This window comes from Mixta calida (assembly GCF_002953215.1).
GTDB lineage: Bacteria > Pseudomonadota > Gammaproteobacteria > Enterobacterales > Enterobacteriaceae > Mixta > Mixta calida.
Genome location: NZ_CP026378.1, coordinates 345,325 through 571,586 on the forward strand (window position 1 = coordinate 345,325; position 226,262 = coordinate 571,586).

Genomic DNA, 226,262 nt, shown 5'->3' on the forward strand with positions numbered 1-226,262 from the left:
CGCCATATCCGCCAGCTGCTTGCGGTGATCGAAAGCGAACACGCACAGCTCCTGCCAGCTTTGCTTACGGGTGGTGACGCGATGCAGATGGTTCAGCCGCACGTCGCGGTCGGGGCGTTTCACTTCGCGATCGCGGCTGAGATAATCATCCAGCTCCGCTTTGGTCGGCATCGCCGGGGCGCAGCCGTGGCGCGATACGACCAGCGCGCCGCAGGCGTTGGCGTAGCGGCACGCCTGCGGCCAGCCTTCGTCATTGAGCCAGCCGCGCAGCAGGCCGGACATAAAGGCGTCGCCCGCGCCCAGCACATTCAACACTTCCACACGCACGCCGCTTTGCAGAGTGGTGTGTTCCCAGCTGTCTGGAATGTCGCCTTCAAACACCACGCAGCCCAGCGGCCCGCGCTTACAGACCAGCGTCGCTTTGCTCGACTGACGCACCGCTTTCAGCGCGCTAAGCGTATCGGTGCTGCCGCCAGCGATATGAAATTCCTCTTCCGTGCCGACAATCAGATCAAAGTAGTGCAGCACTTCCTGTAGCTGTTGGGTGACGCGTTCCGATTCAATAAAGCGCGTCTCGCCGTCGCCCAGCGAGGTCAGTCCCCACAGCACCGGCCGGTAGTCGATATCCAGCGCCGTGCGCAGGCCGTGACGGCGCGCGATCTCCAGCGCCTTCAGCACCGCTGCGCGCGTATCCGGGTGGGAAAGATGGGTGCCGGTCACCGCCACCGCGCGGGCGGAGGCGATATAATCCTCGTCGATATCCTGCGGCGTCAGACCCATATCGGCGCAGTTATCGCGGTAGAAAATCAACGGAAAGGTATCTTCATCCTTAATGCCCAACATCACCAGACCAGTGAGACGGGTTTTATCGGTAATCAGAAACGCCGTATCGACGCCCACGCGCTGCAACTCCTCACGCAGGAAGCGGCCGTTGTGTTCGTCGCCGACACGCGCCAGCATAGCGGATTTTAGCCCCTGAATGGCGGCGCCGTAGGCGACATTGCCTGATGAGCCGCCGAGATAGCGGGCAAAGGTGCTGGTATCTTCCAGGCGCGCACCGATTTGCTGACCATAGAGATCGACGGCAATACGGCCGATACAAATCACATCAAGCCGCTTCTGTTTTGTACTCATACCTGTTGTTTCCTTCTGTGATAAGCAGACACTGTCGGGCGTCTCCAGAGATCTTTCGGGAAGGCTCCCAATAATCCGATCGCACCGGATCAACTGTGCTGGCAGTATGGGGAATAAATATTCCAAAAACAATATTGAATGAAATTATTAACCCAAAACTGTGAAGCGGGTAAAACTCTCTTCCTCCTTTTAGCAGCTGGCCAGCCGCATCGTTTCCCCGCCTGGTCCAGCGCTATTTCAGCTTTTATCGTGTCTTTTGAGGGCATTACTCTTTTCCTGAAAATGAAATGGAATATTTGTTTTTATTATCGCCGCCCGTCGCCGTTTCACTGCTTCCCGCTGTAAGGCCGCTTTCCACGGCGGTAAAACCGATAATTTGATCTCACTCGCAAAATGAAATGTTTCTTCTGTAATCGTATTTTATGAAAAAATTATTTGTTTATAATCGCCTCACGTTTCACTAATTAGCCGTCGGATGGCCGCCGTTTCAGGCCGTCGACATCTGCGAATTGCGGCGCGCTGTTGTCACGCTACCGCCACGGGTAAAGGATGGGCAAATGGGCACGATCAGGTTAACCACAGCGCAGGCGCTGGTGAAATTCCTCGACAATCAGTACCTCTCCGTCGACGGAAGCGAAACCAAATTCGTCAAAGGTATCTTCGCGATTTTCGGCCACGGCAACGTGCTGGGACTGGGTCAGGCGCTGGAACAGGATAATGGCGATCTGGTGGTGCATCAGGGCCGCAACGAGCAGGGCATGGCGCATGCCGCTACCGGCTACGCCAAACAGAAGCTGCGCCGCGAAATCATCGCCTGCACCTCGTCGGTCGGGCCGGGCGCCGCCAATATGATCACCGCCGCCGCCACCGCCACGGCGAACCGCATTCCGCTGTTGCTGCTGCCCGGCGACGTGTTCGCCACTCGCCAGCCCGATCCGGTGCTGCAACAGATCGAACAGAGCCACGATTTAAGCATCAGCACTAACGACGCGTTTCGCGCCGTCAGTAAATACTGGGATCGCGTCAGCCGGCCGGAACAGCTGATGACCGCCTGCATCAATGCGATGCGCGTGCTGACCGATCCGGCGGAAACCGGCGCGGTGACGCTGGCGCTGCCGCAGGATGTGCAGGGCGAGGCCTGGGATTTCCCCGACTATTTCTTCCAGAAGCGCGTTCATCGTCTCGATCGCCGTCCGCCCACCGAGGCGCAGCTGCAGGACGCCCTGACGCTGCTGGCGAGTAAACGCAAGCCGCTGATCGTCTGCGGCGGCGGCGTGAAATATTCCGGCGCGGGCGAAGCGCTGCGCCAGTTCGCCGAACGCCATCAGATCCCGTTCGCGGAAACCCAGGCGGGCAAAGGCACGCTGGTTTCCGACCATCCGCTTAACGTCGGCGGCGTCGGCGAAACCGGCTGTCTGGCGGCTAACCTGTTGGCGAAAGAGGCCGACCTGGTGATTGGCGTCGGCACGCGTTATACCGATTTCACCACCGCCTCGAAATGGATATTCCAGCACCCGGATGTGAGCTTCCTGAATATCAATATCAGCAACTTCGACGCTTACAAGCTCGACGGCGTTCAGCTGGTGGCGGACGCGCGCGAGGCGCTGACCGCACTGGATGCGCGTCTGACGGCGCAGGGCTTCCGCAGCGAGTGGGGCGCGCAGATCGAACAGGCGCAGAGCCGCCTGCTGAAGGAGACGCAGCGCGTTTACCAGGCGGCTTACAGCGAAGAAAACTTCGTGCCGGAGATCGACGACAGCATCGATCGTGAGGCGCTGTTCGCCGAGTTCAACCGTCTGACCGGCTCCTTCCTGACTCAAAGCAGCGTGCTGGGCGCGCTTAACGAGCAGCTGCCGGAAGATGCGGTGATCGTCGCCGCCGCCGGCAGCTTGCCCGGCGATCTGCAACGCGTCTGGCGCACCAAAGCGCACAACGGCTATCACGTGGAATATGGCTACTCCTGCATGGGATATGAGATCAACGCCGCGCTCGGCGTTAAGCTGGCCGAACCGCAGCGCGAGGTCTACGCGCTGGTGGGTGACGGCTCTTTTATGATGCTGCACTCCGAACTGGTCACCTCGATTCAGGAGAAGGCGAAAATCAACGTGGTGCTGTTCGACAATATGACTAACGGCTGCATCAACAACCTGCAGCTGGAGCATGGCATGGACAGCTTTACTACCGAGTTCCGTTTTCGCGATGCGGAAAGCGGCAAGCTGGACGGCGGCTTTATTCCCGTCGACTTCGCCGCTATCGCCGCGGGTTACGGCTGCAAGACCTGGCGCGTCACGACGCTGGAGGAGCTGGGCCTGGCGCTGGAAGCGGCGCGCAAAGAGACCGTCTCTACCCTGATTGACGTAAAAGTGCTGCCCAAAACCATGGTGCATAAATATTTCAGCTGGTGGCACGTCGGCGGCGCGCAGGTTTCTCAATCTGAACGCATCGACGCCGTCGCCAAAATGCTGAAAGAGCATGTCGATCAAGCTAGAAGATACTGATTATTAAAAACTTTCTCTGAACATCTACCCTGACAGCGGACGTCGCCAGCATGGCTGGCGGGTTCGCGCTTACCCTGAATTCTGGAGACATTATGACTCTGAAACTTGGCGTTATCGGCACCGGCGCAATTGGCCAGGAACATATTCGTCGCTGCACAAAAGTGTTGCAGGGCGCCACCGTGGTGGCGGTGTCCGATATTAACCTTGAAGGCGCCAAAGCGGCGCTGGCGCGGCTGGGTTTGCAGGCGGAGGTCTATGCCAACGGTTATGACGTGGTGAACTCGCCTGATGTCGACGCGGTGCTGGTCACCTCATGGGACCCGACGCATGAAGAGTTCACGCTGGCCGCTATCGCCGCGGGCAAGCCGGTATTCTGCGAGAAACCGCTGGCGATGACCGCCGAAGGCTGCCGTCGCGTGGTGGATGCCGAGATGAAGTTCGGCAAGCGTCTGGTGCAGGTCGGCTTTATGCGCCCTTACGACGTCGGCTATCGCGCGCTGAAAAAGGTGATTGCCGAAGGACAGATTGGCGAGCCGCTGATGCTGCACTGCGCGCACCGCAATCCCACCGTGCCGGAGAGCTACACCACCGATATGGCGATCACCAGCACGCTGATCCATGAACTCGACGTGCTGCGATGGCTGACCAACGACGACTACAAAACCGTGCAGGTAGTCTTCCCACGGGTCACCTCAAAAAGCCACGCCCGCCTGAAAGATCCGCAGATCGTGCTGTTTGAAACGCAGAAGGGCATCCGCATCGATGTGGAAATCTTCGTCAACTGCGCCTACGGCTACGATATCCAGTGCGAAGTGGTCGGCGAAGAGGGCATTGCCCGCCTGCCGGAGCCCTCAGCGGTGCAAATGCGTAAAGGCGCGCAGCTTTCCACCTCCATCCTCACCGACTGGAAAGACCGCTTTATCGACGCTTACGACGTGGAGCTACAGGCTTTTATCAACGACGTCAGCAGCGGTTCGCTGACCGGCCCGTCCGCCTGGGACGGCTATGCCGCCTCGGTCGCCGCCGACGCCTGCCTCAAGGCGCAGAACAGCGGCGCTATCGAGCCAGTCGAGCTGCCGCCGCGTCCCGCCTTCTACGATAAGGCTTAATTCCCCGTCCTCTTCCCGCAGCGTCGGGAAGCGCGCGCACTTACGCACTGAGCAATCAGGGAGAACGTTATGAAGATCGCTTTCGATGTGGATGTCATCCGAGACCTGGGCATCACGAAGATGGTTCATCAGGTAGCTGACTGGGGCTACAAATATATTGAACAGTCGCCGCATCCGCAGATTAACCCCTTCTATAAGCACCCGAAAGCCAGCCGGGAGATCATGACGGAGTATAAAAACGCGCTGAAAGCGACCGGCGTCGAGATCTCCTCGTTTATTGTGGTGTACCGCTGGTCCGGCCCGGACGAACTACGGCGCCAGGCGGCGGTAAAAAACTGGAAGCGCATGATCGAGATCGCCGTAGAGATGGGCGTGCAGGTGATCAACACCGAGCTGTCCGGCAATCCCAACGAGCCGGAGATCTGCGAAGAAATGTTTTACCGTTCTATGGAGGAGCTGCTGCCGATCGTTGAACGCGAAGGCATCCGCATCGAAATTCAGTCGCATCCGTGGGATTTCTGCGAGCAGAACAACGAAACCGCCGATATCGTGAAGTCGTTCCGCAGCGAAAACGTGAAGTACGTTTACAGCGTGCCGCACACCTTTTTCTATGACAAAGGCAAAGGCGACGTAAAAAGCATGCTGGAGTACGTGGGCGATGACCTGTCGCACGTACTGGTCGCCGATACCATGAACCACACCAAACACTGCCGCTACATCGTCAATCCGCCAGGCGTGGACGCCGCGGTACATCAGCATGTCGGCGTGGGCGAAGGTGAAGTCGATTTCACCACCCTGTTTAAAACCCTGCGTGAAATGGATTTTGCCAACCGTACCTACAAGGTGGGCGGCGAATCGATTATCGCCTCGGCGCTGTTCGGCTATCCCGAAAAGATGAAGTATCAGGCGGTGGAAACGCGCGAGCTGATCGAGCGTGAGCTGCTGGGAAAATAAGGTGGCGGGCTCTCCTGCGAGCCTGAGCGCGTGGCGGCGAACGCCGCCGTACTGAACAGAGAATTCATCATGAATAAAGATTACGTGAAGCTGGCGATCGCGCCGATTGGCTGGACCAACGACGATATGCCGGAACTGGGGAAAGAGAACACCTTTCAGCAGACCGTCAGCGAAATGGCGCTGGCGGGCTTCAGCGGCAGCGAAGTCGGCAGCAAATATCCGCGCGATCCGGCGGTGCTGAAACCGATGCTGGAGATCCGCGGCATTCAGATCTGCAACGCCTGGTTCAGCACCTTTTTCGCCAACGGTGAAAAGGCGAAAACTATCGACGAGTTCATTAACCATATGAATTTTTTACATACGATGGGCGCCAAAGTGATCGGCTGCTCTGAGCAGAGCAAAAGCATTCAGGGCACCTCGCTGGCGGTATTCGAGCAAAAACCGGTATTTACGGAAGAAGAGTGGCGCTTAACCGCCGAGGGCTATAACGAGCTGGCGAAAATTGCGGCGGACAAGGGAATGCAGGTCTGTCTGCATCACCATATGGGCACCGGCATCCAGACACCTGCCGAGATTGACCACTTTATGGCACTGACCAACGATGACGTTTATCTGCTCTATGATACCGGCCATATTTACTACTCCGAGAACAGCGAGCAGGCGATGCTGTCGGTGCTGGAGAAGCATCTGCCGCGCATCAACCATATTCATCTGAAGGATGTGCGCGATGAGGTGGTCAGCGCGGTGCGTAACCAGAAACTCTCCTTCCTGGACGGAGTAAAACGCGGCACTTTCACCGTGCCGGGCGACGGCGTGATTGATTTCAAACCGGTGTTTAAAATTCTCGACGACGCGGGATATCGCGGCTGGATGGTGGTAGAGGCGGAGCAGGATCCGGCGCTGGCTAACCCCTTTGAATATGCGGTGAAGGCGCGTAAGTATATTCGCGAAACCGCAGGCATCTGACGGCATTTTGCGCTGAAAACGGGAACTTATAAGCCTTAAACGACAAAACGCCGCCATCTCTGGCGGCGTTTTTTATGCGCGTAAGCGAGGCGTTTATTTCAGCGTGATGGTGTTAATCACATTTTCCGCTGCCGTCTGCGCCTGTTGCTGATTATCGGCAGGCAGGGTGATTTGCAGCGTCAGCAATTTACCGTCCGCTTTCGCCAGCACGACAGAAGACCAGGCTGTCTGCTGATTGGCGGAGATCACCGTATCCAGCTGCTGCGCCGGTTCGCCCTTGAGCGTAATCGCTTTATTGGCCACTACCTGCAGCTGCGGATCGCGGTTGCGCTGCTGCTGCTCCAGACGCTTCGCCAGCACGTCCAGACCTTCGTTGGTGGCATCGCCATCAATCACGATAATGGCGCGCTGGCCGCTTTCATCGGCGTAAACGTGCATGTTGTTCGCCTGCGTGCCCAGCTTGCCGCTCTTATCAGACATGCCCGCCGGCAAGTTGAAGCTGAGTTTGCCATCCATTAACGACACCGTCTGCGTTGATGTGCTGGCGCTGGCGCCGTTATCGTCCGCTGCGGCTTTATCCGACTGCTGATCGCAGGCGGCCAGACCTACTACCAGTAAACCTATTCCAAGATATTTTGTAAGTTGACGCATCAGGTTCCCTTTTATTGATTAGCCTGGCAATACAGTACTCATACAAACTGAATCAGCGCGTAAAAGCAACCAACCGAGTGTCACAGGATCTTAGACGCGCTGACAAAGTATCGCTATTGCCGCTTAGCCGAAATTGTAGCGGGTTTGTCCTGACATTGCCGCCAGGCGTTTTAACGCGGCATTGAGCAGCACGCCGTAGGCAGGCAGGAAAAACACCATGCAGATAAGCACCTTGAAGCTGTAATCGACCAGCGCGATTTCTACCCAATTCTGCGCCATAAAAGCGTCCGGGCTTTTATAAAAAGCGATGAAGAAGAAGGCGAGCGTGTCGCTGATATTGCCTAAAAACATCGCCGACGCGGGCGCCGCCCACCACTGCGGCAACTGACGCAGCCGGTTAAAGACATGCACGTCCAGAATCTGGCCCAGCGCGTAGGCCATAAAGCTGGCGCAGGCGATGCGGGCGACAAACAGGTTAACCTGCTCCAGCGCGTTCAGTCCCTGCCATGCGCCGTTATAGAACAGCGAAGAGACCACGTAGGAGATAAAGAGCGCAGGCACCATCACCGCAAGGATAATTCGACGGGCCAGCGGCGCGCCAAAAATCCGCACGGTCAGATCGGTAGCCAGGAAGATAAACGGAAAGCTGAAGGCGCCCCAGGTGGTATGGAAACCAAACAGGGAAACAGGCAGCTGGACCAGATAATTACTGGAGGTAATCACCAGCACATGAAACAGGGATAGCCAGATAAGCGCATGCTTCCGCTGGCGCGGCGTAAAGGAGATCATAATGTACCTTTTTTACGTTGGGGTGAGGGAACCCAGTGTTTACTCAGCGTTCTGCTGTCTGTTCGCGTTTAGCCTGACGCATCTTGCGCAAGCTGAGCGGCGACGGAACGCCGTCTGTCAGCGGCAGGCAACATCGCCAGCCGCGGCGCATCTTACCGCGTTGTTTCGGCTTTGCAACGGTTAGTTTTCACGCAAACGTTAACCTGCTTTCGGCGGCTTGCGCAACAGGCCGCCGGGCGTAGAATAGAGCGCAACAGAATTCAGTGACGAGACGATAATGAGTGATCCATTCGCAAACCCCGATCAAACCCTGGACGCGCTGGGCCTGCGCTGCCCGGAACCGGTAATGATGGTGCGCAAAGCGGTGCGCCATATGGAGGAGGGCGAGACCCTGCTGATCATCGCCGACGATCCCGCCACCACGCGCGATATTCCCGGCTTTTGCCGTTTTATGGAACATACGCTGGTGGCGCAATCCACCGATGAGAAGCCCTATCGCTATCTGGTGCGCAAGGGCCTCTCTTAAGCGTCAATAAAGCCAGAGCGAGCGGGCGATCATAAAGTGCCCGGCGAAGTAGCAGGCGGCGACGATGGCGTTATCCGCCGTAAAACGCTTGCGGTAATGGCTGATAAACCAGACCAGATTCGCCAGCGTCAGCAGCGTGGCGCCGGCCACCAGCGAGAAGCTGTAGTCGTTAGGACGGAAATAATAGAGTTCGGCGGCCAGCCAGTTCATCACCAGCGTCATGCCGATAAAAGTGCAGATTGGCCAGCGCAGATCTTCCAGCCGCGACCAGATAATCGCTATCCAGACAATGCCGATAATCAGCATGGTCAACGGGATCGGCCAGAAGAAGCTCATGGTCATATGGCTGGCGAAATTAATGGTGTAGAGCAGATGCGCAAGGAAAAAAGCGCCAATGGCATACATCATACGCTGACGCGGAAGCAGCGTCAGCGCGTCGCCCGCCATCGTCGCCAGCAGACCGAGCAAAATCAGGTAGTCGCCGGGATTGCGCGTGGGCGCTTGCCAGGCCCAGGCGAGCAGCAACAGCAGCGTAACCGGCTTAAACACCCAGCGCTGCCACTGTGGGCCGCGGTAGGAAGCATCTACATAGAGCCAGCCGGAAAAAAGTACGGCAAGAAATGACCAAATCATTACGTTGTCCTTTTCTGAAAGGGGCGACAGCGGCATCAGCCCTGAAACGCAGCGCCGACGCAGCCGCCGTTTTATTAACAACATCCTGCAATCAGTTTAGGTTAGCGGGATGCAATGTGACAATGAGAGGGCTCCGGTTGTCTGCCTGACGCGACAACCCGCCACAGGAAGCAGAATACGAAGATGAGCAAACCCCCGCTGATTTTTATTATCGTGCTGGCGATTATCGCCGTACTGGCCTCACGTCAGTTTATTAAGCAGCGGCGTGAAAACGCAGCGAACGATGCGGCGCCGGTGCGATCGCTACAGGTAGAGGTGAAAACCAAACGTGAGTTTCCCGCCCCGGATCGGCGTTCACGTCAGCGGGAAGTGATTGCGGGCGAAGAAATGCGCTACGAGGCCTGGTTTCACCCGCTTAACGGCGCGGGCGACATCAGGCTGACGGTGACGGCTAAGGATTATCATCAGATGGATAAAGGCGTAAAAGGCGAGCTTAAGGTGCAGGGTAGCCGCTTTATCTCTTTTACGCCTGAGAAGCCGTAGAACGTTACTGCTTCGGATAGTGCTTTTTCTGCCAGGCAAGTAGCTCGAACACGCCGAAAAAGAAGATCTTAACCTGCGTCAGACGGCTCAGCTTCGCGCTGTCTTTCGGCTGCGTGGCGCGCAGCAGTACCAGCTGCAGACCGTGCATAATCACCATAAAAATCAGCGCGACATTAACAAAATATGTCAGCGGCTTAGGAAAAGGCTGCACGATATTCAGCAGCAAAAAGGCCCAGACGCAGACCATCAACAACCGACCCAGATTAAGCCACATCATCCTGCTCCTGTTTTACGCCTTCGCGGCGGTATAAGCGGTAAGCGACCTGTCCCGCCACTTTTTCCCGATGTAAAAACCAGTTAACCGGCACCGGCGGCGCGCCATTTTCTATTTCGCTTTCAACGTAGATCAGCGCTTCATCGGCCAGCCAGCCGTTGATTTCCAGCAGTTGCAGCGTCTGTTCCAGCAGACCTTTGCGAAACGGCGGATCGATAAACACCACCTGATAGGGTTCGCCCTGCTGCGCCAGCCAGCTCAGCGTATTGGTCTGGATCACCTGCGCGTTGTCGGCCTTCAGCGTCTTCAGATTCTGCGTCAATTGCTGGGCGACCGGCTTTTCCAGCTCCAGCAGCGTCGCCGATCCCGCGTAGCGCGACAGCGCTTCCAGACCGAGCGCGCCGCTACCGGCGAAGCAGTCGAGGCAGCGGGCCTGCTGAATATCCGGCGCCAGCCAGTTAAACAGAGTTTCACGTACGCGATCGGTGGTGGGGCGCAGACCGGCGCTGTCGGGCACCGGCAGTTTTCGTCCGCGCCACTGTCCGCCGATAATGCGGATTTGTCCGGCGGCGCTGCGGGGTTTTTTATTCATGTTGCTCACAACTCGTCATAATTTGTTGCGTAGTTTAACGGGCGAAAGCGGTGGAGGAAACGTTAAAAAGGGTGCTGGTGTTGCGCTGGCTGGAAAGTGTTAGACTAATGAATTCTTTATCAGGTTATTTTTTCAGTCCGGCGCGACAGACGACCGGGTGAAAGCCATCGAGGAGTGGTGTTACACAATGGCAAAAGAAAAAAAGCGTGGCTTTTTTTCCTGGCTGGGTTTTGGTCGTGAAGAAACGCCTGCGCAGTCAGAAGAACAAAAAGAGACGTTAACGCAGCAGACCGCCGAGAGCGAAGCGCCCGCAGCAGAGCAGCCCACCGCCGAACAGATCGCCGAAGATATCGTGGCGACCACCGAAGAGGTAGCGCGTCAGGAAGAGGCGCACAGCGCACCGCAGACGGAAGATACGCCGGTTCATGACACGCAGCCGGAAGACGCGGCGCCTGTAGCGATCGCGCCGGTTCACGAAGAAATTCTGCCGGAAGAGACCACGCCGACAGACGTCGCGGCGGTTGAAGAAGAGATTCTGCCGGAAGAGACCGCGCCGACAGACGCCGCGCCGGTTGAAGAAGAGATTCTGCCGGAAGAGACCGCACCGACAGACGACGCGCCGGTTAAGGAAGAGGTTCAGCCGGAAGCGGCAACATCGAGCGCGTCGCTGCTTAATGAAACCGGTCCGGAGGATGAAACGCCTGCGGTGACCGAAGAAAAAGATGCGGCGATCGCCACCGAAGTCGCGGCGGCCGTCACGCTCACCAGCGCGCCGGAAGATGAAATCCTGCCGGAAGAAGCGCTGCCGCTGACCGAAGATGAACTGACGGCGCTGGCGCTGGCCGATAGTGCGCCGGAAGAAGAAGCGATAGTCACGCCGGTTGAGCAGGAGCGCCCGACGAAAGAGGGCTTTTTCGCGCGCCTGAAGCGCAGCCTGGTGAAAACACGTCAGAACCTCGGCTCCGGCTTTATCAGCCTGTTCCGCGGTAAAAAGATTGACGACGAACTGTTTGAGGAGCTGGAAGAACAGCTGCTGATCGCCGACGTCGGCGTCGATACCACGCAGCGCATCATCAGTAGCCTGACGCAGCAGGCCAACCGCAAACAGCTGCGCGACGCGGAAGCGCTCTATGGCCTGCTGAAAGCGGAAATGGCTGGCATTCTGCACAAGGTCGACGCGCCGCTGGACGTTTCCGGCAAAACCCCGTTTGTTATTCTGATGGTCGGCGTTAATGGCGTCGGCAAAACCACCACCATCGGTAAGCTGGCGCGCCAGTATCAGGCGCAGGGCAAATCGGTGATGCTGGCGGCGGGCGATACCTTCCGCGCCGCAGCGGTCGAGCAGCTGCAGGTATGGGGCGAACGCAACCATATTCCGGTGGTGGCGCAGCATACCGGCGCCGATTCCGCCTCGGTGATTTTCGACGCGATTCAGGCTGCCAAAGCGCGTGGCGTGGATGTGCTGATCGCCGATACTGCAGGTCGCCTGCAGAATAAAGCGCACCTGATGGAAGAGTTGAAGAAGATCGTTCGCGTGATGAAGAAGCTCGATGAGAACGCGCCGCACGAGGTGATGCTGACTATCGACGCCAGCACCGGCCAGAACGCGGTCAGCCAGACTAAGCTGTTCCATGAGGCGGTGGGCCTGACCGGCATTACCCTCACCAAGCTGGACGGCACGGCGAAAGGCGGCGTGATCTTCTCGGTGGCGGACCAGTTCAGCATTCCGATTCGTTTTATCGGTGTCGGAGAAGGCATCGATGATTTACGGCCGTTTAAGGCCGAAGATTTTATTGAGGCACTGTTTGCCCGAGAGGATTAACCAGGATGATTCGCTTTGAAGAGGTCAGTAAGGCTTATCTCGGCGGTCGGCAAGCGCTGCAGGGGGTAGATTTTCATCTGCAACCCGGCGAGATGGCGTTTCTGACCGGTCATTCCGGCGCAGGGAAAAGCACCCTGTTGAAGCTGATTTGCGGCATTGAACGTCCCAGCGCGGGCCATATCTGGTTCAGCGGGCATGACATCAGCCGTCTGAAAAATAGCGAAGTGCCGTTTCTGCGTCGTCAGATTGGCATGATCTTTCAGGATCACCATTTGCTGATGGATCGTTCGGTTTACGACAACGTGGCGATCCCGCTGATTATCGCCGGCGCCAGCGGCGAAGATATTCGCCGCCGCGTTTCCGCCGCGCTGGATAAGGTCGGCCTCCTCGACAAAGCGAAAAGTTTTCCGATTCAGCTTTCGGGCGGTGAGCAGCAGCGCGTCGGCATTGCCCGCGCGGTAGTGAACAAGCCTGCTGTGTTGCTGGCCGATGAACCGACCGGCAACCTGGATGAAGCGCTTTCGGAGGATATCCTGCGTCTGTTTGAAGAGTTCAACCGCGTGGGCGTCACCGTTCTGATGGCGACGCACGATATGGGACTGATCGCCCGCCGCGATTATCGGGTAATGACGCTCAGTCACGGCAGATTGCACGGAGGCTAATATGGCTAATAAACGCATCAAACGCGCGCCCGCGCCGAAGGCCAGGCCGCAGCAGCCAAAAAGCAAAGCGCTGAAGGGCGGCTGGCAGGAGCAATGGCGGTACGCCTGGCGCGGCACGCTGTCGGATATGTGGCGTCAGCCGCTGGCGACGCTGCTGACGGTGATGGTGATCGCCATTTCACTGACGCTGCCGAGCGTCTGCTATATGGTCTGGAAAAACGTCAGCCAGGCGGCGGAGCAGTGGTATCCGGCGCCGCAGCTGACGCTTTATCTGTCGAAAACGCTGGACGACACCGCGGCGGAAAACGTGGTGGCGACGCTGAAAAAAGAGCCTGGCGTGGCAAAGGTTAATTACCTGTCGCGGGATGAGGCGCTGGGCGAGTTTCGCAACTGGTCCGGTTTTGGCGGCGCGCTGGATATGCTGGAGCAGAATCCATTGCCGGCGGTAGCGATCATTACGCCTGATCTGAACTTCCAGAATGAGAAGACGCTGCAAACGCTGCGCGACCGCGTCCAGCACGTCGACGGCGTCGACGAGGTGCGCATGGACGATAGTTGGTTCGCGCGTCTGGCGGCGTTGACCGGGCTGGTCGGGCAGATTGCCACGATGATCGGCATTCTGATGGTGATCGCGGTGTTCCTGGTGATCGGCAACAGCGTGCGCCTCAGTATCTTTGCCCGCCGCGACACCATTAACGTACAGAAGCTGATTGGCGCCACCGACGGCTTTATTCTGCGGCCTTTCCTCTACGGCGGCGCGTTGCTGGGGCTGAGCGGCGCGGTGCTGTCGCTGATCCTGTCGGAAGTGCTGGTATTCCGTCTGGAAGCGGTGGTGGCGCAGGTCGCCAGCGTCTTCGGCACTACCTTCCGCATCAGCGGTCTCTCCTGGGATGAGAGCCTGCTGCTGCTGCTGCTGTCGTCGATAATTGGCTGGATTGCGGCCTGGCTGGCGACGGTACAACATTTACGTCGTTTTACGCCACAGTAACGTTTTTTTGGTATAATCTTCCTCTGCTGCATGACGCCTGTGCGGCAGAGGAAATATCTTATTTTCCTCCTGTCCGCCAGAATCTGACGTCCTTATCTTGTGTATAAAATATTCACGATGTAAATTGAACTTGTGGATAACTTCGCTCTCTAAGAAGTAGCACAGATTGCTTTGGGATTTCGTTGTCGATTCCTGTACCCTGGTGAATCGCGCAAAAGGAAATCGTGCGGCAATGTCGATTAAATATGTGAGGGTTTGAATGACCAAAGAAATGCACACTTTAGCTATTGCTCCTCTTGGTAACCTGGAATCTTATATTCGGGCTGCCAATACCTGGCCGATGCTAACGGCAGAAGAGGAAAAAGCGCTGGCTGAACGGCTGCATTACCAGGGCGATCTGGATGCGGCTAAAACGCTGATCCTGTCCCACCTCCGCTTTGTTGTTCATATCGCTCGTAACTACGCGGGCTACGGCCTGCCGCAGGCGGATCTGATTCAGGAAGGCAACATCGGCCTGATGAAAGCGGTGCGCCGCTTCAACCCTGAAGTCGGGGTTCGTCTGGTGTCGTTCGCTGTTCACTGGATTAAGGCGGAAATTCACGAGTATGTGCTGCGTAACTGGCGCATCGTGAAAGTGGCCACCACAAAAGCGCAGCGCAAACTGTTTTTTAACCTGCGTAAAACCAAGCAGCGTCTGGGCTGGTTTAACCAGGATGAAGTGGAGATGGTGGCGCGTGAGCTTGGCGTGAGCAGCAAAGACGTCCGCGAAATGGAATCGCGCATGGCGGCGCAGGATATGACTTTTGACCTGACCTCGGACGATGAATCCAGCGAAGGGAAAAGCATGGCGCCGGTGCTTTATCTGCAGGATAAAACCTCTGACTTTGCTGACGGCATCGAAGAGGACAACTGGGAAAACCATGCGGCCGATAAGCTGAGCGATGCGCTGCAGGGCCTGGATGAACGCAGCCAACATATTATTCGCGCCCGCTGGCTGGACGACGACAATAAAACTACGTTACAGGAGCTGGCCGATAAATATGGCGTCTCCGCCGAGCGTGTACGTCAGCTAGAGAAAAACGCGATGAAAAAATTGCGTATGGCGATCGAAGCATAACGCGCTAACGCGAAACGGGGCGGCTGAAAAGCCGCCCTTTTTGTTTGCGCGCCGCGTCTTCTTCGGCGCGCGGCGATATCATCCGGCGCGCCCTGTCAGAAACCGTTATTCCCGGTTCAATACCCAGCCGTCCGCCTGGGTACGAAAGCCGCAGGACTGCATAAAGGCGGCGATAACCGGCTGATCGCCTTTGCCGTCATCCGCAATCCACCAGTGCGACAGCGACGGATTCTGCGCCATTACGTCCTCTACTAAATAACGCCCCACGCCGCGACGTCGCGTTACTTCTCTCACCTCCAGCTGCGACAGCGTCCCCTGCGTGCCGCGGATCTCCAGAATTACCGCTCCCAGCAGACGATCGTTAAAGCGCGCTGCGTAGAGCCTGTGGTTCTCGTTCAGCCTGTTTTCCAGCGCGCGGCAGTCGGTGCCCGGCCAGATTTTTTCAATATCGATACAATCCTGATCGCTGAGTTGTTGCAGCCTGATGATAGTCAGTTTCATGGAATAATCTGCGCCCTGATAAAAGGCATATTGTAGCGAAAATGTACGAAAAGGAACGTGTAACCTTTTCTGTACGAAAACAAAGCAATCTGTTTTTTGCTGCCCGGCTGTTCCGAGTAAACACTTATTACTGCGCCTGTTGCCAGCATAACGCGCTGGATAAGTGGCTAAATAGCCACCGTAACTGCCAGATGATTCTCCTGTGATAACCGGTAGTTTTTGATTATCTCAGTTGATTTACAGAATAAAACTCCTGTTTAATGGACTGAAAAATAAAGCGTTATTTATAAAATCGGCGCGGAAATATTCCTAACTCGTTCACATTAAACAAGTTTTGTTCAATAACCCGCCGAACATAATCACAAAGCAAATCACAACAGACACAACAGATGGGGAAGTTCGGATGAATATCAGTAAAGGTCGCGTAATACTGGCTGGATGTGTGGCGCTGGCGATGAGTCATGCTGCGCTGGCGGAAGATATTAAGGTGGCGATTGTCGGCGCGATGTCCGGGCCGGTAGCGCAATATGGCGATATGCAGTTTACCGGCGCTACGCAAGCGATTGCCGATATCAACGCCAAAGGCGGGGTGAACGGCAATAAGCTGGTGGCGGTGAAATATGACGATGCCTGCGATCCTAAACAGGCGGTGGCGGTGGCGAACAAAGTGGTCAACGAAGGCATTCGCTACGTTATTGGTCACCTTTGCTCCTCTTCCACGCAGCCCGCTTCCGATATCTACGAAGATGAAGGCATCCTGATGATCACCCCGGCCGCTACCGCGCCCGACCTGACCTCGCGCGGCTACCAGCTGATTATGCGCACCACCGGCCTGGATTCCGATCAGGGTCCGACCGCGGCGAAATATATTCTCGACACTATCAAACCGCAGCGCATCGCGGTTGTGCATGACAAACAGCAGTATGGCGAAGGCCTGGCGCGCTCAGTGCAGGAGAGCCTGAAGAAAGCGAACGCGCCGATCGCCATGTTTGAAGGCATTACCGCAGGCGATAAAGATTTCTCCACCCTGGTGGCGCGTCTGAAGAAAGAGAACATCGACTTCGTTTACTTTGGCGGCTACTACCCCGAAATGGGCCAGATCGTGCGTCAGGCGCGCGCGGCCGGGCTGAAAACCCAGTTTATGGGACCGGAAGGGGTGGGCAACGCCTCGCTCTCCAATATCGCCGGCGCCGCTTCCGAAGGCATGCTGGTCACCCTGCCGAAACGCTATGACCAGGTGCCGGCGAACCAGCCGATCGTCGACGCGATCAAAGCGAAAAAACTGGACGCCACCGGGCCGTTCGTCTGGACAACCTATGCCGCGCTGCAGTCGCTGGCCGCCGGTATGGAGCGCAGCAAGAGTGAAGAACCTGCCGACATCGCTAAAAACCTGAAAGAAGGCCAGCCGGTTCCTACCGTCATGGGCGATCTGAGCTGGGATAAGAAAGGCGATCTGAAAGGTTTTGAGTTCGGCGTGTTCAAGTGGCATGCCGACGGCACCTCCACCGCAGTGAAATAAATCGCGGTTCAGGCCGTATCAGAGTGCTGACACGCTCATGAGAGCGTTATCAACCCTCTGTCACAGCCGCAGCCGTATGTGATTTGGCAGTCCGGGGTCAGGCGTGCCTGGCCCCTGTTCTATCCTGCACTTCGTGAAGACGGACGTTTTCTTGCTGTAGGCCGCGCCGCGCAGCTTTGTTGGGGTTTATGTTATGTCCGAACAGTTTCTCTATTTTCTACAGCAGTTGCTTAACGGGGTGACCTTAGGCAGCACCTATGCGCTGATCGCCATCGGCTACACCATGGTTTACGGCATTATCGGCATGATCAACTTCGCCCACGGCGAAGTCTATATGATCGGCAGCTATGTCTCTTTTATCGTTATCGCCGCGCTGATGATGGTGGGGATTGACGTCAGCTGGGTATTGATCGGCGCCGGTTTCCTTGCGGCGATCGTGATCGCCAGCGCCTGGGGCTGGAGCATCGAGCGCGTCGCCTATAAGCCGGTGCGCTCATCCAAGCGCCTGATCGCGCTGATTTCCGCCATCGGGATGTCTATTTTCCTGCAAAACTACGTCAGCCTGACGCAGGGCTCGCGCGATCTCGCGCTGCCAAGCCTGGTGAGCGGGCAGATGACGCTGGGTGAAAGCAACGGCTTCTCCGCGACCATCAGCACCATGCAGGTGGTGATCTGGCTGGTGACCTTCGTGGCGATGCTGGCGCTGACGCTGTTTATCCGCTATTCGCGCATGGGCCGCGCCTGTCGCGCCTGCGCCGAAGATCTGAAGATGGCCAGCCTGTTGGGCATCAATACCGATCGCGTGATCTCGCTGACCTTCGTGATCGGCGCGGCGATGGCGGCGGTAGCGGGCGTGCTGCTGGGGCAGTTCTATGGCGTCATTAACCCCTACATCGGCTTCATGGCCGGTATGAAGGCCTTTACCGCGGCGGTGCTGGGCGGCATCGGCAGCATTCCCGGCGCGATGCTGGGCGGCCTGGTGCTGGGCATCGCCGAAGCGCTGACCTCCGCCTATCTCAGCACGGAATATAAGGATGTGGTCTCTTTTGCGCTGCTGATTGTGGTGCTGCTGGTGATGCCGACGGGCATTCTGGGTCGGCCGGAGGTAGAGAAAGTATGAAGCCCGCTCAATTTATCAATGCCATTATCTCGGCGCTGATGCTGCTGATACTGGCGGCTTTCTTTATGGGGCTGCGCCTTGACCTTGAAGGCACGCGGCTGGTGGTGGAAAACGCGGGCAGCGTGCGCTGGAACTGGATCGCCGTCGGCTGCGCCGTGGTGTTTATCTTTCAGCTGCTGCGCCCGCTGTTCGGCCGCGGCCTGAAGCGCGGCGGTCACGGCGGTTTCGTCCTGCCGAGCTTTGACGGCAGCACGCCGAAACAGAAGCTGCTGGCGCTGCTGTTTATCGTGGCGGCGGTGATCTGGCCGTTTCTCGTCTCGCGCGGCACGGTGGACATTGCTACCCTGACGTTGATCTACGTGATGCTCGGTCTCGGCCTGAACGTGGTGGTGGGACTCTCCGGCCTGCTGGTGCTGGGCTACGGCGGCTTCTACGCCATCGGCGCCTACACCTTCGCGCTGCTGAACCACTACTACGGCCTGGGCTTCTGGCAGTGTCTGCCGCTGGCGGGGCTGGTGGCGGCGATGTTCGGCCTGCTGCTCGGTTTCCCGGTGCTGCGCCTGCGCGGCGATTATCTGGCGATCGTCACGCTCGGCTTCGGCGAAATCGTGCGTATCCTGCTGCTGAACAATACCGCCATTACCGGCGGGCCGAACGGCATCAGTCAGATACCGAAGCCGACCTTTTTCGGCCTGGAGTTTAACCGCAGCCCGCGCGAAGGCGGCTGGGACACTTTCCACCACTTCTTTGGGCTGAAGTACGATCCCAGCGACCGCATTATCTTCCTCTATCTGGTGGCGTTGCTGTTGGTGGTGCTGACGCTGTTCGTAATCAATCGGCTGCTGCGTATGCCGCTGGGCCGCGCCTGGGAAGCGCTGCGCGAAGATGAAATCGCCTGCCGCTCGCTGGGTCTCAGTCCGACGCGCATTAAGCTGACCGCCTTTACTATCAGCGCCGCCTTCGCCGGTTTCGCCGGCAGCCTGTTCGCCGCGCGGCAGGGCTTTATCAGCCCCGAATCTTTTACCTTCGCCGAATCGGCCTTTGTATTGGCGATTGTGGTGCTGGGCGGTATGGGTTCGCAGCTGGCGGTGATTCTGGCGGCGATACTGCTGGTGGTGTCGCGCGAGCTGATGCGCGATCTCAACGAATACAGCATGCTGGTGTTAGGCGCGCTGATGGTGCTGATGATGATTTGGCGTCCGCAGGGGCTGTTGCCGATGCAGCGTCCACAGCTGAAGTTGAAGCGTGATGAACAAGGAGAGCAGGCATGAGTCAGCCTTTACTGGCCGTAGAGGGCCTGATGATGCGCTTCGGCGGTCTGCTGGCGGTCAACAACGTGTCGCTTGAGCTGCGTCCGCAGGAGATCGTCTCTTTAATCGGGCCGAACGGCGCCGGAAAAACCACGGTGTTCAACTGCCTGACCGGTTTTTATAAGCCGACCGGCGGATCGATTAAGCTGCGCGACCATCAATTGGCGGGCATGGCGGGCCAGCAGATCGCCCGTATGGGGATTGTGCGCACCTTCCAGCATGTGCGTCTGTTCCGTGAAATGACGGTGATTGAAAACCTGCTGGTGGCGCAGCATCAACATCTGAAAAGCGGCCTGTTTTCCGGCCTGCTGAAAACGCCCGCTTTTCGCCGCAGCGAAGGCGAGGCGCTGGACTACGCCGCCAGCTGGCTACGGCGCGTCGGTTTACTGGAAATGGCGAACCGTCAGGCGGGCAACCTGGCCTACGGCCAGCAGCGACGTCTGGAGATCGCGCGTTGTATGGTGACGCGCCCGGAAATCCTGATGCTGGATGAACCGGCGGCGGGGCTCAACCCTAAAGAGACCCACGAGCTGGATGCGCTGATCGCCGAACTGCGCAGCGAGCATAAGGTATCGGTGCTGTTAATTGAGCATGATATGAAACTGGTGATGGGCATTTCCGATCGGATTTACGTAGTGAATCAGGGAACGCCGTTGGCGAACGGCACGCCGGAAGAAGTGCGCAACAACCCGGACGTGATCCGCGCATATTTAGGTGAGGCATAACATGGCGAATCCGATTTTAACGCTCAGCAAGGTGAGCGCGCACTACGGCAAGATTCAGGCACTGCATCAGGTCAGCCTGCATATCAACCAGGGCGAAATCGTCACGCTGATCGGCGCCAACGGCGCGGGGAAAACCACGCTGCTCGGCACGCTGTGCGGCGAACCGCGCGCGTCTGAAGGAGAGATTACCTTTGACGGCAAGGCGATTACCGACTGGCAGACGGCGCGCATCATGCGCGAAGCGATCGCCATCGTACCGGAAGGACGCCGCGTCTTTTCGCGCATGACGGTAGAGGAGAACCTGGCGATGGGCGGTTTTTTCGCCAGCCGCCAGCAGTATCAGCAACGCATCGAGCGGGTCTACGATCTCTTTCCGCGTCTGCTGGAGCGTCGGGTGCAGCGCGCCGGCACCATGTCCGGCGGCGAACAGCAGATGCTGGCGATTGGCCGCGCGCTGATGAGCCAGCCGCGCCTGCTGCTGCTGGATGAGCCGTCGCTCGGCCTCGCGCCGATCATCATCCAGCAGATCTTCGATACCATCGAACAGCTGCGTCAGGAGGGCATGACCATCTTCCTGGTGGAGCAGAACGCCAACCAGGCGCTGAAGCTGGCCGACCGCGGCTACGTGCTGGAAAACGGCCACGTCGTGCTGGAGGACAGCGGCGATGCGCTGCTGGCGAACGAGGCGGTGCGCAGCGCCTACCTCGGCGCGTAAATTTCACCGGCGGCCCGCGCTGACGCGGGCCGTTTTTTATCTTTTTAATCCCATCCTGAATATCGGAAGGCGGGCCGTTTCTTTTTTCAGACGCGCCATCCCGCTGCCATCTCACTGTCATTTTCCGGTCATTTAACGGTTATCTTTCCGTCATTTTCGCGTGTCATGTTACTTCGCGAACGAAAAAAAAGCGTGATTTCGTATACACCTACAATGTCACAGGAAAATGCTATGTCCTCCTTTACGTTTCGTCATACCGCTCTCAGCATGGTGCTGGGGCTGGCACTGAGCAGCAACGCCCTAGCCGCGACGGAAATTCCGTTCTGGCACTCAATGGAAGGCGAACTGGGCAAAGAAGTTGACTCACTGGCACAACGTTTTAACCAGGCGCACCCGGATTACAAAGTCGTACCGGTTTACAAAGGCAACTATGAGCAGAGCCTGGCGGCGGGCATCGCAGCAGTGCGCACCGGCAAAGCGCCTGCGATATTGCAGGTGTATGAAGTGGGCACCGCTACCATGATGGCGTCGCGCGCCATTAAGCCGGTCTATGAAGTGTTTAACGATGCGGGCATCAAGTTCGATGAATCGCAGTTTGTGCCGACGGTCGCTGGCTATTATACCGATGCGAAAAGCGGTCATCTGCTGTCGCAGCCGTTCAACAGCTCCACGCCAGTGCTCTACTACAACAAAGACGCCTTCATAAAAGCGGGGCTCGATCCTGAGCAGCCGCCGAAAACCTGGCAGCAGCTTGAGAAGGATACTGCGGCGCTGCGTAAAGCGGGTGTGAAATGCGGCTACGCCAGCGGCTGGCAGGGCTGGATCCAGATTGAAAACTTCAGCGCCTGGCACGGTCTGCCGGTCGCGACGGAAAACAACGGCTTCGGCGGGACGAATGCGCAGCTGATTTTCAACAAGCCGGAGCAGGCGCGTCATATCGCCATGCTGGAGGAGATGAACAAGAAAGGAGACTTCACCTACTTTGGCCGTAAGGATGAGTCGACCGAGAAGTTCTACAACGGCGACTGCGCCATCACCACCGCCTCTTCCGGTTCGCTGGCGGACATTCGTCAGCACGCCAAATTCAACTACGGCGTCGGCATGATGCCGTATGACGAAACCGTGCCCGCCGCGCCGCAGAACGCCATTATCGGCGGCGCCAGTCTGTGGGTGATGCAGGGCAAAGACAACGCCACCTATAAAGGCGTCGCCGAGTTTCTGCAATTCCTGACCCAGCCGGAAATCGCCGCCGAATGGCATCAGAAAACCGGCTATCTGCCGATCACGCAGGCCGCTTTCGACCTGACGCGCCAGCAGGGTTTCTATGACAAAAACCCCGGCGCGGATATCGCCACCCGCCAGATGCTGAACAAGCCGCCGTTGCCGTTCACCAAAGGGCTGCGCCTCGGCAATATGCCGCAGATCCGCACCATTGTGGATGAGGAACTGGAAAGCGTCTGGAACGGCAGCAAAACGCCGCAGGCCGCGCTGGATTCCGCCGTACAGCGCGGCAATCTGCTGCTGCGTCGCTTTGAGCAACAGGTGAAATAAACCGGGTCGGGCGGCAAAGGCCGCCCGGCTATCCGCTGACGCAACGCACGTTTTATCCCGCCGATCTGTTATGGAATTGCCGCATGTCCAGCTCTCGTCCCGTTTTTCATTCGCGCTGGTTACCCTGGGTGCTGGTTCTGCCCCAGCTGTTAATCACGCTGATCTTTTTTATCTGGCCCGCCGGAGAAGCGCTCTGGTATTCGGTGCAGAATGTCGATCCCTTCGGCTTTTCCAGCACCTTTGTCGGGCTGGAAAATTTCCGCCGCCTGCTGGACGACGACTACTATCTGGAATCCTTCTGGACCACGCTGATCTTCAGCGCGCTGGTGACCGGCTGCGGGCTGATTATCTCGCTGCTGTTCGCTGCGCTGGCGGACTACGTGCTGCGGCTGCGCCGCTTTTATCAGACGCTGCTGCTGCTGCCCTACGCGGTAGCGCCCGCTATCGCAGCGGTGCTGTGGATGTTCCTGTTTAATCCCGGCATCGGCCTGATCACCCATTTCCTGCATGACTTCGGCTACAACTGGAACCATGCGCAGAGCAGCGGACAGGCGATGTTTCTGGTGGTGCTGGCCTCGGTCTGGCAGCAGATCAGCTACAACTTTCTGTTCTTCTTCGCGGCGCTGCAATCGATTCCCCGTTCGCTGGTGGAGGCGGCCGCCATCGACGGCGCCGGGCCGGTGCGCCGCTTCTTCAGTTTATCGCTGCCGTTGATCGCGCCGGTGAGCTTCTTCTTGCTGGTGGTGAACCTGGTGTACGCCTTCTTTGACACCTTCCCGGTGATCGACGCGGCGACGCAGGGCGGGCCGGTGCAGGCGACCACCACGCTGATTTATAAAATCTACCGCGAAGGCTTTGCCGGTCTGGATCTCTCGTCGTCCGCCGCGCAGTCGGTGGTGCTGATGTTCTTAGTGATTATTCTGACCGTGATTCAGTTCCGCTACGTTGAGCGTAAGGTGCGTTACCAATGATTGAAAACCGGCGCGGGCTGGATATTTTCAGCCACCTGATGCTGATCGCCGGCATCCTGACCATTCTGTTTCCGCTATGGGTCGCCTTCGTCGCCGCGACGCTGGATAACCAGCAGGTGTTTCAGGTGCCGATAACCCTGATCCCTGGCACCCAGCTGTGGCATAACGTGCGTGAAATCTGGCTGCACGGCGTCAGCAGCCAGAGCGCGCCGATGAGCGTGCTGCTGATCAATAGCACGCTGATGGCGCTGGGCATCACGATCGGCAAAATCACCGTTTCGATCCTTTCCGCGTTTGCGCTGGTCTGGTTTCGCTTTCCGCTGCGCAACCTGGTGTTCTGGATGATCTTTATTACCCTGATGCTGCCGGTGGAGGTGCGTATTTTCCCCACGGTAGAGGTGGTGGCGAACCTGAAGCTGCTCGACAGCTACAGCGGGTTGACCCTGCCGCTGATGGCCTCCGCGACCGCGACTTTTCTGTTTCGCCAATTCTTCATGTCGCTGCCGGATGAGCTGATCGAAGCGGCGCGGATTGACGGCGCCAGCCCGATGCGTTTCTTCCGCGATATCGTGCTGCCGCTGTCGCGCACCAACCTGGCGGCGCTGTTCGTGATCACCTTTATCTACGGCTGGAACCAGTATCTCTGGCCGATTCTGATCACCAGCGAAACGCGGATGGGCACCGCTGTGGCGGGCATTCGCAGCATGATTTCGTCCGGCGAGGGTACTACCCAGTGGAATCTGGTGATGGCGGCGATGCTGCTGACGCTGATCCCGCCGGTAGTGGTGGTCATGGTGATGCAGCGGGCGTTTGTTCGTGGTCTGGTCGAAAGTGAGAAATAAATTATGGCAGCAGTAACCCTTCAGGCCGTTACTAAATCGTATGACGGCAAGCAGCAGATTATTCAGCCGTTGGATGTGTCGATCCGCGACGGCGAGTTTATGGTGATGGTCGGTCCTTCGGGCTGCGGCAAATCGACGCTGCTGCGTATGGTGGCGGGCCTGGAGCGCGTCACCAGCGGTGATATCTATATCGACGCCGAGCGCATGACGGAAAAGGAGCCGAAAGATCGCGGCATCGCGATGGTATTCCAGAACTACGCGCTCTATCCGCATATGACGGTGGAAGAAAACATGGCCTGGGGCCTGAAAATCCGCGGGATGGGACGCGAGCTGATCCGCCAGCGCGTGCTGGAAACGGCGCGCAGCCTGGAGCTGGAGGCGTTGCTGAAGCGTCGGCCGCGCGAGCTTTCCGGCGGTCAGCGTCAGCGCGTGGCGATGGGACGCGCCATCGTGCGCGAACCGGCGGTGTTTCTGTTTGATGAGCCGCTCTCCAACCTGGACGCGCGTCTGCGTGTACAGATGCGGCTGGAGTTGCAGCAGCTGCATCGTCGACTGCAAACCACCAGCCTGTACGTTACGCACGATCAGGTCGAAGCGATGACACTGGCGCAGCGGGTAATGGTGATGAATAAAGGGGTTGTCGAGCAGGTCGGCACGCCGGTGGAGGTTTACGAGCGTCCCGCCACGCGCTTCGTCGCCAGCTTTATCGGCTCGCCCGCCATGAACCTGTTCGACGGCCAGTTCAGCCACGACGGCGGCGCGTTTCAGCTGGCGGACGGCTTTGTGCTGCCGCTGGCCAACGCGCAAAGCCGCTGGGCGAACCAGGCGGCGACGCTGGGCATTCGCCCGGAGCATATTCGGCTTAGCAGTCGTGAGGCGGGCGGCATTCCCTTAACCGTCGATACGCTGGAGATCCTCGGCGCGGATAATCTGGCGCATGGCCGCTGGGGCGACAGGCAAGTTGTGGTACGCTTGCCGCACGTTGAGCGCCCTGCGCCGGGCAGCCTGCTGTGGCTGCATCTGCCGATGGAGGCGCTGCACTTTTTTTCTGCCGAACATGGAGCCCGACTGGAATGACGCATCCCTGGCCTTATCCGCGCATCGTCGCGCATCGCGGCGGCGGCAAACTGGCGCCGGAAAATACCCTCGCCGCCATTGATACCGGCGCCCGCTACGGGCATACCATGATTGAATTTGACGTCAAGCTGTCGCGCGATGAGCAGATCTTCCTGCTGCATGACGATACGCTCGATCGCACCAGCAACGGCTGGGGCGTGGCGGGCGAGCTGCCGTGGGAAAAGCTGGCGCAGCTGGATGCGGGCGGCTGGTTCGGCAGCGCTTTCGAGGCGGAGCGGCTGCCGCTGCTGTCGGAGGTGGCGGCACGCTGTCGTCAGCATCATTTGATGGCCAATATCGAGATCAAGCCGACCACCGGCAGCGAACGACATACCGGGCAAGCGGTAGCGCTGGCGGCGCGTGCGCTCTGGCGCGGCGAAACGCCGCCGCTGCTTTCTTCCTTCTCCTTCGAGGCGCTGGAGGCGGCGATGCAGGCGGCGCCGGAACTGCCGCGCGGCCTGCTGTTGGATGAGTGGGATGAAAACTGGCAGGCGATGACGCAGGCGCTGGACTGCGTCTCCCTGCACCTGAATCATCGTTTACTGAACGCGGCGCGCACCGAAGAAATCAAGCGCGCCGGATTAAGGATTCTGGTTTATACCGTCAACCAACCCGAACGCGCGCGCCTGCTGCTGGAGTGGGGCGTCGATGCGATCTGTACTGACCGCATCGATATCATCGGCCCCGATTTCTGACCATCAGTTGTTATTCTGATTGATTGGCGGGTAGTGACTGGTGCTGCCCGGCTGCGACTGGATCACGCGCTGCTGCGTGCTGTTGCGCTGCTCTTGCAGACGGCGCTGCGTCTGCTGCGTTTGCCACTGCTGATCCTGACGCAGCTTATTCTGCTGCTGCGCCTGGTTCGACTGCATCTGGTTTTGCAGCCGCTGCTGGCTTGGGTTGTAGCCGGGCTGGTTCGGGTTATTGTTGTTGTTAAGCATATTCGCCATGCCGCTAAGCGGCAGCAATGCGATAAAAACCATCAGTAATTTTTTCACTTTCTTTCTCCTTCCAGGACGACGACGCCGTCGTCCGTTGCCTTCTCTAAGTTTAACTCACCCTGCGCTATCGGCATGACGACGCGCGCTAATTTGCGTTAATTCTCGCTTTTTCGGCTTACTTTGTGCATGTTTATCAAAAGTAAACACAATGTAAAAAACAATAAGGCGGGTGAATGATATGCAAAAAAATATGAAGGGTTGGGGGCTGGCCGCGTCGCTGCTGGCATCGCTCTGGGGCGCGCCAACCTTAGCGCTGGTGCAAAACGCGCCGCCGGTGTCCTATGGCATCGAAGCGGATACGTTCCATCCGGTAAGGGCGCAGCAGGGCATGGTCGCTTCGGTCGACGCCACCGCGACGCAGGTTGGGGTGGATATTCTGCGACAGGGCGGCAACGCCGTCGATGCCGCCGTCGCGGTCGGTTTTGCGCTGGCGGTTACCCATCCGCAGGCGGGCAACCTGGGCGGCGGCGGCTTTATGCTGTTGCGCACCGCCGCCGGACGCACCACCGCCATCGATTTCCGCGAAATCGCGCCGTCGCGCGCCAGCCGCGATATGTTCCTGGATAAGCAGGGCAACGCCGACAGCAAGCTCTCTCTGACCTCGCCGCTCGCTTCCGGCACGCCGGGCACGGTGGCGGGCTTCGCGCTGGCGGCGCAAAAATATGGCACCCTGCCGTTAAGCCGCCTGCTGCAACCGGCGATCAAACTGGCGCAGGAGGGCATTGTCGTCAATGACGCGCTGGCCGACGATCTGAACACCTACGGCAAAGAAGTCTTGCTGAGCCACGACAACAGCCGGGCGATCTTCTTTAAGCCGGACGGCGCGCCTTATCAGAAAGGCGAGCGGCTGGTGCAGAAGAATCTGGCGCACAGCCTGTCGCTAATTGCGCAGCAGGGGCCGGACGCCTTCTATAAAGGCGCCATCGCCGATGAGATTGCGGCGGAAATGGCCGGGAACGGCGGATTGATTGGCAAAGCGGACCTGGCGAATTATCGCGCAATTGAGCGTCAGCCGATCGGCGGCAGCTATCGTGGCTATCAGGTCTTCTCCATGCCGCCGCCATCCTCCGGCGGCATTCATATCGTGCAGATCCTGAATATTCTGGAGAACTTCGACCTGGCGAAAATGGGCTTCGGCAGCGCCGATGCGATTCAGGTGATGGCGGAGGCGGAAAAGTATGCCTATGCCGATCGCTCTGAATATCTGGGCGACCCCGATTTTGTTAAGGTGCCCTGGCAGGCACTGACCAGCAAAGCCTATGCGAAATCGCTGGCGCAGCAAATCGATGTCGCCAAAGCGCGTCCGTCGGATCAGATCAAGCCCGGTAAGCTGGAGCCCTATGAAAGCAACCAGACCACTCACTTCTCCGTTGTGGATAAGCAGGGCAATGCCGTGGCGGTCACCTACACGCTGAATACCAACTTCGGCAGCGGCATCGTCGCGGGTAAAAGCGGCATTCTGCTGAACAACGAAATGGATGATTTCTCCGCGCGTCCCGGCACGCCGAACGTTTACGGTCTGGTAGGCGGCGAGGCGAACGCCATTCAGCCGGGCAAACGGCCGCTTTCGTCAATGTCGCCGACTATCGTGGTGAAAGAGGGTAAAACCTGGCTGGTTACCGGCAGTCCGGGCGGCAGCCGCATTATTACTACCGTGTTGCAAATGGTGGTGAACAGCATCGATTTCGGTATGAACGTGGCGGAGGCGACCAGCGCGCCGCGCTTTCATCACCAGTGGCTGCCGGATCAGCTGCGGGTTGAGAAGGGCTTTAGCCCCGATACGCTGAAGCTGCTGAGCGCGAAGGGGCAGAATGTCGAAGTACTGCCGGCGATGGGGAGCACCCAGAGCATTATGATCGGGCCTGACGGTACGCTGTACGGCGCGTCCGACCCGCGCACCGTCGATGATTTAACGGCAGGGTATTGATCGTTAGCGAATGCCGGGTCGGCCGGGTATGCGACCGGCCCGGACAGGCATCGCGGCGTTACGTGCGCGGCGGACGCAGCCGCGCCATATAATGCACGTCCACCCATTCACCCGCACGCAGCGCATAGCGAGACGCCGTCCCCTCAATAACAAAGCCGAATTTGCGATAGAGCGCCAGCGCCGCAAGGTTATCGGTATAAACCGTCAGCTCAATGCGCTCTACGTTCAGCCAGTTATCGCACAGGTCAATCATGGCGCGCATCAACGCTCCGGCTACGCCTTTGCCGCGCTGGGCAGCATCTACACCAAGGCCGAAACAGGCGCTGTGCCGGCGGCGCGGCGATTGATTGACCTCCAGCGTCAGCTGTCCGACTACGCGTTCTTCAAGACAGGCGACCAGCGAATAATGGCCAGGTTGCTGTCTGGCGATGCGTTCCTGCCACTGGGTTAATGAAGGATAAGGAATTTGCAGGGTGTCGCTAAAGGTGCTTTCCTGCCCATAGATATGCTGCAGGGCTTGCGCATCCTGCGGCTCAACGTAACGCACCACGATTTTGCTCATGCTGTTTCCCGGTTATGAAACGCGTGTCGTCAACGGCTATCCGCGTCGGCTGTTTCGACGAGAATAGTTTTCCTGTCTGGAGAAATCTACTGCCGCAATGCCGGTGACGATCAGGGATTTAAACGCTTTTCCGCGCTGGCGTAACGTTCCAGGAGCGGTTCTACATAGCTGAGGTCGCTATGCCTGTTTCAACAATATCCAGCCGTGCGTTTAATCAGGAAGTATCAAAAGCTAAAAAGTTATCTGAAAACGGCCCGGTTTATATTACCGATCGGGGTAAATCTGTATATGTCTTAAGGAGGTGGTGCTTCGGTGCGCGCGACTGCATGTTCCTGATAAAGGGTTTGAAAATGATGCGCTGATTGCCTCAACCGCCAGCCAGCATAAGATGACAATGGTGACGCGCAATACGAAAGATTTCGCTGATATGGATGTGCCGTTGCTCAATCCCTGGCGGTATGAAGCTATCGAAAATTAGCGCTGGCTTGTGTTGCCGCTCACTTTTTTTACTGAAAAAAGAATAAAACCGTAATAAAAGGGTTTACAGATGCGAATGATAATGATTATTATTGTCACGCACTCCAGCGAGGCCGGTATGGACTCACTGCGAAGGCACGACATTGCTCACATTGCTTCCAGTATTTCTTAGCCAGCCGGGTGCTGGCTTTTTTTTTGCCCTCGCATCATCTTATTTTTCTCCACAAAATCTTTTCGCCTGATACGCCCCATACGTTCACTTTTTTTGAACAGAGGCGTGAAGTTTTTCAGCTATCATTCAGGCCGTTCCGGGCTCAGACTATAAAAAAACATTGAGGAGCCTTGAACATGATTTACGTACGTAAAGCGGAAGAACGCGGACATGCTAATCACGGCTGGCTGGACAGCTGGCACACTTTCTCATTCGCCAACTATTACGATGCTAACTTTATGGGCTTCTCCGCGCTGCGGGTGATTAACGAAGATATCATCGATGCCGGTCAGGGTTTCGGCACCCATCCCCATAAAGATATGGAAATCCTGACCTACGTGCTCTCCGGCACGGTGGAACATCAGGACAGCATGGGCAACAAAGAGCAGATCCCGGCGGGGGAGTTCCAGATCATGAGCGCCGGCACCGGCGTGCGTCATTCTGAATACAACGCCAGCAGCAGCGATCCGCTGCATCTGTATCAGATCTGGATTATCCCGGAATCCACCGGCATTGAGCCGCGTTATGAGCAGCGCCGCTTCGCCGACGTACAGGGCCGCCAGCTGATCCTGTCGCCGGATGCGCGCGACGGCTCGCTGAAGGTTTATCAGGATATGACGCTGTCGCGCTGGGTGCTGAAGGCGGGCGAAAGCGATAACGTCACGCTGGACGCTGCGCGTCGCATCTGGATTCAGGTAGTGAAGGGCGATGTGCAGGTCAATGACCAGCCGGTCATCACCAGCGACGCGCTGGCCATCTGGGAAGAGAGCGCCCTGACGCTGAAAGCCGGCAGCGATGCGGAAATCCTGCTGTTCGATCTGCCGCCGGTATAAGTTAATAACCGCGCCGTCCTGTTCTGACGGCAGTATGGCCTCAGGCCGTCGGGACCTTCGCCCGGCGGCCTTTTTTACCGTCTTCTCTCTTTTCGCGTCGGTGCGCCGTCGCGTTTATCCGATGAAACCGGTTTTGCCGCCGATTCGTCTTCTTCTTTCATCAATCACGCTTTGTTTGCGCACCGTTACGTCGGCCACGCTTTCCCTGCTCGTGGCGCCTGCCTTTTTTTTGTAAACTCAGCGTCATCTCTCTCTGCCCGGCGAACCATCATGAAGAAAAAAAGACCGGTACTGCAAGATGTTGCCGATCGCGTCGGCGTGACAAAAATGACCGTCAGCCGCTACCTGCGCAATCCGCAGCAGGTATCCGCCGCGCTGGGGGCGAGAATCGCCGTCGTGCTGGATGAGCTGGGCTACATTCCCAACCGCGCGCCCGATATGCTGTCAAACGCCACCAGCCGCGCCATCGGCGTGCTGCTGCCGTCGTTGACCAACCAGGTCTTCGCCGACGTGCTGCGCGGCATTGAAACCGTCACCGACGCCGCAGGCTACCAGACGCTGGTGGGCCACTTCGGCTACAACGCGGATAAAGAAGAGTTGCAGCTGCGATCTCTGTTGGGGTGGAATATTGACGGCCTGATCCTGACCGAACGCACCCATACGCCTGCCAGCCTGCGTATGATTGAAACCGCAGGCATTCCGGTGATTGAAATGATGGACAGCGTCTCGCCCTGCCTGGATATGGCAGTAGGCTTTGATAACGTCGAGGCGGCGCGTCAGATGACGCGCGCTATTCTGGCGAAAGGCCATCGTCATACCGTTTATCTGGGCGCGCGCCTGGATGAGCGCACGCTGCAAAAACAGCAGGGCTATGAGCAGGCGATGCGCGAAGCGGGGCTGGAGCCGCGCAGCGTAATGATGGAGGAAGCATCCTCGTTCAGCGCCGGCGCCATGCTGTTACAGGAGGCGCGTCAGCGTTACCCGCAAACCGACAGCCTGTTCTGCACCAATGATGATTTGGCGATAGGTGCTATGTTTGAATGTCAGCGCCAGGGCTTGCGCGTACCGGAGCAGATGGCGATCGCCGGTTTTCACGGACACGATATCGCGCATGTGGTGACGCCGAAACTGGCGACGGTGCTGACCCCGCGCGATCGCATGGGACGTGAAGCGGCGACGCTGCTTCTGGCGCGTATTGGCGGTGATAACAGTGTGCGTCAGCCGGTGGATGTAGGCTTTGAGATTGAGGAAGGAGAGAGCATCTGAATCTGATGTTTTTTTGAACCCGCTCACAATTCCAGGCTTTTCTTCGCAGACAGGTTGCGCTGATGTACGCACGTACTGAGAATGGGTGCGGCAATGTTATCGGTAACATTCGCATTTTCATCTGCCGGAGCTAACAACAATGCAAATTAAGTCGCCGTCACATCATGTATTCATTTTGATGGGCGTATCAGGCAGCGGTAAATCCGCCGTTGCTTATGAAGTCTCTCACCAGTTGAAAACCGCGTTTCTCGATGGCGATTTTCTTCATCCGCGTGCCAATATCGAAAAGATGGCCGAAGGCCATCCGCTTAACGACAGCGACCGTCAGCCCTGGCTACAGGCGGTTAACGATGCGGCGTTCGCCATGCAGCGTACTCAGGCGGTATCGATCATCGTCTGTTCCGCACTGAAAAAAAGCTATCGCGACATCCTGCGCAACGGCAACGATAACCTCTCCTTCATCTATCTGAAGGGCGAGTTTGAAACCATCGAAAGCCGACTAAAAGCGCGTAAAGGTCATTTCTTTAAACCGCAAATGCTGGTCTCACAGTTTGACACTCTGGAAGAACCGGGCGCCGATGAAAATGATGTGCTGGTGGTGGATATCAATCATTCCCTGCCGGAAGTCGTTGCCGCCACTATCGCCACCATTGAGGGTGCGATCAAAAAGGATTAGTTGTTTCTGATGAGTACCGCAACCCTGGTTTTAACCGCGGCAGGCTCGGTTGTTCTGCTGCTGTTTCTGGTGATGAAAGCGCGTATGCACGCGTTCGTCGCCCTGATATTGGTCTCGTTCGGCGCGGGCCTGTTTTCCGGCATGCCGCTGGATAAAATTGCCGAAACCATGCAGAAAGGCATGGGCGGCACGCTCGGCTTTCTCGCCGTGGTGGTGGCGCTGGGCGCGATGTTCGGCAAAATTCTGCATGAAACCGGCGCGGTCGATCAGATCGCCATCCGTATGCTGAAAAGCTTTGGCGAACGTCGCGCGCACTATGCGATGGGCATTGCCGGGCTGATCTGCGCGCTGCCGCTGTTCTTCGAGGTCGCGGTGGTGCTGCTGATCAGCATCGCTTTCGCCGTGGCGCGACGCACCGGCGATAACCTGGTGAAGCTGGTGATCCCGCTGTTTGCGGGCGTGGCGGCGGCGGCGGCGTTTCTGCTGCCCGGCCCGGCGCCAATGCTGCTGGCGTCGCAGATGCATGTCGATTTCGGCTGGATGATCCTGCTCGGCCTGTGCGCGGCGCTGCCCGGCATGCTGATCGCCGGCCCGCTGTTCGGCAATTTTATCAGCCGTCACGTCAGCTTTAACGTGCCGGAAGAGTCCTCGCAGCCGGAGGTGGAGCAGCACAAGATGCCCTCCTTCTTCTTTAGCCTGTCGCTGATCCTGTTTCCGCTGGTGCTGGTTGGCCTGAAAACCATCGGCGCGCGCTTTACCTCTGAGGGTTCGCGTCTGTACGAGTGGCTGGAATTTATCGGCCATCCGTTCACCGCGATTCTGCTGGCGCTGCTGCTGGCGATTTACGGCCTGGCGTACCGTCAGGGCATGGATAAAGAGAAAGTGATGCAGGTGTGCGGCAGCGCGCTGCAACCGGCGGGCATTATCCTGCTGGTGATCGGCGCGGGCGGCGTGTTTAAGCAGGTGCTGGTCGATTCCGGCGTGGGTCCGGCGCTCGGCAATGCGCTTACCGGCGCGGGGCTGCCGATCGCATTGGCCTGCTTTATCCTGGCCGCCGCAGTGCGCATTATTCAGGGATCGGCGACGGTCGCCTGCTTAACTGCGGTCGGACTGGTGATGCCGGTGATTGAGCCGCTGCACTATGACGGTGCGCAGATGGCGGCGCTGTCGCTCTGCATCGCTGGCGGCTCTATCGTCGTCAGCCACGTCAATGACGCCGGTTTCTGGCTGTTTGGCCGCTTTACCGGCGCCACCGAGGCGCAAACGCTGAAAACCTGGACGCTGATGGAAACGATTCTTGGCACCGTCGGCGCCATTGTCGGCATGATCGCCTTCCAGCTGCTCTCCTGATCGCTGCGGGCGGGTGCGCAACGCATCCGCCCATGGTGATTCCGCTGCTTTCCCCGTTACGACTCTCTTTTCCGCCCGCCTTTAAATCTTCAGATAGGCGCGAATGCCGTCCAGGAACATCTGCGTCGCCAGCATAATCAAAATCAGCCCCATCAGACGCTCCAGCGCGTTGACGCCTTTATCGCCCAGCAGCCGCAGAAACAGGCCGGAAAGCAACAGGATGACGACCGTGATGCCCCATGCGAACAGCAGCGCGCCCACCAGATGCCCCATCTGATTCGGATACTGATGAGAAAGCAGCATCAGCGTAGCGAGTAGCGACGGCCCGGCGACCAGCGGAATGGCGAGCGGCACCAGAAAAGGTTCTTCGCCCACCGGCAGACCGGTGCTGTTGCTCTCCGGCGAGGGAAAAATCATCTTTATCGCGATCAGAAACAGAATCACGCCGCCGGAGATGGAGACCGTCTCGGTGCGCAGATTCAGGAAGGCGAGAATTTTTTCACCGGCAAACAGAAACAGCAGCATGATGCCGAGCGCGATCAGCATTTCCCGGATCAGCACCGTTCGACGACGCTTCGGCTCCAGATGCTTTAAAACCGACATAAAAATCGGCAGATTGCCGAGCGGGTCCATTATCAACAACAATAATATGGTCGCGGAGATCATTTCAGTCATTTATTTTGCTCTTCATCCTTACGTACGCGGCGCCGTTATTAGCAATGCTGTTGAAAAGATTAATTCAATCGAATTAATTCACTTGCCAGCAGTGCTGCATTTTGTAGAGTTGAGGGTTACAGGTAAACCAAATTTTCTCTGGCGGGCTGCGCGTCCTGACGATGCGATATGCTCACTTCTTAGATTGTCGCTACCTTTTCATTACGCCGCGCGCGGCGCGCAAACGTGACGGGTAGCCTGTAGCAGGTGTTCAATGAAAAATGTAGGTCTTATTGGTTGGCGCGGTATGGTCGGCTCGGTGCTGATGCAGCGCATGAGCGAAGAGCGTGATTTCGACGTGATTCGTCCGGTCTTTTTCTCCACATCTCAGCATGGCCAGGCGGCGCCGACGATCGGCGGTCAGAGCGGCACGCTACAGGATGCGTACAATATCGACGCGCTGAAGGCGCTGGATATTATTATCACCTGTCAGGGCGGCGACTATACCAGTGAGATCTATCCGAAGCTGCGCGCCAGCGGCTGGCAGGGCTACTGGATCGACGCAGCCTCTACGCTGCGCATGAAAGATGACGCCATCATCATTCTCGATCCGGTTAACCATCATGTTATCCGCGACGGGCTGGCAAAAGGGATTAAAACCTTTGTCGGCGGCAACTGCACCGTCAGCCTGATGCTGATGTCGCTGGGCGGGCTGTTTGCGCACGACCTGGTAGAGTGGACCTCCGTCGCCACCTATCAGGCGGCCTCCGGCGGCGGCGCGCGCCATATGCGCGAACTGCTGACGCAGATGGGCATGCTGCACAACCATGTAGCGCCGGAGCTGCAAAATCCGGCGGCGGCGATTCTGGATATCGAACGCAAGGTGACCGAGCTGACGCGCTCCGGCACGCTGCCGACCGATAACTTTGGCGTGCCGCTGGCAGGCAGTCTGATTCCGTGGATCGACAAGCAGCTGGAGAACGGCCAGAGCCGCGAAGAGTGGAAAGGCCAGGCGGAAACCAACAAAATTCTCGGCACCCAACACACCATTCCGGTGGATGGCCTTTGCGTGCGCGTCGGCGCGCTGCGCTGCCACAGCCAGGCCTTTACGCTGAAGCTGAAGAAAGATGTGCCGCTGGCGGAGATTGAGCAGATGCTGGCCGCGCATAACGCGTGGGTGAAAGTGGTGCCTAACGATCGCGAGCTGACGATGCGCGAACTGACGCCTGCCGCGGTCACCGGCACGCTGACCACGCCGGTAGGCCGTCTGCGCAAGCTGAATATGGGGCCGGAATACCTTTCCGCCTTTACCGTCGGCGATCAGCTGCTGTGGGGCGCCGCCGAGCCGCTGCGTCGTATGCTGCGTCTGCTGGTCGATTAATCTTGCCTTTGCCCCGTTTGGCGCGTCAAACGGGGCGCATTCCCCGCACTTGGTCTATTTCCTGCCTTTTCAAAAGCCTGGCGTAATATTAACCATCAGGTGATCCATCTCCTCTTTTTGGCACTGCGAAAATTATTTTTGTGCAAAGTTCGCAGGCTTATTGTACGCCTTGTCTATGCTTAGCATGACTGTTTGGTTTTTCCGTTTCGAATATTAAAAGTTGATGCGCGCGGCAACGCTTTTTTCCATGGAGGGGTTGCGGCTTCGCCGGCGCGTGCATGGCTCATTGAAGAGCAGTCAGGCTAACGTCTTTATTAACGTTATGGCTTCGGCTGCCGTAAATCACAGGAAGAAAGTCATGTCAGAGCTCCCGGATCGCCAGGCGATCAATGCGATTATTGAAGGTCACTATGCTGACCCGTTTTCACTGTTGGGAATGCATCAGACCAGTAACGGACTTGAAGTCCGCACCCTGTTGCCTGATGCGTCTGAAGTGTGGGTAATTGAAACCAGCACCGGGCGCAAATGCGCGCAGCTGAAGTGTCTCGATTCCCGCGGCTTTTTTCACGGCGTTATACCGCGTCGTAAGAATCCGTTTCGCTATCAGCTCGCCGTCACCTGGCACGGCGAACAAAATCTGATAGACGACGCCTACCGTTTTGGCCCGCTGTTGCAGGAGCTGGATAGCTGGCTTCTGGCGGAAGGCACCCATCTGCGTCCTTATGAAACGCTGGGCGCGCACGCTGAGGTGATAGATGGCATCAGCGGAACGCGCTTTATGGTCTGGGCGCCGAATGCGCGCCGTGTGTCGGTCGTCGGCGATTTCAACTACTGGGATGGCCGTCGCCATCCGATGCGCCTGCGCCGCGAAATCGGTGTCTGGGAGCTGTTTGTGCCGGCGGCGCGTCCCGGCCAGCTCTATAAATATGAGATTATCGATAACAAGGGCCATCTGCGCCTGAAATCGGATCCTTTCGCCTTTGAATCGCAGATGCGTCCTGACAGCGCCTCGGTGATTTGCGGGCTGCCGGAAAAAGTGGCGATGCGCGAGGAGCGCAAGGCGGCGAACGCCTTTGACGCGCCGATCTCTATCTATGAAGTGCATCTCGGCTCCTGGCGTCGCCATACCGACAACAACTTCTGGCTGAGCTACAAGGAGCTGGAAGAACAGCTGATTCCCTACGTCAAAGAGATGGGCTTTACGCATATCGAACTGATGCCGATTAACGAGCATCCGTTCGACGGCAGCTGGGGCTACCAGCCGGTAGGCATGTATGCGCCGACCCGTCGCTTCGGCACGCGCGATGAGTTCCGCCATTTTGTCGCCGCCGCGCACGCGGCCGGTTTGAACGTGCTGCTCGACTGGGTGCCGGGCCATTTCCCGTCTGACGATTTCGGCCTGGCGCAGTTTGACGGCACCGCGCTCTACGAGCATGAAGATCCGCGCGAGGGCTTTCATCAGGACTGGAATACGCTGATCTATAACTATGGCCGCCGTGAAGTCAGCAACTACCTCGCCGGCAACGCGCTCTACTGGCTGGAGCGCTTCGGCATTGACGGTTTGCGCGTCGATGCGGTCGCCTCGATGATCTACCGCGATTACAGCCGTCCCGAAGGCGAGTGGGTGCCGAATCACTTTGGCGGCCGCGAAAACCTCGAAGCGATCGATTTTCTTCGTTATACCAACCGCATGCTGGGACACACCGCGCCGGGCACGGTGACCATCGCTGAAGAGTCGACCGATTTTCCCGGCGTGTCGCGTCCGCCGGAAGGGGGCGGACTGGGCTTCTGGTTTAAATGGAATCTCGGCTGGATGCACGACACGCTGGATTACATGAAGCTCGATCCGATTTACCGTCGTCATCATCACAACCTGATGACCTTCGGCATGGTCTACAACCACACCGAAAACTTTGTGCTGCCGCTCTCTCACGATGAGGTGGTGCACGGCAAACGTTCGATCCTCGACCGCATGCCGGGCGATGCCTGGCAGAAGTTCGCCAACCTGCGCGCCTATTACGGCTGGATGTGGGCGTTCCCTGGCAAGAAGCTGCTGTTTATGGGCGGCGAATTTGCCCAGGGCCGCGAGTGGAATCATGACGCCAGCCTCGACTGGCATCTGCTGGAAGGCGAGGATAACTGGCATAACGGCGTACAGCGTTTGGTGCGCGATCTCAACCTGACCTACCGCCACCATACGCCGATGCACCAGTGCGACTTTGACGCCCACGGCTTTGAATGGCTGGTGGTGGATGATTATGACAACTCGGTGTTTATCTTTGTACGGCGCGATCGTGAAGGCAACGAAATGATCGTCGCCAGCAACTTTACGCCGGTGCCGCGCTACAACTACCGTTTCGGCATCACGCAGCCGGGCGGCTGGCGCGAAGTGATCAATACCGACTCGACGCATTATCACGGCAGCAATATCGGCAACAGCGGCACCGTCTGGAGTGAGCCCGTGCCCAGCCATAACCGCGAACATTCGCTCTCTCTGACGCTGCCGCCGCTGGCGACCATTTGGCTAATGAGGGAGGCTGAATGAGTTACCTGAATGCCGGAAAACCCTTTCCCCTGGGCGCGACCTGGGATGGAAAGGGGGTCAACTTTACGCTTTTTTCGCAGCATGCTCAGCGCGTGGAGCTCTGTCTTTTCGATGAGAAAGGGCACGAGAGCCGCTATGACCTGCCTGCGCGTACGGATGACATCTGGCATGGGTATTTTCCTGACCTGGCGCCGGGCCAACGCTACGGCTACCGCGTGCACGGCCCATGGGCGCCGGAGCAGGGACACCGCTTCAATCCCGCCAAGCTGCTGGTCGATCCCTGCGCGCGCGCGGTGGAAGGCGCGGTGGCGGACGACGCGCGTCTCTACGGCGGCGAATGGCAGCGCGACGACAGCGACAGCGCAGCGGTGGCGCCGAAAAGCGTAGTGGTGAAGGAGGATTTTAACTGGGGCGATGACGTCGCGCCGCGTGTGCCCTGGGGCAAAACCGTCATCTATGAGGCGCACGTGCGCGGGCTGACGCAGCGACATCCGGAAATTCTGGAAACGCAGCGCGGCACTTACGCGGCGCTGGGGCATCCTGCTATTGTCAGCTATCTTCAGCGGCTGGGCATTACCACGCTGGAGCTGCAGCCGGTGGCGCAGTTTGCCGACGAGCCGCGCCTCCAGCAGCTTGGTCTGCGCAACTATTGGGGCTACAACCCCTATGCGCTCTGGTCGCTGGAGCCGCGCTATGCGTCGGGCGAAGGAGGCCGCAGCCCGCTGCAGGAGTTCCAGCAGGCGGTAAAAAACCTGCACGCCGCCGGCATCGAGGTGGTGCTGGATATGGTGTTGAACCATACCGCAGAGCTGGAGGAGATCGGCCCGACGCTGTCGATGCGCGGCGTGGACAACGCCAGCTACTACTGGCTGGGGGAAGGCGGTCGCTACCATAACTGGACCGGCTGCGGCAACACGCTCAATCTCAGCCATCCGAAAGTGATGGCGTGGGCGCTTGATTGTCTGCGCTACTGGGTCACGACCTGTCACGTCGACGGCTTCCGCTTCGATCTGGCGCCGGTGCTGGGCAGAACGCCCGATTTCCGTTCCGACGCGCCTTTCTTCGCGGCGATAAAAGCCTGTCCGATTCTGTCGCAGGTGAAGCTGATCGCCGAGCCCTGGGATATCGGTCCGGAGGGATATCAGATGGGACGCTTCCCGTCGCCGTTTGCGGACTGGAACGATCGCTTCCGCGACGACATGCGCCGTTACTGGCTGCACGGCGAGCTGACCAACGGCGATTTTGCCCGCCGCTTCGCCGCCTCCAGCGATATTTTCCGTCATGACGGACGCCCGCCGTCGGCTTCGGTGAACCTGATTACCGCGCATGACGGTTTTACTCTGCGCGATCTGCTGAGCTTCGCGCGCAAGCATAACGAAGCGAACGGCGAGGATAACCGCGACGGGCATAACAACAATTACAGCCATAACCACGGCAGCGAAGGCTTAACGGTGTCGCTGAACGTGCTGGAGCGCCGCCGCCGCAGCGCCCACGCCTTGTTGACGTCGCTGCTGCTATCGCAGGGAACGCCGATGCTGCTGGCGGGCGATGAGCATGGCCACAGTCAGCACGGCAACAACAATGCTTATTGTCAGGACAACGAACTCACCTGGTTTGACTGGAAAAATCAGGACGAGGGGCTGTATGCCTTTACCGCCGCGCTGCTGCATCTGCGTCGGCAAATTCCCGCGTTGACGCAAGATAGCTGGTGGGAAGTGGGCGACGAAAATGTTCAGTGGCTCAACAGCCAGGGACAGCCGCTGAACGGCAGTGAGTGGGAACAGGGGGAGCACAAGCTCCAGATCCTGCTTTCCGGACGTTGGTTAATAACGATAAATGCCACGCAAGACGTGAGCGAACTCTCTCTACCAGACGGAGAATGGCGCGCCGTTCCTCCTTTTGCCGGGGAAGATAATCCGATCCTGTCAACTGTCTGGCATGGGCCCGCGCACAGCGTGTGTGTGTTCCAAAAGCAAGTATAAGGAGTCAGACATGGTCAAGTTAGAACATACCGAACACCTGATGCTGGCAAGACAGCTCCCTGGGCAGACCGTCGCCCTGATCCTTGCTGGCGGACGCGGCACGCGCCTGAAGGATCTGACCGCCACGCGCGCCAAACCAGCGGTGCATTTCGGCGGCAAGTTCCGCATCATCGACTTCGCGCTGTCGAACTGCCTCAACTCCGGCATTCGGCGCATCGGCGTGATTACGCAGTATCAGTCGCACTCGCTGGTGCAGCATATCCAGCGCGGCTGGTCGTTCTTCAACGAAGAGATGAACGAATTCGTCGATCTGCTGCCGGCGCAACAGCGCTTTACCACCGAACACTGGTATCGCGGCACCGCCGACGCGGTGACGCAGAACCTGGATATTATCCGCCGTTACGATGCGCAATATATCGTGATCCTCGCGGGCGACCATATCTACAAGATGGATTACTCGCGCATGCTGCTGGATCACGTCGAGAACAACGCGCGCTGCACCATCGCCTGTCTGCCGGTGCCGATTCAGGAAGCGACCGCGTTCGGCGTGATGGCGGTGAATGAGCAGAACCGGGTGGTGGACTTCGTCGAAAAACCGGCGCAGCCGCCGTCAATGCCCGGCGATGAGAGCAAAGCGCTGGCCAGCATGGGCATCTATGTCTTTAACGCGGACTATCTTTATCAACTGCTGGAAGAGGATCTGGAGATCCCCGGCTCCAGCCATGATTTCGGTAAAGATCTGCTGCCGAAAGTCGTCGCCAGCGGCGAAGCGCTGGCGCATTCCTTTAATCTCTCCTGCGTGCAGAGCGACGAAAACGCGCCGCCATACTGGCGGGATGTCGGGACGCTGGAAGCGTACTGGCGCGCCAATCTCGATCTCGCCTCGGTCACGCCGGAGCTGGATATGTATGACCATGAATGGCCCATCCATACCTACATGGAACCGCTGCCGCCGGCCAAGTTTGTGCAGGACCGTTCCGGCAGTCACGGAATGACGATGAACTCGTTGGTTTCTGGCGGCTGCATCATTTCCGGTTCGGTAGTGGTGCATTCCGTTCTGTTTTCACGCGTCCGCGTGAATTCGTTTTGCAATATTGATTCTGCCGTGCTGCTGCCTGACGTGGTTGTTGGACGATCCTGTCGTCTGCGCCGCTGCGTCATCGATCGCGCCTGCGTTATTCCAGAGGGAATGGTGATTGGCGAGAACCCTGACGAAGACAGCCGCCGTTTTTACCGTTCAGAAGAGGGCATCGTGCTGGTGACGCGCGAAATGTTGGCCAGACTGGCTGACGACGCCGTCTGACCGACGAAACAGTAATACACGCAATCTGCGCGAGGATCGCGCCAGATTTCCGTTAAAGGAGCCGAGAATGCAGGTTTTACATGTCTGTTCAGAACTTTTCCCGCTGTTGAAAACCGGCGGGCTAGCTGATGTGGTGGGGGCATTACCGGCAGCACAGATTGCAGATGGAGTGGATACGCGCGTTTTACTCCCGGCGTTTCCGGATCTACGCAAGGGTATAACCGACACGGAGGTTGTCGCTGAGCTGCAAACTTTCGCAGGCCCGGTCAGGCTGCATTTTGGACATTTTAATGGCGTTGGCATTTATCTGATTGAAGCTGAGGGCCTGTATGATCGGCCAGGCAGCCCCTATCACGATGAGAACCAGTTCGCTTATCCAGACAACTATCTGCGCTTCGCGCTGCTCGGCTGGATGGGGTGTGAAATGGCGTGCGGGGCGGACCCCGCCTGGCGCCCGGATATTGTTCACGCTCATGACTGGCACGCCGGTCTGACCTGCGCCTACCTGGCGGCGCGCGGTCGTCCGGCGAAGTCGGTGTTTACCGTCCATAACCTGGCGTATCAGGGGCTGTTCTACGCGCACCATATGGATGAAATCCAGCTGCCGCCGTCGTTTTTCGATATGCACGGGCTGGAATTCTTCGGGCAGATCTCCTACCTCAAGGCGGGGCTGTTCTATGCCGATCATATAACGGCAGTAAGCCCGACCTATGCGCGCGAGATCACCCAGCCGGAATATGGCTACGGCATGGAGGCGCTGCTGGCGGAGCGCATGCGCGAAGGACGGCTGAGCGGCATCCTCAACGGCGTCGATCCGCTGATTTGGGACCCGGCGCACGACCTGCTGCTCAACGCCCGTTATAACCGCGACACGCTGGACGCCAAGGCGGAAAACAAGCGTCAGCTGCAAATCGCCATGGGGCTGAAGGTAGACGACAGCGTGCCGGTGTTCGCCGTGGTCAGCCGTCTGACCAAGCAGAAGGGGCTGGACCTGGTGCTGGAGGCGCTGCCGAGCCTGCTGGAGCAGGGCGGGCAGCTGGTGTTGCTGGGCGCGGGCGACGCCGTATTGCAACAGGGCTTCCTCGCCGCCGCCGCGGAAAACCCCGGCAGCGTCGGCGTTCAGATCGGCTATCACGAGGCGTTCTCGCACCGTATTATGGGCGGGGCGGACGTCATTATGGTGCCGAGCCGCTTTGAACCGTGCGGCCTGACGCAGCTCTATGGGCTGAAATATGGCACGCTGCCGCTGGTGCGGCGTACCGGCGGGCTTGCGGATACGGTGAATGACAGTTCGCTGGAAAACCTGGCGGACGGCATCGCCAGCGGCTTTAGCTTTGAGGACAGCAACGCCTGGTCGCTGCTGCGCGCGATTCGTCGTTCGTTTGTATTGTGGTCTCGTCCTTCTCTGTGGCGCTACGTTCAACGGCAGGCGATGGCGATGGACTTTAGCTGGCAGGTGGCAGCACAGGCCTACCGGGATCTTTATCAACGGTTGTTGTAACCTGATTTGGGATACTTGCTATGAACGCACCTTTTACCTATGCCTCACCGACGCTGACGGTCGACGCGTTAAAGCACTCTATTGCCTATAAACTGATGTTTACGCTGGGTAAAGATCCCTCTACCGCCAATAAGCATGAGTGGCTGAACGCCTCGCTGCTGGCGGTGCGCGATCGGATGGTGGAGCGCTGGCTGCGCTCCAGCCGCGCGCAGCTCTCTCAGGACGTGCGCCAGGTTTACTATCTCTCGATGGAATTTTTGATGGGGAGAACCCTCTCTAACGCGCTGCTGGCGATGGGGATCTATGAAGATCTGCACAGCGCGCTGGAGGAGATGGGGCTGGATCTGGGCGAACTGATCGAGGAGGAGAACGATCCCGGTTTAGGCAACGGCGGCCTGGGGCGTCTGGCGGCCTGCTTCCTGGATTCGCTGGCGACGCTGGGGCTGCCGGGACACGGTTACGGCATCCGTTACGATTACGGCATGTTTAAGCAGAATATCGTTGACGGCAGACAGGCGGAATCGCCCGACTATTGGCTGGAGTATGGCAACCCGTGGGAGTTCCAGCGCTTTAATACCCGCTATAAGGTGCGTTTTGGCGGCCGCTTGCAGCACGAGGGCGCGAAAGTGCGCTGGCTGGAGACGGAAGAAGTGTTGGCAATGGCCTATGACCAGATCGTTCCCGGCTATGACACCGACGCCACCAATACGCTGAGACTGTGGAGCGCGCAGGCGAGTAACGAGATCAACCTCGGCAAATTCAACCAGGGCGACTATTTCGCGGCGGTGGAAGATAAAAACCACTCTGAAAACGTGTCGCGCGTGCTCTACCCGGATGACTCCACCTACTCAGGCCGCGAGCTGCGCCTGCGTCAGGAGTATTTTCTGGTATCGGCCACCGTGCAGGATATCCTTAACCGTCACTGGGAAATGCATCAAACTTTCGATAACCTCGCGGATAAGGTCGCCATCCACCTGAACGACACCCACCCGGTGCTGGCGATCCCGGAACTGATGCGTCTGCTGATCGATGAGCATAAGTTTACCTGGGACGACGCATTCGAGGTGGTGTGTCAGGTCTTCTCCTACACCAACCACACGCTGATGAGCGAGGCGCTGGAAACCTGGTCGGTAGATATGATCGGTAAAATCCTGCCGCGTCATCTGCAAATTATTTTTGAAATCAATGACTACTTCCTGAAGACCATTCAGGAACACTACCCGGAAGAGTGGGAGCTGCTGTCGCGCATTTCCATCATTGACGAAAACAACGGACGCCAGGTGCGTATGGCCTGGCTGGCGGTAGTGGTGAGCCACAAGGTGAACGGCGTATCGGAACTGCACTCCAACCTGATGGTGCAGTCGCTGTTCGCCGATTTCGCTCGGTTGTTCCCCGGCCGCTTCTGCAACAAAACCAACGGCATTACGCCGCGCCGCTGGCTGGCACTGGCGAACCCGCCGCTGTCGGACGTGCTGGACGATACCATCGGCCGCCGCTGGCGTACCGATCTCAGCCAGCTGGAGGAGATCAAACCGCAGATCGATTTTCCGGCCTTTATCGAAAAAATTGCCGACGCCAAGCTGGAAAACAAAAAGCGCCTGGCGAGCTGGGTGGCGAAGAATATGGATATTGTTCTCGATCCTAACGCGCTGTTCGACGTGCAGATCAAACGTATCCATGAATATAAGCGCCAGCTGCTGAATGTGCTGCATGTGGTTACGCGCTATAACCGCATCAAGGCCGATCCAAACGCCAACTGGGTACCGCGCGTGAATATCTTCGCCGGCAAGGCGGCGTCAGCCTACTATATGGCGAAGCACATCATTCATCTGATCAACGATGTGGCTAACGTGATCAACAGCGACCCGCAGGTGAAGAACAAGCTGAAAGTAGTGTTTATCCCGAACTACAGCGTGAGCCTGGCGCAGATCATCATTCCGGCAGCCGATCTTTCCGAACAGATCTCGCTGGCGGGTACCGAAGCCTCCGGCACCAGCAACATGAAGTTCGCCCTGAACGGCGCGCTGACCATCGGCACGCTGGACGGCGCGAACGTAGAGATGCGCGAGCATGTCGGCAAAGAGAATATCTTTATCTTCGGCAATACGACGCCGCAGGTAGAGGCGCTGCGCCGCAACGGCTACAACTCGCGCGACTACTTCGAGTCGGACGCCGAGCTGAATCAGGCGCTGACGCAGATCGCGACCGGCGTCTTCAGCCCGCAGGAGCCAGGACGTTATCGCAATATCTACGATTCGCTGGTGGGGCTGGGCGATCACTATCAACTGCTGGCCGACTACCGCAGCTATGTGGATACCCAGGATAAGGTAGACGAACTCTACCGCCAGCCGGAAGAGTGGCAGCGTCGCGCGGCGTTGAATATCGCCAATATGGGCTACTTCTCCTCTGACCGCACCATTCAGGAGTACGCCGACGAGATCTGGCATATTTCGCCTATCCGTCTCTGAAAACGGTACGTTGCGTCAGCCATAAAAAAACCGCCCGATGGGCGGTTTTTCTTTTTACGGCTCACGCTCAGGAAGCGAGAGAAAGGGCAGGTTTTTTGCTGTGCGTTTCCAGCCACTGCGCGACGCGCGCCTGCTGCGCTTCGTTCAGCCACATGCCGAGCTTGGTGCGGCGCCAGATGGCGTCGTCCAGTTCGCGCACCCACTCATTCTCTACCAGGTAACGCAGTTCGGCCTCATGGAAGCTGTGACCGAAATCTTCGCCCAGGTCCGCCAGCGAGCTGGCGTTCTGCAGAATCAGCTCGCTGTTGCTGCCGTAAGTGCGGGCATAGTGACGCGCCAGGCCTTCGCTGATAAACGGATAGCGACGGCGCAGGCCGGCGGCGTAATCTTCGCGCGTGCCGGCGATATCGCCGCCCGGCAGCACGGCGTTTTTCGTCCATGCCGGACCGGCGTTGGGATAATACTTCGCCAGTTTTTCCATCGCATGCTCGGCCAGCTTGCGATAGGTGGTCAGTTTGCCACCGAATACCGACAGCAGCGGCGCATTGCCCGCATCGTCGCGCACGTCGAGCGTGTAGTCGCGGGTAATCGCCTGCGGCGAATCCGACTCATCATCGCACAGCGGACGTACGCCGGAGTAGGTCCAGACGATATCGTCGCGGCCCAGCGGCTTTTTAAAGTGCGCATTATAAACCTTCAGCAGATAGTCGATTTCTTTATCATCGATTTTTACCTGCTTCGGATCGCCTTTATATTCTACGTCGGTGGTGCCGATGATGGAGAACTCATCCATCCACGGAATCACAAACACGATGCGGTGATCTTCGTTCTGCAGGATGTAGGCCTGCTTTTCGGTATGCACGCGCGGCACCACAATATGGCTGCCTTTGATCAGACGAATGCCATACGGCGATTTCAGCTTCAGGCCGTCGTCAAACAGCTGTTTCACCCACGGACCGGCGGCGTTTACCAGGCCTTTGGCGCGCCAGGTCCAGGTTTTGCCGGTGTCGACATCCTGCGCTTCCACCATCCACATGCCGTTTTCACGCCAGGCGCGCGTGGCGCGGGTGCGGGTACGCACTTCGCCGCCGCGTTTCACCACTTCCTGCGCGTTCAGCACTACCAGGCGCGCATCGTCCACCCAGCAGTCGGAATATTCGAAACCGCGCGAGATTTCCGGCTTCAGCACCGATTCTGCGCCAAAACGCAATCCTTTACTGCCCGGCAGGCTGGTGCGTTTGCCGAGGTGGTCATACAGAAACAGACCGGCGCGGATCATCCAGGCCGGACGCAAATGGGGGCGATGAGGCAGGCGGAAGCGCATCGGGAAAGCGATATGCGGCGCCATTTTCAGCAGTACTTCACGCTCGGCCAGCGCTTCGCTCACCAGGCGGAATTCATAATGCTCCAGGTAGCGCAGGCCGCCGTGAATCAGCTTCGAGCTGGCGGAAGAGGTGGCGCACGCCAGATCCTGCGCCTCCAGCATCAGCACAGACAGTCCGCGTCCTGCGGCATCGGCCGCAATGCCGGCACCGTTGATGCCGCCGCCGATAACGATCAGATCTTTGGTTTCCACGTCATCTCCTCCGATGTTCGGAATAGTTCGTCTATGTTCGTTTTCGAGCATAATAATAATCGTAAACCAACATTGATGCCAGCTTTAACCCAATAAAAACATCTTAGCGTGATTCAGTTAACATTATTCGCCGCCGCTGACGGCAGTAACCCTTTGGTTAGATGGGTTATAGTTAAACCGCTTCGCGTTACAATAGCGCGAGACAGAGCTGAAGGGCGATGCGGTGAGAAGGCCGACCGCGCCGTTCGGCTTATCGCACCACTCTTTTATCCGGGGTCCACCATGGAACAATTTGAATGCATTAGCGTCGAACTGGCGCAACAACGTCTGGCGGAAGGCGAAGCGCTGCTGGTCGATATTCGCGATCCGCAAAGCTATGAGGCCGGTCACGCCAAAGGCGCGTTCCACCTGACCAACGGCACGCTGAACGGTTTTATGCAGCAGGCGGATTTTGATACGCCGGTGTTCGTCATGTGCTATCACGGCAACAGCAGCAAAGGGGCGGCGCAGTATTTAATTAATCAGGGATTTGAGCAGGTTTACAGCATCGACGGCGGCTTCGACGCCTGGCGCGCGGCGTTCCCGCAGCTGGTTGAAACGCCGTCGGAGTAAGCGCCGCGGCATGCGGCAGAATTCAGGAAACGGAAAATGATACAGCTTACCCGCTTTACCAATCCGCGCATGGCGCAGGCGTTTGTCGACTATATGGCGACGCGCGGCGTCACATTGCATATCGAACGCGACGAGCAGGTTGTGCTGCTGCTGGACGATGAGACGAAACTGGAAATGGTCGAAAACGAACTTGCGCAGTTTGTTCGCGACCCTTTTCATCCGCGTTATCAGGCCGCCAGCTGGCAGAGCGGCAATACCGACAGCGGATTGCACTATCAGCGCGACAGTTTGCTGACCAACCTGCGCCAGCGCGCCGGGCCGCTTACCCTGGCGCTGGGCTTTGCCTGCATCGCTATCTTTATCCTGATGCAGATTATCGGCGGGGACGAGGTGCTGGGCTGGCTGGCGTGGCCGATGGACAGCTCGCAATCTTTCCAGCTGTGGCGCTGGTTCAGCCATGCGCTGCTTCATTTTTCCGTGCTGCACCTGGTGTTCAACCTGCTGTGGTGGTGGTATATCGGCGGTGCCATCGAAAAGCGGCTCGGCACCGGCAAACTGTTTGTGATTACGCTGATTTCCGCGCTGCTGAGCGGCTGGATGCAGGCGAAATTCAGCGGCGTCTGGTTCGGTGGGCTTTCTGGCGTGGTCTACGCGCTGATGGGCTACGCCTGGCTGCGGGGCGAGCGCGATCCCGAAAGTGGCATTTTCCTGGAGCGCGGTCTGATGGCTTTCGCTATCCTGTGGCTGGTCATTGGATTTTTTGGCGTGTTGGGCCAGGCGGTAGGCAATGCCGCCCATCTCACCGGTCTGGTGGTGGGGCTGGCGATGGCTTTCGTCGATACGCGTCATGCGCGTAAACGCTGAGGCATCAGCGACGCCTGCAGGCTGCCGGATAATCGCGCAGCCTGATGCCGTACTTATAACAGGAGATTTATGTGAAGCAGACGCAACGTCATGACGCCATTATCGATCTGGTCCGGCGTCAGGGATATGTCAGTACCGAAGAACTGGTGGAACATTTTGACGTCAGTCCGCAAACCATTCGCCGCGATCTGAACGATCTGGCCGAGCAGAATAAAATACAGCGCCACCACGGCGGCGCGGCGTTGCCTTCCAGCTCGGAAAACACCGCCTGGCAGGATCGTAAGATGATGTGGTCGGCGGAGAAGGCGCGCATCGCGCAGCGGGTCGCCAGCCAAATCCCCGACGGCGCAACCCTGTTTATCGATATCGGCACCACGCCGGAGGCGGTCGCCCACGCGCTGATGCACCACAACGACCTGCGCATCGTCACCAACAACCTGAACGTCGCCACGCTGCTGATGACCAAGCCCGACTTCCGCCTGATTATCGCTGGCGGCGAGGTGCGCACGCGCGACGGCGGCATTATGGGTGAGGCGACGCTCGACTTTATTTCGCAGTTCCGCCTCGACTACGGCATTCTCGGCATCAGCGGCATCGATATGGACGGTTCGCTGCTGGAGTTCGATTACCATGAGGTGCGCACCAAACGCGCGATTATAGATAATTCACGCTGCGTGATGCTGGTGACCGACCACTCCAAGTTTGGCCGCAACGCGATGGTCAACCTCGGCAATATGAGCCTGGTGGATTATCTGTTTACCGATGAAATGCCGCCCGCCAGCGTCATGAAAGTGATCGAGCAGCATGAAGTCCATCTGGAGTTGTGCTGAGGATCAGGCCACGCTCATTCCCATCAGGTGCAGCAGATGCTGCGCCTGCCGCACCGCTTCCTGGCGATGCATTACTCCCAGTTTTTGATAAAGGTTGCGAATGTGCGTTTTGATGGTGGTTTGCGCCACCTCCAGCTCGCCGGCGATCTGGTCGTTGCTGTAGCCTGAATAGATCAGGCCCAGCACCTGCCATTCGCGCTGGGTGAGCGGGCTGGTGCGGATCAGCTCCGGCACCTGTGGATGGGTCAGCAGACGGCTGACGAAGCTTTCGTCGAAGTGGGCGAACTTGTGGCGATGGTGCTGGTTGATATCGCGCAGGATACGCTGGGCGCGATGCTGTTCCAGTTCCGGCAGCGTGTGTAATTGCAGCAGCTGACGCAGCTGCTGGGCCATGGTTTCGCCTTCGATAACGAAGTGGCTGATAAAGCCGGTGCGGTTCGCCAGCGTCAACGCCTCAATCAGCGCCAGCTGCGCTTCGCTCTTGCGGCCGGTTTGCCAGTAGAGCGCGTTGAGCAGCAGCAGGTTGCGGTTTAAATCGCTGGTCAGCCGCAGCCGCCGCGCATTTTCATTCAGTTCGTCCAGCACTACTTCCGCTTCGTCATACTGTCCCAGCAGGATCTGTACGCGGGCGATATTGCGCCACTGTCCCTGCAGGAAATGGTTGTCGGCGGTGGCCGGCTTCGGCGTCAGCCGCAGCCAGTTGGCGGCGGCAACTTTATCATTGGTCATCTGCCAGTAGATCACGCGCGGCTTATCCGCGTTGGTGACCCAGTCGCTGTGGTACTGGCCGTTGCCGAGCAGGTTTTCGCAGCGGATCAGATGGCGGCGCGCGTTATCGATATCGCCACGCGCCAGCGCGCACTTCGCCAGCATCGCCAGGCACTGCAACTGCTGCTGCGGCTGGAAATTCGCCAGCACCTCCAGCCCTTTGCGCGCCGTCGCTTCCGCTTCGTCAAGGCGCGCCCAGGACCAGAGCAGCTGCGCGCGAATGCGCAGCAAAAACTCATGCATCGGCAGCTGTTCTAATCCTTCCTCATCGATCAGCGCGAACGCCTTCTCCTGGATATCGTATGCGGTTTGCAAAAAGCCCTGCGCCAGCAGGATTTCACTCTGCTGCAACAGCGCCCAGAGCGCGTAGTGACAGCAGTTGTAATGGCGCGCCATTTCGTCGGTCTGCTGCATGGTGGCGAGCGCCGCCTCCAGCTCGCCCTGACAGTGCAGCACTTCGCCTTTTACCGAGGTGGCGACGATGCGGCTGTAGTAATTCGCCAGCGGCAGATGGGTCAGCGCCTGGTTCGCCAGCCGTTCCGCCTCGTCGGGCTTGCCGGCGTTGATGGCGACCTGCGCGCGCAGCGCATCGAATTCGGCGCTCAGCACCGGATCGATGGCGATCTGCTGCAATGTCATCTCCTCTTCGGCGCGCGCCAGCAGCAGGTTGACCTCGCCATAGCGATGCTGGCTCTGCGCCAGCCACGCCTGCAACAGAATCAGACGCGGATGATCCACCAGCTGCTGCCACGGCAGCGCCTTCAGACTTTCCTCCAGCAGCGCCAGCTCGCTGTGATTGAACAGCGACCAGGCATGATGCAGCAGAATATCGCGCAGCAGCGCGGTGTCGCCCGCCGCCAGCGCATGATGAATCGCTTCTCCGGCGTAGCCGAGCGCCATCCAGCCTTCCGCCGCGGCGCGATGAAGCTGATGCAGCTCGCTGCTCAGCTCCCACTGACAGCGCTGGCGCAGGAAGCTGGCGAACAGCGGATGAAAGTTAAACCATTTGCCGCTGTCGTCCATGCGTTGCAGAAACAGCCCCTGACGCTCCGTTTCTTCAAGCCGCAGCTGCGCATTCTCTTCGCCGGTCAGACGCGCGATCAGCGTGTCGTTCATTGAACGCAGCACCGAACTGCGTAACAGGAAGTTTCGCGTCGCGCTGTCAACGCAGTCCAACACCTCATCCACCAGATAGTCGGAAAGATGGCTGGCGTTGATACCGGCGAGACGCTGGGCGGAATGATGAGTCGGCGTATTGGACTGGCGTTCCGTCAGGGCGATCAGCTGTAGCGCGGTGGCCCAGCCAGCCACTTCGGCGCAGAGCCGCTGTGAATCATCTGCGCCGATCGGCTGTTGCAGACGGCAGTCGAAGAACTGCTTCGCCTCCTGCGGCGTAAAAGCCAGCGACTGACTGTTGATTTCCAGCAGCTGTTCGCGCACCCGCAGGTTAGCGATGCCCAGCGAAGGCAGATTGCGCGACAGAATAATCAGCGTCAGGTTTTCGGGCTGATGGCGAATGAAAAAGCGCATCGCCTGATGAATGGCGTCGTTAGCGATCAGGTGGTAATCGTCAATCACCAGATAAAGTGGGCGCTGCCACTCCGCCAGCTCAACAAAAAGCTGGGAAAAGAGCGCGCTGAGGCTGGCGTACTGACGCTTCTGCGCCAGCGCCTCGCTGCGCATACAGTGTCCGCCGGTTGCCTGTTGCACGGCGGCCATAAAGTAGTTGGCGAAGCGCTCCGGGTAATTATCGCTGTCATCCAGCGAATACCAGCCGAGATCGCTTTTATCCGCCGCCCACTGTGCCACCAGCGTGGTCTTGCCATAGCCAGCGGGACTGCTTATCAACGCTAAGCGGTAGTGCGCAATGTTCGCAAGCCTGGCTATCAAACGCTCCCGAACAATGGTGTTCTGAAGCCGCAGTGGACGGCTGAGTTTCGATGGTATCAGCATGGCGACACTTCACTGTGATGACATAGAAGGAAACAAAAAGAATTATTTCACGGCGTGTAATTAAGTACTTTCTGACGTGTCAGGCAGTAATGCAAGGAGGAGAACTTTCCCGTGTTCATTAAGTTGCACCTCATCACATTTCCTTATTATTTTTTGACATTTTTCTGCTTCATTGCTAACGAAGGCGGCGGAATACGCGGCGTCCCTGCGAAGCATAAAAATGCGTTTTAGGTCCATTCATAAATAGGTCGTTATGTTTAGCGTGATTTTTTTATTTATATCGCGTGGTTTACAGCGCTTTTTCCGCCAGCGGCGTCTTAACTTAACGCGTTGACGATCACATTTTTACCTACGCCCTGCCGCTCATCCCCGGCTAATCCTGCCGCGGGAGGATGCCGCTCAGTCGGGTTAACGTCAGCATGTGCGCATCAATTTTTTGCGAATCCATACCCTAAATAATTCAGGTCGCAGGAAGGCGGCAAGGAAGTAAATCTCCGGGAGCTTACAAGAGTGAGTGACCGGGGTGAGCGAGCGTAGCCAACGCGCCAGCGGCTTGAAGTATGACGGGTATATTACTTAACGGAAGAGAGTTGTATGTCGCAGCTAACATTCAATAAGGCTCGTTTTGAGGCGGCGTTAACGCGCCAGTGGCAGCATTTAGGGCTGGCGAGCGCCAGCGATATGACGCCGCGTCAGCGGTGGGAAGCGGTCGGCGGCGCGCTGGCCGAACTGCTGGCGGCGCAGCCGACGGTCAATTCCGGTAAAAACCAACGCCATGTCAATTACCTGTCGATGGAGTTTCTGATTGGTCGACTGACCGGCAATAACCTGATCAACCTCGGCTGGTATGACGAGGTTAACGCGCTTTTAGCGGAGCAGGGCATCAATCTCAGCGAGCTGCTGGAGGAAGAGGTGGACCCGGCGCTGGGCAACGGCGGTCTGGGACGCCTGGCGGCCTGCTATCTCGATTCAATGGCGACGGTCGGCCAGCCCGCCATCGGCTACGGTCTGAACTACCAGTACGGCCTGTTCCGCCAGTCTTTCGACGAGGGTTACCAGCGCGAAGCGCCGGACGACTGGCGACGCGACCGCTATCCATGGTTTCGCCATAACAGCGCGCTGGATGTCGAAGTGGGCATCGGCGGCAAAGTAGTGAAAAACGATGACGGTTCGCTGCGGTGGGAACCGGCGTTCGTGATGCGCGGCGAAGCCTGGGATCTGCCGGTCATCGGCTATCGCAACGGCGTCACGCAGCCGCTGCGCCTGTGGCAGGCGACCCACGCGCACCCGTTCGACCTGACGCTGTTCAACGACGGCAAATTCCTGCAGGCGGAGCAGCGGGGCATCGATGCGGCGAAGCTGACCAAGGTGCTCTATCCCAACGATAACCATCAGGAAGGCAAGCGGCTGCGTCTGATGCAGCAATATTTCCAGTGCGCCTGCTCGGTGGCGGATATTCTGCGCCGTCATCACCTGGCGGGCCGCGCGCTGGCGGAGCTGCCCGATTATGAGGTGATCCAGCTTAACGATACCCATCCCACTATCGCCATCCCTGAAATGCTGCGCCTGCTGCTGGATGAGCATCAGCTGGAGTGGGAGGAGGCGTGGCGTATTACCAGCAACGTCTTCGCCTACACTAACCATACGCTGATGCCGGAAGCGCTGGAACGCTGGGACGAGCGCCTGGTGCGCACGCTGCTGCCGCGCCATTTCGCCATTATTAAAGAGATCAACCGACGCTTTAAGAAGCTGGTGGAGAAGCAGTGGCCGGGCGATGAAGCGGTCTGGGCGAAACTGGCGGTGCTGCATGACAAACAGGTGCGCATGGCGAACCTGTGCGTAGTCAGCGGTTTTGCGGTAAATGGCGTTGCGGCGCTGCACTCCGATCTGGTGGTGAAGGATCTCTTCCCGGAGTATCACCAGCTGTGGCCGCACAAGTTTTTCAACGTCACCAACGGCATCACGCCGCGTCGCTGGCTGAAGCAGTGCAACCCGGCGCTCTCTGAACTGATTGATGAGACGTTAGGCAACCGCGACTGGGTGACGAACCTGGACGCGCTGAAAGGCCTGGAGCCGTATGCGGACGATAAGGCGTTTCGTCAGCGCTATCGCGACATCAAACATAACAACAAGCTGCGGCTGGCGGAGTATGTGCGCCGCGTCACCGGCATTGAGATCAACCCCGACGCGCTGTTCGACGTGCAGATCAAGCGTCTGCACGAGTACAAGCGCCAGCATCTCGGTCTGCTGCATATTCTGCACTGCTACCGTCAACTGCGCGACAACCCGCAGCTGGATAAGGCGCCGCGCGTCTTTCTGTTCGGCGCCAAGGCGGCCCCAGGCTACTACCTGGCGAAAAACATCATCTACGCGATCAACAAAGTGGCCGAGGTGATCAATAACGATCCGCTGATCGGCGATCGTCTCAAGGTGGTGTTTATTCCTGACTACCGCATCACCGCGGCGGAGCTGATGATCCCGGCGGCGGATCTGTCGGAGCAGATCTCCACCGCTGGCTATGAAGCCTCCGGCACCGGCAATATGAAGCTCGCCCTGAACGGCGCGCTGACCATCGGCACGCTGGACGGCGCCAACGTTGAGATTGCCGAGCAGGTCGGGGAAGAGAATATCTTTATCTTCGGCAATACCGTTGACGAGGTGAAGGCGCTGAAGGCAGGCGGCTACGATCCGAAAAAGTTGCGTAAGAAAGACAAACATCTCGACGGTCTGTTGAAGGAGCTGGAAAAAGGCCATTTCAGCCAGGGCGATAAGCACGCCTTCGATCTGCTGCTGCACAGCCTGACGAAGAACGGCGATCCCTGGCTGGTGCTGGCGGATTTCGCCGACTATATCGCCGCGCAGGAACGTGTGGAGGCGTTATGGCGCGATAAGGAAGCCTGGACGCGCGCGACTATACTCAATACCGCACGTACCGGCATGTTCAGTTCCGATCGCTCTGTACGCGACTATCAGCAGCGTATCTGGCAGAGCAAACGCTGAGGGAGGGCGGCGCAGGCCGCTCATAGTCACAGACTGTTTCAGGAAGCGTTATGGATTTAACCCAACTTGAGAAAGACGCCAGCGCAGCCGGGATCGCTGCCAGCTATATCAATGCGAAGGGAGAGCCAGAGGCTATCAGCGCCGAAACCCGGCAAAAACTGCTGGAGGCGATGGGGTTTCCCCGTCCGGTCAGCGACGCGCCTGTCCCCGCAGTGAAAGTCTTTAGCGGACGACGCAAGCGGGAACTGGCGGTCGGCGGCAGCGGCCCGTTCCGGTGGACGCTGCAAACCGAACAGGGCAAAACGTATCAGGGCGAGGCGCGGGGCGGCGAGACGTTTCCACTGCCGCCGCGTCTGCCGCAGGGCTATCATCAGCTGACGCTCACTCAGGGGGAAAACGCGTGGCCGTGCCGCATCATTATGGCGCCGCGCCGCTGCTATGAGCCGCAGGCGCTGCTGGAAGGACGCAAACTATGGGGCGCCTGCGTGCAGCTCTATACGCTGCGATCCGCGCGTAACTGGGGCATCGGCGATTTCGGCGATCTGAGCGAGATGCTGACACAGATCGCCGAACGCGGCGGCGATTTTATCGGCCTTAACCCGATTCATTCGCTCTATCCCGCCAGCCCGGAGAGCGCCAGTCCTTACAGCCCGTCGTCGCGCCGCTGGATGAACGTGATCTATATCGACGTGGAGCGCGTGCCTGATTTCCAGCAGAGCGAAGAGGCGCAACGCTGGTGGCGGGATAAAGAGACGCAGCGGCGCATCAAGGCGGCGCGCGAGACCGAGTGGGTCGACTATAGCGCGGTGAACCAGCTTAAAATCGACGGCCTGCGGCTGGCCTGGGCGCAGTTCAGTACCCGCGATGAGCAGGACGCCACGCGCCGTCATTTCGAGGCGTACATAGCCGCGGGCGGCGAAAGCCTCTACAGCCAGGCGGCGTATGACGCGCTGCACGCCGCCATGCTGAAAGAAGATGGACAGCGCTGGGGCTGGCCAGCGTGGCCGGAAAAATATCGCCACGCGCAGAGCAAAGCGGTGCAGCAGTTCTGCCGTAAAAATGAGGACGAGGTGCGTTTCTGGCTCTGGCTGCAATGGCTGGCGAACCGGCAGTTTGACGAGTGCTGGCAGGTTTGCCAGCGGCACGGCATGTCGGTGGGGCTTTATCGCGATCTCGCCGTCGGCGTGGCGGAAGGGGGCGCGGAAACCTGGAGCGATCCCGATCTCTACTGTCTGAAGGCATCGGTAGGCGCGCCGCCCGATATTCTGGGACCGCTGGGCCAGAACTGGGGCTTGCCGCCGATGGACCCGCATGTGATGGCGGCGCGCGCTTATCAGCCCTTTATTGATATGCTGCGCGCCAATATGGCGAGCTGCGGCGCGCTGCGCATCGATCATGTCATGTCGATGCTGCGCCTGTGGTGGATACCCTATGGCCAGACGGCGGACCACGGCGCCTACGTCTACTATCCAGTGGACGACCTGCTGGCGATCCTGGCGCTGGAAAGCCACCGTAACCGCTGTATGGTGATCGGCGAGGATCTCGGCACGGTGCCGAAAGAGATCATCGGCAAGCTGCGCAGCGGCGGCATCTATTCGTGGAAGGTGCTCTACTTTGAGCAGGAGAGCGCCGATCGCTATCGCGCGCCGCAGGAGTGGCAGCGTCAGGCGATGGCCAGCGCCACGACGCACGATCTGCCGACGCTGCGCGGATTCTGGAGCGCGGGCGATCTGACGTTGGGCGAAACGCTGGGGCTTTACCCGGACAAAGTGGTGCTCAAAGGGCTGTATGAAAACCGCGAACGGCAGAAGCAGGCGCTGCTGGACGCGCTGCACGAGCAGGGCTGCGTGCCGAAAAAGCTGGGCAAGCGGGCGGTGAAAGTACCGGCTTCCGCCGAGCTAAGCCGTGGAATGCAGCGTTATATCGCCGAAAGCGCCAGCGCGCTGCTGGGGCTGCAACCGGAAGACTGGCTGGAGATGGAAAAACCGGTGAACGTGCCGGGCACGGTGGATCAATATCCTAACTGGCGACGCAAGCTCAGCCGCACGCTGGAAGAGATGTTCAACGATGAACAGATCAACCGGCTGATTAAGGATCTCGATAAACGGCGGCGGGCAAGTTAATTATTACGTCAGGCAAGTTAGCATAAAAAAGGCGACCTTCTGGTCGCCTTTTCTTTTTTGCGCTTCCAGGGTTTGCCAGGAAACCCCTGCTTATTTTCAGCGTAGCCGTCAGGCCGCGCTTAGTAGTAAGAGTGTTCGCCGCGCTGATGCTCGGTCAGATCGCGCACGCCTTTCAGCTCAGGGAAAGCGGCCAGCAGCTCTTTCTCAATCCCTTCTTTCAGCGTCACGTCGACCATAGAACAGCCGTTGCAACCGCCGCCGAATTGCAGGATCGCATAGCCTTCGTCGGTAATTTCCATCAGCGTGACGCGACCGCCGTGGCTCGCCAGCTGCGGGTTGATCTGCGCCTGTAACAGATATTCTACGCGCTCGATCAGCGGCGCATCGTCGGCCACCTTGCGCATTTTAGCGTTCGGCGCTTTCAGCGTTAGCTGCGAACCGAGATTGTCGGTAACGAAGTCGATTTCGGCGTCTTCAAGGTAAGGCGCGCTCAGCTCGTCAACGTAGGCGGACAGCTTTTCGAACTTCAGCTCAGTATCGGTCGGCTCCACGGCGTCGGGCGGGCAGTAGGAGACGCCACATTCAGCAGTTGGCGTGCCCGGATTAATGACGAACACGCGGATTTGGGTGCCATCTTCCTGATTTGACAGCAATTTTGCAAAATGCTCCTGGGCGGCATCGGTAATTCGGATCATGGCAGTTGCTCAATAGTTGACTAATTTAGTTGGTTATAATACGCCCATCGCCGACGCTCTACAAGGTACGGCACAGGCACCAAATCTGGACGCTGGCGGCGCCAGCATGCAGTAGCAGACGGCTGATTTCCGCTACCGTACTGCCGGTGGTCACCACATCATCAATCAGAGCGATATGGCGATCGCGCACGGCGATTTCAAGGCGAAAAGCGTTACGCAGGTTATGTCTGCGCGCATGGGCGCTCAGCTGATGCTGAACATGCCCGGCGCGGCGGCGGGTCAGCCCGTTCGGGCGGTATGCGCAGCGCAGCCAGCGCGCCAGCGGCCTTGCCAGCAGGTCGGCCTGATTAAAGCCCCGTCGCCAGGCACGGCGGCGATGCAGCGGAACGGCTAGCAGCAGATCGGGCCGGGGCAGGCCGCGTTCACGTTTTGCCGATAACCAGCTTAGCAAAATCAGCCGCGCCAACATCACAGAGAGTGCGGTAACGCCGGAGAATTTGTGGCGCGCGATCAGCTGGCTTAGCGGCGGACGGTAATCAGTGACCGCCACCAGATGTTGCCACGGCGGCGGACGGCGCAGGCAACGCCCGCAGGCGACGCGGGAATTGCTGGCGGGCAGCCCGCAGCGCGGACAGCAAAGCGGCAGCGGCGGCAGGGCGCGCAGGCAGTAGCTGCAAAGCCCTTGTGACGTGAGTTTCAGCGGCGACTGGCATAGCCAACAGCCTCCCTGCATTGGTAGCATAGCGACCTCCCTGATTTAGCGATGATGAGACCATAACTGATGACCCAGCTTTACTGGCACACCACCGGCACCGGCGATAGCGATCTTGTGCTGCTTCACGGATGGGGACTGAATGCTGAGGTGTGGCGTTGCATCGTCGAGCCGCTCAGCGCGCAGTTTCGTCTGCACCTGGTCGACCTGCCCGGCTTTGGCCGCAGCCAGGGGTTCGGCGCCCTGACGCTGGATGAGATGGTGGAGGCGCTGCTGCCCCGTCTGCCGGAAAAGGCGACGCTGCTGGGCTGGTCGCTGGGCGGCCTGGTGGCCAGCCGACTGACGCTGCGCTATCCGCAGCGGGTGTCGCGTCTGATTACCGTCGCCTCTTCGCCGCGCTTTACCGCAGTGGACGCACAGTGGCCGGGGATCAAGCCCGATACGCTGGCGAGTTTTCAGCAGCAGCTAAGCGAGGATTATCAGCGCACCGTGGAACGCTTTCTGGCGTTGCAAACGCTCGGTACCCAGAGCGCCCGACAGGATGCGCGCGCGCTGAAAGAGGTGGTGCTGTCGCAGCCGATTCCACCGGTCGAGGTGCTGGCGGGCGGTCTGGAGATCCTGCGCTGCGTCGATCTGCGCGATGAGATGGACGCGCTGGCGGTGCCGCTGCTGCGCCTCTATGGCTACCTCGACGGGCTGGTGCCGCGTAAAACGGCGGCGCTGCTGGATGAGCGCTGGCCGCAAAGCGCTTCGCTGGTGATGGAGAAAGCGGCGCATGCGCCTTTTATCTCCCATCCGCAGGAATTTTGCGCCGCGGTCGTCCGCTTCACTCTTTCAGATTAAGAAAGTTTATCGCTTTAACTGGCAAAATATCACCTGGCGTTAATACTTGAACCTGAGCAAGGCCGCTGACTATGACTTTGTATAAGTCACCCAGGGAGCAGGGCGCTTTATTCCCTATCTCATTGTATTCATTCGGCGGCCATTGGGAAAATCGGTCAACTATAAGACGAAGGTGTACTATGAATATGATCAAAACTGTTGCTGTTACCTGCCTGCTGGGCGGCCTCTCTTTCTCCGTACTGGCAGCGAAAGAGATCACCAAAGAAGAAGTGCAGAAGATGAATCTGCAAAAAATTGGCACCGTAAACACCACGGCGGAAACCACTTCGCCGATGGACGCCAAACGCGAACTGTCAAAAATGGCGGATGAAAAAGGCGGCCAGTATTACGTCGTCATCGCTGGCCGCGAGCACGGCCGTTTCAGCGCGACCGCAGACGTGTATAAATAAGGGTTTAGCAGGCACAGGCGCGATGGCTGCGCCTGCTACCCTTTCAACCACAGGTAGTGCCACGGCGGCAGCGTAACCGGCTGCGCGCCATCGATGATCTTCTGCTCGATAATATCCCGATATTTTTTCCCCTCCGGCAAAACGGCGCTGACGCTTTTTTCGCTCAGATTAAACACGCACAGCAGATTATTTTCGCCATCCGGCGTATGGCGCCGCATCATCAGCAGCGTATTGTCGCTATCGAGGATTTCCATGGGATTATCGGGATGGAACGCCGCCTGACGCGTGCGCAGTTGGATCAGCGCGCTGAGACGGTTAAAGATCTGCTGACGCAGATAGTCCGCGCCCGATAACGCTTTCTCAATAAACGACAGCGCATATTTCTCACGGTTGATGGCGCGGTTGTGACCCGCCACTCTGACCCCTTCGACATCGTTGCGCGAGCCAAGAATGCTCTGGATATAGATGGCGGGCACGCCGGGAAAGGCCAGCAGTATGGCGTGCGCCAGCATAAAACGCCGGATGCGCGTGTCGTCATCATCGTCCTGCTTATTCAGCGCATCCATATAGGTGACGTTGATTTCATATGGGCTGGTGGTGCCGTCCGGGTTGTTTTTATAGGAGACCAGCGCGCCCTCCAGCGCCAGGTCGCGCACCAGCGAAACGATTTCCACCTCCGGCAGGATGCCGCGCGCCGGGTTCAGCCCGATGCCGTCGTGGGAGGCGAGGAAGTTAAAGAAGGTGGTGTTGCCGCTGCTGAGATCGAGCCCGGCGGCCCACTGACGCAGCGCGCGTGCCGAGCCGTTATGGATGGCGTGCAGCACCAACGGCGGCAGGGAAAACTGATAGACCATCTGCGCCTCATCCTGACCGTTGCCGAAGTAGCTGATGTTGTCCTGATGCGGCACGTTGGTTTCGGTGATGATGACCGTGCCGGGCGCGACGGCGTCTGCAATGGCGCGAAACAGCTTCACCAGCAGATGCGTGTTCTCCAGGTGAATGCAGCGGGTGCCGGGCGTTTTCCACATATAACCTACGGCGTCGAGGCGCACATAGTCAGCGCCCTTTTTCAGATACTCCAGCAGCACGTCAACCATGCGGATCAGTACTTCAGGGCTGGCGAAGTTCAGATCGATCTGATCGGCGCTGAAAGTGGTCCAGATATAGTGGGTTTCGCCATTGGCGCGCAGAAAAGGGGTGAGCAGCGGCGAGGTGCGCGGGCGGGTCACGCCGCTTAAATCGGTGCCGGGCGCCATGCTGATAAAAAAATCGTCCCAGCCCGGATCGCAGGCCAGCCAGTGCTTAAACCAGGGGCTGTGGGCGGAAATATGGTTGCAGACGAAATCGAACATCAGGCGCGTATGGGTATGCAGCTCGGCGACGTTGCGCCATTCGCCGCAGATCGGGTTCACCTGATGGTAATCGATAACGGAAAAGCCGTCGTCGGAGGACCAGGGATAAAACGGCAGCAGATGCACCAGATTGAACGTCGATTGCAGATGCTGTTGATAAAAACGTGAAAAGGTGGCGAGCGTCGGCGCCTCCGGCTCGCGGAACTGATCGGCGTAGGTGATCAGCACCACATCTTTTTCATCCCAGTGTGGCTTGCGCGGTTTTTTTATCGCATCGCGGGCGGCGCGAATGTGCGAAAGCAGACGCTCCCGCGCGCCCATCGGGAAAGCGTCCTGGTAGATCTTATCGATTAAGTTATTGATAATATCCATGATTACCCAGCGGGCCACAGCTTCAGGTTGGGGGAGGCGTTAGTTTTTACTGTAGACCGCTGGGCTGAATTCGCAACTGTTGCTCCCGGCTAGTGACAATTGCTGCTTTTTAACGGCGCCTCGTAGCGCTCTACCGGCAGCACCCTGATGGGTATGCGCTGCGGGGGCAGGCGAACACGACGCAGCGCCAGCAGCAGCGCGCCGTTAAACAGCAGCACCAGCAGGATGGTCAGGCCGCTGGCCAGCGGCTGTTCGCCGATACGCGAGAACTGCCAGAACAGCGTAGCGAGCGAATACGCGACGTTCAGGCCCCAGAAAATAGAAAAGCCCATCCAGCGACGGCTGCTTTCGCGGGCGATGGCGCCCATTACCGATACGCACGGCACATAGAGCAGCACGAACAGCAGATAGCTGAAGGCGGCGGCGTCGCTGCCGAACTGGCGGTGCATCTGCCCCATCGCGCCGCCAGCCATTTCGCCGTCGCCCTTGCTGGCTTCAATCGGGTTGGCCAGCACGCTCAGGCTCAGCGTATCTTTCAGGCCCTGCCAGGTTTCCGTCACCGCGTCTCCCAGCTCCGCCTTCAGGCTCCAGCTGGCGGCATCGAACGGCTCCTCATGCAGCGCTTCGGCGGTATAGAGCGTGTTCAGCGTGCCGACCACCACTTCTTTCGCCATCGCGCCGGTGATCAGGCCGACCGTCGCCTGCCAGTTGTCGGAATGAATGCCGATCGGCGTCAGCAGCGGCGTTAATCCCCGGCTGACGCTGGCCAGCGCCGAATCGTTGATGGTGTTGACCGGCTGGCCGTTAAACGAAAAGCTGTTCAGGCCGCCAATCAATACGCTGGCGATGACAATCACTTTCCCCGCGCGCAGCACAAAGCCGCGCAGACGTTGCCAGGCCTGAAGCAGCAGGCTTTTCAGGTGCGGCACATGCCAGCTCGGCAGCTCCATAACAAACGGCGACGCCTCGCCGCGCAGCAGCGTATGCTTCAACAGCAGGCCAGTTAAGATCGCCATGACGATGCCGGTCAGATAGAGACTGAAGACCACCAGCGCCCCATGCGCACCGAAGAAGGCGGCGGAAAACACCGCAAAAATAGCCAGCCGGGCGCCGCAGGACATAAAGGGCGCCATCATGATAGTAATCAGCCGCTCGCGCGTCGCATCCAGCGTCCGCGCGCCCATCACCGACGGCACGTTGCAGCCGAAGCCGACAATCAGCGGCACAAAAGATTTCCCCGGCAGACCGAGCGACTGCATCAGCCGGTCGACCACAAAGGCGGCGCGCGCCATATAACCGGAATCCTCCATAAAGGAGAGGAACAGATACATCAGGCCGATCTGCGGCACCAGCGGCAGTACCGTATTGATGCCGCCGCCGATCCCCTGCGCCAGGAACAGCGTCAGCCAGGTGGGGAAATGCAGCGTATAGCCAAGCCACTGGGTGCCGTGAATAAACAGCGCCGCCGAACCGACGTCGAACAGCGGTTGCAGCGCGCCGCCGATATTGATCGCCAGCAGAAACATCAGGTACATCATCAGCAAAAAGATGGGAATGCCGAGCCAGCGGTTCAGCACAATGCGGTCGAGCTGCTGCGACAGCTGATGTGGCGCGGCGAGATGTTGGTTGCTGACGGCGACGCACAGCGCGGAAAGCTGCTGATAACGCGCGGCGGCGATCGCCACGGCGGGATCGAGCGTCAGCTCGCTATTCAACGCCGCCAGCCGCTGCAACGCCAGCTCCCCTACCTGCTGACGGCTGTAGACGTCGCCTTCCAGCAGCTGTAGCGCCAGCCAGCGTCGGCGCTGGCGGCTTTCGCTCACCGGCATGGCGGCGGCCAGTTGGTCGGCGGCGGCGTCCAGCGCAGGCGGATAGTCCACTTTCAGCGGCGACCCGGCCTCCACGCCTTTATCGATCAGCTGTTTCAGACGATCGAGGCCGCTGCCGCGCGTGGAGACGACCGGCACCACCGGACAGCCGAGGCGCTGCGACAGCGCCGGAATATCGATGCTGATGCGTTGGTTTTCCGCCATGTCCAGCATGTTCAGCGCCACGATGCAGGGCACGCCCAGTTCGCGCAGCTGAAGGGTGAGGTAGAGATTGCGTTCAAGATTGCAGGCGTCCACCACGTTGATCAGCAGGTCCGCCTGTTGGCTCAGCACAAAATGGCAGGCGATCTGCTCGTCGATAGACGCCTGCTGGGAAATGGTGGTCAGCGAATAGGTGCCGGGCAGGTCGATAAGGTTGACGCGGGTGCTGCCCGCAGTGAAGAAGCCCTCTTTACGCTCCACGGTCACGCCAGCCCAGTTGCCGACGCGCTGGCGTGCGCCGGTGAGCTGGTTGAACAGGGTGGTTTTTCCGGCGTTGGGATTGCCTAACAGACCGACAGTAACGTTTTTCATGCCGCCTCCTTGCCTGCAACCGGCTGTAGTTGCAGCAGCGCCAAATCCTTTTTACGCAGCATCAGGCTAACGCGGCCCGCCTGAATTTGCAGCGGATCGCCTAACGGCGCAATGCGCACCACTTCGAAACAGGCGCCGGGCAGCAGGCCCAGGGAGAGCAGTTTCTGGCGCCAGGCGGGGCTGACTGCGGGCGAGAAGCCGAGAATTTGATAGTGCTGACGGGCAAGCAATGACATGGCTGGTACCTCATGGACTGTCGCGTTGCGCGACAATGACAAAACGGCACCATATTAATGATAATAATTCTCGTTAGTGTTGACGTAGAGCAAAAAATAGCAAGGACGACAGAACGTCGCCCTTACGTTTTTACATGGCTTGCCGAAGGCGGCAGGATGCCGCCTGACGTTTTAGCGTTTCTTGCCGAAGGCGGCCGCCAGCGCGTCGCCCATGGCGCTGTTGCCCGGCGTGGAGGCGGCAGCGCGCTGACGCGGCTTCGCGGCCGGACGGCCATTCTCACGGCCCTGCGCGCGCGGCGCGGCGCGCGAGGCGCTTTCGCCCGGCTGCTCGTCCAGACGCATGGTTAACGCGATGCGCTTACGTTGCAGGTCAACGTCCAGCACCTTCACCTTGACGATATCGCCCGCTTTGACCACCGTGTGCGGATCTTCGACGAACTTATCGGAGAGCGAGGAGATATGCACCAGGCCATCCTGATGTACGCCGATATCGACAAAGGCGCCGAAGTTAGTGACGTTAGTGACCGCCCCTTCCAGCACCATGCCCGGCAGCAGGTCGTTCATGGTTTCCACGCCTTCCGCAAACTGCGCGGTTTTGAATTCAGGACGCGGATCGCGACCCGGCTTCTCCAGCTCTTTCAGGATATCGCTCACCGTCGGCACGCCGAAACGCTCGGTGGTGAAGTCCACCGCTTTGAGGTTGCGCAGCTCGCTGGGTTGCCCATCAGATCGCGCAGCGACTGGCGGGTCGCCTCCAGAATGCGCTCCACCACCGGATAAGCTTCCGGGTGAACGGTTGAGGCGTCCAGCGGGTTGTCGCCATGGTTGATGCGCAGGAAGCCGGCGCACTGCTCGAAAGCTTTCGGACCGAGGCGGCTTACCTTCAGCAGCTGCTGACGGTTCTGGAACCGGCCATTTTCATCGCGCCAGTTGACGATATTCTGCGCCATCATACGCGTCAGTCCGGCGACGCGCGTCAGCAGCGCCACGGAGGCGGTATTGAGATCGACGCCCACGGCGTTCACGCAGTCTTCCACCACCGCATCCAGCTTTTTCGCCAGCATGCTCTGGCTGACGTCGTGCTGATACTGGCCGACGCCGATCGATTTGGGATCGATCTTCACCAGCTCCGCCAGCGGATCTTGTAAGCGGCGAGCGATAGAGACCGCGCCGCGCAGCGACACATCCAGATCGGGAAACTCCTGCGCTGCCAGTTCGGAAGCGGAGTAGACCGACGCGCCCGCTTCGCTGACCACCACTTTCTGCGCGGTGATTTGCGGGAACTGCTTCTGAACGTCGAGGAAGAAACGTTCCGTTTCGCGCGAAGCGGTGCCGTTGCCGATCGCGACCAGTTCCACCTGATGACGAATGCAGAGGGCCGCGACCGCCGCAGCCGCTTTCGCCGCCTGGCCGGTATGCGGATAGACGGTATCGGTAGCGACCAGTTTGCCGGTCGCGTCCACCACCGCCACTTTCACCCCGGTGCGCAGGCCCGGATCGAGGCCCATAGTGGCGCGCATGCCGGCCGGCGCCGCCATCAGCAGATCGTGCAGGTTGCGGGCGAAGACATTGATCGCTTCTTCTTCCGCGCGCTCGCGCACGCTGCCCATCAGCTCGGTTTCCAGATGCAGCAGCACCTTGATGCGCCAGGTCCAGCTGACAACCGCTTTACGCCAGCTGTCCGCCGGCGCGTTGTTCAGCCGCAGGTTCAGATGCTCGGCGATGAGCTGTTCGCCGTAGCTTTCGCGCGGCGGCTCGTCAAACTGCGGATCGGGGTTGAGCGCCAGCTGCAGCACGCCTTCGTTGCGACCGCGGAACATCGCCAGCGCGCGGTGCGAAGGCACGGTTGAAAGTGCTTCGTGATGGTCGAAGTAATCGCGGAACTTGGCGCCTTCCTCTTCTTTGCCTTCTACCACGCGGGAAACCAGATGCGCGTTCTTCCACAGGTAGTCGCGCACTTTCGCCAGCAGAGCGGCGTCTTCAGCAAAACGCTCCATCAGGATGTAGCGCGCGCCGTCCAGCGCCGCTTTGACGTCAGCCACGCCTTTCTCTGCGTCGACAAAGCGGGCGGCCAGCTGCTCCGGCTCCTGGGAAGGATCCTGCCACAGCGAATCGGCCAGCGGCTCCAGACCCGCCTCGATGGCGATCTGACCGCGCGTGCGGCGCTTCGGCTTATAGGGCAGGTAGAGATCTTCGAGTTCGGTTTTACTCAGAGTGCCATTAATTGCGGCGGCGAGTTCATCACTGAGTTTGCCCTGGTCGGCAACGGATTTCAGAATCGCCTGGCGACGATCCTCCAGCTCGCGCAGATAACCGAGACGGGTTTCCAGCTGTCGCAGCTGGGTATCATCAAGCCCGCCGGTTACTTCCTTACGATAACGTGCGATAAACGGCACGGTATTCCCTTCATCCAACAGGCGGATCGCGGCGTCAACTTGTTCAGCGCGCGCCTGAAGTTCACCCGCAATAATGCGGCTCAGCGAATCATTCATCATCGGTTCAACTATCTTGCTAGCACAGTGTGAGAAACAGGGGACAGTTATACGGATTGACGGCTGAAATTGCCAGCGATGCGGCGCGCTTTAAGCCATATTCCGAGCGCGGTTTACCTCTGCCGGGACTGTTGTTGTACCATGAGCGCAAAGAGGCGGCGGCGACCGCCCCACCGTAGGTTAAGCAGACAGGATTGCCGTGTGAAAACTCAACTGATCACCCGTGAAGGGTACAATAAGCTTAAAGCGGAACACGATTATCTGTGGAAAGAGAAGCGCCCGGAGATCACCAAAATCGTCTCCTGGGCGGCCAGCCTGGGCGACCGCTCGGAAAACGCGGATTACACTTACAACAAGCGTCTGCTGCGTCAGATCGACCGGCGGGTGCGCTACCTGCGCAAGTGCCTGGCGGAGCTGAAAATTGTCGATTACTCTCCGCAGCAGGAGGGCAAGGTCTTTTTCGGCGCCTGGGTCGAGGTGGAAAACGAGCAGGGCGACGTTAAACGCTTCCGTATCGTCGGGCCGGATGAGATTTACGGCGATGCGAAAGACTATATCTCTGTCGATTCGCCGATGGCGCGCGCGCTGATTAAAAAGGAAGTGGACGACGAGGTAAGCGTCCTCACGCCGGAAGGTGAGAAAATCTGGTTTGTGAACGCCATTGAATATCGTCAGGATAGCGAGGGCGAATCTTAACGGCGGCGCAGGAAAAAAGAAGCGGAGAATAATGACTTTTTAAATAAAGCCAGGGCCGTGCTTATTCTCCGGTGGCGAAAGACGACAGCAATAAGGGTTTTGACAGACACAGATATCGTTATACCGCCTTAGCGAAAAGGCGTTGTTTAATGTGGAATGATGCTGGTGGTTGTGGTGATCGCCTGGGCGCCCGCCGCTTCGCCGCTGGCGGGTTCATTGGCCATCACATAACCGCTGATGAATAAGGCCAGTGAGCAGATGAGCATTATTTTGTTCATGATGATTCCCGGCTAATTAATAAAGAGAAGAAAGCGTGCCGGGATGAATATAGGTTTGCCGTCGGAGCCTGAAAAGCGTTGTTTTTTAACCTTTCGCGATGAGTTAAGTTATTGCTGGATCGACAGTTTATTCTCTGCGACTCTTCCTGGCTTAGCGTAACGGAAAATAAATAAACGCCAGATTTTCTGCTAATAGTTGGACTCAGGGCGCGCTAATCTGACGATGAAAACAGACAGGCTAAAGCGCATCCCGACAGAGATGTTGTAGCCGTCATGCTAACTTACTGTTTCTTTAAGTAAATATCTTCGACAGGCGATTCGAGCCAGTAGAAAGTAGAGTTTCCGGCACGATTTCAGAAAAGACGGATCGCAGCGTTGCGGATAATTCGATAGCGTAAAAGTGAATTAAACGCGCGATAAGCTGCTGTTTAATATGCTTTGTAACAATTTCGGCTAGAATATAAACCAATAATGGCTGTCACAGTTACGCTTCTTTTTTAACAATACCAGCTCGGGCAATAGCGCCTTTGGGAGTATCGAAATGCAAGAGAACTACAAAATTCTGGTCGTCGATGATGACATGCGCCTGCGCGCGCTGCTGGAACGTTATCTGACCGAGCAGGGTTTTCAGGTGCGCAGCGTGGCTAACGCCGAGCAAATGGATCGCCTGTTAACCCGCGAATCCTTTCACCTGATGGTGCTTGATCTGATGTTGCCAGGGGAAGATGGCCTTTCTATCTGCCGCCGCCTGCGTAGTCAGAGCAATCCGATGCCGATCATTATGGTAACGGCGAAAGGCGAAGAGGTCGATCGCATCGTCGGTCTGGAGATCGGCGCGGACGACTATATTCCAAAGCCGTTCAACCCACGCGAGCTGCTGGCGCGCATCCGCGCCGTGCTGCGTCGTCAGGCTAACGAGCTGCCGGGCGCGCCATCGCAGGAAGAGGCGGTGATCGCCTTTGGTAAATTTAAACTGAATCTCGGCACCCGCGAAATGTTCCGCGAAGATGAGCCGATGCCGCTGACCAGCGGCGAGTTCGCGGTGCTGAAAGCGCTGGTAAGTCATCCGCGCGAGCCGCTGTCGCGCGATAAGCTGATGAACCTCGCCCGTGGCCGTGAGTACAGCGCCATGGAGCGCTCCATTGACGTGCAGATCTCGCGTCTGCGCCGCATGGTGGAAGAAGATCCGGCCCATCCGCGCTATATCCAGACCGTTTGGGGCCTGGGCTACGTCTTCGTCCCGGACGGCACGAAAGCATGAAGCGACTCCGCTTTTCTCCCCGCAGTTCGTTCGCGCGCACGCTGCTGCTGATCGTCACGCTGTTGTTCGTCAGCCTCGTCACCACCTATCTGGTGGTGCTGAACTTCGCCATTCTGCCCAGCCTGCAACAGTTCAATAAGGTGCTGGCGTATGAAGTGCGCATGTTGATGACCGACCGGCTCCAGCTGGAAGACGGCACGCAGCTCGAAGTGCCGCCAGCGTTCCGGCGTGAAATCTACCGCGAACTGGGGATCTCTCTTTATACCAACGCGGCGGCGGAGGAGAGCGGATTACGCTGGGCTCAGCATTACCAGTTTTTAAGCGATCAAATGGCGCGCCAGCTTGGCGGGCCGACCGACGTGCGGGTTGAGGTCAACAAAAATTCGCCGGTGGTCTGGCTGAAAACCTGGCTATCGCCTGATATCTGGGTGCGCGTGCCGCTGACGGAAATTCATCAGGGCGATTTCTCGCCGCTGTTCCGCTATACGCTGGCGATTATGCTGCTGGCGATCGGCGGCGCCTGGCTGTTTATCCGCATTCAGAACCGGCCTTTGGTCGATCTGGAACATGCGGCGTTGCAGGTGGGGAAAGGCATTATTCCGCCGCCGCTGCGTGAATATGGCGCCTCGGAGGTGCGCTCAGTGACGCGCGCCTTTAACCAGATGGCGTCGGGCGTGAAACAACTGGCGGACGATCGCACGCTGCTGATGGCGGGCGTCAGCCACGACCTGCGCACGCCGCTGACCCGCATTCGTCTGGCGACGGAGATGATGGGCGAAGAGGATGGCTATCTGGCCGAGTCGATCAACAAAGATATCGAAGAGTGCAACGCGATTATCGAGCAGTTTATCGATTATCTGCGCACCGGCCAGGAGATGCAGACCGAACGCGCCGATCTTAACGCGGTGCTCAATGAAGTGGTGGCGGCGGAAAGCGGCTATGAGCGGGAAATTGAAGACGCGGTCATGCCGGAAGAGCTGATGCTCGATATCAATCCGCTCTCCATCAAGCGCGCGGCGGCCAATATGGTGGTGAACGCGGCGCGCTACGGCAACGGCTGGATTAAGGTGAGCAGCGGCCGCGAGTTGCAACGCGCCTGGTTTCAGGTAGAGGATGACGGCCCCGGCATTCAGCCGGACCAGCTGAAGCACCTGTTTCAGCCGTTTGTGCGCGGTGACAGCGCGCGCAGCACCAGCGGCACAGGGCTGGGGCTGGCGATTGTGCAGCGTATTATCGATGCGCATCAGGGATCGCTGGATATCGGCGTTAGCGAGCGCGGCGGCCTGCGCATACGCGCCTGGCTGCCTTTAAGCGACGCGCCGCCCGCCGCCAGCGGCTCGCCGCCTGCTGTGGTCAGCTAAGGCCCAAAACAAAAACCCCGCCGTTCGGCGGGGTTTTTGTTTTCAGCAGGGTGCTTAAATGTGCGGGCCGGCGGAAACCAGCGCGGCGCCCGCAGGCGTATCGGTATACTTTTCAAAGTTAGCGATAAAGCGATGCGCCAGATCGAGCGCGCGGCTTTCCCATTGAGAAGGATCTTCCCATGTGTTGCGCGGATCGAGAATGTGGCTGTCGACGCCCGGCACCGCTAACGGGAACTGCAGGTTAAATATTGGCAGGGTGTGCGTTTCCGCCCCGTCCAACTCGCCGCTCAGGATTGCGTTGATGATAGCGCGCGTGTCCTTCAGCGAAATGCGTTTGCCGGTGCCGTTCCAGCCGGTATTCACCAGCCAGGCTTCCGCGCCCGCCGCCTGCATCCGTTTCACCAGCACTTCCGCATACTTTGTCGGATGCAGCGTCAGGAACGCGGCGCCGAAGCAGGCGGAGAAGGTAGGCGTCGGCGCGGTGACGCCGCGCTCGGTGCCCGCCAGCTTAGCGGTAAAACCGGAAAGGAAGTGATACTGCGTCTGATCGGAAGAGAGACGGGATACCGGCGGCAGCACGCCGAACGCATCGGCGGTCAGGAAAATCACTTTCTTCGCATGTCCCGCTTTGGAAACCGGCTTAACGATATTATCGATATGATAGATCGGGTAAGAGACGCGGGTGTTTTCCGTTTTGCTGCCGTCGTTAAAATCGATGCTGCCGTCGCTGCGCACCACCACGTTTTCCAGCAGCGCGTCGCGGCGGATGGCGTGATAGATCTCCGGCTCCGCCTGCTCTGACAGATTAATGGTTTTCGCGTAGCAGCCGCCTTCGAAGTTGAACACGCCGTCATCGTCCCAGCCATGTTCGTCATCGCCGATCAGCTGGCGTTTCGGATCGGTAGAAAGGGTCGTTTTACCGGTGCCGGAGAGGCCGAAAAAGACCGCCACGTCGCCTTGCTCGCCAACGTTGGCCGAGCAGTGCATCGAGGCGATGCCTTTCAGCGGCAGCAGGTAGTTCATCACTGCGAACAGCCCTTTTTTCATTTCGCCGCCGTACCAGGTGCCGCCGATCAGCTGCATATTCTCGCTGAGATTAAAGGCGACGAAATTCTCTGAATGCAGTCCCTGCTCCCGCCAGTTGGGATTGGTGCATTTTGCGCCGTTCATCACCACAAAATCGGGCGTGAAGCTGGCGAGGCTCTCCGCATCCGGGCGAATAAACATATTTTTGACGAAATGCGCCTGCCAGGCCACTTCGGTAATAAAGCGCACGCTCAGGCGCGTATCGGGGTTGGCGCCGCACCAGGCGTCAATCACAAACAGGCGCTTGCCGGAGAGCTGCTGCGTCACGCAGCCCTTTAGCGCTTCCCAGGTTTCCTGCGACAGGGGCTGATTATCGTTTTTGCCTTTGCCCTGATCGTTCCACCACAGGGTGTCGCGTGTGGTATCGTCGCGCACGATATATTTATCTTTTGGCGAACGGCCGGTGAAGATACCGGTATCCACGGCGATCGCCCCGGATTGCGTCAACGTGCCACGCTCATAGCCTGACAGTCCGGGCAGGGTTTCTTCCTTAAATAAAGTTTCATAATCGGGATTATGGATGACTTCAACCGTATCAGTGATGCCATAAGCGACGAGGTCCTGGGGAGTCAGGCCATTAGCGCGCATATTACTGCTCCTTTATCGGTTTGTACTGCAACAAATGTAGGGGGGACTTGCTGCCACGAGCCGTAAAGCGGCACGAAGCGATTCATGCAGCTTTACAATTGCGGCAGTCTACTACTGTCAATATGCAGCGGAAGAAGAGAGTGGCAGAAATGAGAGACGAAACGTTTTTTTATAGAAATTCATCATAATCTGATGAAAAGTTATGATTGTTGCGCGGTTATTATGAAACAACATTTTATTTTTTCCGCAGGCCGCCAGGCTTTTCTGCTGTATTAAGCGCAACGGCCAGTCGATCTCATTTTCCGCTGGCGGCCCGTCGCGCTATTGCCGTTTGTTAACAAAAAAGGCGACCGAAGTCGCCTTTTTATCATGTGTGCGTCCGTTTTACCGTCGCATCAGGCGTTTCGCCATCTGCAAGGAAGACAACGCATCCGCTAAGCGATCAGTGAATCTGCTCGCTGCTGCTGTTGCCAGCGTCGTTGCGGATTGCCGCGATGTCGACCGCATCGTAAACATAATGGCTGCCGCAGTAGTCGCAGTGCATATCGATCTGGCCATCTTCTTCCAGAATCTGGTTGACCTCCTCCTGCGGCAGAGTGCGCAGCACTTCGCCGCAGCGTTCGCGCGAGCAGGTGCATTTAAAGCTGACGCTCTGCGGTTCGTAAATGGTCACCTCTTCCTGGTTATAGAGACGCCACAGGACATCATTCGCTGGCAGACCGATCAGCTCTTCCGTTTTGATGGTTTCGGTCAGCATCGCCAGGTGGTTGAAATCTTCCTGATCGGCGTTCTGCGCCGGCAGCACCTGCAGCAGGATGCCCGCCGCGCCCGCCTGTCCTTCATGCTCGCCGGTGCGGATAAACAGACGCGTCGGCAACTGCTCGGAACGCATAAAGTAATCTTCCAGGCAGGCGGCCAGCGTATCGCCTTCCAGACCGACCACGCCCTGATAGCGCTCGCCTTTTTCCGGCGAAATGGTGATCACCAGATAGCCGTTGCCGACCATCTCTTTCAACGTGCTGCCGTCGGCGATCTCGCCCTGCACGCGTGCCACGCCCCGCATTTCCTGACGGTTGTTGCCGTTGATCACCGCCAGCGTCAATGCGCCGTCGCCCTGCAGCTGCACGGTGATATCGCCTTCGAATTTCAGCGTGGCCGTCAGCAGGCTGGTGGCTACCAGCAGTTCGCCCAGCAGCTGCTGGACCGGCTGCGGGTAATCATGCCCGGAGATAATCTCCCGCCATGTTTCGGACAGATTAACCAGTTCGCCGCGAACCGCGTGATTCTCGAACAGGTAACGATGCATTTGGTCTTGATGGGACATAGTTTTTCTCTCGTGTTGGCGGCGCGTTATTCGTCGCCAGAAAATTTAAATTTCATCAGATCGCGGCGCTCTTTTTTATCCGGCCGACGATCGGGATGCGGCATGGTGAGCGCGTTCATCTTGCGCGCCTGCGCCATCTTTTCCCGTTTCTCCATGCTTTCCGGCGTCTCGCTGTAAAGCTGCTGCGCTTCCGCCGCGGGACGACGCTGATCGGTAACGGCGCGAACGATCACGGTACGCTCATCGTTGCCCTGACGGAGCTTCAGTTCGGCATCCAGCTCCACCAGCTTGCTGGGTTTGCTGCGCTGTCCGTTGTAGTGCACTTTGCCGCCCTCGATCATTTCACGCGCCAGCGCGCGGGTCTTGTAAAAGCGTGCGGCCCAGAGCCATTTGTCGAGCCGGACGCCTTCTGCGGATTTTTCTTTCATCACTGCTCCCGTCGATTTACCGCCTCTGGAGCGCCAGCGCGCCGAGAAAGGTTCGGTAATCATTTACGCTCTGATGGCGAGCGAAGGTTTTGGTCGGCATACCGGAATCGGGATTGCCAACGCCCAGGCACCAGGCAATTCCCCAGCGCTTCGCCGCATCCAGCACCGGTTCGCTGTCATCAATAAACAGCGTGCGGTGATTGTCGAAGCCGGTATGGTGCTGCACGGCCTGCCATAAGCGCTGATCTTCTTTCGGAAAGCCAAATGTATGGGTCGAAAGCAATAAATCAAGGTGCTGGCCCAGGCCGGTCTGCCGCAGCTTTACCTCCAGATTCCAGGGATGCGCGTTGGTAAGCAGAATGGTGCGCTTGCCGCAGGCGCGTAAGGCCTGCAAAAAGGGAAGGGTGTCTTCACGCAACTGTGCCCGGCTGCGCATTTCCCAGGTCATGGCGCGGATATCCAGCTCCAGCTCGCGGCTCCAGTAATCCAGACAATACCAGTTTAGCGTATGCTGCACCGCCTGGTATTTCGCCGTGATGAGTCGGTTCGCCTCAGAGAGCGAGATGCCCCGCTTTTGACTGAAAGACTGGGGCACCAGCGTCAGCCAGAAGTGGCTGTCGAACGCCAGATCGAGCAGGGTGCCGTCCATATCCAGCAGCACGGTGTCAATCTCGCGCCAGTTCACCTCAATCGCCATGCCGCCTCCGCGCAAATCAAAACGGGCGACAGGGTAGCATAGTTAAGAAAGAGTCAGAATAAGGGGCGCATATCGGGCATCGTCGACAGTGTGTGGTTGAAGCACTTGTCGTAATAGTGCTGAATTTCCACGATGCGCTTGCGGTTGCGGTGGATGCGTTTCAGCGCCAGCAGGCCGTTGATCAACACGCTCAGACAGAGCGCCAGCAGCAGCAGCGAGGTGGCCAGATAGCGCCAGAGCGTCAGCATGTCGGGCTCGCTGTGCAGCGCGATATGCTGCGTGCCGTTGGCGTCGGTATGGATGTTGGTGATGATGCCCGCCGCGCTGAACGGGGTATGCAGCAGCATGCCCGCAAGACGTTGCAGCTCCTGCCACTGATCCGGCGCGTTGAAATCAAACAGCGAGACGGTCGGCTGCGGATGGTTCACCAGCTGGCGCCCCTCGTCACTGACAATCAGGAAACCGCCGGGAGGCGGACTGTTCAAGGCTTCCGCCGCGCGATGCGTTTCGCGATAGAAAAAGGTGGAGGTCGCGGTATTGACCAGGTTTTCCAGCGCTTCGGCGCTGACCGGGCGCAGCAGCACGTTCATGCCGTTAAGAGAGCCCGATCCGGCGCGCTGCACCAGCATTTCCCAGTCCTTGGCGTTGCCAAGGTTGACCAGCGCGTTTTTCAGCCGCACGCAATCCTGCGGCTGGCTGCAAAGATCCTGCGTTTTCAGCACCAGATCGGCGAAGTCGTCCAACAGAATCATGCCCGATTTCTGGATCGCGGTGGCCAGCTGCGGGTTAAGTTTGCTGTCGGCGCCGTTCTGCGGATGCAGCTGTTGATTGGTTAAATTGAGCAGGGCAGAGGCCTTATCGATGATTTCCGACTGCGGCAGCGGCAGCGGCGACGCCATATTCCAGTAGATGGCCGAGCAGTCGAAAGGCATAAAGGCATAGCTGCGGTTGCTCTGGTAGCTGGCGGGCACTGAACACATGCCGGTGCCGCTGACTTTTAAGCTGTCGCCGACGTGCAGGGTAGTGTCTTTCAGTTCGGCGACCGTATTGACCTGAATGCGTTCTGTGCCGGTGAGCCACGCCACGCTGAGCTTCAGCGGCATAGTCAACGGCACCCAGCTGATCAGCAGCGCCAGCACCAGCAGCGAGCCGCACGCCAGCACCATATTCTTTTTCCAGCGCTGAATGGGGAAATTACGCACCTCATCCTGTAACGACAGGAAGCGACCCTGACGCACCACCTGGCGGTTCAGATAGATATCCACATCGATAACTTGCCCCAGGTCGTGCGTGACGTAGGGCTGCCAGTGCGGCGGGTAGATGAGATCGATAATGCCGAGAGAGATGTTGTTGACCTGGCCCTGGTTCGATTCGCTGAACAACCCCCAGCGCTTCGGCGCACCGCGCAGACAGTGAATTTCGCGCAGATCATTCTCGCGGGGGCGGCGGTACATAAACCACAGGCTGACCAGAATCATCGACAGACTGGCGCTCACCAGCCACGGCATAAAAATCAGCGGCGTCAGCAGGCTGATCAGCAGCAGCAACAGGCCGCAGCAGATAACCGCCGCTTCACGCGTGCCGTCGCTGCGCGACAGGCGATGCTCCTCCGGCGTCTCTTTACGCACCTGAAGCAGCTCGACGTTTTCGCTCTGCTCCTGGCGGATCGAGGCGTTGGTGGCGCTGGGACGCACCATCGTCGGCAACATGCTCTGTTCGCCGGCGTAGTTGACCAGCGAATGACCGTTGAGGGAAATCACCAGCGGAATGGAATGGGTTTTAATCAGCTCAACGAAGTTCTCTTCGGCGATATACTGTTCCCATAGCGGCGGCAGATGAACCTCAAGCGCGTCGAGATAGTAACGCCACTTTTGCGGATCGTCGGTAGAGAGGCCGTAACGGGTGATGGCGCGGGTAACGGGATAAACTTTGTTGCTTTGCGAACTTAACGTCAGCATTTCCGGCGATGCGCTGGCGCCGCCGGGCTGGATAGTGCGCTGCTTCTTTGCCAGCGTATCGAGATAGCGTTCTACCGCTTCACGCTCTTCCGCCGTCAGATGACGGTGCGGCGGACTGATAAATGGCAGCGGCTTCGCCAAAGGCGGACGATGCCGCATAGCGTACCAAAAACAGACACCTGCGATAATTGAGCAGGTCAGCATTACACCCAGAATTATGATTATTGTGTTCATGCTATGCTCATTCCAGCCAAACTGCTGCCGTCACTATTCTTGCTCGCTCCGGGCTATGTTATAGGGAGTGTACTAATTTTGGCGGGATTGGGCAGTAGTGGCAACCAACCTGATGACTAAAATAGCGCACAAAATCATAAAATTAGAACTATCAGACAGAAATCCTTATTGAAATATTACCTGTCAGCTGTACAGGAAAATATCGGCATTATCCTATTTCTTTCTGGTGTGTTGACTTTGGCATAAATTTTTTTCCGCGTTCTCTACAAGCATTTGTTATAAAAAAGTAAATTAAACCATATGATGATTGGATTCCCGTGATGCCTGTCGCACAATGTCTTTTTGCCGAACTTGATGTCATGACGACGGCCGGCCGGCGATCATCAACCGCGCTTTATCTGGGGTCCCCATGTCTAGAGAATTAGAAAAGCCCAAAATTTTAAGTGTCGAGCCCGTTGCCCGTTCGCGCCTGTTTACCGTCGAGGCGGTGGATCTGGCGTTCAGCAACGGTGCGCGACGCGTTTATGAACGTATGCGGCCTTCAGAGCGCGAAGCGGTGATGATCGTGCCGATTATCGACAACCATCTGCTGCTGATTCAGGAATATGTGGTCGGCCTGGAAACCTATGAGCTGGGCTTCCCGAAAGGACTGATCGATCCCGGCGAGACGGTTTTCGAAGCGGCGAACCGGGAGCTGAAAGAGGAAGCGGGCTTCGGCGCGACCGAGCTGGCGTCGCTGAGCAAACTGACCATGGCGCCCTCTTATTTTTCCAGCAAAATGAATATTGTGGTGGCGGAAGGTCTCTACCCGGAAAAACTGGAAGGGGATGAGCCAGAGCCGCTGCCGGTGATCCGCTGGCCGCTGGAGAACCTGATGGCGCTGTTGCAGGAACCTGACTTTAACGAGGCGCGCAACGTCAGCGCGCTGTTCCTGGCGCGCGAGTGGTTGGTGAAACAGCAACGCCTCGCTTACTGAGGCGCGTGTTCCAGATGACGCGCAATAAAAAGGGGCGACCGTAGTCGCCCCTTTTTTTATGCCGAACCGTCAGAACAGCTCGTGGGTTTCGCCGTTGTCCATCAGCGTCGTGCCCACGTCATGAACAGAATATTCGGTAGGCTGCGTGCCTTCGATAAAATATTCCTGACGGGTATTGCCGCCGCCGTTAGCCAGTTTGCCGGTGCTGCGGTCAATGGTCACCGTCACGATACCCGGCGGCGGCGTCAGCGGCTGCTCCGGCACGCCGTCCAGCGCCGCCTTCATATAATCGTCCCAGGCTGGCTGCGCGCTCTTGGCGCCGCCTTCATAACCGGAAACCTGATCCTTCAGCGCGCCGGAGGCGGTGGTGCGCCCTAAATCGCGGCGGTGATCGTCGAAGCCGATCCAGACGGTAGTCACCACCCCAGGGCCGTAACCGGAGAACCAGGCGTCTTTCGAGCTGTTGGTGGTGCCGGTTTTACCGCCGATATCGTTGCGCTTCAGATCGCGCCCTGCGCGCCAGCCGGTGCCCATCCAGCCCGGCTCGCCGAAGATATTGGAGTTCAGCGCGCTTTTAATCAGGAATGAGAGCGGCGTATTGATCACATGCGGCGCGTACGGCTGCGACTCTGCGGCCTGCGCCGCGCCGACCTGTTGCAGCGCTGGCTGCGGGACGGCAGGATTGCGGTTTTGCTGCGACGTTGCGACGTTTTCCACGCTCTCCTCGCCCAGCGCGACCGCTTTTTTGGTCTCGCCGTAAATCACCGGCAGGTTGCACTCAGGGCAGGCGATGCGCGGTTTGGCTTCAAACAGCGTTTCGCCGTTCTCGTTTTCGATCTTCCTGATAAAGTAAGGGTCGACCAGGAAGCCGCCGTTGGCCATTACCGCATAGCCGCGCGCCATCTGCATCGGCGTAAAGGAGGCCGCGCCCAGCGCCAGCGACTCCGTGCGGACGATGTTTTGCGCCGGGAAGCCGAAACGTTGCAGATACTCTGCCGCGTAATCCACGCCCATTGCACGCATCGCGCGCACCATCACCACGTTTTTCGACTGTCCCAACCCCTGACGCAGGCGAATCGGGCCATCATAGGTCGCCGGGAGTTTTTGGGCCGCCAGTCGGAACCGGCGCCGGCATCCCAGCGTGAAATCGGCACGTCATTCAGAATCGATGCCAGCGTCAGGCCGCGATCCATCGCCGCAGTATAGAGGAAGGGCTTGATATTTGAGCCCACCTGACGCAGCGACTGCGTGACGCGGTTAAATTTACTTTGATTAAAGTCGAAGCCGCCGACCAGCGCACGCACGGCGCCGTCGTGCGGATCGAGAGAGACCAGCGAGGAGTTCACGTCCGGCACCTGCGCCAGCCACCAGTCATTATCTACTTTACGCACCCAAATCTGCTGACCCGGCTGCACCACCTGAGTCACGCTGCGCGGAACAGGGCCCTGCAACGTATCGGATTTGTAGGGGCGCGCCCAGCGCACGCCGTCCATCGTCAGCGAGACGCTGCTGCCGTCGCGCATCAGCGCGGTCGCTTCATTGCTGTTGGCGGAGGTGACAACGGCAGGCCAGAGCGGGCCGTAGACCGGTAGCGCTTTGAGCGTTTTCAGAATCTGCGTAGTGTCCCAGGCGGGTTCGCCTACTTTCCATAACACATTCGACGGGCCGCGATAGCCGTGACGCATATCGTAGGCCAGCACATTGTTGCGCACCGCTTCCTGCGCCGCCAGCTGCAGTTTGCGGGTCACGGTGGTGTAGACCTTGAAGCCGTCGCTATAGGCGTTTTCACCGTAGCGCTTCAGCATCTCCTGGCGCACCATCTCCGTCAGGTAGGGCGCGGAGAAGGCGATTTCAGGACCATGGTAGCTCGCTTCCAGCGGTTCGCTGCGCGCTTCGATATATTGCTGCTGCGAGATGTAGTTCTGATCGAGCATACGCGACAACACCACGTTCCGACGCGCCAGCGCGCGGGTGTGGGAATAGAGCGGGTTGAAAGTAGATGGCGCTTTCGGCAGCCCGGCGATCATCGCCATTTCGCTCAGGGTCAGCTGATCGATATTTTTACCGAAATAGACCTGTGCGGCGGCGCCGACGCCGTAAGCGCGGTAACCCAGATAGATCTTATTCAGATAGAGCTCAAGAATTTCATCTTTGCTGAGTAGCTGTTCAATGCGGATAGCGAGAAACGCTTCCTTAATTTTACGCATCAGCGTGCGTTCAGGACTGAGGAAGAAGTTACGCGCCAGCTGCTGAGTAATGGTACTGGCGCCCTGCGAGGCGTGCCCGGAGAGCAGCGCGACGCTGGCGGCGCGGAAAATGCCGATGGGATCGACGCCGTGATGTTCGTAGAAGCGGCTGTCCTCGGTAGCGATAAAGGCTTTAACCAGCTCAGGCGGCATCTGCGCCAGCGTCAAAGGGATGCGGCGCTTCTCGCCATACTGGGCGATAAGCTCACCATCGGCGCTGTAAACCTGCATTGGGGTTTGCAGACGAACATCCTTCAGCGTGTTCACATCCGGAAGCTGCGGCTCAATGTATTTGTACAACCCGTAAACCGAGCCGACGCCCAGCAAAATGCAACACACTGCAAGAATCAATAAATACTTTACGAACTTCACCTGAGATTTCCCATTTTATGTCGTTTGGGCAGTTTATAAACAATCGCGCGGTAGTATAAAGGCAAGCCAGACGCTTTGATACGTCCTTTTATATTATGACGATATGGAGATCGCGCAAAAATGGCTTTTCAGAAATGGCAGGTAGGGCTTGATATTCAGAACGGGCAACTCTGCGCTTTAGGCATTCAACGACGCCGCCATGGCTGGCAGCTGCGTCACTGGTGGCGCCATGCGCTGCCGCACGACACATTATCCCATGGCGCGCTGCAAGGGTCGCCGCAGCTGATCGCACTGCTGCGGCACTGGCGTCGTCAACTTCCCCGCTCAGTCTCTTTACGCGTAGGCTTTCCATCCCAGGCGGTGCTGCAACGCTACCTGCCTGCGCCCGTCCAAACGCTGCGCGAACCGGCGCTGGGGCGCTATGCCGCCGCTGCGGCGGAACGTCTTTTCCCGCTGGCGTCCAGCGAGCTGGCGCTGGATTACCGCGACGTTTCGCTGCCGCAGCGGCACCTTTGCCTGACCGCCGCGCGCCGGAGCGTGCTGCAACAGTGGCTGTCGACGCTGAAACAGGCCGGGCTGACGCCCGATGTGGTCGAGCTGACCTGCGGCGCGCTGGTGACCGTCGGCAAGCTGATGCGGTTGCCAGAGGATGCGGCGCTGATTCATCAGCTCAGCGACCACTGGCTGTGGTATATGCCCGCCCAGCCGGAGGCGGTTTCCGGCTGGGCGCCCGGCACGCTCTCGATGGAAAGCGAGGCGCTGGCGCAGATATTGCCTGGCGCGCGTCATCTCTGGTTTAGCGCCAGCCTGTCAGGAGAGACGCTGGCGGGGATGCAGCCGCTGCAGCCGTTAAGCCTGTTGCAGTTGATGCAGCCGCCGCTGCCCGACAGCAGCGGCTGCTTTACGCTTGCGCTCGGCCTGGCGCTGCGCGCGGAGGATTGCTACGAATGCGCGTGAACCTGTTGGACTGGCGCCAACGGGCGCTACGACGCCAGCTTCTGCGCTGGGGCAGGCTCAGCGTCGTGCTGGCGCTGATAATGCTGTCGACGCTGTTGCTGTGGCACCAGAGCCTGACGCTTGAGGCGCAACAGTGGCGGCAACAGCTGGCGCTGTGGCAAGCGGCACGGCAGCAGGCGCATCAGCTTACGCAGCGATATGCCGCATTACAGAAACAGGCGCGGATGTTGGAACAGCAAGCGACGCAGCGTCTGAGCAGACGCCAGCAGCTAACCGAATGGCAGACGTTAATGGCGCGGCTTGAGGCCAGCGTGCCGGACGAGCTGTGGCTGTCGGCGTTAACGCACCAGCAGCGTACGCTGCGTATCGAAGGGATGAGCTTCCACCCTGAAGCGACCCGCTTGTTGCACCAGCGGCTCCGGCAGCTGCCTTTTTTACAGCCCTGGCGCTCCGATGGCCTGCAAAAAAACGCTGTCGGCCTCTACCGCTTTATTCTCGTGGCAGGCAAAAGCGAGGTGAAAAATGAATAATGACTTTTTGCTGCGGTGGTTTGCGCTGCCGGAAAAGCTGCGCTGGCTTAGCCTGCTCGGATTGCTGCTCGGCCTGGCGCTGATCGTTCATTGGCTCTCGATAACGCCCGCGCGCGCTCAGCAGCAGCAGGCGAGGCGTGAGGCGGCGCAGCAGCGCCAGCAGTATCAACGGCAGTTAACGCCACTGCTGCGCCAGCCCGGACTACAGTCACTGGAGCTGCGCAACCAGCAGCGGCTAAAAGAGATGGTGCGTGACGGCGAGCCGTTCTCCCTCTATACGCTGCTGCGACGCAGCGGTGGCGAACTGGAGCAGTGGCGTCCAGGAGCGCGGGAGAGCCAGCTGCAGCTGTGGCTGAACTGGCAACAGCTAAAGCAGCTTTTCGCCTATCTGATTGCCTGTGAACCGGCGCCCGCACTGACCGCTTTTACAGTGCGGCGCAAGGATGCGCGGCTGCAAGCGACTTTTCACCTGGCGTTTGATGATGAAATTTCTCGGGATTAGCGGCCTGTTGCTCAGCTGCGCGCTAAACGCTGCCGCGCGCGATCCTTTCGCCGCGCCGCCGCCGCTCTGTGTATCGTCTGCCGAACCTTTAGCGCAGTGGCGGCTGCTGGGGATGGTCGGCAGGGATAAACGCTATATCGGCTGGCTGCGTTCAACGCAGGGCGAAGTCGTGCCCGTCGCGCATGGCAGCCCTTCGCCTTTTACAGGCTGGCGCATTGAGGAACTGACGCCGTTTCGTCTGACGCTCAGCGCGTCGTCGGGCTGTGTGCCGCAGCGGATAACGCTGCAAATTGAAGGAAAATAGTATGACAAGGCACGTCATTGCGTTGCTGCTGTTGCTCAGCGCCGCCGTTCATGGCCGCGAAGAACCGCTTTCTCTTGCCTTTCAGGATGCGCCTGTCGAGCAGGTACTACAGGCGCTGGCCGATTATCAACAGCTCAATTTAATGGTAGCGCCGGGCGTTGAGGGCGAAATTACGCTGCGCCTGCGCGATGTGCCCTGGCAGCAGGCGCTGACGCTGCTGGCGCGTATGGCGCGGCTGAAGATTGAGCGGGAAGAGGGCGTGCTGCTGGTGTTCCCGCAAGGCTGGCGGCGGGAGGAAGCCCTCGAGGAGGCGCAGCAGCAGCCGTTGCAGGACAGGGTGGTGGCGCTGCAACATGCGGATGTGAGCGCCGTTAACGCCAGCCTGCAGGCCGAACGCGCTAAGCTGATGACGGCGCGCGGCAGCATTACCGTGGACGCGCGCGCCAATTCGCTGCTGCTGCGCGACACGGCAACGGCGTTGAACAGCGTGACAGCGTGGATTCGCGCGCTGGACGTGCCGCTGGAGCAGGTTGAGCTGACGGCGCATATCGTCAGCATCAGCGAAGCGCATCTGCATGAGCTGGGCGTCAGCTGGCAACTTTCCGGCGAGGAGGCAATCAACCAGGCGCTGCGCAATCCCGCGCTGAACATTAATCTGGCCGCAGCGTCGCCCTCTCTCGCTGCGGGCCTGACGCTGGCGCGGCTGGACGGTCGCCTGCTCAATATGGAATTGAGCGCGCTGGAGCAGGAGAACCAGATTGAGATTATTGCCAGCCCCCATTTAATTACCGCGCATCAACAACCGGCCAGCATTAAGCAGGGAACGGAGATTCCTTATGAGGTTTCCAGCGGCAGCGACGGCGCCACCAGCATTGAGTTTAAAGAGGCGGTGCTGGGAATGGAGGTGACGCCGATCGTGCAGCCGAACGGCCGCATTCGCCTGGCGCTGCACATCAGTCAGAACGTACCGGGCCGCAATATCAACAATGGCGACAGAGAGATCCTGACAATTAATAAGCAGGAAATCACGACGCAGGTTACGCTTAAGGACGGTCAAACGGTGGCGTTGGGCGGCATATTTCAACAGGAATCATCGCGTAATCATGATAGAGTCCCCCTGTTGGGCGATATACCGCTGCTGGGCGCGCTTTTTCGTCATAAGATTCACAACGACACGCGTCGGGAGCTGGTGATTTTTATTACGCCGCGCCTGGTGCGCGAAGAGTAACCAGCAGCGCATTTTTTCCCGGCTGAGTATCATATGCGTTTGACGCAGGGGCGGAATTAGCTTACAAGGTTTAGCGATTTTGACTTATGGCAGGGCAAACGCAGTGTTTGTCGCCACGATACCGTGACAGGACGCTGCCTGAAGGGCGGCGGTTTTGACTCTTAGCGAACTGTGTGACGCGTGTTGGTTGCGTGTCCTGATCCGGGCAATTTATTCGGTTGCCAAACGACCTTGAGTGTTGAGATAATTTTTCATCTGACTCTCGCACTATCGCTCATGAGGTTTCAGTTCATGTCCCGCCAGCGGCCCGGCCGTTGCAGACGGGGTATCATCAACGCATTGTCTTAGTAATACCGAAAAAATGGCAGAGAAACGCAATATCTTTCTGGTTGGGCCTATGGGTGCCGGCAAAAGCACTATTGGTCGTCAGTTAGCTCAGCAACTCAATATGGAATTTTATGATTCCGATCAGGAAATTGAGCGACGTACCGGAGCGGATGTGGGCTGGGTGTTTGACGTTGAAGGCGAAGCAGGTTTTCGCGAACGTGAAGAAAAAATCATCAATGAACTCACAGAAAAACAGGGCATCGTGCTGGCTACCGGCGGCGGCTCTGTAAAATCCCGCGAAACTCGTAATCGTCTCTCCGCCCGTGGTGTTGTGGTCTATCTCGAAACCACTATTGAGAAGCAACTGGCGCGTACGCAGCGCGATAAAAAGCGTCCTTTATTACAGGTTGATACGCCGCCGCGCGAAGTGCTGGAAGCGCTGGCGGATGAACGTAATCCTCTGTATGAAGAGATCGCTGATGTCACCATCCGCACCGATGATCAAAGTGCGAAAGTGGTAGCTAATCAGATCATTAATTTACTGGAAAAGAACTAATTCATCGCCTGAGGGCATAGCGAAAAGGTTATACAGCGTCATGGAGAGGATCACCGTTACCCTTGGGGAGCGAAGCTACCCGATCACCATCGCCGCCGGTCTGTTTAACGAAGCGGCCGCCTTTTGGCCGTTGAAAGCAGGCGACCAGGCTATGCTGGTTACCAATGAAACGCTGGCTCTGCTCTATCTGGCCTCGCTGCGACAGCGGCTGGAGGACGCAGGGGTCAAGGTGGATCAGGTTATCCTTCCCGATGGCGAACAGTATAAAACCCTGGCGGTGATGGATCAGGTCTTTACCGCTCTGCTGCAAAAGCCTCACGGCCGCGACACCACGCTGGTGGCGCTGGGTGGCGGCGTAATCGGCGATTTGACCGGTTTCGCTGCGGCCAGCTATCAGCGCGGCGTGCGCTTTATTCAGGTGCCGACGACGCTGCTTTCCCAGGTTGATTCCTCCGTCGGAGGAAAAACGGCCGTCAATCATCCGCTGGGCAAAAACATGATCGGCGCGTTCTGGCAGCCGGCATCGGTGGTTATCGATCTCGACTGTCTGCGCAGCCTGCCGCCGCGCGAGTTGGCCTCCGGCATGGCCGAAGTCATCAAGTACGGCATTATTCTCGACGGCGACTTTTTCAGCTGGCTGGAACAAAATATCGATGCTCTGATGGCGCTGGATGACGCGACGATGGCGCAGTGTATTCGCCGTTGCTGCGAGCTGAAGGCGGAAGTCGTGGCGGCGGATGAGCGCGAGACTGGTCTACGGGCGCTGCTCAATCTGGGCCATACCTACGGACACGCCATCGAAGCGCATATGGGCTATGGCAACTGGCTGCACGGCGAAGCGGTAGCGGCCGGGATGGTGATGGCCGCGCGCACCGCGGAACGCCTGGGCCAGTTCAGCGCAGGCGATACTGACCGCATTATCCGCCTGTTGACGCGCGCCGGTCTGCCGGTTCACGGACCGGAGGCGATGACGGCGCAGGACTATCTGCCGCATATGTTGCGCGACAAAAAAGTGCTGGCGGGCGAGCTGCGTCTGGTGCTGCCGCTGGCTATCGGCAAAGCCGAGGTGCGCAGCGGCGTGGCGCATGATATTGTGCTTGCCGCAATTGAAGAGTGCCGTAAGGCGTGACAGTGATACAGGCCGCAGCCGGGAGAGGCTGGCGGCGTTTGCCGTAAGACGGGGAGGTTGAATGGATGAGTTTAAACCGGAAGACGAGTTAAAACCTGACACCAGCGATCGCCGTCCGACGCGGCCTCGCAAAACGTCTTCTGCGCCTGGAGCGAAAACGCCGGTATCGCGTCAGCGAATGATGATGGGCATTGGCGTGCTGGTGCTAGTGCTGTTGGTGATCGGCATTGGCTCCGCGCTGAACGGCCCGGATAGCGACAAGCCGACCGCGCAGTCAGGTTCTGGCGCAGCCAGCGGCGGCGCTGAACGCAATATCGATCTTTCCGGCTCGACGCCGATGGGCGGCCAGAATAACGGCGCGCCGAACGACGTGGCATCGCAGTCACCTCAGCCGGTTTCCGTTCCGCCCGTTTCCTCTACGCCGACCCAGGCAGCGCCGATTGAATCGCCGCAGAATCAGCAGCGCGTCGAACTGCCTGGCGATCTTAACAATGCCCTGACCAATCAACAGGGAGAGATGGATTCCGCCGCGCAGAGCGCGATGGGCGGCAGTTCTCTGCCGACCGCGCCGGCAACGGTCAGTGGCGGCAATAGCGGCAACCTCAACAGCAATCACGTTGTCTCCGCGCCGCGTCAGAGCAGCGCCCAGAACAGCGTAAAACCCGCGCAGACGCATAAGCCAGCCGCCAGCCAGTCGTCCGCGAAAGCGAACAATGCGCCGACCGCGAAGCTGAGCGGCAAGCCTGCCGCCAACAGCAGCGCCCCTTCCGCGTCAGCCACGAGCCAGAGTACGCCGGGCGGCAGCTATACATTGCAGCTGAGCAGCGCCTCACGTTCCGATACGCTGAACGCGTGGGCGAAAAAACAGAATCTGAGTAACTACCATGTCTATCAAACCACCCGCAACGGTCAGCCATGGTACGTGCTGGTAAGCGGCTCGTATGCCACGCCAGCCGATGCTAAGCGCGCCGTTGCCTCGCTGCCGGCGGAAGTCCAGGCGCAAAAGCCCTGGGTTAAGCCTGTCAGTCAGGTGAAGAAAGAGGCGGGACGCTAAGCGGATTTCCGCAGCTGTTCCTGCGGCGGCGCACTCTGGCAGCGCGTCGTCTCAGCCGGTTCGACGGCCCTTAAGATGGCAACCTGGTTGCCATCTTTGCTGTCAGAAGGATTCATAAGCGCAGATATGCTGTCGCTATAGCCACAGCCAGATGAACAGAAGTAACCAAAACGACGGCATGAAAAAACATCGCGCTTTCCTGAAATGGGCGGGCGGCAAATATCCGCTGTTAGAGGATATTCGTCGTCATTTGCCGCAAGGCGACTGTCTGGTCGAGCCTTTTGTCGGCGCTGGCTCGGTGTTTCTTAACACCGATTATCCGCGCTATGTGCTGGCAGACATCAATAACGATCTGATCAGCCTGTATAACATCGTTAAAGGGCGCACCGCCGAGTTCGTCGATGACGCGCGCCAGCTTTTTACGCCGCGCAGCAACGAGGCGGACGCTTACTACACGCACCGCAGCGAGTTTAATGCCAGTAGCGATGCTTATCAGCGCGCGCTGCTGTTTCTCTATCTCAATCGCCACGGCTATAACGGCCTGTGTCGTTACAACCTGCGCGGCGAGTTCAACGTGCCTTTTGGCCGCTACCGCAAGCCCTATTTTCCAGAGGAAGAGCTCTACGGCTTCGCTGAGCGCGCGCAAAAAGCTACCTTTGTCTGTGAATCGTACGATGTTACCCTGAGCAAGGCGCAGGCGGGATCGGTGGTCTATTGCGATCCGCCCTATGCGCCGCTGTCGACGACGGCAAATTTTACCGCCTACCATACCAACAGCTTCAGCCTGCGCGAGCAGCAGCATCTCGCGGAGCTGGCGGTCAAACTGGCGCAGGAGAGCTGCATTCCGGTGCTGATTTCCAATCACGATACCGAGCTGACGCGGCTCTGGTACCAGGAGGCGGCGCTGCATGTGGTTAAAGCACGCCGCTCAATCAGCAGAAGCATGAGTGGTCGCACCAAAGTAGACGAGCTGCTGGCGCTGTTTAGCTAGCCGGTTTCGTCCGCGACCAGCGCAATCTGTCAGTAGTGTTACTGGCGCATACAGTGGGAGATACGGATGAAACGATTTTTGCTGGCCCCTTCAATTCTCGCAGCGGATTTTGCCCGCCTGGGCGAAGACGCCGCGAAAGCGCTGGCTGCGGGCGGCGACGTGGTGCATTTCGACGTGATGGATAACCATTATGTGCCCAACCTGACGATGGGGCCGATGGTGTTGAAAGCGCTGCGCGACTATGGCATTACCGCGCCGATTGACGTGCACCTGATGGTGAAGCCGGTCGACAGCCTGATCCCTCAGTTCGCCGAAGCGGGCGCCAGTTATATTACGTTTCACCCGGAAGCCAGCGAGCATATCGACCGCAGCCTGCAGCTGATCAAAGAGCACGGCTGTAAGGCGGGGCTGGTGTTCAATCCGGCTACGCCGCTGAGCTACCTGGACTATGTGATGGACAAGCTGGACATCATCCTGATTATGTCGGTCAATCCTGGCTTCGGCGGTCAGTCTTTTATTCCTGGCACGCTGGACAAGCTGCGCGAGGCGCGCAAGCGCATTGACGAGAGCGGCTACGATATCCGTCTTGAAGTGGACGGCGGCGTGAAGGTGGAGAACATCGCAGAAATCGCGGCGGCGGGCGCGGATATGTTCGTCGCTGGCTCGGCGATTTTTGGCCAGCCCGACTACAAGGAAGTGATCGACGCGATGCGCAATGAACTGGAGAAGAGTCGTCATGGCGCGTTTCACTGATATTCGTGCGCTGGCGTTCGATCTTGACGGTACGCTGGTGGACAGCGTGCCTGGCCTTGCCGATGCGATCGACCTGGCGCTTAATGCCCTGCAATTGCCCGCTGCGGGCGCGGCGCGGGTAGCGACCTGGATCGGCAACGGCGCCGATGTGATGGTCGAACGCGCGCTGTGCTGGGCACAACAGCGCCAGCCCGACGCCGAACTGCTGCGCGAAGCCAGAGCGCTGTTCGATAAATATTATGCCGACACGGCGGAAGCGGGCACCACGCTGTTTCCGCATGTGGCGCAAACGCTGGAGAAGTTGGCCGCCGCGAAGCTGCCGCTGGCGCTGGTGACCAATAAGCCGACGCCCTTCGTGGCGCCGCTGCTGCGCTCGCTCGGCATAGAACACTGCTTCTCTCTGGTGATCGGCGGTGATGACGTGGCGGCGAAAAAACCGCATCCGGCGCCGCTGTTTTTAGTATTAGGCAAGTTTGGCCTGCTGCCACAGGAGTTGCTGTTTGTCGGCGATTCCAGTAATGATATTCTGGCGGCAAAAGCGGCTGGCTGCCCCTGCGTGGGCATGTCGTTCGGCTATAACTACGGCGAGCCTATCGCCACCAGCGAACCGGATCTGGTTCTGGACGATTTCAACGATCTTATGCCCGCTTTGGGGCGGTAATTATCAGGATGTAAAAGCATGAGCAAACCCATCGTATTTAGCGGCGCACAGCCCTCCGGCGAACTGACCATTGGTAACTACATGGGAGCTATGCGTCAGTGGGTCCAGATGCAGGACGATTATCACTGCATTTACTGTATCGTCGATCTGCACGCAATTACCGTTCGTCAGGATCCCGCCGCGTTGCGCAAAGCCACGCTGGATACGCTGGCGCTCTATCTGGCGTGCGGCATTGACCCGCAGAAAAGCACCATTTTCGTACAGTCGCACGTGCCGGAGCATACGCAGCTGAGCTGGGTGCTGAACTGCTACGCCTATTTCGGCGAACTGAGCCGCATGACCCAGTTCAAAGATAAATCCGCCCGCTATGCAGAGAACATCAACGCCGGCCTGTTTGATTATCCGGTGCTGATGGCGGCGGATATTCTGCTTTATCAAACCAACCAGGTGCCGGTCGGCGAAGATCAGAAACAGCATCTGGAGCTGAGCCGCGATATCGCCCAACGCTTCAACGCCATCTATGGCGAGGTGTTCAAGGTGCCGGAGCCGTTTATTCCGAAATCGGGCGCGCGCGTGATGTCGCTGCTGGAGCCGACGAAGAAGATGTCCAAGTCGGACGATAACCGCAACAACGTGATCGGCCTGCTGGAAGATCCGAAAGCGGTGGTGAAGAAGATCAAGCGCGCGGTAACCGACTCCGACGAGCCGCCGGTGGTGCGTTACGACGTGCAGAATAAGGCGGGCGTTTCTAACCTGCTGGATATTCTCTCCGCCATTTCCGGTAAAAGCATCAGCCAGCTGGAGCAGGAGTTCGAAGGGAAAATGTACGGCCACCTGAAAGGCGAAGTGGCCGAGGCGGTCTCCGGCATGCTGAGCGAGCTGCAGACGCGCTATCAGCGTTACCGCGAAGATGAGGCTTTCCTGCAGCAGGTGATGCGTGACGGCGCGGCGAAAGCGCGCGCGCATGCGCAGGAAACGCTAAAGAAAGTCTACGAGGCGGTAGGCTTCGTCGCGCAGCCGTAAGCGACGCAGGGCGGCCAGGCCGCTGCGTCCTGATAGCTGTTTCGCATAACAAAAGGGCGCCTTAGCGGCGCCCTTTTTTATCGTCTGCGTTGAGGTTAAAACCAGCGCAGCGTATCGCGCAGCGCAACCACCTGACCAACGATAATCAGGCTTGGGCTATTGACCTGCGCCGCCAGCGTTTCCAGCTGATGCAGTTCGCCGCACACCACGCGCTGACGCGTGCTGGTGCCGTTTTCCACCAGCGCCACCGGCATGGAAGCCGCCATGCCGTGCGCCTGTAGTTGCTGTTGGATCTCGCCTGCCTGTGACAGCCCCATATAGAAGACCAGCGTCTGCTGCTCCGCCGCCAGGTTGGCCCAGTCCAGGGCAAAGTCCTGTTTGCGATGGCCGGTAACGAAGCGCACGCTGTGCGCATGGTCGCGGTGCGTCAGCGGAATGCCGCTGTAGGCCGAGCAGCCGGAGGCGGCGGTAATGCCGGGCACTACCGAGAAGGGAATATTGCTGCCGGCCAGCATCTCCAGCTCCTCGCCGCCGCGTCCAAAGATAAAAGGATCGCCACCTTTCAGCCGCACCACACGCTTGCCGCGCTGCGCCTGCTGCAACAGGATCTGATTGATCTCCTCCTGCGGCACGCAGTGATGACCGGCGCGCTTGCCGACGAAAATCCGCTCCGCATCGCGGCGCGCCAGCGCCAGGACCTCATCGGAGACCAGGCGATCGTAGACCACGATATCCGCCTGCTGAATCTGTTGCAGCCCCTTCAGCGTCAGCAGCCCGGCGTCGCCCGGCCCGGCGCCGACCAGCACCACTTCGCCGCGGTTATCCAGCGGCTGCGCGAACAGCGCATCGGTCAGCGCCTCCGCCTGCTGCGCGTCGTTATTGGCCAACGACTGCGCCAGACGATCGCTGACAAACAGCTTTTCCCAGAAACGGCGGCGTTCCGCGCCGGTGCGGTAGTGCTGTTTCACCCGTTCGCGCAGCGTGCCCGCCAGCGTTGCCAGCTTGCCGAGATGCTGCGGTAACAGCGCCTCCAGCTTCTCCCGCAGCAGACGAGCCAGCACCGGCGCGCGTCCCCCGGAGGAGACGGCGATCATCAGCGGCGAGCGGTCGATAATCGAAGGCATAATGGCGCTGGCCTGAGTCGGCGCGTCCACCACATTGCAAAACAGACGGCGCGCTTCCGCCGCATCGCTCACCTGTTGATTGACCTTTTCATCGCTGGTGGCGGCAATCACCAGCCAGCATTCATCCAGCAGCTCAGGGGAGAAGGGCTGTTGTAAGAGCGCGGCTTCGCCCGTCTGCTGCCATTCATAAAAAGGCGCGCTGAATGTCAGGGCGCAAACCCGCAGCCGGGCGCCGGCGTCCAGCAGCAGACGCGCTTTGCGTGCGGCGACCTCGCCCGCGCCAACCAGCAAACAGACTTTGCCGCGCAGCTGACAGAATAAAGGTAGGTAATCCATGGTGTTCTCCGACGTAGCGGTTTGATTTTGTTATGGTTTGCAGGTGATGCGGCGCACGATGTGCGCCGCGGGCAGGAATAAACGGAACCTTATCTTTGCGGCAGACGGCCTTAGTCGCAGGCGACTTCTACCTGGCCCTCCCGCACGCGTACTGGCCAGCTGCGGACAGAGTGGCTGGAATCTTCCATGCAGAGTCCGTCACGCAGACGGAAGCGCTGTTTTTTCAGCGGGCTGGCGACCCACAACTCCTGCTGATGCTCGGCGATAATGCCGCGCGACAGCACGCTCGCTTGGGCGAAGGGATCGATGTTGCTGATGGCGTACAGCTCTTCATCCGCACGCGGACGGAAGATAGCGACCTGTTCGCCGTCGACCAGCGCGCAAACGCCGGTCGCGGGCAGGATGGCCTCTAATTTACAGATGGATTGCCAGCGGCTCATGCCTGCTCCTCCTCTTCAATCAGTTTCACCTCGATGCGCTCATAAGGGCGGGCCGGACGATGCTGTCCGCGCTCTGCCACCATCTGCACCAGCGGATCGCGCTGCGGGCTATTGATAAAGTGCGCGAATCGCGTCTGGCGTTCTGGCTGGTCAAGCGTCGCTTTCCATTCACACACCACGCGGCTGCGCAGCTGCGCCATTTCCGCCTCCAGCTGCTCGTTAAGACCCAGCTTGTCATCAATAATGATACTGCGCACGTAGTCGATGCCGCCTTCGAGGCTTTCCAGCCACAGAGAGGTGCGTTGCAGTTTATCGGCGGTGCGGATATAGAACATCATAAAGCGATCGAGATAGCGCACCAGCGTCTCTTTATCGAGATCGGCCGCCAGCAGATCGGCATGACGCGGTTTCATGCCGCCGTTGCCGCAAACGTAGAGATTCCAGCCTTTATCGGTAGCGATAATGCCGACATCTTTACCCTGCGCCTCCGCGCATTCGCGCGTACAGCCGGAGACGCCGAATTTCATTTTGTGCGGCGTGCGGATGCCCTTATAACGGTTTTCCAGCTCGATGCCGAAGCCGAGGCTGTCGCCGACGCCGTAGCGGCACCAGGTGCTACCGATACAGGTTTTCGCCATGCGCAGCGCCTTAGCGTAGGCGTGGCCGGTTTCAAAGCCCGCTTCGATCAGCTGGCTCCAGATGGCCGGCAGGTCATCTTTCTGCGCGCCGAACAGGCCGATGCGCTGCGAGCCGGTGATTTTGGTGTAGAGGTTATACTGACGCGCGATTTTTCCGATAGCCACCAGTCCTTCGGGGCTGATCTCGCCGCCGGCGGAGCGCGGAATAACCGAATAGGTGCCGTCTTTCTGGATATTGCCGAGGAAGTTGTCGTTGCTGTCCTGCAACGGCGTATGCTGCGGTTCCAGCACATAGTCGTTCCAGCAGGAGGCGAGCAGGGAGCCCACGGTCGGTTTACAGACTTCGCAGCCGTAGCCCTGACCATATTTGCTCAACAGCTCGTCGAAACTCTTAATGCCTTCCACGCGGATCAGATGATAAAGCTCCTGACGCGACCAGGCGAAGTGCTCGCACAGGTGGTTGTTGACTTCAATGCCCTGGCGGCTCAGCTCGGCGTTCAGCACCTGCGTGATCAGCGGGACGCAGCCGCCACAGCCGGTGCCAGCGCGGGTTTCAGTTTTAATGGCGGCGACGGTGTGGCAGCCTTTGGCCACGGCCTGAATGATATCGCCTTTCGATACGTCGAAGCAGGAACAGATCTGCGCGCTGTCCGGCAGCGATTCGACGCCCAGCGCCGGTTTTTCGCCGCCCGCATGGGAAGGCAGAATCAGGCTGTCGGGATGCTCCGGCAGTTTAATCTGGTTCAGCATCAGTTGCAGCAGTTGACCATAGTCGCTGGTGTCGCCGACCAGCACCGCGCCCAGCAGATACTGGTTATCGGGGCTGACCACCAAACGTTTGTAGACGCCGGTCTGCTCATTCAGGTAAACGTAGCTGCGCGCGCCCGGCGTGCGACCGTGCGCGTCGCCGATGCCGCCGACGTCCACGCCCAGCAGCTTCAGCTTGGCGCTCATGTCCGCCCCGCTGAACCGGTTGGCGCGGCCCAACAGATGATCGCTGGCGACCTGCGCCATTTTGTAGCCCGGCGCCACCAGGCCGAAGATTTTCTCGTTCCAGGCGGCGCATTCGCCAATAGCGTAGATGTCCGGGTCGGCGCTCTGGCAGAAATCATTAATCTGGATGCCGCCGCGCGGCCCTACCGGCAGATCGCACTGGCGCGCCAGCTTGTCCTGCGCGCGGATGCCGGTGGAGAAGACGATGAAATCGACGTCGAGGCTGGTGCCATCGGCGAATTCCAGCGTTTTGCCTGCCGCATGGTGAGCGATATTCTGCGTATTTTTGCTGGTGTGAACCCGCACGCCCATCTGCTCGATTTTCTGGCGCAGCTGGTTGCCGCCCTGTACGTCGAGCTGTTCAGCCATCAATACCGGCGCGAACTCGATGACGTGGGTTTCCACGCCAAGGTTTTTCAGCGCGCCCGCCGCTTCCAGACCCAGCAGGCCGCCGCCGATCACCGCGCCGCTTTTGCTGCGGCGCGCGCACTCTTCAATCGCGTTCAGATCTTCGATGGTGCGATAGACGAAACAGTCCGGGCCGTCGGAGCCTTTAATCGGCGGGATCCACGGCCAGGAGCCGGTGGCGAGGATCAGTTTGTCATACTGCACGGCGCGGCCGCTGCTGGAGTGGATCACCTTTTCCTTGCGGTTAAGGGTGATCGCCCGCTCGCCAAGCAGTACACGAACGCCATGTTTTTCATAATAGCCTTCACGTACCAGCGAAAGTTCTTCAGCGGTATGGTGAGAGAAGTATGCGGAAAGATGGACGCGGTCGTAAGCCACACGCGGTTCTTCACAGAAGACGGTAATGTCGAACTGGCCCGGTTCGGCTTTATCGATCAGTTCCTCAATGAAGCGGTGGCCAACCATGCCATTACCAATGATGGCGAGTTTGACAATGCTCATTTTTGCCTCAAATTTGATCTAATTGGGGCAACAATAGCGCGATTGTTAGCAAGCTTATTGATGTGCATCAATTGAGCAGCAAAATACTCCTTTAGTAGTATGCTATTGATTTCAGGAGTATTTTATTAATCCAGTTATTATCCGCAACTTAGCGTAAAGCGCAACTTTATCCCGCTGCGCTAAATCGTGTTAGCCTGATTTCAGCGTTCTAATACTAAGGAGCCCGATATGGCAGTTAGTGAACTGCGCAGCATAAACCGCCTGCGTTTGCCGGGTCGCGACGGCCTGTGGCAAATTGCCATCGCCGACGGCAAGATTGCTCAGATAGTGCCGCAGCCTGCGCGTTTTGAAGCGAGTGAAACGGCGCTGGACGCGGAAGGCGGCATCGCCTGGCCGCCCTTTGTCGAGCCGCATATCCATCTGGACACGACGCAGACCGCCGGAGAGCCTTCATGGAACCAGTCGGGCACGCTGTTTGAGGGCATCGAGCGCTGGGCCGAACGCAAGGCGCAGCTGACCGTTGAGGATGTGAAGCGCCGCGCGACGCAAACCCTGAAGTGGCAGGTTGCGCAGGGCGTGCAATATGTGCGCACTCACGTGGACGTCTCCGATCCCAGCCTGACCGCGCTGCGGGCGCTGCTGGCGCTGAAGCAGGAGATGGCGCCCTGGATCACGCTGCAGCTGGTCGCTTTTCCGCAGGAGGGTATTCTCTCTTATCCCGACGGCGCGGCGCTGTTGGAAGAGGCGCTGCGGCTGGGCGCGGACGTGGTGGGCGCCATTCCGCACTACGAGTTTACCCGCGAATATGGCGTAGAATCGCTGCATATCGCCTTCGCGCTGGCGCAGAAGTATCAGCGTCAGGTTGATGTGCACTGCGATGAAATCGACGATGAGCAGTCGCGATTTGTGGAAACCGTGGCGGCGCTGGCGCACAGGGAAAAGATGGGCGCGCGCGTGACCGCCAGCCATACCACCGCGATGCACTCTTATAACGGCGCCTATACGTCGCGTCTGTTTCGGCTGTTGAAGCTCTCCGGCATTAATTTCGTCGCTAATCCGCTGGTCAATATTCATCTGCAGGGGCGTTTTGACGACTATCCGAAGCGGCGTGGCGTGACGCGAGTCAAAGAGATGCTGGAGGCGGGCATTAATGTCTGCTTCGGTCATGACGACGTGTTCGATCCCTGGTATCCGCTCGGCACCGCCAGCATGCTGCAGGTGCTGCATATGGGGCTGCATGTCTGTCAGCTGATGGGTTATGAGCAGATCGATAATGGCCTGAATCTGGTGACGCACCACAGCGCGAAAACGTTACAGCTGGATGATTACGGTATTCAGGTCGGCAACGGCGCGAACCTGATTATCCTGCCAGCGGAAAGCGGCTTCGATGCGGTGCGGCGTCAGGTGACGGCGCGCTATTCCGTGCGTCAGGGAAAGGTGATTGCCGCCACCGAACCGGCGCGGACGCAGATCTGGCTGCCGGAGGCGGAAGACGTCGATTTTAAGCGGCAGAGATAGAGAACGGGCGAAACCGATCGGTTTCGCCCAAAGAGATTAATGCCCGGCGTGGCCGTTCTGACGATGCTTAGAGACAAAGCCCAGCAGCAGACACATAACAAACACCACGGCGTAGAGGCCGTTTGCGGTCGCCAGCGCCGCGTGCGCGCCGCCTTTCGCCACGATAGGGCCGGTCACCACGAAAGTCAGCATGGTGCCGACGGTGCCGCAGGTCAGGATAAAGTTCACCAGCTTCGGCGAAGAGACTTTCGTCTGCTGCGAGCCGAGAGTGATGATAGTGGTGTAAATCGCGCTGGAGAAGAAGCCCAGGCCGATAATGATCCACTTCAGCATGCCCGGTTCGGTGCTGCTAACGAACCAGTACATTAGCAGGGTCGCCAGCGCCGCCAGCACCATCAGAATACGTTGCAGATCGAAGAAGCGCAGGATGAAGCTGAACGCCCACATGCCGATCATATAAGAGGTCCAGAAGTTGCCTACCAGCTGACCGGCGGCGCTGATATCCATGCCCATGGATTTAGTGGCGTATTCCGGCACCCAGGAGATAAAGCCCAGCTGGCCCAGGATATAGCAGAGCGCGGCGATAGAAAGCAGCAGTACGCCCACGCCCCATTTCTCTTTGGCGACCGGCTGCGCGTCATGCTGTTTTTTGCCCAGAACCGGGAATTCAACGGTCAGCGTCAGCAGGAAAATCGCCAGATAAATGACGCCAATGCAGACATAAACCCAGTACCACGGCAAATGGCGCGCCAGCAGCATGCCGGCAATCACCGGGAAAACCGTACCGGCCATGCTGAAGAAGGAGTCGGTAAACAGCAGACGCGATCCGCGCTGACGACCTTCATAAATATGGGTGATCAGGAAGGTGCCGATCGACATGGTAATGCCGCTTACTACGCCCAGCACGAACATACAGACAGAGAACACCGCCAGGCTGTGGCTGGTCATCAGGCCCAGCACCGCCAGCAACATCAGCACGAAGCCGAAGATCAGCTGACGCTTCAGCGGCACGATCTCCATCAGCCAGGCATTAAGGAATACCGCAACCAGGATACCGGTATTGAGGAAGGTGAAGGTATTGCTCATTTCAGAAACCGGAAGCTGGAAATAGTTAGCGATATCGCCTAAAACCATCCCGGTGACAATGACCAGTGCGCCGGTGAGCGCATAGGAAAAGAAACTGATCCACGTCAGTCCAATGCGGTTACGATTTGTCATAGTTGGGGAACCTTGAGCCTAAGGGAGCCTGTCTGAAACAGCACAGGGAGTAGTCGACGGGAAGTGTAAAGAAATTTCATCCGCGATCAAACTAACGATGAAATTACCTTTATTCATTTCATCAATACTGTGATGTGAATCACCCTTTAACGGGCAGACGTTAACGTTTGCGTAGCACGTCGCATTAAGTAAATAAAGGTAAAACGCTGGCTCTTGCTCAACATGCTCTTTACAATCAATTTCGTTTTGATTTTGTGGCCTCAGTAAGGAATCATTCATGGTGAAACGTACTTTGACAGCGGTCGCGGCACTCTTCGCGCTGTCCACTTTTTCCGCTCCTGGTTTTGCTGCGCAGGGCGATACGCACGTCCTCCTGACCACCTCCGCCGGTAATATCGAACTTGAACTGAATAACCAGAAAGCACCGGTGTCGGTTAAGAATTTTGTTGATTACGTCAACAGCGGCTTTTACAACAATACGACTTTTCATCGCGTGATCCCCGGCTTTATGATCCAGGGCGGCGGCTTCACCACTGATATGCAGCAGAAACCTGTTAACGCGCCGATTAAAAACGAAGCGGACAACGGCCTGCGTAATACGCGCGGTACTATCGCCATGGCGCGCACCGCTGAGAAAGACAGCGCCACCAGCCAGTTCTTTATTAACGTCACCGACAACGCCTTCCTCGACCACGGTCAGCGCGACTTTGGCTATGCCGTCTTCGGCAAAGTGGTAAAAGGCATGGAGGTCGCCGACAAGATTTCTCAGGTGCCGACTAAAAATATCGGCCCTTATCAAAATGTTCCCAGCAAGCCGGTTGTGATCCTCTCCGCGAAAGTCCTGCCGTAAGCATTAAGCCGTCGCGTCTGCGGCGGCTACCTCCTCCCGTCAGCAGACCGGCGTTTTGCTGCTTATACTTAGGTCATTCATTCCCTGACCGGAGGCAGTATGCCAACAAAACTGACCGAAAAGCAGAAGGCGACGCTGTGGCAACGGCGGCGCAACGCCAACTTTCTGGCCAGTAGCAAACTGGAAGGCTTATCGTTTATCGAAGTAACGCTGGATGCCGAACAGGCCGGCGAGCGCTTGCAGGCGCTACGGAGGCAATATGGCGGCTAACGCAATGAACGGGCGCGATCCCTACTACTGGCAAAACGACGATGTGCTGCGCAACCGGCTGGATATTCATGACGCCGCCCAGTTACAAAAAGCGGAGGTGGCATTTACCTCGCTACGCGCCGCGACCATCGAACTGGGACCGCGTAATCTGGGCTTCCCTTATCTTTGCGCCATCCACCGCACCCTGTTTCAGGATCTTTATGAATGGGCGGGCGAGATCCGCGAAATCGATCTTTACCTCGGCGACACGCCTTTCTGCCACTTTGAATATATTGAGAAAGAAGGCAACGCGCTGATGGATGCGCTGGAGGAGGAGAACGGCCTGGCCGATCTGCCTTTCGAGCAGTTCGTGGCGCGGCTGGCGCACTACTACTGTGAAATCAATATGCTGCATCCGTTTCGCGACGGCAACGGCCGCGCGCAGCGTCTTTTCTTCGAGCAGCTGATTATTCACGCCGGCTACGATATCGACTGGAGCAAGACTGAACGCGACGCCTGGCTTAAAGCCAATGAAGAGAGCGTGCGCGGCGATCTGGACGGGCTAATCAATATCTTCGCCAACGTAGTGAGCGAGCCGGAGTAAGCGCGTAGAATAGCGGCGTTTTGGTTCAGCCCGGAGCAAACATGCTGCTGCTTATCGATAATTACGACTCTTTCACCTGGAACCTGTATCAGTACTTCTGCGAGCTGGATGCGGAAGTACTGGTGCGCCGCAATGATGAAATCGCCCTGGCGGAGATGCAGTCGTTGCCGCTGACCCACCTGGTTATCTCCCCCGGCCCCTGTACGCCTGACGAATCAGGCATCTCCCTTGACGCTATTCGCGCTTTTGCCGGCAAGCTGCCGGTACTGGGCGTTTGTCTTGGGCATCAGGCGCTGGCGCAGGTGTTCGGCGCGCGCGTGGTGCGCGCCCGTCAGGTGATGCACGGTAAAACGTCCGCTATCGCGCACCAGCAGCGCGGCGTTTTTGCCGGGCTGGCGCAGCCGTTAACCGTAACCCGCTACCATTCGCTGATTGTGGAAAAAGAGACGCTGCCGGAGACGCTGGAGGTAACCGCCTGGAGCCTGCGCGACGGCGAGCCTGATGAGATTATGGGCCTGCGGCATAAGACGCTGGATGTAGAGGGCGTGCAGTTTCATCCGGAGAGTATTCTGAGCCAGCAGGGGCATGAACTGTTGGCGAATTTTCTGCGCCGTCGGCCCAACCTATAAGCGCTGCACGAATTTGTTTGACTTATTATGCATATTTATTGATTATTTTTTCACTCAATGGTTATGTGTAAGCAGACGAGGTAGGGAATGGCAGCGGAAAAAATGGCGGTAACGCGGGATACGTTTGATAAAGTGATTTTGCCTGTTTATGCACCAGCGCAGTTTGTGCCGGTGAAAGGAAAGGGCAGCCGAGTATGGGATCAGCAGGGGAAAGAGTATATCGATTTTTCCGGCGGCATCGCGGTGACCGCGCTGGGTCACTGTCATCCTGCGCTGGTAGAGGCGCTGAAAACGCAGGGTGAAACGCTGTGGCATACCAGCAACGTGTTTACCAACGAGCCAGCGCTGCGACTTGCCAGCAAGCTGATCGCCGCTACCTTCGCCGAACGTGTATTCTTTGCTAACTCCGGCGCCGAAGCGAACGAGGCCGCCTTCAAGCTGGCGCGCTACTATGCGGCGACGCGCCACAGCCCCTACAAAAGTAAGATTATCGCTTTCCATAATGCCTTCCATGGCCGCACGCTGTTTACCGTTTCCGTCGGCGGCCAGCCTAAATATTCCGACGGCTTTGGTCCAAAACCCGCCGATATCGTTCACGTTCCCTTTAACGATCTTGAGGCGGTGAAGGCGGTGATTGACGATCATACCTGCGCCATCGTAGTGGAGCCGATTCAGGGCGAAGGCGGCGTAACGCCCGCGACCGCAGCCTTTATGCAGGGGCTGCGTCAGCTGTGCGACGAGCATCAGGCGCTGCTGGTGTTGGATGAGGTACAGAGCGGCATGGGACGCAGCGGCAAGCTGTTCGCCTATCAGCACTACGGCATACAGCCCGACATCCTCACTACAGCGAAGGCGCTGGGCGGCGGCTTCCCGGTCAGCGCCATGCTGACCACCGATAAAATCGCCTCGGCGATGGCGCCGGGCGTTCATGGCACCACCTACGGCGGCAACCCGCTTGCCTGCGCAGTGGCGGAAGCGGCGCTGGATATTATTAACACGCCACAGGTGCTGGAGGGCGTAACCGCACGTCGTCAGCGCTTTATCGAGGCGCTGGAAGCGATCAACGCGAAGCTGGATCTGTTTAGCGAGATTCGCGGCAAAGGGCTGCTGATCGGCGCGCAGCTGAAGCCGCAGCATAAAGGCAAGGCGCGCGATATTCTGCATGCGGCGGCGGAAGAAGGCGTAATGGTGTTGACCGCAGGCACCGAGGTTATTCGCTTCGCCCCGTCGCTGGTGATCCCGCTGGCGGATATCGGCGATGGCATGGCGCGCTTCGCCCGTGCGGCGGAAAAGGCGCTGAATGCCGCTTGAATGGCCTTGTTAAGGAAGCGCCCGGCGTAAAGCCTGCGTCCCGGCAGAACGCCTTGTCTGCGCATGTCGATTAAAGGTCGCGCCCTGAAGCTTATACGTTAGGTAAGCGCCTCTGCGGAGGCGCTTTTTTTACCCTTTACGCAGGCGACGCGCCAGCCATTTGCCGTGGCGCGGCCGCTGGCTCCAGGCGAGAGAGGAGATGGTGTGCATCACTGAAAGGTGTTCAAGGATGCGTTTCACGTGACGTTCCATAATCGTCACCGCGCCTTCCGGCTCGCCGCCCTGACTTTCCAGAATATTGCTCTCCTGGCCCGGTCCGTCATACTCCAGCCGTTGCTGGCAGCGCTGGAGCGCAATCTCACAGGATTGCAGATAGCGCTGCGCCAGATCCGGCGGCAGCATGGTGTGTTCCCGCGCCAGAATGGTCATGGCGTTGATATGCTCGACGATAAACTGACTGTGGGTCACCCAAAGTTTCATATCGTTCAGGTAGCGGGTATTAAACGCCGGTTCCTGCATAGCCTGATTCAACGAGTTGAACAGCGCATTGTGCGCCTGATTGACGGCGACCCGTTGCCAGGCGAGCTTCTGCGGTGACGGCTCGTTGCCTAACAGCATACGCAGCGCCTCTTGATCGGCCTCCAGCGCATCGTGAGCATTCTGGCGCAGCAGGCCGCTTTGCCACTGCGGCCACAGCCAGATCATGCCGCCGAAGGCGATGCAGCAGCCCATCAGCGTATCCATCAGGCGCGGCAGCAGGAACTGCGCGCCGTTTAACGCCAGCAGCTGCAACGAGTAAACGGCGGTGACGGTAAAGCCGATGGTCGCCCAGCCGTAATATTTGCGAATAAACAGGTAGCTGATTAGGGTAATCGCCAACATCACCAGCAGTACGACCGATTCCGGCACCGAAAAGCGCAGGGTGGCGGCGGCGATGGCCAGCCCGGCCAGCGTACCGGCGGCGCGGTGCTGGATGCGCACGCGCGTGGCGCTGTAGCCGTTCTGACTGACGAACATGATAGTCATTAAAATCCACCACGGTTTCGGCACGTTAAAGGCGAGCGCTAAGGCGCTGCCGAACACCAGCATCACCGCAAAGCGCGCCGCGGTGCGCAGCGCGGCTGATTTTAGCGACAGATAGCTGCGCAGCGCCGCCAGCAGCGGCAGTCGACGTTGGCGATCCGCCATTAAATCGCGACGATAAAGCGGGCGCTGCGTGCGCAACACGCGCGCAATACGGCTGAAGTGGTAGTAGCAGAAATGGCCGACCGGATTTTCTGGATGTTGCCGGGCGATTTTTTCCAGCCCCAGCAGCGGCTTTTCCATGCTGAAACGTGACGGCAGGCGATGATAGAGCATGTCGTCCCCCAGCTCGCGCAGGCGCGCGGCGATGGTCTGCGCATTCCAGCGGATTACCGCTTCCGCATGGCTTCGCTCCACCAGCTTCTGCACCTCTTCCGGCTGATGCAGGCTGACGGCGATATGCTCCTGCAAATCGAGCGCTACCTGAAAGGCGCGCGTCAGGCGCTGGTGGCTATGGTCGCGGTTGGCCGCCAGCATATGCATCTGCTGATAACAGGTATTGATCAGATCGACCGCTTTTTGCTGGCGCGCCAGCAGCGGCGGCAGCGCCTTTTCAGGGTCGGAAAGCTGGGTCAGCAGGGTATATTTCGCTTCGCAGTAGTCGGCCAGCTCGCGATAAAGGAGGCTGAGGCTTTCACGCAGCGGCTGTTCTTTCCACAGGCGGAACCAGAACCAGTTGAACAGGCCGTACCAGAAGGTGCCGCCGATATAGAGCAGCGGCGGCGCCCAAAGGGGCATACGTCCTACCAGTCCGAGGGTAAAAATCGCGGCGATCAGCGAGGCGGGCAAAAGACGCGCGTGCAGCGGGCCGATTTCACCGGTGACTCCCAGCAGCAGCGCCATGACGAACAGCGTGGCGGGCAGCGGCACCTGTTGCAGCGAGAGCCACTGAACGAGAAGGCTGCTGAGCGCGAACAGCGAACCGCCGACGATCAGCCGCTTAAAGAAGCGTTTATGCGGCGTATCCAGACCGGCGATGTTGCAGCAGGCGGGCACCAGCGAAAACAGCAATCCTTTTTGCAAATCCCCCAGCAGCCAGCCGACGGCCACCGGTAAACAGAGCACCAGCGTCTGACGCAGTGCGTAGTTCACTTCAGGATGGTAGATAATTCTCCGCCACATCGCCACATCGCCACATCACAAAAATAAACACGGCGTGATGCGGGGGCATCACGCCGTGCGTTTAAATAAGCTTAACGTGTGCCGTAGACGACAATCGTTTTACCGTGAGCGGAGATCAGGTTTTGATCTTCCAGCATTTTCAAAATACGACCGACCGTTTCACGCGAACAGCCAACGATCTGGCCGATTTCCTGACGGGTGATTTTGATCTGCATCCCGTCGGGGTGGGTCATGGCGTCAGGCTGTTTTGCCAGGTTGAGCAGCGTCTGCGCGATGCGGCCCGTAACGTCCAGGAAAGCTAAATTGCCCACTTTCTCTGACGTAACCTGCAGGCGACGTGCCATCTGAGCGGAGAGACGCATCAGAATATCAGGGTTCACCTGAATCAACTGACGGAACTTCTTATAAGAAATTTCAGCCACTTCACAGGCGGTTTTCGCCCGCACCCATGCGCTGCGCTCCTGGCCTTCTTCGAACAGGCCAAGCTCGCCAATGAAATCACCCTGGTTGAGGTAGGAGAGGATCATCTCTTTGCCTTCTTCATCCTTAATCAGCACCGCGACCGCACCTTTTACGATGTAATAGAGCGTTTCGGCCTTTTCACCCTGGTGAATCAATGTGCTTTTCGATGGATACTTATGAATATGGCAATGTGACAGGAACCATTCGAGAGTAGGGTCTGTTTGCGGTTTGCCGAGAACCATTCGCTGTTATCCTCTGTTGTAATCGTGCCCTAAATACAGGGGGCAGTTTTCCCTGTCAGGCGTTAAAATCTTCTGGCGTTTCCTGCTGGAAATTTATTCGGGAAAATTTGGCGCGCCCAGGCGTGAAAGAGTCCCGTATTCGTTTCTTAGAACGAAAATATTACAGCTTTGTTTGTAGCACAGCTTTATCTTACTGTCTCCTGTTGTCTCGCTTCAGCTTGAGGTGAATCGGACAATTGCCGTTTAGTCATTGAAAGCGTAGGCTGGCAATGAGCTGAATTATCCGGAGAACGGTGAATATGCAGGCACGCGTAAAATGGGTAGAAGGGCTGACCTTTATGGGCGAGTCCGCCTCTGGCCATCAGATTCTGATGGATGGCAATTCCGGCGATAAATCGCCAAGTCCAATGGAGATGATTTTGCTGGCGGCCGGCGGTTGCAGCGCCGTCGATGTTGTCTCTATTTTGCAAAAGGGGCGTCACGCGGTAAGCGACTGCGAGGTCAGATTGACTTCGGAGCGCGCCGAGGAGGAGCCGCGCGTTTTTACCCATATCAACCTGCATTTTATCGTCAGCGGCAGCGGCCTGAGCGATAAGGCGGTAGCGCGCGCTGTCACACTCTCCGCCGAAAAGTATTGCACCGTAGCGATGATGCTGGGCAAAAGCGTCGCCATTACCCACAGCTATGAGCGAATCGAAACGCCCTGACAGGGTCAGTTAAACGATCTCTTTCCCTTCGATCAGCCGTTTCACCAGCGGCAGCATAATCAGCTCCATCGCCAGCCCCATTTTGCCGCCCGGCACCACCAGCGTATTGATGTGCGAAATAAACGAGCCTTGCAACATCGCCAGCAGATAGGGGAAGTCGATATCCTCCAGCCCGCGGAAATGAATCACGACAAAACTTTCATCCAGCGAAGGAATGGCGCGCGCGGCAAACGGATTAGAGGTGTCCACCGTCGGTACGCGCTGGAAGTTGATATGGGTGCGCGAGAACTGCGGTGTGATGTAGTTGATGTAATCCTCCATCGAACGCACCACCGAATCCATCACCGCCTCGCGCGAATGGCCACGCTCGCTGGTGTCGCGCACCAGTTTCTGAATCCATTCGAGGTTGACGATCGGCACGACGCCGACCAGCAGATCGACCTTTTCCGCCACGTTGTGCTGCTGGGTCACGACGCCGCCGTGCAGCCCCTCATAAAACAGAATGTCCGTCGGCTCCGGCAGCGGCTGCCAGGGGGTAAAGGTACCGGGCACCTGGTTCCACGGCACCGCTTCATCGTAGGTATGCAGATATTTACGCGACTGGCCGCGGCCGCTTTCGCCATATTCGACGAAGGTCTGCTCCAGCAGGCCGAAATCGTTCGCTTCCGGGCCGAAGTAGCTGATATGACGTCCTGAGTCGCGCGCTTTACGGATCGCCATATCCATTTCCGGCCGCGTATAGCGGTGAAAGCTGTCGCCTTCCAGCTCCGCGGCGTGCAGGTTCAGCTGCTGAAAAATTTTGCGAAAGGCAAGGCTGGTAGTGGTGGTTCCCGCTCCGCTGGAGCCGGTCACCGCAATAATCGGATGTCTGGCTGACATAGACACTCTCTGGGTTAAATCGGGCAATGAGCATTGTTATCACGTTTAGCCCGGAAGTGTCATCACCGCACGCGCGGCGCAGAAAGCGAATAGTGTGATGCGGCGCACAGCGCTGAGATGCCGATGCTTAGCCGCGGAACTGTCCGCGCGGCATAATGTTCACCGTTTCATGCAGTTCCGACCAGACCAGCACCGCTTCGCCGCTTTTTATCTGGCGACGAACATCTTCTACCTTCTCCGCCAGCGAACGCTCCTGCTCGCCATAGTCGGTGCCTTCGCGCAGCACGAAGGCTTCAATCAGATTATCCAGCGTTTCCGGCGCCAGATCTTGCCAGGGAATCATCACAGCTTAGTTATCCAGATAAGGTGAAAGCCATTGGGGAATGCGCTGTTCCAGCCACATTTGCGGATGGCGCAGCGTACCGGCGACAAAACCAACGTGGCCGCCATGTTCTGTCAGTTGATATTCAATGTTAGCAGGTAACTGCGTCAGATCGGGGATCACCTCGTCAGTCATAAAGGGATCGTCTTTCGCATGAATAATGAGCAGCGGTTTACGCACGTTGGGCAACAGCGGCATAGCGCTGGCGCGGCGGTAGTAATCAACGGCGTCGATAAACCCGTGGGCGCGCGCGGTGATGGCGTCATCAAAATCGCGCAGCCGTTTTAGCGCGTTCAGCTGCGGCAGGTCTATCGGCAGCGTGCCGGGCCAGGCCTGCAGTTTGCGACGCGCGTTAAGCTTGAGCTGGCCCAGCAGGTAGCGCTGGTAGACGCGGGAGAAACCCTGCTCCAGCCTGGCGCTGCATGGCTCCAGCATCAGCGGCGCGGAGACCACCACGCCCGCATCCAGCAGGCAGACGTCGCCCTGTTCGCCCATCAGACAGGCGAGCATATTGCCGCCCAGCGAGACGCCGACCGCCGCCGTCGGCGCGTCGCCGAACGTGTCGCGCAGCCACTGTAAAAAGTAGCTGGCGTCGCCGGTTTCGCCGGAGTGGTAGATGCGGCCCATGCGGTTCGGCACGCCGCTACAGCCGCGAAAATGCATCACTACCCCCAGCCAGCCGCGCTGACGCCACGCCTGCAGCAGACCGTGCGCATAAGGGCTGTTGAAGTTGCCTTCCAGACCGTGAAACAGCACCACGCGCGGCTTATGGCGCGCCTGCGATGGATCTTCGCTCCAGGCGAGATCGAGGAAATCCCCGTCCGGCAGATCGAGACGCTGCCAGTGCGGCTTGAGGTGAATGCGACGGCGAAACAAGCGTGGCAACACCGTCTGCAAATGGGGATTATGCAGCCCTTTCATTGGGATAAAGGAATACTCACGTACGTGATTTAATTTCATCATCTAAGGCTTGTAGGATACCGGGCTCGCTGATAGCTTCGACAGGTTAGCAATTTTACAGGATGAGGGATATCCGCTACATGGAACTGAGTCTGTTTTTATCGATGTTGGGCTTTCTTTGGGTCGCCGCGATTACACCAGGCCCGAATAATATGTTACTGACCACCGCTGGCGCCAATTTTGGTTTTTTACGTTCCATGCCGCTAATGATCGGCATTATGCTCGGCATGCAGCTGATGCTGCTGCTGGTCGCCTTCGGCGTCGGCAGTCTGATCCTGCTGTATCCTTCTCTGCACCTGTTTCTGAAAATCGCCGGCAGCCTCTATCTGCTGTGGCTGGCGTGGAAAATCGCCACCGCCGCTTATGAAAAGTTGGAGATGGGCGACGCGCCCTCGCGCCCGATGCCGTTCTGGCAGGGCGGCATTTTGCAGCTGGTGAATCCGAAAGCCTGGCTGATGGCGTTGGGCGCTGTCGCCAGCTTTAGTCTGGCGGGCGAGGCCTATCGGGGATCGGTGGTGGCGATCAGCATCGGCATGGCGCTGGTCAACCTGGTCGCAGGGATTATCTGGCTGGGCTTCGGCACGTTGATTGGGCGCCTGCTACGTAGCCGCCGCGCCTGGAAAATTTTTAACCTTTCCATGGGTGCGCTGACGGCCGCCTGCGTTCTGTTAATCTGGCATTAATCAACTGGAGGCGCGCTCCACCAGTTTGCAGTTCAGCTGCTCATGCACATGGGGGGCGTGCGGATCTTTGATACGTTGCAGCAGTAGCTGCACGCTGCGCACCCCCAGTTGATGCATGGGCTGTTCCAGCGTGCTGAGCGGCGGCGACAGCATGGCGCTCCACGGCAGCCCGTCAAAGCCCAGCATGGCGATATCTTCCGGGATGCGCAGCTGGTGTTGACGGGCGCAGTGAATCGCGCCAACGGCCAACACGTCCGATACGGCGAACACCGCGTCAGGCCGCTGCCCACGCGCCAGCAGGCGCTCCATCGCCGCATAGCCCGCCTCGCACTCTACTTCGTTAGCATACTCTACGGCGGCCCACTTTACATTCCGCTCCGCCAGCGCCGCGCGATAGCCTTTCTCGCGCTGCTGCGCATAGAGATAGCGCGGATCGCCGTTAATCATGGCGATCCGCTGCCGTCCGCGCTGCGTCAGATGCGCGATCGCCTCGCGCGCCGCCTGCTGATTATCGATCGTAACGGAGGAGCCTTCGCTCTCTGGATTGCCTTCGGCGCACTGCACCCACGGTGAGTCACCGATCATCTGTCGCAGGCCGGGCAAATTGCTGACGGCGTCCATGGTGATCACGCCGTCGACGACTTTGCCGCTGAGCAGCGTCAAATAAGCGGATTCACGCTGGGTCTGAGAATCAGAATTGCATAATAAAATATGGTAGCCGTGCGCTTCCGCTTCCGCTTCAATGCCGCGCACCACGCGCGAGCAGAAGGGGTTAATGATATTGGACACCAGCACTAACAGCATACGGCTCCGCGACGTGCGCAGCTGACGCGCCAGCAAATTTGGCTGGTACTGAATGGCGGCGATGGCGGCCAGCACGCGGTCTCGGGTAGCCGGTCGAACGCCTTCATAGCCGTTCAGCACCCGCGAAACGGTTGCGGTCGATACACCAGCAAGACGGGCAACTTTCTCAATCGACATGGAAAATCCTCGGACAGATCAACGACAGACAGACTGAAAAACGTCGCTATATACATTGGCTGATTCAGGACCATTTATCATTCAATAAATTTTACTTTTGCCTATTTCAGATAAATATATCGATATATTTTCTAAGGTTTGTTTGCGATTAAACATAATTTTTAATTACTTCAGCATGCGGCTGCGCCTCAGTTACAACAGAGTCACTACGACAATAACAGCAGGCGGAGCGCAAAATGATGAGTACCACGCGGTTTTTAGCAATAGCAGCCATTTTATTGCTGCTGATGGAACAGGCGAGCGCCGTTGAGGTCACCGTCGCCTGGCAAACGTCCGCCGAGCCGGCGAAAATCGCTCAGGCGGAGAACACCTTCGCCAAAGAGAGCGGCGCCCAGGTTGACTGGCGCAAGTTTGACAGCGGCTCCAGTGTAGTACGCGCGCTGGCCTCCGGGGATGTGCAGATCGGCAATATTGGATCGAGCCCGCTGGCGGTCGCCGCCAGTCAACAACTACCTATCGAAGTTTTCCTGCTTGCCTCGCAACTTGGCAGCTCAGAAGCGCTGGTGGTGAACAAAAAAATCACCTCGCCGCAGGATCTGATCGGCAAACGCATCGCGGTGCCGTTTATCTCCACCACTCACTATAGCTTGCTGGCTGCGCTGAAGCACTGGGGCATCAAGCCCAATCAACTGCAAATCATCAATCTGCAGCCGCCGGCGATTATCGCCGCCTGGCAACGCGGGGAGATTGACGGTGCTTACGTTTGGGCGCCGGCGGTAAATGAACTGGCGAAAACCGGCGCCGTGCTGACCGATTCGGCGCAGGTGGGCAAATGGGGCGCGCCGACGCTGGATGTCTGGGTCGTGCGTAAGGATTTCGCCGCGCAGCACCCGGAGATTGTCACTGCTTTCGCCCGCAGCACGCTGGCGGCGCAGCAGGACTATCTTGCGCAGCCGCAACAGTGGCTGCAGCAGCGGCAACATCTGGAGACGCTTTCTCGGTTCAGCGGCGCGCCGGTGGATCAGGTGCCAGAGCTGGTTGAAGGCAATACCTACCTGAACGTTGACCAACAGATCGCGCAGCTTGGCCAGCCGGTAAGCAAGGCGATTAGCGATACCGCCCAGTTCCTGAAAGAGCAGGGCAAAGTCGCGCAGGTGGCGCCGGATTACCGGGGTTACGTCACTGACCGCTTTGTTCGTCCCCTGGCGAAACAGTAAAAGAGGTGATCCATGCTGGCCATTTCACATCTTAGCGCACGCTACCACGGACAGATCGCGCTGCATGACATCAACCTGGCGCTGAACGCTGGCGAACTGACGGTGGTGTTGGGTCCTTCCGGCTGCGGCAAGACCACGCTGCTGAATTTGATCGCCGGTTTTCTGCCGGTGGAAGAGGGACAGATTACGCTGGCGGGCAAGAAGATAACCGGGCCGGGCGCCGAGCGCGGCGTGGTGTTCCAGCATGAAGGGCTGCTGCCCTGGCGCAACGTGTTGGATAACGTTGCGTTCGGCCTGCAGCTGGCGGGCATGGACGCTGGAACACGTCGTCATATTGCGGAGAAGATGCTGAAGAAGGTGGGGCTGGAAGGCACCGGCAAACGGTTTATCTGGCAGCTTTCCGGCGGCATGCGTCAGCGCGTCGGCATCGCCCGGGCGCTGGCCGCCGATCCGGCGCTGCTGCTGCTGGACGAGCCTTTCGGCGCGCTGGACGCCTTTACCCGCGAGCAGATGCAGGAGCTGCTGCTGCGGCTATGGCGTGACAGCGGCAAGCAGATCCTGTTGATCACCCACGATATCGAAGAGGCGGTGTTCCTCGCCAGCGAGCTGATTCTGCTGACGCCGGGGCCGGGCCGCGTCAGCGAGCGGCTGTCGCTGGACTTTGGGCGCCGATTCGCCGCCGGCGAGTCGTGCCGCGCAATCAAATCCGATCCTCTTTTTATCGCCCGACGCGAGTACGTGCTCAGCCGGGTCTTCCAACAGCGCGAGGCGTTCTCATGAGCATTCAGGCCATCGATAAACGGGAAAAGCCGCGCTCACGCTGGCGCTGGCCCTTCTCTCACCGGCTGACGCTTAGCCTGATGACTTTGCTGGCGGTGCTGGCGCTGTGGTGGCTGGTAACGGCGCTACAGTTGATTGCGCCGCTGTTTCTGCCGCCGCCGCAGCAGGTGCTGCGTCAGCTGCTGACCATCGCCAGCGCGCAGGGCTTTATGGACGCGACCCTGTGGCAGCACCTTGCCGCCAGCCTGGGCCGTATTCTGCTGGCGCTGCTGGTGGCGGTGGCGATCGGCGTGCCGACCGGGATTGCGATGGGATTAAGCAAAACGGCGCACGGGATCCTCGATCCGTTGATTGAGCTTTACCGACCGGTGCCGCCGCTCGCCTATTTGCCGCTGATGGTGATTTGGTTCGGCATCGGCGAAACCTCGAAGATCCTGCTGATTTATCTGGCGATTTTTGCCCCGGTAACGCTGTCCACGTTGCAGGGCGTGAAAAGCGCGCAGCAGGTGCGCCTGCGTGCGGCGCAGTCGCTGGGCGCCAGCCGCTGGCAGCTGCTGCGCTTCGTCATTCTGCCGGGCGCGCTGCCGGAGATTCTGACCGGCATACGCATCGGTCTCGGCGTCGGCTGGTCAACGCTGGTGGCGGCCGAACTGATCGCTGCCACGCGCGGACTCGGTTTTATGGTGCAGTCTGCCGGCGAGTTTCTCGCCACTGACGTGGTGCTGGCGGGCATTTTGGTGATTGCGTTAATCGCATTCGGTTTAGAACTGGGCCTGCGGACGTTACAGCGTCGGCTTACGCCCTGGCATGGAGAACAGCAATGAACGAACGTCTGACGATTACCGCGCTGGGCCCGCATATCGGCGCTCAGGTGGATAACCTCGATCTTACCCGTCCGCTCAGCGATGGGCAGTTTGAACAGCTCTGGCATGCGCTGATCCGCCATCAGGTGCTGTTTCTGCGCGATCAGCCGCTCACGCCGCAGCTGCAGCGGGCGCTGGCTGCGCGCTTCGGCGATCTGCATATTCACCCGGTTTATCCGCATGCGGAGGGCGTAGAGGAAATTATCGTGCTGGACACGCACAACGATAATCCGCCAGATAACGATAACTGGCACACCGATGTCACCTTTATCGCCACGCCGCCCGCCGGCGCGATTCTGGCGGCGAAGCAGGTGCCGGAGCAGGGCGGCGACACCCTGTGGGCCAGCGGCATCGCCGCGTTTGAGGCGCTGTCGCTGCCGCTGCGCTCACTGCTGAGCGGATTGAATGCGGAGCATGATTTCACCAAATCCTTCCCGGAATATAAGCATCGCGCCACGCCGGAAGATCATGCGCGCTGGCGTCAGGCGGCGGCCAACCATCCGCCGCTGCTGCATCCGGTGGTCCGCACGCATCCCATTAGCGGCAAGCAGGCGCTGTTTGTGAACGAGGGCTTTACCACGCGCATCGTCGACCTCGCGCCCAAAGAGAGCGATGCGCTGCTGGGCTTTCTGTTTGCCCATATTACTAAGCCGGAGTTTCAGGTGCGCTGGCGCTGGCGCGCTAACGATGTGGCTATCTGGGATAATCGGGTGACGCAGCATTACGCCAACGCCGACTACCTGCCGACGAGACGCATTATGCATCGCGCCACGGTGCTGGGCGATAAGCCTTTTTACCGCGCGTCCTGATCGTCGCGTCGCTTACGGCAGCGCATCAAACGGGGCTGGCTGGCCGGTCAGCCAGCCCTGAATATAATCTACGCCCAGACTTCCCAGCAGCGCTCTTTGCGCCTCGGTTTCCACATATTCCGCCACCACGGAGACGCCTTTTTCTCTGGCGATGTCGCAGATAGATTTGATAATAATACGATCAAGCTTGTCGTTGAGGCTGTTCTTCACAAACAGACCGTCAATTTTGATGATATCGGCGCTGAGGCGTTTAACGCGCTCATAGTTAGCGAAGCCGGTGCCGAAATCATCAATCGCAATGCGGAATCCCGCCTGACGCAGCGCTGCAATCGCCGCATCCGCCAGCGGGTTGTCCATTAGCGCCTGCGCTTCCGTTACCTCAAAAATCACCGTCTCCGTCGGCAGATCGAAACGGCGGAAGATCGCGACCAGTATCCTGGCGATACCCGGCTCGGTCAGAGTGGCGGGCAGCAGATTAATCGCCATGCAGGGTAGAGGGCATTTCGCCTGGCGGCGGCGGTGAATAAAAGCGGCGGTTTCTTCTACCACCAGCTTGTCAAACGCCACGCTGAGGTGAAATTCCGCTATCAGCGGCATAAAACGGTCGGGCATGATCAGGGCGTCATCGCTGCGCAGACGCGCCAGCACCTCGTAGTAGCGGCGCTCGCCCTGACAGGCGACGATCGGCTGCGCAAACAGGCTGATATCGCGCTGCGCCAGCGCCTGCTTAATTTTTTGCAGCAGCACAACCCGCTCGGTGAATTCCCCAATCAGATGGGCGTTATCGCTGTCCAGCAGCGTGACGCCGCCGCTGAGCAGCGACTGCTCCGCCAGATAGCTTAGCTGGGCGGCAAGATGGTAGAGGTTGGCCCCTTCAGCGGTGAACCGACCGGCGGCAAAGGCGTAATCGATGTCGATCGGCTGGTTGTGCCAAACAATTTGCCGCTTTTTCAGGCGCGCACGCAGCTGCGTCAGACGTTCGAGGAGATCGTCGCCTTGTAACAGCAGCATCAGGCCGTCGCCGGTAATTTGATAGACCCCTTCGCCTGCGCGTAGCTGAGTGGCGATCTCATCAATAATGCAGCGTTTGCTGTAAGTGTGCATCAACAGACCATAGTGACAGCCGAGCAGTTTCAGCTGGTGCAGATAGAGGTAGCAAAGGACGCCGCTCTGCTGCCGCTTAAGCTTTTTCGCCATGGCGCGCAGGTTAGGACGATGCACGATAGGATCGCTGAGCGACAGGCTGAGCGCAGTCTGTTGCAATCGTCGGCTGTGCCAGTAGCTGGCGGCGATATAGAGCAGACTGATGGTAAAGGCGATCAGCGCGGAAGATAAAAAGGTGACGGAGAAGATAGAGCCGATCGGCAACACGTCAAAATTGTAATGCATTAGCAGCAGGCAGCTTGCCGACCAAAGCCAGATGACCAGCTGCGACGTAAAACGCATTATCCCCCAGGTAAACAGTACGAATACCAGCGGCACCAGATAACTGGAGATGAACCAATAGTGAAAAGAAGAACAAAACAGCGCCAGCAGCAGGATAATCAGCCCCCACCACAGCAGCGCGCGCAGGCGGTTTCCTTTGGCGCTGAGGCTGCGCCAGCAGAGGCGGCAGAAGGTGCGGGCGTAGCGGGGATGAGCAAGCATTCGCAGTGGAAAGTAGAAAAAGATGGTGAACAGCACGGCAGAAAGCGCCAGATTTTGCAGGCGCAGCACGCTGAACATATTCCACTCTAAAGAGAAGTAGCCGTCGAGCGTTCCCGGCAGCGAGCCTACCGCGGGCGCAAACAGCGTTAGCAGCAGCAGGGTAAACAGCGGCGCCAGGGTATTAATCAGGCAAAGCCTGACGCCAATCCCCTGATGTCCGGGATTATAGCGCCACCGGCGGCCCAGCCATCGGCGCGCCAGCCAGCTGCAGACGAGAATCGGCGTCAGCAGCGCCAGCGTGAAGGCCAGCGCCGGCAGCGAGGCGGCGAAAAGAAGACGAAAGGTAATGAAAAAAGCCAGACAGAGCGGAGCCGTCGCCGCGCGGCCAAAGATATAGATGGCCGCGACCGCCAACCCGTAAGGAAGATAACAGAGGTAGACCTGCTGACCAGCGATAAAAAGCGTGGGTGATAAAAAATGGGCAAAAGGCGTGAGGAAAAGCAGCAGCAAAAAAGCCGTCAGGTTCTTTTGCAGCGGGCTGATGGAATGCTCTGACACGGCTTACCCTGGGGTTAAAAAACAGGCGGATTGATTCAGGACGCAATAGTAAAAACTATAAAGCAGCAGCACAAGGAAACAGAAAGTAAAAAAAGCATCAGGCTGTGGCGGCTTATCAAGAAATTGAAATGCAAAACGCATTGAGTTAGCGGAATGGAAATAAGTTGTTGGCGAGGGGTGTTGAAAAAGCCAGCAGCGTTGCGTAAAGGTTATCTAGGGTCGAAGAAAAAATACGGCGACGTCTTTTACTGACGCCGCCCAATGTCATCGCTTTTGCGGTCAGGCGGAGAGCATCGCTTCCAGCTGCTCCTGCGCATCAAGCCAGGCCATTTCACAATCTTCCAGCGCAGATTTTGCCGTCGCCTGCTGCTGCAATGCGGCGGTCAGATCCGCTTTACGGCTTTGATCGTAAATAGCGGCGTCGGCCAGCTTCGCTTCCGCCTCGGCCAGCTGAGCGTTAAGCTTCTCCATCTCTTTTTCCAGCTTTTCGATCTGCTTGCGCAGCGGCTGCGTTTGGGCGCGCAGCTCCGCATCGCGTCGCTTCTGATCTTTACGCGCCTGGGCGCTGTTGCCGTTATCCTGTTTCGGTTCGGCATCCTGCTGCGCCTGCTGTTTTTGCAGATCGCTGAGCCACTGCTGGTAGTCGTCCAGGTCGCCAGCGAACGCTTCAACCTTACCGTCATGCACCAAATAAAGATCGTCGGTGGTGGATCGCAGCAGATGACGATCGTGCGACACCACCACCAGCGCGCCTTCGAAATCGATCAGCGCTTCCGTTAACGCCTGGCGCATGTCGAGATCGAGGTGGTTAGTCGGTTCATCAAGCAGCAGCAGGTTCGGACGCTGCCAGACGATCAGCGCCAGTACCAGACGCGCTTTCTCGCCACCGGAGAAACGTTCGGTCGCCTCCGCTACCTTATCGCCCTGAAAGCCGAAACCGCCAAGGTAGTCGCGCAGCTGCTGTTCCGGCAGTTTCGGCGCCTGACGCGCCAGGTGCTGCAACGGCGATTCATCCGCGCGCAGAAACTCCAGCTGATGCTGTGCGAAATAGCCCAGCTGCACCCCTTTGGCGAGGCCGATTTCCCCTTTTTGCGGCGCCAGTTCGCCCGCCAGCAGCTTGATCAGCGTCGATTTGCCAGCGCCGTTGCGGCCCAGCAAACCGATGCGCGAGCCCGGCACCAGGTTCAGCTTGATCGAATCGAGAATCACACGATCGCCATAGCCCGCGGAGACCTTTTCCATATTCAGCAGCGGGTTCGGCAGGTTTTCCGGCGCGCGGAAGCTGAAGCTGAAGGGGTTATCGACGTGCGCTGGCGAGATCAGCTCCATGCGCTCCAGCATTTTGATGCGGCTCTGCGCCTGTTTAGCTTTGCTGGCCTTGGCGCGGAAGCGATCGATATAGCTTTGCAGGTGCGCCACTTTGCGCTGCTGTTGCTCAAACTGCGACTGCTGCTGGGAAAGCCTGGTGGCGCGCTGCTGCTCGAACGAGCTGTAGTTGCCGGTATATTCATACAGGCTTTGCTGCTCGATATGCAGGATTTTGTCCACAACCGGATCGAGAAAGTCGCGGTCGTGGGAGATCAGGATCAGCGTGCCGCTGTAGCTTTTCAGCCAGCGCTCCAGCCAGATAACGGCGTCGAGATCGAGGTGGTTGGTCGGTTCGTCGAGCAGCAACAGGTCGGAACGGCAGATCAGCGCCTGCGCCAGGTTCAAGCGCATGCGCCAGCCGCCGGAGAAGTCGCTGACCGGCCGCTGCAGCTGCTCCTGACTAAAGCCCAAACCGTGAAGCAGGCTGGCGGCGCGCGCCTGTATACTCCAGGCCTGAATCGCGTCCAGCTTGCCGTGCAGTAGCGCAATGGCGTTGCCGTCATTTTTTTCGTTAGCGCGCTGTAATTCGGACTCCAGCTGACGATATTCACGATCGCCGTCAATAACATACTCAATGGCGGCGACCGACAGCGCCGGGGTTTCCTGATTAACCCACGCCAGAGACCAGTTTCCTGGGAAGGTGACGCTGCCTGCATCGGCGCTGAGTTCATTTTTCAATAGCGCCAACAGCGTAGATTTACCACAGCCGTTTTTACCCACCAGTCCCACTTTCTGTCCTGGGTTGATGGTGGCGGTGGCGTTGTCCAGCAGTATGCGGGTGCCACGTCGGATCTGTAACGAGGAGAATACAATCATAAGCGCCGTATTGTCAGAATATGTTAATTTATTGTCATCATAATCAGTCAGGAATCACCGATTCCGTTATGTCGTGCATGGTAGCGGAAAACCCGCATCATGACGACGATTTGGAGGGGAGAGATGTCGCAGCCGCCTAAGGTTTTGCTGCTGTATGCCCATCCGGAATCACAAGATTCGATAGCCAATCGGGTCTTGCTGCAGCCGGCGCAGCAATTATCACACGTTACCGTACACGATCTGTACGCGCACTATCCTGATTTCTTTATCGATATTCACCATGAACAGCAGCTGCTGCGGGAGCATCAAATCATCGTTTTTCAGCATCCCCTTTATACCTATAGTTGCCCGGCGTTGCTGAAAGAGTGGCTGGATCGCGTGCTGTCGCGCGGCTTCGCCAGCGGCCCGGAAGGCAACGCGCTGGAAGGGAAATACTGGCGCAGCGTCGTTACGACCGGTGAGCCGGAGGCGGCCTATCATCAGGACGGGCTTAACCGCTACCCGATGACGGAAATCATGCGTCCCTTCGAGCTGACCGCACAGCTGTGCCGCATGCACTGGCTGGCGCCGATGGTGATCTACTGGGCGCGCCGTCAGCCGCCGGAGATGATGAAAACCTATGCGCAGGCTTACGGCGAGTGGCTTTCTTCCCCTTTGCCCTCAGGAGTCGCATAAATGGAAGGACAAACCTTACTGACGGCGGGCGTGGTTTATCTGTTCGCCGCGGTGGTGGCGGTGCCTATCGCCGCCCGCCTGGGTATCGGTGCGGTGTTGGGCTACCTGCTGGCGGGTATCGCCATCGGCCCGTGGGGACTGGGCTTTATCAGCGACGTCGATGAGATCCTGCACTTTTCGGAGCTCGGCGTGGTGTTCCTGATGTTCCTGATCGGCCTGGAGCTAAACCCCTCGAAGCTGTGGGCGCTGCGGCGATCGATCTTCGGCGTCGGCGCCGCGCAGGTGATCTTCAGCGCGGTGGTGCTGGCCGGGCTGTTGCTGCTGACCGACTTCTCCTGGCAGGCGGCGACCATTGGCGGCATTGGATTGGCGATGTCCTCTACGGCGATGGCCTTACAGCTGATGCGCGATAAAGGGATGAACCGCAGCGAAGCGGGTCAGCTCGGCTTTTCGGTGCTGTTGTTTCAGGATTTGGCGGTGATCCCGGCGCTGGCGCTGGTGCCGCTGCTGGCAGGCGCCGACAGCGGCCATACCGACTGGATGAAGATCGGCATGAAGGTGTTGGCGTTCGCGGGCATGCTGATTGGCGGACGGCTGCTGCTGCGGCCGATTTTCCGCTATATCGCCGCCTCCGGCGTGCGCGAAGTGTTTACCGCCGCCGCGCTGCTGCTGGTGTTGAGTTCAGCGCTGTTTATGGACGCGCTTGGACTGTCGATGGCGTTGGGCACGTTTATCGCGGGCATCCTGCTGGCGGAAAGTGAATATCGTCACGAGCTGGAAAGCGCAATCGAGCCGTTTAAAGGCTTGCTGCTCGGCCTGTTCTTTATCTCGGTTGGCATGGCGCTTAATTTAGGTGTGCTTTATACGCATCTGCTGGCGGTGCTGGCGGGCGTTCTGGTGCTGGTGGCGGTGAAAACGCTGGTGCTCTATCTGCTGGCGCGCATCTACGGCTTGCGCAGTTCGGAACGTTTACAGTTCGCTGGCGTGTTGAGTCAGGGCGGCGAATTCGCTTTCGTGCTGTTTTCCGCCGCGTCGTCCGCGCATCTGTTCCGTGGCGATCAATTGCCGCTGCTGTTGGTGACCGTTACGCTCTCTATGATGACCACGCCGCTGTTGATGCAGGGCGTGGATCGTATTCTGGTGCGCCGCTTTAACGAGCCGGACGAGCAGGCGGAAAAGCCTTGGGTGGATGACGATCAGCCGCAGGTGATCGTGGTCGGCTTTGGCCGCTTCGGTCAGGTGATTGGCCGTCTGCTGATGGCTAACAAAAAGCGCATCACGGTGCTGGAACGGGATATCAGCGCCGTAAGCCTGATGCGGAAATATGGTTATAAAGTATACTATGGAGATGCGACGGAGCTGGAGCTGCTGCGCGCCGCTGGCGCCGCCAGCGCGCAGTCTATCGTGATCACCTGCAACGACCCGGAAGACACGATGAATATCGTGCACCTTTGTCAGCATCACTTCCCTCATCTGCAAATTCTGGCGCGCGCACGCGGACGCGTCGAGGCGCATGAGCTACTGCAGGCGGGGGTAACACAGTTCTCGCGTGAAACCTTTTCCAGCGCGCTGGAGCTGGGCCGCAAAACGCTGATGAGTCTGGGAATGCACCCGCATCAGGCGCACCGCGCGCAGCTGCATTTCCGTCGGCTTGATATGCGTATGCTGCGCGAGCTGATGCCGAACCATACGGACAATGCGCAAATCTCCCGCGTGCGTGAGGCGCGCCGCGAGCTGGAAGATATTTTCCATCGCGAGATGCAGCAGGAAAAACATCAGTTTGACGGCTGGGACGGATCGGAATGAGTCGCGTCGCTCAGGCTGGCAGAGAGCAACTACAGGAAAGAACAATGCGTAAACGTTTTATTGCCGGTGCGGCCTGTCCGCACTGCCAGGAAAAAGACACGCTGGCGATGTGGCGTGAAAATAATGTCGATGTCGTGGAGTGCGTGAAGTGCGGCCATCAGATGCGCGAAGCGGATAAGGAAGTGCGTGATGAACTGCGCAAGCAGGAGCAAGTTATCGGGATTTTTCACCCGGAGTAGCGGAACAGCGCAGCTTTTTTTAAGCTTACCCTTACAGCGGCACTGAATTCCGTTACAATCTGCATCGTTAACATTGCCTGCGCGTCTTGCCGCTACGGCACGCAAAGGGTCAGCATCTGGATCTTTCTGGTTGGTGTTATTGCACGCGAAAATAGACCAATGAGTCGGGATCAAAGCTCTCAACGGTTAGGAGATATCATGAAAGTAGCAAAAGACCTGGTGGTCAGCCTGGCTTACCAGGTACGTACAGAAGACGGTGTGTTGGTCGACGAGTCTCCGGTGAGCGCGCCGTTGGACTATCTGCACGGTCATGGTTCCCTGATTTCTGGTCTGGAAAAAGCTCTGGAAGATCATGAAGTCGGCGACAAATTTGATGTGCATATCGCCGCGAATGACGCCTACGGCCAGTATGATGACAACCTGGTGCAGCGCGTACCGAAGGATGTCTTCATGGGCGTGGACGAACTGCAGGTCGGCATGCGTTTTCTGGCGGAAACCGATCAGGGTCCGGTGCCGGTAGAAATCACTGAAGTGGAAGACGATCACGTTGTGGTTGACGGCAATCATATGCTGGCTGGCCAGAACCTGAACTTCCACGTAGAAGTCGTTGCTATCCGCGAAGCGACGCCGGAAGAACTGGCTCATGGCCACGTTCACGGCGAGCATGACCATCACCACGATCACGACCATGGCCACAGCCACGGTCAGGGTGGTTGCGGCAACGGCGGCTGCGGCTGCCACTAAGGCGCTCTGCGCGACGCAAAGCAAAAAAGCATCGGCCAGGCCGGTGCTTTTTTATTAGGCTGGCGCCGACGACAATCAGTAGTGCGGCGGCGGCGTCTCTTCCGACGGATGCGCCATTAGCGACGGCGCTGCGGCCTTCAGCTTATCGATCAGCAGACGGATCTGCTCACGCATTTTGGCCATTTCCATTTCATGCTGAATGACCGTCTGATTAAGCTCTTCAATCGTCTGTTCCTGAAAAGCGAGCTTGCTTTCCAACAGCTCTAACTGTTGCTCAACGCTATTTTGCTGCATAGCCGTTCCTCCTGTTGCGCGTGACCAGATTGCGGTCCGTATAAGAAAAAACCACTTGCCTTCACGCTTAAGTGACCCGATTTTGCCCGCGAAGGTTGAAAAAGCACAGTCTTATCGTCATATCAGTTGAAACTTCCCGACATAAAAAGGATGGGAAGTGGTCTTAAGTTTGCCGGGCGGGCATGATAAGTTGTTCCGCACAGTTATAGTACAGGCCGTATGGTCTGCAACGATTGCCGGGGTGAGAGGCTTCGGTTTTGGAGATAATGGATGAAATCACTGTTTAAAATTACAATGTTAGCCGCCACCATGGCCGCCGCACTCAATGCACCGCTGGCATTGGCAGCAGACTCCGCACCGGCTCAACAGGCTGCACCTCAGGCTCCTAAAAATGCCGCTTTTAAAGATGAAAATCAGCAGTCCGCCTATGCGCTGGGCGCTTCGCTGGGCCGCTATATGGAAAACTCGCTGAAAGAGCAGGAGAAGCTGGGCATTCAGCTGGATAAAGCGCAGCTTATCGCTGGCGTTCAGGATGCGTTTGCGGGCAAAAGCAAACTTTCCGATCAGGAGATCGAGCAGACCCTGCAATCTTTTGAAGGCCGCGTGAAAGGCGCCGCTCAGGCGAAAATGGAAAAAGACGCGAAAGAGAACGCCGACAAGGGCGAAGCTTACGCATCGAAATTCGCTAAGCAGAAAGGCGTGAAGAAAACGGAAAGCGGACTGCTGTATCAGGTAGAGAAAGAGGGCAGCGGCGACGCGCCGAAAGATAGCGACACCGTTGTGGTTAACTATAAAGGCACGCTGATCGACGGTTCTGAGTTCGATAACTCCTACACCCGCGGCGAACCGCTCTCCTTCCGTCTGGACGGCGTGATCCCCGGCTGGACCGAAGGCCTGAAGCACGTCAAGAAAGGCGGCAAAATCAAGCTGGTGATCCCGCCGCAGCTGGCCTACGGCAAAAACGGCGTGCCGGGCATTCCGCCGAACTCTACGCTGGTGTTTGACGTCGAGCTGTTGGATATCAAGCCAGCGCCGAAAGCAGACGAAAAAACCCAGGCGCCGGTCGCAGACGACAAGAGCGCGCAGTAAGATTTCCGCCGCCGCGTTTACGCGGCGGTTTCTCTTTGCATGACGGTCGGCCCTCGACGGGACAAAAATCTGGCATAAGCTGCAGACATTTGCCAGACTAGCGCTGCGCAAATTTGTATGACGAGTCTGCCCTGGCCGCGCTGAGACAGGCTCCAGCCAATTAGGGTAAAGTCTTTCATGTCTAATCCATTCAATCCGGGCGATCTGAGCGATATCGATTTACTCGATCAGCATCCGTTCGACCAAACCGATTACGATATTCTTAAGTCTTACGAGGCTGTCGTGGACGGGCTCGCCATGCTTATCGGTTCGCATTGCGAAATCGTGCTCCATTCGCTGGAAGATTTAAAATGTTCCGCGGTGCGCATCGCCAACGGCGAGCATACTGGCCGTAAAGTCGGCTCACCGATTACCGATCTGGCGCTGCGCATGCTGCATGATATGACCGGGGCGGACAGCAACGTCTCGCGCGCCTATTTCACCCGCGCGAAAAGCGGCGTGCTGATGAAGTCAGTGACGATCGCTATCCGCAATCGTCAGCAACGCGTGATAGGCCTGCTCTGCATCAACATGAACCTTGATGTGCCGTTCTCGCAAATTATGTCGACCTTTATGCCGCCGGAGACGCCGGATGTCGCTTCGCAGGTTAACTTCGCCTCCTCTGTAGAGGATCTGGTGACACAGACGCTGGAATTCACCATTGAAGAGGTGAGCGCCGATCGCAACGTAGCGAATAACATGAAGAACCGCCAGATTGTGCTGAACCTCTATGAGAAAGGCATTTTTGATATCAAGGACGCCATCAATCAGGTGGCCGACCGGCTTAATATTTCCAAACACACGGTCTATCTCTATATCCGCCAGTTTAAGAGCGGCGATACAGGGCAGGAGCGGTGATGCGTTACACGCTGTTGGTGACCGGGCCGGCTTATGGTACGCAGCAGGCGAGCAGCGCGCTGCTGTTCGCCCACGCTTTAATGGCGGCGGGTCATCAGCTGTCGAGCGTCTTCTTTTATCGCGAAGGCGTGCTTAACGGCAATCAGCTGACGGCGCCGGCCAGCGACGAGTTCGATCTGGTACGCGCCTGGCAGGCCTTGCAACAGCAGGGCGTGACGCTGAACATTTGCGTGGCGGCCGCGTTGCGGCGCGGCGTGACCGATGAGCAGGAGGCGGCCAGCCAGGGATTGCCAGCGGCCAATCTGCAGCCGGGATTCCAGCTGGCAGGCCTCGGCGCGCTGGCGGAAGCGGCGTTGACCAGTGACAGAGTGGTACAGTTTTAATGAAGTCGATCGCCTTTGTGTTTACGCGCGCGCCTCACGGCAGCAGTAGCGGACGAGAAGGGCTGGATGCCGCGCTGGCGACTGCCGCCGTTTGCGAACAGGTATCGCTGTTTTTTATCGGCGACGGCGTGCTGCAGCTGACTGCCGGGCAGCAGCCGGAGAAAGTGCTGGCGCGTAACTATATCGCTACCTTCGGCGTGCTGCCGTTGTATGACGTCGAGGCGTGCTACCTCTGCGCGCAGTCGCTGGCTGAACGCGGCCTGACGGCGGAAAGCCAACGGGTGCTGGACGCCGAGGTGCTGGAGAGCGACGCGCTGCGCGCCCGGCTCGCCGAAGCGGACCACATCCTGACTTTTTAAAGGAGCGAGAATGCTGCATACGCTGGCCAGTTCCCCTTTCCAGTGCGATTACACATTGCTGCTGCGCATGTTGCGGCCGGAAGACGACGTGCTGTTGATGCAGGATGGCGTGCTGGCGGGCCTGCAGGGCAGCCGGATGCTGACGCCGCTGTTGAACGCGCCTGTACGGGTTTGGGCGCTGGGCGACGACCTGGCGGCGCGTGGTTTGTCTGCTCAAATTTCACCCAAAATCACGGTGATTGACTATAATGATTTCGTTACGCTAACGATAAATCATAAGCAGCAAATGCCCTGGTGAGCATAAGACGCTGGTTATTTCTTGACACCTTTTCTGCTCAGCCCTAAAATTCTGCGTCCTCGTATTAATACGAGGCGATTTATTACGTGTTTACGAAGCAAAAGCTAAATCCAGGAGCTATTTAATGGCAACAGTTAACCAGCTGGTTCGCAAACCGCGCGTACGCAAAGTTGCTAAAAGCAACGTGCCGGCGCTGGAAGCTTGCCCGCAAAAACGTGGTGTTTGTACTCGTGTGTACACCACCACTCCGAAAAAACCGAACTCCGCACTGCGTAAAGTATGCCGTGTGCGTTTAACCAACGGTTTCGAAGTGACTTCCTACATTGGTGGCGAAGGCCACAACCTGCAGGAACACTCCGTAATCCTGATCCGTGGCGGTCGTGTTAAAGACCTGCCAGGTGTGCGTTACCACACCGTTCGTGGCGCGCTTGACTGCTCTGGTGTTAAAGACCGTAAGCAGGCTCGCTCCAAGTATGGCGTGAAGAAGCCAAAGGCTTAATGGTTCTCCGTTAAGTAAGGCCAAACGTTTTAACTTAAATGTCAAACTAAACTCGTAGAGTTTTGGACAATCCTGAATTATCAACGGAGTATTTCCATGCCACGTCGTCGCGTCATTGGTCAACGTAAAATCCTGCCGGATCCGAAATTCGGATCTGAGCTGCTGGCCAAATTTGTAAACATCCTGATGGTAGATGGTAAAAAATCTACTGCTGAAGCAATCGTGTATACCGCGCTGGAGACCCTGGCTCAGCGTTCTGGTAAAACCGAACTGGAAGCTTTCGAAGTCGCTCTCGACAACGTACGTCCGACTGTAGAAGTTAAGTCACGTCGCGTTGGCGGTTCAACTTATCAGGTACCAGTTGAAGTCCGTCCGGTCCGTCGTAATGCCCTGGCAATGCGTTGGATCGTAGAAGCTGCTCGTAAACGCGGTGATAAATCGATGGCTCTGCGCCTGGCGAACGAACTTTCTGATGCTGCTGAGAACAAAGGTACTGCAGTGAAGAAACGTGAAGACGTTCACCGTATGGCCGAAGCCAACAAGGCGTTCGCTCACTACCGCTGGTAATAACCACGTAGTTATTGTTAACCCAGCGGGCGCTCAATTAGCCAACCCGCTGGGGCTGACTTATTTTGAACGTCCGAGAATCAGAGGAATCAAATGGCTCGTACAACACCCATTGCACGTTACCGTAACATCGGTATCAGTGCTCACATCGACGCCGGTAAGACCACGACCACCGAGCGTATCCTGTTCTACACCGGTGTTAACCACAAAATCGGTGAAGTGCATGATGGCGCTGCGACCATGGACTGGATGGCGCAGGAGCAAGAGCGTGGTATTACCATTACTTCTGCTGCGACCACCGCGTTCTGGTCTGGTATGGCCAAACAGTTTGAGCCGCACCGCATCAACATCATCGACACCCCGGGACACGTTGACTTCACCATCGAAGTAGAACGTTCCATGCGTGTTCTTGATGGCGCAGTGATGGTTTACTGTGCGGTTGGTGGTGTTCAGCCGCAGTCTGAGACCGTATGGCGTCAGGCTAACAAATATAAAGTTCCGCGCATCGCGTTCGTTAACAAAATGGACCGCATGGGCGCCAACTTCCTGAAAGTTGTTGGTCAGATCAAAACCCGTCTGGGCGCAAACCCGGTTCCTCTGCAGCTGGCTATCGGCGCGGAAGAGAAATTTACCGGCGTTGTTGACCTGATCAAAATGAAAGCCATCAACTGGAACGATGCAGACCAGGGCGTAACCTTCGAATACGAAGATATCCCGGCTGACATGGTTGACCTGGCTGAAGAATGGCATCAGAACCTGATCGAATCTGCGGCTGAAGCTTCTGAAGAGCTGATGGAGAAATACCTCGGCGGCGAAGAGCTGACTGAAGAAGAGATCAAGAAAGCACTGCGTCAGCGCGTGCTGAACAATGAGATCATCCTGGTTACCTGTGGTTCTGCATTTAAGAACAAAGGTGTTCAGGCGATGCTGGATGCAGTGGTTGAGTTCCTGCCAGCACCGACCGACGTACCGGCTATCAAAGGTATGCTGGACGACGGTAAAGATACTCCGGCAGAGCGTCACTCTGACGATAAAGAGCCGTTCTCTGCTCTGGCGTTCAAAATCGCGAACGACCCGTTCGTAGGTAACCTGACCTTCTTCCGCGTTTATTCTGGCGTGGTGAACTCAGGCGATACCGTACTGAACTCTGTGAAATCACAGCGTGAGCGTTTTGGCCGTATCGTACAGATGCACGCCAACAAACGTGAAGAGATCAAAGAAGTTCGCGCGGGCGACATCGCTGCGGCGATCGGTCTGAAAGACGTGATCACCGGCGACACCCTGTGCGATCCGAACAACCCGATCATCCTGGAACGTATGGAATTCCCGGAGCCGGTTATCTCTATCGCGGTTGAACCGAAAACCAAAGCTGACCAGGAAAAAATGGGTCTGGCTCTGGGTCGTCTGGCGAAAGAAGACCCGTCATTCCGCGTATGGACTGACGAAGAATCTAACCAGACCATCATCGCTGGTATGGGCGAACTGCACCTCGACATCATCGTTGACCGTATGAAACGCGAGTTCAACGTTGAAGCGAACGTCGGTAAGCCGCAGGTTGCTTATCGCGAAACTATCCGCGACACCATCAAGGATGTCGAAGGTAAACACGCGAAACAGTCTGGTGGTCGCGGTCAGTACGGTCACGTTGTGATCGACCTGTATCCGCTGGAGCCGGGCGGCAAAGGTTACGAATTTGTCAACGACATCAAAGGCGGTGTAATTCCTGGCGAATACATCCCGGCTGTTGACAAAGGTATCCAGGAGCAGCTGAAATCTGGTCCGCTGGCTGGTTATCCGGTAGTTGATCTGGGCGTTCGTCTGCACTTCGGTTCTTACCACGATGTGGACTCCTCTGAACTGGCGTTTAAACTGGCTGCATCTCTGGCGTTTAAAGACGGCTTTAAGAAAGCGAAGCCTGTTCTGCTTGAGCCGATCATGAAGGTTGAAGTTGAAACGCCGGAAGAGAACATGGGTGACGTAATCGGTGACCTGAACCGTCGTCGCGGCATCATCGAAGGTATGGATGACACCGCTACCGGTAAAACCGTTCGCGCTCAGGTACCGCTGTCTGAAATGTTCGGTTATGCTACTGACCTGCGTTCTCAGACCCAGGGCCGTGCTTCTTACTCCATGGAGTTCTTGAAGTACGCGGAAGCGCCGAACAACGTCGCTCAGGCCGTTATTGAAGCTCGTAGCAAATAAGCTACGGTTTTAGAATAGTGAACAGATGCCCTCATCAAGGATGAGGGCATAACAGTAAGGAATATCGCCATGGCGAAAGAGCAATTTCAGCGTAACAAACCGCACGTTAACGTTGGTACTATCGGCCACGTTGACCACGGTAAAACCACTCTGACCGCAGCTATCACCACCGTTCTGTCTAAAACTTACGGTGGCCAGGCTCGTGCGTTCGATCAGATCGATAACGCGCCGGAAGAGAAGGCACGTGGTATCACCATCAACACCTCTCACGTTGAGTATGAAACCCCGTCTCGTCACTACGCGCACGTTGACTGCCCGGGCCACGCCGACTACGTGAAAAACATGATCACCGGTGCTGCTCAGATGGACGGCGCTATCCTGGTTGTTGCTGCGACTGACGGCCCGATGCCGCAGACCCGTGAGCACATCCTGCTGGGTCGTCAGGTTGGCGTTCCGTACATCATCGTGTTCCTGAACAAGTGTGACATGGTTGATGACGAAGAGCTGCTGGAACTGGTTGAGATGGAAGTGCGTGACCTGCTGTCTCAGTACGACTTCCCGGGCGACGACACTCCGATCGTTCGCGGTTCCGCGCTGAAAGCGCTGGAAGGCGACGCTGAGTGGGAAGCGAAAATCATCGAGCTGGCTGGCCACCTGGATACCTACATCCCGGAACCAGAGCGCGCGATTGACAAGCCGTTCCTGCTGCCGATCGAAGACGTATTCTCCATCTCTGGTCGTGGTACCGTAGTGACCGGTCGTGTTGAGCGCGGCATCATCAAAGTGGGTGAAGAAGTTGAAATCGTGGGTATCAAAGATACCGCGAAATCTACCTGTACCGGCGTTGAAATGTTCCGCAAACTGCTGGATCAGGGTCAGGCTGGTGAGAACGTCGGCGTTCTGCTGCGTGGCATCAAGCGTGAAGAAATCGAGCGTGGCCAGGTTCTGGCTAAGCCGGGCTCTATCAAGCCGCACACCCAGTTCGAATCAGAAGTGTACATCCTGTCCAAAGACGAAGGCGGCCGTCACACTCCGTTCTTCAAAGGCTACCGTCCTCAGTTCTACTTCCGTACGACTGACGTAACGGGCACCATTGAACTGCCGGAAGGCGTTGAGATGGTTATGCCGGGCGACAACATCAAAATGGTTGTTACCCTGATCCACCCGATCGCGATGGACGACGGTCTGCGTTTCGCAATCCGCGAAGGCGGCCGTACCGTTGGCGCGGGCGTTGTAGCACGCGTTATCGCTTAATTAGCGATAGCAGAGCGAAGGTTTTGGCTTTTGCTCAGTTAAAGAGGGCGCTTCGGCGCCCTTTTTTATTATTCCTTTCTGAACAGCCTGTCTCAATATCCTTACAAAGCCCAGGATTGAAATAAAAACCATTCTCATTTAGTATGCGCTCAGTAATTATACCGGAGCCGATAAATGTACGTCTGTCTGTGTAATGCGATAAGCGATAAAACCGTGCGTGAGGTTGTGCGTCGCTATCAGCCTAAATCTATCCAACAGCTGCGTCATTTCGTGCCGGTTGGAAAACAGTGTGGAAAATGCATCCGCGCCGTACGTGAAATCATGGATGAAGAGATGCAGCAACCGACGCTGTATAGAGAGATCGCCTGAAGATACCCACAGATTCACCATTGCTTTTTTGACTTCTTTCTAACCACATCTACGCTCTAATTAACTGGAAGCGGAGGAAAGAAAATGAAAGGCGATGCAAAGATCATAAGTCATCTGAATAAACTTTTAGGAAATGAAATAGTTGCGATCAATCAGTATTTTCTTCATGCGCGGATGTTCAAAAACTGGGGCTTGATGCGCCTGAACGACGTGGAATACCACGAGTCGATCGATGAGATGAAGCATGCGGATAAGTACATTGAACGCATACTTTTTCTGGAAGGCGTGCCTAATTTGCAGGATGTAGGCCGTCTGCGCATCGGCGAGGATGTGGAAGAGATGCTGCGCTGCGACCTGGCCCTTGAACTGGAAGGCGCCAAAGATCTGCGGGAAGCGATAGCCTGGGCCGATAAAATCTACGACTACGTCAGCCGAGATATGATGATCGAAATCCTCGCTGACGAAGAGCATCATATTGACTGGCTGGAAACCGAGCTGGACCTGATACAAAAAATGGGCATCCAGAATTATCTACAGGCGCAGATTAGAGAAGAAAACTAACATTCGCTTCCTGACTGTGCCAAACGAATACTGCCCAGCCTGCAAGAGATAAGCAGGGTCCAAAAGGCAGCTGGCGATCGGCGCCGGCGCCGCCTTTCTTTATCCCGCCATGCCAAAAAAGCAGCACGCCTCCCAACGCCGCGAACGTAGCGATAGCAGGCAAGGCCTGCCAGCCACACCAGGCGCCCAGCGCTGCAAACAGCTTCATATCGCCATATCCTAACCCCTCTCGTTGACGAAATAACCAGAATAGCCAGTAAAGCAACCACAGCGAAAGCCAACCCAGCAATGCTCCGCATACTGCTGTCGGCAGTTTCTCCTCGTTGAGCAGCAGATGGTAAAGCAAGCCAAGCCAGAGTAAGGGAAGCGTCAATATGTCGGGCAAGATCAAATATTGTTCGTCAATAAGGCTAAGCAGAAGGAGCGCCGCGCTTAGCAATAAGGTAAACATGAGCGCGGCGGGGGAGGGGACACGCCAGGCTGAAAGGCAGAAAAGCAGGCTGGCGAGTACCTCGACGGCAGGGAGCCGCCACGGAAGTTTGTGGCGGCAATAACGACATCTTCGATGCCAACGCATCCAGCTATAAAGCGGAATCAGATCGCCTGGCTGAAGCCGCTGCCGACAGACGGCGCAGCGGGAAGAAGGAAAAAATAGCCGTTGAAGCCACTGCCGTTCCGTCAGCTCCGGACGATAACGATCGGCTGCCAGACAAAGAAAGCTGCCTGTCACCAGTCCTGCCAGCCCGAAAATCAAAATGACCATCATGTAAAGTGCCTTCCTTAGAGAGAGATGAAAGGCCACAGCGTAAAGGGAGCATTTGAGGCTGTCGTCCGGCTTTAATGCATTGCCGAAAGCTGCGCGCAATAAATATCGCTGCGTTGCGCATTCTCCGGCCTATCGCTACGCCTGCTCCCACTTTTTCACTCTCATACTGCCTGACGGGTTGCTATCTGAACAAATTCCCGTATAATGCGCGGGCCTGCTGATATTGCAGGCGCGATTCGAGCAGAATCGCAGGCTTGTCGGATATCGACCGGCCTGACAATACTCCCGATTGGGGAGTTATATGCTGAACGATTACACTCCCCCATCAATCGTAATGGGTGCGAGGAGTAATTCTTTTCGTTTATAAAATAATTGGAGCTCTGGTCTCATGCAGAACCAAAGAATCCGTATCCGTCTTAAAGCGTTTGATCATCGTCTGATCGATCAATCAACCGCGGAAATCGTTGAGACCGCCAAGCGCACTGGTGCGCAGGTGCGTGGTCCGATCCCGCTGCCGACCCGCAAAGAGCGCTTTACCGTTCTGATCTCCCCGCACGTTAACAAAGACGCGCGCGACCAGTACGAAATCCGCACTCACAAGCGTCTGGTTGACATCGTTGAGCCAACTGAAAAAACCGTTGATGCTCTGATGCGTCTGGATCTGGCTGCCGGTGTAGACGTGCAGATCAGCCTGGGTTAATCAGGTCATCGAGCGATTGAGAGGTTGAAACAATGATTGGTTTAGTCGGTAAAAAAGTGGGTATGACCCGCATCTTCACTGAAGAAGGCGTATCTATCCCTGTAACCGTAATCGAAGTCGAAGCAAACCGTGTTACTCAGGTTAAAGGTCTGGACAGCGACGGCTACCGCGCAATCCAGGTTACCACCGGTGCGAAAAAAGCGAACCGCGTGACCAAACCTGAAGCAGGTCATTTTGCTAAAGCTGGCGTAGAAGCTGGCCGTGGTCTGTGGGAATTCCGCACCGCTGAAGGTGAAGAATATACCGTTGGCCAGGACATCAGCGTTGAAATTTTCGCTGACGTTAAAAAAGTTGACGTGACTGGTACGTCCAAAGGTAAAGGTTTCGCCGGTACTGTTAAGCGCTGGAACTTCCGTACCCAGGATGCTACCCACGGTAACTCCTTGTCTCACCGCGTTCCGGGTTCTATCGGTCAGAACCAGACTCCGGGCAAAGTGTTTAAAGGCAAAAAAATGGCAGGTCAGCTGGGTAATGAGCGCGTAACCGTTCAGAGCCTGGACGTAGTACGTGTTGACGCTGAGCGCAACCTGCTGCTGGTTAAAGGTGCTGTCCCGGGCGCAACCGGTAGCGACCTGATCGTTAAACCAGCTGTTAAGGCGTGAGGGGGCGAGGAATGGAATTAGTAATGAAAGACGCGCAAAGCGCGCTGACTGTTTCCGAAACTACCTTCGGTCGTGATTTCAACGAAGCGCTGGTACATCAGGTTGTTGTTGCTTACGCAGCTGGCGCCCGTCAGGGCACTCGTGCTCAGAAAACCCGTGCTGAAGTCACTGGTTCTGGCAAGAAGCCGTGGCGTCAGAAAGGCACCGGCCGTGCGCGTTCAGGTTCTGTTAAGAGCCCGATCTGGCGTTCAGGTGGTGTGACTTTCGCTGCGAAGCCGCAGGATCACAGTCAAAAAGTTAACAAAAAGATGTACCGCGGCGCGCTGAAAAGCATTCTGTCCGAGCTGGTACGTCAGGATCGTCTGATCGTTGTCGAGAAGTTCTCTGTAGAAGCGCCGAAAACCAAGCTGCTGGCACAGAAACTGAAAGATATGGCGCTGGAAGACGTGCTGATCATCACCGGTGAACTGGATGAAAATCTGTTCCTGGCTGCGCGTAACCTGTACAAGGTTGACGTGCGCGATGCAGCGGGTATCGATCCGGTTAGCCTGATCGCCTTCGACAAAGTCGTTATGACTGCTGACGCAGTTAAGCAAGTTGAGGAGATGCTGGCATGATCCGTGAAGAACGTCTGCTGAAAGTGCTGCGCGCGCCGCACGTTTCTGAAAAAGCGTCTACTGCGATGGAAAAAACCAACACCATCGTTCTCAAAGTTGCGAAAGACGCGTCCAAAGCAGAAATCAAAGCCGCTGTGCAGAAACTGTTTGAAGTTGAAGTCAAAGACGTCAACACCCTGGTCGTTAAAGGCAAGGTGAAGCGTCATGGACAGCGTATTGGTCGTCGTAGCGACTGGAAGAAAGCTTACGTCACCCTGAAAGAAGGCCAGAATCTGGACTTCGTCGGCGGCGCAGAGTAAGTCGGAGGAGAAGAACAATGGCAATTGTTAAATGTAAACCGACATCTCCGGGTCGTCGCCACGTAGTTAAAGTGGTGAACCCAGAGCTGCACAAGGGCAAACCATTTGCTCCGCTGCTGGAAAAAAACAGCAAATCCGGTGGCCGTAACAACAATGGCCGCATCACTACCCGTCACATCGGTGGTGGTCATAAGCAGGCTTACCGTCTGGTTGACTTTAAACGCAACAAAGATGGTATCCCGGCTGTTGTTGAACGTCTTGAGTACGATCCGAACCGTTCCGCGAACATCGCGCTGGTTCTGTACAAAGACGGCGAGCGCCGTTATATCCTGGCCCCTAAAGGCCTGAAAGCTGGCGACCAGATTCAGTCTGGCGTTGATGCTGCGATCAAAGCAGGTAACACCCTGCCGATGCGTAACATCCCAGTTGGTTCCACCGTGCATAACGTAGAAATGAAACCAGGCAAGGGCGGCCAGATTGCGCGTTCTGCTGGTACTTACGTGCAGATCGTTGCGCGTGAAGGTTCCTACGTAACCCTGCGTCTGCGTTCAGGCGAAATGCGTAAAGTCGAAGCTGACTGCCGCGCAACCCTGGGCGAAGTCGGTAACGCTGAGCACATGCTGCGCGTTCTGGGTAAAGCAGGTGCTGCCCGCTGGCGTGGTGTTCGTCCGACCGTTCGCGGTACTGCGATGAACCCAGTAGATCACCCGCACGGTGGTGGTGAAGGTCGTAACTTTGGTAAGCACCCGGTCACTCCGTGGGGCGTTCAGACCAAAGGTAAGAAGACCCGTAGCAACAAGCGTACTGATAAATTTATCGTACGTCGCCGTAGCAAATAATATTAGAGGATAAGCCATGCCACGTTCTCTCAAGAAAGGTCCTTTTATTGACCTGCACTTGCTGAAGAAGGTAGAGAAAGCGGTGGAAAGCGGTGACAAGAAGCCCCTGCGCACTTGGTCCCGTCGTTCAACGATCTTTCCAAATATGATCGGTTTGACCATCGCTGTCCATAATGGTCGTCAGCACGTACCTGTCTTTGTTTCCGACGAAATGGTTGGTCACAAGCTGGGTGAATTCGCGCCGACTCGTACTTATCGCGGTCACGCGGCTGATAAAAAAGCCAAGAAACGCTAAGGCAGGAGGAAGAGATGGAAACTATTGCTCAACATCGCCACGCTCGTTCTTCTGCTCAAAAGGTTCGCCTGGTGGCTGACCTGATTCGCGGTAAGAAAGTGTCGCAGGCTCTGGACATCCTGACCTACACCAACAAGAAAGCTGCTGTACTGGTCAAGAAGGTGCTGGAATCTGCCATTGCTAACGCCGAACACAACGATGGCGCTGATATCGACGATCTGAAAGTCGCGAAAATTTTCGTCGACGAAGGCCCAAGCATGAAGCGCATTATGCCGCGTGCGAAAGGTCGTGCAGATCGCATCCTGAAGCGCACCAGCCACATTACTGTGGTTGTGTCCGATCGCTGAGACTCTGGAGACTAGCAATGGGTCAGAAAGTACATCCTAATGGTATTCGACTGGGTATTGTTAAACCCTGGAACTCTACCTGGTTCGCTAATACCAAAGAATTCGCTGACAACCTGGACAGCGATTTTAAAGTGCGTCAGTTCCTGACTAAAGAACTGGCTAAAGCGTCTGTATCGCGCATCGTTATCGAGCGTCCGGCGAAAAGCATCCGTGTGACCATTCACACCGCTCGCCCAGGCATCGTTATCGGTAAAAAAGGCGAAGACGTAGAAAAACTGCGCACGGTCGTAGCGAATATCGCTGGCGTACCGGCACAGATCAATATCGCCGAAGTCCGTAAACCGGAACTGGACGCGAAATTGGTTGCTGACAGCATCACTTCTCAGCTGGAGCGTCGTGTGATGTTCCGTCGTGCGATGAAGCGTGCTGTACAGAACGCAATGCGTCTGGGCGCCAAAGGTATTAAAGTTGAAGTTAGCGGCCGTCTGGGCGGCGCGGAAATCGCACGTACCGAATGGTACCGCGAAGGTCGCGTACCGTTGCACACTCTGCGTGCTGACATTGACTACAACACCTCAGAAGCGCACACCACTTATGGTGTAATCGGCGTTAAGGTATGGATCTTCAAAGGTGAGATCCTGGGTGGTATGGCTGCTGTTGAACAACCGGAAAAACCGGCTGCTCAACCGAAAAAGCAGCAGCGTAAAGGCCGTAAGTAAGGAGAGTCGCTGATGTTACAACCAAAGCGTACAAAATTCCGTAAGGTGCACAAAGGCCGCAACCGTGGTCTGGCTGCCGGTACGGATGTGAGCTTCGGTACTTTCGGTCTGAAAGCTGTTGGCCGTGGTCGTCTGACTGCTCGTCAGATCGAAGCAGCACGTCGTGCTATGACCCGTGCAGTTAAGCGTCAAGGTAAGATCTGGATCCGTGTATTCCCGGACAAACCGATCACCGAGAAGCCGCTGGAAGTGCGTATGGGTAAAGGTAAAGGTAACGTGGAGTATTGGGTTGCCTTGATCCAGCCGGGTAAAGTCCTGTATGAAATGGACGGCGTACCGGAAGAGCTGGCCCGTGAAGCCTTCAAGCTGGCAGCAGCAAAACTGCCTATCAAAACCACCTTTGTTACTAAGACGGTGATGTAATGAAAGCAAAAGAGCTGCGTGAAAAAAGCGTTGAAGAGCTGAACACTGAGCTGCTTAACCTGCTGCGTGAGCAATTTAACCTGCGCATGCAGGCAGCGTCTGGCCAGCTGCAGCAGACCCATCTGCTGAAGAATGTGCGCCGTGATGTTGCACGCGTTAAGACTTTACTGACTGAGAAGGCGGGTGCGTAATGACCGATAAAATCCGTACTCTGCAAGGTCGTGTTGTTAGTGACAAAATGCAGAAATCTGCAGTTGTTGCTATCGAGCGTTTCGTGAAGCACCCGATCTACGGTAAATTCATTAAGCGTACGACTAAGCTGCACATCCATGACGAGAACAACGAATGCGGTATCGGCGACGTGGTTGAAATCCGCGAATGCCGTCCGCTGTCCAAGACTAAGTCCTGGACGCTGGTTCGCGTTGTAGAGAAAGCGGTTCTGTAATAGAATCCCCTTCTCTAAAAAATAAGATAAACGGCTCGCAAGAGCCGTTTATTTTTTCTACCCATCTGCGAGAACCGGTGTTATAATGCCGCGCCCTCAATTATGGGGCTTTCTAACGACCTGCAGTTTGGGTCCCGAAGTAGTAGTTGACATTAGCGGAGCACTAAAATGATCCAAGAACAGACTATGCTGAACGTCGCCGACAACTCCGGTGCACGTCGCGTAATGTGTATCAAGGTTCTGGGTGGCTCGCACCGTCGCTACGCAGGCGTAGGCGACATCATCAAAGTTACCATCAAGGAAGCAATTCCGCGTGGTAAAGTGAAAAAAGGTGATGTGCTTAAGGCGGTAGTGGTGCGCACCAGGAAGGGTGTTCGTCGCCCTGACGGTTCTGTCATTCGCTTCGATGGTAATGCATGCGTTATTCTGAACAATAACAGCGAGCAGCCGATCGGAACGCGTATTTTTGGGCCGGTAACTCGTGAACTTCGTAACGAAAAGTTCATGAAAATTATCTCCCTGGCACCAGAAGTACTCTAAGGAGCGAAGAATGGCAGCGAAAATCCGTCGTAATGACGAAGTTATCGTGCTGACCGGCAAAGATAAAGGTAAGCGCGGTAAAGTGAAAAATGTCCTGTCTTCTGGCAAGGTCATTGTTGAAGGTATCAACCTGGTGAAGAAACATCAGAAGCCGGTTCCGGCTCTGAACCAACCGGGCGGCATCGTTGAAAAAGAAGCTGCAATTCAGGTTTCTAACGTTGCTATCTTCAATGCGGCTACCGGTAAGGCTGACCGTGTAGGCTTTAGATTCGAAGACGGCAAAAAAGTCCGTTTCTTCAAGTCTAACAGCGAAACTATCAAGTAATTTGGAGTAGTACGATGGCGAAACTGCATGATTACTACAAAGACGAAGTAGTTAAGAAACTCATGACTGAGTTTGGCTACAATTCTGTCATGCAAGTCCCTCGGGTCGAGAAGATCACCCTGAACATGGGTGTTGGTGAAGCGATCGCTGACAAGAAGCTGCTGGATAACGCAGTAGCAGACCTGGCAGCCATCTCCGGTCAAAAACCGCTGGTCACCAAAGCACGCAAATCAGTTGCAGGCTTCAAAATCCGTCAGGGCTATCCGATCGGCTGTAAAGTAACTCTGCGTGGCGAACGCATGTGGGAGTTCTTTGAGCGTCTGGTCACTATTGCTGTACCGCGTATTCGTGACTTCCGCGGCCTGTCCGCCAAGTCTTTCGATGGTCGTGGTAACTACAGCATGGGCGTCCGTGAGCAGATCATCTTCCCAGAAATCGACTACGACAAAGTCGATCGCGTTCGTGGTTTGGATATCACCATTACCACTACTGCGAAATCTGATGATGAAGGCCGTGCTCTGCTGGCTGCCTTTGACTTCCCGTTCCGTAAGTAAGGTAGGGTTACTTAATGGCTAAGCAATCAATGAAAGCACGCGAAGTCAAGCGTGAGAAATTAGCAGACAAATTCTTCGCGAAACGCGCTGAACTGAAAGCGATCATTTCTGATGTGAACGCCTCCGACGAAGATCGTTGGAATGCTGTTCTCAAGCTGCAGAGTCTGCCGCGTGATTCCAGCCCGTCTCGTCAGCGTAACCGCTGCCGTCAAACAGGTCGTCCGCATGGTTTCCTGCGGAAGTTCGGGTTGAGCCGTATCAAGGTCCGTGAAGCCGCTATGCGCGGTGAAATCCCGGGTCTGAAAAAGGCTAGCTGGTAATTGTCACCAATTGAATCACGGGAGTAAAGACAGATGAGCATGCAAGATCCGATCGCGGATATGCTGACCCGTATCCGTAACGGTCAGGCCGCGAACAAAGTTGCGGTCACCATGCCTTCCTCCAAGCTGAAAGTGGCAATCGCCAACGTGCTGAAGGAAGAAGGTTATATTGAAGATTTCAAAATCGAAGGCGACATCAAGCCGGAACTGGAACTGACTCTTAAGTATTTCCAGGGTAAAGCTGTGGTAGAAAGCATTCAACGTGTTAGCCGTCCTGGCCTGCGCATCTATAAGAAAAAAGATGAGCTGCCGAAGGTAATGGCTGGACTGGGTATTGCTGTTGTTTCTACCTCTAAAGGTGTTATGACTGATCGTGCAGCGCGCCAAGCTGGTCTTGGTGGCGAAATTATCTGCTACGTAGCTTAATCGGAGGAAAAAATGTCTCGTGTTGCTAAAGCACCTGTCGTTGTTCCTGCCGGCGTAGAGGTAAAACTCAACGGTCAGGTTATTTCGATCAAAGGTAAAAACGGCGAGCTGACTCGTACTATCAATAATGCTGTTGAAGTTAAGCATGCTGACAACGCTCTGACTTTCGCTCCGCGCGAAGGTTTCGTTGACGGTTGGGCGCAAGCGGGTACTACCCGTGCGCTGCTGAACGCAATGGTTATCGGTGTTACCGAAGGCTTCACTAAGAAGCTGCAGCTGGTTGGTGTAGGTTATCGTGCAGCCGTTAAAGGCAACGTCGTGAATCTGTCACTGGGTTTTTCTCACCCGGTTGATCACGAACTGCCTGCAGGCATCACTGCAGAATGTCCGACTCAGACTGAAATCGTACTGAAAGGTGCTGATAAACAGCTGATCGGCCAGGTTGCGGCTGACTTGCGCGCCTACCGTCGTCCTGAGCCTTACAAAGGCAAGGGTGTTCGTTACGCCGACGAAGTCGTGCGTACCAAAGAGGCTAAGAAGAAGTAAGGTAACACTATGGATAAGAAATCTGCTCGTATCCGTCGTGCGACCCGCGCACGTCGCAAGATCAAAGAGCTGGGTGCTACTCGCCTGGTGGTACATCGTACCCCGCGTCACATTTACGCACAGGTCATCGCCCCGAACGGCTCTGAAGTTCTGGTTGCTGCTTCTACTGTAGAAAAAGCTATCTCTGAACAACTGAAGTACACCGGCAATAAAGACGCTGCGTCTGCTGTAGGTAAAGCTATTGCTGAGCGCGCGTTGGAAAAAGGCATCAAAGACGTTGCTTTCGACCGTTCCGGTTTCCAATATCATGGTCGCGTCCAGGCACTGGCAGAAGCTGCCCGTGAAGCTGGCCTTCAGTTCTAAGGTAGAGGTCTAAGATGGCACACATCGAGAAACAAGCTGGTGAACTGCAGGAAAAGCTGATCGCGGTAAACCGTGTATCTAAAACTGTGAAAGGTGGCCGTATTTTCTCCTTCACCGCACTGACTGTAGTGGGTGACGGCAACGGTCGCGTTGGTTTTGGTTACGGTAAAGCGCGTGAAGTACCGGCAGCGATCCAGAAAGCGATGGAAAAAGCCCGTCGCAACATGATTAACGTCGCGCTGACTAACGGCACCCTGCAGCACCCTGTTAAAGGTGCGCACACAGGTTCCCGTGTGTTCATGCAGCCGGCTTCTGAAGGTACCGGTATCATCGCCGGCGGTGCAATGCGCGCCGTTCTGGAAGTCGCTGGAGTTCATAACGTACTGGCTAAAGCGTATGGTTCTACTAACCCGATTAACGTGGTTCGTGCAACTATCGATGGCCTGGAAAATATGAAGTCTCCGGAAATGGTCGCTGCCAAGCGTGGTAAATCCGTTGAAGAAATTCTGGGGTAATTGACCATGGCAAAGACGATCAAAATTACTCAAACCCGCAGTGCAATCGGCCGTCTGCCTAAGCATAAGGCAACGCTGCTTGGCCTGGGTCTGCGTCGCATTGGCCACACCGTTGAGCGTGAAGATACGCCTGCTGTTCGCGGTATGGTTAACGCGGTTTCCTACATGGTTAAAGTGGAGGAGTAACAGATGCGTTTGAATACTCTGTCTCCGGCCGAAGGCTCAAAACAGGCGGGTAAACGCCTGGGTCGTGGTATCGGTTCTGGTCTCGGTAAAACCGGCGGCCGTGGTCACAAAGGTCAGAATTCTCGTTCTGGCGGTGGCGTACGTCGTGGTTTCGAAGGCGGTCAGATGCCTCTGTACCGTCGTCTGCCGAAATTCGGTTTCACTTCTCGCAAAGCAATGGTGACGGCGGAAGTTCGTCTGAACGAGCTGGCGAAAGTGGAAGGCGGTATCGTTGACCTGAATACGCTGAAAGCAGCGAACATCATCGGTACTCAGATCGAATTCGTGAAAGTGATTCTGTCTGGCGAAGTTTCTGCACCGGTAACGGTTCGCGGTCTGCGTGTCACTAAAGGCGCTCGTGCTGCAATCGAAGCTGCTGGCGGTAAAATTGAGGAATAAGTAGCAGATGGCTAAGCAACCAGGATTAGATTTTCAAAGTGCCAAGGGCGGTTTCGGCGAACTGAAACGCAGACTTTTGTTTGTCATCGGTGCGCTGATTGTATTCCGCATTGGCTCTTTTATTCCGATCCCTGGTATCGATGCCACTGTACTTGCCAAACTGCTTGAGCAACAGCGTGGCACCATTATTGAAATGTTTAACATGTTCTCTGGTGGTGCTTTAAGCCGTGCTTCTATCTTTGCTCTGGGTATCATGCCGTATATTTCGGCGTCGATTATTATCCAGCTGCTGACGGTGGTTCATCCCGCCCTGGCAGAAATCAAGAAAGAAGGGGAGGCTGGCCGTCGTAAGATTAGCCAGTACACCCGTTACGGCACTCTGGTATTGGCGATTTTTCAGTCGATCGGTATTGCTACCGGTCTGCCGAATATGCCTGGAATGCAGGGCCTGGTGATGAATCCGGGCTTTGCCTTCTATTTTACCGCTGTTGTGAGCCTGGTGACGGGAACCATGTTCCTGATGTGGCTGGGCGAACAGATTACTGAGCGGGGTATCGGCAACGGTATCTCCATCATAATCTTTGCGGGTATCGTTGCGGGTCTTCCGCCGGCCATTGGCCATACCATCGAGCAAGCGCGGCAAGGCGACCTGCACTTCCTTCTGTTGCTGTTGGTTGCAGTTCTCGTATTTGCAGTGACCTTCTTCGTTGTTTTCGTTGAGCGTGGTCAACGCCGCATTGTGGTGAACTATGCGAAACGTCAGCAAGGCCGTCGTGTCTATGCTGCGCAGAGTACACATTTACCGCTGAAAGTGAACATGGCAGGGGTTATCCCGGCTATTTTCGCCTCCAGCATTATCCTGTTCCCGGCCACCATTGCTTCTTGGTTTGGCGGCGGCACAGGATGGAACTGGCTGACAACTATTTCAATGTATTTGCAGCCAGGCCAACCGCTTTATGTGCTACTCTATGCGACTGCAATCATCTTCTTCTGTTTCTTCTATACGGCGTTGGTTTTCAACCCGCGTGAAACAGCAGATAACCTGAAGAAGTCTGGTGCATTTGTACCAGGAATTCGTCCGGGAGAGCAAACGGCGAAGTACATCGATAAAGTGATGACGCGTCTGACGCTGGTCGGTGCGCTCTACATTACTTTCATCTGCCTGATCCCGGAGTTCATGCGTGATGCGATGAAGGTACCGTTCTACTTCGGTGGAACCTCACTGCTTATCGTCGTTGTGGTCATCATGGACTTTATGGCTCAAGTGCAAACTCTGATGATGTCCAGTCAGTACGAGTCTGCATTGAAGAAAGCAAACCTGAAAGGCTATAGCCGCTGATCAGGCGCTTGAGAAGTTACGGAGAGTAAAAATGAAAGTTCGTGCTTCCGTCAAGAAATTATGTCGTAACTGCAAAATCATCCGTCGCGACGGCGTTGTACGCGTGATTTGCAGTGCCGAGCCTAAGCACAAACAGCGCCAGGGCTGATTTTCTCGCATATTTTTCTTGCAAAGTCGGGTTGAGCTGGCTAGATTAGCCAGCCAATCTTTTGTATGTCTGTGCGTTTCCATTTGAGTATCCTGAAAACGGGCTTTTCAGCATGGGGCGCATATATAATTTATAGGAGTGCATAGTGGCCCGTATAGCAGGCATTAACATTCCTGATCAGAAACATGCTGTGATCGCGTTAACTTCGATCTACGGCGTCGGCAAGACTCGCTCCAAGGCCATCTGTGCTGCTGCGGGTATCGCTGAAGATGTTAAGATCAGTGAGCTGTCTGAAGAACAAATCGACACGCTGCGTGACGAAGTTGCCAAATTTGTCGTTGAAGGTGATCTGCGCCGTGAAGTTAGCATGAGCATCAAACGTCTGATGGACCTTGGTTGCTATCGCGGTTTGCGTCATCGTCGTGGTCTGCCAGTGCGCGGTCAGCGTACTAAGACCAACGCCCGTACCCGTAAGGGTCCGCGCAAACCGATCAAGAAATAATCGGGGTGATTGAATAATGGCAAAGGCACCAGTTCGTGCACGTAAGCGTGTAAGAAAACAAGTCTCAGATGGCGTGGCTCATGTCCATGCGTCTTTTAACAACACCATCGTTACCATTACTGACCGTCAGGGTAACGCACTGGGTTGGGCAACAGCCGGTGGTTCCGGCTTCCGTGGTTCTCGTAAATCTACGCCGTTCGCTGCACAGGTTGCTGCTGAGCGTTGCGCAGAGGCCGTGAAAGATTACGGTATTAAGAACCTGGAAGTTATGGTTAAGGGTCCGGGTCCGGGTCGCGAATCTACCATTCGTGCTCTGAACGCCGCAGGTTTCCGCATCACGAACATTACTGATGTGACTCCGATCCCTCACAACGGTTGTCGTCCGCCGAAAAAACGTCGCGTATAACGCACGTTTTTAGGATAGTTGGAGAAAGAAAATGGCAAGATATTTGGGTCCTAAGCTCAAGCTGAGCCGTCGTGAGGGCACAGACTTATTCCTGAAGTCTGGCGTTCGCGCGATTGATTCCAAGTGTAAGATTGAACAAGCCCCTGGCCAGCATGGTGCGCGTAAACCGCGTCTGTCTGACTACGGCGGTCAGTTACGTGAAAAGCAAAAAGTTCGTCGTATCTACGGCGTGCTGGAGCGTCAGTTCCGTAACTATTATAAAGAAGCAGCACGTCTGAAAGGCAACACCGGTGAAAACCTGTTGGCTCTGCTGGAAGGTCGTCTGGACAACGTAGTTTACCGTATGGGCTTTGGCGCTACTCGTGCAGAAGCACGTCAGCTGGTTAGCCATAAATCTATCATGGTAAACGGCCGCGTTGTTAACATCGCTTCTTATCAGGTATCTCCGAATGACGTAGTCAGCATCCGCGAGAAAGCCAAAAAGCAGTCTCGCGTGAAAGCCGCTCTGGAGCTGGCTGAGCAGCGTGAAAAGCCAACCTGGCTGGAAGTTGATGCAACTAAGATGGAAGGTGTGTTCAAGCGTATTCCTGAACGTACCGATCTGTCTGCGGACATTAACGAACACCTGATCGTCGAGCTTTACTCCAAGTAAAGCTTAGTACCAAAGAGAGGACACAATGCAGGGTTCTGTGACAGAGTTTCTAAAACCGCGCCTGGTAGATATCGAGCAATTGAGTTCGACGCACGCCAAGGTGACCCTTGAGCCTTTAGAGCGTGGCTTTGGCCATACTCTTGGTAACGCACTGCGCCGTATTCTGCTGTCATCCATGCCGGGTTGCGCGGTGACCGAGGTTGAGATTGATGGTGTACTTCATGAGTACAGCACCAAAGAGGGCGTACAGGAAGATATCCTGGAAATCCTGCTTAACCTGAAAGGGCTGGCGGTAAGAGTTCAGGGTAAAGATGAAGTCATCATTACTCTGAATAAATCTGGCATTGGCCCTGTGACTGCAGCCGACATCACCCATGATGGTGATGTCGAAATCGTCAAGCCGCAGCACGTGATCTGCCATCTGACCGATGAAAACGCATCTATTAATATGCGCATCAAAGTTCAGCGTGGCCGTGGTTATGTGCCGGCTTCTGCCCGAATTCATTCGGAAGAAGATGAGCGCCCAATCGGCCGTCTGTTGGTCGACGCCTGCTATAGCCCTGTAGACCGTATCGCCTACAATGTTGAAGCTGCGCGTGTAGAACAGCGTACCGACCTGGATAAGCTGGTCATCGAGATGGAAACCAACGGCACTATCGATCCTGAAGAGGCGATTCGTCGTGCGGCTACCATTCTGGCTGAACAACTGGAAGCTTTCGTTGACCTGCGTGACGTACGTCAGCCGGAAGTTAAAGAAGAGAAACCAGAATTCGATCCGATCCTGCTGCGCCCTGTTGACGATCTGGAATTGACTGTCCGCTCTGCTAACTGCCTTAAGGCAGAAGCTATCCACTACATCGGTGATCTGGTACAGCGTACCGAGGTTGAGCTACTTAAAACGCCTAACCTGGGTAAGAAATCTCTTACTGAGATTAAAGACGTGCTGGCTTCACGTGGTCTTTCTCTGGGCATGCGCCTGGAAAATTGGCCGCCGGCAAGCATTGCTGATGAATAACCAGATCGCAGGTTAAGGTTTTACTGAGAAGGATAAGGTCATGCGCCATCGTAAGAGTGGTCGTCAACTGAACCGCAACAGCAGCCATCGTCAGGCTATGTTCCGCAACATGGCCGGCTCTTTGGTTCGTCATGAGATCATCAAGACGACCCTGCCGAAAGCGAAAGAGCTGCGTCGCGTAGTTGAGCCGCTGATTACTCTTGCCAAGACCGACAGCGTAGCTAATCGTCGTCTGGCATTCGCCCGTACTCGTGATAACGAGATCGTGGCAAAACTGTTTAACGAGCTGGGCCCGCGTTTCGCGAGCCGTGCCGGTGGTTACACTCGTATTCTGAAGTGTGGCTTCCGCGCTGGTGACAACGCTCCGATGGCTTACATCGAGCTGGTTGATCGTCCAGAAGCTCAAGCAGAAGCTGCAGCAGAGTAATCTGCTGTATATTAAAGAAACCGGGCCTGGTGCCCGGTTTTTTTATTCCTTTTTTTTAGCTTCGCTTCGCCCCTTCCCGTTCTACGCTATGCTATGAATTTGCAATTTCTCAGGAGCACATCCTATGTGGCTTATCGATCGGCTTGCCGAACAACATATCCGTGAAGCGCAGGAAAAAGGCGAGCTAACAGACTTGCCCGGTGAAGGCGCGCCGCTGGTTCTGGATGATGACAGTCACGTTCCCCCTGAACTGCGCGCAGGTTACCGTCTGTTAAAAAATGCTGGCTACCTGCCCCCGGAGCTGGGGTTACGTCGTGAGGCATTGGAAATAAACGATCTTCTACAGGGGTTGGATCTGGAAGATAGTGCGCGTGAGGGCTATGCCAAACGCCTGCGACTTTTAGAAATAAAGCTCAAACAGGCGGGTATGAGTACGGATTTTCTTTCCGGGGCGTATCATGCAGCCATCAGACAACGTCTTGAGGATAAATAAATGATGTTTCGTCGGAGATTCTAAGGGTCGCGAGGGTGATTTACGCTGTATCAGAAAGTGAGCGGGACAAAATAGATGTACATTATCTTGAATTTAAGCCAAAGACATTCTATATACATAACCGACATTTAACGAGGAGATATCATGTCAGTTTACCAGCATAAAAAAGGCAAGATTAAAGACAACGCCGTTGAAGCGCTGCTTCACGATCCGTTATTTAAAATGCGCGTTGAAGTGAATGTCAAAGGAAAGGGTAGCTATCGACGTAAAGATAAACACAACAAAAAAGCGGGCTGGGAGGCCAGTGGTAAAGCGAACTTTACCACTGGCCTTCTGCTTAATGACAGGGCGATCGAGACTCATTCTACAGTCGCGCAATGGCATTCTATTGCTGGCAGCATTACACCTTATTACTTTGTTGTTTAAGCAAATCACGGATTTCCGTTAACAAGGTCTCTTCTGCACTGGGTTTAGCCGCTGGTTTTTCAACTTCTTTCTTCTTGTGCAGTTTATTCATCAGTTTAATCGCGATGAAAATAGCAAAGGCGATGATGATGAAGTCGAAAATATTCTGCAGAAAGATACCGTATTCCATTACTACCGGCGGTGTTTCTCCCTGCGCTGGTTTAAGCACCCATTTAAATTGTTTAAAGTCCACTCCGCCAATCAGCAGTCCCAATGGCGGCATAATGATGTTTGCAACCAGCGATGAGACGATTTTGCCGAAGGCTGCGCCAATGATCACACCAACGGCGAGATCCACCACATTGCCACGCATAGCAAAATCACGGAATTCTTTGAAAAAACTCATAAACAGCTCCTTTCTCTTGCCAAAGCATAAATTCTAACAAACGAATCACACTTTGCCATGGGCAATTGACGAAGCGCTGAATTATCACACTGCGAAAACGGGTGAACAGCAGGCAGAGCTGCTGTTCGTTCAATTACAGAAAGAAAGGGCTTGGCTGGAAAAGCCGTTCAACATCAGGTACGTATTTTTTATCGGTAAGAAACATGATGACATGGTCGCCCTGTTCGATACGCAAATTGTTATTAGCGATCATGACATCATCACCGCGCACTATCGCACCAATAATGGTACCGGGTGGCAGTTTGATATCTTCAACCAGGCGGCCGACAACGCGTGAGGTTGTTTCGTCACCATGAGCAATCGCTTCGATCGCTTCGGCGACGCCGCGGCGTAAAGAGGAGACGCTGACAATATCTGCTTTGCGCACATGGCCCAACAGTGCGGAAATCGTAGCCTGCTGCGGAGAGATCGCAATATCGATTACGCTGCCCTGCACCAGATCGACATAGGCGCGCCGCTGGATCAGCACCATGACTTTTTTGGCGCCCATTTTTTTAGCCAGCATCGCCGACATAATATTCGCTTCATCGTCGTTGGTAACGGCGATAAAAAGATCGACCTGATCGATATGCTCTTCGGCCAGCAGCTCCTGATCCGAGGCGTCGCCATAAAAGACGATGGTATCCTGCAACCGCTCCGCCAGTTCCGCCGCGCGCTGCTGACTGCGTTCGATCAATTTTACGCTGTAATTTTTTTCCAACCGTTGCGCGAGGCCATAGCCGATATTGCCTCCGCCGACCAGCATAATGCGCTTATAGGGTTTTTCAAGGCGCTGCATCTCGCTCATTACCGCACGAATATGCTGGCTGGCTGCGATGAAGAAAACTTCATCGCCCGCTTCGACAATGGTTGATCCCTGAGGGCGAATAGGGCGATCCTGGCGGAAAATCGCAGCGACGCGGGTATCGATGTGCGGCATATGCTCGCGCATTATCGACAACGCGTTGCCGATAAGCGGGCCGCCATAATAGGCTTTGACCACCGCCAGGCTAACTTTACCTTCGGCAAAGTTGACCACCTGCAGCGCGCCAGGATATTCAATCAGGCGGTAGATATTGTCTATGACCAGCTGTTCTGGCGAGATTAGATGATCGATCGGCACCGCTTCCGGGATAAACAGCTTTTCTGCATCGCGTATGTAATCTGCAGCCCGAATACGCGCGATACGGTTAGGCGTATTGAATAGCGTATAGGCGACCTGACAGGCGATCATGTTGGTTTCGTCGGAACTGGTTACGGCAACCAGCATATCCGCATCCTGCGCTCCCGCTTCGCGCAGGATGCGTGGATGAGAACCATGTCCCTGCACAACGCGCAGATCAAATTTATCCTGCAGCTGGCGCAGACGCGTCGCATCCGTATCCACTACGGTGATATCGTTATTTTCGCCAACCAGGTTTTCAGCCAGCGTGCCGCCAACCTGACCGGCTCCGAGAATGATTATCTTCATCGTTGTTTCAACTTATGGGTTGTCGCAGCGCATGCCACATTATTTTTTTATTAGCTTAGCGTAAAAGAATCCATCGCCGCCCTGAGGGTGCGGAAAACTCTGCAATCCGGCATACGGGCCTTCCGACAAAGGAATATGTTCGGCGTCGGCGTGACGTTCAAGAAACTGCTCAATCTGAATATGGTTCTCTTCCGGCAGTACCGAGCAGGTCGCGTAAACCAACGTACCGCCGGGCTTCAGATGAGGCCAGACAGCATCCAGAATTTCACGCTGTAGCGCTGCTAATTCCGGGATATCGCGATCGCGTCGCAGCCATTTGATATCAGGGTGGCGGCGGATCACGCCAGTCGCGGAGCAGGGGGCATCCAGCAGAATGCGATCGAACTGCACATCGTCGCACCACTGCTGTGGAAAACGGCCATCGCCCTGCTTGACGTCCGCCTGCATATTCAGGCGCTGCAAATTCTCATATACGCGTTTCAGACGCTGCGCATCCACATCGACCGCCATTACGCTGGCTTCAGGCGCGGCCTCAAGTATATGGGTGGTTTTGCCGCCGGGCGCGGCGCACAGATCAAGAATATACTCTCCGTTTTGCGGCTCAAGGTAGGTGACACATCCCTGAGCCGAGGCGTCCTGTACGGTAACCCATCCGCGATCGAAGCCGGGCAGCTGTCCTACCGCCGTCGGGTTTTCCAGCATTAACGCATCAGGATAGAGAGGATGCGGCGTTGCGTTATTGCCGCTCTCCTGTAACAGCGCCAGCCACTGCTCACGCGTATGGTGCTGACGATTCACGCGCAGCCACATTGGCGGCCGCTGATTATTTGCCTCAACGATGTGTTGCCACTGTTCAGGCCATGCCAGCTGCAAACGCTTTAACAGCCAGGCTGGATGCAGAAACCGCTGTGGGCCCGCTTCCAGTTCCGGCAGTAAAGTTTCCTGCTGACGCTGGAACTGGCGCAGAACGCCATTAATCAAACCTTTTAACTGCTGGCGCTTTAAAACGGCTGCGCCTTCTACCGTCTCAGCCAAAGCGGCATGAGGAGGAATACGCGTATAGATCAACTGATAAAGGCCGACCATAATCAGGAAATGCAGCGTACGCTGCTTGCCGGTTAAAGGGCGCGACATCAGCTGTTGGATCGCGGTTTCCAGCAGCGGCAAAGTACGTAAAACGCCGAAGCAGATCTCCTGCAATAGTGCGCTGTCTTTATCAGAAAGATTTTTTTGCGCCGCCGGCAGCAGATTACTTAGCGACTGTCCCTGTTCTACCACTCGCTCAAGGGTCTGTGCCGCGAGGCTGCGGAGATTGATCGTTTTTTTCATAGTTGAATCATCAATAAATCAAGCCCGGCGTAATAACCGGGCTTGGGATCAGGCGAGGCGAGTACCGGGCGTAAACCACTCGCGGCGTGAGTTCAGAATATCCTGGGCCGACATCACTTTTTTGCCGGCGGGCTGTAGCATCTGGATATTGAGGATGCCTTCCGCAGTGGCCACCTGGATGCCATGCTTATCCGCCGCGACAATTTCTCCTGGCGCATAAGCGCCCCGCTGCGGCAGCGCTTCCGCCTGCCATACTTTGACCGGCTGTTCTTCAATGCTGAAGTAGCTCACCGGCCAGGGATTGAAGGCGCGAATGCAGCGTTCAAGTTGAACCGCAGAAAGGGACCAGTCGAGACGCGCTTCTTCTTTACTCAGCTTTTCGGCATAGGTAGCGATGGCGTCATCCTGCACCTGAGGTTTAATACTGCCCTTACTTAATCCGGTAAGCGTCGTCAGCAGGCCTTGCGGCCCCAACGCAGCCAGTTTGTCGTACAGAGTAGCGCTGGTATCTGCCGCAGTGATAGGGCAGGTAAGTTTCAACAACATGGCGCCGGTATCAAGACCCGCATCCATCTGCATGATGGTTACGCCAGTTTCGTTGTCGCCAGCCCACAGCGAGCGCTGGATAGGTGCTGCGCCGCGCCAGCGTGGAAGCAATGAGCCATGAACATTAATACAGCCCAGACGAGGCATATCCAGCACCGCCTGTGGCAGAATCAGGCCGTAAGCCACTACCACCATCACGTCAGCCTGCAGATCGGCTACTAACTGTTGGCTTTCCGCCGGACGCAGCGATTTGGGCTGAAATACGGGCAGGTTATGCTGCTGTGCAAGTACCTTTACCGGACTGGGCGTTAGTTTATTACCGCGGCCGGCAGGACGATCGGGCTGAGTGAATACGCCAACTACCTGATGCTCAGACGACAACAGCGCGTCAAGATGACGCGCTGCAAAGTCAGGAGTGCCGGCAAAAATAATCTTCAGAGAATCGGACACGCTATTCCTTAACTATCAGGAAGCACGCGCATTAAGGCGGGCTAGTTTTTCCAGTTTTTGACGAATACGCTGGCGCTTTAACGGAGAGAGATAATCGATAAACAGTTTGCCGACCAGGTGATCCATTTCATGCTGAATACAGATCGCCAGGAGCCCATCGGCCTCCAGTTCGAAAGGTTTCCCTTCACGATCCAATGCGCGAACTTTTACACGTTCAGAACGGGGTACCAGCGCTCGCTGTTCAGGGATAGACAGGCAGCCTTCTTCAATCCCGGTTTCACCGCTCTCTTCCAGCAGTTCAGGGTTGATCAGCACCAAACGCTCATCACGGTTTTCTGAGACATCGATAACGATGATGCGCTGGTGAATATCTACTTGCGTAGCAGCCAGGCCGATGCCTTCTTCGGCATACATCGTTTCGAACATATCATCTACGATGCGCTGAATATCCGCATTCACTTCCGCTACCGGCTGCGCGACGATGCGAAGGCGATCGTCGGGATAATGTAATACTTGCAAAACTGACATAACTTTCCAGATCTGTGTTCAGAGAAGAAACCATCGTTGCCTCTTATTGTAGACATTTCGCACGTTGATTGACAGCATTGCGGGCAAGGGAAAGCGGGGGCTGGCGCACGCTGAAAAGGAAGATCAAATGACTGCTGCGGAAGTATGGCTGCGCCTGATGGGCGTAAAGGGACTGTGCGGCGACAAAATGCTGCAAGCGGCGCGGACGTTGATTCACGGCGCGCATAGCGATCCGCAAGGGGGTGCCGCCGCAGGACTCGATTCTGCTCAGATTCAGGCTTTTCAAACGATCCCGCATGAGCGGATTGAGCAGGCTTTGCGTTGGCTTGAACTACCGGGACACTATTTAGTGACGGCCGACGATCCTCTGTATCCGCCGCAGCTAAGAGACATCGCGCGTTACCCGGCGGCAATAATGGTTTACGGCGATCCCCATCTGCTGTCGACTTCGCAGCTTGCCGTGATCGGAAGCCGCAACGCCTCCCATTATGGACGTCAGTGGGGAGATTACTTTGCTCAGCATCTCGCCTTAAGCGGCCTCACCATTACCAGCGGGCTGGCGCGCGGCATTGATGCGGTGGCACATCGGGGAGCGCTGGCGGTAAAAGGCAAAACGATCGCGGTGTTGGGCAGCGGTCTGAGCCAGCTTTATCCGACTAATCACAAGCGGCTCGCAGAAGAGATTGTTGCCGCCGGCGGCGCGCTGGTTTCGGAATTCCCTCTCTATACCTTGCCTTATCCTCATAATTTCCCACGACGCAATCGCATTATTAGCGGACTTAGCCTGGGTGTGCTGGTAGTGGAAGCGTCTTTACGAAGCGGATCGCTGGTGACGGCGCGCTACGCACTGGAGCAGAACCGGGATGTTTACGCCTTGCCGGGGCCGCTGGGCAGCCCCGATAGCGAGGGCGGACACTGGCTAATCCAGCAGGGCGCGTTGTTGGTGGCTCATCCGAATAATATCCTTGAGCAGCTCAACAGTTCGCTGTATTGGCTACCGCTTTCTGCACAGAATGGAATTAATTCTTCAGACAATGCTGATGCTCCATTGCCATTTGCCGACGTGTTGGCTAACGTAGGAGATGAGGTTACACCTGTTGACGTCGTCGCTGAACGTGCCGGCCAACCTGTGCCAGCCATCATAGCTAAGCTGCTTGAGCTGGAGTTAGCAGGGTGGATCGCAGCTGTACCCGGCGGCTATGTCCGATTGAGGAGGGCAGGCCATGTTCGACGTACTAATGTACTTGTTTGAAACTTATATCCACAGCGAAGCAGAAATGCGCGTTGATCAGGATAAACTGACGGATGATCTGGCTGATGCCGGGTTCCATCGTGATGATATTTATAATGCGTTGAACTGGTTGGAAAAATTAGCAGACTATCAAGACGGCCTCGTTGCTCCGATACTGTTAACCACCGATCCGCTCTCGATGCGTATTTATACAGAGCAAGAATGTCAGCGTCTTGATGCCAGCTGCCGCGGATTCATTCTGTTCCTTGAGCAAATCCAGGTATTGAATCTGGAAACGCGTGAAATGGTTATTGAACGGGTTATGGCTCTGGATACGCTTGAATTCGATCTGGAAGATCTCAAATGGGTCGTGCTAATGGTGCTGTTCAACATCCCAGGATGTGAAAACGCCTATCAGCAGATGGAAGAGCTACTTTTCGACGTCAATGAAGGAATATTGCACTGAGTTATTTAACAGTGACATATCGCAATGAGTAAACCAGCACTTTTCACAGTGCGAAAACATGAATCCTGCCCCACCTGTGGGGCAGATCTCGTTATTCGCTCCGGGAAGCACGGTCCTTTTCTTGGTTGTTCGCATTATCCAGAGTGTGATTATATTCGTCCGCTGAAAAACCAATCGGATGGGCATATCATTAAAGTCCTGGAAGGACAGCAATGTCCGCGCTGTCAGGCCGATCTGGTATTACGCCAGGGGCGGTACGGCATGTTTATCGGCTGTAGCCGATATCCTGAATGCGACCACACAGAAATGATCGATCGTCCGGATGAAACCAGCATTAGCTGTCCGCAGTGTCAGCAAGGACACCTGGTCCAGCGCCGTTCACGTTTCGGCAAAACCTTTCACGCCTGCGATCGCTATCCAGATTGCCAGTTTGCAGTGAATTTCACGCCAAAAGAGGGAACGTGCGCCTTTTGCCATTTTCCCTTATTAATTGAGAAAAAGACCGCTCACGGTTTAAAACGCTTTTGCGCCAGTAAAGCCTGCGGCAAACCCGTTAGTGCAGGAAACAGCAGTGAATAAAGAACCTATGCCCGGAAATCTTGATTGGTGCGTTGCACAACTTCAGCAGCAAGCTGTGATCGCTTATCCAACCGAAGCAGTATTTGGCCTGGGTTGCGACCCGGATAGTGAACAAGCGGTCATGCAGCTGCTGGCGTTTAAGCAGCGTCCGGTTGAAAAAGGGCTGATTTTGATCGCTGCGGATTATCAGCAGCTGGAACCTTATATCGCCGACCGGGAACTTTCGGTGGAACAGCGCGAAAGAATGTTTGCTACCTGGCCAGGCCCGGTCACCTGGGTTTTGCCTGCGCCGTCGCAAACGCCGCGCTGGTTAACGGGGCGTTTTGATTCTTTAGCGGTACGCGTTAGCGATCACCCTCTGGTGCAGCAACTCTGCCGGGCATTTGGCAAACCGCTGGTTTCTACCAGCGCTAACCTGAGCGGCCAGCCGCCTTGCCGTAACGTTAAGGAAGTACTGCAGCAGTTTGGCGAGCAATTTCCGGTGTTGCAGGGCGAAACTGGCGGTCGTATTAATCCTTCTGAAATTCGCGATATTATCAGCGGCGACATTATTCGCCAGGGATAAGCTATGGATAATTTCGTTGTTATCGGCCATCCAATTGCTCACAGCAAATCACCGTTGATTCATCGCTGCTTTGCTGAGCAAACAGGTATTGAACATCGTTATGGCACGCTATTAGCGCCTCTTGATGGCTTTACCCAATGCGTTCGACATTTTCTGGAGCTGGGAGGGAAAGGCGCCAACGTAACGCTGCCTTTTAAACAGCAGGCATATGAGCTGGCGGACGAATTAACGGAGCGGGCTGCGTTAGCTGGCGCCGTCAATACGTTACACAAACGTCAGGATGGCAGTCTGTTGGGCGATAACACCGACGGCATAGGCCTGCTCAGCGATCTGCAGAGGCTTTCGCTTATCAGGCCGAACGACAGGATACTGCTGATTGGCGCCGGCGGCGCGGCGCGCGGGGTGATCCTGCCTTTGCTTTCTCTTGGTTGCGCATTAACGGTAACTAACCGCACGCCAGAGCGGGCTAGCGAACTTGCCCGGGCGTTTGCTCATACGGGTGAAATTACAGCTTTATCGTTGGCGGCGTTGACGAAGGAACGTTTTGACTTGGTTATCAACGCGACTTCAAGCGGCGTAAGCGGAGATATCCCTGCCATTCCAACTTCTTTAATCAGTGCCGATACGCGTTGCTACGATATGTTCTATCAACATGGATCTACGCCTTTTTTACGCTGGTGTCAGCATTCTGGCGCGACGGCAATGGCGGATGGACTTGGCATGCTGGTGGGACAGGCGGCGCACGCTTTCTTGCTTTGGCATGGTGTTCTGCCTGACGTAACGCCGGTAATCAGCCGTTTGCAGCAGGAATTGGCGAAGTGAATCAGGCGATACAGTTTCCTGACAGAGAAAACTGGGATGAGGCGCAGCAGGCAATCTGTTTTCCTGCGATGGTTAACGGCTTTCAGCTTACCTGTGCGATTACAGTGAAAGAACTACGCCAGCGGTTCCTGGAGGAAGGGGAACCGCTGGAAATCTTTCGTCGTCACCGCTGGGATTTGGAGGATCAGGCGCAAAGTCTGATTGAAGACCAACAGGAAGATAGTCAGGGCTGGGTTTGGCTCTCCTGAGCCAGATAATCATCTTTCCAGCGGACGTAATTGTTGGCCGAGTAGCGCAGCCCTTCAAGCTCTTTCTCATTAAGAGGGCGAATCTGTTTCACCGGGCTGCCAAGATAGAGGTAACCTTTTTCCAGACGCTTCCCGGGCGGCACCAGGCTGCCAGCGCCAATCATTACATCATCTTCTACTATAACCCCATCGAGCAGAATAGAACCCATCCCCACCAGTACGCGGTTGCCTATCGTGCAGCCATGCAGCATGGCTTTATGCCCGACAGTCACCTCTTCGCCGATAATCAGCGGGAAGCCATCTGGCTGACTGGCTGATTTATGGGTGACATGAAGAACGCTGCCGTCCTGAATGTTGCTGCGTTTGCCAATCACGACTTTATTTACGTCGCCGCGTATCGCAACCAGCGGCCAGACGCTGACATCATCCCCCAGCGTCACGTCGCCGATCACTACGCTGGTGGCATCAACCATGACCCGCTCACCCGTGTGCGGAAAAGTTTGTTTAAATGGGCGTAAAACTGCAGACATACTCATTCTCCTTAATAAGGGTTAGGGCAGCGTAGCGGAAATCTCCCCTCACTATCTTTGATATTGTGCGGCAATTTTCATCGGATCGCATAAGATCGCAGCGAAAAGAACGAAAAGTCAGCAACCAGAAAAAAAGATCCAAAAAAGGCTTGTGCATCCGATTCGGATCCCTATAATGCGCCTCCATCGACACGGCACAACGGCTTACGCCACGCGGTGTTGAGCGGTTCAGCGAAGCCTGAATCGCCGGAGAAAAACTTCTGAAAAAGGGGTTGACTCTGAAAGAGGAAAGCGTAATATACGCCACCTCGCGACAACGGCACGAAGCGCCGGTCGCACCGCTCTTTAACAATTTATCAGACAATCTGTGTGGGCACTCACAGGACGGATATCGCAAAACACATTTGCAGTATCAAGTCTCAGAGTGAACACGTAATTCATTACGACGTTTTTCTTTGAGCATCAGACTTTAATTGAAGAGTTTGATCATGGCTCAGATTGAACGCTGGCGGCAGGCCTAACACATGCAAGTCGAACGGTAACAGGAAGCAGCTTGCTGCTTCGCTGACGAGTGGCGGACGGGTGAGTAATGTCTGGGGATCTGCCCGATGGAGGGGGATAACCACTGGAAACGGTGGCTAATACCGCATAACGTCGCAAGACCAAAGTGGGGGACCTTCGGGCCTCACACCATCGGATGAACCCAGATGGGATTAGCTAGTAGGTGGGGTAACGGCTCACCTAGGCGACGATCCCTAGCTGGTCTGAGAGGATGACCAGCCACACTGGAACTGAGACACGGTCCAGACTCCTACGGGAGGCAGCAGTGGGGAATATTGCACAATGGGCGCAAGCCTGATGCAGCCATGCCGCGTGTATGAAGAAGGCCTTCGGGTTGTAAAGTACTTTCAGCGGGGAGGAAGGGATGGTGCTTAATACGCGCCGTCATTGACGTTACCCGCAGAAGAAGCACCGGCTAACTCCGTGCCAGCAGCCGCGGTAATACGGAGGGTGCAAGCGTTAATCGGAATTACTGGGCGTAAAGCGCACGCAGGCGGTCTGTTAAGTCAGATGTGAAATCCCCGGGCTTAACCTGGGAACTGCATTTGAAACTGGCAGGCTTGAGTCTCGTAGAGGGGGTAGAATTCCAGGTGTAGCGGTGAAATGCGTAGAGATCTGGAGGAATACCGGTGGCGAAGGCGGCCCCCTGGACGAAGACTGACGCTCAGGTGCGAAAGCGTGGGGAGCAAACAGGATTAGATACCCTGGTAGTCCACGCCGTAAACGATGTCGACTTGGAGGCTGTTTCCTTGAGAAGTGGCTTCCGGAGCTAACGCGTTAAGTCGACCGCCTGGGGAGTACGGCCGCAAGGTTAAAACTCAAATGAATTGACGGGGGCCCGCACAAGCGGTGGAGCATGTGGTTTAATTCGATGCAACGCGAAGAACCTTACCTGGTCTTGACATCCACGGAATTCGGCAGAGATGCCTTAGTGCCTTCGGGAACCGTGAGACAGGTGCTGCATGGCTGTCGTCAGCTCGTGTTGTGAAATGTTGGGTTAAGTCCCGCAACGAGCGCAACCCTTATCCTTTGTTGCCAGCGCGTGATGGCGGGAACTCAAAGGAGACTGCCGGTGATAAACCGGAGGAAGGTGGGGATGACGTCAAGTCATCATGGCCCTTACGACCAGGGCTACACACGTGCTACAATGGCGCATACAAAGAGAAGCGACCTCGCGAGAGCAAGCGGACCTCATAAAGTGCGTCGTAGTCCGGATTGGAGTCTGCAACTCGACTCCATGAAGTCGGAATCGCTAGTAATCGTGGATCAGAATGCCACGGTGAATACGTTCCCGGGCCTTGTACACACCGCCCGTCACACCATGGGAGTGGGTTGCAAAAGAAGTAGGTAGCTTAACCTTCGGGAGGGCGCTTACCACTTTGTGATTCATGACTGGGGTGAAGTCGTAACAAGGTAACCGTAGGGGAACCTGCGGTTGGATCACCTCCTTACCAAGCTGATACCTTCCCGTGAAGTGCTCACACAGATTGTCTGATAGAAAGCATGAGCAAGGCGTTTACGCGTAGGGGGTACGGTGACAAAAGACATTGTCGCTCGATTTTCTTGAGAAAATCTCGCCCTTACACGAAATTAGCGAATCGGTGATTCGCTGAGCAAATTTCGTGTCCCCTTCGTCTAGAGGCCCAGGACACCGCCCTTTCACGGCGGTAACAGGGGTTCGAATCCCCTAGGGGACGCCACTTGCTGGTAGTGTGAGTGAAAGTCGCGTACCCGTCATATCCTAAAACTGACTTGCGAGTCAGCTTTACGATATTGCTCTTTAACAATCCGGAACAAGCTGAAAATTTGAAAGAGCAGCTTCTTGTATAAAGAACTGTTCAGAGTCTCTCAATTTCTCGCACCATGCGGTGTCGCAAGACGCCTGCGGGTTGTGAGGTTAAGCGACCAAGCGTACACGGTGGATGCCCTGGCAGTCAGAGGCGATGAAGGACGTGCTAATCTGCGAAAAGCGCCGGTGAGGTGATATGAACCGCTATCAGCCGGCGATGTCCGAATGGGGAAACCCAGTGTGATTCGTCACACTATCGTTAAGTGAATACATAGCTTAACGAGGCGAACCGGGGGAACTGAAACATCTAAGTACCCCGAGGAAAAGAAATCAACCGAGATTCCCTGAGTAGCGGCGAGCGAACGGGGAACAGCCCAGAGCCTGAATCAGCATGTGTGTCAGTGGAAGCGTCTGGAAAGGCGCACGGTACAGGGTGACAGTCCCGTACACGAAGATGCATGTGCTGTGAGCTCGATGAGTAGGGCGGGACACGTGGTATCCTGTCTGAATATGGGGGACCATCCTCCAAGGCTAAATACTCCTGACTGACCGATAGTGAACCAGTACCGTGAGGGAAAGGCGAAAAGAACCCCGGCGAGGGGAGTGAAAAAGAACCTGAAACCGTGTACGTACAAGCAGTGGGAGCCTTCATTTATGAGGGTGACTGCGTACCTTTTGTATAATGGGTCAGCGACTTATATTCTGTAGCAAGGTTAACCGTATAGGGGAGCCGCAGGGAAACCGAGTCTTAACCGGGCGCTCAGTTGCAGGGTATAGACCCGAAACCCGGTGATCTAGCCATGGGCAGGTTGAAGGTTGGGTAACACTAACTGGAGGACCGAACCGACTAATGTTGAAAAATTAGCGGATGACCTGTGGCTGGGGGTGAAAGGCCAATCAAACCGGGAGATAGCTGGTTCTCCCCGAAAGCTATTTAGGTAGCGCCTCGTGAATTCATCTCCGGGGGTAGAGCACTGTTTCGGCTAGGGGGCCATCCCGGCTTACCAACCCGATGCAAACTGCGAATACCGGAGAATGTTATCACGGGAGACACACGGCGGGTGCTAACGTCCGTCGTGAAGAGGGAAACAACCCAGACCGCCAGCTAAGGTCCCAAAGTCATGGTTAAGTGGGAAACGATGTGGGAAGGCCCAGACAGCCAGGATGTTGGCTTAGAAGCAGCCATCATTTAAAGAAAGCGTAATAGCTCACTGGTCGAGTCGGCCTGCGCGGAAGATGTAACGGGGCTAAACCATGCACCGAAGCTGCGGCAGCGACGCGAATGCGTTGTTGGGTAGGGGAGCGTTCTGTAAGCCTGCGAAGGTGTGCTGTGAGGCATGCTGGAGGTATCAGAAGTGCGAATGCTGACATAAGTAACGATAAAGCGGGTGAAAAGCCCGCTCGCCGGAAGACCAAGGGTTCCTGTCCAACGTTAATCGGGGCAGGGTGAGTCGACCCCTAAGGCGAGGCCGAAAGGCGTAGTCGATGGGAAACGGGTTAATATTCCCGTACTCGGTGTTACTGCGAAGGGGGACGGAGAAGGCTATGTTGGCCGGGCGACGGTTGTCCCGGTTTAAGCGTGTAGGCTGACTTTCCAGGCAAATCCGGAAGGTCAAGGCTGAGGCGTGACGACGAGGCACCACGGTGCTGAAGCAACAAATGCCCTGCTTCCAGGAAAAGCCTCTAAGCATCAGGTAACAGTGAATCGTACCCCAAACCGACACAGGTGGTCAGGTAGAGAATACCAAGGCGCTTGAGAGAACTCGGGTGAAGGAACTAGGCAAAATGGTGCCGTAACTTCGGGAGAAGGCACGCTGGCATGTAGGTGGAGGGACCCGCTCCCCGAGCCGAAGCCAGTCGAAGATACCAGCTGGCTGCAACTGTTTATTAAAAACACAGCACTGTGCAAACACGAAAGTGGACGTATACGGTGTGACGCCTGCCCGGTGCCGGAAGGTTAATTGATGGGGTTATCGCAAGAGAAGCTCCTGATCGAAGCCCCGGTAAACGGCGGCCGTAACTATAACGGTCCTAAGGTAGCGAAATTCCTTGTCGGGTAAGTTCCGACCTGCACGAATGGCGTAATGATGGCCAGGCTGTCTCCACCCGAGACTCAGTGAAATTGAACTCGCTGTGAAGATGCAGTGTACCCGCGGCAAGACGGAAAGACCCCGTGAACCTTTACTACAGCTTGACACTGAACATTGAGCCTTGATGTGCAGGATAGGTGGGAGGCTTTGAAGCGTGGACGCCAGTCTGCGTGGAGCCATCCTTGAAATACCACCCTTTAATGTTTGATGTTCTAACCTGGCGCCATAATCTGGCGTGGGGACAGTGTCTGGTGGGTAGTTTGACTGGGGCGGTCTCCTCCCAAAGTGTAACGGAGGAGTACGAAGGTCAGCTAATCACGGTCGGACATCGTGAGGTTAGTGCAATGGCATAAGCTGGCTTGACTGCGAGAGTGACGGTTCGAGCAGGTGCGAAAGCAGGTCATAGTGATCCGGTGGTTCTGAATGGAAGGGCCATCGCTCAACGGATAAAAGGTACTCCGGGGATAACAGGCTGATACCGCCCAAGAGTTCATATCGACGGCGGTGTTTGGCACCTCGATGTCGGCTCATCACATCCTGGGGCTGAAGTAGGTCCCAAGGGTATGGCTGTTCGCCATTTAAAGTGGTACGCGAGCTGGGTTTAGAACGTCGTGAGACAGTTCGGTCCCTATCTGCCGTGGGCGCTGGAAGACTGAGAGGGGTTGCTCCTAGTACGAGAGGACCGGAGTGAACGCACCGCTGGTGTTCGGGTTGTCATGCCAATGGCACTGCCCGGTAGCTAAGTGCGGAAGAGATAAGTGCTGAAAGCATCTAAGCACGAAACTTGCCTCGAGATGAGTCTTCCCTGAGACCGTGAGTCTCCTGAAGGGACGTTGAAGACGACGACGTTGATAGGCCGGGTGTGTAAGCGCAGCGATGCGTTGAGCTAACCGGTACTAATGACCCGTGAGGCTTAACCTTACAACGCCACAGGCGTTTTGGGGATGAGAGACGATTTTCAGCTTTGTTTACCGGATAAAAGAAATCTGCGGAAACGAAAGATGTTGCGCTGAAGCAAGGCGGCAAATGAGACATCAGGAAGGAGCATACAGCGGTATGTGACTGAGTGATGCGAATGCGGCCAACGCAGCAGCAGCGCGGGAGATTCGTTTCCGGCACAAAGAATTTGCCTGGCGGCAAGAGCGCGGTGGTCCCACCTGACCCCATGCCGAACTCAGAAGTGAAACGCCGCAGCGCCGATGGTAGTGTGGGGCCTCCCCATGCGAGAGTAGGGAACTGCCAGGCATCAAATTTAGTGTGCTGATATGGCTCAGTTGGTAGAGCGCACCCTTGGTAAGGGTGAGGTCCCCAGTTCGACTCTGGGTATCAGCACCAGTTTTAAAACAGGCGGGCAAGATTGCGGCCTGAGCTTAATAAAGCACAACATATTAAATAAGTCGTCACTGACAGCTTATAAAGAATTTGCCTGGCGGCAAGAGCGCGGTGGTCCCACCTGACCCCATGCCGAACTCAGAAGTGAAACGCCGCAGCGCCGATGGTAGTGTGGGGCCTCCCCATGCGAGAGTAGGGAACTGCCAGGCATCAAACAAACGACAGAGCCTCAGCGAAAGCTGAGGCTTTTTCGTTTCTGCTTATCCAGATTTTGCGTATAAAACGTTGCTTGAAAGAACCGATCTCCAGTTGCTGAAACAGCCCCGGCATCCTGCCTGGGCTGACCATTTAATTTAGTGAATGACCTGAGATAAAAACATGCGTGTACGCTCTGACTTCGGATGAGCGAAAAATTCTTGTGGCGGCGCCTCTTCCACAATCTCCCCGCGATCCATAAATATCACCCGATCGGCAACAGTACGCGCGAATCCCATTTCATGGGTGACGCAAAGCATTGTCATACCATCTTCCGCCAGACCAATCATGGTATCCAACACCTCTTTTACCATCTCTGGATCGAGCGCCGAGGTCGGCTCATCGAACAGCATAATCTTCGGCTTCATACAGAGTGAGCGGGCGATAGCCACGCGTTGCTGCTGGCCACCGGAAAGCTGGCCGGGAAACTTATGAGCATGTTCGGCGATGCGTACGCGCTCCAGGTAATGCATCGCCAACTCTTCCGCCTGTTTCTTTGCGGTTTTACGTACCCAGATCGGCGCCAGCGTACAGTTCTGCAAGACAGTCAAATGCGGGAATAGATTAAAGTGCTGGAAAACCATCCCCACCTCAGTACGTACTTTCTCTATATTGCGTAAGTCATCATTCAGGTGAATACCGTCAACGACAATACGACCCTGCTGATGTTCTTCCAGGTGATTGATGCAGCGTATGGTGGTGGATTTACCTGAGCCGGATGGCCCGCACAGCACGATGCGTTCACGCGGCTTCACCGTCAGGTTGATATTTTTCAGTACATGAAACTGCCCATACCACTTATTAACGTTTTCCAGCGTAATCATGGCGTTAGAAGAATTAATTATAGAGGTCATGAGTGATCCTTAATGCGGCTTACGCCCGGTGTGAAAACGCTTCTCCAGGTACTGGCTGTAGCGCGACATGCTGAAACAGAAGATCCAATAGATCATGGCGGCGAAGACATAGCCTTCCGTCGACATGCCGAGCCAGGCGGGATCGACGGTAGCCTGCTGCACGCTGCTAAAAAGATCGAACAGGCCGATAATGATCACCAGGCTGGTATCTTTAAACAGCGCGATAATGGTATTAACCAGTCCAGGGATCGTCAGCTTTAGCGCCTGTGGCAGGATTACCAACAGCTGTGTTTTCCAGTAGCCCAGCGCCAGTGACTCGGCCGCTTCCGTCTGTCCTTTCGGCAGCGCCTGCAATCCGCCTCGCACAACTTCCGCAACGTAGGCTGACTGGAACAGGATAACGCCGACCAGCGCCCGCACCAGCTTATCGATACTGGTACCCTCTGCCATAAACAGCGGAAGCATTACCGATGACATAAACAGCACGGTAATCAGCGGCACGCCGCGCCAAAACTCAATAAAAATCACCGAGAGCGCCCGCACCACCGGCATGGTAGAACGCCGCCCCAGCGCCAGCAGAATACCCAGCGGCAGCGCGCCGGCGATACCCACTGCTGCGATAATCAGCGTCAGGGTTAAACCGCCCCACTGACGGGTCTCCACACGCTCAAGCCCAAAAATGCCGCCATACAGCATCAGCCAGACAAAAAGTGGAAACGCCACGGCCCAGACAGCGATATAGCGGCCGCGCTGCCGCAGGCGGCTGATAAACATCGGCACTAATGAAAGCAGGCCGACAACCAGCGTCATATTGATGCGCCAGCGAAGTTCATGCGGATAGAGTCCGTACATAAACTGGCCGAAACGCGCATGAACGAATACCCAGCAAGCGCCCTCTTTGGTGCAGTCAGCCCGGCTTTCGCCAAACCAGTTCGCCTGGAAGATGAGCCAGTTCAATGCTGGCGGAATAACCTGCCAGGCCAGCCACAGGCAGAGCAATGTCAGCAAAGAATTAAACCAACTGGAAAAAAGATTCTTACGCGCCCAGGCAGACGCGCGCATCACTGCGTTCGTTGAAACTGGGGGCGTATCATGTGTTGTCACCGTCATAATGTTCTGTACCTTTTAACGCTCGACCAGGGCGATTTTGCGGTTGTAGATATTCATCAGCAGAGAAATCAACAGGCTGATCGTCAGGTATACCGCCATGGTCATGGCAATGGTTTCAATCGCCTGACCGGTCTGGTTCAGCACCGTGCCGGCAAAAAGCGAAACCATATCGGGATAGCCGATGGCGGCCGCCAGCGATGAGTTTTTAACGATATTCAGATACTGACTGGTGAGCGGCGGAATAATGACCCGCATTGCCTGTGGAATGATCACCTGCCGCAGCGTCACCGGGTTCGGCAGGCCCAGCGACATCGCCGCTTCATGTTGCCCATAGGGTACGGACTGAATGCCGGAACGAATCACCTCCGCAATAAACGAAGAGGTGTAGATAGAAAGCGCCAATGTCAGCGCGGCCAATTCCGGGATCAGGGCGAAGCCGCCGCGGAAGTTGAAGCCACGCAGCGTGGGGACGTCCCAGTGCATCGCTGCGCCGAACAGCAAATGCGCGATAAAAGGAAAGATAACCAGCATCGCCAGCGCAGCGGGCCAGGTACGGCGCAGGCGGCCCGTTTTCAGTTGATAGTTACGGTTGTAGCGGAACAGCGCCACGGATGCGCCGATGGCCAGCAGCAGCGCGATAACAAACGGCCAGGTGCCAACGGTATATTCCGGCCAGGGGATATAAAGGCCGCGATTGCTGATAAACGCCAGGTCAAATGCGCTTAATGCCTGACGCGGACCTGGCAGATTACGCAGGACAGCGAAGTACCAGAAAAAGATTTGCAGCAGCGGCGGAATATTGCGGAAGATTTCGATATAGACCGCAGAGATTTTGCGCAGCAGCCAGTTGTCCGACAGGCGCGCCAGCCCGATGAAAAAGCCCAGAACCGACGCAAACACAATACAGAGGGCGGAAACCAGCAGGGTATTGGTTAAGCCCACCAGAAAAACGCGCGCGTAGGTATCGCCGTCGGTGTAGTCGATCAAATGCTGTACGATGCCGAAACCGGCGCCGCGTTCTAAAAAGCCGAAGCCGGAAGTAATACCCCGGCTCGCCAGATTAATAACCGTATTGTGGATGAGATATCCCACTACGGAGAAGACCGCAAGAATCGCGAGGATCTGGTAAAGCCAGGCGCGAACCGCAGGATTAGAGAATGAAAAATCCCTTTTCACGGTTGGGCGTTGAGACATAATGGACCTCAATAGCGAAAATGCCGGCATGGGCGCCGTAGTCGGCGCCCTGTATAACAACAGAAGAATTAACGTACCGGCGGCGCGTACTGGATACCACCATCTTTCCAGAGCGCGTTCTGGCCACGAGCAATTTTCAGCTGGCTATCTTTCCCCACGTTGCGATCGAAACTCTCCTGATAGTTGCCGACCTGTTTGATAATGTTATAAGCCCATTTATTGTCGAGTTTCAGATCCTTGCCAAAATCGCCTTCCGCGCCCAGCAGGTGCGCCATATCCGGCGTGGTGGGCTTAGCGGCCATCTGATCGACGTTTCTCGAATTTATGCCCATCTCTTCCGCATTCAGCATCGCGTAGAACGACCATTTCACAATCGTGAACCAATCATCATCGCCACGGCGCACCAGCGGCCCCAGCGGCTCTTTAGAAATCACTTCCGGCAGCACAATGAACTCGTCTGGCTTGCCGAGTTTGATGCGCAGCGCATAAAGCTGCGACTGGTCAGAGGCGAGCGTATCGCAGCGGCCGCTGTCCAGCGCTTTCGCTGATTCATCAGAACGGTCAAAGGTTACCGGCGTGTACTGCATCTTATTGGCTTTGAAATAGTCCGCCACGTTGAGTTCGGTATCGGTGCCAGCCTGAATACAGACCGTCGCGCCATCCAACTCTTTTGCGCTTTTCAGCCCGGCCTTGTTATGGGTAAGAAAGCCGATGCCGTCGTAATAATTGACGCCAGCGAATAAAAAGCCCATGCCGCCGTCGCGGGATGAAGTCCAGGTCGTGTTGCGCGACAGCAAATCAACTTCGCCGGACTGCAGGGCGGTAAAGCGCTCTTTGGCGGTCAGCGGGGTATATTTCACCTTAGTGGCGTCGCCAAAGACGGCGGCGGCGGTAGCCCGGCAGACGTCAACATCCAGTCCGGTGAATTTGCCGTTGGCGTCCGCATAGGAAAAGCCCGGCAGGCCGTCGCTGATGCCGCACTGAACGAAACCTTTCTTCTTGATGGCATCCAGCGTCGCGCCGGCATGGGCCTGATTAGCCACGGCAAACAGCGACGCGGCGGTAACCAGAGCGGAAAGCATCTTTTTATTCATACATTATCCTGTGTGACGTGGTCGTATTGTTATGTTTGGTGACGAGCGCTTGTGCTTGCGCTTTTCCTGTCTGTGGCGGTCAGCCATCCACCACTCTGCAAAGAAAGTGCCAGAGTCGCAGATTCCTGATTTTCGTGAGGGCAGTATTGATAACCGAAGGTAACTGGAAAGTTTGGTTACTATCGCGCACCAGTATGATGCAGCGTAAGTCGACGCGATCACAAAGCGTGCAAAGAGTTTTACGCTATGTGAGCAATGTGAACTGGCGCGCACCAGCGTGGGGAATGTTCAGGGACGGGCATAAAAAAGCCCGCCTGTTTTGCAACAGGCGGGCGCTAAAGGTTCAGCTCGCTAGTAGAGCGAGGCGGCGCCGATCGGGCGCGTTTTAAAGCGGCGGTGCAGCCAGAGATACTGGCTTGGTGCGCGTAAAATTTCTTTCTCGATGACTTTATTCATATAGGCGGCGGCAGCCTGCTCATCATCCAGTGGGTAATCTTCCAGCTGAGGCTGGATCACCAGTTCATATCCCTGTCCGCGTTCTTTACGGATCAGAACGACGGTAATCATTGCCGGGCGCGCCAGGCGAGCCAGCATAAAGGTGCCGCTGGTGGTCGCGGCCTGCGGCACAGCGAACAACGGCGCGAACACGCTGCCTTTCGGACCGTAATCCTGATCCGGCGCGAACCATACCGCTTCGCCCTGTTTCAGGGCTTTCACCATGCCGCGCAGATCGCGACGGTCAATCATCGCTTTATTCGAACGGGTGCGGCCTTTAGTCTGCACCCACTCCATCAGTTTGCTGTTATGAGGGCGATACATCGCCATCATCGGCTGACAAAGCCCCATCGTACGTCCGCCCAGCTCCAGCGACATGAAGTGCACGCCGATAATTAGCGCGCCGCGCTTATTTTGCTGCGCCGTTTTCAGGTTGTGCAGACCATTCACCGTAAACCAGCGTTTCACGCGGCTATCGGGCCAGAACCAGGCCATCCCGGTTTCCATCAGGCCCATACCCAGCGATTCAAAGTTGTGCACAATACGCTGTTCCAGCTCGCAGGACGGCAGATCGGGGAAACAGAGCTCCAGGTTGCGACGCGTAATGCGCACACGCCTTGGTAGAAAGCGCATTGAAGTCCGGCCCATCCAGACGCCCAGTCGTTCAATCAGCGGAAAGGGGAGCTGAACCAGTAGAAAAAGAACGCCCAGACCGAACCAGTTCAGCCAGTAGCGCGGATGCAACAGATCAAAGGTGAAGGATGTAGATGATTTCATGACGCTCACTTATGCGTAAAAGAAGGATGTAGCGCATAATGACGTCAATCAATCGCGGTACAGATTCTCAGACACCGATCGGGAAGAGAAGTTAGGCGGGACGGCCCATATTTACAAAAAACGGACAATTCTTGCGGTCCAGACATTAAAAAAGGCGCATCCGGGAGGTGCGCCTTTTTTCACAGCGGTGAAGATTAATTCATGCCGTATTTTTTCAGTTTCTTACGCAGCGTACCGCGGTTAATGCCCATCATCAGGGCTGCACGGGTCTGGTTGCCACGGGTATATTGCATCACCATGTCCAACAGAGGCTGCTCTACTTCAGCCAGTACCAGCTCATACAGATCATTAACATCCTGACCATTCAATTGAGCAAAATAGTTCTTCAGTGCCTGTTTTACCGAATCACGCAGCGGCTTTTGCGTTACCTGATCCTGTGAGTTAACGGTAGAAACGGTCAGTACGTCAGAATTTACGCGTTGTTCGAACATAGTTCTGTCAGCTCTTTATTTCGTTTACGCAAGTTTTTCGAAGTATGCCTCCAACGCCTCCAGCTGTTCGCTGGCATCCTCAATGGCGTTGAATGTGCGCCGAAACTGGTCGTTTGGGGCATGCTCCTGGAGATACCAGGAGACGTGTTTTCGCGCAATACGGTATCCTTTGCCGTGACCGTAAAAGTCGTGCAGTTCCCGTATATGCCCGATTAGCAAGCGCTTCACTTCTGCCAACGGCATGGGTGGGAGCAACTCCCCAGTGTCCAGATAATGCTGGATTTCCCGGAAGATCCACGGTCTTCCCTGAGCGGCACGGCCTATCATCAGGGCATCAGCCCCCGTATAGTCGAGCACCGCCCTGGCCTTGTGCGGGTCAGTAATGTCTCCGTTCGCGATAACCGGAATGGAAACGTTCTGCTTAACTGTCCGAATGCTGTCGTATTCAGCGTTACCGTTGAACAAACAGGCGCGAGTACGTCCATGAATGGTCAGGGCCTGAATACCACAACGTTCAGCCAATTGGGCAATTTCAGTGCAATTACGATTTTCTGTATCCCAGCCGGTACGGATCTTTAAGGTCACCGGCACCTCTACGGCATTTACCACGGCGGTAAGAATACTCTTTACCACGTCAGGATATTGCAGCAGCGCGGAGCCAGCCATCTTACGATTCACCTTCTTAGCCGGGCAGCCCATATTGATATCAATAACCTGTGCGCCGGATGCCACATTAATCCGCGCCGCTTCGGCCATATCATCAGGATCGCAACCGGCAATCTGCACGGTGCGAATTCCGGGCTCGTCACTGTGTACCATACGCAAACGAGACTTATCGCTGGCCCAAACTTCCGGGTTTGACGACATCATCTCGGAAACGGTCATCCCGGCTCCCATCTGATAACAGAGCGTTCTGAAAGGCCTGTCGGTAATACCGGCCATCGGAGCGGCTATCAATTGATTACGGAGCTGGTGTTGTCCAATGCGCATGAAAAAGAAGTGACCATATCTACTCGCAAGGCGGCGTATATTACGCATTTTTTACTGAAGATGAAAGGCCAAACTTTGAACAATCAGTGTGGAAAAATCATGGAAAAGTGGGTTACTGTTTAGCCTTTAAAAGTTTGCTTATTAAAAACAACGGCTTAAAAATATAAGCTGAAATTGTGAGCAAAGATTTTTCTTAATTTGTGATCGCTTTCGCAATATAAAAGCAGCTTTCCGGCAGATAAAACCGGACATTCCGCGGCATGGTCATGCCGGAAAGCGTAGCAAAGACGGCAAAAGGCAGCGGTTCAGTTCACTATTTGCCGCCCATTAAGCGGCTGTAATGGACGATTATTGGCATGAATGAGCGCCTTGGTAAACTGCGTCAACTGCGCTGGTGAGGCCTCTACCTGCTGCTTCATCACCAGCCAAATGACGCCTTCGCTGCAGGGCGGCGTGGTCAGCGAACCGCTAAAACGATAATAGTGCCTGTCCTCAGGATAAAGATGCGTTAACTGCAATTTCTGCTGCAACGCCTGCACTTGATGCTGCTTCGGCGGCAGCGAGCTCAGAATCATGTCCAGTGCAGGGTTATCGTCGCCAGCAACCACCATCACGGCAACCACGGCCAGCTCACCGTTAGCGTTCTCATGCACAAAATGGATCTCCAGCGGAAAGCTTTGCCCATTGATATGATTTTCGCTGGGAGCGTGAAAATGGAACTGCCTGAGCGTCCAGCGCTGATCGTCCAGCAGGAAATCATCGTCATCCTCCACTTCAATCTGCACCGTATGGCCATTGTTGACGATGGATTTCGCATGGGGATGAAAGCTGAGCTGAAGCGGCGGCAGGTTGCCGTTTATGGGATGTTGGATATTGACAGGCGACTGATACATACCTTTATTGCAGGTCTGCCAGCGCTCACTGAGTTCGCCCCAGTGTTCCGGCGATGCTTTGCCTTCATAGGACCATTGAATTCCCGCCAGCGCGGGCGTCATCCAGGTTAGCGCCAGCGCCAATAACGCCGTTGAGGTTTTTTTCATCCTGATCTTCCTTCTGTAGGATTGATATCGGCGCTTCATGCGCCGTCCGGTCGGGACGATAAACGCCCAACCAGCACAGGAGAGTATAAAATAGTGCCGGAGAAAAAGTGGCAAAAAAAGCGAAAGCGAGAAGGGACGAAAATAGCGCGCTGCGACAGCATTTCACAGCGCGCGAAGAAGACTTAGCGGCGGACGCCGGTAATACGGCACCATTCCTCTTTTTCCGCTACCGGATCGAGCGTGAAGCGTTCTTCATAGGCTTCACACACGCTTTCCGCCTGGCTGGCGAGAATACCTGACAGACCGAGATAGCCGCCGGATTTAGGCAGCACGCTAATCAACGGCGCCAGCTCACGCAGCGGTCCGGCGAGAATGTTCGCCACTACCACGTCGGCGCTGAGATCGGCCGGCTGCTCGTGGGGCAGATAAAGCGACAGACGATCGGAGACGCCGTTGCGCTCGGCATTATCGCGACTGGCCTGAATAGCCTGCGGATCGATATCGATACCGATAGCCTGCGCCGCGCCGAGCTTCAGCGCCGCGATCGCCAGAATGCCGGAGCCGCAGCCGAAATCGATAACGGTTTTACCTTGCAGATCGAGCCCGTCCAGCCAGCTCAGGCAGAGCGCCGTGGTCGGGTGCGTGCCGGTGCCGAAGGCCAGACCCGGATCGAGCATCACATTCACCGCATCCGGTTCGGGCACGTCGCGCCAGCTGGGGCAGATCCACAAACGCTGACCGAAGCGCATAGGATGAAAGTTCTCCATCCATTCGCGCTCCCAGTCTTTATCTTCGATCTGCTCGATCTTATGGCGGAAGCCTGGACCTAACAGCGGATCCTGCTCCAGCAGGCTGACCACTTCCGCCATATCCGTTTCGGCATCAAACAGGCCGATAGCGTCAGTATCGCCCCACAGACGCGTTTCGCCTGGCAGCGGCTCGAATACCGGCGTGTCATGCGTATCCTGGAAGGTCACCGACACGGCACCCTGTTCCATTAACAGGTCACCCAGCGCTTCCGCATCCGCGCCGGTAGTGTTGATCTTAATTTGTATCCAGGGCATAGCGATTCTCTTTATTCATACAGTGAAGAGGCGTCATCCGGCGCAGGCGCCGAACGACCAAACAGATTACCGATAACAAAGGCCAACAGGCTTAACAGCAGCGCCGGCACAATCGGATGAAAGCCGCCCGGCTCCAGATGCAGCGCTGCCAGCAGCGTATAGGAGGCGGCGCCGACGATCATCGCGCTCAGGGCGCCCGCCGCGTTGGCTTTTTCCCAGTAGAGGCCTAATACCAGCGGCCACAGGAACACTGCTTCCAGCCCGCCGAACGCCAGCAGGTTCAGCCAGATAATCATATCGGGCGGACTCCACGCCGCCAGCAGCAGCAGTAGACCGAGCACCAGCGTAATCATGCCGGACAGACGGCGCAGGCGCAGCTCGTTATTCAGCTGCTGCGGATAAAGGCGTAAATAGAGATCTTTAACGATCGTCGCGGAGGACTGCAACAGCTGCGCGTTGATCGTCGACATGATCGCCGCCATCGGCGCCGCCAGAAAGATCCCGGCGGCAAAAGGCGGCAGCACCGCGAGCATCAGCGTTGGGATCACGCGATCCGGCACTGTCAGATCGGGCAGGATCGCCCGGCCCAGAGCGCCCGCCAGATGCATGCCCAGCATCAGCACCGCTACCACAATGGTGCCGACGACGATGCCGCGATGCACCGCCTTGCTGTCTTTATAGGAGATGCAGCGCACCGCCGTGTGTGGCAGCCCAATCACGCCAAAGCAGACCAGCACCACGAACGAGGAAAGGAAGGTCGGCGTAATAATATTGTCGACGCCCTGTGGGGTCACCAGGCGCGGATCGATTTGTTGAAGTTTGGTGACGGCTGCGTGCATGCCGCCCGCGGCGTGCACCACGGCGAACAGCAGCAGAAAAGTGCCGATCAGCATCACCAGGCCCTGCATCGCATCATTCAGCACGCTGGCGCGGAAGCCGCCGAACGCCGTGTAAAGCGCAATGGTGCCGCCGAAAATCAGCAGGCCGGTATTGTAAGGAATGCCCGCCGCGGTCTCCAGCAGTCTGGCGCCGCCGATAAACTGCACCGTCATCGCGCCGACGAATGCTACCAGCAGGCTGAGGCTGGAAAGCCAGACCAGCAGCGGGCTGCGGTAGCGCGCATAGAGCATGTCGTTGAGCGTGACCGCATGATAACGACGCGCGAGAATAGCGAACTTTTTGCCCAGCACTCCCAGCGACAACCAGACGGCTGGCACCTGAACCATCGCCAGCAGCACCCAGCCGAGACCATACTTATAGGCGGCGCCCGGCCCGCCGATAAACGAGCTGGCGCTGATATAGGTGGTGGTCAGCGTCATCGCCAACACGAAACCGCCCATTGAACGCCCGCCGAGAAAATATTCGTTCAGGAAGTTGCCGGTGCGCCGTTTACGCATGGCGTAGAGGGAGAGAGCGGCGATCAGCAGCAGGTAGCCCAGCAGGGGAAGGATGACTTCAGCTTTCATGATTATCCTCCAGCGGGATATCGCGGAAGACCACGCGGATCATCAGCCAGCAGAGAAAGATAAACAGCAGCGGGGCGAAAAAGCAGGAGAGTTCAAACCAGCGCGGCAGGCCGGTAACGCCGGGCTGCATGCCGCCCAGCCAGGCGCAAAGCGCCCATACCGCCAGATACGCCAGCGCCAGCCAGAAGGACCAGCGGGCCTCGCGGTGTGCCTGGATAAAGCGCGCATCCATAAGAGAGCCTTTCATTATGTGCGAAACCAGAATGAGAAAAGGCCGGACAAGCCGGCCTCAGACAGGGCAACGGGAGAATTACTTCTCCGCCAGACCCAGCTTTTTCTCCAGGTAGTGGATGTTGGTTCCACCGTGCTGGAAGTTTTCGTCTGACATGATCTTCATCTGCAGCTCAACGTTGGTTTTGATGCCGTCGATGATCAGCTCAGCCAGTGCGTTTTTCATGCGGGCAATCGCCACGTCACGGTTTTCACCGTAGGTAATCAGCTTGCCGATCATGGAGTCGTAGTAGGGCGGCACGCTGTAACCGGCATAAATATGCGATTCCCAACGCACGCCAAAACCGCCTGGCGCATGGAAACGGGTAATTTTGCCCGGACTCGGCAGAAAAGTGTTCGGATCTTCCGCATTGATACGGCATTCCACCGCGTGGCCTTTCACCACCACCTCTTCCTGCTTGATAGAAAGCGGCTGGCCTGCTGCGATGCGCAGCTGCTCTTTGATCAAATCCACGCCGGTGATCATCTCGGTAACCGGATGCTCAACCTGAATACGGGTGTTCATCTCGATAAAGTAGAACTCGCCGTTTTCATACAGGAACTCGAAGGTGCCTGCGCCGCGGTAACCGATCTCCACGCACGCCTGGGTACAGCGTTCGCCGATATAGCGACGCATTTCCATGGTAATGCCCGGCGCCGGCGCTTCTTCAACCACTTTCTGGTGACGACGCTGCATAGAGCAGTCGCGTTCCGCCAGATAGATGGCGTTGCCCTGACCGTCCGCCAACACCTGAATCTCGATGTGGCGCGGGTTTTCAAGGTACTTCTCCATGTAGACCATGTCGTTGTTGAAAGCGGCTTTCGCTTCCGCACGGGTCATGTTAATGGAGTTTTCCAGCTCTTTATCGCTGCGAACGACGCGCATACCGCGCCCGCCGCCGCCGCCGGAGGCTTTGATAATTACCGGATAGCCGATGCGCTTGGCGATGGCGCGGTTCTTATCCATATCGTCGCCCAGCGGACCGTCAGAACCCGGCACGCAAGGCACGCCCGCTTTTTTCATCGCGTTGATTGCAGAAACTTTGTCGCCCATCAGGCGAATCGTTTCGGCACGCGGACCGATGAAAATAAAGCCGGAACGCTCTACCTGCTCGGCAAAGTCGGCGTTTTCAGACAGGAAGCCGTAGCCTGGGTGAATCGCCACCGCGCCGGTGATTTCCGCTGCGGAGATCAGCGCCGGAATGTTCAGGTAGCTTTTAACTGAGGGCGCCGGACCGATACATACGGTCTCGTCCGCCAGCAGCACATGTTTCAGATCGCGATCCGCCGTAGAGTGTACCGCAACGGTTTTGATGCCCAGTTCTTTACAGGCACGCAAAATGCGCAGAGCGATCTCACCGCGGTTAGCAATAACAATTTTATCCAGCATGGTGCGCCTCGTTATTCGATGACGACCAGCGGCTCGTCAAACTCAACAGGTTGACCGCTTTCGACCAGGATAGCTTTAACCACGCCCGCCTTGTCTGCTTCGATCTGGTTCATCATCTTCATGGCTTCAACGATGCACAGGGTATCGCCGATATTCACTTTCTGACCGACTTCGACAAACGCTTTCGCATCCGGGCTCGGCGTACGATAGAAGGTGCCGACCATCGGAGAGCGCACGATGTGGCCGCTCAGTTCCGCAGCGACAGGCGCTTCGATCGCTGGCGCAGCGGCAGGCGCTACAGCGGTAGCCAGAGCAGGCTGCGGAGCTGGCGCGGCGTAAGCCTGTTGCATCATCGGATAAGCGGGAGCTGCAGGTGCGCGGCTGATGCGAACGGATTCCTCGCCTTCAGAGATTTCAAGTTCGGCGATACCGGATTCTTCAACCAGTTCGATCAGTTTTTTAATCTTACGAATATCCATGAGTGTGGGTCCGTACTCTATTTAATTTGATTTGACAGGCGTTTTACTGCCGTTTGTAAAGCCCAGGTGTAACCGTCGACGCCAAGTCCACAGATTACGCCGGCAGCAATATCAGAAAGCCAGGAATGGTGGCGAAAGGGCTCGCGGGCATGTACGTTGGTGATATGCACCTCGATAAAAGGGATATCTACCGCCAGCAATGCATCGCGCAGCGCTACGCTGGTATGCGTAAAGGCCGCCGGGTTAATGACGATATAATCGACATTGCCTCTCGCCTCATGAATACGCTCAATCAGAACGTGTTCTGCATTCGACTGCAAATGGCTGAGTTTCACATTCAACGCGCTGGCCTGCGATGTCAGATCGTCAACGATCCCGGTCAGCGTGCTGCGCCCATATTTTTCCGGTTCGCGCGTCCCCAGTAAATTGAGGTTCGGACCGTTCAAGAGCAGAATATGAAAATCGTGCGCCATTTTGCTGCTATCTCCTGCAATAATTGAGGCATCGCGTAAAATACCTCGTGAGAAGCTATTTGTCACCTTTCTGGAGGCGAAAAATAGCCCGTCACTGCAACCGAAGCTGGGCATTATAATGATTTCGTTGCTTTTCGCAGCTAAATACTGGTCTTATCTGCGAAGTTTATCAACCACGGTTAATGAAAGATTTAGTTAAACAGTATGGATATGTGGGATGCGGCACAGATCGCGCCGCTATTTTACAAACCAGCGCCAAAACTTTTTATAGCGCCAGGCGAGCAGGATAAGCGCCAAAAGCGCATAGATCAGCGGCTGCGGAGAAAGAACTTTTACCGACCAGATATAGTGAACCGGCGCGAGGATCGCCACCAGATAAATCATATTGTGCAGAGTTTGCCAGCGGCGTCCCAGTTTTCGCTGCGCCTTCTGGAAAGAAGTGAGCGCCAGCGCCAGCAACGTCAGCCAGCTGATAATCCCCAGCGTCAGATAAGGACGTGAAATCAGTTCCGATCCCAGCAGTCGCAGATTGTTAAGGCCCAGCTCCAACAGCGAATAGCTCAGCAGATGCAGCGTCGCCCAGGCGAAACACCACAGCCCCAACAGGCGGCGCACCCGAATCAGCAGCGGCTGGCGTCCATAGCGCGCCAGCGGCGAAACCAGCAGGGTGGCGAGCAGGAACTTCAGCGCCATGCGGCCGGTAAAGTGCTGAATATCTTTCGCCGGGTCGGCGCTAAAGCCGGTACCCTGCAGCACGGCGAAAATCAGCCACAATAAGGGCAACAGTCCCGCCAGATGCAGCAGGACTTTCAGGCCGGTTATCTGTTTTAACGTCAGACGCACTCAGAAATTCTCCCGCAAATCGAGCCCGCGATAGAGCGACGCCACCTGGTCGCCATAGCCGTTGAACAGCAATGTCGGCTGGCGATCGACATTCAGAATGCCGCCGGCGCCGATAAAGCGTTCGGTCGCCTGCGACCAGCGCGGATGATCCACATGCGGATTCACATTGGCGAAAAAGCCATACTCATCCGGCGCCAGCTGATTCCAGGTGGTCGGCGGACGATCGCGCGTCAGCTTAATGTGCACGATCGATTTGATGCCCTTAAAGCCATATTTCCACGGTACCGTCAGACGGACAGGCGCGCCGTTTTGCGGCGGCAGCGCTTTGCCATAAACGCCGGTAGAAAGCAGGGTCAACGGATGCATCGCCTCATCCAGACGCAGCCCTTCGACATAGGGATAATCCAGCCCGCCGCCAATAAAACGATCCTTCTGGCCAGGCATCTGATCAGGGGCATATACCGTCTGGAAAGCGACAAAACGCGCATTGCTGGTGGGCTCGGCGGCTTTCAGCAACTGGCCCAGCTCAAAGCCGACCCAGGGGATCACCATCGACCAGGCTTCCACGCAGCGCATGCGGTAGATACGCTGCTGCTGCGGAAAGCGCTTGAAAATATCATCCATATCGAGCGTAAGCGGCCTGGCGACCTCGCCGTCGATGCGGATCTTCCAGTCATCCGTTTTCAGGCTGCCAGCGTTGGCGGCCGGATCGGCTTTATCGAGCCCGAACTCATAGAAGTTGTTATAACCGCTGACTTTATCTTCCGGCGTGAGCGGCAGGGAGGATTGCCAGGCTTCCGGTTTGCTGAAATCGAGCGGACGGCCCGCTGGCGCAGGTGGTCGATCGTTGCCCTTGAACCAGGAAAGTACATCGGCGCGTGCGGCGCCAGGGACGGTAAGCGCCGCGGCGCTTAAACCGAGCGCCTTCAAAATCTGTCGGCGCTGCTGATGGAAAATCGTTTCGGGTGTGATATCAGCTTCAGTGAGCTTAGTGACCGGCTTCATAACGCGACTCCTGTGCAATCTCCCTGCGGCGCGGCAGGGAGCAGATAAGTAAGCATGCAGCAAAAAGTCGGACCGGGACGATTTTTCACATTAAAATGTGAAATTTCCTGGCGCTTATCCCTGAGTCACTTTCACCAGCGTACGTCCGGTGACTTCATTATTTAGCAGACGGCGAGCGGCGTCTGCGGCGTCGCTCAGCGCCACTTCCACCGTCGCCTGCTGATAAAAGCTGGCGGGAACGGTTTTCACCAGTCGTTTCCAGGCTTCAAGACGGCGCGGCGTCGGCGTTTGCACCGAATCGACGCCCTGCAGACGCACGTTGCGCAGAATAAACGGCATCACCGAGGTTGGCAGCGCAAAGCCGCCCGCCAGACCGCAGGCGGCGACAACGCCGGAGTAGTGCATCTGCGCCAGTACGCTGGCCAGCACTTTGTCGCCGACGGTATCGATGGCCCCTGCCCAGCGCTGTTTTTCCAACGGACGACTGTCGCTGCTGAACTCGCTGCGCGGCAGCACGTTAGCGGCGCCCAACTGACGCAGATAATCGCCGTTGCTTTCCCGTCCGCTGACTGCCGTCACCTGATAACCCAGCGCGTTCAGCAGGGCGACGGCGGTGCTGCCGACGCCGCCGCTGGCGCCGGTCACCAGCACGTCGCCTTTATCGGGCGTCACGCCGCCTTCTTCCAGCGCCATGACGCACAGCATCGCAGTGAAGCCGGCGGTGCCCAAAATCATTGCCTGGCGGTCGCTTAATCCTTCCGGCAGCGGCACCAGCCAGTCGCCGTTAACGCGCGCCTGTTCCGCCAGCCCGCCCCAGTGCGTTTCTCCCACGCCGAAGCCGGTCAGCACCACCTGCTGCCCGACATGAAAACGCGGATCTTCGCTGTGGCGCACCGTACCGGCAAAATCGATGCCGGGCACCATCGGGAACTGGCGAATGATTTTGCCTTTGCCCGTAATCGCAAGTGCGTCTTTATAGTTAATGCCTGACCAGTTAACATCCACGGTCACGTTACCTGCCGGCAGCTGCTCTGGTGAAATGTCGCGTAATACCGTCTGGTATACGCCGTCAGTTTGTTCTATCAGTAAAGCCTGCATGAGATTCTCCTGAATTTGATTTTCGTTGGTAACGACCGGGTCTCTGGCAACTATACTCGCCGGAGGGTCACAGAGGCTGACCAGCCGCAAATAAACCGCGGACGTTTGCGGTTATTTAACGTTGCCGGCATGAAAAGTTTTAGATCACTAACAATCTGGCACCCGCTTCTGAACGTCAATGGCGTGGTCATAACCGCAGTGAAAAAGGCACAGGGATGCGATTAACCACAAAACTGTCAGCGTTTGTCACGCTGCTTATCACTCTGGCAATGGTATTAATGCTCGTCGGCTGCGCGCTAAGTTTTTTCTGGCTGCGCAGCGAGCGCGTGGAAAGACAGGTGCAGTCGCTGATGACGGAGGTCGATCAGGCGCTGTTGACGAAAAGCGTCGCCGAGCTGAAGCCGTGGCTACAACGTATCATGCCGCTAATGGATATCGAACAGCTGCAGATCCGCAACCAGCAGGATGTGATTCTCAATCTTTCTCGCCATCAATATCCGCTCATCGAGGACGAGCCCAATCGCTTCCGCCGTTACGATTTGGCGATGCTGCATCAGCAGGGCTGGACGATGCGCGTGGAGCTGCTCGACCCGGCCAATACCTGGTTTCGTTCCTATATTGGTTCCTCTACGCTGGTCGTGGTGTTGCTGGTGGCGACGATCATGATGCTGCTGCTGCTGCCCACGCATCGCTGGCTGTGGCGACAGTTAAAAGGGATGGAAAGCCTGGAAATGCGCGCCGAAAGGATTATTGAGGGCGAGCGCCGCGGCATCGGACGCGGCAACGTCAATGAATGGCCGCCGAAAGCGTCGACCGCGCTCGATCTGCTGCTGGACGATCTCCATGAAGCGCGCGAGCAGCGCACCCGCATCGACACCTTAATCCGCGCCTTTACCGCGCAGGACGCCACGACCGGCCTCAATAATCGGCTCTTTTTCGATAATCAGCTGGCGACGCTGCTGGAAGATCAGGAAAACGTCGGCACGCATGGCGTGGTGATGATGATCCGCCTGCCCGATTTTGACAGCCTGAGCGAGAAGTGGGGGCACGCGCCGGTGAAAGAGTATCTGTTTGCGCTGGTGAACATGCTCTCTACCTTTGTGATGCGCTATCCTGGCGCACTGCTGGCGCGCTACTTCCGCAGCGACTTTATGGTGTTGCTGCCCCATCGCACGTTAAAAGAGGCTGACGGCATTGCCGCCCAGCTGATCAAAGCGGTGGACGCGCTGCCGCCGACGGCGATGATCGATCGGCAAAATATGATGCATATCGGCATCAGCGCCTGGCGCAGCGGGCAGACCACGCAGCAGGTCATGGAGAGCGTAGAACAGGCGACGCGCCACGCCTCATTGCAGGGCGGCAACACCTGGGTCACCGGTGAAGGAACGGACAGCGACGGCGGACGCGGCAGCGTAAAATGGCGCACGCTGCTGGAGCATACCCTGAAGCGCGGCGGTCCAAGGCTTTATCAGAAGCCCGCCGTTCTGCGCGACGGACGCGTGCATCACCGCGAAATGCTGCCGCGCATTTACGATGGCGAAAAAGAGCTGCTGGCCGCGGAGTTTATGCCGCTGGTGCAGCAGATGGGGCTGGCGGAGGCGTATGACCGCCAGCTGATGCAGCGTATCCTGACGCTCTCCGCCTGCTGGCCGCAGGAGACGCTGGCGGTGCCTATTACGATTGACTCTCTATTGCAGCCCGGCTTCCAGCGCACCCTGCGTGATATGCTGTTGCAGTGTACAAAATCGCAGCGACAGCGTTTTTTATTTGAACTTGCAGAGGCGGAAGTGTGTCAACACTTCAATCGATTACAGCCGGCGCTGCGTTTATTGAAAGGCTTCGGCTGTCGCCTGGCGGTCAATCAGGCGGGTCTGACGGTGGTCAGCACCGCCTATATCACCCTGGCGGGCGTGGAGCTGATCAAGCTCCATCCGAGCCTGGTGCGCAACATCGATCGCCGTACGGAAAACCAGCTGTTTGTGAAAAGCCTGCTGGAAGTGTGCCGCATGACGCCGACGCAGGTATTCGCCGCGGGCGTCAGAACGCGCGACGAATGGCAAACGCTTTCAGCGCTGGGCGTGGCGGGCGGCCAGGGGGATTTTTTTTCAACTTCGCAGCTGGTGAACGGCAATGTGAAAAAATATTCTCAAAGAGTTCGGGTTTAACCGATGATTTGACATAATAGCGCGCGGTTTTGCAGCCGGCGGCTGTTTGCGGCGCGCAGGCGCCGTGGAAATTAAATGTTAGATTTTATAACTGTTATGTCCGCTTACCAGCCCGATTTCGTGGGCATTTAGCTGGTTTTACAGCTGAATATTGTTGCCTCGCTTCGGCGATCTGGTAACAAGCGCGAGATAGCGTGATTTTTCACCGAAGTAGAACGTTTTTGCGCCTTGTGGCGGCTTCGCGTGGTTGGTAAAGTAAGCGGATTTTATTTTCCGCCCCCAGCTTGCAGGATTATCCTTTAGTATGTTTAAAAAATTTCGTGGCATGTTTTCCAACGACTTGTCCATTGACCTGGGTACTGCGAATACCCTGATTTACGTCAAAGGCCAGGGCATCGTGCTGAATGAGCCCTCCGTCGTTGCCATCCGTCAGGATCGTGCCGGCTCCCCAAAGAGCGTAGCGGCAGTCGGTCATGACGCAAAACAGATGCTTGGTCGTACGCCGGGCAATATTGCCGCTATTCGCCCAATGAAAGACGGCGTTATCGCCGATTTCTTCGTTACCGAAAAAATGCTGCAGCACTTTATTAAGCAGGTGCACAGCAACAGCTTTATGCGTCCCAGCCCGCGCGTGCTGGTATGCGTACCCGTCGGCGCCACCCAGGTTGAGCGCCGCGCAATCCGCGAATCCGCTCAGGGCGCAGGCGCGCGCGAAGTGTTCCTGATCGAAGAACCGATGGCCGCGGCAATTGGCGCAGGCCTGCCGGTGTCTGAAGCGACCGGCTCTATGGTTGTGGATATCGGCGGCGGCACCACCGAAGTGGCGGTCATCTCTCTGAACGGCGTGGTCTATTCTTCATCTGTCCGCATCGGCGGCGATCGTTTCGATGAAGCGATTATCAATTATGTACGCCGTAACTACGGCTCGCTGATCGGCGAAGCGACCGCCGAACGCATCAAGCATGAGATCGGCTCCGCCTATCCGGGCGACGAGGTGCGCGAGATCGAGGTGCGCGGACGTAACCTGGCTGAAGGCGTGCCGCGCGGCTTTACGCTCAACTCCAATGAGATTCTGGAAGCCCTGCAGGAGCCGCTGACCGGCATCGTCAGCGCGGTGATGGTGGCGCTGGAGCAGTGTCCGCCAGAACTGGCCTCTGATATTTCAGAACGCGGAATGGTGCTGACCGGCGGCGGCGCGCTGCTGCGCAACCTTGACCGTCTGTTGATGGAAGAGACCGGCATTCCGGTAGTAGTGGCTGAAGATCCGCTAACCTGCGTCGCGCGCGGCGGCGGCAAAGCGTTGGAAATGATCGACATGCACGGCGGCGATTTGTTCAGCGAAGAATAATCTGCCAGAAGGGAGCGCCAGATGCAGGCCGCGCTCCCTTTTCATGATGTCGGGGAATACGCAGAGTTTATGAAGCCAATTTTCAGCAGGGGACCCTCCCTGCAGCTCCGCCTTTTTCTGGCGGTTATCGTGGCAATCGGCATCATCGTCGCCGACAGCCGCGTGGGTTCGTTTACCCAAATCCGTAACTATATGGACACGGCGGTTAGTCCATTCTATTTCCTGGCCAACGGGCCACGACAAATTCTGGACAGCGTTGCTGAAACGCTGGCCTCTCGCCAGCAGCTGGAACAGGAAAATAAAGCGCTGCAGCGCGAACTCTTTCTGAAAAATAGCGAGCTGCTGATGCTGGGACAATACCGGCAGGAAAACGCGCGCCTGCGCGAGCTCTTAGGGTCGCCGCTGCGTCAGGATGAGCAGAAGATGGTGACGCAGGTTATCTCTACCGGCACCGATCCTTATACCGATCAGGTGGTCATCGATAAGGGCAGCCTCAACGGCGTTTACGAAGGTCAGCCGGTGATCAGTGATAAAGGTGTCGTCGGGCAGGTCATTGCAGTGGGTCAAATGACCAGCCGCGTGCTGCTGATTTGCGATGCGTCCCATGCGCTGCCGATCCAGGTGCTGCGTAACGATATTCGCGTCATCGCCGCCGGCAACGGCTGTACCGAAGATTTGCAGCTGGAGCATCTGCCGGGCAATACCGATATTCGCGTCGGCGACGTGCTGGTGACTTCCGGCCTGGGCGGTCGTTTCCCGGAAGGCTACCCGGTCGGCGTGGTCTCGTCGGTGAAAGTGGACACGCAGCGCGCCTATACGGTGATTCAGGCGCGTCCGACGGCAGGCCTGCAGCGTCTGCGCTATCTGCTGCTGCTGTGGGGCGCGGATCGCAACGGCGATCTGCCGATGGCGCCGGATGAAGTGCATCGGGTAGCCAACGAACGTCTGATGCAAATGATGCCGCAAGTGTTGCCGCCAGCGGGCGAAATGGGGCCGCCTGCGCCGTCTGAAGCGGGAGCGGCATCGCCCGCAGCGCCTGCGGTCAGTCGACCGACGGGCAGCAACCCGCCTGCCGGCGACCGTCCCGCCGCACAGGGAGGCCAGCCTTGAGCCGCTATCGCAGTCATGGCCGCTGGGTTATCTGGCTCTCCTTCCTGGTCGCGCTGGTGCTGCAAATCATGCCATGGCCGGACGATCTCTATATGTTCCGGCCCTCCTGGCTGCTGTTGATTCTGATTTACTGGCTGCTGGCGCTGCCGCATCGGGTAAGCGTCGGCACCGGCTTCGTGATGGGCGCCATTATGGACCTCATCTCTGGCTCGACGCTGGGGGTGCGCGCGCTGGCGCTCAGCATCATCGCTTATCTGGTGGCGTTCAAATTCCAGCTGTTCCGCAATCTGGCATTATGGCAGCAGGCCCTGATGGTAATGGTGCTCTCGCTGGCGATGAATGTGATTGTGTTCTGGGCCGAATTTTTAGTAATTAATATCTCGTTCCGCCCGGAGATTTTCTGGAGCAGCGTTATAGACGGTATTTTGTGGCCCTGGCTATTCTTATTGATGAGAAAGATTCGTCGACAATTCGCTGTTCAATAAGGACAACTATGTTATCCCTTTATCTTGCCTCCGGTTCGCCGCGCCGTCGCGAACTGCTGACGCAGCTTGGCCTGCATTTTGAGCGTGTCATTACCGACGTTGAAGAGTTGCGCCGCGAAGAAGAGAGCGCGCAGCATTATGTGCGTCGTCTGGCGCGGGAAAAGGCGCTGGCGGGCGTGGCGGTCGCGCCGCAGGATCTGCCGGTGCTGGGCGCGGATACCATCGTGGTGCTGAACGGCGAAGTGCTGGAAAAACCGCGCGATGCGGCGCACGCGGCGGAAATGCTGACGCGCCTGTCGGGCAAAACCCATCAGGTCATGACCGCGGTGGCGCTTGCCGATCGTCAGCGCGAGCTGGATTGTCTGGTGCTGACCGACGTCACCTTTCGTCTGCTGACGCCGCAGGATATCAGCGATTACATCGCCAGCGGCGAACCGATGGATAAGGCTGGCGCTTACGGCATTCAGGGGCTTGGCGGCAATTTTGTCAGGAAAATTAACGGAAGCTATCACGCAGTGGTTGGCCTGCCGCTGGTGGAAACCAGCGAGTTGTTCAGTCATTTCCAGTCATTGCGTGAGGTGGGTGAGAGGACATGATGACGGCTGAGCTACTGGTTAACGTTACGCCATCGGAAACGCGCGTAGCTTATATTGACGGCGGTATCCTGCAAGAAATCCATATCGAACGCGAAGCGAAGCGCGGCATCGTCGGCAACATCTATAAAGGCCGCGTCAGTCGCGTTCTGCCGGGCATGCAGGCTGCCTTTGTCGATATTGGCCTGGATAAAGCCGCCTTCCTGCACGCCTCCGATATTATGCCGCATACCGAATGCGTGGCGGGCGAAGAACAGAAGAACTTCAGCGTCAGGGATATCGCCGAACTGGTGCGCCAGGGGCAGGATCTGATGGTGCAGGTGGTAAAAGATCCTCTGGGTACCAAGGGCGCGCGTCTGACTACCGATATTACGCTGCCTTCGCGCTACCTGGTCTTTATGCCGGGCGCCTCGCACGTTGGCGTTTCGCAGCGCATTGAAAGCGAAGCGGAGCGCGATCGCCTGAAGGCAGTGGTCTCCGCTTATTGCGACGAGCAGGGCGGATTCATTATCCGCACTGCCGCAGAAGGGATCGGTGAAGAGGAGCTGGCCCAGGACGCGGCGTTTCTGAAGCGCCTGTGGACCAAGGTGATGGAGCGCAAAAAGCGCAACAAGACCCGCTGCCGTCTTTATGGCGAACTGGCGCTGGCACAGCGCGTACTGCGCGATTTCGCCGGCGCCGCGCTCGATCGCATCCGCGTCGATTCGCGCCTGACCTATGAATTGCTGCTGGAATTCACTTCCGAATATATGCCGGAAATGACCGCTAAGCTGGAGCACTACAGCGGCAAGCAGCCAATCTTCGATCTCTACGACGTAGAGAACGAAATTCAGCGCTCGCTCGATCGCAAGGTTGAGCTAAAGTCGGGCGGCTACCTGATTATCGACCAGACCGAAGCGATGACCACCATCGATATCAATACCGGCGCCTTTGTCGGCCATCGCAACCTGGACGAAACCATCTTCAATACCAATATTGAAGCGACGCAGGCGATCGCCCGGCAGCTGCGTCTGCGCAATCTGGGCGGCATTATCATTATCGACTTTATCGATATGAATAATGAGGAGCATCGCCGTCGGGTGCTGCATTCGCTGGAGAGTGCGCTGAGCAAAGATCGGGTGAAAACCAGCATCAACGGTTTCTCCGCGCTGGGACTGGTGGAGATGACGCGCAAGCGCACCCGCGAAAGCATCGAGCATGTGCTGTGTCAGGACTGCCCGGTCTGTAAAGGGCGCGGCACGCTGAAAACCGTTGAAACCGTCTGCTATGAAATTATGCGCGAGATAGTGCGCGTGCATCACGCCTACGACTCCGATCGTTTTCTGGTCTACGTCTCTCCGACCGTTGGCGAAGCGCTGAAAAGTGAAGAATCGCATGCGTTGGCCGAGGTGGAGCTGTTTGTCGGCAAGCAGGTGAAAGTGCAGATCGAGCCGCTCTATACCCAGGAGCAGTTCGACGTCGTGATGATGTAAAATCGGGTTAAGATTTTGGCCCGCATTTGCGGTTTCTCTCCGGTCAAGCGCTAAAAATGCGCGCCTGTTTCAGGTAAACTGCATCTGATTTGCTTCTCCTGCTGTTGCTGCAAAGGCACATTCGGGAATGTGAGCCAGCTTATTCATCCGTTCAGTTTGCGCAAGACAAGGAGAGGTGTGTGAGGCAACTGCCCAGGATCCTGTTACTTACAGGCGCAGCGGTGATCGTCATCGTTGCGCTACTGGTCAGTGGTTTGCGGCTGGTCATGCCGCATATCGATCGCCACCGCGACACGCTGCTTGACGCCGTCTCCTCGGCGACCGGTTTAAAAGTCGATGCCGCCTCGCTCCAGGGACGCTGGGAAAACTTCGGCCCGACGCTGGACGCGCGCCAGTTGACGGTGGCGCTGCCTGACGGCGGCTCGCTCAATATCGGCCGCGTTACGCTGGCGCTGGATGTCTGGCAGTCCCTGCTGCATGCCCGCTGGCAGTTCCGTGAATTAACCTTCTGGCAACTCGATCTCGACAGCCGCTCTCCGCTGATCAGTAACGACGCCGCCAATCACAACCTTAAAGCGGGTCAGATTAACGATCTCTTCCTGCGCCAGTTCGACCATTTCGACTTGCGCGACAGCCGCATCCGTTTCCAGACGCTTTCGGGACAGCGAGCCGAGCTGGCGATCCCGCGCCTGAGCTGGCTGAATGAAAAAGCGCGTCACCGCGCGGAGGGGGAGGTCAGTCTTTCCAGCTTTACCGGGCAGCACGGTGTGGTGCAGGTGCGGCTCGATCTGCGCGATGAGAATGGCCTGCTGAACAATGGTCGCATCTGGCTGCAGGCGGACGATGTGGACGTTAAACCCTGGCTGGGACAGTGGTTGCGTGACAATACCACGCTGCAGCGCGCCCGGTTCAGCCTGGCGGCCTGGCTGAGCCTGAAAGAGGGTGAAATTTACGACGGCGATGTCTGGCTTAAACAGGGCGGCGCGCACTGGCAGGGCGATAAGCGTCCGCACCGCCTGGAGGTGGATAACCTTGGGCTGCATCTGGCGCGCTGGCGCAGTGGCTGGACCGTTACCGTACCGCAAAACAACCTGCGCACCGACGGCGAACCCTGGCCGAAAGGGCATTTCGCTCTCGCGTGGCAGCCAGCTCAGGGCGACGCGCCCGGACCGGAGAGCGAAGAGGAGCTGCGCGTTCGCGCTACCGGGCTGAATTTACAGCGGCTCGAACCGTTAATCCCGCTTTTTTCCCGCCTTTCGCCGCAGATGCTGGAGAACTGGCGTACCCTGCATCCGCAGGGTGAAATTGATGCGCTGGCGCTAGATGTCCCGCTGCGTCAGCCGGATCAAACCCGTTTTCAGGCGCGCTGGCGTGATATGAGCTGGCAGCATTGGCAGCTGCTGCCCGGCGCGCAGCACGTGACGGGCGCGCTGAATGGCAGCCTGGCCGACGGCCGCCTTGATATTCGCGTTAACGATGCGGTGATGCCTTACGGCACCATGTTCCGCGCGCCGCTGGAGATTGCGCAGGCGAGCGGTACGCTGAGCTGGCAGCACAGCAAAAACGCGCTGGCGCTGCAGGGACGAGATCTTGATATACAGGCCCGATCGCTTTGGGCCAGAGGCGATTTCAGCTACCGTCAGGCAACGGGCCAGGCGCCGCGGCTCGATATTCTGGCCGGGATTAACGTCACTAACGCGGGCGACGCCTGGCGCTATTTCCCTGAGCCGCTGATGGGCACTGGCTTAACCAACTATCTCAGCGGCGCTATCAAAGGCGGGCAGGTTTCCAATGCCACGTTGCTGTTCGCGGGCAACCCGAAACTTTTCCCTTTCCGCCATAACGACGGCATGTTTGAAGTCTGGGTGCCGCTGCGCAACGCCAGCTACGCCTTCCAGCCTGGCTGGCCGTCAATTGATAAGCTTGATATCGATCTCGATTTTGTTAACGACAGCCTGTGGATGAAGGCGCAGCAAGCGATGTTGGGCAAGGTGCAGGCGAACAACGTCAGCGCGGTGATACCAGACTATCTGAAAGAGAAGCTGTTGATTAACGGCGATCTGCGCGGCGAGGCGGCCGATATCCGCGACTATTTCAATCAGACGCCGCTGCGCTCGTCGCTGGGCGCAGCGCTGGATGAACTGCAGCTGGGCGGTCAGACCGGCGGCCACCTGAAGCTGGATATTCCGCTGGACGGCCAGTTGGTTCATGCGCGCGGCGACGTGCAGCTTAAAGATAACTCACTGTTCGTTGCGCCGCTGAATACCCGGCTTACCGGCTTAAACGGCAGCTTTACCTACGACAACGGCAACCTGCGCAGCGATACCCTGGAGGCTAACTGGTTCGGTCAGCCGATCAACGTCGATTTTCATACGGAGGAGCAGCCGCAGTCGTATCAGATTGGCGTTAACCTGGCGGCCGACTGGCAGGTTAACCGACTCTCTCCTTTGCCGGCTGGCGTCAGCCAGCAGCTGAGCGGCAAACTTCCCTGGCAGGGTGACGTGGCGATCACGTTGCCACACGGCGGCGGTGCGAATTACAAAATCAACCTCTCCGGCGATCTAAAAGATGTAAGCAGTCACTTACCTGCGCCGCTCGATAAGATGCGCGGCAGCGCAATGCCGCTGAAAGCAAGCGTGACGGGCGATCTGCGCCATTTCGATCTGGAAGGCGCTGTGGCGAATCATCACCGCTTTAACAGCCGTTGGCTGCTGGGCAAAGCGTTGCGTCTCGATCGCGGCATCTGGCTGAATGATGCGCGCGCCACGCCGACGCTGCCTGAAACGCGCGGCATGATGCTGAACCTGCCGCCGCTTGACGGCGACAGCTGGCTGAAGCTGTTGATGGCGAAAGAGGGCTCGTCACAGAACGAGGCGAAGAAAAAGCCGGGCAAAGAAAGCGTGCCGGCGGAAGGCCTGAGCAAAAACGCGCTGCCGGGGGAAATTACGCTCAGTACGCCCGCGCTTCAGCTGGCGGGCCAGCAGTGGCACGATACTGCGGTTACGCTGCGTCAGCAGATGGCGGGCGGTATGCAGGCCGAGGCGAAAGGGCGCGAAATCAGCGGTAGGCTCGATATGCCTGCCAGCGGACCGTGGCGCGCGCATCTCGCCTGGCTCTATTACAACCCGGTATGGCCAAAAAGCGATGGCGGAGCCTCATCTCCATTACCGCAGCAGAGCGGCGACATCAATTTCGCCAGCTGGCCCGCGCTACAACTGATCTGCGACGACTGTTGGCTGCGTGGTCAGAAGTTTGGCCGCATGCAGGCGAACCTGACGCCGCGCGGGGATACGTTAGCGCTTACTAATGGCGTGGTGGATACCGGCAGTTCGCGCCTGGAGGTCAACGGCGAGTGGGTAAACCGGCCTGACGACCAGCGCACCTCGCTGAAAGGGAAACTGAGCGGCAAGAATATTAACAACGCCACCAACTGGTTTGGCGTCAACACCCCGCTGCGCGACGCCTCTTTTATGCTGGATTACGACCTGCACTGGCGCGCCGCGCCGTGGCAGCCTTCGGAAACTTCATTGAGCGGCGTGCTGAAAACCCACTTCGGCAAGGGACAGATCGCTGACGTCAGCAGTGGCCGGGCCGGACAGCTGCTGCGGCTGGTCAGCTTCGATGCGCTGCTGCGCAAACTGCGTTTCGATTTCAGCGACACTTTTAGCGAAGGGTTCTGGTTCGACTCTATTAACGGCACGGCGTGGATCAAAGATGGCGTCATGCAGACCGATAATCTGCTGGTGGATGGGCTGGAGGCGGATATCGCCATGCAGGGCCAGCTTGACCTGGTGCAGCGGCAGATCGATATGGAGGCGGTGGTGGCGCCGGAAATCTCCGCATCGGTCGGCGTGGCGACCGCTTTTGCGATTAACCCGGTGGTTGGCGCGGCGGTATTCGCCGCCAGTAAAGTGCTCGGCCCGCTGTGGAATAAAATTTCCCTGTTGCGCTATCACATCAGCGGCCCGATAGATAAGCCGGAAATTAATGAGGTATTGCGTAAGCCGCGTGAAAAGAGCGAGAAGTGAATTTGACGCCGCAGGGGAATTACCGCAGGCTATAGCAATAATGTCACACAACGAGTGAGAAACGATGAGTCTGAATCTGGTAAGTGAGCAATTGCTAACTGCGAACAACATCAATCAGCAGGATCTGTTCACCCTGCTTGGGCAGCTTTCAGAACGTCGTCTGGATTATGCCGATCTCTACTTCCAGTCCAGCTATCATGAATCCTGGGTGCTGGAAGACCGCATTATTAAAGATGGCTCCTGGAATATCGACCAGGGCGTCGGCGTGCGCGCCGTCAGCGGCGAAAAAACCGGCTTCGCCTATGCCGATCAAATCACGCTGACTGCGTTGCAGCTAAGCGCACAGGCGGCGCGTAGCATCGTGCGTGAACAGGGCGATGGGCGGGCGCAGGCGCTGGCGGCGGTCAACCATCGCGCGCTTTACCCAATGAACGATCCGCTGCAAAGCCTGGCGCGCGAAGAGAAAATCGCCCTGCTGCACCGGGTGGACAGCGCAGCGCGCGCGGCGGACAAACGCGTGCAGGAAGTGAGCGCCAGCCTGACCGGCGTCTATGAGCTGGTGCTGGTGGCGGCTACCGATGGCACGCTGGCGGCGGACGTGCGTCCGCTGGTGCGGTTGTCGGTCAGCGTATTAGTCGAAGAAGACGGCAAGCGCGAGCGCGGCTCCAGCGGCGGCGGCGGGCGCACCGGCTACGATTTCTTCCTGGCGGATGAAGCGGGCGAAGTGCGCGCGGAGCGCTGGGCGCGCGAAGCGGTGCGCATGGCGCTGGTAAACCTTTCCGCCGTGGCGGCGCCGGCAGGCTCTATCCCGGTGGTGCTGGGCGCAGGCTGGCCGGGTGTGTTGTTGCATGAAGCGGTGGGCCACGGTCTGGAAGGCGACTTCAACCGTCGCGGCACCTCGATGTTCAGCGGTCAGATGGGCAAGCAGGTCGCTTCCGAACTTTGTACGGTCGTGGATGACGGCACCATCAGCGGCCTGCGCGGTTCGCTGGCGATCGATGATGAAGGCGTGCCGGGACAGTACAACGTGCTGATCGAAAACGGCGTGTTGAAAGGCTATATGCAGGATAAGCTTAACGCGCGTCTGATGGGCGTCGCGCCGACCGGCAACGGAAGACGTGAATCCTACGCGCATCTGCCGATGCCGCGCATGACCAATACCTATATGCTGGCCGGACAGTCCACGCCGCAGGAAATTATCGAAAGCGTCGAATATGGCCTCTATGCGCCAAACTTCGGCGGCGGTCAGGTGGATATCACCTCCGGCAAATTTGTCTTCTCAACCTCAGAAGCCTATCTGATTGAGAAGGGCAAGGTAACCCGTCCGGTAAAAGGCGCCACGCTGATTGGTTCCGGTATTGAAGCAATGCAGCAGATCTCAATGGTCGGCAACGATCTGGCGCTGGATAAAGGCGTCGGCGTCTGCGGTAAAGAAGGACAAAGTCTGCCGGTCGGCGTCGGCCAGCCAACGCTGAAGCTGGATCGCCTGACCGTCGGCGGCACCGCCTGATCATGCTATTGCCCCTGGCGGCTTTGACGTCAGGGGGACTACGCACCGCTCTCGCGGTGCTCCTGATAAATCTGCGCCACCTTCTTAAACCAGGCGCTAAGATAGTCGATACACACCTGCACCTTTAACGGCAGCTTATCTTTCTGGGTATAAAGCGCATAGACCGGACGCGGATCGGACTGATAGCGGCTGAAAAGAATCTCCACCTCGCCCGCCTTAATCTCCTCAATCACCCACATCAATGGCACGTAAGCGATGCCGCAGCCCGCTTTTAGCCAGCGGATCAGCGTTTGCGAATCATTCGTGACGAAACGGCCCTGCGGTGAAAGGTGGGTGCTGATGCCCTCTGGCGCAATCAGCTCAAAATCGCTGTCCGGGCGCACGCTATATTCCAGCCAGGAGAAATTCGCGATATCGGCGGGCTTCTCCGGCGTGCCGTGCTGCTCCAGATAATGTTTCGCCGCACAGACCACCATCGGCATCGAGCCGAGCCGTCGTGAGAAAAGGCTGGAATCCTGTAACGCGCCGACGCGGATCACCACGTCGAGACCATCGGCGATCAGATCGGGCGCCGGAATGCCGGTCACCAGGTTGACCGTCAGGCCGGGGTATTCCTGTAGCATTTCAGCCGTCATGGTTGCCAATACGTTTTGCGCCATGGTGGAGGAGCTGCCGATACGTAGCGTGCCGATGGGCGAATTGTTAAACGCGTAGAGCTGTTCATGCACCTGCTGCGCTTCATTCAGCATGCGGCGACAGCCCTGATAGTAGATACGTCCCGCTTCGGTAAGACCGATACTGCGCGTGCTGCGATTCAGTAATTTCACCTGCAGCTCATCTTCCAGTTTTGCCACAATTTGACTGATGGAAGAGACGCTCATTTGTAACTGGCGCGCAGCGGCGGTAAATGAACCTAATTCAACCACTTTGGCGAAAACTGACATTCCTTTCAGACGTTCCATTATTCACTCTGGCTTAAAAGTGATTTAGATCACATTATGTAGATAACGTATAGTCAGGCGCGTTACTATATGACGCCGGGTTGCCGTCTGGTTACTCACCTTCTGTGTCAAAGTATGTAGTACACGCTATGCTTTAGGTTCTGATATTCGTCTGACAGTGTACCTGTGGACCAACCATCATCAACCCATAACGCGAAACTTCCTGTAGCAACAGGCTAGCTTCGTGTTGGCATAACGGAAAGGCCCGGTTACGTATCAACAAGGATAAAAGATGAGTGTGTTACCGGTTATTGTCATATTTGGGCTCTCTTTCCCGCCCATATTTTTTGAAATCATCGTTTCGCTTTTGCTGTTCTGGCTGGTGCGTCGCATGCTGCTGCCGGTCGGCATTTATGATTTTGTCTGGCATCCGGCGCTGTTTAACACCGCTCTCTACTGCTGCCTGTTTTATCTGGTATCCCGTCTGTTCGTCTGAGGTTTTAAGTGAAAGCTCTAATAAGAAAAATTGCGCGCTATGCTATTACCCTGATTCTGGTTGCGATAGCCGTAGTCGTCGTGTTCCGCGCCTGGGCTTTTTACACCGAGTCGCCCTGGACGCGTGATGCGAAATTTACCGCCGACGTGGTGGCGATCGCGCCGGACGTGACCGGTCTGATTACCGACGTGCGGGTGCGCGACAACCAGTATGTGAAGAAGGGCGACGTGCTGTTCACCATCGACCAGCCGCGCTTCGAGAAAACGCTGGCCGAGGCGGAAGCCGATGTCCAGTATTACCAGTCGCTGGTGGATGAAAAACGGCGTGAAGCGGCGCGGCGTAATAAGCTGGGCGTGATCGCCATGTCGCGCGAAGCAATTGAGCAGTCGAACAACGATCTGCAAACCGCCGAACATCAGCTGGCGAAAGCGCAGGCCTCGCGCGATCTGGCGAAGCTGGATCTGGATCGCACCGTGATCCGCGCGCCGTCTAACGGCTGGGTCACCAACCTTAATGTCTTTACCGGCGAGTTTATCAACCGCGGCACTACGTCGGTCGCGCTGGTGAAGGCGGACTCTTACTACATCATGGCCTATATGGAAGAGACCAAGCTGGAAGGCATCCGTCCGGGCTATCGCGCTGAAATCACGCCGCTGGGCAGCGAGCGCGTGCTGCGCGGCACGGTGGACTCCATCGCCGCCGGGGTGACCAACAGCAGCAGTAGCGTCGACAGCAAAGGGATGGCGACCATCGACTCCAACCTGGAGTGGGTGCGTCTGGCGCAGCGCGTGCCGGTTAAGATCCGCCTCGATCGTCAACAGGGCAATCTCTATCCGGCCGGCACCACCGCGACGGTGGTGGTCACCGGCGAGAAAGACCGTGAACAGGGGCCGCAGTCGCCGCTTTCCCGGCTGCTGCACCGCCTGCGTGAGTTCGGTTAAGCGAGGGCGTGATGCAACTCGAACGGATACGCTTCCCGGTTAAGCTGACTTTCGCTCTGCTGGCGGCGCTGCTGGTGGGTTTCCACTTTAATCTGGAAACGCCGCGCTGGGCGGTGATGACCGCCGGTATCGTAGCGGGCGGCACCGCTTTCGCCGCGGGCGGCGATCCTTACTCCGGCGCGCTGCGTCACCGTGGCATGCTGCGTATTATCGGCACCTTTCTCGGCTGTCTGGCGGCGCTGGTGATTATGATTGCCACTATTCGCGCGCCGGTGGTGATGCTGCTGCTCTGCTGTATCTGGGCGGGCGTCTGCGTCTGGCTCTCTTCGCTTATTCGAGTTGAAAATTCCTATGCGCTGGGGCTGGCGGGCTATACCGCACTGATTATTGTGATTAGCGTCAATGTCGGCGGCACGCCGATGCTGGCGCCGCAGTTTGCCGTCGAGCGTTGTAGCGAAATCGTTATCGGCATCGTCTGCGCCATCCTTGCGGATATGATTTTCTCGCCGCGCTCGATTAAAAAAGTGATTGATAAAGAGATCGAGTCGCTGCTGCTCGAGCAGTATCGCCTGCTCCAGCTTTGCGTTTCGCATGGTGATAAGAATGAGGTGGATAAAGTCTGGGGCAACCTGGTGCGTCGCACCACGACCCTTAACGGCATGCGCAGCCAGCTGATGATGGAATCGTCACGCTGGCAGCGCGCTAATCGACGCCTGAAGGCGCTGCATACGCTCTCCCTGACGCTGATTACCCAGGCGGCGGAAACCTTTCTGATCCAGAACTCGCGGCCGGAATATATTCCGCCGCAGTACGGTGTGCTGATGGAAAAAGAGGTGAATAACCTTGGCGATCTGCACAAGCATTTAAAAAACCTGCGTCGCGTCATTAGCGCCTCCGGCAGTAAAAGCACGCCGCTGACGCTGGCGAGCTGGGTGGGGGCGGCGACGCAGTATCTGATGTTGCTGAAGGGCATTCAGACCAACAGTAGCATCAGTCAGCAGGAAGAAGCGATCCTGAAAGAGGATGTGGAAGTGGTGCGCGCCCGTTCGGCAGAAACGCATCACGCGATGATCAACGGCATCCGCACTTTTGTCGCCACGGCGCTGGGCTCGCTGTTCTGGCTCTATTCCGGCTGGACTTCCGGCAGCGGCTGTATGCTTATGCTGGCGGTGATCACCGCGCTGGCGATGCGCGCGCCGAACCCGCTGATGATGGCCAAAGATTTCCTTTATGGCATGACGGTGGCGGTGCCGCTGGGGGCGCTCTACTTCATGGTGATCTTGCCCGCCACCCAGCAGAGCATGCTGCTGCTCTGCATCGCCGTCGGCACGCTGGCGTTTGTCGCCGGCATCTTTATTCAGCGGCGTCAGCTGGGCACGCTGGGCGCTTTTATCGGTACGCTTAACGTGCTGGTGCTGGATAACCCGATGACCTTTTCCGTCAATGCGTTTCTGGACAGCGCGCTGGGACAGGTGATTGGCTGTTTTGTCGCGTTGATGGTCATCCTGATTATTCGCGACAACTCGCGCGCGCGCACTGGCCGCACGCTGCTGAATCGCTTTATGTATGCCGCGGTCTCCGCCCTGACGACCAATCAGGCGCGCCGCAAAGAGAATCATCTGCCTGCGCTCTATCAGCAGCTGTTTCTGTTGCTGAACCTGTTTCCGGGCGATATCGATAAATATCGCATTGCGCTGACGCTGATTATCGGCCACCAGCGGCTGCGCAATGCGGAGATTCCGGTCAACGCCGATCTCTCCGCGTTCCATAAGCAGCTGCGCTATACTGCCGATCGGGTCATCGCTTCACGCAGCGATGATAAACGACGATATTACTACCAGCGTCTGCTGCGCGAGTTCGATACTTATCAGGAAAAACTGATGCAGTATGATGCTCCGCTGAGCGTAACGGAGCCGGTGAAACGGCTGGCCGATATGCTTAAAAAATATCAGCATACTCTGATTAATATCTGATCCCTCGCTGGCGCCGCCCCGGCGCCGGCGCTTGCGCCATTTTTCCCTGCTTCATCCTGAGCAAAGGCCGAATGCCCGGCCTTTGCCATCTATACTTTGCTTTACAGGATGATTAAAACAGGAGCGAAAAATGCCTCATTCCCTGCAGGATAACGACCTTTTCCAGACCGGCTGCCTGATTGACGGCCAGTGGAAAACTCTCAATGAAACGTTCGACGTGCTGAATCCGGCCACCGGCGAGGTCATCGCGCAAGTCGCGAAGGGCGGTAAGAAAGAGACGGAACAGGCTATCGCGGCGGCGGAAAAGGCCTTTCCCGCCTGGCGTGCGCTGACGGCGAAGCAGCGGTCGGAGATCCTTTACCGCTGGTATCAGCTGATTATCGAAAATAAACGCTGGCTGGGCGAACTGATGACGGCGGAGCAGGGCAAGCCGCTGAAAGAGGCGGAAGGCGAAGTGGAATACGCCGCCAGCTTTATTCAGTGGTTCGCCGAGCAGGCCAAACGCATTAACGGCGAGATCATTCCCCCGGCAAAAACCGGCGCGCGCATTCTGGCGACGCGCGAGCCGATTGGCGTCGTTGCCGCGATTACGCCGTGGAATTTCCCGATGGCGATGCTGACGCGTAAGCTGGGCCCGGCCCTGGCCGCAGGCTGCACCGGGATTATCAAACCGGCCAACAACACGCCGCTTTCCGCTTTCGCGCTGCTGGCGCTGGCGAAAAAAGCGGGCGTGCCTGACGGCGTGCTGAACGGCGTCGCCGGCGACACCCATGCTATCAGCGACGCTATTATGGCCAGCGGCGCGGTGCGCAAAATCTCCTTTACCGGCTCGACCGCCGTGGGGAAAACGCTGATGCGCAACGCCGCCGAGACAATGAAAAAAATCTCGATGGAGCTGGGCGGCAACGCGCCTTACATCGTATTTGAAGATGCGGATATCGATGCGGCGGTAAAAGGGGCCATCGCTAATAAATTCCGCAACGCAGGCCAGGTTTGCGTCAGCGTTAACCGCTTCTTTATTCATGAGGCTGTATACGATCGCTTCGTCAATCAGCTGGCGGACGAAGTGAATAAACTGAAGGTCGGCAACGGCATGGATGAAGGCGTGGTGGTTGGTCCGTTGATTAACGCCGCAGCGGTGGAGAAAGTAGAGGAACATGTCAAAGACGCGCAGGCTAAAGGCGGGCGCATCGTGGCGGGCGGCGCGCGACACGCGCTGGGCGGGAATTTCTGGCAACCGACGGTGATTGCCGACGCCAGCGAAGAGATGAAGCTGGCGCGCGAAGAGACCTTTGGTCCGGTAGCCGCCTGCTTCCGCTTCGCCAGCGAAGAGGAGGTGATTCAGCGCGCCAACGCGACGGAGTATGGACTGGCGGCCTATTTTTACACGCAGAATCTGCAACGGGTCTTTCGCGTCTCCGCCGCGCTGGAAAGCGGCATGATTGGCATTAACGAGTGCGCCGTCTCCACCGAGCTGGCCCCGTTCGGCGGCGTAAAAGAGTCTGGTCTTGGACGCGAAGGTTCGGTATTGGGTATCGAGGAGTATCTGGAAGTAAAAGCCCTGCATATTGGTGGCCTTTAACCCCATCGGGCGCGCAAGCGCCCGATGACGCATTACGGAGCAGTCGCATGAAGAAAGAGACGTTTGACTTTAATGAGATCGTCGATCAGGCGCATTTTTATCGTCAGTTCAGTGAACGCTTCGCGCTGTCAGAGCAGTTAATTGTCGATCTTGATACCTTATGGGATGCTGTCACCGAGTCCTTGCCGTTACCGATAGAAATTGAATTTATTCATCTCGGCGCGGGGCAAAAACGTCGCTATGGCGCGCTGATCCTGCTGTTTGATGAAGCGGAAGAAGAGCTGGAAGGGCAGCTGCGCTTCAACGTGCGTCAGGGCTGAGAGATCCTCACGAAAAAGCGGCATAAAAAAGGCCCCAACGTATGGGGCCAAAGGGTTCGTCATGCAGTGACGAGGAATTATTTATAGATTTCCGCCGTAGCGTGCCAGTTATCGCCGGTACGCGCTTCAATAATGCGATAAGCGCGAGCGCCCTGCGCATCCGCTTTTTCAGCAAGCTGCGCGCGATAATCCATCGGCGAACCGCCGACGCCGCTGGCGGTGATTGTCCCCGCAGACTGCAAATGCTGCGCCTGTTGCTGGTTCACCAGTTCCGCGGCGGAAGCGCCAAACGTCGCCAGCGACAGCAGGCCAAGAGCAGTGATAGCCGTTTTCATTTTCATTGTTCATCTTCTCCTGCGATCAACAACCTGCGGGATACAACATCAAGACCAGGTCATCGATGCCAAATTCAGGCGTACGCCCGGTAATTATTTATAAATTTCAGCGGTAGCGTGGTAGTTGCCGTTGCTATAGGCCTCAACAACGCGATAGGCGGAAGCGCCCTGTTTGTCCGCTTTTCGCGACAAATGTTCGCGGATCGTGGTCGGGCTGCTGTCGATGCCGCTTACGGAGATAGTACCGATCGGCTGCAGGTTCTGGCTGGCGACATCTTGCGGGGTAACCAGTTCGGCAGCGCTGGCGCCGAATGACAGAACGGTAGCAAAACCTAAAGCAGCAAGGGTGAATGTGGTTTTCATTGTATTACTCCAGAGTATTCAGTTGTAACGGCAGCCGGCATGGCTTGATGGCGTTTTTTATATCTGGGGCTGCCCGATTCGGTGATAAAGCAACTGGCCTGCGCCAGCGGATAACTTATTTGTACAGTTCAGCAGTAACGTGCCAGGTGTCATTGTTACGCGCTTCGATAATGCGATAAGCGCTGGCGCCTTCACGTTCAGCTTTTGCCTGCAACGCCTGATGGATATCCATCGGGACGCCGGCAACGCCGCCCAGGCTCACGGTGCCGACAGGCTGTAGATTTTGCGCCTGTTCAGCGGTAACGGATTCGGCGGCGAAAGCGCCGAACGACAGCACAGAAAGCAGGCTTACTGCGGCGATAGTAGTTTTAACGTTCATTGATCTGTTCCTCGTCTTTGGTTTTTCTCTTTATTCATTTTGTGATTCTCATCACGAAAACAAGTATAGATCTAATAACGACTGAAATTAATATTCCGCTAATAATGTTTTTTGGTGACAACTTAGCGCGTAAGCACATTTTTATCGCGTTTAGTTATAAAAACAGCCTAATTTTTGTTCGCATAACGTTAAATCCACGTTAAAACAGCAACATGAGAGAATTTATCTATTCGTGCTTTGTTTGTTGGTGTAAAACCCTGGATAACAGGTGACAACAGAAGTATGAGCTGAGACAAAGGTCTCGTGGTAGCACAAAATGCGAATATAGTCGTTAACAGCAGGGGAAAGCGCAGCGGCGTTATTCCATTCCGCAATGAAGCGTTAAAGAGGAAGGTGCGATAAAGAAGGGGAAGGTCGATAGAAAGATCATTAGCGGCGCGGCGCTAATGATCTTGTGCGCTTACAGCTCCTGTTCAAACAGGTTCAGTATCGCTTCATAAAGTTGCTTCACGGTAAAGGCGCGTGCGGGCGTAATAAAGATGGTGTCGTCACCGGCGATAGTGCCCAGGATGCCTTCCGCTTTGCCGAGAGAATCAAGCAGGCGCGCAATCAGCTGCGCCGCGCCGGGACTGGTATGAATCACCACCAGCGCATCGTTATAGTCGATATCCAGCACCAGGTTTTTCAGCGGAGAGGTGGTGGTCGGCACGCCCAACTCGGCCGGCAGACAGTAAACCATCTCCATTTTGGCGTTACGGGTACGCACCGCACCGAACTTAGTCAGCATTCGGGACACTTTCGACTGATTGATGTTGTCGAAGCCCTCTTCCTGCAGTGCGGTCACGATCTCACCCTGCGAGCTAAACTTTTCTTCTTTCAGTAAAGCTTTGAACGCTTTGATCAGATCTTCTTGTTTCGATGGGTTACGCATAGGCTACCGATAATATGAAAATGCAGTGAAGCCCGGCCAGCAGGCGATACATTATTATGCATTTAGATGAATGTTTATGCAAATCCGCAGCGGGGACGATCTGCGTTACCGCGTGCAGGGCGCGCATTTTAGCAGAATTTCGCCCAAGATAAAATTTACTGCGAACGCATAGCTATGGCAGACGAAGTGAAGGGATTGTTATAAAATTGATGTTGTTCTGCTAAACATGAACGGTGTAAGGTACAGCTGATTAATGTGTCTGCATCCAGTTACGGTCAGCATCGGGCCTGTACGTAATGCGGTCATTCTCACCCGTTTTGCAGGCTGTTTGTGCTGTGACCCGCAAAACGATGACAACGTCCTCGCTATTGCTTCTCAGGCCGTCCAGCATGTTACCCCGCTGGATCCCGGCATTTTTCTGCTCACTATAATAAGGAGTTTAGGATGAAAGTTGCAGTTCTCGGTGCGGCTGGTGGTATCGGCCAGGCACTCGCACTTCTGCTTAAAACCCAGTTACCTGCGGGTTCAGAACTCTCCCTGTACGATATCGCTCCCGTTACGCCCGGTGTGGCCGTTGACTTAAGCCACATTCCTACGCCGGTTAAAATCAAAGGTTTCAGCGGTGAAGATGCGACGCCTGCGCTGCAGGGCGCCGATGTGGTGCTGATTTCCGCAGGCGTGGCGCGTAAGCCCGGTATGGACCGCTCCGATCTGTTTAACGTCAATGCGGGCATCGTACGTAATTTGATTGAGCAGGTAGCGAAAACCTGTCCGAAAGCGCTGATCGGCATTATTACCAACCCGGTGAACACCACTGTCGCTATCGCTGCCGAAGTGCTGAAAAAAGCGGGCGTTTACGATAAGAATCGTCTGTTCGGCGTCACCACGCTGGATATCATCCGTTCCAATACCTTTGTCGCCGAACTGAAAGGCAAGCAGCCGACCGAGCTGAACGTGCCCGTCGTCGGCGGTCACTCCGGCGTCACCATTCTGCCGCTGCTTTCTCAGGTCCCCGGCGTCTCCTTCAGCGAGCAGGAAGTAGCCGACCTGACTAAACGCATTCAGAACGCCGGCACCGAAGTGGTGGAGGCGAAAGCGGGCGGCGGATCGGCGACGCTGTCGATGGGCCAGGCGGCGGCGCGTTTCGGCCTGTCGCTGGTACGCGCGCTGCAGGGCGAAAGCAATGTGGTTGAGTGCGCCTATGTCGAGGGCGACGGCGAATATGCGCGCTTCTTCTCTCAGCCGCTGCTGCTGGGCAAAGAGGGCATCGCCGAGCGTCGTGCTATCGGCACGCTGAGCGACTTCGAGCAGAAGGCGCTGGAAGGCATGTTGGATACGCTGAAAAAAGATATTCAGCTGGGCGAAGAGTTCGTTAAATAAGTTAACGACCGCCGTAAAAAAGGGAGCCGGAAGGCTCCCTTTTGCATTTGTAGCGGTCAACCCTGCGCCGGGTATTCCTGAATAGTGACTGGCAATGTCAGTTTGCGATCGTTGCGGATCACCTGCACTTCAATAACCGAGCCGGGACGCACCTCCGCGACCTGATCCATCGTTTCCTGCGCGGACACCGCCGGCTTGCCGTTAACGCTGACAATCAGGTCGTTGGCCTGAATGCCGGCTTTCGCCGCCGGGCCATCCGGCGCTACGTTGTTTACCACGATGCCCTGAATGCGATCGAGGCCCGCGTTCTGGCCGTGCAGCGGCGGCACCTCACGGCCGGTAATGCCGATATAGCCGCGAATAACGCGCCCGTCGCGGATCAGCTTATCCATGATTTTAGTGGCCAGCGCGGTGGGAATAGCGAAGCCGATGCCCTCCGGCGTTTCGCCGTCGTTGCTCTTGTCAAACGACAGGGTATTGATGCCCATTAGCTCGCCGAGCGAGTTAATCAGCGCGCCGCCAGAGTTGCCACGGTTAATCGAGGCGTCGGTCTGGAGAAAGTTCTGGCGTCCGGAAGGGCTTAAGCCGACGCGGCCTGTGGCGCTGATAATGCCCTGCGTTACGGTCTGCCCAAGATTATAAGGGTTGCCAATCGCCATCACGATATCGCCTACGTGTGCGACGCGATCACGGTTAATCGGGATCACCGGCAGGTTGGCGGCGGTGATTTTCAATACCGCTAAATCGGTCAGGCTGTCCGACCCCACCAGCATCGCCTCAAAGAAACGGCCATCCTGGAGCGCGACGATAATTTGGTCGGCGCCGTTGATGACGTGGCGGTTGGTCAGGATATAGCCTTTATTATTCATGATGACGCCGGAGCCGAGCGTCGTAATCCCGCGTCCGTTACTGCTTGACGCGCTGCGGTTATAAACGTTGACCACCGCAGGAACAGCGCGGCGCACGCCCTGATTAAAGCTGAAGGGCGTTTGATCGGCGCTGCTTTCTGGCTCGGAAAGTAAGCCGGTGCCAATACGCAACGCAGGCATGGCCGCCAGTAAAATACCTGCGACGATCAGCCCCAGAACTACCGAACGCAAGAGTTTAAGAAACATGATGTTAAGTTATATCAGGAAAGATCCGGGGCAGAATATCACGAGTTTCGCGGACACACACGGGTTGTGTCCGCGATATGATACGCCGGTATTTTTAACGCAGCAGAAGATAGATGCTTTCGCCGCCGCGCACTACATTCAGCGCCAGGAACGGCGGCTTGCTGGCCAGCACTTTGCGCATCTCATCCAGACCCTGCACGCGAGTGCGGTTGACGCCGATAATCACGTCATCTTTCTGCAAGCCGATCTGCTCTGCCGGGGTTCCTTTCTGCACGCTGTCGACCTTCACGCCTTTGTTGCCGTCCGGCAACTGGCCGTCGCTGAGCGACGCGCCCTGCAATGCAGGCGTCATCAGTTCATCGCTGGACATGGTGCGCGCGCTGGCGTCGAGCTTAACCGTTACGCTAAGCGGCTTCCCTTCACGCAGCAGGCCGATTTTCACCTCTTTGCCCGGCGGCGTGGTGCCGATTTTCACCCGCAGTTCGGCGAAGCTGGTAATCGGCTTGTCATCCACCGAAGTAATGATGTCGCCCGCTTTAATGCCTGCGGTCGCCGCCGCGGATTTCGGCAGCACTTCCGATACGAAGGCGCCGCGCTGGGCATCGACATTAAAGGCGCGCGCCATATCGGCGGTCATTTCGGTGCCCTTGATGCCCAACTGGCCGCGCTTCACTTCGCCGGTGGCGATCAACTGCTGCGCCAGCTCCATCGCCATATTGCCCGGAATAGCGAAGCCGATGCCGATATTGCCGCCGCTGGCGGCGAGAATCGCGGTGTTGATGCCGATCAGCTCGCCGTTCAGGTTCACCAGCGCGCCGCCGGAGTTGCCGCGGTTGATGGCGGCGTCGGTCTGAATAAAGTTTTCCAGCCCTTCAAGATTCAGGCCGCTGCGTCCCAGTGCGGAGATAATCCCGGAAGTGGCGGTCTGTCCAAGCCCAAAGGGGTTGCCGATGGCGATGGCGAAATCGCCTACGCGCAGCTGGTCGGAGTCAGCCACCTTAACCTGCGTCAGGTTGCTGGCGCCCTGTAGCTGAATCAACGCGATGTCGGTCTGTTCGTCACGGCCGATAAGCCTGGCGTCATATTCGCGGCCGTCGCTCAGCTGGACGCTGATCTTATTGGCGCCGTTCACCACATGGTTGTTGGTCAGCACATAGCCTTTTTGCGCGTCGATGATCACGCCCGAACCTAAACCTTCGAACGGCTGCGGCTGCGCATCTTCGCCCTGATCCTGACCGAAGAAGCGCTTTAACGGCTCCGGCAGATCCTGCGTCTGATCGTCTGTCGCCGTGCCTTCAACATGCACGCTGACCACCGCAGGCAGCACTTTCTCCAGCATCGGCGCCAGGCTGGGCAGAGGCTGATTTTGTACCTGAGCCGGCAGCGTCGCCATGGCGGAAGGCGCCACGGTCAGATTCATGCCAACGGCCAGGGCTACCGCGCTCAACAATAATGATTTTTTCTTCATCGTTACGACGCTCTCGCTGCTCAACTGAAGGAAGATAGTAGATGATTTGCGTGCCGGATATGGCTATCAGGCCTGACGAATAAAAGGGAAAAGGGCGCGGATGCGCCCTGGTTTATCAGTCGCGCGGCGTACGTTCGCCACGCAGAAGGCCGGATGCGCCTTCTGAATAATCACGCGGGATTTGCACCGGCGCCTGATCGTTGTCCGCTTCCGCTTCGGTAAGCTGATAGGCGAACGGGTTTTTCTCGCCCGGCAGGTCCGGCAGCAGATCGTTGGAACCCTTCGCCATATGCTGATAAAGCTGGCGGTAGTCGCGCGCCATATTATCCAGCAGTTCGGCGCTCTGAGCGAAATGGTTAGTCAGCTCCTGGCGATAGTCCGCCAGCTCCGCTTTGGATTTCTCCAGTTCGTACTGCATGCTGCGCTGTTCGCGCAATTTTTTATTGCCAAAACGCATGGCGACCGCGCCGATAATAATGCCAATGACTAAACCAATTAGCCCGTATTCCCAGGTCATAATGACTCCCGTAGTGTCCTCGTTGTTCCGTAGGGCGTTCCACTTCAATAATAGCCACTATAACCGTTAATCTTATGGAAGTGGAATCCTGCGGCAGCATCGCTTAGTGTAGAACGGACTTTTTTTCGACAAACAGGCAGTGACCTGACATTTTTTAGGGAAGCAGGGTTAATAATGCAAACGATGTCCCCCTGGCGCGTTATGAGCAGGCGCTTGCACAAGGTGAATATCAGCCTGATGACGTACAGCGCGCCGCAATCAGCCGCCTGGACGCCATCCAGCGGGCGTTAAGCGACAGATCGCAGACTATGCCGACGGCGAACGGCTGGCGCGGCAAGCTCAGCAAACTGCTGGGCAAGGAGAAAAACGGCGGCGAGCCGCCGGTGCGCGGCCTTTATATGTGGGGCGGTGTAGGACGGGGCAAAACCTGGGTAATGGATCTGTTTTTTCAGTCTATTCCTGGCGAGCGCAAGCTACGACTCCATTTCCATCGCTTTATGCTGCGGGTGCATGAAGAACTCACCGCGCTGCAGGGAGAAAGCGATCCGCTGGAAATAGTCGCTGACCGCTTCAAAGCGCAGACGGACGTGCTGTGCTTCGATGAGTTCTTTGTTTCCGATATCACCGATGCGATGCTGCTGGGCACCCTGATGGAGGCGCTGTTCGCACGCGGCATCACGCTGGTCGCCACTTCGAATATTCCGCCTGACGATCTCTACCGCAACGGCCTGCAGCGTGCGCGCTTTTTGCCCGCTATCGAACAGATTAAGCAGCATTGCGACATCATGAACGTCGACGCCGGGGTCGATTATCGTCTGCGTACGTTGACGTCGGCGCACCTCTGGATGCAGCCATTGAATGACGAGACGCGTCAGACGATGTCGCGGATGTTCGTCGCCCTGGCGGGCGAGGCGGCGGATGAGCAGCCGGTGCTGGAGATCAATCATCGTCAGCTGCCGACGCAGGGCATGAAGAAGGGCGTACTGGCGATCGATTTCGCCACGCTCTGCGGCGAAGGGCGTAGCCAGCACGACTATATTGAGCTGTCGCGTCGCTTTCACAGCGTGCTGCTGCTAAACGTGCCGGTCATGACGGCGCGCAGCGAAGATCGTGCTCGCCGGTTTCTGGCGCTGGTGGACGAGTTTTATGAGCGCCACGTCAAGCTGGTGGTGTCGGCGGAGACGTCTCTGTTTGAAATTTACCAGGGCGAGCGGCTGAAATTTGAATATCAGCGCTGTCTTTCGCGCCTGCAGGAGATGCAGAGCGAAGAGTATTTGCGCCTGAAACATCTTTCCTGAGACTCGCGCATTTTTTGATGAAAAGTGATCGATCTTTGGCAATGACTTCTCTATAATCTTGCGACCCCACGTTACGACAAGGTTTTTTTTCCCAGAAACTTTGTAGCACCGGCAAAACTGTCCGAGGGGGTGGGCTTGCTGGTCGATAAGGTCGTGTGAGCCTCAACCGTTTATTCAAGCGTTTGGGATTTCACCAACGTGTAACTTAATTTGGGTAAGCTTTTAGATGAAAACTTTTACAGCTAAGCCAGAAACCGTCCAACGTGACTGGTACGTAGTTGATGCGACGGGCAAAACTTTAGGTCGTTTAGCGACTGAACTGGCTCGTCGTCTGCGTGGTAAGCATAAAGCGGAATACACTCCGCACGTCGATACCGGTGATTACATCATCGTTCTGAACGCTGATAAAGTTGCCGTAACCGGTAACAAGCGTAGCGACAAGATTTATTACCATCACACCGGTCACATCGGTGGTATCAAGCAAGCGACCTTCGAAGAGATGATTGCTCGCCGTCCTGAGCGTGTGATTGAAATCGCGGTTAAAGGCATGCTGCCAAAGGGCCCGCTGGGTCGTGCTATGTACCGTAAACTGAAAGTTTACGCGGGCAATGAGCACAACCATGCGGCACAGCAACCGCAAGTTCTTGACATTTAATCGGGATTACAGGCAATGGCTGAAACTCAAAACTACGGCACTGGTCGCCGCAAAAGCTCTTCCGCTCGCGTCTTCATCAAGCCGGGTAGCGGTAACATCGTTATCAACCAGCGTTCTCTGGAACAGTACTTCGGTCGCGAAACTGCCCGCATGGTAGTTCGTCAGCCGCTGGAACTGCTGGATCTGGTTGGTAAATTCGATCTGTACATCACCGTTAAAGGTGGTGGTATCTCTGGTCAGGCTGGTGCGATCCGTCACGGTATCACCCGCGCTCTGATGGAGTATGACGAGTCCCTGCGTGGCGAACTGCGTAAAGCAGGCTTCGTTACCCGTGATGCTCGTGAAGTTGAACGTAAGAAAGTCGGCCTGCGTAAAGCACGTCGTCGTCCGCAGTTCTCCAAACGTTAATTGTTTCTGCTTCGGCAGAATACAGTTACAAAAAACCCGGCCTCTGCGCCGGGTTTTTTTATACGTAAAAGTCAGTGAAACGCGGGTTAATCACGCCTTTTTACCGGCAAATCTTCTTTCCTCTCCCCACAAACTGCTTAAAATCTGGTAAACTGACTGACACTTTGCGCCCGTTAAACGGATAGCTGTGGATGATAATCCTGACAGGAAGGGGGATTGACGCAGCTTCGGTCAGCGGGTGGTTTCGTCAAGCAGGTTAGTCGCCGCGCGGTTGGCTATTCGCACTGTATTCTGGATAAACTTGGAGGTTTTCATGGCTGTCGCTGCCAACAAACGTTCGGTAATGACGCTGTTTTCTGGTCCGACTGACATTTTCAGCCATCAGGTGCGTATCGTACTGGCAGAAAAAGGTGTCAGCGTAGAGATCGAGCAGGTTGAAATGGATAATCTGCCGCAGGATCTGATTGACCTCAACCCGTATCGCACCGTGCCGACGCTGGTCGATCGTGAGCTGACGTTGTATGAATCACGCATCATTATGGAATACCTCGACGAACGCTTTCCGCATCCGCCTCTGATGCCTGTTTATCCGGTCGCGCGCGGTGAAAGCCGTCTGATGATGCATCGTATCGAGCAGGACTGGTACAGCCTGATGCGCACTATCGAAACAGGTACCGGACAACAGGTAGAAACGGCGCGTAAGCAGCTGCGTGAAGAACTGTTGGCGATTGCGCCGCTGTTCACCCGCACGCCGTTCTTCCTGAGCGAAGAGTTCAGCCTGGTGGATTGTTATCTGGCGCCGCTGCTGTGGCGTCTTCCGTTGCTGGGCGTGGAGCTCACCGGCAGCGGTACTAAAGAGCTGAAAGGTTATATGACGCGCGTTTTCGAGCGTGACTCTTTCCTCGCTTCGTTGACCGAAGCGGAACGCGAAATGCGCCTGCAAGCCCGGGGCTAACGGCTATGGAAATGTCTCAACTTACCGCACGTCGTCCTTACCTGCTGCGCGCCTTCTATGGGTGGTTGCTGGATAATCAGCTGACGCCGCATCTGGTGGTGGACATCAATCAGCCTGGCGTGCTGGTGCCGCTGGAATATGCCCGCGACGGACAGATTGTATTGAATATTGCGCCGCGCGCAGTGGGCAATCTGGAGCTGGGCAATGATGAAGTGCGCTTTAACGCGCGCTTCGGCGGCGTGCCGCGTCAGGTGACGGTGCCGATTGCGGCCGTGCTGGCGATCTATGCGCGTGAGAACGGCGCAGGCACGATGTTCGAGCCGGAACCTGCTTATGAATTGCAGGAGACCGGGGAGCCTTTGCAGGGGCAGGAAGAGACGGTCATGTCGGTTATTGATGGCGATCGTCCTGATGACGCTGAGCCGGAAGGCGACAATCCTGATGACGATCCGCCGCCGCGCGGCGGTCGTCCCGCATTACGCGTGGTTAAATAAAAAAACGGGCCTGATGGCCCGTTTTTTATTGAGCGGAAAAGGAAGCAAGCCGATAGCGCTTATTTCGGCATGATGTTATTCCAGAGAACGACGCTTTCTCTGCCGCAGAGCGATGGCGTCAGGCTCGCATATCTCATAAAAAAGCCCGCATCAAAAGATACGGGCTTTTCACGGACAGCGCATGCCGTCATGCCAGAAAAAGGAAAGCAGCGCGAGGTAAATCACCGCGCTGCTCAACCAGCGTGCTGGTCGTGATTACACTTCCAGGTAGTTCATAATCCCTTCAGCCGCTTTGCGACCTTCAGCAATAGCTGTCACCACCAGATCGGAGCCGCGGACGGCATCGCCGCCGGCAAAGATTTTCGGGTTGCTGGTCTGGAACGCATTATCATGACCCTCCGGCGCGATAATACGACCCTGAGCATCCAGCTCGACGCTGAATGGCGTCAGCCACTCCATCTTATGCGGACGGAAACCAAAGGCGATAATCACCGCATCGGCCGGCAAAATATGTTCGGAGCCCGGAACGATTTCGGCGCGACGACGGCCATGCGCGTCCGGCTGGCCCATCTCCGTGCGGGCGACCCTGACGCCGCAGACGCGACCGGATCCATTAATTTCAATCCCCAGCGGCTGTAAATTAAACTGGAACTCCACGCCTTCTTCGCGCGCGTTTTTCACTTCGCGACGCGAGCCTGGCATGTTCTCTTCGTCACGACGATAGGCGCAGGTAACATGCGTCGCGCCCTGACGAATCGAGGTGCGCACGCAGTCCATCGCCGTATCGCCGCCGCCAAGCACCACCACGCGTTTGCCCTGCATATCGATCCAGGGCTGATCCGCCAGCTGATCGAAACCCATAATCTGACGCGTATTGGCGATCAGGAAAGGCAGCGCGTCATGGACGCCCGGCGCATCTTCATTTTCAAGGCCGCCGCGCATGGACTGATAGGTGCCGACGCCCAGGAAGACCGCGTCAAACTCATTAATCAAATCGCTGAGCTGGACATCGCGGCCGACTTCGGTATTCAGCTGGAACTCAATGCCCATCTCGGTGAACATCGTGCGTCGACGCGTCATTACCTCTTTTTCCAGCTTGAACGCCGGAATGCCGAAGGTAAGCAGCCCGCCGATTTCCGGGTGGCGATCGTAAACCACCGCTTTGACGCCGTTGCGGGTCAGCACGTCGGCGCAGGCGAGGCCAGCCGGGCCTGCACCGATAATCGCCACGCGTTTACCGGTAGGCTTGACGTGCGACAGGTCGGGACGCCAGCCCATTTCCATCGCTTTATCGTTGATATAGCGCTCGATATTGCCGATGGTCACCGCGCCAAACTCATCGTTCAGCGTACAGGAGCCTTCGCACAGGCGATCCTGCGGACAAACGCGACCGCACACTTCCGGCAGGCTGTTGGTCTGATGCGAAAGCTCGGCCGCCTCGATAATGCGACCTTCATTCGCCAGCTTCAACCAGTTGGGAATGTAGTTGTGTACCGGGCACTTCCATTCGCAGTAGGGGTTGCCGCATGACAAACAGCGATCCGCCTGGGCTTTCGCCTGGCTTTCCGAAAAGGGTTCATAGATCTCTACAAACTCGATTTTGCGGATTTTCAGCGGCTTTTTCGGCGGATCAACGCGCTGCAAGTCGATAAACTGATATACGTTTTGACTCATTGTGACCTCTTACTGCGCCTGCACCCGCAGCTCAGCTGCGGAACGACTACGGTGCCCCAACAATGCTTTAACATCACTGGACTTCGGTTTTACCAACGCAAACTTCGACGACCAGACAGGCCAGTTAGCCAAGATCTCTTCGCCGCGCGACGAGCCGGTATGCTGAACATGTTCAGTGATCAGGCCGCGCAGATGCTCTTCGTGAATCGCCAGATCGTCTACGCTCAGCACTTCCACCAGTTCCGGGTTGACGCGTTTGCGGAACTCGCCATCCTCATCCAGCACGTAGGCGAAGCCGCCGGTCATGCCTGCGCCAAAGTTGACGCCGGTTTTGCCCAGCACGCAAACAATGCCGCCGGTCATATACTCGCAGCCGTTATCGCCGATGCCTTCAACCACGGTGATGGCGCCGGAGTTACGCACCGCGAAGCGTTCACCCGCGCGGCCCGCGGCGAACAGTTTGCCGCCGGTGGCGCCATACAGGCAGGTGTTGCCGGCAATGGTGGCCTCGTGGCTGCGGAAAGCGGAGCCGACCGGTGGACGAATGGCCAGCAGACCGCCCGCCATGCCTTTGCCTACATAGTCGTTGGCGTCGCCGGTCAGCGTCTGCTCAACCCCGCCTGCATTCCATACGCCGAAGCTCTGCCCGGCGGTGCCGCTATAGTGAATCCGAATCGGATCGGAGGCCAGCCCCTGATCGCCATGGATCGCGGCGATCGCGCCGGAAAGCGTCGCGCCGACGGAACGATCGGTATTGCGGATATCGAACCAGAATGTCTTGCTCTGTTTCGCCTCCACATACGGCATCGCCTGTTGCAGCAGCGCCTTGTTCAGGTCGCCGTTATCAAACGGCGGGTTACTGCTTTCGGTGCAGTAAACGGCCTTGCCGGGCATCGGCGTCGCCGTCGCCAGCAGCGAGGAGAGATCCAGATTCTGCTGCTTCGCGGTAAAGCCATCCAGCACCTTCAGCAGATCGGTACGGCCAATCAGATCCACCAGCCGCTTCACGCCCAGCTCCGCCATGAGTTCACGCGTTTCCTGCGCGATAAACTGGAAGTAGTTGGTCACGCGGTAAGGCAGACCGTGGTAGTGGTTTTTACGCAGCTTCTCGTCCTGGGTTGCTACGCCGGTCGCACAGTTGTTGAGATGGCAAATGCGGAGATATTTACAGCCCAGCGCCACCATCGGACCGGTGCCGAAGCCGAAGCTTTCTGCGCCGAGAATCGCCGCTTTAATAATATCGCGTCCGGTTTTCAGACCGCCGTCGACCTGCAGGCGAATCTTATGACGCAGGCCGTTGGCCACCAGCGCCTGCTGGGTTTCCACCAGGCCCAGCTCCCACGGACAGCCGGCATATTTTACCGAGCTGAGCGGGCTGGCGCCGGTGCCGCCGTCGTAGCCGGCGATGGTAATCAGGTCGGCATAGGCTTTGGCTACGCCGGTTGCGATGGTGCCTACGCCCGGCTCTGATACCAGCTTCACGGAGATCATCGCCTTCGGGTTGACCTGCTTCAGGTCGAAAATCAGCTGCGCCAGATCTTCGATAGAGTAAATATCGTGATGCGGCGGCGGCGAAATCAGGGTGACGCCCGGCACGGAATAGCGCAGCTTCGCGATATAAGGCGTCACCTTATCGCCCGGCAGCTGACCGCCTTCTCCTGGTTTCGCGCCCTGCGCCACTTTAATCTGAATAACGTCGGCGTTGACCAGATAAGCTGGCGTCACGCCAAAGCGGCCAGAGGCGACCTGCTTGATGCGCGACACTTTATTGGTGCCGTAACGTGCGGGATCTTCGCCGCCTTCGCCGGAGTTAGAATATCCGCCCAGGCTGTTCATCGCTTCCGCCAGAGACTCATGCGCTTCCGGGCTGAGCGCGCCGATAGACATCGCGGCGGTATCAAAACGCTTATAAAGTTCAGTCGCGGGCTCGACCTCATCCAGACTGACTGGCTGCGTACCAGGCTGAATCTCCAGCAGATCGCGCAGCGTGGCGACTGGACGTTCGTTAACCGCGCGGGCGTAGAGCTGATAGTCGCTATACTCGCCGCTCTGCACCGCTTTTTGCAGCGTCGCCACCACGTCCGGGTTGTAGGCGTGGTACTCGCCGCCGTGAACATATTTCAGCAGCCCGCCCTGATCCAACGGTTTGCGCTGCAGCCAGGCGCGTTTCGCCAGGTTAATCAGATCCTGTTGGAAATCGGCGAAGTTCGAGCCGTTGATGCGGCTGACCACGCCCTGGAAGCAGAGCGTAGAAACATCTTTATGCAGGCCGACCGCTTCGAACAATTTGGAGCAGCGATAAGAGGCGATAGTCGAAATGCCCATTTTGGACATGATCTTATATAGCCCCTTGTTGATGCCGTTACGGTAGTTCAGCATCAACGCGCGGTAATCTTTTTCAATTACGCCGCTGTCCGCCATTTTCGCCAGCGATTCATAGGCGAGGTAAGGATAGATAGCGGTCGCGCCGAAGCCCAGCAGCACGGCGAAATGGTGCGGATCGCGGGCGCTGGCGGTTTCGACGATAATATTGGCGTCGCAGCGCAGGTTTTTCTCCACCAGGCGCGTCTGAATCGCGCCCACCGCCATTGGCGCAGGCACCGGCAGACGTTGTTCGCTGATGGCGCGGTCGGACAGCACCAGCAGCACCGTGCCATTGCGCACCATGCTCTCCGCTTTATCACACAGCGCATGAATAGTCGCTTCCAGCGTTTGCTCCGCCGGGTTGAAGGTACAGTCCAGCGTATCGGCGCGATAATATTCGCCTTCCAGCGTCGTCAACTGACGGAAGTCGGAGAAAAGCAAAATAGGCGATTTAAAAGAGACGCGGTGCGCCTGGCCTTCCGCTTCGCAGAAAACATTCATTTCGCGGCCGATGCTGGTGGCCAGCGACATCACGTGATTCTCGCGCAGCGGATCAATCGGCGGGTTAGTCACCTGAGCGAACTGCTGACGGAAATAGTCATAAATGAGGCGCGGGCGGCTGGAGAGAACCGCAAACGGCGTATCATCGCCCATTGACCCCACCGCTTCCTGACCATTTTCACCCAGCACGCGGATAATCTGATCCAGCTCTTCGCTGCTGTAGCCGAACTGCTTCTGGTAAGTCGCCAGCGTCACGTCATCCAGTTCGCGGCTGCCAACCTGATCGTCAGGCAGATCCTCGAACGGCACCAGACGCTTAACGTTCTTCTCCATCCAGGCTTGATAAGGATGGCGGCTTTTCAGATCGTTGTCCGTTTCCGCGGAATGCAGAATGCGGCCTGAGCGCGTATCGATCACCATCAGCTCGCCTGGCCCGACGCGGCCTTTTTCCAGCACCTCATCCGGCTGATAGTCCCAGATGCCGACTTCAGAAGCGCAGGTGATCAGCTTGTCCTTGGTGATCACATAGCGCGCCGGACGCAGGCCGTTGCGGTCAAGGTTACAGGCGGCGTAGCGTCCGTCGGACATCACGATGCCCGCTGGGCCGTCCCACGGCTCCATATGCATTGAGTTAAAGTCGAAGAACGCGCGTAGCTCAGGCCCCATATCCGGATTGTTCTGCCAGGCCGGCGGCACCAGCAGGCGCATTGCGCGGATAAGGTCCATGCCGCCGCTCAGGAACAGCTCCAGCATGTTATCCATTGAGCTGGAATCGGAGCCGGTTTCATTAACGAACGGCGCGGCGTCCTGCAGATCGGGGATCAGCGGCGTCTGGAATTTATAGGCGCGCGCGCGGGCCCACTGACGGTTGCCGGCGATGGTGTTGATCTCGCCGTTGTGCGCCATATAACGGAAGGGCTGAGCCAGCGGCCAGCGCGGCACGGTATTGGTGGAAAAGCGCTGGTGGAACAGGCAGATCGCCGATTCCATACGCAGATCCGCCAGATCGAGATAAAAGCGCGGCAGATCGGCCGGCATGCACAGGCCTTTATAGATATTGACCTGATTAGAGAAACTGCAGACATAGAACTCTTTGTCGCCCAGCGCTTCGATACGCTTTTCAATACGGCGACGCGCCATATAAAGGCGGCGCTCCATATCCCGGGGACGCCAGCCGGCTGGCGCATTAATAAAGATCTGTTCAATGCGGGGCAGAGAGGAGAGGGCGACTTCACCCAGTACTTCCTGATTGGTCGGCACATCGCGCCAGCCAACGATTGATAAGGTTTCGCGCAGCACCTCTTCCTCGACGATGCGGCGGCTGGCGCGCGCCAGTTCTTCGTCCTGATTCAGGAACAGCATGCCGACAGCATAGTTCTTCGCCAGGCGCCAACCCTGTTCTTCGGCGACAACGCGGAAGAAACGGTCAGGTTTCTGCAGCAGCAGGCCGCAGCCGTCGCCGGTTTTGCCGTCGGCCAGAATGGCGCCGCGGTGCTGCATACGAGCCAAAGCATGAATCGCAGTGCGCACTACTTTATGGCTGGGTTCGCCTTCAATATGAGCGATCAGGCCGAAACCACAGTTATCCTTTTCAAGGGATTTATCGTACAACATTTCAGTGAACCTCCCCAGGCTCTGCGGATCCCCGGCGCCGACGGCAGGCGTAGAAAGGGCAGGCGGCAGGTTGGCGTCTCATACGCGTACCGGTCGCATGGCTCCCATTCATAGCCTCAGGCATCGGTGTCACAAGTATTGCGGACTTGCTTCAGAGGGAATCTCAATTACTGCATAAATATGATGAGTGGAACACTCATCCGAAAAGCTTCCAGCGGATTTCCAACTTATCGGGAAAGCGTAAAGAGGTCAAATACGCTTCTTACTTATGCTTTTTAGGTGTTTTTATATTTAACTTTTTGTTTTTTAAATAAATAAGGGATTATTTTGTCTTGCGTACGGGGCCGGGGGTAAGGTGAAGAATGTGAGCTGTCTCACTATGGGGCGGCGATCAAATCTCTGCACCATGCTAGTGCTGACGTGTATCTCAGGATTATCTGCTGGTAAATAGCGAATGAATATAGAATGCATCTGTTTTTCTTATAATGCATTTTTTAAGGTTAAGGGAGAGCGATCATTAGTAAAATTAATTAAGTAAATAATGACTAAAAAGACTCTTTATTTGAATGATTATTCTTTTGGGTAAGGGGGAAGCAAAGACGTTGCAAACGCATCGTCTTGAAAAGCATCGGTGTGAGTCGATAAACCTGCTATGACAGGGGCTTTCCAATGTATGCAACCTGGCGAAATAGTCAATACTTTTGTCCGGTTAAGCGCTTTTTTCCAGCGGAGGGGCCGTATTTGCACTTTAATAGTGCAGTGGCCGGGCGATTTTCCCTCCCTGCGGTGAGTTTACGCCTGCCGCGCCCCCTGACCCTAAAGTGGGGTATGATGGGAAATGAGACCGGGAAGGAAACTGATATGAAACAAATTCGTCTGTTAGCGCAATATTATGTCGATTTAATGGTGAAGCTGGGGTTAATCCGCTTTTCCTTGCTGTTGGCTTCCGCGCTGGTCGTGCTGGCAATGGTGGTGCAGATGGCCGTCACCATGCTGCTGCGCGGCCATGTAGAGAGCATTGATATGGTGCGTTCCGTGTTTTTCGGCCTGTTGATCACTCCCTGGGCGGTTTACTTTCTGTCGGTGGTGGTTGAACAGCTGGAAGAGTCGCGTCAGCGGCTGGCGCGGCTGGTGGATAAGCTGGAGGAGATGCGCAAGCGCGATCTGGAACTAAACCAGCAGATGAAAGAGACCATCAGCCAGCTAAATCAGGAGATTGCCGACCGTATCAAAGCGGAAGAGGCGCGTCTGCTGGTGGTGGACAAACTGAAAGAGGAAATGGCGCGGCGCGAGCAGGCGCAGATAGAACTTGAACAGCAATCCTCTTTCCTGCGCTCTTTTCTCGATGCTTCCCCGGACCTCGTTTTCTATCGCAATATCGATCAGCAATTTTCCGGCTGCAACCGCGCGATGGAGCTGCTGACCGGCAAAAGCGAAAAACAGCTCATCGGTCTGACGCCGAAAGAAGTTTATGATGAAGAGGCGGCGACCAAGGTTTTGGAAACGGATGAGAAAGTTTTCCGCCATAACGTTTCTCTGACCTATGAACAGTGGCTGCAATATCCCGACGGGCGTAAAGCCTGTTTTGAAATCCGCAAAGTGCCCTATTACGATCGCGTCGGTAAACGCAGCGGCCTGATGGGCTTCGGTCGTGACATTACCGAGCGTAAGCGCTATCAGGACGCGCTGGAAAACGCCAGCCGCGAGAAGACGACCTTTATCTCGACTATCAGCCATGAGCTGCGCACGCCGCTTAACGGCATCGTTGGGCTGAGTCGGATTCTGTTGGATACCGATCTGAATCAGGAGCAGCTGAAATATCTCAAAACCATTCATGTCTCAGCGATAACGCTGGGCAATATTTTTAATGATGTTATTGAGATGGACAAAATCGAGCGGCGTAAAGTGCAGCTTGATAACCAGCCGCTCGACTTCACCGGTTTTCTTGCCGATCTGGAAAACCTCTCCGGCCTGCTGGCGCAGCCGAAAGGCCTGAAATTTGTTCTGCAGCCTCATCTGCCGCTGCCGCATAAAATCATCGCCGACGGCACGCGCCTGCGTCAGATTTTATGGAACCTGATCGGCAATGCGGTGAAATTTACTCAGCAGGGCGAAATAGTGGTTCGCGTCACTTATGAAAGGGAGCAGCTGCGTTTTGAAGTAGAAGATTCGGGCATGGGCATCCCGCTTGATGAGCAGGATAAAATTTTTGCCATGTACTATCAGGTGAAGGATCAGCATGGCGGCAAGCCCGCTACCGGCACTGGTATCGGGCTGGCGGTTTCACGCCGTCTGGCGCAGGCGATGGGCGGCGATATTACCGTACGCAGTGCGCCGGGAGAAGGCTCCTGCTTTACGGTTACGCTGAATGCGCCGCGCGTTGCGGAAGAGGTAGAAGATGAGCAGCTGGCTGACGAAATGCCGCTGCCTGCGCTACACGTGCTGCTGGTTGAAGATATTGAGCTGAACGTCGTGGTGGCGCGCTCGGTACTTGAGAAGCTGGGCAACAGTGTAGAAGTGGCGATGACCGGCCAGGCGGCGTTGGATATGTTTGATCCCGATGAGTTCGACCTGGTGCTGCTGGATATCCAACTGCCCGATATGACGGGGCTGGACGTGGCGCGCGCCATTCATCAGCGCTTTAAAGGGGAGCGGCTACCGCCGTTAGTCGCATTGACGGCGAACGTGCTGAAAGACAAAAAAGAGTATCTGGAAGCCGGCATGGATGATGTTCTCAGCAAGCCGCTGGCGGTGCCGGCGTTAACCGCGATGATTAAAAAATTCTGGGACTATCAGGATGACGCAGTGGCTGACGTCCCTGAGCGTATGGATGACAAAAAGCTGGCGCTTCTCGATCTACCGATGCTGGAACAGTATATCGAGCTGGTCGGCCCGTCGCTGATCACCCGTAGCCTGGATATGTTTGAACAGATGATGCCGGGTTATCTGGCGGTGCTGGATTCTAATATGATGGCGCGCGATCAAAAGGGCATTACTGAAGAAGGGCATAAAATCAAAGGCGCTGCGGGCTCGGTGGGCTTGCAGCACTTGCAACAGCTATCGAAACAGATTCAGAGCCCGGAATTGCCTGCATGGTGGGATAACGTACAGGAGTGGATCGACGAGCTGAAGCAAGAATGGCGACACGATGTGGCGATATTACGTGAATGGATTGAAAAGCAGGAAGCAGAAAAAAAATGACCCCGGCTTGTGCCGGGGTGCGCGAATACTGCGCCAACACCAGGGAAAAGGTTTGCTCAAGCCATTCTTAGAAGAGTTAACAAGCGGCACAAGCATGGTATTGGGTAACGCTTTGACACACCTTAGCAAATCTCACAGTATCTGTTAAAAGATTCATTAAAATATGTGATGTAGGCCAGCGTTGACACCCAGAAAACATTAATTTAATGACACAGTCAAGCAAGAAATTAACTAAGGCCCTATATTGGCGTCAAATTAAGCTTTTGTAAAGGATTTCATTGCAAAAAACTTTCATCGTCCAGCGTCAATATTCAGGTACGCTTTTTTTGGCTTTACCCGTTACACTTGATGAGCATCACTTTTACATAATGCCTTGTAATTTAAAAAAATAGCTCTCATGACAAGTGCGCTGGTGCGCCGCAAAAAAGTTCAGCTTATGGGTGAGCTCTGCTCATTTCAGTGCTTAACGCAGCCTGTAAGGACAGGGCGTTAAAACGCTTAATTATCCATGTTTAAAAAACGTCAAATTGTCCGCTGAAAAGCATCTTTACTTGAAATTATTTTGTCTTTTCTTTAGTTAACATGGTCACTTATCAGGCGTTCCATAAGGGGTTTAAATGTTTTTCCTTATGGGTAATCATAAGGCTTCAGGCTGAATTCCTGTAAAAGCAGCAGGGTGTCTAAACTTTGGAACCGATTCCTAAGACATGGAACCTATTGATGTTTGAAGAAATTAACAAAATATGAATTTCTGAATCAGCAAATTTGGCCGCAAAAAGCGCTGTTTTATCATTACACGACCGTAATAACTTCAGGGCCAGTCATGGCAGTAACGAGAGCAATTGATAAGTGAAAAAAAAACGGATTGGACAGGATCGTATGGGTATCGGTAAAGGACAACTGTTAAGCTTTTGCAAACGCTGGCTGCTGCGCCTGATCGTTTCGATCGTCGGCTTATGGCTGGCCGGGATCGTACTATTTGCTTTTTTGCCGGTCCCTTTTTCAGCAGTGATGGCGGAGCGGCAGGTCGGCGTCTGGCTTAAAGGGGAGTTTTCCTGGGTTGCGCACTCTGACTGGGTGTCGAGAGAGGAGATATCCCCCTGGATGCTGCTGGCAGTCATCGCCGCAGAAGATCAAAAATTTCCTCAGCATTGGGGGTTTGATGTAGAGGCGATCGAGTCGGTGCTGGATAAGCAGAATGGACGGATGCGCGGCGCCTCTACGCTTTCACAGCAAACGGCGAAAAATCTCTTTCTTTGGGATGGCCGTAGTTGGCTGCGTAAAGGGCTGGAGGCCGGGCTGACGCTGGGACTGGAAGGCGTATGGAGTAAAAGGCGTATCCTGACGGTGTACCTGAATATCGCCGAGTTTGGCGATGGCATATTTGGCGTAGAGGCGGCGGCGCAGCGCTATTTTCATAAGCCCGCCAGCCGACTGACGATGACAGAAGCGGCGCTGCTGGCCGCCGTTCTGCCTAATCCGCTGCGTTTCCGCGCGGATGCGCCTTCTGGCTATGTGCGTCAGCGGCAGGCATGGATCATGCGGCAGATGCGTCAACTGGGCGGCACAACATATATTCAGCAGCACCGCCTGTAACGACTTATTCTTCGTCGAAGCCCGCTTCAAACAGCTCAATGACTGCCGCCAGCGCCTGCTCTTCCTGCGGGCCGGTGGCTTCAATTTCAATGTGGCCGCCTTTAGCCGAATCGAGCATCAGCAACGCAATCACGCTGCTGGCTTCCGCCTCGGTGCCCGCCTCATTACGCAGCAGCACTTCAGCGTCAAAACTTTGTACCAGTTCAAACAGCTTCATCGCGGGGCGGGCATGCATGCCCAGCTTATTTTTAATTTCAACGGTTTGCCTGACTGTCATGATTTGCGTTTTTCCAGCGTGCGATGGCGGGATTGCACATTCTTGCCGCGCGAACGGAAATAGTCGGCGAGCTGTTCGGCAATATAGACGGAACGGTGTTTGCCGCCAGTGCAGCCAATGGCGACGGTCAGATAACTGCGATTATTGGTTTCCAGCATCGGCAGCCATAATTCGAGATAGCTGCGCGTCTGGTAGATAAAGTTATGCACCTCAGTGTGACGATCGAGAAAGGCCGCTACGGGTCTGTCGAGGCCTGTCATCGGACGCAGCTTTGGGTCCCAGTGCGGGTTAGGCAGAAAGCGCACGTCAAAAACATAGTCGGCGTCGATAGGGATGCCATGCTTAAAACCGAAAGATTCAAATACCATCGTGAGTTCGCGCTCGCGCTTGCCGAGCAGACGCGTACGCAGCATCTCCGCCAGTTCATGCACCGACATTTCCGACGTATCGACAATCAGATCGGCGCGCGATCGCAGTGGCTCCAGAAGATCGTTTTCTTCATCGATAGCGCTTTCCAGCGACAGGTTTTTGCTGGAGAGCGGATGCAAACGGCGGGTATCGCTGTAGCGACGGATTAAGGTGTTGCGGTCCGCGTCCAGGAACAGCAGCTGCGGCGAAAAGCTGCCGGGCAGGCTGGTCAGCGCCTTTTCCAGCACATCCGGCGACTCCGGCATATTACGCACATCTATACTGACGGCGGCCGAGATATTACGTGCAGCCAGCGAATTCGCCAGATCGGGCAGGAGTGTTACCGGCAGGTTGTCCACACAGTAAAAACCCATATCTTCCAGCGCGCGTAACGCGACAGATTTCCCTGAGCCTGAACGACCGCTGACGATCATCAGCACCATTAAGTTGTCTCCCCATTCAACCTGCGCGACGGGCCGCAAGCCCGCCGTTCAGGCAAAAGTGCAAGCGTAGTAATTAATGATTCTCTTCCGGCGCTGCGGTAATGATCTCATACAGCTCTTCATCACTCTGCGCAGCCCGCAGACGACGGCATACCGTTTTGTCGGCCAGCCGTTTCGCCACCAGTGAAAGGGTATGCAGATGTGTTTTACATTGATCCGCCGGTACCAACAAGGCAAAAAGCAGATCAACCGGTTGATTATCAATAGCATCGAACCCGATTGGCTGATCGAGGCGGATAAATACGCCTACTGCACGCAGTGTATCCTCTTCCAGCTTTCCGTGCGGAATAGCGATGCCGTTGCCGATGCCGGTGCTGCCCATGCGCTCGCGCGTCAGGATCGCTTCAAACACCGTTTGGTGCGGCAGATTAAGCTGTTTGGCAGCCAGTTCACTGATGATTTCCAGTGCCCGCTTTTTGCTCTGGCAATGCACTCCGCTGCGGGTACAGTCAAGGTTAAGTACAGAGCTGAGTTCCAGTGAGAGTTCGTTGTTCATCATAGTTTCACTTGCGTGTTCACATTTACTGGCGCATCGCGCTACTTTACGCGTCTTACGATGAGAAAAGCAGTAAAAATTTGCCAGCGTGGCGTGAATGGAAAAACGGGGCGAAAAAGATCGCCCCACGATAGTGCCGCATTACTACAAGCGGCCCGTTCTTCCTTCCGCCTTGCGAAGGTTAGTGTTGTTTTAACTTGTCTTTATGCCGGGTTAGCTGACGAGAAAGCTTATCGATCAAGCCATCAATCGCCGCGTACATATCATTAGCCTCAGAAGTCGCATGCAGTTCGCCGCCGCTGACGTGCAGCGTCGCTTCCGCTATCTGCTGCACTCGCTCTACCTTCAGCACAACGTGGACCTGGGTTATCCGGTCTGAATATTGTTCCAGCTTGGCAAACTTAGTGTTTACAAACTCGCGCAAAGCTGGCGTGATTTCAATGTGTTGCCCGGTAATATTGAGCTGCATAGCGTCTTCCTTCTCAGTGAGTATCAAACCAGCTGTTTACGCTGGTTTGATGGCGGGATGGATAAAGACTCTCGGTACTTTGCGACGGTGCGGCGCGCCACCATAATGCCCTGTTCGGACAGCATAGAGGTGAGCTTGCTGTCGCTCAGCGGTTTGGCGGGGTTCTCCGCCGAGATGAGTTTTTTCACCAGCGCGCGGATCGCCGTGGAGGAAGCTTCGCCGCCGCCCTCGGTATTGACGTGGCTGGAGAAAAAATATTTCAGTTCGAAAATACCGCGCGGGCTGTGCAGGTATTTTTGCGTCGTTACGCGGGAAATGGTTGATTCATGCATGTCGACCGCCTGAGCGATATCTGCCAGCACCATCGGGCGCATGAACTCCTCTCCCTGTTCAAAGAAGGCCTGCTGCTGCTCGACGATACAGCGCGTGACTTTCAGCAACGTATCGTTCCGGCTTTCCAGGCTTTTAATCAGCCATTTCGCTTCCTGCAGATTGGTGCGAATAAACTGACTGTCGCTATCGTTGCGCGTTGAGTTGCCCAGCGCCGCGTATTGCTGGTTGATATTCAGCCGCGGCACGCTGTCGCTGTTGAGCTCTACTGTCCAGCGGTTGCCGATTTTGCGCACCAGTACGTCGGGAATGACATATTCCGGTTCGCTGGTGTTTACCGACTGCCCTGGTCGCGGATCGAGCGACTGGATCAGCGCCATCGCCTCTTTCAATACATCTTCTTTCAGGCGGGTGACGCGCATCAGACTGCGGAAATCATGGTTTGCCAGCAGATCGAGATGCTCGCTGACAATCAGCTGCGCCTCCGTCAGCCATGGCGTATCGCTGGCGAACTGCGAAAGCTGCACCAGCAGGCAATCGCGCAGATCGCGGGCGCCAACGCCAACAGGATCGAAACGCTGCACGCGCTTCAGCACCGCCTCGACTTCATCCAGCGCCACCTCTTCATCGCCCATGCTATCGCGGATTTCATCCAGCGTGACGGTGAGATAGCCGGTATCGTCAATGGCATCGACAATCGAGGTGGCGATGGCGCGATCGGTATCGGTAAACGGCGTCAGCTCCACCTGCCACATCAGGTAATCCTGCAGCGACTGGGTGGTTTCACCCTGGTAGACCGGCAGTTCGTCGTCGCGATAGTCGGTACCGGTGCCGGACGGCGTGCCGGCGGTGTAGATCTCGTCCCAGGTGGCGTCAAGCGGCAACTCCTCCGGCATATCCTTCTGCTCCAGCGCCTCCCGCGTATCGAGCGTTTCACTCTCGGTATACTCGCGGGAATCCACCTCTTCATGGACATTATCGGTCTGCTCAAGCAACGGGTTGCTCTCCAGCGCCAGCTGAATCTCCTGTTGGAGCTCCAGCGTAGAGAGCTGTAGCAGGCGAATAGCCTGCTGCAGCTGCGGCGTCATGGCGAGCTGTTGGCTGAGCCTGAGTTGCAAACCTTGCTTCATATTCAGAATAGCGTTTCCTGATAGCAGACTGTCATAACCGACACCATATCAGAGTCTGAACTCTTCACCCAAATAGACGCGTTTCACCTGTTCATCGGCCAGAATCGCTTCCGGGGTGCCATGGGCGATCAGACGGCCCTGACTCACAATATAGGCGCGTTCGCAAACGGCCAGCGTCTCACGGACGTTATGGTCGGTGATCAGCACGCCGAGACCGCTGTCACGCAGGTGTTCGATAATCTTTTTGATATCGATAACGGAGATCGGGTCGACGCCGGCGAAGGGTTCATCCAACAGGATGAATTTGGGGTTCGCCGCCAGCGCGCGCGCAATTTCCACACGACGCCGTTCGCCGCCGGAGAGCGCCTGGCCGAGACTGTCGCGCAGATGTTCAATATGGAATTCTTCCATCAGCTCGTTTGCGCGATCCTGACGCTGTTCGGTGGTCAGATCGTCGCGCACCTGCAGCACGGCCATCAGATTGTCATAGACGCTGAGGCGACGGAATATCGACGCTTCCTGCGGCAGGTAGCCGATGCCGCGACGGGCGCGGGCATGGAGCGGTAAAATACTGATGTCTTCATCATCAATCACGATGCGCCCGGCGTCGCGCGGCACAATGCCAACAACCATATAAAAGGTGGTGGTTTTGCCCGCGCCGTTTGGTCCCAGCAGACCGACGATTTCGCCCGATTTAACCTGCAGGCTGACATCTTCCACCACGCGGCGGCCTTTATAGGCTTTCGCCAGATTTTCAGCGAGTAGTGTTGCCATATGAATCAGTTACTCTTCTGTTGGCCATTAGAGGCGCCGGATTTATCCTGCAGCTGCGAAGGCACCAGTACGGTTGTCACGCGCTTGTTCTGGCCCTGGCTAAACGCCTGCATTTTCTGCTCTTTCACCAAATAGGTGATACGATCGCCTTTGACATTGCTGTCCAGCTGCTCGATATAGGCGTTGCCCGTCAGTTCAACAAAATCCTTCGCCAGCTCATAATGCATCTTCTGAGCATGACCTTTTACCGGTTTGCCGTCGTCCTGCAGCTGATAAAAGGTCGCCGGCGTACCGTAAGCGTCAACGATGGTTTTGTTGCTGTCGCCGCCAGGACGCGTTACGACGACTTTATCGGCGGTAATTTTGATCGAACCCTGCGTCACGATCACATTACCGGTAAAGGTCGCGACGTTGCCTTGCAGATCCAGCGCCTGGTTAGCGGAATCGATATTAACGGGCTTTTCGGAGTCGCCCGTTAATGCCAGAGCCGGAACGCTGGCGGCCAGCAGGGTAGTGATAAGCAGAAGCTTAAGGCTGTTGTTGTGCATTGATTTCATAATTAGTTTTGACCTTTTCAATCAGCTCGGCCGTTTTCGTCCGTAAATTACCGCGCATTTTCATACCAGTAGAATTAAAGCCGCGGCCATAAAGTGTTACCTGGTCGTCAGACTGCACATCCTGCGTCACCAGATTGACCTGCGCATTATCGGTTTTAATCCGCTCAAGCTGAGCGTCTTTCGTCAGGCTGTTGACTTCAACGTGACCATAGAGATAAAGCATGCGGTCTTTTGTCAGTTTGGCTTTATCCGCGCGTACTGACCAGGCAGGGATCTTGTTTTCGTCATAGGTGGTCATCAGCGGATTATCGAACCAGCTGATCTCATCGGTCGAAAAATAGGTCACCTTATCCGAAACCAACTTGTAGCTGAGACTGCCTGCCGGGTTATAGACCACGGTGCTGGAGTTTGCACTGGTATAGGTCGGTTCCTGATTATTGGTTTCCTGCGGCCCCTGGTTTTCATCATTGCCGGCGAGATTCCAGCCGAGCAAGATAATGGCGATCAATGCCAGCAGTAACGTTATCCAACGCCTGGTTTTACTCATACCGATTGCCCTTTGGCGTCATCAAACTTATCCTGGGCGATCAAAATCAGATCGCAGAGTTCACGCACCGCGCCGCGTCCGCCGGCGATGCGGGTTACATACCTGGCGCGCCCTAGCAGTAGAGGATGCGCGTCGGCCACCGCCACGCTCAGGCCCACCTGTGCCATCACCGGCCAGTCGATGAGATCGTCGCCGATATAGGCGACCTGCTCAGGGCGTAGCGACAGTTTATCCAGAAGTTCCCGGAAGGCCAAAAGCTTATCGGACTGCCCCTGGTAAAGATGTGTAATGCCCAGCGTCTGACAACGATCCTCCAGCAGTTTCGCACGGCGCCCGGTAATAATAGCGACGTCGATATCGGAGGTTAGCAGGCAGCGGATGCCGTAACCGTCGCGGACGTTGAATGCCTTCAGCTCTTCGCCGCTGTTGCCCATATAGATCAGGCCATCGGACATTACGCCGTCCACATCGCAAATCAGCAGGCGAATCGCTTCTGCTCGCTTGATTACGTCCCGGCTTACTGCGCCGTAGCAGGTCTCCACGACGTCCAGTTCTTGCGTCATTCTCGTTTCCATCTGGTTATACTACGCCAGCGCGCAGCATGTCATGCATATGCACGACGCCGATCAGCTGATCGCCGTCGGCGACCATAACGGCGGTGATATGCTTATTCTGCATCAGGTTAAGCGCGTCGACCGCCAGCATGCCGGGACGCACCCGCACGCCGCCCGGCGTCATCACGCTGGCGATAGCGGCCTGTTGAAAATCGATGCCCATATCGAAGACGCGGCGTAAATCACCGTCGGTAAAAATTCCCTGAATCTGCATCAGATCGTCCACGATCGCCGTCATACCAAGGTTTTTACGCGTGATTTCCAGCAACGCGTCGCGCAGCGAGGCATCTTTCGTCACGTGAGGGATTTCGTCGCCGGTGTGCATGATATCACTGACGCGCAGCAACAGCTTGCGTCCCAACGCGCCGCCCGGATGCGAAAGGGCAAAATCTTCGGCGGTAAAGCCGCGCGCCTTAAGCAGCGCCACCGCCAGCGCGTCGCCCATCACCAACGTCGCGGTGGTGCTGGAGGTCGGCGCAAGGCCGAGCGGGCAGGCTTCCTGCGGCACTTTAACACAGAGATGAATATCCGCGGCGCGCGCCATGGTGCTCTCCGGTCGCCCGGTCAGGCAAATCAGTTCGACCTTAAGCCGTTTCAGCACCGGAATCAGCGCTAAGATCTCATTCGACTCGCCGGAGTTGGAGATTGCGATAACGATATCGTTGGCGCTGACCATGCCGAGATCGCCATGGCTGGCCTCGGCCGGATGCACGAAAAAGGCGGGCGTGCCGGTGCTGGCGAAGGTCGCCGCCATTTTTTTACCAATATGTCCCGATTTGCCCATGCCCATTACCACCACTTTTCCCTGGCAGTAAAAAATTCTTTCGCAGGCACAAGTGAAATCTTCATTAATGTATTGGTCAAGCTGCTCCAGCCCCTGACGTTCAATATGAAGCACTTCTTTACCAGCCTGTTGGAAATCAAAGCCTGGTTCGAGCATAAGGTGAGACATTGATATCAGTCCTTTATCCGTTGAGACTCAATGGTTGCAGGTAGAGCACCGCTACCCAGATGATAAAACCGGCCAGTAGCACGGCGCCGGCGCGACGGCCGATACGACGGCTACGCTGCAGGCAGATAAGCGTAAACAGGGCGCTGACGCCCAGCATAACCCAGTAGTCGCGCTCAATAACGGCGCTGTCGAACGCGCCGGGTTGTATCAGCGCCGGCAGGCCCAGCACGATAGCCATATTATAAATGTTCGAGCCGATAAGGTTGCCGATGGCGATATCATCTTCGCCTTTTAATGCGCCGGCGATCACGGTAGCCAGCTCCGGCAGGCTGGTGCCCACCGAAATGATCGTCAGGCCGATAACCAGCTCACTGACGCCTAAGTAGTCGGCGATAACCGTCGCGTTATCGATCACCATGCGGGTGGACATCGGCAGAATAATCAGCGCGACCGCCAGCCAGAGAAAAGCGACGGTATTGCCCGCGTCGTCTCGCGGCAGCTCGGCCACCTGTTCCCGCGTCAGGGAGTCGCTGTTATCTCTTTCCGCGCGACGGGCGATGCGAATAATAAACAGCAGGTAAAGAAAGGCGATGGCGATCAGCGCCAGGCCGTCGCCCCGGCTAAGCTGATTATCGAATAGCATCACGCCGCACAGCAGCGTGACCAGCAGCATCAGCGGCAGTTCGCGTCGCACCAGCATGGAATGCACGGTCAGCGGATGCAGCAACGCCGCGCCGCCCAGGATCAGAAGAATATTGGTGATGTTAGATCCTATCGCCGTGCCGACGGCGATATCCATTTGCCCGTACGTCGCCGCCGTGAAGGAAACAATCAGCTCCGGCAGCGAAGTGCCGATGCCGACAATGGTCATGCCGATAATGATCGGGGGATGCCTAACGAGCGGCAAAGAATAGCGGCACTAAACACTAAACGATCGGCTCCATAAACCAGTAAAACTAAACCGATAACTAACAGTGCAGTGGCTAAGAGCATGAAAAATCCTTGGATCGGTTATACTTGTCGGCTTGCCTGGCTCGTCATTGTGCGGGCGTCGCAAAAAGAATGGCGATGATTTTGACCGTCTGCGAGCAAAAAGTAAAACTTATGCCGGTTTTCGCTACGACGAGGCGGTAAGTTTCTGTAAAACTCGCGGCTATCGTCAGGAGAGTGCGATTAACATAGCTGATTTATATCGCCTGAAATGGGTAACAGAGGTAGCAATGCACCAGCCATCTACGAATCTGGTTGAGGTCCACGGCGTGAGTTTCTCGCGTGGCAACCGCACCATTTTCGACAATATCTCGTTAACGGTGCCAAAAGGAAAAGTCACCGCCATCATGGGGCCTTCCGGCATCGGCAAAACAACCCTGCTGCGTCTTATTGGCGGGCAGTTGCAGCCGGATGCCGGAGAAATCTGGTTCGACGGCGAGAATATTCCCGCGCTTTCGCGCTCACGGCTGTATGAAACGCGCAAGCGCATGAGCATGCTTTTTCAGTCCGGCGCGCTGTTTACCGATTTGAATGTATATGAAAATGTCGCCTGGCCGCTGCGTGAGCACACTCGCCTGCCGCCGCCGCTATTGCATAGCACGGTGATGATGAAGCTGGAGGCGGTCGGACTGCGCGGCGCGGCGAAGCTGATGCCTTCAGAACTGTCGGGCGGCATGGCCAGACGCGCCGCGCTGGCGCGCGCTATTGCGCTGGAGCCTGACCTGATTATGTTCGACGAACCTTTTGTCGGGCAGGACCCGATTACCATGGGCGTGCTGGTAAAGCTGATTGATGAGCTTAACCATTCGCTGGGCATGACCTGCATCGTGGTTTCGCATGATGTGCCGGAGGTCTTGAGCATTGCCGATTACGCCTATATTGTTGCCGGACAAAAAATTATTGCCCAGGGAACGACGAAGGCGCTGCAGGAAAATCCCGATGCGCGCGTGCGTCAGTTCATCGACGGCATTGCTGACGGGCCGGTGCCTTTCCGCTATCCGGCCGGCGATTATTTTGCCGATCTTACCGGCTCAGGGAGTCAATAAACTGATGTTCTTACATGCTCTGGCGTCATTAGGACGCCAAGGGATCCGCACCTGCGCTTCTTTTGGCCGCGCCGGCCTGATGTTGTTCCATGCATTGGCGGGCAAACCTGAGTTTCGCAAGCATGCTCCGCTGTTAATCAAACAGCTTTACAGCGTCGGCGTGATGTCACTGCTGATCATTCTTGTTTCCGGCTTGTTTATCGGCATGGTGCTGGGCCTGCAGGGATATCTGGTTCTGACGACTTACAGCGCCGAAACCAGCCTCGGCATGCTGGTGGCGCTTTCGCTGCTGCGCGAGCTGGGGCCGGTCGTCACTGCGCTGCTGTTTGCCGGACGCGCGGGATCGGCGCTGACGGCGGAAATCGGTTTGATGAAAGCCACGGAGCAGCTTTCCAGCATGGAGATGATGGCGGTCGATCCGCTGCGTCGGGTGATCTCGCCGCGTTTCTGGGCGGGCTTTATCAGCATGCCGCTGTTGGCGATGATTTTCACCGCCGTCGGCATCTGGGGCGGCGCTCTGGTCGGCGTCAGCTGGAAGGGCATCGACCCCGGTTTCTTCTGGTCGGCGATGCAGAATGCGGTGGATTTCCGTACCGATGTACTTAACTGTTTGATTAAAAGCGCAGTATTCGCCATAACGGTGACCTGGATCGCCCTGTTTAACGGCTACGACGCTATCCCGACTTCTGAAGGGATT

Annotated in this window: 222 protein-coding genes, 2 tRNA genes, 4 rRNA genes and 3 pseudogenes (2 of these 231 only partly in view); 148 read left to right on the forward strand and 83 right to left on the reverse strand. The window is 56.7% G+C overall.

The features are described from left to right. Positions 1-1,134 carry the 5' portion of a bifunctional 5-dehydro-2-deoxygluconokinase/5-dehydro-2-deoxyphosphogluconate aldolase gene (locus tag C2E16_RS01525; protein WP_084969873.1) on the reverse strand. It extends 795 nt beyond the left edge of the window, so only the first 1,134 of its 1,929 coding nucleotides appear in the window; the start codon lies at positions 1,132-1,134; the stop codon falls past the left edge of the window. Between the two features lie 138 nt (positions 1,135-1,272). On the opposite strand from C2E16_RS01525, the gene C2E16_RS20505 reads away from it, so the two are divergent. The 5 genes from C2E16_RS20505 (at position 1,273) to iolE (ending at position 6,661) form a co-directional block, all read left to right on the forward strand. Then, on the forward strand, positions 1,273-1,479 hold the full coding sequence (locus C2E16_RS20505; protein WP_133052035.1) for a hypothetical protein: 207 nt from the start codon (positions 1,273-1,275) through the stop codon (positions 1,477-1,479). A gap of 212 nt (positions 1,480-1,691) precedes the next feature. Then, on the forward strand, positions 1,692-3,632 hold the full coding sequence (gene iolD / locus C2E16_RS01530; RefSeq protein ID WP_084969872.1) for a 3D-(3,5/4)-trihydroxycyclohexane-1,2-dione acylhydrolase (decyclizing): 1,941 nt from the start codon (positions 1,692-1,694) through the stop codon (positions 3,630-3,632). A gap of 92 nt (positions 3,633-3,724) precedes the next feature. Continuing rightward, positions 3,725-4,741, forward strand: coding sequence for a Gfo/Idh/MocA family protein (locus tag C2E16_RS01535; RefSeq protein WP_038629639.1), 1,017 nt, complete (start codon positions 3,725-3,727; stop codon positions 4,739-4,741). A gap of 69 nt (positions 4,742-4,810) precedes the next feature. Further along, positions 4,811-5,695, forward strand: a complete 885-nt coding sequence (locus C2E16_RS01540; RefSeq protein ID WP_038629641.1) for a sugar phosphate isomerase/epimerase family protein — start codon at positions 4,811-4,813, stop codon at positions 5,693-5,695. A gap of 69 nt (positions 5,696-5,764) precedes the next feature. Next, entirely contained in the window at positions 5,765-6,661 is an 897-nt protein-coding gene (gene iolE / locus C2E16_RS01545; protein ID WP_084969881.1) for a myo-inosose-2 dehydratase, read from the forward strand. Positions 6,662-6,754: 93 nt separating this feature from the next. Here iolE and C2E16_RS01550 read toward each other — a convergent pair whose 3' ends face one another. Both C2E16_RS01550 and C2E16_RS01555 read right to left on the reverse strand, forming a co-directional pair. Continuing rightward, positions 6,755-7,312 (reverse strand): DcrB family lipoprotein, encoded by a 558-nt coding sequence (locus tag C2E16_RS01550; protein WP_038629642.1) that lies wholly within the window; start codon positions 7,310-7,312, stop codon positions 6,755-6,757. 123 nt (positions 7,313-7,435) lie between these two features. After that, positions 7,436-8,101, reverse strand: coding sequence for a 7-cyano-7-deazaguanine/7-aminomethyl-7-deazaguanine transporter (locus C2E16_RS01555; RefSeq protein WP_038629643.1), 666 nt, complete (start codon positions 8,099-8,101; stop codon positions 7,436-7,438). 277 nt (positions 8,102-8,378) lie between these two features. Here C2E16_RS01555 and tusA point away from each other — a divergent pair, with 277 nt between their 5' ends. Next, on the forward strand, positions 8,379-8,627 hold the full coding sequence (gene tusA, locus C2E16_RS01565) for a sulfurtransferase TusA (protein ID WP_084969870.1): 249 nt from the start codon (positions 8,379-8,381) through the stop codon (positions 8,625-8,627). A 3-nt stretch (positions 8,628-8,630) separates the two neighbouring features. Here tusA and C2E16_RS01570 read toward each other — a convergent pair whose 3' ends face one another. Further along, complete coding sequence (locus C2E16_RS01570; protein ID WP_084969869.1) at positions 8,631-9,260, reverse strand: lysoplasmalogenase; 630 nt, start codon at positions 9,258-9,260, stop codon at positions 8,631-8,633. Between the two features lie 183 nt (positions 9,261-9,443). Between C2E16_RS01570 and C2E16_RS01575 the strand changes: the two genes are divergently transcribed. Further along, the gene (locus C2E16_RS01575) at positions 9,444-9,803 is read left to right on the forward strand and encodes a DUF2500 domain-containing protein (protein ID WP_038629647.1); all 360 of its coding nucleotides are present in this window, start codon (positions 9,444-9,446) and stop codon (positions 9,801-9,803) included. Between the two features lie 4 nt (positions 9,804-9,807). On the opposite strand, the gene C2E16_RS01580 is transcribed toward C2E16_RS01575, so the two are convergent. Together C2E16_RS01580 and rsmD are read right to left on the reverse strand one after the other, a co-directional pair. After that, positions 9,808-10,077 carry a DUF1145 family protein gene (locus C2E16_RS01580; RefSeq protein ID WP_084969868.1) on the reverse strand — a complete coding sequence of 90 codons (270 nt, stop codon included), beginning with the start codon at positions 10,075-10,077 and terminating at the stop codon, positions 9,808-9,810. Further along, a complete protein-coding gene (gene rsmD / locus C2E16_RS01585) occupies positions 10,067-10,669 on the reverse strand; it encodes a 16S rRNA (guanine(966)-N(2))-methyltransferase (protein ID WP_104951399.1) in 603 nt (200 codons plus the stop codon). The genes C2E16_RS01580 and rsmD overlap by 11 nt, the downstream gene beginning before the upstream one ends. Positions 10,670-10,856: 187 nt before the next feature. On the opposite strand from rsmD, the gene ftsY reads away from it, so the two are divergent. The 4 genes from ftsY (at position 10,857) to rpoH (ending at position 15,258) form a co-directional block, all read left to right on the forward strand. Further along, positions 10,857-12,491 (forward strand): signal recognition particle-docking protein FtsY, encoded by a 1,635-nt coding sequence (gene ftsY, locus C2E16_RS01590; RefSeq protein WP_084969867.1) that lies wholly within the window; start codon positions 10,857-10,859, stop codon positions 12,489-12,491. A 5-nt stretch (positions 12,492-12,496) separates the two neighbouring features. Further along, complete coding sequence (gene ftsE / locus C2E16_RS01595) at positions 12,497-13,153, forward strand: cell division ATP-binding protein FtsE (RefSeq protein WP_038629651.1); 657 nt, start codon at positions 12,497-12,499, stop codon at positions 13,151-13,153. Between the two features lies 1 nt (position 13,154). Next, on the forward strand, positions 13,155-14,141 hold the full coding sequence (gene ftsX / locus C2E16_RS01600; protein ID WP_038629652.1) for a permease-like cell division protein FtsX: 987 nt from the start codon (positions 13,155-13,157) through the stop codon (positions 14,139-14,141). 259 nt (positions 14,142-14,400) lie between these two features. Continuing rightward, positions 14,401-15,258 carry an RNA polymerase sigma factor RpoH gene (rpoH, locus tag C2E16_RS01605; RefSeq protein ID WP_038629653.1) on the forward strand — a complete coding sequence of 286 codons (858 nt, stop codon included), beginning with the start codon at positions 14,401-14,403 and terminating at the stop codon, positions 15,256-15,258. Positions 15,259-15,363: 105 nt separating this feature from the next. On the opposite strand, the gene panM is transcribed toward rpoH, so the two are convergent. Further along, positions 15,364-15,759, reverse strand: a complete 396-nt coding sequence (panM, locus tag C2E16_RS01610; protein WP_038629654.1) for an aspartate 1-decarboxylase autocleavage activator PanM — start codon at positions 15,757-15,759, stop codon at positions 15,364-15,366. Positions 15,760-16,162: 403 nt separating this feature from the next. Here panM and C2E16_RS01615 point away from each other — a divergent pair, with 403 nt between their 5' ends. The 10 genes from C2E16_RS01615 (at position 16,163) to ugpQ (ending at position 26,323) form a co-directional block, all read left to right on the forward strand. Further along, the gene (locus tag C2E16_RS01615; protein WP_038629656.1) at positions 16,163-17,278 is read left to right on the forward strand and encodes a branched-chain amino acid ABC transporter substrate-binding protein; all 1,116 of its coding nucleotides are present in this window, start codon (positions 16,163-16,165) and stop codon (positions 17,276-17,278) included. Positions 17,279-17,471: 193 nt separating this feature from the next. Further along, positions 17,472-18,398, forward strand: a complete 927-nt coding sequence (gene livH, locus C2E16_RS01620) for a high-affinity branched-chain amino acid ABC transporter permease LivH (RefSeq protein ID WP_038629657.1) — start codon at positions 17,472-17,474, stop codon at positions 18,396-18,398. After that, a complete protein-coding gene (locus C2E16_RS01625) occupies positions 18,395-19,669 on the forward strand; it encodes a high-affinity branched-chain amino acid ABC transporter permease LivM (RefSeq protein ID WP_038629658.1) in 1,275 nt (424 codons plus the stop codon). Before livH ends, C2E16_RS01625 begins: the two co-directional genes overlap by 4 nt. Beyond that, positions 19,666-20,433 carry a high-affinity branched-chain amino acid ABC transporter ATP-binding protein LivG gene (gene livG / locus C2E16_RS01630; protein ID WP_038629659.1) on the forward strand — a complete coding sequence of 256 codons (768 nt, stop codon included), beginning with the start codon at positions 19,666-19,668 and terminating at the stop codon, positions 20,431-20,433. Before C2E16_RS01625 ends, livG begins: the two co-directional genes overlap by 4 nt. Before the next feature lies 1 nt (position 20,434). Then, on the forward strand, positions 20,435-21,148 hold the full coding sequence (livF, locus tag C2E16_RS01635; protein WP_038629660.1) for a high-affinity branched-chain amino acid ABC transporter ATP-binding protein LivF: 714 nt from the start codon (positions 20,435-20,437) through the stop codon (positions 21,146-21,148). Positions 21,149-21,379: 231 nt separating this feature from the next. After that, on the forward strand, positions 21,380-22,699 hold the full coding sequence (gene ugpB / locus C2E16_RS01640) for a sn-glycerol-3-phosphate ABC transporter substrate-binding protein UgpB (protein ID WP_038629661.1): 1,320 nt from the start codon (positions 21,380-21,382) through the stop codon (positions 22,697-22,699). 83 nt (positions 22,700-22,782) lie between these two features. Further along, positions 22,783-23,670, forward strand: coding sequence for a sn-glycerol-3-phosphate ABC transporter permease UgpA (ugpA, locus tag C2E16_RS01645; RefSeq protein WP_038629662.1), 888 nt, complete (start codon positions 22,783-22,785; stop codon positions 23,668-23,670). Continuing rightward, positions 23,667-24,512 (forward strand): sn-glycerol-3-phosphate ABC transporter permease UgpE, encoded by an 846-nt coding sequence (gene ugpE / locus C2E16_RS01650; RefSeq protein ID WP_084969866.1) that lies wholly within the window; start codon positions 23,667-23,669, stop codon positions 24,510-24,512. Before ugpA ends, ugpE begins: the two co-directional genes overlap by 4 nt. A gap of 3 nt (positions 24,513-24,515) precedes the next feature. Then, entirely contained in the window at positions 24,516-25,589 is a 1,074-nt protein-coding gene (locus tag C2E16_RS01655; RefSeq protein WP_084969865.1) for a sn-glycerol-3-phosphate import ATP-binding protein UgpC, read from the forward strand. Beyond that, the gene (ugpQ, locus tag C2E16_RS01660) at positions 25,586-26,323 is read left to right on the forward strand and encodes a glycerophosphodiester phosphodiesterase (protein WP_038629665.1); all 738 of its coding nucleotides are present in this window, start codon (positions 25,586-25,588) and stop codon (positions 26,321-26,323) included. Before C2E16_RS01655 ends, ugpQ begins: the two co-directional genes overlap by 4 nt. A gap of 3 nt (positions 26,324-26,326) precedes the next feature. Here the strand turns inward: ugpQ and C2E16_RS01665 are convergent, their stop codons facing one another. Continuing rightward, positions 26,327-26,626, reverse strand: a complete 300-nt coding sequence (locus C2E16_RS01665; protein ID WP_038629666.1) for a DUF2756 domain-containing protein — start codon at positions 26,624-26,626, stop codon at positions 26,327-26,329. Positions 26,627-26,807: 181 nt separating this feature from the next. On the opposite strand from C2E16_RS01665, the gene ggt reads away from it, so the two are divergent. Then, entirely contained in the window at positions 26,808-28,556 is a 1,749-nt protein-coding gene (gene ggt, locus C2E16_RS01670; RefSeq protein ID WP_038629667.1) for a gamma-glutamyltransferase, read from the forward strand. A 58-nt stretch (positions 28,557-28,614) separates the two neighbouring features. On the opposite strand, the gene C2E16_RS01675 is transcribed toward ggt, so the two are convergent. Next, positions 28,615-29,118, reverse strand: coding sequence for a GNAT family N-acetyltransferase (locus tag C2E16_RS01675; protein WP_038629669.1), 504 nt, complete (start codon positions 29,116-29,118; stop codon positions 28,615-28,617). Positions 29,119-29,419: 301 nt separating this feature from the next. Between C2E16_RS01675 and C2E16_RS01680 the strand changes: the two genes are divergently transcribed. The 5 genes from C2E16_RS01680 to gntU all read left to right on the forward strand — a co-directional run bounded on the left by C2E16_RS01680 (position 29,420) and on the right by gntU (position 33,931). Next, positions 29,420-29,596 carry a PIN domain-containing protein gene (locus C2E16_RS01680; RefSeq protein ID WP_201449528.1) on the forward strand — a complete coding sequence of 59 codons (177 nt, stop codon included), beginning with the start codon at positions 29,420-29,422 and terminating at the stop codon, positions 29,594-29,596. A gap of 347 nt (positions 29,597-29,943) precedes the next feature. Further along, entirely contained in the window at positions 29,944-30,639 is a 696-nt protein-coding gene (locus C2E16_RS01685) for a pirin family protein (protein WP_084969864.1), read from the forward strand. A gap of 270 nt (positions 30,640-30,909) precedes the next feature. Then, on the forward strand, positions 30,910-31,905 hold the full coding sequence (gntR, locus tag C2E16_RS01690) for a gluconate operon transcriptional repressor GntR (protein WP_038629672.1): 996 nt from the start codon (positions 30,910-30,912) through the stop codon (positions 31,903-31,905). 139 nt (positions 31,906-32,044) lie between these two features. Beyond that, positions 32,045-32,581: a gluconokinase gene (gene gntK / locus C2E16_RS01695; protein ID WP_038629673.1), complete on the forward strand. Its 537-nt coding sequence runs from the start codon at positions 32,045-32,047 to the stop codon at positions 32,579-32,581. Positions 32,582-32,590: 9 nt separating this feature from the next. Further along, positions 32,591-33,931 (forward strand): gluconate transporter, encoded by a 1,341-nt coding sequence (gene gntU / locus C2E16_RS01700; RefSeq protein ID WP_084969880.1) that lies wholly within the window; start codon positions 32,591-32,593, stop codon positions 33,929-33,931. A gap of 81 nt (positions 33,932-34,012) precedes the next feature. Here the strand turns inward: gntU and C2E16_RS01705 are convergent, their stop codons facing one another. Further along, positions 34,013-34,606: a YhgN family NAAT transporter gene (locus C2E16_RS01705; protein WP_038629674.1), complete on the reverse strand. Its 594-nt coding sequence runs from the start codon at positions 34,604-34,606 to the stop codon at positions 34,013-34,015. 253 nt (positions 34,607-34,859) lie between these two features. Between C2E16_RS01705 and asd the strand changes: the two genes are divergently transcribed. The 6 genes from asd (at position 34,860) to glgP (ending at position 45,765) form a co-directional block, all read left to right on the forward strand. Continuing rightward, positions 34,860-35,966, forward strand: a complete 1,107-nt coding sequence (gene asd, locus C2E16_RS01710) for an aspartate-semialdehyde dehydrogenase (protein ID WP_038629675.1) — start codon at positions 34,860-34,862, stop codon at positions 35,964-35,966. 358 nt (positions 35,967-36,324) lie between these two features. Continuing rightward, positions 36,325-38,511, forward strand: a complete 2,187-nt coding sequence (gene glgB / locus C2E16_RS01715) for a 1,4-alpha-glucan branching enzyme (RefSeq protein ID WP_038629676.1) — start codon at positions 36,325-36,327, stop codon at positions 38,509-38,511. After that, positions 38,508-40,493, forward strand: a complete 1,986-nt coding sequence (glgX, locus tag C2E16_RS01720) for a glycogen debranching protein GlgX (protein ID WP_038629677.1) — start codon at positions 38,508-38,510, stop codon at positions 40,491-40,493. The genes glgB and glgX overlap by 4 nt, the downstream gene beginning before the upstream one ends. A gap of 10 nt (positions 40,494-40,503) precedes the next feature. After that, the gene (gene glgC / locus C2E16_RS01725; RefSeq protein ID WP_084969863.1) at positions 40,504-41,796 is read left to right on the forward strand and encodes a glucose-1-phosphate adenylyltransferase; all 1,293 of its coding nucleotides are present in this window, start codon (positions 40,504-40,506) and stop codon (positions 41,794-41,796) included. 67 nt (positions 41,797-41,863) lie between these two features. Next, entirely contained in the window at positions 41,864-43,297 is a 1,434-nt protein-coding gene (gene glgA, locus C2E16_RS01730) for a glycogen synthase GlgA (RefSeq protein WP_038629679.1), read from the forward strand. 20 nt (positions 43,298-43,317) lie between these two features. Next, the gene (gene glgP, locus C2E16_RS01735; RefSeq protein WP_038629680.1) at positions 43,318-45,765 is read left to right on the forward strand and encodes a glycogen phosphorylase; all 2,448 of its coding nucleotides are present in this window, start codon (positions 43,318-43,320) and stop codon (positions 45,763-45,765) included. 67 nt (positions 45,766-45,832) lie between these two features. Here glgP and glpD read toward each other — a convergent pair whose 3' ends face one another. Next, a complete protein-coding gene (gene glpD / locus C2E16_RS01740) occupies positions 45,833-47,341 on the reverse strand; it encodes a glycerol-3-phosphate dehydrogenase (RefSeq protein WP_038629681.1) in 1,509 nt (502 codons plus the stop codon). A 282-nt stretch (positions 47,342-47,623) separates the two neighbouring features. On the opposite strand from glpD, the gene glpE reads away from it, so the two are divergent. The 3 genes from glpE (at position 47,624) to C2E16_RS01755 (ending at position 49,647) form a co-directional block, all read left to right on the forward strand. Further along, the gene (glpE, locus tag C2E16_RS01745; RefSeq protein WP_038629682.1) at positions 47,624-47,953 is read left to right on the forward strand and encodes a thiosulfate sulfurtransferase GlpE; all 330 of its coding nucleotides are present in this window, start codon (positions 47,624-47,626) and stop codon (positions 47,951-47,953) included. Positions 47,954-47,989: 36 nt separating this feature from the next. After that, positions 47,990-48,817, forward strand: a complete 828-nt coding sequence (gene glpG, locus C2E16_RS01750) for a rhomboid family intramembrane serine protease GlpG (RefSeq protein ID WP_174705310.1) — start codon at positions 47,990-47,992, stop codon at positions 48,815-48,817. Positions 48,818-48,888: 71 nt separating this feature from the next. Further along, positions 48,889-49,647, forward strand: coding sequence for a DeoR/GlpR family transcriptional regulator (locus C2E16_RS01755; RefSeq protein ID WP_038629683.1), 759 nt, complete (start codon positions 48,889-48,891; stop codon positions 49,645-49,647). A 3-nt stretch (positions 49,648-49,650) separates the two neighbouring features. Here the strand turns inward: C2E16_RS01755 and malT are convergent, their stop codons facing one another. Beyond that, a complete protein-coding gene (malT, locus tag C2E16_RS01760) occupies positions 49,651-52,368 on the reverse strand; it encodes an HTH-type transcriptional regulator MalT (RefSeq protein ID WP_084969862.1) in 2,718 nt (905 codons plus the stop codon). A 594-nt stretch (positions 52,369-52,962) separates the two neighbouring features. Between malT and malP the strand changes: the two genes are divergently transcribed. Continuing rightward, positions 52,963-55,368, forward strand: coding sequence for a maltodextrin phosphorylase (malP, locus tag C2E16_RS01765; RefSeq protein WP_038629685.1), 2,406 nt, complete (start codon positions 52,963-52,965; stop codon positions 55,366-55,368). Positions 55,369-55,418: 50 nt separating this feature from the next. Continuing rightward, positions 55,419-57,491, forward strand: coding sequence for a 4-alpha-glucanotransferase (gene malQ / locus C2E16_RS01770; RefSeq protein ID WP_084969861.1), 2,073 nt, complete (start codon positions 55,419-55,421; stop codon positions 57,489-57,491). Positions 57,492-57,610: 119 nt separating this feature from the next. Here malQ and nfuA read toward each other — a convergent pair whose 3' ends face one another. After that, positions 57,611-58,186, reverse strand: a complete 576-nt coding sequence (gene nfuA / locus C2E16_RS01775) for a Fe-S biogenesis protein NfuA (RefSeq protein ID WP_038629687.1) — start codon at positions 58,184-58,186, stop codon at positions 57,611-57,613. Between the two features lie 58 nt (positions 58,187-58,244). Further along, on the reverse strand, positions 58,245-58,928 hold the full coding sequence (gntX, locus tag C2E16_RS01780) for a DNA utilization protein GntX (RefSeq protein WP_084969860.1): 684 nt from the start codon (positions 58,926-58,928) through the stop codon (positions 58,245-58,247). Positions 58,929-58,967: 39 nt separating this feature from the next. Between gntX and bioH the strand changes: the two genes are divergently transcribed. Both bioH and C2E16_RS01790 read left to right on the forward strand, forming a co-directional pair. Beyond that, complete coding sequence (gene bioH / locus C2E16_RS01785; protein ID WP_038629690.1) at positions 58,968-59,741, forward strand: pimeloyl-ACP methyl ester esterase BioH; 774 nt, start codon at positions 58,968-58,970, stop codon at positions 59,739-59,741. Between the two features lie 179 nt (positions 59,742-59,920). After that, positions 59,921-60,190, forward strand: coding sequence for a YdgH/BhsA/McbA-like domain containing protein (locus tag C2E16_RS01790; protein WP_038629691.1), 270 nt, complete (start codon positions 59,921-59,923; stop codon positions 60,188-60,190). A gap of 35 nt (positions 60,191-60,225) precedes the next feature. On the opposite strand, the gene C2E16_RS01795 is transcribed toward C2E16_RS01790, so the two are convergent. The 4 genes and pseudogenes from C2E16_RS01795 to C2E16_RS01810 all read right to left on the reverse strand — a co-directional run bounded on the left by C2E16_RS01795 (position 60,226) and on the right by C2E16_RS01810 (position 67,047). Next, positions 60,226-61,914 (reverse strand): alpha-amylase family glycosyl hydrolase, encoded by a 1,689-nt coding sequence (locus C2E16_RS01795; protein WP_038629692.1) that lies wholly within the window; start codon positions 61,912-61,914, stop codon positions 60,226-60,228. Between the two features lie 89 nt (positions 61,915-62,003). Beyond that, on the reverse strand, positions 62,004-64,316 hold the full coding sequence (feoB, locus tag C2E16_RS01800) for a Fe(2+) transporter permease subunit FeoB (RefSeq protein ID WP_084969859.1): 2,313 nt from the start codon (positions 64,314-64,316) through the stop codon (positions 62,004-62,006). Further along, positions 64,313-64,552, reverse strand: coding sequence for a ferrous iron transporter A (feoA, locus tag C2E16_RS01805; protein WP_038629694.1), 240 nt, complete (start codon positions 64,550-64,552; stop codon positions 64,313-64,315). The genes feoB and feoA overlap by 4 nt, the downstream gene beginning before the upstream one ends. A gap of 171 nt (positions 64,553-64,723) precedes the next feature. Beyond that, a pseudogene (locus C2E16_RS01810) lies at positions 64,724-67,047 on the reverse strand (Tex family protein). Positions 67,048-67,245: 198 nt separating this feature from the next. On the opposite strand from C2E16_RS01810, the gene greB reads away from it, so the two are divergent. Continuing rightward, a complete protein-coding gene (gene greB / locus C2E16_RS01815) occupies positions 67,246-67,740 on the forward strand; it encodes a transcription elongation factor GreB (RefSeq protein WP_038629696.1) in 495 nt (164 codons plus the stop codon). A gap of 146 nt (positions 67,741-67,886) precedes the next feature. On the opposite strand, the gene C2E16_RS21050 is transcribed toward greB, so the two are convergent. Next, the gene (locus C2E16_RS21050) at positions 67,887-68,018 is read right to left on the reverse strand and encodes a hypothetical protein (protein WP_257152250.1); all 132 of its coding nucleotides are present in this window, start codon (positions 68,016-68,018) and stop codon (positions 67,887-67,889) included. 541 nt (positions 68,019-68,559) lie between these two features. On the opposite strand from C2E16_RS21050, the gene ompR reads away from it, so the two are divergent. Together ompR and envZ are read left to right on the forward strand one after the other, a co-directional pair. Next, positions 68,560-69,279, forward strand: a complete 720-nt coding sequence (gene ompR, locus C2E16_RS01820; RefSeq protein WP_038629697.1) for an osmolarity response regulator transcription factor OmpR — start codon at positions 68,560-68,562, stop codon at positions 69,277-69,279. After that, complete coding sequence (envZ, locus tag C2E16_RS01825; RefSeq protein WP_038629698.1) at positions 69,276-70,640, forward strand: two-component system sensor histidine kinase EnvZ; 1,365 nt, start codon at positions 69,276-69,278, stop codon at positions 70,638-70,640. Before ompR ends, envZ begins: the two co-directional genes overlap by 4 nt. A gap of 54 nt (positions 70,641-70,694) precedes the next feature. Here envZ and pckA read toward each other — a convergent pair whose 3' ends face one another. From pckA to C2E16_RS01850, 5 genes are all read right to left on the reverse strand, one after another. After that, entirely contained in the window at positions 70,695-72,314 is a 1,620-nt protein-coding gene (gene pckA / locus C2E16_RS01830) for a phosphoenolpyruvate carboxykinase (ATP) (protein WP_038629699.1), read from the reverse strand. 442 nt (positions 72,315-72,756) lie between these two features. Beyond that, complete coding sequence (hslO, locus tag C2E16_RS01835) at positions 72,757-73,638, reverse strand: Hsp33 family molecular chaperone HslO (RefSeq protein ID WP_038629700.1); 882 nt, start codon at positions 73,636-73,638, stop codon at positions 72,757-72,759. Between the two features lie 26 nt (positions 73,639-73,664). Further along, positions 73,665-74,066: a ribosome-associated heat shock protein Hsp15 gene (hslR, locus tag C2E16_RS01840; RefSeq protein ID WP_038629701.1), complete on the reverse strand. Its 402-nt coding sequence runs from the start codon at positions 74,064-74,066 to the stop codon at positions 73,665-73,667. Between the two features lie 16 nt (positions 74,067-74,082). Beyond that, positions 74,083-74,763 carry a GMP/IMP nucleotidase gene (yrfG, locus tag C2E16_RS01845; protein WP_038629702.1) on the reverse strand — a complete coding sequence of 227 codons (681 nt, stop codon included), beginning with the start codon at positions 74,761-74,763 and terminating at the stop codon, positions 74,083-74,085. A gap of 53 nt (positions 74,764-74,816) precedes the next feature. Beyond that, positions 74,817-76,955 (reverse strand): intracellular growth attenuator family protein, encoded by a 2,139-nt coding sequence (locus C2E16_RS01850; protein WP_038629703.1) that lies wholly within the window; start codon positions 76,953-76,955, stop codon positions 74,817-74,819. A 409-nt stretch (positions 76,956-77,364) separates the two neighbouring features. Here C2E16_RS01850 and nudE point away from each other — a divergent pair, with 409 nt between their 5' ends. After that, positions 77,365-77,931 (forward strand): ADP compounds hydrolase NudE, encoded by a 567-nt coding sequence (nudE, locus tag C2E16_RS01855; protein WP_038629704.1) that lies wholly within the window; start codon positions 77,365-77,367, stop codon positions 77,929-77,931. 69 nt (positions 77,932-78,000) lie between these two features. Here the strand turns inward: nudE and mrcA are convergent. Beyond that, a pseudogene (gene mrcA / locus C2E16_RS01860) lies at positions 78,001-80,549 on the reverse strand (peptidoglycan glycosyltransferase/peptidoglycan DD-transpeptidase MrcA). Between the two features lie 120 nt (positions 80,550-80,669). On the opposite strand from mrcA, the gene pilM reads away from it, so the two are divergent. From pilM to trpS, 12 genes are all read left to right on the forward strand, one after another. After that, entirely contained in the window at positions 80,670-81,506 is an 837-nt protein-coding gene (pilM, locus tag C2E16_RS01865) for a pilus assembly protein PilM (RefSeq protein WP_038629706.1), read from the forward strand. Further along, positions 81,497-82,036, forward strand: a complete 540-nt coding sequence (locus C2E16_RS01870; protein WP_084970203.1) for a PilN domain-containing protein — start codon at positions 81,497-81,499, stop codon at positions 82,034-82,036. The genes pilM and C2E16_RS01870 overlap by 10 nt, the downstream gene beginning before the upstream one ends. After that, positions 82,029-82,538 (forward strand): HofO family protein, encoded by a 510-nt coding sequence (locus tag C2E16_RS01875; protein ID WP_052133996.1) that lies wholly within the window; start codon positions 82,029-82,031, stop codon positions 82,536-82,538. The genes C2E16_RS01870 and C2E16_RS01875 overlap by 8 nt, the downstream gene beginning before the upstream one ends. Beyond that, on the forward strand, positions 82,516-82,842 hold the full coding sequence (locus tag C2E16_RS01880) for a HofP DNA utilization family protein (RefSeq protein WP_038629708.1): 327 nt from the start codon (positions 82,516-82,518) through the stop codon (positions 82,840-82,842). The genes C2E16_RS01875 and C2E16_RS01880 overlap by 23 nt, the downstream gene beginning before the upstream one ends. Before the next feature lies 1 nt (position 82,843). Continuing rightward, the gene (gene hofQ, locus C2E16_RS01885; protein WP_071883730.1) at positions 82,844-84,070 is read left to right on the forward strand and encodes a DNA uptake porin HofQ; all 1,227 of its coding nucleotides are present in this window, start codon (positions 82,844-82,846) and stop codon (positions 84,068-84,070) included. Between the two features lie 361 nt (positions 84,071-84,431). Then, on the forward strand, positions 84,432-84,953 hold the full coding sequence (gene aroK, locus C2E16_RS01890) for a shikimate kinase AroK (protein ID WP_038629709.1): 522 nt from the start codon (positions 84,432-84,434) through the stop codon (positions 84,951-84,953). A 40-nt stretch (positions 84,954-84,993) separates the two neighbouring features. Then, the gene (gene aroB / locus C2E16_RS01895; RefSeq protein ID WP_084970202.1) at positions 84,994-86,082 is read left to right on the forward strand and encodes a 3-dehydroquinate synthase; all 1,089 of its coding nucleotides are present in this window, start codon (positions 84,994-84,996) and stop codon (positions 86,080-86,082) included. A gap of 61 nt (positions 86,083-86,143) precedes the next feature. Continuing rightward, a complete protein-coding gene (locus C2E16_RS01900; protein WP_084970201.1) occupies positions 86,144-87,136 on the forward strand; it encodes an SPOR domain-containing protein in 993 nt (330 codons plus the stop codon). 178 nt (positions 87,137-87,314) lie between these two features. After that, entirely contained in the window at positions 87,315-88,127 is an 813-nt protein-coding gene (gene dam / locus C2E16_RS01905) for an adenine-specific DNA-methyltransferase (protein WP_038629713.1), read from the forward strand. 66 nt (positions 88,128-88,193) lie between these two features. Then, entirely contained in the window at positions 88,194-88,880 is a 687-nt protein-coding gene (gene rpe / locus C2E16_RS01910) for a ribulose-phosphate 3-epimerase (protein WP_038629714.1), read from the forward strand. After that, entirely contained in the window at positions 88,864-89,541 is a 678-nt protein-coding gene (locus tag C2E16_RS01915) for a phosphoglycolate phosphatase (RefSeq protein ID WP_084970200.1), read from the forward strand. The genes rpe and C2E16_RS01915 overlap by 17 nt, the downstream gene beginning before the upstream one ends. An 18-nt stretch (positions 89,542-89,559) precedes the next feature. Further along, the gene (gene trpS / locus C2E16_RS01920; RefSeq protein ID WP_038629717.1) at positions 89,560-90,564 is read left to right on the forward strand and encodes a tryptophan--tRNA ligase; all 1,005 of its coding nucleotides are present in this window, start codon (positions 89,560-89,562) and stop codon (positions 90,562-90,564) included. A gap of 95 nt (positions 90,565-90,659) precedes the next feature. Here the strand turns inward: trpS and cysG are convergent, their stop codons facing one another. The 3 genes from cysG to nirB all read right to left on the reverse strand — a co-directional run bounded on the left by cysG (position 90,660) and on the right by nirB (position 95,004). Then, the gene (gene cysG, locus C2E16_RS01925) at positions 90,660-92,024 is read right to left on the reverse strand and encodes a siroheme synthase CysG (protein WP_084970199.1); all 1,365 of its coding nucleotides are present in this window, start codon (positions 92,022-92,024) and stop codon (positions 90,660-90,662) included. A 110-nt stretch (positions 92,025-92,134) separates the two neighbouring features. Next, the gene (gene nirD / locus C2E16_RS01930; protein WP_084970198.1) at positions 92,135-92,464 is read right to left on the reverse strand and encodes a nitrite reductase small subunit NirD; all 330 of its coding nucleotides are present in this window, start codon (positions 92,462-92,464) and stop codon (positions 92,135-92,137) included. After that, entirely contained in the window at positions 92,461-95,004 is a 2,544-nt protein-coding gene (gene nirB / locus C2E16_RS01935; protein ID WP_038629720.1) for a nitrite reductase large subunit NirB, read from the reverse strand. The genes nirD and nirB overlap by 4 nt, the downstream gene beginning before the upstream one ends. A gap of 228 nt (positions 95,005-95,232) precedes the next feature. Here nirB and C2E16_RS01940 point away from each other — a divergent pair, with 228 nt between their 5' ends. Next, complete coding sequence (locus C2E16_RS01940; RefSeq protein WP_084970197.1) at positions 95,233-96,522, forward strand: cytosine deaminase; 1,290 nt, start codon at positions 95,233-95,235, stop codon at positions 96,520-96,522. A gap of 36 nt (positions 96,523-96,558) precedes the next feature. Here the strand turns inward: C2E16_RS01940 and tsgA are convergent, their stop codons facing one another. Then, positions 96,559-97,740 carry an MFS transporter TsgA gene (gene tsgA / locus C2E16_RS01945; protein ID WP_084970196.1) on the reverse strand — a complete coding sequence of 394 codons (1,182 nt, stop codon included), beginning with the start codon at positions 97,738-97,740 and terminating at the stop codon, positions 96,559-96,561. A 277-nt stretch (positions 97,741-98,017) separates the two neighbouring features. Here tsgA and ppiA point away from each other — a divergent pair, with 277 nt between their 5' ends. The 5 genes from ppiA to argD all read left to right on the forward strand — a co-directional run bounded on the left by ppiA (position 98,018) and on the right by argD (position 101,383). Next, entirely contained in the window at positions 98,018-98,590 is a 573-nt protein-coding gene (gene ppiA, locus C2E16_RS01950; RefSeq protein WP_038629723.1) for a peptidylprolyl isomerase A, read from the forward strand. Between the two features lie 99 nt (positions 98,591-98,689). After that, positions 98,690-98,860, forward strand: a complete 171-nt coding sequence (locus C2E16_RS01955; protein WP_071883731.1) for a YhfG family protein — start codon at positions 98,690-98,692, stop codon at positions 98,858-98,860. Next, a complete protein-coding gene (locus tag C2E16_RS01960) occupies positions 98,850-99,443 on the forward strand; it encodes a putative adenosine monophosphate-protein transferase Fic (protein WP_038629724.1) in 594 nt (197 codons plus the stop codon). Before C2E16_RS01955 ends, C2E16_RS01960 begins: the two co-directional genes overlap by 11 nt. Before the next feature lie 41 nt (positions 99,444-99,484). Beyond that, a complete protein-coding gene (locus tag C2E16_RS01965) occupies positions 99,485-100,072 on the forward strand; it encodes an aminodeoxychorismate synthase component II (protein WP_038629725.1) in 588 nt (195 codons plus the stop codon). Positions 100,073-100,159: 87 nt separating this feature from the next. Next, the gene (argD, locus tag C2E16_RS01970; protein ID WP_038629726.1) at positions 100,160-101,383 is read left to right on the forward strand and encodes a bifunctional acetylornithine/succinyldiaminopimelate transaminase; all 1,224 of its coding nucleotides are present in this window, start codon (positions 100,160-100,162) and stop codon (positions 101,381-101,383) included. A gap of 129 nt (positions 101,384-101,512) precedes the next feature. On the opposite strand, the gene C2E16_RS01975 is transcribed toward argD, so the two are convergent. Further along, positions 101,513-103,588 carry a YccS/YhfK family putative transporter gene (locus C2E16_RS01975; protein WP_038629727.1) on the reverse strand — a complete coding sequence of 692 codons (2,076 nt, stop codon included), beginning with the start codon at positions 103,586-103,588 and terminating at the stop codon, positions 101,513-101,515. 71 nt (positions 103,589-103,659) lie between these two features. Next, positions 103,660-104,292 carry a cAMP-activated global transcriptional regulator CRP gene (gene crp, locus C2E16_RS01980; RefSeq protein WP_013510795.1) on the reverse strand — a complete coding sequence of 211 codons (633 nt, stop codon included), beginning with the start codon at positions 104,290-104,292 and terminating at the stop codon, positions 103,660-103,662. Positions 104,293-104,591: 299 nt separating this feature from the next. On the opposite strand from crp, the gene C2E16_RS01985 reads away from it, so the two are divergent. Then, the gene (locus tag C2E16_RS01985) at positions 104,592-104,999 is read left to right on the forward strand and encodes an OsmC family protein (protein WP_038629728.1); all 408 of its coding nucleotides are present in this window, start codon (positions 104,592-104,594) and stop codon (positions 104,997-104,999) included. Positions 105,000-105,008: 9 nt separating this feature from the next. On the opposite strand, the gene C2E16_RS01990 is transcribed toward C2E16_RS01985, so the two are convergent. The 3 genes from C2E16_RS01990 to C2E16_RS02000 all read right to left on the reverse strand — a co-directional run bounded on the left by C2E16_RS01990 (position 105,009) and on the right by C2E16_RS02000 (position 107,220). Then, a complete protein-coding gene (locus C2E16_RS01990; protein WP_038629729.1) occupies positions 105,009-105,878 on the reverse strand; it encodes a phosphoribulokinase in 870 nt (289 codons plus the stop codon). 127 nt (positions 105,879-106,005) lie between these two features. After that, a complete protein-coding gene (locus C2E16_RS01995; protein WP_038629730.1) occupies positions 106,006-106,224 on the reverse strand; it encodes a YheU family protein in 219 nt (72 codons plus the stop codon). Between the two features lie 3 nt (positions 106,225-106,227). Then, positions 106,228-107,220, reverse strand: a complete 993-nt coding sequence (locus C2E16_RS02000) for a hydrolase (RefSeq protein WP_084970195.1) — start codon at positions 107,218-107,220, stop codon at positions 106,228-106,230. An 80-nt stretch (positions 107,221-107,300) separates the two neighbouring features. On the opposite strand from C2E16_RS02000, the gene C2E16_RS02005 reads away from it, so the two are divergent. Beyond that, positions 107,301-107,903 (forward strand): LysE family translocator, encoded by a 603-nt coding sequence (locus C2E16_RS02005; protein ID WP_038629732.1) that lies wholly within the window; start codon positions 107,301-107,303, stop codon positions 107,901-107,903. Here C2E16_RS02005 and C2E16_RS02010 read toward each other — a convergent pair whose 3' ends face one another. Continuing rightward, positions 107,904-108,884, reverse strand: coding sequence for a LacI family DNA-binding transcriptional regulator (locus C2E16_RS02010; RefSeq protein ID WP_038629733.1), 981 nt, complete (start codon positions 108,882-108,884; stop codon positions 107,904-107,906). It lies immediately after the preceding gene. Between the two features lie 239 nt (positions 108,885-109,123). Between C2E16_RS02010 and tauA the strand changes: the two genes are divergently transcribed. Genes tauA through tauD form a run of 4 tightly spaced genes read left to right on the forward strand, consistent with a single transcriptional unit; the run spans position 109,124 to position 112,553 of the window. Then, complete coding sequence (gene tauA / locus C2E16_RS02015) at positions 109,124-110,101, forward strand: taurine ABC transporter substrate-binding protein (RefSeq protein WP_071883755.1); 978 nt, start codon at positions 109,124-109,126, stop codon at positions 110,099-110,101. A 12-nt stretch (positions 110,102-110,113) separates the two neighbouring features. Beyond that, positions 110,114-110,881, forward strand: coding sequence for a taurine ABC transporter ATP-binding subunit (gene tauB / locus C2E16_RS02020; protein ID WP_038629734.1), 768 nt, complete (start codon positions 110,114-110,116; stop codon positions 110,879-110,881). After that, entirely contained in the window at positions 110,878-111,705 is an 828-nt protein-coding gene (gene tauC, locus C2E16_RS02025; RefSeq protein WP_038629735.1) for a taurine ABC transporter permease TauC, read from the forward strand. The genes tauB and tauC overlap by 4 nt, the downstream gene beginning before the upstream one ends. Beyond that, a complete protein-coding gene (gene tauD / locus C2E16_RS02030; protein WP_084970194.1) occupies positions 111,702-112,553 on the forward strand; it encodes a taurine dioxygenase in 852 nt (283 codons plus the stop codon). Before tauC ends, tauD begins: the two co-directional genes overlap by 4 nt. Positions 112,554-112,565: 12 nt before the next feature. On the opposite strand, the gene C2E16_RS02035 is transcribed toward tauD, so the two are convergent. Then, positions 112,566-114,758 carry a sensor domain-containing phosphodiesterase gene (locus C2E16_RS02035; protein WP_084970193.1) on the reverse strand — a complete coding sequence of 731 codons (2,193 nt, stop codon included), beginning with the start codon at positions 114,756-114,758 and terminating at the stop codon, positions 112,566-112,568. Positions 114,759-115,037: 279 nt separating this feature from the next. Further along, on the reverse strand, positions 115,038-116,942 hold the full coding sequence (locus C2E16_RS02040; protein WP_084970192.1) for an ABC transporter ATP-binding protein: 1,905 nt from the start codon (positions 116,940-116,942) through the stop codon (positions 115,038-115,040). Between the two features lie 123 nt (positions 116,943-117,065). Here C2E16_RS02040 and kefG point away from each other — a divergent pair, with 123 nt between their 5' ends. The 4 genes from kefG (at position 117,066) to slyD (ending at position 120,406) form a co-directional block, all read left to right on the forward strand. After that, positions 117,066-117,617 (forward strand): glutathione-regulated potassium-efflux system ancillary protein KefG, encoded by a 552-nt coding sequence (gene kefG, locus C2E16_RS02045; protein WP_038629738.1) that lies wholly within the window; start codon positions 117,066-117,068, stop codon positions 117,615-117,617. Next, positions 117,618-119,423 carry a glutathione-regulated potassium-efflux system protein KefB gene (kefB, locus tag C2E16_RS02050; RefSeq protein WP_038629739.1) on the forward strand — a complete coding sequence of 602 codons (1,806 nt, stop codon included), beginning with the start codon at positions 117,618-117,620 and terminating at the stop codon, positions 119,421-119,423. It begins immediately after the preceding gene. Between the two features lie 44 nt (positions 119,424-119,467). Then, positions 119,468-119,662, forward strand: a complete 195-nt coding sequence (locus C2E16_RS02055; RefSeq protein WP_038629740.1) for a YheV family putative zinc ribbon protein — start codon at positions 119,468-119,470, stop codon at positions 119,660-119,662. 198 nt (positions 119,663-119,860) lie between these two features. After that, positions 119,861-120,406, forward strand: a complete 546-nt coding sequence (slyD, locus tag C2E16_RS02060; RefSeq protein ID WP_038629741.1) for a peptidylprolyl isomerase — start codon at positions 119,861-119,863, stop codon at positions 120,404-120,406. A gap of 75 nt (positions 120,407-120,481) precedes the next feature. Here the strand turns inward: slyD and C2E16_RS02065 are convergent, their stop codons facing one another. After that, entirely contained in the window at positions 120,482-120,700 is a 219-nt protein-coding gene (locus C2E16_RS02065; RefSeq protein WP_038629742.1) for a SlyX family protein, read from the reverse strand. A 270-nt stretch (positions 120,701-120,970) separates the two neighbouring features. Here C2E16_RS02065 and fkpA point away from each other — a divergent pair, with 270 nt between their 5' ends. The 11 genes from fkpA to bfr all read left to right on the forward strand — a co-directional run bounded on the left by fkpA (position 120,971) and on the right by bfr (position 129,178). Next, a complete protein-coding gene (gene fkpA, locus C2E16_RS02070) occupies positions 120,971-121,789 on the forward strand; it encodes an FKBP-type peptidyl-prolyl cis-trans isomerase (protein ID WP_104951402.1) in 819 nt (272 codons plus the stop codon). 177 nt (positions 121,790-121,966) lie between these two features. Beyond that, on the forward strand, positions 121,967-122,686 hold the full coding sequence (locus C2E16_RS02075; protein ID WP_038629744.1) for a helix-turn-helix transcriptional regulator: 720 nt from the start codon (positions 121,967-121,969) through the stop codon (positions 122,684-122,686). Beyond that, on the forward strand, positions 122,686-123,069 hold the full coding sequence (gene tusD / locus C2E16_RS02080) for a sulfurtransferase complex subunit TusD (RefSeq protein ID WP_038629745.1): 384 nt from the start codon (positions 122,686-122,688) through the stop codon (positions 123,067-123,069). Before C2E16_RS02075 ends, tusD begins: the two co-directional genes overlap by 1 nt. Further along, a complete protein-coding gene (gene tusC / locus C2E16_RS02085) occupies positions 123,069-123,428 on the forward strand; it encodes a sulfurtransferase complex subunit TusC (RefSeq protein WP_038629746.1) in 360 nt (119 codons plus the stop codon). Before tusD ends, tusC begins: the two co-directional genes overlap by 1 nt. 10 nt (positions 123,429-123,438) lie before the next feature. After that, entirely contained in the window at positions 123,439-123,726 is a 288-nt protein-coding gene (gene tusB, locus C2E16_RS02090; protein WP_038629747.1) for a sulfurtransferase complex subunit TusB, read from the forward strand. Positions 123,727-123,850: 124 nt separating this feature from the next. Further along, a complete protein-coding gene (gene rpsL, locus C2E16_RS02095; protein ID WP_003852912.1) occupies positions 123,851-124,225 on the forward strand; it encodes a 30S ribosomal protein S12 in 375 nt (124 codons plus the stop codon). A 96-nt stretch (positions 124,226-124,321) separates the two neighbouring features. After that, positions 124,322-124,792: a 30S ribosomal protein S7 gene (gene rpsG, locus C2E16_RS02100; protein WP_038629748.1), complete on the forward strand. Its 471-nt coding sequence runs from the start codon at positions 124,322-124,324 to the stop codon at positions 124,790-124,792. 93 nt (positions 124,793-124,885) lie between these two features. Further along, a complete protein-coding gene (fusA, locus tag C2E16_RS02105; protein ID WP_038629749.1) occupies positions 124,886-126,994 on the forward strand; it encodes an elongation factor G in 2,109 nt (702 codons plus the stop codon). A gap of 69 nt (positions 126,995-127,063) precedes the next feature. Beyond that, a complete protein-coding gene (tuf, locus tag C2E16_RS02110) occupies positions 127,064-128,248 on the forward strand; it encodes an elongation factor Tu (RefSeq protein WP_104951403.1) in 1,185 nt (394 codons plus the stop codon). A 174-nt stretch (positions 128,249-128,422) separates the two neighbouring features. Next, positions 128,423-128,617: a bacterioferritin-associated ferredoxin gene (gene bfd / locus C2E16_RS02115; RefSeq protein ID WP_038629751.1), complete on the forward strand. Its 195-nt coding sequence runs from the start codon at positions 128,423-128,425 to the stop codon at positions 128,615-128,617. Positions 128,618-128,701: 84 nt separating this feature from the next. Then, positions 128,702-129,178: a bacterioferritin gene (gene bfr / locus C2E16_RS02120; RefSeq protein ID WP_038629753.1), complete on the forward strand. Its 477-nt coding sequence runs from the start codon at positions 128,702-128,704 to the stop codon at positions 129,176-129,178. Here bfr and C2E16_RS02125 read toward each other — a convergent pair. Next, on the reverse strand, positions 129,162-129,944 hold the full coding sequence (locus C2E16_RS02125) for a prepilin peptidase (protein ID WP_084970646.1): 783 nt from the start codon (positions 129,942-129,944) through the stop codon (positions 129,162-129,164). The genes bfr and C2E16_RS02125 overlap by 17 nt on opposite strands. A gap of 388 nt (positions 129,945-130,332) precedes the next feature. On the opposite strand from C2E16_RS02125, the gene rpsJ reads away from it, so the two are divergent. The 30 genes from rpsJ (at position 130,333) to C2E16_RS02275 (ending at position 144,911) form a co-directional block, all read left to right on the forward strand. Next, positions 130,333-130,644: a 30S ribosomal protein S10 gene (rpsJ, locus tag C2E16_RS02130; protein ID WP_001181005.1), complete on the forward strand. Its 312-nt coding sequence runs from the start codon at positions 130,333-130,335 to the stop codon at positions 130,642-130,644. Between the two features lie 32 nt (positions 130,645-130,676). Further along, on the forward strand, positions 130,677-131,306 hold the full coding sequence (gene rplC / locus C2E16_RS02135; protein WP_038629754.1) for a 50S ribosomal protein L3: 630 nt from the start codon (positions 130,677-130,679) through the stop codon (positions 131,304-131,306). A gap of 11 nt (positions 131,307-131,317) precedes the next feature. After that, positions 131,318-131,923, forward strand: coding sequence for a 50S ribosomal protein L4 (rplD, locus tag C2E16_RS02140; RefSeq protein WP_038629755.1), 606 nt, complete (start codon positions 131,318-131,320; stop codon positions 131,921-131,923). Then, entirely contained in the window at positions 131,920-132,222 is a 303-nt protein-coding gene (rplW, locus tag C2E16_RS02145) for a 50S ribosomal protein L23 (RefSeq protein ID WP_038629756.1), read from the forward strand. The genes rplD and rplW overlap by 4 nt, the downstream gene beginning before the upstream one ends. Positions 132,223-132,239: 17 nt before the next feature. After that, a complete protein-coding gene (gene rplB / locus C2E16_RS02150; RefSeq protein WP_038629757.1) occupies positions 132,240-133,061 on the forward strand; it encodes a 50S ribosomal protein L2 in 822 nt (273 codons plus the stop codon). A 16-nt stretch (positions 133,062-133,077) separates the two neighbouring features. After that, complete coding sequence (rpsS, locus tag C2E16_RS02155; protein ID WP_004929772.1) at positions 133,078-133,356, forward strand: 30S ribosomal protein S19; 279 nt, start codon at positions 133,078-133,080, stop codon at positions 133,354-133,356. A 14-nt stretch (positions 133,357-133,370) separates the two neighbouring features. Beyond that, the gene (rplV, locus tag C2E16_RS02160) at positions 133,371-133,703 is read left to right on the forward strand and encodes a 50S ribosomal protein L22 (RefSeq protein ID WP_007891659.1); all 333 of its coding nucleotides are present in this window, start codon (positions 133,371-133,373) and stop codon (positions 133,701-133,703) included. Positions 133,704-133,720: 17 nt separating this feature from the next. After that, a complete protein-coding gene (gene rpsC / locus C2E16_RS02165; protein ID WP_038629758.1) occupies positions 133,721-134,422 on the forward strand; it encodes a 30S ribosomal protein S3 in 702 nt (233 codons plus the stop codon). Between the two features lie 12 nt (positions 134,423-134,434). Next, on the forward strand, positions 134,435-134,845 hold the full coding sequence (rplP, locus tag C2E16_RS02170) for a 50S ribosomal protein L16 (protein ID WP_008927134.1): 411 nt from the start codon (positions 134,435-134,437) through the stop codon (positions 134,843-134,845). Next, positions 134,845-135,036 carry a 50S ribosomal protein L29 gene (gene rpmC / locus C2E16_RS02175; RefSeq protein ID WP_038629759.1) on the forward strand — a complete coding sequence of 64 codons (192 nt, stop codon included), beginning with the start codon at positions 134,845-134,847 and terminating at the stop codon, positions 135,034-135,036. The genes rplP and rpmC overlap by 1 nt, the downstream gene beginning before the upstream one ends. Continuing rightward, positions 135,036-135,290, forward strand: coding sequence for a 30S ribosomal protein S17 (rpsQ, locus tag C2E16_RS02180; protein ID WP_013510766.1), 255 nt, complete (start codon positions 135,036-135,038; stop codon positions 135,288-135,290). Before rpmC ends, rpsQ begins: the two co-directional genes overlap by 1 nt. Before the next feature lie 168 nt (positions 135,291-135,458). Further along, a complete protein-coding gene (rplN, locus tag C2E16_RS02185) occupies positions 135,459-135,830 on the forward strand; it encodes a 50S ribosomal protein L14 (RefSeq protein WP_038629760.1) in 372 nt (123 codons plus the stop codon). A 10-nt stretch (positions 135,831-135,840) separates the two neighbouring features. Then, complete coding sequence (gene rplX, locus C2E16_RS02190; protein ID WP_038629761.1) at positions 135,841-136,155, forward strand: 50S ribosomal protein L24; 315 nt, start codon at positions 135,841-135,843, stop codon at positions 136,153-136,155. Between the two features lie 14 nt (positions 136,156-136,169). Continuing rightward, the gene (rplE, locus tag C2E16_RS02195; protein WP_038629762.1) at positions 136,170-136,709 is read left to right on the forward strand and encodes a 50S ribosomal protein L5; all 540 of its coding nucleotides are present in this window, start codon (positions 136,170-136,172) and stop codon (positions 136,707-136,709) included. 14 nt (positions 136,710-136,723) lie between these two features. Beyond that, positions 136,724-137,029: a 30S ribosomal protein S14 gene (gene rpsN, locus C2E16_RS02200; protein ID WP_038629763.1), complete on the forward strand. Its 306-nt coding sequence runs from the start codon at positions 136,724-136,726 to the stop codon at positions 137,027-137,029. Between the two features lie 33 nt (positions 137,030-137,062). Further along, the gene (gene rpsH, locus C2E16_RS02205) at positions 137,063-137,455 is read left to right on the forward strand and encodes a 30S ribosomal protein S8 (protein ID WP_017374146.1); all 393 of its coding nucleotides are present in this window, start codon (positions 137,063-137,065) and stop codon (positions 137,453-137,455) included. A 12-nt stretch (positions 137,456-137,467) separates the two neighbouring features. Further along, positions 137,468-138,001 (forward strand): 50S ribosomal protein L6, encoded by a 534-nt coding sequence (gene rplF / locus C2E16_RS02210; RefSeq protein WP_038629764.1) that lies wholly within the window; start codon positions 137,468-137,470, stop codon positions 137,999-138,001. A gap of 9 nt (positions 138,002-138,010) precedes the next feature. Further along, positions 138,011-138,364 carry a 50S ribosomal protein L18 gene (rplR, locus tag C2E16_RS02215; RefSeq protein ID WP_038629765.1) on the forward strand — a complete coding sequence of 118 codons (354 nt, stop codon included), beginning with the start codon at positions 138,011-138,013 and terminating at the stop codon, positions 138,362-138,364. 14 nt (positions 138,365-138,378) lie between these two features. Next, positions 138,379-138,879, forward strand: a complete 501-nt coding sequence (rpsE, locus tag C2E16_RS02220; protein WP_038629766.1) for a 30S ribosomal protein S5 — start codon at positions 138,379-138,381, stop codon at positions 138,877-138,879. Positions 138,880-138,885: 6 nt separating this feature from the next. After that, positions 138,886-139,065, forward strand: a complete 180-nt coding sequence (gene rpmD / locus C2E16_RS02225) for a 50S ribosomal protein L30 (RefSeq protein ID WP_004846568.1) — start codon at positions 138,886-138,888, stop codon at positions 139,063-139,065. Positions 139,066-139,068: 3 nt separating this feature from the next. Next, positions 139,069-139,503: a 50S ribosomal protein L15 gene (gene rplO, locus C2E16_RS02230; RefSeq protein WP_038629767.1), complete on the forward strand. Its 435-nt coding sequence runs from the start codon at positions 139,069-139,071 to the stop codon at positions 139,501-139,503. Between the two features lie 7 nt (positions 139,504-139,510). After that, positions 139,511-140,842 carry a preprotein translocase subunit SecY gene (secY, locus tag C2E16_RS02235; protein WP_084970645.1) on the forward strand — a complete coding sequence of 444 codons (1,332 nt, stop codon included), beginning with the start codon at positions 139,511-139,513 and terminating at the stop codon, positions 140,840-140,842. Positions 140,843-140,873: 31 nt separating this feature from the next. Beyond that, positions 140,874-140,990, forward strand: a complete 117-nt coding sequence (rpmJ, locus tag C2E16_RS02240) for a 50S ribosomal protein L36 (RefSeq protein ID WP_004160566.1) — start codon at positions 140,874-140,876, stop codon at positions 140,988-140,990. A gap of 145 nt (positions 140,991-141,135) precedes the next feature. Beyond that, positions 141,136-141,492, forward strand: coding sequence for a 30S ribosomal protein S13 (gene rpsM / locus C2E16_RS02245; protein ID WP_008457189.1), 357 nt, complete (start codon positions 141,136-141,138; stop codon positions 141,490-141,492). Positions 141,493-141,508: 16 nt separating this feature from the next. Beyond that, positions 141,509-141,898, forward strand: a complete 390-nt coding sequence (gene rpsK, locus C2E16_RS02250) for a 30S ribosomal protein S11 (RefSeq protein WP_004160563.1) — start codon at positions 141,509-141,511, stop codon at positions 141,896-141,898. A gap of 31 nt (positions 141,899-141,929) precedes the next feature. Then, positions 141,930-142,550 carry a 30S ribosomal protein S4 gene (rpsD, locus tag C2E16_RS02255; RefSeq protein WP_038629769.1) on the forward strand — a complete coding sequence of 207 codons (621 nt, stop codon included), beginning with the start codon at positions 141,930-141,932 and terminating at the stop codon, positions 142,548-142,550. 25 nt (positions 142,551-142,575) lie between these two features. Beyond that, a complete protein-coding gene (locus tag C2E16_RS02260; protein ID WP_038629771.1) occupies positions 142,576-143,565 on the forward strand; it encodes a DNA-directed RNA polymerase subunit alpha in 990 nt (329 codons plus the stop codon). Between the two features lie 40 nt (positions 143,566-143,605). Beyond that, a complete protein-coding gene (rplQ, locus tag C2E16_RS02265; RefSeq protein ID WP_003850180.1) occupies positions 143,606-143,992 on the forward strand; it encodes a 50S ribosomal protein L17 in 387 nt (128 codons plus the stop codon). Between the two features lie 124 nt (positions 143,993-144,116). Beyond that, positions 144,117-144,485, forward strand: a complete 369-nt coding sequence (locus tag C2E16_RS02270; RefSeq protein WP_084970644.1) for a DnaJ family domain-containing protein — start codon at positions 144,117-144,119, stop codon at positions 144,483-144,485. Positions 144,486-144,629: 144 nt separating this feature from the next. Further along, the gene (locus C2E16_RS02275; protein ID WP_081981851.1) at positions 144,630-144,911 is read left to right on the forward strand and encodes an alternative ribosome-rescue factor A; all 282 of its coding nucleotides are present in this window, start codon (positions 144,630-144,632) and stop codon (positions 144,909-144,911) included. Here the strand turns inward: C2E16_RS02275 and mscL are convergent. The 5 genes from mscL to def all read right to left on the reverse strand — a co-directional run bounded on the left by mscL (position 144,886) and on the right by def (position 149,659). Next, the gene (mscL, locus tag C2E16_RS02280) at positions 144,886-145,296 is read right to left on the reverse strand and encodes a large-conductance mechanosensitive channel protein MscL (protein WP_038629773.1); all 411 of its coding nucleotides are present in this window, start codon (positions 145,294-145,296) and stop codon (positions 144,886-144,888) included. The genes C2E16_RS02275 and mscL overlap by 26 nt on opposite strands. A 133-nt stretch (positions 145,297-145,429) precedes the next feature. Further along, on the reverse strand, positions 145,430-146,806 hold the full coding sequence (gene trkA / locus C2E16_RS02285; protein WP_038629774.1) for a Trk system potassium transporter TrkA: 1,377 nt from the start codon (positions 146,804-146,806) through the stop codon (positions 145,430-145,432). Between the two features lie 39 nt (positions 146,807-146,845). Continuing rightward, positions 146,846-148,135: a 16S rRNA (cytosine(967)-C(5))-methyltransferase RsmB gene (rsmB, locus tag C2E16_RS02290; RefSeq protein WP_038629775.1), complete on the reverse strand. Its 1,290-nt coding sequence runs from the start codon at positions 148,133-148,135 to the stop codon at positions 146,846-146,848. Positions 148,136-148,183: 48 nt separating this feature from the next. After that, positions 148,184-149,131, reverse strand: coding sequence for a methionyl-tRNA formyltransferase (gene fmt / locus C2E16_RS02295; RefSeq protein ID WP_038629777.1), 948 nt, complete (start codon positions 149,129-149,131; stop codon positions 148,184-148,186). Between the two features lie 15 nt (positions 149,132-149,146). After that, positions 149,147-149,659: a peptide deformylase gene (def, locus tag C2E16_RS02300; protein WP_038629778.1), complete on the reverse strand. Its 513-nt coding sequence runs from the start codon at positions 149,657-149,659 to the stop codon at positions 149,147-149,149. 127 nt (positions 149,660-149,786) lie between these two features. Here def and dprA point away from each other — a divergent pair, with 127 nt between their 5' ends. Genes dprA through C2E16_RS02330 form a run of 6 tightly spaced genes read left to right on the forward strand, consistent with a single transcriptional unit; the run spans position 149,787 to position 153,570 of the window. Further along, positions 149,787-150,911 carry a DNA-protecting protein DprA gene (gene dprA / locus C2E16_RS02305; RefSeq protein WP_084970643.1) on the forward strand — a complete coding sequence of 375 codons (1,125 nt, stop codon included), beginning with the start codon at positions 149,787-149,789 and terminating at the stop codon, positions 150,909-150,911. Next, positions 150,883-151,356, forward strand: a complete 474-nt coding sequence (gene smg, locus C2E16_RS02310; RefSeq protein ID WP_038629780.1) for a DUF494 family protein Smg — start codon at positions 150,883-150,885, stop codon at positions 151,354-151,356. Before dprA ends, smg begins: the two co-directional genes overlap by 29 nt. A gap of 24 nt (positions 151,357-151,380) precedes the next feature. After that, complete coding sequence (locus C2E16_RS02315) at positions 151,381-151,935, forward strand: DNA topoisomerase family protein (protein ID WP_071883732.1); 555 nt, start codon at positions 151,381-151,383, stop codon at positions 151,933-151,935. Between the two features lie 7 nt (positions 151,936-151,942). After that, a complete protein-coding gene (gene tsaC / locus C2E16_RS02320) occupies positions 151,943-152,500 on the forward strand; it encodes an L-threonylcarbamoyladenylate synthase type 1 TsaC (RefSeq protein ID WP_084970648.1) in 558 nt (185 codons plus the stop codon). A gap of 3 nt (positions 152,501-152,503) precedes the next feature. Then, positions 152,504-153,322, forward strand: a complete 819-nt coding sequence (aroE, locus tag C2E16_RS02325; protein ID WP_084970642.1) for a shikimate dehydrogenase — start codon at positions 152,504-152,506, stop codon at positions 153,320-153,322. Next, on the forward strand, positions 153,319-153,570 hold the full coding sequence (locus tag C2E16_RS02330; protein WP_038629782.1) for a DUF1488 family protein: 252 nt from the start codon (positions 153,319-153,321) through the stop codon (positions 153,568-153,570). Before aroE ends, C2E16_RS02330 begins: the two co-directional genes overlap by 4 nt. Here the strand turns inward: C2E16_RS02330 and C2E16_RS02335 are convergent. Next, complete coding sequence (locus C2E16_RS02335) at positions 153,546-154,100, reverse strand: gamma carbonic anhydrase family protein (RefSeq protein ID WP_038629783.1); 555 nt, start codon at positions 154,098-154,100, stop codon at positions 153,546-153,548. The two genes, C2E16_RS02330 and C2E16_RS02335, sit on opposite strands and share 25 nt — an antisense overlap. Before the next feature lie 470 nt (positions 154,101-154,570). Here C2E16_RS02335 and C2E16_RS02340 point away from each other — a divergent pair. The 6 genes from C2E16_RS02340 to rrf (C2E16_RS02365) all read left to right on the forward strand — a co-directional run bounded on the left by C2E16_RS02340 (position 154,571) and on the right by rrf (C2E16_RS02365) (position 160,081). Further along, positions 154,571-156,112: ribosomal RNA gene (locus C2E16_RS02340) — 16S ribosomal RNA — on the forward strand. A 173-nt stretch (positions 156,113-156,285) separates the two neighbouring features. Then, a tRNA-Glu gene (locus tag C2E16_RS02345) sits at positions 156,286-156,361 on the forward strand. Between the two features lie 195 nt (positions 156,362-156,556). Next, positions 156,557-159,461: ribosomal RNA gene (locus tag C2E16_RS02350) — 23S ribosomal RNA — on the forward strand. A 208-nt stretch (positions 159,462-159,669) separates the two neighbouring features. Continuing rightward, positions 159,670-159,785 (forward strand): 5S ribosomal RNA (gene rrf / locus C2E16_RS02355). 14 nt (positions 159,786-159,799) lie between these two features. Next, positions 159,800-159,875: transfer RNA gene (locus C2E16_RS02360), tRNA-Thr, on the forward strand. Between the two features lie 90 nt (positions 159,876-159,965). Further along, positions 159,966-160,081 (forward strand): 5S ribosomal RNA (gene rrf, locus C2E16_RS02365). Together the 16S, 23S and 5S rRNA genes with 2 tRNA genes alongside form the textbook arrangement of a ribosomal RNA operon. Before the next feature lie 144 nt (positions 160,082-160,225). Here the strand turns inward: rrf (C2E16_RS02365) and C2E16_RS02370 are convergent. The 17 genes from C2E16_RS02370 to acuI all read right to left on the reverse strand — a co-directional run bounded on the left by C2E16_RS02370 (position 160,226) and on the right by acuI (position 176,260). Further along, a complete protein-coding gene (locus C2E16_RS02370; protein WP_038628882.1) occupies positions 160,226-160,981 on the reverse strand; it encodes an amino acid ABC transporter ATP-binding protein in 756 nt (251 codons plus the stop codon). Between the two features lie 9 nt (positions 160,982-160,990). Continuing rightward, the gene (locus C2E16_RS02375) at positions 160,991-162,091 is read right to left on the reverse strand and encodes an amino acid ABC transporter permease (protein WP_084970266.1); all 1,101 of its coding nucleotides are present in this window, start codon (positions 162,089-162,091) and stop codon (positions 160,991-160,993) included. Positions 162,092-162,106: 15 nt separating this feature from the next. Further along, positions 162,107-163,285, reverse strand: coding sequence for an amino acid ABC transporter permease (locus tag C2E16_RS02380; RefSeq protein ID WP_038628878.1), 1,179 nt, complete (start codon positions 163,283-163,285; stop codon positions 162,107-162,109). 68 nt (positions 163,286-163,353) lie between these two features. Beyond that, positions 163,354-164,379, reverse strand: a complete 1,026-nt coding sequence (locus C2E16_RS02385; RefSeq protein WP_084970265.1) for an amino acid ABC transporter substrate-binding protein — start codon at positions 164,377-164,379, stop codon at positions 163,354-163,356. 351 nt (positions 164,380-164,730) lie between these two features. Next, a complete protein-coding gene (gene lpxP / locus C2E16_RS02390; protein ID WP_084970264.1) occupies positions 164,731-165,651 on the reverse strand; it encodes a kdo(2)-lipid IV(A) palmitoleoyltransferase in 921 nt (306 codons plus the stop codon). Between the two features lie 194 nt (positions 165,652-165,845). Next, the gene (gene fis / locus C2E16_RS02395) at positions 165,846-166,142 is read right to left on the reverse strand and encodes a DNA-binding transcriptional regulator Fis (protein ID WP_000462905.1); all 297 of its coding nucleotides are present in this window, start codon (positions 166,140-166,142) and stop codon (positions 165,846-165,848) included. A 24-nt stretch (positions 166,143-166,166) separates the two neighbouring features. Continuing rightward, complete coding sequence (gene dusB, locus C2E16_RS02400; RefSeq protein ID WP_038630166.1) at positions 166,167-167,132, reverse strand: tRNA dihydrouridine synthase DusB; 966 nt, start codon at positions 167,130-167,132, stop codon at positions 166,167-166,169. 305 nt (positions 167,133-167,437) lie between these two features. Further along, on the reverse strand, positions 167,438-168,172 hold the full coding sequence (locus C2E16_RS02405; RefSeq protein ID WP_084970263.1) for a carbonic anhydrase: 735 nt from the start codon (positions 168,170-168,172) through the stop codon (positions 167,438-167,440). Positions 168,173-168,354: 182 nt separating this feature from the next. Continuing rightward, positions 168,355-169,236: a 50S ribosomal protein L11 methyltransferase gene (prmA, locus tag C2E16_RS02410; RefSeq protein WP_038628865.1), complete on the reverse strand. Its 882-nt coding sequence runs from the start codon at positions 169,234-169,236 to the stop codon at positions 168,355-168,357. 11 nt (positions 169,237-169,247) lie between these two features. Beyond that, the gene (gene panF, locus C2E16_RS02415) at positions 169,248-170,702 is read right to left on the reverse strand and encodes a sodium/pantothenate symporter (protein WP_038628863.1); all 1,455 of its coding nucleotides are present in this window, start codon (positions 170,700-170,702) and stop codon (positions 169,248-169,250) included. Further along, entirely contained in the window at positions 170,692-170,934 is a 243-nt protein-coding gene (locus C2E16_RS02420; RefSeq protein ID WP_038628861.1) for a YhdT family protein, read from the reverse strand. The genes panF and C2E16_RS02420 overlap by 11 nt, the downstream gene beginning before the upstream one ends. A 78-nt stretch (positions 170,935-171,012) precedes the next feature. Further along, positions 171,013-172,362, reverse strand: a complete 1,350-nt coding sequence (gene accC, locus C2E16_RS02425; protein ID WP_038628859.1) for an acetyl-CoA carboxylase biotin carboxylase subunit — start codon at positions 172,360-172,362, stop codon at positions 171,013-171,015. 11 nt (positions 172,363-172,373) lie between these two features. Next, on the reverse strand, positions 172,374-172,841 hold the full coding sequence (gene accB / locus C2E16_RS02430) for an acetyl-CoA carboxylase biotin carboxyl carrier protein (protein ID WP_084970262.1): 468 nt from the start codon (positions 172,839-172,841) through the stop codon (positions 172,374-172,376). Positions 172,842-172,858: 17 nt separating this feature from the next. Next, entirely contained in the window at positions 172,859-173,314 is a 456-nt protein-coding gene (gene aroQ, locus C2E16_RS02435; RefSeq protein ID WP_038628856.1) for a type II 3-dehydroquinate dehydratase, read from the reverse strand. Between the two features lie 237 nt (positions 173,315-173,551). After that, on the reverse strand, positions 173,552-174,157 hold the full coding sequence (gene msrQ / locus C2E16_RS02440) for a protein-methionine-sulfoxide reductase heme-binding subunit MsrQ (protein ID WP_038628854.1): 606 nt from the start codon (positions 174,155-174,157) through the stop codon (positions 173,552-173,554). Then, positions 174,158-175,162: a protein-methionine-sulfoxide reductase catalytic subunit MsrP gene (gene msrP / locus C2E16_RS02445; protein WP_038628852.1), complete on the reverse strand. Its 1,005-nt coding sequence runs from the start codon at positions 175,160-175,162 to the stop codon at positions 174,158-174,160. Positions 175,163-175,276: 114 nt separating this feature from the next. Further along, positions 175,277-176,260, reverse strand: coding sequence for an acrylyl-CoA reductase (NADPH) (gene acuI / locus C2E16_RS02450; RefSeq protein ID WP_084970261.1), 984 nt, complete (start codon positions 176,258-176,260; stop codon positions 175,277-175,279). Between the two features lie 215 nt (positions 176,261-176,475). On the opposite strand from acuI, the gene csrD reads away from it, so the two are divergent. The 8 genes from csrD (at position 176,476) to tldD (ending at position 188,971) form a co-directional block, all read left to right on the forward strand. After that, complete coding sequence (gene csrD, locus C2E16_RS02455) at positions 176,476-178,425, forward strand: RNase E specificity factor CsrD (RefSeq protein ID WP_038628849.1); 1,950 nt, start codon at positions 176,476-176,478, stop codon at positions 178,423-178,425. A 304-nt stretch (positions 178,426-178,729) separates the two neighbouring features. Then, a complete protein-coding gene (gene mreB / locus C2E16_RS02465) occupies positions 178,730-179,773 on the forward strand; it encodes a rod shape-determining protein MreB (RefSeq protein ID WP_003855260.1) in 1,044 nt (347 codons plus the stop codon). Between the two features lie 69 nt (positions 179,774-179,842). Continuing rightward, entirely contained in the window at positions 179,843-180,883 is a 1,041-nt protein-coding gene (mreC, locus tag C2E16_RS02470) for a rod shape-determining protein MreC (protein ID WP_038628847.1), read from the forward strand. Further along, positions 180,880-181,368: a rod shape-determining protein MreD gene (mreD, locus tag C2E16_RS02475; protein WP_084970260.1), complete on the forward strand. Its 489-nt coding sequence runs from the start codon at positions 180,880-180,882 to the stop codon at positions 181,366-181,368. Before mreC ends, mreD begins: the two co-directional genes overlap by 4 nt. Positions 181,369-181,376: 8 nt before the next feature. Next, positions 181,377-181,964, forward strand: coding sequence for a Maf family protein (locus C2E16_RS02480; protein ID WP_038628844.1), 588 nt, complete (start codon positions 181,377-181,379; stop codon positions 181,962-181,964). Next, complete coding sequence (gene rng, locus C2E16_RS02485; RefSeq protein ID WP_038630165.1) at positions 181,964-183,433, forward strand: ribonuclease G; 1,470 nt, start codon at positions 181,964-181,966, stop codon at positions 183,431-183,433. The genes C2E16_RS02480 and rng overlap by 1 nt, the downstream gene beginning before the upstream one ends. Positions 183,434-183,612: 179 nt before the next feature. Further along, the gene (gene yhdP, locus C2E16_RS02490; protein ID WP_084970259.1) at positions 183,613-187,461 is read left to right on the forward strand and encodes an AsmA2 domain-containing protein YhdP; all 3,849 of its coding nucleotides are present in this window, start codon (positions 183,613-183,615) and stop codon (positions 187,459-187,461) included. 64 nt (positions 187,462-187,525) lie between these two features. Continuing rightward, positions 187,526-188,971 (forward strand): metalloprotease TldD, encoded by a 1,446-nt coding sequence (gene tldD / locus C2E16_RS02495; protein ID WP_038628841.1) that lies wholly within the window; start codon positions 187,526-187,528, stop codon positions 188,969-188,971. Positions 188,972-189,009: 38 nt separating this feature from the next. On the opposite strand, the gene aaeR is transcribed toward tldD, so the two are convergent. Further along, complete coding sequence (gene aaeR, locus C2E16_RS02500; protein ID WP_084970258.1) at positions 189,010-189,933, reverse strand: HTH-type transcriptional activator AaeR; 924 nt, start codon at positions 189,931-189,933, stop codon at positions 189,010-189,012. A 271-nt stretch (positions 189,934-190,204) separates the two neighbouring features. On the opposite strand from aaeR, the gene aaeX reads away from it, so the two are divergent. The 5 genes from aaeX to C2E16_RS02525 all read left to right on the forward strand — a co-directional run bounded on the left by aaeX (position 190,205) and on the right by C2E16_RS02525 (position 195,224). Next, positions 190,205-190,408: a p-hydroxybenzoic acid efflux pump operon protein AaeX gene (gene aaeX / locus C2E16_RS02505; protein WP_038628839.1), complete on the forward strand. Its 204-nt coding sequence runs from the start codon at positions 190,205-190,207 to the stop codon at positions 190,406-190,408. Positions 190,409-190,416: 8 nt separating this feature from the next. Continuing rightward, positions 190,417-191,349: a p-hydroxybenzoic acid efflux pump subunit AaeA gene (gene aaeA, locus C2E16_RS02510; protein ID WP_038628837.1), complete on the forward strand. Its 933-nt coding sequence runs from the start codon at positions 190,417-190,419 to the stop codon at positions 191,347-191,349. Positions 191,350-191,360: 11 nt separating this feature from the next. Then, complete coding sequence (gene aaeB, locus C2E16_RS02515; RefSeq protein WP_084970257.1) at positions 191,361-193,322, forward strand: p-hydroxybenzoic acid efflux pump subunit AaeB; 1,962 nt, start codon at positions 191,361-191,363, stop codon at positions 193,320-193,322. A 130-nt stretch (positions 193,323-193,452) separates the two neighbouring features. Continuing rightward, a complete protein-coding gene (locus C2E16_RS02520) occupies positions 193,453-194,904 on the forward strand; it encodes an NAD-dependent succinate-semialdehyde dehydrogenase (RefSeq protein ID WP_084970256.1) in 1,452 nt (483 codons plus the stop codon). Between the two features lie 47 nt (positions 194,905-194,951). Next, positions 194,952-195,224, forward strand: coding sequence for a barstar family protein (locus C2E16_RS02525; RefSeq protein ID WP_038628833.1), 273 nt, complete (start codon positions 194,952-194,954; stop codon positions 195,222-195,224). A gap of 77 nt (positions 195,225-195,301) precedes the next feature. Here C2E16_RS02525 and yhcN (C2E16_RS02530) read toward each other — a convergent pair whose 3' ends face one another. The 4 genes from yhcN (C2E16_RS02530) to argR all read right to left on the reverse strand — a co-directional run bounded on the left by yhcN (C2E16_RS02530) (position 195,302) and on the right by argR (position 197,232). Continuing rightward, a complete protein-coding gene (gene yhcN, locus C2E16_RS02530; RefSeq protein WP_084970255.1) occupies positions 195,302-195,565 on the reverse strand; it encodes a peroxide/acid stress response protein YhcN in 264 nt (87 codons plus the stop codon). An 87-nt stretch (positions 195,566-195,652) separates the two neighbouring features. Then, positions 195,653-195,922, reverse strand: coding sequence for a peroxide/acid stress response protein YhcN (yhcN, locus tag C2E16_RS02535; protein ID WP_038628830.1), 270 nt, complete (start codon positions 195,920-195,922; stop codon positions 195,653-195,655). A 115-nt stretch (positions 195,923-196,037) separates the two neighbouring features. Next, complete coding sequence (yhcN, locus tag C2E16_RS02540; protein WP_038628829.1) at positions 196,038-196,301, reverse strand: peroxide/acid stress response protein YhcN; 264 nt, start codon at positions 196,299-196,301, stop codon at positions 196,038-196,040. 460 nt (positions 196,302-196,761) lie between these two features. Continuing rightward, the gene (gene argR, locus C2E16_RS02545) at positions 196,762-197,232 is read right to left on the reverse strand and encodes a transcriptional regulator ArgR (protein ID WP_038628827.1); all 471 of its coding nucleotides are present in this window, start codon (positions 197,230-197,232) and stop codon (positions 196,762-196,764) included. A 444-nt stretch (positions 197,233-197,676) separates the two neighbouring features. On the opposite strand from argR, the gene mdh reads away from it, so the two are divergent. After that, positions 197,677-198,612 carry a malate dehydrogenase gene (mdh, locus tag C2E16_RS02550; protein WP_038628825.1) on the forward strand — a complete coding sequence of 312 codons (936 nt, stop codon included), beginning with the start codon at positions 197,677-197,679 and terminating at the stop codon, positions 198,610-198,612. Positions 198,613-198,668: 56 nt separating this feature from the next. Here mdh and degS read toward each other — a convergent pair whose 3' ends face one another. The 3 genes from degS to zapG all read right to left on the reverse strand — a co-directional run bounded on the left by degS (position 198,669) and on the right by zapG (position 201,712). Then, positions 198,669-199,727, reverse strand: a complete 1,059-nt coding sequence (degS, locus tag C2E16_RS02555; protein WP_038628823.1) for an outer membrane-stress sensor serine endopeptidase DegS — start codon at positions 199,725-199,727, stop codon at positions 198,669-198,671. 94 nt (positions 199,728-199,821) lie between these two features. Then, the gene (gene degQ, locus C2E16_RS02560; RefSeq protein WP_038628821.1) at positions 199,822-201,195 is read right to left on the reverse strand and encodes a serine endoprotease DegQ; all 1,374 of its coding nucleotides are present in this window, start codon (positions 201,193-201,195) and stop codon (positions 199,822-199,824) included. Positions 201,196-201,310: 115 nt separating this feature from the next. Beyond that, entirely contained in the window at positions 201,311-201,712 is a 402-nt protein-coding gene (zapG, locus tag C2E16_RS02565; protein ID WP_038628819.1) for a Z-ring associated protein ZapG, read from the reverse strand. A 191-nt stretch (positions 201,713-201,903) separates the two neighbouring features. Here zapG and zapE point away from each other — a divergent pair, with 191 nt between their 5' ends. The 5 genes from zapE (at position 201,904) to sspB (ending at position 205,522) form a co-directional block, all read left to right on the forward strand. Next, positions 201,904-203,010: a cell division protein ZapE gene (zapE, locus tag C2E16_RS02570; protein ID WP_104951404.1), complete on the forward strand. Its 1,107-nt coding sequence runs from the start codon at positions 201,904-201,906 to the stop codon at positions 203,008-203,010. A 226-nt stretch (positions 203,011-203,236) separates the two neighbouring features. Then, the gene (gene rplM / locus C2E16_RS02575; RefSeq protein ID WP_038016830.1) at positions 203,237-203,665 is read left to right on the forward strand and encodes a 50S ribosomal protein L13; all 429 of its coding nucleotides are present in this window, start codon (positions 203,237-203,239) and stop codon (positions 203,663-203,665) included. A 15-nt stretch (positions 203,666-203,680) separates the two neighbouring features. Then, positions 203,681-204,073: a 30S ribosomal protein S9 gene (gene rpsI / locus C2E16_RS02580; protein ID WP_038628814.1), complete on the forward strand. Its 393-nt coding sequence runs from the start codon at positions 203,681-203,683 to the stop codon at positions 204,071-204,073. Positions 204,074-204,386: 313 nt separating this feature from the next. Continuing rightward, positions 204,387-205,028, forward strand: coding sequence for a stringent starvation protein SspA (gene sspA, locus C2E16_RS02585; RefSeq protein ID WP_038628812.1), 642 nt, complete (start codon positions 204,387-204,389; stop codon positions 205,026-205,028). A gap of 5 nt (positions 205,029-205,033) precedes the next feature. Beyond that, entirely contained in the window at positions 205,034-205,522 is a 489-nt protein-coding gene (gene sspB / locus C2E16_RS02590; RefSeq protein WP_084970253.1) for a ClpXP protease specificity-enhancing factor, read from the forward strand. 255 nt (positions 205,523-205,777) lie between these two features. Here the strand turns inward: sspB and C2E16_RS02600 are convergent, their stop codons facing one another. Together C2E16_RS02600 and gltB are read right to left on the reverse strand one after the other, a co-directional pair. Next, entirely contained in the window at positions 205,778-207,196 is a 1,419-nt protein-coding gene (locus tag C2E16_RS02600; protein ID WP_038628809.1) for a glutamate synthase small subunit, read from the reverse strand. A 9-nt stretch (positions 207,197-207,205) separates the two neighbouring features. After that, positions 207,206-211,675, reverse strand: coding sequence for a glutamate synthase large subunit (gene gltB, locus C2E16_RS02605; protein ID WP_038628807.1), 4,470 nt, complete (start codon positions 211,673-211,675; stop codon positions 207,206-207,208). 861 nt (positions 211,676-212,536) lie between these two features. Between gltB and arcB the strand changes: the two genes are divergently transcribed. Together arcB and mtgA are read left to right on the forward strand one after the other, a co-directional pair. Then, the gene (gene arcB / locus C2E16_RS02610; protein ID WP_104951405.1) at positions 212,537-214,876 is read left to right on the forward strand and encodes an aerobic respiration two-component sensor histidine kinase ArcB; all 2,340 of its coding nucleotides are present in this window, start codon (positions 212,537-212,539) and stop codon (positions 214,874-214,876) included. A gap of 879 nt (positions 214,877-215,755) precedes the next feature. Next, entirely contained in the window at positions 215,756-216,472 is a 717-nt protein-coding gene (mtgA, locus tag C2E16_RS02615; protein ID WP_084969951.1) for a monofunctional biosynthetic peptidoglycan transglycosylase, read from the forward strand. 4 nt (positions 216,473-216,476) lie between these two features. Here the strand turns inward: mtgA and npr are convergent, their stop codons facing one another. The 11 genes and pseudogenes from npr to C2E16_RS02670 all read right to left on the reverse strand — a co-directional run bounded on the left by npr (position 216,477) and on the right by C2E16_RS02670 (position 224,522). After that, a complete protein-coding gene (npr, locus tag C2E16_RS02620) occupies positions 216,477-216,749 on the reverse strand; it encodes a PTS phosphocarrier protein NPr (RefSeq protein WP_038628803.1) in 273 nt (90 codons plus the stop codon). After that, entirely contained in the window at positions 216,746-217,600 is an 855-nt protein-coding gene (gene rapZ / locus C2E16_RS02625; protein ID WP_038628801.1) for an RNase adapter RapZ, read from the reverse strand. Before rapZ ends, npr begins: the two co-directional genes overlap by 4 nt. Positions 217,601-217,673: 73 nt before the next feature. Further along, a complete protein-coding gene (gene ptsN / locus C2E16_RS02630) occupies positions 217,674-218,156 on the reverse strand; it encodes a PTS IIA-like nitrogen regulatory protein PtsN (RefSeq protein ID WP_174705326.1) in 483 nt (160 codons plus the stop codon). A 181-nt stretch (positions 218,157-218,337) separates the two neighbouring features. Beyond that, the gene (gene hpf, locus C2E16_RS02635; RefSeq protein ID WP_038628798.1) at positions 218,338-218,625 is read right to left on the reverse strand and encodes a ribosome hibernation promoting factor; all 288 of its coding nucleotides are present in this window, start codon (positions 218,623-218,625) and stop codon (positions 218,338-218,340) included. 23 nt (positions 218,626-218,648) lie between these two features. Beyond that, the gene (gene rpoN / locus C2E16_RS02640) at positions 218,649-220,085 is read right to left on the reverse strand and encodes an RNA polymerase factor sigma-54 (protein WP_104951406.1); all 1,437 of its coding nucleotides are present in this window, start codon (positions 220,083-220,085) and stop codon (positions 218,649-218,651) included. A gap of 48 nt (positions 220,086-220,133) precedes the next feature. Then, the gene (gene lptB / locus C2E16_RS02645; protein ID WP_038628795.1) at positions 220,134-220,859 is read right to left on the reverse strand and encodes an LPS export ABC transporter ATP-binding protein; all 726 of its coding nucleotides are present in this window, start codon (positions 220,857-220,859) and stop codon (positions 220,134-220,136) included. A gap of 5 nt (positions 220,860-220,864) precedes the next feature. Further along, positions 220,865-221,407 carry a lipopolysaccharide ABC transporter substrate-binding protein LptA gene (gene lptA / locus C2E16_RS02650; RefSeq protein WP_409365939.1) on the reverse strand — a complete coding sequence of 181 codons (543 nt, stop codon included), beginning with the start codon at positions 221,405-221,407 and terminating at the stop codon, positions 220,865-220,867. After that, on the reverse strand, positions 221,388-221,963 hold the full coding sequence (gene lptC, locus C2E16_RS02655; protein ID WP_038628792.1) for an LPS export ABC transporter periplasmic protein LptC: 576 nt from the start codon (positions 221,961-221,963) through the stop codon (positions 221,388-221,390). Before lptC ends, lptA begins: the two co-directional genes overlap by 20 nt. Then, the gene (gene kdsC / locus C2E16_RS02660; protein WP_038628791.1) at positions 221,960-222,526 is read right to left on the reverse strand and encodes a 3-deoxy-manno-octulosonate-8-phosphatase KdsC; all 567 of its coding nucleotides are present in this window, start codon (positions 222,524-222,526) and stop codon (positions 221,960-221,962) included. Before kdsC ends, lptC begins: the two co-directional genes overlap by 4 nt. A gap of 16 nt (positions 222,527-222,542) precedes the next feature. Beyond that, positions 222,543-223,529 (reverse strand): arabinose-5-phosphate isomerase KdsD, encoded by a 987-nt coding sequence (gene kdsD / locus C2E16_RS02665; protein WP_038628789.1) that lies wholly within the window; start codon positions 223,527-223,529, stop codon positions 222,543-222,545. A gap of 13 nt (positions 223,530-223,542) precedes the next feature. Continuing rightward, a pseudogene (locus tag C2E16_RS02670) lies at positions 223,543-224,522 on the reverse strand (calcium/sodium antiporter). Between the two features lie 227 nt (positions 224,523-224,749). On the opposite strand from C2E16_RS02670, the gene mlaF reads away from it, so the two are divergent. Both mlaF and mlaE read left to right on the forward strand, forming a co-directional pair. After that, complete coding sequence (gene mlaF, locus C2E16_RS02675; protein WP_038630164.1) at positions 224,750-225,565, forward strand: phospholipid ABC transporter ATP-binding protein MlaF; 816 nt, start codon at positions 224,750-224,752, stop codon at positions 225,563-225,565. A 4-nt stretch (positions 225,566-225,569) separates the two neighbouring features. Next, positions 225,570-226,262, forward strand: partial view of a lipid asymmetry maintenance ABC transporter permease subunit MlaE gene (gene mlaE, locus C2E16_RS02680; RefSeq protein WP_038628786.1) — the 5' portion only. 90 nt of this gene lie beyond the right edge of the window; only the first 693 of its 783 coding nucleotides appear in the window; its start codon is at positions 225,570-225,572; its stop codon lies beyond the right edge, outside the window.

Excerpts from the sequence above, each read along its gene's own strand:
- argD (WP_038629726.1), top strand. The coding sequence starts at position 100,160 with ATGGCAGCGGAAAAAATGGCGGTAACGCGGGATACGTTTGATAAAGTG.
- C2E16_RS01965 (WP_038629725.1), top strand. The coding sequence starts at position 99,485 with ATGCTGCTGCTTATCGATAATTACGACTCTTTCACCTGGAACCTGTAT.
- prmA (WP_038628865.1), bottom strand. The coding sequence starts at position 169,236 with ATGCCCTGGATACAAATTAAGATCAACACTACCGGCGCGGATGCGGAA.
- malQ (WP_084969861.1), top strand. The coding sequence starts at position 55,419 with ATGGATTTAACCCAACTTGAGAAAGACGCCAGCGCAGCCGGGATCGCT.
- cysG (WP_084970199.1), bottom strand. The coding sequence starts at position 92,024 with ATGGATTACCTACCTTTATTCTGTCAGCTGCGCGGCAAAGTCTGTTTG.
- C2E16_RS02375 (WP_084970266.1), bottom strand. The coding sequence starts at position 162,091 with ATGACGGTGACAACACATGATACGCCCCCAGTTTCAACGAACGCAGTG.
- ugpQ (WP_038629665.1), top strand. The coding sequence starts at position 25,586 with ATGACGCATCCCTGGCCTTATCCGCGCATCGTCGCGCATCGCGGCGGC.
- livH (WP_038629657.1), top strand. The coding sequence starts at position 17,472 with ATGTCCGAACAGTTTCTCTATTTTCTACAGCAGTTGCTTAACGGGGTG.
- tsaC (WP_084970648.1), top strand. The coding sequence starts at position 151,943 with ATGCCCGGAAATCTTGATTGGTGCGTTGCACAACTTCAGCAGCAAGCT.
- rpsQ (WP_013510766.1), top strand. The coding sequence starts at position 135,036 with ATGACCGATAAAATCCGTACTCTGCAAGGTCGTGTTGTTAGTGACAAA.
- gntK (WP_038629673.1), top strand. The coding sequence starts at position 32,045 with ATGCAAATTAAGTCGCCGTCACATCATGTATTCATTTTGATGGGCGTA.
- C2E16_RS01555 (WP_038629643.1), bottom strand. The coding sequence starts at position 8,101 with ATGATCTCCTTTACGCCGCGCCAGCGGAAGCATGCGCTTATCTGGCTA.
- iolE (WP_084969881.1), top strand. The coding sequence starts at position 5,765 with ATGAATAAAGATTACGTGAAGCTGGCGATCGCGCCGATTGGCTGGACC.
- kefG (WP_038629738.1), top strand. The coding sequence starts at position 117,066 with ATGTCGCAGCCGCCTAAGGTTTTGCTGCTGTATGCCCATCCGGAATCA.
- C2E16_RS01875 (WP_052133996.1), top strand. The coding sequence starts at position 82,029 with ATGAATAATGACTTTTTGCTGCGGTGGTTTGCGCTGCCGGAAAAGCTG.
- zapG (WP_038628819.1), bottom strand. The coding sequence starts at position 201,712 with ATGACCTGGGAATACGGGCTAATTGGTTTAGTCATTGGCATTATTATC.
- aroE (WP_084970642.1), top strand. The coding sequence starts at position 152,504 with ATGGATAATTTCGTTGTTATCGGCCATCCAATTGCTCACAGCAAATCA.
- smg (WP_038629780.1), top strand. The coding sequence starts at position 150,883 with ATGTTCGACGTACTAATGTACTTGTTTGAAACTTATATCCACAGCGAA.
- C2E16_RS02405 (WP_084970263.1), bottom strand. The coding sequence starts at position 168,172 with ATGAAAAAAACCTCAACGGCGTTATTGGCGCTGGCGCTAACCTGGATG.
- rpoN (WP_104951406.1), bottom strand. The coding sequence starts at position 220,085 with ATGAAGCAAGGTTTGCAACTCAGGCTCAGCCAACAGCTCGCCATGACG.
- def (WP_038629778.1), bottom strand. The coding sequence starts at position 149,659 with ATGTCAGTTTTGCAAGTATTACATTATCCCGACGATCGCCTTCGCATC.
- rpsE (WP_038629766.1), top strand. The coding sequence starts at position 138,379 with ATGGCACACATCGAGAAACAAGCTGGTGAACTGCAGGAAAAGCTGATC.
- ftsY (WP_084969867.1), top strand. The coding sequence starts at position 10,857 with ATGGCAAAAGAAAAAAAGCGTGGCTTTTTTTCCTGGCTGGGTTTTGGT.
- rpsJ (WP_001181005.1), top strand. The coding sequence starts at position 130,333 with ATGCAGAACCAAAGAATCCGTATCCGTCTTAAAGCGTTTGATCATCGT.
- aroQ (WP_038628856.1), bottom strand. The coding sequence starts at position 173,314 with ATGGCGCACGATTTTCATATTCTGCTCTTGAACGGTCCGAACCTCAAT.
- ugpB (WP_038629661.1), top strand. The coding sequence starts at position 21,380 with ATGTCCTCCTTTACGTTTCGTCATACCGCTCTCAGCATGGTGCTGGGG.
- C2E16_RS02270 (WP_084970644.1), top strand. The coding sequence starts at position 144,117 with ATGTGGCTTATCGATCGGCTTGCCGAACAACATATCCGTGAAGCGCAG.
- nfuA (WP_038629687.1), bottom strand. The coding sequence starts at position 58,186 with ATGATCCGAATTACCGATGCCGCCCAGGAGCATTTTGCAAAATTGCTG.
- sspB (WP_084970253.1), top strand. The coding sequence starts at position 205,034 with ATGGAAATGTCTCAACTTACCGCACGTCGTCCTTACCTGCTGCGCGCC.
- rpsD (WP_038629769.1), top strand. The coding sequence starts at position 141,930 with ATGGCAAGATATTTGGGTCCTAAGCTCAAGCTGAGCCGTCGTGAGGGC.
- C2E16_RS01540 (WP_038629641.1), top strand. The coding sequence starts at position 4,811 with ATGAAGATCGCTTTCGATGTGGATGTCATCCGAGACCTGGGCATCACG.
- rplV (WP_007891659.1), top strand. The coding sequence starts at position 133,371 with ATGGAAACTATTGCTCAACATCGCCACGCTCGTTCTTCTGCTCAAAAG.
- rplE (WP_038629762.1), top strand. The coding sequence starts at position 136,170 with ATGGCGAAACTGCATGATTACTACAAAGACGAAGTAGTTAAGAAACTC.
- C2E16_RS01985 (WP_038629728.1), top strand. The coding sequence starts at position 104,592 with ATGCAGGCACGCGTAAAATGGGTAGAAGGGCTGACCTTTATGGGCGAG.
- yhcN (WP_038628829.1), bottom strand. The coding sequence starts at position 196,301 with ATGAACGTTAAAACTACTATCGCCGCAGTAAGCCTGCTTTCTGTGCTG.
- C2E16_RS01790 (WP_038629691.1), top strand. The coding sequence starts at position 59,921 with ATGAATATGATCAAAACTGTTGCTGTTACCTGCCTGCTGGGCGGCCTC.
- rpmD (WP_004846568.1), top strand. The coding sequence starts at position 138,886 with ATGGCAAAGACGATCAAAATTACTCAAACCCGCAGTGCAATCGGCCGT.
- kdsC (WP_038628791.1), bottom strand. The coding sequence starts at position 222,526 with ATGACGCAAGAACTGGACGTCGTGGAGACCTGCTACGGCGCAGTAAGC.
- C2E16_RS01575 (WP_038629647.1), top strand. The coding sequence starts at position 9,444 with ATGAGCAAACCCCCGCTGATTTTTATTATCGTGCTGGCGATTATCGCC.
- panM (WP_038629654.1), bottom strand. The coding sequence starts at position 15,759 with ATGAAACTGACTATCATCAGGCTGCAACAACTCAGCGATCAGGATTGT.
- C2E16_RS02600 (WP_038628809.1), bottom strand. The coding sequence starts at position 207,196 with ATGAGTCAAAACGTATATCAGTTTATCGACTTGCAGCGCGTTGATCCG.
- pckA (WP_038629699.1), bottom strand. The coding sequence starts at position 72,314 with ATGCGCGCTAATGGCCTGACTCCCCAGGACCTCGTCGCTTATGGCATC.
- ugpA (WP_038629662.1), top strand. The coding sequence starts at position 22,783 with ATGTCCAGCTCTCGTCCCGTTTTTCATTCGCGCTGGTTACCCTGGGTG.
- dusB (WP_038630166.1), bottom strand. The coding sequence starts at position 167,132 with ATGCGCATTGGACAACACCAGCTCCGTAATCAATTGATAGCCGCTCCG.
- C2E16_RS01685 (WP_084969864.1), top strand. The coding sequence starts at position 29,944 with ATGATTTACGTACGTAAAGCGGAAGAACGCGGACATGCTAATCACGGC.
- rplB (WP_038629757.1), top strand. The coding sequence starts at position 132,240 with ATGGCAATTGTTAAATGTAAACCGACATCTCCGGGTCGTCGCCACGTA.
- yrfG (WP_038629702.1), bottom strand. The coding sequence starts at position 74,763 with ATGGCGATTGAGGTGAACTGGCGCGAGATTGACACCGTGCTGCTGGAT.
- glgP (WP_038629680.1), top strand. The coding sequence starts at position 43,318 with ATGAACGCACCTTTTACCTATGCCTCACCGACGCTGACGGTCGACGCG.
- rpsN (WP_038629763.1), top strand. The coding sequence starts at position 136,724 with ATGGCTAAGCAATCAATGAAAGCACGCGAAGTCAAGCGTGAGAAATTA.
- C2E16_RS01870 (WP_084970203.1), top strand. The coding sequence starts at position 81,497 with ATGCGCGTGAACCTGTTGGACTGGCGCCAACGGGCGCTACGACGCCAG.
- rplP (WP_008927134.1), top strand. The coding sequence starts at position 134,435 with ATGTTACAACCAAAGCGTACAAAATTCCGTAAGGTGCACAAAGGCCGC.
- pilM (WP_038629706.1), top strand. The coding sequence starts at position 80,670 with ATGGCTTTTCAGAAATGGCAGGTAGGGCTTGATATTCAGAACGGGCAA.
- C2E16_RS01850 (WP_038629703.1), bottom strand. The coding sequence starts at position 76,955 with ATGAACACAATAATCATAATTCTGGGTGTAATGCTGACCTGCTCAATT.
- aaeR (WP_084970258.1), bottom strand. The coding sequence starts at position 189,933 with ATGGAACGTCTGAAAGGAATGTCAGTTTTCGCCAAAGTGGTTGAATTA.
- rpsC (WP_038629758.1), top strand. The coding sequence starts at position 133,721 with ATGGGTCAGAAAGTACATCCTAATGGTATTCGACTGGGTATTGTTAAA.
- accC (WP_038628859.1), bottom strand. The coding sequence starts at position 172,362 with ATGCTGGATAAAATTGTTATTGCTAACCGCGGTGAGATCGCTCTGCGC.
- fis (WP_000462905.1), bottom strand. The coding sequence starts at position 166,142 with ATGTTCGAACAACGCGTAAATTCTGACGTACTGACCGTTTCTACCGTT.
- C2E16_RS01705 (WP_038629674.1), bottom strand. The coding sequence starts at position 34,606 with ATGACTGAAATGATCTCCGCGACCATATTATTGTTGTTGATAATGGAC.
- lpxP (WP_084970264.1), bottom strand. The coding sequence starts at position 165,651 with ATGAAATCATCTACATCCTTCACCTTTGATCTGTTGCATCCGCGCTAC.
- C2E16_RS02420 (WP_038628861.1), bottom strand. The coding sequence starts at position 170,934 with ATGGATGCGCGCTTTATCCAGGCACACCGCGAGGCCCGCTGGTCCTTC.
- tauC (WP_038629735.1), top strand. The coding sequence starts at position 110,878 with ATGAGCATTCAGGCCATCGATAAACGGGAAAAGCCGCGCTCACGCTGG.
- glgB (WP_038629676.1), top strand. The coding sequence starts at position 36,325 with ATGTCAGAGCTCCCGGATCGCCAGGCGATCAATGCGATTATTGAAGGT.
- C2E16_RS02275 (WP_081981851.1), top strand. The coding sequence starts at position 144,630 with ATGTCAGTTTACCAGCATAAAAAAGGCAAGATTAAAGACAACGCCGTT.
- tusD (WP_038629745.1), top strand. The coding sequence starts at position 122,686 with ATGCGTTACACGCTGTTGGTGACCGGGCCGGCTTATGGTACGCAGCAG.
- iolD (WP_084969872.1), top strand. The coding sequence starts at position 1,692 with ATGGGCACGATCAGGTTAACCACAGCGCAGGCGCTGGTGAAATTCCTC.
- rplW (WP_038629756.1), top strand. The coding sequence starts at position 131,920 with ATGATCCGTGAAGAACGTCTGCTGAAAGTGCTGCGCGCGCCGCACGTT.
- rplO (WP_038629767.1), top strand. The coding sequence starts at position 139,069 with ATGCGTTTGAATACTCTGTCTCCGGCCGAAGGCTCAAAACAGGCGGGT.
- C2E16_RS02000 (WP_084970195.1), bottom strand. The coding sequence starts at position 107,220 with ATGAAATTAAATCACGTACGTGAGTATTCCTTTATCCCAATGAAAGGG.
- mtgA (WP_084969951.1), top strand. The coding sequence starts at position 215,756 with ATGGGTATCGGTAAAGGACAACTGTTAAGCTTTTGCAAACGCTGGCTG.
- asd (WP_038629675.1), top strand. The coding sequence starts at position 34,860 with ATGAAAAATGTAGGTCTTATTGGTTGGCGCGGTATGGTCGGCTCGGTG.
- tusB (WP_038629747.1), top strand. The coding sequence starts at position 123,439 with ATGCTGCATACGCTGGCCAGTTCCCCTTTCCAGTGCGATTACACATTG.
- C2E16_RS01880 (WP_038629708.1), top strand. The coding sequence starts at position 82,516 with ATGATGAAATTTCTCGGGATTAGCGGCCTGTTGCTCAGCTGCGCGCTA.
- degS (WP_038628823.1), bottom strand. The coding sequence starts at position 199,727 with ATGTTTCTTAAACTCTTGCGTTCGGTAGTTCTGGGGCTGATCGTCGCA.
- crp (WP_013510795.1), bottom strand. The coding sequence starts at position 104,292 with ATGGTTCTCGGCAAACCGCAAACAGACCCTACTCTCGAATGGTTCCTG.
- C2E16_RS02370 (WP_038628882.1), bottom strand. The coding sequence starts at position 160,981 with ATGACCTCTATAATTAATTCTTCTAACGCCATGATTACGCTGGAAAAC.
- hpf (WP_038628798.1), bottom strand. The coding sequence starts at position 218,625 with ATGCAGCTCAATATTACCGGGCAACACATTGAAATCACGCCAGCTTTG.
- glgC (WP_084969863.1), top strand. The coding sequence starts at position 40,504 with ATGGTCAAGTTAGAACATACCGAACACCTGATGCTGGCAAGACAGCTC.
- rsmB (WP_038629775.1), bottom strand. The coding sequence starts at position 148,135 with ATGAAAAAAACGATCAATCTCCGCAGCCTCGCGGCACAGACCCTTGAG.
- yhcN (WP_084970255.1), bottom strand. The coding sequence starts at position 195,565 with ATGAAAATGAAAACGGCTATCACTGCTCTTGGCCTGCTGTCGCTGGCG.
- rpsL (WP_003852912.1), top strand. The coding sequence starts at position 123,851 with ATGGCAACAGTTAACCAGCTGGTTCGCAAACCGCGCGTACGCAAAGTT.
- ftsE (WP_038629651.1), top strand. The coding sequence starts at position 12,497 with ATGATTCGCTTTGAAGAGGTCAGTAAGGCTTATCTCGGCGGTCGGCAA.
- mscL (WP_038629773.1), bottom strand. The coding sequence starts at position 145,296 with ATGAGTTTTTTCAAAGAATTCCGTGATTTTGCTATGCGTGGCAATGTG.
- tauB (WP_038629734.1), top strand. The coding sequence starts at position 110,114 with ATGCTGGCCATTTCACATCTTAGCGCACGCTACCACGGACAGATCGCG.
- rpmJ (WP_004160566.1), top strand. The coding sequence starts at position 140,874 with ATGAAAGTTCGTGCTTCCGTCAAGAAATTATGTCGTAACTGCAAAATC.
- rsmD (WP_104951399.1), bottom strand. The coding sequence starts at position 10,669 with ATGAATAAAAAACCCCGCAGCGCCGCCGGACAAATCCGCATTATCGGC.
- C2E16_RS21050 (WP_257152250.1), bottom strand. The coding sequence starts at position 68,018 with ATGAACAAAATAATGCTCATCTGCTCACTGGCCTTATTCATCAGCGGT.
- rplC (WP_038629754.1), top strand. The coding sequence starts at position 130,677 with ATGATTGGTTTAGTCGGTAAAAAAGTGGGTATGACCCGCATCTTCACT.
- degQ (WP_038628821.1), bottom strand. The coding sequence starts at position 201,195 with ATGAAGAAAAAATCATTATTGTTGAGCGCGGTAGCCCTGGCCGTTGGC.
- C2E16_RS01580 (WP_084969868.1), bottom strand. The coding sequence starts at position 10,077 with ATGTGGCTTAATCTGGGTCGGTTGTTGATGGTCTGCGTCTGGGCCTTT.
- lptB (WP_038628795.1), bottom strand. The coding sequence starts at position 220,859 with ATGGCAACACTACTCGCTGAAAATCTGGCGAAAGCCTATAAAGGCCGC.
- rplF (WP_038629764.1), top strand. The coding sequence starts at position 137,468 with ATGTCTCGTGTTGCTAAAGCACCTGTCGTTGTTCCTGCCGGCGTAGAG.
- kdsD (WP_038628789.1), bottom strand. The coding sequence starts at position 223,529 with ATGTCTCACCTTATGCTCGAACCAGGCTTTGATTTCCAACAGGCTGGT.
- C2E16_RS01655 (WP_084969865.1), top strand. The coding sequence starts at position 24,516 with ATGGCAGCAGTAACCCTTCAGGCCGTTACTAAATCGTATGACGGCAAG.
- glpG (WP_174705310.1), top strand. The coding sequence starts at position 47,990 with ATGATACAGCTTACCCGCTTTACCAATCCGCGCATGGCGCAGGCGTTT.
- C2E16_RS01535 (WP_038629639.1), top strand. The coding sequence starts at position 3,725 with ATGACTCTGAAACTTGGCGTTATCGGCACCGGCGCAATTGGCCAGGAA.
- nirB (WP_038629720.1), bottom strand. The coding sequence starts at position 95,004 with ATGAGCATTGTCAAACTCGCCATCATTGGTAATGGCATGGTTGGCCAC.
- ompR (WP_038629697.1), top strand. The coding sequence starts at position 68,560 with ATGCAAGAGAACTACAAAATTCTGGTCGTCGATGATGACATGCGCCTG.
- rng (WP_038630165.1), top strand. The coding sequence starts at position 181,964 with ATGACGGCTGAGCTACTGGTTAACGTTACGCCATCGGAAACGCGCGTA.
- C2E16_RS01960 (WP_038629724.1), top strand. The coding sequence starts at position 98,850 with ATGGCGGCTAACGCAATGAACGGGCGCGATCCCTACTACTGGCAAAAC.
- rpsG (WP_038629748.1), top strand. The coding sequence starts at position 124,322 with ATGCCACGTCGTCGCGTCATTGGTCAACGTAAAATCCTGCCGGATCCG.
- C2E16_RS01550 (WP_038629642.1), bottom strand. The coding sequence starts at position 7,312 with ATGCGTCAACTTACAAAATATCTTGGAATAGGTTTACTGGTAGTAGGT.
- argR (WP_038628827.1), bottom strand. The coding sequence starts at position 197,232 with ATGCGTAACCCATCGAAACAAGAAGATCTGATCAAAGCGTTCAAAGCT.
- C2E16_RS02125 (WP_084970646.1), bottom strand. The coding sequence starts at position 129,944 with ATGATGGTCATTTTGATTTTCGGGCTGGCAGGACTGGTGACAGGCAGC.
- msrP (WP_038628852.1), bottom strand. The coding sequence starts at position 175,162 with ATGAAGCCGGTCACTAAGCTCACTGAAGCTGATATCACACCCGAAACG.
- C2E16_RS01955 (WP_071883731.1), top strand. The coding sequence starts at position 98,690 with ATGCCAACAAAACTGACCGAAAAGCAGAAGGCGACGCTGTGGCAACGG.
- rpoH (WP_038629653.1), top strand. The coding sequence starts at position 14,401 with ATGACCAAAGAAATGCACACTTTAGCTATTGCTCCTCTTGGTAACCTG.
- rpmC (WP_038629759.1), top strand. The coding sequence starts at position 134,845 with ATGAAAGCAAAAGAGCTGCGTGAAAAAAGCGTTGAAGAGCTGAACACT.
- C2E16_RS01975 (WP_038629727.1), bottom strand. The coding sequence starts at position 103,588 with ATGTGGCGGAGAATTATCTACCATCCTGAAGTGAACTACGCACTGCGT.
- ppiA (WP_038629723.1), top strand. The coding sequence starts at position 98,018 with ATGGTGAAACGTACTTTGACAGCGGTCGCGGCACTCTTCGCGCTGTCC.
- malT (WP_084969862.1), bottom strand. The coding sequence starts at position 52,368 with ATGCTGATACCATCGAAACTCAGCCGTCCACTGCGGCTTCAGAACACC.
- livG (WP_038629659.1), top strand. The coding sequence starts at position 19,666 with ATGAGTCAGCCTTTACTGGCCGTAGAGGGCCTGATGATGCGCTTCGGC.
- nirD (WP_084970198.1), bottom strand. The coding sequence starts at position 92,464 with ATGAGCCGCTGGCAATCCATCTGTAAATTAGAGGCCATCCTGCCCGCG.
- rpe (WP_038629714.1), top strand. The coding sequence starts at position 88,194 with ATGAAACGATTTTTGCTGGCCCCTTCAATTCTCGCAGCGGATTTTGCC.
- tusC (WP_038629746.1), top strand. The coding sequence starts at position 123,069 with ATGAAGTCGATCGCCTTTGTGTTTACGCGCGCGCCTCACGGCAGCAGT.
- tusA (WP_084969870.1), top strand. The coding sequence starts at position 8,379 with ATGAGTGATCCATTCGCAAACCCCGATCAAACCCTGGACGCGCTGGGC.
- livF (WP_038629660.1), top strand. The coding sequence starts at position 20,435 with ATGGCGAATCCGATTTTAACGCTCAGCAAGGTGAGCGCGCACTACGGC.
- rplN (WP_038629760.1), top strand. The coding sequence starts at position 135,459 with ATGATCCAAGAACAGACTATGCTGAACGTCGCCGACAACTCCGGTGCA.
- accB (WP_084970262.1), bottom strand. The coding sequence starts at position 172,841 with ATGGATATTCGTAAGATTAAAAAACTGATCGAACTGGTTGAAGAATCC.
- panF (WP_038628863.1), bottom strand. The coding sequence starts at position 170,702 with ATGAAAGCTGAAGTCATCCTTCCCCTGCTGGGCTACCTGCTGCTGATC.
- C2E16_RS01940 (WP_084970197.1), top strand. The coding sequence starts at position 95,233 with ATGGCAGTTAGTGAACTGCGCAGCATAAACCGCCTGCGTTTGCCGGGT.
- aaeB (WP_084970257.1), top strand. The coding sequence starts at position 191,361 with ATGCAACTCGAACGGATACGCTTCCCGGTTAAGCTGACTTTCGCTCTG.
- C2E16_RS01625 (WP_038629658.1), top strand. The coding sequence starts at position 18,395 with ATGAAGCCCGCTCAATTTATCAATGCCATTATCTCGGCGCTGATGCTG.
- fkpA (WP_104951402.1), top strand. The coding sequence starts at position 120,971 with ATGAAATCACTGTTTAAAATTACAATGTTAGCCGCCACCATGGCCGCC.
- gntU (WP_084969880.1), top strand. The coding sequence starts at position 32,591 with ATGAGTACCGCAACCCTGGTTTTAACCGCGGCAGGCTCGGTTGTTCTG.
- tauD (WP_084970194.1), top strand. The coding sequence starts at position 111,702 with ATGAACGAACGTCTGACGATTACCGCGCTGGGCCCGCATATCGGCGCT.
- tauA (WP_071883755.1), top strand. The coding sequence starts at position 109,124 with ATGAGTACCACGCGGTTTTTAGCAATAGCAGCCATTTTATTGCTGCTG.
- fusA (WP_038629749.1), top strand. The coding sequence starts at position 124,886 with ATGGCTCGTACAACACCCATTGCACGTTACCGTAACATCGGTATCAGT.
- C2E16_RS01615 (WP_038629656.1), top strand. The coding sequence starts at position 16,163 with ATGAATATCAGTAAAGGTCGCGTAATACTGGCTGGATGTGTGGCGCTG.
- rpsH (WP_017374146.1), top strand. The coding sequence starts at position 137,063 with ATGAGCATGCAAGATCCGATCGCGGATATGCTGACCCGTATCCGTAAC.
- gntR (WP_038629672.1), top strand. The coding sequence starts at position 30,910 with ATGAAGAAAAAAAGACCGGTACTGCAAGATGTTGCCGATCGCGTCGGC.
- rpsS (WP_004929772.1), top strand. The coding sequence starts at position 133,078 with ATGCCACGTTCTCTCAAGAAAGGTCCTTTTATTGACCTGCACTTGCTG.
- bioH (WP_038629690.1), top strand. The coding sequence starts at position 58,968 with ATGACCCAGCTTTACTGGCACACCACCGGCACCGGCGATAGCGATCTT.
- rplR (WP_038629765.1), top strand. The coding sequence starts at position 138,011 with ATGGATAAGAAATCTGCTCGTATCCGTCGTGCGACCCGCGCACGTCGC.
- ftsX (WP_038629652.1), top strand. The coding sequence starts at position 13,155 with ATGGCTAATAAACGCATCAAACGCGCGCCCGCGCCGAAGGCCAGGCCG.
- C2E16_RS02055 (WP_038629740.1), top strand. The coding sequence starts at position 119,468 with ATGCGTAAACGTTTTATTGCCGGTGCGGCCTGTCCGCACTGCCAGGAA.
- nudE (WP_038629704.1), top strand. The coding sequence starts at position 77,365 with ATGTCTAGAGAATTAGAAAAGCCCAAAATTTTAAGTGTCGAGCCCGTT.
- gltB (WP_038628807.1), bottom strand. The coding sequence starts at position 211,675 with ATGTTGTACGATAAATCCCTTGAAAAGGATAACTGTGGTTTCGGCCTG.
- kefB (WP_038629739.1), top strand. The coding sequence starts at position 117,618 with ATGGAAGGACAAACCTTACTGACGGCGGGCGTGGTTTATCTGTTCGCC.
- lptA (WP_409365939.1), bottom strand. The coding sequence starts at position 221,407 with ATGCACAACAACAGCCTTAAGCTTCTGCTTATCACTACCCTGCTGGCC.
- yhcN (WP_038628830.1), bottom strand. The coding sequence starts at position 195,922 with ATGAAAACCACATTCACCCTTGCTGCTTTAGGTTTTGCTACCGTTCTG.
- arcB (WP_104951405.1), top strand. The coding sequence starts at position 212,537 with ATGAAACAAATTCGTCTGTTAGCGCAATATTATGTCGATTTAATGGTG.
- C2E16_RS02380 (WP_038628878.1), bottom strand. The coding sequence starts at position 163,285 with ATGTCTCAACGCCCAACCGTGAAAAGGGATTTTTCATTCTCTAATCCT.
- mlaF (WP_038630164.1), top strand. The coding sequence starts at position 224,750 with ATGCACCAGCCATCTACGAATCTGGTTGAGGTCCACGGCGTGAGTTTC.
- rpsI (WP_038628814.1), top strand. The coding sequence starts at position 203,681 with ATGGCTGAAACTCAAAACTACGGCACTGGTCGCCGCAAAAGCTCTTCC.
- envZ (WP_038629698.1), top strand. The coding sequence starts at position 69,276 with ATGAAGCGACTCCGCTTTTCTCCCCGCAGTTCGTTCGCGCGCACGCTG.
- trkA (WP_038629774.1), bottom strand. The coding sequence starts at position 146,806 with ATGAAGATAATCATTCTCGGAGCCGGTCAGGTTGGCGGCACGCTGGCT.
- mreB (WP_003855260.1), top strand. The coding sequence starts at position 178,730 with ATGTTTAAAAAATTTCGTGGCATGTTTTCCAACGACTTGTCCATTGAC.
- mreC (WP_038628847.1), top strand. The coding sequence starts at position 179,843 with ATGAAGCCAATTTTCAGCAGGGGACCCTCCCTGCAGCTCCGCCTTTTT.
- rapZ (WP_038628801.1), bottom strand. The coding sequence starts at position 217,600 with ATGGTGCTGATGATCGTCAGCGGTCGTTCAGGCTCAGGGAAATCTGTC.
- tsgA (WP_084970196.1), bottom strand. The coding sequence starts at position 97,740 with ATGACAAATCGTAACCGCATTGGACTGACGTGGATCAGTTTCTTTTCC.
- C2E16_RS02480 (WP_038628844.1), top strand. The coding sequence starts at position 181,377 with ATGTTATCCCTTTATCTTGCCTCCGGTTCGCCGCGCCGTCGCGAACTG.
- glgX (WP_038629677.1), top strand. The coding sequence starts at position 38,508 with ATGAGTTACCTGAATGCCGGAAAACCCTTTCCCCTGGGCGCGACCTGG.
- C2E16_RS02525 (WP_038628833.1), top strand. The coding sequence starts at position 194,952 with ATGAAGAAAGAGACGTTTGACTTTAATGAGATCGTCGATCAGGCGCAT.
- glgA (WP_038629679.1), top strand. The coding sequence starts at position 41,864 with ATGCAGGTTTTACATGTCTGTTCAGAACTTTTCCCGCTGTTGAAAACC.
- dam (WP_038629713.1), top strand. The coding sequence starts at position 87,315 with ATGAAAAAACATCGCGCTTTCCTGAAATGGGCGGGCGGCAAATATCCG.
- bfr (WP_038629753.1), top strand. The coding sequence starts at position 128,702 with ATGAAAGGCGATGCAAAGATCATAAGTCATCTGAATAAACTTTTAGGA.
- feoB (WP_084969859.1), bottom strand. The coding sequence starts at position 64,316 with ATGAAAAACGTTACTGTCGGTCTGTTAGGCAATCCCAACGCCGGAAAA.
- ggt (WP_038629667.1), top strand. The coding sequence starts at position 26,808 with ATGCAAAAAAATATGAAGGGTTGGGGGCTGGCCGCGTCGCTGCTGGCA.
- C2E16_RS02385 (WP_084970265.1), bottom strand. The coding sequence starts at position 164,379 with ATGAATAAAAAGATGCTTTCCGCTCTGGTTACCGCCGCGTCGCTGTTT.
- acuI (WP_084970261.1), bottom strand. The coding sequence starts at position 176,260 with ATGCAGGCTTTACTGATAGAACAAACTGACGGCGTATACCAGACGGTA.
- ptsN (WP_174705326.1), bottom strand. The coding sequence starts at position 218,156 with ATGAACAACGAACTCTCACTGGAACTCAGCTCTGTACTTAACCTTGAC.
- hslO (WP_038629700.1), bottom strand. The coding sequence starts at position 73,638 with ATGTCCCATCAAGACCAAATGCATCGTTACCTGTTCGAGAATCACGCG.
- C2E16_RS02005 (WP_038629732.1), top strand. The coding sequence starts at position 107,301 with ATGGAACTGAGTCTGTTTTTATCGATGTTGGGCTTTCTTTGGGTCGCC.
- tuf (WP_104951403.1), top strand. The coding sequence starts at position 127,064 with ATGGCGAAAGAGCAATTTCAGCGTAACAAACCGCACGTTAACGTTGGT.
- C2E16_RS02040 (WP_084970192.1), bottom strand. The coding sequence starts at position 116,942 with ATGATTGTATTCTCCTCGTTACAGATCCGACGTGGCACCCGCATACTG.
- gntX (WP_084969860.1), bottom strand. The coding sequence starts at position 58,928 with ATGCTACCAATGCAGGGAGGCTGTTGGCTATGCCAGTCGCCGCTGAAA.
- rpsK (WP_004160563.1), top strand. The coding sequence starts at position 141,509 with ATGGCAAAGGCACCAGTTCGTGCACGTAAGCGTGTAAGAAAACAAGTC.
- C2E16_RS02335 (WP_038629783.1), bottom strand. The coding sequence starts at position 154,100 with ATGTCTGCAGTTTTACGCCCATTTAAACAAACTTTTCCGCACACGGGT.
- trpS (WP_038629717.1), top strand. The coding sequence starts at position 89,560 with ATGAGCAAACCCATCGTATTTAGCGGCGCACAGCCCTCCGGCGAACTG.
- C2E16_RS02260 (WP_038629771.1), top strand. The coding sequence starts at position 142,576 with ATGCAGGGTTCTGTGACAGAGTTTCTAAAACCGCGCCTGGTAGATATC.
- csrD (WP_038628849.1), top strand. The coding sequence starts at position 176,476 with ATGCGATTAACCACAAAACTGTCAGCGTTTGTCACGCTGCTTATCACT.
- C2E16_RS02065 (WP_038629742.1), bottom strand. The coding sequence starts at position 120,700 with ATGCAGCAAAATAGCGTTGAGCAACAGTTAGAGCTGTTGGAAAGCAAG.
- C2E16_RS02010 (WP_038629733.1), bottom strand. The coding sequence starts at position 108,884 with ATGTCGATTGAGAAAGTTGCCCGTCTTGCTGGTGTATCGACCGCAACC.
- C2E16_RS01675 (WP_038629669.1), bottom strand. The coding sequence starts at position 29,118 with ATGAGCAAAATCGTGGTGCGTTACGTTGAGCCGCAGGATGCGCAAGCC.
- npr (WP_038628803.1), bottom strand. The coding sequence starts at position 216,749 with ATGACAGTCAGGCAAACCGTTGAAATTAAAAATAAGCTGGGCATGCAT.
- C2E16_RS01990 (WP_038629729.1), bottom strand. The coding sequence starts at position 105,878 with ATGTCAGCCAGACATCCGATTATTGCGGTGACCGGCTCCAGCGGAGCG.
- feoA (WP_038629694.1), bottom strand. The coding sequence starts at position 64,552 with ATGTCATTGCTTGCCCGTCAGCACTATCAAATTCTCGGCTTCTCGCCC.
- tldD (WP_038628841.1), top strand. The coding sequence starts at position 187,526 with ATGAGTCTGAATCTGGTAAGTGAGCAATTGCTAACTGCGAACAACATC.
- rplM (WP_038016830.1), top strand. The coding sequence starts at position 203,237 with ATGAAAACTTTTACAGCTAAGCCAGAAACCGTCCAACGTGACTGGTAC.
- lptC (WP_038628792.1), bottom strand. The coding sequence starts at position 221,963 with ATGAGTAAAACCAGGCGTTGGATAACGTTACTGCTGGCATTGATCGCC.
- glpE (WP_038629682.1), top strand. The coding sequence starts at position 47,624 with ATGGAACAATTTGAATGCATTAGCGTCGAACTGGCGCAACAACGTCTG.
- sspA (WP_038628812.1), top strand. The coding sequence starts at position 204,387 with ATGGCTGTCGCTGCCAACAAACGTTCGGTAATGACGCTGTTTTCTGGT.
- hofQ (WP_071883730.1), top strand. The coding sequence starts at position 82,844 with ATGACAAGGCACGTCATTGCGTTGCTGCTGTTGCTCAGCGCCGCCGTT.
- aroK (WP_038629709.1), top strand. The coding sequence starts at position 84,432 with ATGGCAGAGAAACGCAATATCTTTCTGGTTGGGCCTATGGGTGCCGGC.
- C2E16_RS01795 (WP_038629692.1), bottom strand. The coding sequence starts at position 61,914 with ATGGATATTATCAATAACTTAATCGATAAGATCTACCAGGACGCTTTC.
- C2E16_RS20505 (WP_133052035.1), top strand. The coding sequence starts at position 1,273 with ATGAAATTATTAACCCAAAACTGTGAAGCGGGTAAAACTCTCTTCCTC.
- dprA (WP_084970643.1), top strand. The coding sequence starts at position 149,787 with ATGACTGCTGCGGAAGTATGGCTGCGCCTGATGGGCGTAAAGGGACTG.
- aaeX (WP_038628839.1), top strand. The coding sequence starts at position 190,205 with ATGAGTGTGTTACCGGTTATTGTCATATTTGGGCTCTCTTTCCCGCCC.
- C2E16_RS01570 (WP_084969869.1), bottom strand. The coding sequence starts at position 9,260 with ATGATTTGGTCATTTCTTGCCGTACTTTTTTCCGGCTGGCTCTATGTA.
- rplD (WP_038629755.1), top strand. The coding sequence starts at position 131,318 with ATGGAATTAGTAATGAAAGACGCGCAAAGCGCGCTGACTGTTTCCGAA.
- aroB (WP_084970202.1), top strand. The coding sequence starts at position 84,994 with ATGGAGAGGATCACCGTTACCCTTGGGGAGCGAAGCTACCCGATCACC.
- hslR (WP_038629701.1), bottom strand. The coding sequence starts at position 74,066 with ATGAAAGAAAAATCCGCAGAAGGCGTCCGGCTCGACAAATGGCTCTGG.
- C2E16_RS02520 (WP_084970256.1), top strand. The coding sequence starts at position 193,453 with ATGCCTCATTCCCTGCAGGATAACGACCTTTTCCAGACCGGCTGCCTG.
- C2E16_RS01900 (WP_084970201.1), top strand. The coding sequence starts at position 86,144 with ATGGATGAGTTTAAACCGGAAGACGAGTTAAAACCTGACACCAGCGAT.
- C2E16_RS01915 (WP_084970200.1), top strand. The coding sequence starts at position 88,864 with ATGGCGCGTTTCACTGATATTCGTGCGCTGGCGTTCGATCTTGACGGT.
- bfd (WP_038629751.1), top strand. The coding sequence starts at position 128,423 with ATGTACGTCTGTCTGTGTAATGCGATAAGCGATAAAACCGTGCGTGAG.
- rplX (WP_038629761.1), top strand. The coding sequence starts at position 135,841 with ATGGCAGCGAAAATCCGTCGTAATGACGAAGTTATCGTGCTGACCGGC.
- C2E16_RS02315 (WP_071883732.1), top strand. The coding sequence starts at position 151,381 with ATGAGTAAACCAGCACTTTTCACAGTGCGAAAACATGAATCCTGCCCC.
- mdh (WP_038628825.1), top strand. The coding sequence starts at position 197,677 with ATGAAAGTTGCAGTTCTCGGTGCGGCTGGTGGTATCGGCCAGGCACTC.
- malP (WP_038629685.1), top strand. The coding sequence starts at position 52,963 with ATGTCGCAGCTAACATTCAATAAGGCTCGTTTTGAGGCGGCGTTAACG.
- slyD (WP_038629741.1), top strand. The coding sequence starts at position 119,861 with ATGAAAGTAGCAAAAGACCTGGTGGTCAGCCTGGCTTACCAGGTACGT.
- C2E16_RS02075 (WP_038629744.1), top strand. The coding sequence starts at position 121,967 with ATGTCTAATCCATTCAATCCGGGCGATCTGAGCGATATCGATTTACTC.
- ugpE (WP_084969866.1), top strand. The coding sequence starts at position 23,667 with ATGATTGAAAACCGGCGCGGGCTGGATATTTTCAGCCACCTGATGCTG.
- secY (WP_084970645.1), top strand. The coding sequence starts at position 139,511 with ATGGCTAAGCAACCAGGATTAGATTTTCAAAGTGCCAAGGGCGGTTTC.
- rplQ (WP_003850180.1), top strand. The coding sequence starts at position 143,606 with ATGCGCCATCGTAAGAGTGGTCGTCAACTGAACCGCAACAGCAGCCAT.